The 170,789-nt window shown below is 43.1% G+C and carries 143 protein-coding genes, 3 tRNA genes and 2 pseudogenes (1 of these 148 cut by a window edge); 71 read left to right on the top strand and 77 right to left on the bottom strand.

Translation table 11 applies throughout. The features are described from left to right. Together hisB and HMPREF1536_RS19775 are read left to right on the top strand one after the other, a co-directional pair. Nucleotides 1–1,036: the 3' portion of a bifunctional histidinol-phosphatase/imidazoleglycerol-phosphate dehydratase HisB gene (hisB, locus tag HMPREF1536_RS19770; RefSeq protein ID WP_028729423.1), read on the top strand. 92 nt of this gene lie to the left of the window's left edge; the window shows 1,036 of its 1,128 coding nt (coding positions 93–1,128); the start codon falls outside the window, past its left edge; it ends in the stop codon at nt 1,034–1,036. An 11-nt stretch (nt 1,037–1,047) separates the two neighbouring features. Next, nucleotides 1,048–1,446: a lipocalin-like domain-containing protein gene (locus HMPREF1536_RS19775; RefSeq protein WP_028729422.1), complete on the top strand. Its 399-nt coding sequence runs from the start codon at nt 1,048–1,050 to the stop codon at nt 1,444–1,446. 94 nt (nt 1,447–1,540) lie between these two features. Here HMPREF1536_RS19775 and ybaK read toward each other — a convergent pair whose 3' ends face one another. Next, nucleotides 1,541–2,023, bottom strand: coding sequence for a Cys-tRNA(Pro) deacylase (gene ybaK / locus HMPREF1536_RS19780; RefSeq protein ID WP_028729421.1), 483 nt, complete (start codon nt 2,021–2,023; stop codon nt 1,541–1,543). 1 nt (nt 2,024) lies between these two features. Continuing rightward, nucleotides 2,025–4,151 carry a Tex family protein gene (locus HMPREF1536_RS19785; RefSeq protein WP_028729420.1) on the bottom strand — a complete coding sequence of 709 codons (2,127 nt, stop codon included), beginning with the start codon at nt 4,149–4,151 and terminating at the stop codon, nt 2,025–2,027. A gap of 148 nt (nt 4,152–4,299) precedes the next feature. On the opposite strand from HMPREF1536_RS19785, the gene HMPREF1536_RS19790 reads away from it, so the two are divergent. Beyond that, nucleotides 4,300–5,808 carry a PAS domain-containing sensor histidine kinase gene (locus tag HMPREF1536_RS19790; RefSeq protein ID WP_028729419.1) on the top strand — a complete coding sequence of 503 codons (1,509 nt, stop codon included), beginning with the start codon at nt 4,300–4,302 and terminating at the stop codon, nt 5,806–5,808. Here HMPREF1536_RS19790 and HMPREF1536_RS19795 read toward each other — a convergent pair. The 6 genes from HMPREF1536_RS19795 to HMPREF1536_RS19815 form a co-directional block, all read right to left on the bottom strand. Next, nucleotides 5,801–7,177: an ATP-binding cassette domain-containing protein gene (locus HMPREF1536_RS19795; protein WP_028729418.1), complete on the bottom strand. Its 1,377-nt coding sequence runs from the start codon at nt 7,175–7,177 to the stop codon at nt 5,801–5,803. The genes HMPREF1536_RS19790 and HMPREF1536_RS19795 overlap by 8 nt on opposite strands. Then, a complete protein-coding gene (locus HMPREF1536_RS19800; RefSeq protein ID WP_028729417.1) occupies nt 7,177–8,091 on the bottom strand; it encodes a substrate-binding domain-containing protein in 915 nt (304 codons plus the stop codon). The genes HMPREF1536_RS19795 and HMPREF1536_RS19800 overlap by 1 nt, the downstream gene beginning before the upstream one ends. A 248-nt stretch (nt 8,092–8,339) precedes the next feature. After that, a complete protein-coding gene (locus HMPREF1536_RS19805; RefSeq protein ID WP_028729416.1) occupies nt 8,340–9,899 on the bottom strand; it encodes a sodium:solute symporter family protein in 1,560 nt (519 codons plus the stop codon). Further along, nucleotides 9,896–10,036 carry a symporter small accessory protein gene (locus HMPREF1536_RS28455; RefSeq protein WP_347566545.1) on the bottom strand — a complete coding sequence of 47 codons (141 nt, stop codon included), beginning with the start codon at nt 10,034–10,036 and terminating at the stop codon, nt 9,896–9,898. The genes HMPREF1536_RS19805 and HMPREF1536_RS28455 overlap by 4 nt, the downstream gene beginning before the upstream one ends. 55 nt (nt 10,037–10,091) lie before the next feature. Then, nucleotides 10,092–10,517 (bottom strand): acetolactate synthase, encoded by a 426-nt coding sequence (locus HMPREF1536_RS19810; protein ID WP_028729415.1) that lies wholly within the window; start codon nt 10,515–10,517, stop codon nt 10,092–10,094. A gap of 31 nt (nt 10,518–10,548) precedes the next feature. After that, on the bottom strand, nt 10,549–11,850 hold the full coding sequence (locus HMPREF1536_RS19815) for a phenylacetate--CoA ligase family protein (RefSeq protein ID WP_028729414.1): 1,302 nt from the start codon (nt 11,848–11,850) through the stop codon (nt 10,549–10,551). A gap of 204 nt (nt 11,851–12,054) precedes the next feature. Here HMPREF1536_RS19815 and HMPREF1536_RS19820 point away from each other — a divergent pair, with 204 nt between their 5' ends. From HMPREF1536_RS19820 to guaD, 3 genes are all read left to right on the top strand, one after another. Beyond that, a complete protein-coding gene (locus HMPREF1536_RS19820; RefSeq protein WP_028729413.1) occupies nt 12,055–13,698 on the top strand; it encodes a PAS domain-containing hybrid sensor histidine kinase/response regulator in 1,644 nt (547 codons plus the stop codon). Nucleotides 13,699–13,705: 7 nt separating this feature from the next. Continuing rightward, complete coding sequence (locus tag HMPREF1536_RS19825; RefSeq protein ID WP_028729412.1) at nt 13,706–14,257, top strand: DJ-1 family glyoxalase III; 552 nt, start codon at nt 13,706–13,708, stop codon at nt 14,255–14,257. Nucleotides 14,258–14,419: 162 nt separating this feature from the next. Further along, nucleotides 14,420–15,760, top strand: a complete 1,341-nt coding sequence (gene guaD, locus HMPREF1536_RS19830; protein ID WP_028729411.1) for a guanine deaminase — start codon at nt 14,420–14,422, stop codon at nt 15,758–15,760. On the opposite strand, the gene HMPREF1536_RS19835 is transcribed toward guaD, so the two are convergent. After that, on the bottom strand, nt 15,725–16,699 hold the full coding sequence (locus HMPREF1536_RS19835; RefSeq protein WP_028729410.1) for a 4Fe-4S binding protein: 975 nt from the start codon (nt 16,697–16,699) through the stop codon (nt 15,725–15,727). The genes guaD and HMPREF1536_RS19835 overlap by 36 nt on opposite strands. A 24-nt stretch (nt 16,700–16,723) precedes the next feature. After that, nucleotides 16,724–16,948 carry a putative signal transducing protein gene (locus tag HMPREF1536_RS19840; protein ID WP_028729409.1) on the bottom strand — a complete coding sequence of 75 codons (225 nt, stop codon included), beginning with the start codon at nt 16,946–16,948 and terminating at the stop codon, nt 16,724–16,726. A 239-nt stretch (nt 16,949–17,187) separates the two neighbouring features. On the opposite strand from HMPREF1536_RS19840, the gene HMPREF1536_RS19845 reads away from it, so the two are divergent. After that, the gene (locus HMPREF1536_RS19845; protein ID WP_028729408.1) at nt 17,188–18,474 is read left to right on the top strand and encodes a hypothetical protein; all 1,287 of its coding nucleotides are present in this window, start codon (nt 17,188–17,190) and stop codon (nt 18,472–18,474) included. Between the two features lie 11 nt (nt 18,475–18,485). On the opposite strand, the gene HMPREF1536_RS19850 is transcribed toward HMPREF1536_RS19845, so the two are convergent. Both HMPREF1536_RS19850 and HMPREF1536_RS19855 read right to left on the bottom strand, forming a co-directional pair. After that, nucleotides 18,486–19,097 (bottom strand): HU family DNA-binding protein, encoded by a 612-nt coding sequence (locus tag HMPREF1536_RS19850; protein WP_028729407.1) that lies wholly within the window; start codon nt 19,095–19,097, stop codon nt 18,486–18,488. A gap of 428 nt (nt 19,098–19,525) precedes the next feature. Further along, a complete protein-coding gene (locus HMPREF1536_RS19855; RefSeq protein ID WP_028729406.1) occupies nt 19,526–20,794 on the bottom strand; it encodes a type IX secretion system plug protein in 1,269 nt (422 codons plus the stop codon). A gap of 132 nt (nt 20,795–20,926) precedes the next feature. Between HMPREF1536_RS19855 and HMPREF1536_RS19860 the strand changes: the two genes are divergently transcribed. The 6 genes from HMPREF1536_RS19860 to nqrF are packed head-to-tail and all read left to right on the top strand — an operon-like array spanning nt 20,927 to nt 26,783. After that, nucleotides 20,927–22,276, top strand: a complete 1,350-nt coding sequence (locus HMPREF1536_RS19860) for a Na(+)-translocating NADH-quinone reductase subunit A (protein WP_028729405.1) — start codon at nt 20,927–20,929, stop codon at nt 22,274–22,276. A gap of 22 nt (nt 22,277–22,298) precedes the next feature. Then, entirely contained in the window at nt 22,299–23,501 is a 1,203-nt protein-coding gene (locus tag HMPREF1536_RS19865) for an NADH:ubiquinone reductase (Na(+)-transporting) subunit B (protein WP_028729404.1), read from the top strand. 22 nt (nt 23,502–23,523) lie between these two features. After that, nucleotides 23,524–24,189 (top strand): NADH:ubiquinone reductase (Na(+)-transporting) subunit C, encoded by a 666-nt coding sequence (gene nqrC, locus HMPREF1536_RS19870; protein ID WP_028729403.1) that lies wholly within the window; start codon nt 23,524–23,526, stop codon nt 24,187–24,189. Between the two features lie 4 nt (nt 24,190–24,193). Next, complete coding sequence (locus tag HMPREF1536_RS19875) at nt 24,194–24,823, top strand: NADH:ubiquinone reductase (Na(+)-transporting) subunit D (RefSeq protein WP_028729402.1); 630 nt, start codon at nt 24,194–24,196, stop codon at nt 24,821–24,823. A 25-nt stretch (nt 24,824–24,848) separates the two neighbouring features. Next, nucleotides 24,849–25,466, top strand: a complete 618-nt coding sequence (nqrE, locus tag HMPREF1536_RS19880) for an NADH:ubiquinone reductase (Na(+)-transporting) subunit E (RefSeq protein WP_028729401.1) — start codon at nt 24,849–24,851, stop codon at nt 25,464–25,466. Nucleotides 25,467–25,493: 27 nt separating this feature from the next. Further along, nucleotides 25,494–26,783 (top strand): NADH:ubiquinone reductase (Na(+)-transporting) subunit F, encoded by a 1,290-nt coding sequence (nqrF, locus tag HMPREF1536_RS19885; protein WP_081693398.1) that lies wholly within the window; start codon nt 25,494–25,496, stop codon nt 26,781–26,783. Nucleotides 26,784–27,728: 945 nt separating this feature from the next. Here nqrF and HMPREF1536_RS19895 read toward each other — a convergent pair. Continuing rightward, nucleotides 27,729–28,184 (bottom strand): type I restriction enzyme HsdR N-terminal domain-containing protein, encoded by a 456-nt coding sequence (locus HMPREF1536_RS19895; RefSeq protein WP_028729398.1) that lies wholly within the window; start codon nt 28,182–28,184, stop codon nt 27,729–27,731. A gap of 57 nt (nt 28,185–28,241) precedes the next feature. On the opposite strand from HMPREF1536_RS19895, the gene HMPREF1536_RS19900 reads away from it, so the two are divergent. From HMPREF1536_RS19900 to HMPREF1536_RS19925, 6 genes are all read left to right on the top strand, one after another. Beyond that, complete coding sequence (locus HMPREF1536_RS19900; RefSeq protein ID WP_028729397.1) at nt 28,242–29,018, top strand: AMP nucleosidase; 777 nt, start codon at nt 28,242–28,244, stop codon at nt 29,016–29,018. A 16-nt stretch (nt 29,019–29,034) separates the two neighbouring features. After that, on the top strand, nt 29,035–30,057 hold the full coding sequence (gene holA / locus HMPREF1536_RS19905) for a DNA polymerase III subunit delta (protein ID WP_028729396.1): 1,023 nt from the start codon (nt 29,035–29,037) through the stop codon (nt 30,055–30,057). 936 nt (nt 30,058–30,993) lie between these two features. Next, complete coding sequence (locus HMPREF1536_RS19910) at nt 30,994–31,443, top strand: helix-turn-helix domain-containing protein (protein ID WP_028729395.1); 450 nt, start codon at nt 30,994–30,996, stop codon at nt 31,441–31,443. A 63-nt stretch (nt 31,444–31,506) separates the two neighbouring features. Continuing rightward, nucleotides 31,507–32,289: a dihydroorotate dehydrogenase electron transfer subunit gene (locus HMPREF1536_RS19915; protein WP_028729394.1), complete on the top strand. Its 783-nt coding sequence runs from the start codon at nt 31,507–31,509 to the stop codon at nt 32,287–32,289. Continuing rightward, nucleotides 32,277–33,188, top strand: coding sequence for a dihydroorotate dehydrogenase (locus HMPREF1536_RS19920; protein WP_028729393.1), 912 nt, complete (start codon nt 32,277–32,279; stop codon nt 33,186–33,188). Before HMPREF1536_RS19915 ends, HMPREF1536_RS19920 begins: the two co-directional genes overlap by 13 nt. A 96-nt stretch (nt 33,189–33,284) precedes the next feature. Continuing rightward, the gene (locus HMPREF1536_RS19925) at nt 33,285–35,444 is read left to right on the top strand and encodes an alpha-galactosidase (protein WP_028729392.1); all 2,160 of its coding nucleotides are present in this window, start codon (nt 33,285–33,287) and stop codon (nt 35,442–35,444) included. 87 nt (nt 35,445–35,531) lie between these two features. On the opposite strand, the gene HMPREF1536_RS19930 is transcribed toward HMPREF1536_RS19925, so the two are convergent. After that, nucleotides 35,532–36,713: an MFS transporter gene (locus HMPREF1536_RS19930; RefSeq protein ID WP_028729391.1), complete on the bottom strand. Its 1,182-nt coding sequence runs from the start codon at nt 36,711–36,713 to the stop codon at nt 35,532–35,534. Between the two features lie 139 nt (nt 36,714–36,852). On the opposite strand from HMPREF1536_RS19930, the gene HMPREF1536_RS19935 reads away from it, so the two are divergent. Then, nucleotides 36,853–37,557, top strand: a complete 705-nt coding sequence (locus HMPREF1536_RS19935) for an MgtC/SapB family protein (protein WP_028729390.1) — start codon at nt 36,853–36,855, stop codon at nt 37,555–37,557. Nucleotides 37,558–37,561: 4 nt separating this feature from the next. Here the strand turns inward: HMPREF1536_RS19935 and HMPREF1536_RS19940 are convergent, their stop codons facing one another. From HMPREF1536_RS19940 to serB, 3 genes are read right to left on the bottom strand one after another with little or no spacing between them, the layout of a single operon-like run. Further along, nucleotides 37,562–38,035 carry a C-GCAxxG-C-C family protein gene (locus HMPREF1536_RS19940; RefSeq protein ID WP_028729389.1) on the bottom strand — a complete coding sequence of 158 codons (474 nt, stop codon included), beginning with the start codon at nt 38,033–38,035 and terminating at the stop codon, nt 37,562–37,564. Between the two features lie 17 nt (nt 38,036–38,052). After that, complete coding sequence (locus HMPREF1536_RS19945) at nt 38,053–38,355, bottom strand: Dabb family protein (protein ID WP_028729388.1); 303 nt, start codon at nt 38,353–38,355, stop codon at nt 38,053–38,055. A gap of 16 nt (nt 38,356–38,371) precedes the next feature. Continuing rightward, nucleotides 38,372–39,598: a phosphoserine phosphatase SerB gene (serB, locus tag HMPREF1536_RS19950; protein ID WP_028729387.1), complete on the bottom strand. Its 1,227-nt coding sequence runs from the start codon at nt 39,596–39,598 to the stop codon at nt 38,372–38,374. A 156-nt stretch (nt 39,599–39,754) separates the two neighbouring features. Between serB and HMPREF1536_RS19955 the strand changes: the two genes are divergently transcribed. From HMPREF1536_RS19955 to HMPREF1536_RS19965, 3 genes are all read left to right on the top strand, one after another. Beyond that, on the top strand, nt 39,755–40,279 hold the full coding sequence (locus HMPREF1536_RS19955; protein ID WP_028729386.1) for a hypothetical protein: 525 nt from the start codon (nt 39,755–39,757) through the stop codon (nt 40,277–40,279). A gap of 455 nt (nt 40,280–40,734) precedes the next feature. Next, on the top strand, nt 40,735–41,235 hold the full coding sequence (locus HMPREF1536_RS19960) for a thioredoxin domain-containing protein (protein WP_028729385.1): 501 nt from the start codon (nt 40,735–40,737) through the stop codon (nt 41,233–41,235). 103 nt (nt 41,236–41,338) lie between these two features. Next, complete coding sequence (locus tag HMPREF1536_RS19965; protein ID WP_028729384.1) at nt 41,339–43,642, top strand: family 20 glycosylhydrolase; 2,304 nt, start codon at nt 41,339–41,341, stop codon at nt 43,640–43,642. A 464-nt stretch (nt 43,643–44,106) separates the two neighbouring features. Here the strand turns inward: HMPREF1536_RS19965 and HMPREF1536_RS19970 are convergent, their stop codons facing one another. Beyond that, the gene (locus HMPREF1536_RS19970) at nt 44,107–45,480 is read right to left on the bottom strand and encodes an aminopeptidase P family protein (RefSeq protein WP_028729383.1); all 1,374 of its coding nucleotides are present in this window, start codon (nt 45,478–45,480) and stop codon (nt 44,107–44,109) included. 194 nt (nt 45,481–45,674) lie between these two features. On the opposite strand from HMPREF1536_RS19970, the gene HMPREF1536_RS19975 reads away from it, so the two are divergent. The 6 genes from HMPREF1536_RS19975 to HMPREF1536_RS20000 are packed head-to-tail and all read left to right on the top strand — an operon-like array spanning nt 45,675 to nt 49,432. Then, a complete protein-coding gene (locus HMPREF1536_RS19975; protein ID WP_028729382.1) occupies nt 45,675–46,019 on the top strand; it encodes a hypothetical protein in 345 nt (114 codons plus the stop codon). 18 nt (nt 46,020–46,037) lie between these two features. Continuing rightward, on the top strand, nt 46,038–46,460 hold the full coding sequence (locus tag HMPREF1536_RS19980) for an ATP-binding protein (RefSeq protein ID WP_028729381.1): 423 nt from the start codon (nt 46,038–46,040) through the stop codon (nt 46,458–46,460). Between the two features lie 6 nt (nt 46,461–46,466). After that, nucleotides 46,467–47,846 carry a [Fe-Fe] hydrogenase large subunit C-terminal domain-containing protein gene (locus HMPREF1536_RS19985; RefSeq protein ID WP_028729380.1) on the top strand — a complete coding sequence of 460 codons (1,380 nt, stop codon included), beginning with the start codon at nt 46,467–46,469 and terminating at the stop codon, nt 47,844–47,846. Further along, nucleotides 47,833–48,171 (top strand): DRTGG domain-containing protein, encoded by a 339-nt coding sequence (locus HMPREF1536_RS19990; RefSeq protein ID WP_028729379.1) that lies wholly within the window; start codon nt 47,833–47,835, stop codon nt 48,169–48,171. The genes HMPREF1536_RS19985 and HMPREF1536_RS19990 overlap by 14 nt, the downstream gene beginning before the upstream one ends. Further along, nucleotides 48,168–48,911 carry a PHP domain-containing protein gene (locus HMPREF1536_RS19995; protein WP_028729378.1) on the top strand — a complete coding sequence of 248 codons (744 nt, stop codon included), beginning with the start codon at nt 48,168–48,170 and terminating at the stop codon, nt 48,909–48,911. Before HMPREF1536_RS19990 ends, HMPREF1536_RS19995 begins: the two co-directional genes overlap by 4 nt. Next, nucleotides 48,908–49,432 (top strand): ATP-binding protein, encoded by a 525-nt coding sequence (locus HMPREF1536_RS20000; protein WP_028729377.1) that lies wholly within the window; start codon nt 48,908–48,910, stop codon nt 49,430–49,432. Before HMPREF1536_RS19995 ends, HMPREF1536_RS20000 begins: the two co-directional genes overlap by 4 nt. Here the strand turns inward: HMPREF1536_RS20000 and HMPREF1536_RS20005 are convergent, their stop codons facing one another. Next, a complete protein-coding gene (locus HMPREF1536_RS20005; RefSeq protein WP_028729376.1) occupies nt 49,433–50,830 on the bottom strand; it encodes an MltF family protein in 1,398 nt (465 codons plus the stop codon). It abuts the gene before it with no gap. Between the two features lie 11 nt (nt 50,831–50,841). Beyond that, nucleotides 50,842–52,257, bottom strand: coding sequence for a 23S rRNA (uracil(1939)-C(5))-methyltransferase RlmD (rlmD, locus tag HMPREF1536_RS20010; protein ID WP_028729375.1), 1,416 nt, complete (start codon nt 52,255–52,257; stop codon nt 50,842–50,844). A gap of 192 nt (nt 52,258–52,449) precedes the next feature. On the opposite strand from rlmD, the gene ppdK reads away from it, so the two are divergent. From ppdK to HMPREF1536_RS20090, 16 genes are all read left to right on the top strand, one after another. Further along, nucleotides 52,450–55,170: a pyruvate, phosphate dikinase gene (gene ppdK / locus HMPREF1536_RS20015; protein WP_028729374.1), complete on the top strand. Its 2,721-nt coding sequence runs from the start codon at nt 52,450–52,452 to the stop codon at nt 55,168–55,170. Between the two features lie 177 nt (nt 55,171–55,347). Beyond that, a complete protein-coding gene (locus HMPREF1536_RS20020) occupies nt 55,348–55,566 on the top strand; it encodes a hypothetical protein (RefSeq protein WP_028729373.1) in 219 nt (72 codons plus the stop codon). A gap of 152 nt (nt 55,567–55,718) precedes the next feature. After that, a complete protein-coding gene (locus tag HMPREF1536_RS20025) occupies nt 55,719–56,675 on the top strand; it encodes a fimbrillin family protein (protein WP_044193159.1) in 957 nt (318 codons plus the stop codon). 213 nt (nt 56,676–56,888) lie between these two features. After that, nucleotides 56,889–57,287 carry a LytTR family DNA-binding domain-containing protein gene (locus HMPREF1536_RS20030; RefSeq protein ID WP_028729371.1) on the top strand — a complete coding sequence of 133 codons (399 nt, stop codon included), beginning with the start codon at nt 56,889–56,891 and terminating at the stop codon, nt 57,285–57,287. Beyond that, on the top strand, nt 57,277–57,930 hold the full coding sequence (locus HMPREF1536_RS20035) for an FHA domain-containing protein (protein ID WP_028729370.1): 654 nt from the start codon (nt 57,277–57,279) through the stop codon (nt 57,928–57,930). Before HMPREF1536_RS20030 ends, HMPREF1536_RS20035 begins: the two co-directional genes overlap by 11 nt. A 131-nt stretch (nt 57,931–58,061) precedes the next feature. Continuing rightward, nucleotides 58,062–58,304 (top strand): hypothetical protein, encoded by a 243-nt coding sequence (locus tag HMPREF1536_RS20040; RefSeq protein WP_028729369.1) that lies wholly within the window; start codon nt 58,062–58,064, stop codon nt 58,302–58,304. Beyond that, complete coding sequence (locus tag HMPREF1536_RS20045; RefSeq protein WP_028729368.1) at nt 58,301–58,816, top strand: FHA domain-containing protein; 516 nt, start codon at nt 58,301–58,303, stop codon at nt 58,814–58,816. Before HMPREF1536_RS20040 ends, HMPREF1536_RS20045 begins: the two co-directional genes overlap by 4 nt. A 14-nt stretch (nt 58,817–58,830) precedes the next feature. Continuing rightward, entirely contained in the window at nt 58,831–59,634 is an 804-nt protein-coding gene (locus tag HMPREF1536_RS20050; RefSeq protein ID WP_028729367.1) for a PP2C family protein-serine/threonine phosphatase, read from the top strand. Nucleotides 59,635–59,679: 45 nt separating this feature from the next. Next, entirely contained in the window at nt 59,680–61,539 is a 1,860-nt protein-coding gene (locus tag HMPREF1536_RS20055) for a serine/threonine protein kinase (protein WP_028729366.1), read from the top strand. Nucleotides 61,540–61,547: 8 nt separating this feature from the next. Then, nucleotides 61,548–62,489, top strand: a complete 942-nt coding sequence (locus HMPREF1536_RS20060) for a hypothetical protein (RefSeq protein WP_028729365.1) — start codon at nt 61,548–61,550, stop codon at nt 62,487–62,489. A gap of 11 nt (nt 62,490–62,500) precedes the next feature. Continuing rightward, complete coding sequence (locus HMPREF1536_RS20065) at nt 62,501–64,699, top strand: Kelch repeat-containing protein (RefSeq protein ID WP_028729364.1); 2,199 nt, start codon at nt 62,501–62,503, stop codon at nt 64,697–64,699. 1 nt (nt 64,700) lies between these two features. After that, nucleotides 64,701–65,588, top strand: a complete 888-nt coding sequence (locus HMPREF1536_RS20070; protein ID WP_028729363.1) for a serine O-acetyltransferase — start codon at nt 64,701–64,703, stop codon at nt 65,586–65,588. A gap of 102 nt (nt 65,589–65,690) precedes the next feature. Beyond that, complete coding sequence (locus HMPREF1536_RS20075; protein ID WP_028729362.1) at nt 65,691–66,089, top strand: (2Fe-2S) ferredoxin domain-containing protein; 399 nt, start codon at nt 65,691–65,693, stop codon at nt 66,087–66,089. A 24-nt stretch (nt 66,090–66,113) separates the two neighbouring features. Continuing rightward, nucleotides 66,114–67,907, top strand: a complete 1,794-nt coding sequence (locus tag HMPREF1536_RS20080) for an NADH-ubiquinone oxidoreductase-F iron-sulfur binding region domain-containing protein (protein WP_028729361.1) — start codon at nt 66,114–66,116, stop codon at nt 67,905–67,907. A 41-nt stretch (nt 67,908–67,948) separates the two neighbouring features. After that, complete coding sequence (locus HMPREF1536_RS20085) at nt 67,949–69,739, top strand: NADH-dependent [FeFe] hydrogenase, group A6 (protein WP_028729360.1); 1,791 nt, start codon at nt 67,949–67,951, stop codon at nt 69,737–69,739. Between the two features lie 2 nt (nt 69,740–69,741). After that, nucleotides 69,742–70,230, top strand: coding sequence for an NADH-quinone oxidoreductase subunit NuoE family protein (locus HMPREF1536_RS20090; RefSeq protein ID WP_028729359.1), 489 nt, complete (start codon nt 69,742–69,744; stop codon nt 70,228–70,230). Between the two features lie 511 nt (nt 70,231–70,741). On the opposite strand, the gene HMPREF1536_RS20095 is transcribed toward HMPREF1536_RS20090, so the two are convergent. Together HMPREF1536_RS20095 and HMPREF1536_RS20100 are read right to left on the bottom strand one after the other, a co-directional pair. Beyond that, nucleotides 70,742–71,731 carry a TPM domain-containing protein gene (locus HMPREF1536_RS20095; RefSeq protein ID WP_028729358.1) on the bottom strand — a complete coding sequence of 330 codons (990 nt, stop codon included), beginning with the start codon at nt 71,729–71,731 and terminating at the stop codon, nt 70,742–70,744. Nucleotides 71,732–71,752: 21 nt separating this feature from the next. After that, nucleotides 71,753–72,352: a LemA family protein gene (locus tag HMPREF1536_RS20100; protein WP_028729357.1), complete on the bottom strand. Its 600-nt coding sequence runs from the start codon at nt 72,350–72,352 to the stop codon at nt 71,753–71,755. 239 nt (nt 72,353–72,591) lie between these two features. Between HMPREF1536_RS20100 and HMPREF1536_RS20105 the strand changes: the two genes are divergently transcribed. The 10 genes from HMPREF1536_RS20105 (at nt 72,592) to HMPREF1536_RS20150 (ending at nt 84,537) form a co-directional block, all read left to right on the top strand. Next, complete coding sequence (locus HMPREF1536_RS20105; protein ID WP_028729356.1) at nt 72,592–73,965, top strand: cytochrome c peroxidase; 1,374 nt, start codon at nt 72,592–72,594, stop codon at nt 73,963–73,965. A 25-nt stretch (nt 73,966–73,990) separates the two neighbouring features. Beyond that, entirely contained in the window at nt 73,991–74,455 is a 465-nt protein-coding gene (locus HMPREF1536_RS20110; RefSeq protein WP_028729355.1) for a septal ring lytic transglycosylase RlpA family protein, read from the top strand. A gap of 104 nt (nt 74,456–74,559) precedes the next feature. Beyond that, nucleotides 74,560–75,828 carry a TolC family protein gene (locus tag HMPREF1536_RS20115; protein WP_028729354.1) on the top strand — a complete coding sequence of 423 codons (1,269 nt, stop codon included), beginning with the start codon at nt 74,560–74,562 and terminating at the stop codon, nt 75,826–75,828. Between the two features lie 19 nt (nt 75,829–75,847). Beyond that, nucleotides 75,848–76,936, top strand: a complete 1,089-nt coding sequence (locus tag HMPREF1536_RS20120) for an efflux RND transporter periplasmic adaptor subunit (RefSeq protein WP_028729353.1) — start codon at nt 75,848–75,850, stop codon at nt 76,934–76,936. Between the two features lie 7 nt (nt 76,937–76,943). Then, complete coding sequence (locus HMPREF1536_RS20125) at nt 76,944–80,069, top strand: efflux RND transporter permease subunit (protein ID WP_028729352.1); 3,126 nt, start codon at nt 76,944–76,946, stop codon at nt 80,067–80,069. A 59-nt stretch (nt 80,070–80,128) separates the two neighbouring features. Further along, complete coding sequence (locus tag HMPREF1536_RS20130; RefSeq protein WP_028729351.1) at nt 80,129–80,806, top strand: response regulator transcription factor; 678 nt, start codon at nt 80,129–80,131, stop codon at nt 80,804–80,806. Beyond that, a complete protein-coding gene (locus HMPREF1536_RS20135) occupies nt 80,803–81,981 on the top strand; it encodes a sensor histidine kinase (protein WP_028729350.1) in 1,179 nt (392 codons plus the stop codon). Before HMPREF1536_RS20130 ends, HMPREF1536_RS20135 begins: the two co-directional genes overlap by 4 nt. Before the next feature lie 80 nt (nt 81,982–82,061). Next, nucleotides 82,062–82,262, top strand: coding sequence for a DUF6722 family protein (locus HMPREF1536_RS20140; protein ID WP_028729349.1), 201 nt, complete (start codon nt 82,062–82,064; stop codon nt 82,260–82,262). A gap of 333 nt (nt 82,263–82,595) precedes the next feature. Further along, a complete protein-coding gene (locus HMPREF1536_RS20145; protein WP_028729348.1) occupies nt 82,596–83,594 on the top strand; it encodes a 2-hydroxyacid dehydrogenase in 999 nt (332 codons plus the stop codon). 88 nt (nt 83,595–83,682) lie between these two features. Further along, nucleotides 83,683–84,537 carry a patatin-like phospholipase family protein gene (locus HMPREF1536_RS20150; protein ID WP_028729347.1) on the top strand — a complete coding sequence of 285 codons (855 nt, stop codon included), beginning with the start codon at nt 83,683–83,685 and terminating at the stop codon, nt 84,535–84,537. 7 nt (nt 84,538–84,544) lie between these two features. Here HMPREF1536_RS20150 and thiC read toward each other — a convergent pair whose 3' ends face one another. The 4 genes from thiC to thiD are packed head-to-tail and all read right to left on the bottom strand — an operon-like array spanning nt 84,545 to nt 88,399. After that, a complete protein-coding gene (gene thiC / locus HMPREF1536_RS20155) occupies nt 84,545–86,251 on the bottom strand; it encodes a phosphomethylpyrimidine synthase ThiC (protein WP_028729346.1) in 1,707 nt (568 codons plus the stop codon). Between the two features lie 11 nt (nt 86,252–86,262). Then, nucleotides 86,263–86,967 (bottom strand): thiamine phosphate synthase, encoded by a 705-nt coding sequence (locus HMPREF1536_RS20160; RefSeq protein ID WP_044193155.1) that lies wholly within the window; start codon nt 86,965–86,967, stop codon nt 86,263–86,265. Next, nucleotides 86,958–87,554: a thiamine phosphate synthase gene (locus HMPREF1536_RS20165; RefSeq protein WP_028729344.1), complete on the bottom strand. Its 597-nt coding sequence runs from the start codon at nt 87,552–87,554 to the stop codon at nt 86,958–86,960. The genes HMPREF1536_RS20160 and HMPREF1536_RS20165 overlap by 10 nt, the downstream gene beginning before the upstream one ends. Further along, a complete protein-coding gene (gene thiD / locus HMPREF1536_RS20170; protein WP_028729343.1) occupies nt 87,554–88,399 on the bottom strand; it encodes a bifunctional hydroxymethylpyrimidine kinase/phosphomethylpyrimidine kinase in 846 nt (281 codons plus the stop codon). The genes HMPREF1536_RS20165 and thiD overlap by 1 nt, the downstream gene beginning before the upstream one ends. A gap of 291 nt (nt 88,400–88,690) precedes the next feature. Here thiD and HMPREF1536_RS20175 point away from each other — a divergent pair, with 291 nt between their 5' ends. Both HMPREF1536_RS20175 and HMPREF1536_RS20180 read left to right on the top strand, forming a co-directional pair. Then, nucleotides 88,691–89,239, top strand: a complete 549-nt coding sequence (locus HMPREF1536_RS20175) for an AAA family ATPase (RefSeq protein WP_028729342.1) — start codon at nt 88,691–88,693, stop codon at nt 89,237–89,239. Nucleotides 89,240–89,371: 132 nt separating this feature from the next. Continuing rightward, on the top strand, nt 89,372–91,924 hold the full coding sequence (locus HMPREF1536_RS20180) for a DUF5686 and carboxypeptidase-like regulatory domain-containing protein (protein ID WP_028729341.1): 2,553 nt from the start codon (nt 89,372–89,374) through the stop codon (nt 91,922–91,924). Nucleotides 91,925–92,171: 247 nt separating this feature from the next. Here HMPREF1536_RS20180 and HMPREF1536_RS20185 read toward each other — a convergent pair whose 3' ends face one another. Both HMPREF1536_RS20185 and HMPREF1536_RS20190 read right to left on the bottom strand, forming a co-directional pair. Further along, nucleotides 92,172–93,407 carry a BamA/TamA family outer membrane protein gene (locus HMPREF1536_RS20185; RefSeq protein WP_028729340.1) on the bottom strand — a complete coding sequence of 412 codons (1,236 nt, stop codon included), beginning with the start codon at nt 93,405–93,407 and terminating at the stop codon, nt 92,172–92,174. A gap of 82 nt (nt 93,408–93,489) precedes the next feature. After that, nucleotides 93,490–94,977, bottom strand: a complete 1,488-nt coding sequence (locus HMPREF1536_RS20190) for a PAS domain-containing sensor histidine kinase (RefSeq protein WP_225608024.1) — start codon at nt 94,975–94,977, stop codon at nt 93,490–93,492. A gap of 353 nt (nt 94,978–95,330) precedes the next feature. Here HMPREF1536_RS20190 and HMPREF1536_RS20195 point away from each other — a divergent pair, with 353 nt between their 5' ends. The 4 genes from HMPREF1536_RS20195 to HMPREF1536_RS20210 all read left to right on the top strand — a co-directional run bounded on the left by HMPREF1536_RS20195 (nt 95,331) and on the right by HMPREF1536_RS20210 (nt 98,014). Continuing rightward, nucleotides 95,331–97,643, top strand: a complete 2,313-nt coding sequence (locus tag HMPREF1536_RS20195) for a patatin-like phospholipase family protein (protein ID WP_028729338.1) — start codon at nt 95,331–95,333, stop codon at nt 97,641–97,643. Between the two features lie 76 nt (nt 97,644–97,719). After that, nucleotides 97,720–97,796: transfer RNA gene (locus tag HMPREF1536_RS20200), tRNA-Arg, on the top strand. 33 nt (nt 97,797–97,829) lie between these two features. Next, nucleotides 97,830–97,906 (top strand) — tRNA-Arg (locus tag HMPREF1536_RS20205). Nucleotides 97,907–97,940: 34 nt separating this feature from the next. Further along, nucleotides 97,941–98,014 (top strand) — tRNA-Arg (locus HMPREF1536_RS20210). A gap of 76 nt (nt 98,015–98,090) precedes the next feature. Here the strand turns inward: HMPREF1536_RS20210 and HMPREF1536_RS20215 are convergent. The 24 genes from HMPREF1536_RS20215 to HMPREF1536_RS20330 form a co-directional block, all read right to left on the bottom strand. Then, nucleotides 98,091–99,380 carry an ATP-binding protein gene (locus HMPREF1536_RS20215; protein ID WP_028729337.1) on the bottom strand — a complete coding sequence of 430 codons (1,290 nt, stop codon included), beginning with the start codon at nt 99,378–99,380 and terminating at the stop codon, nt 98,091–98,093. A gap of 12 nt (nt 99,381–99,392) precedes the next feature. Beyond that, complete coding sequence (locus tag HMPREF1536_RS20220) at nt 99,393–99,914, bottom strand: eCIS core domain-containing protein (RefSeq protein WP_028729336.1); 522 nt, start codon at nt 99,912–99,914, stop codon at nt 99,393–99,395. Between the two features lie 34 nt (nt 99,915–99,948). Continuing rightward, on the bottom strand, nt 99,949–102,765 hold the full coding sequence (locus HMPREF1536_RS20225; RefSeq protein ID WP_028729335.1) for a contractile injection system tape measure protein: 2,817 nt from the start codon (nt 102,763–102,765) through the stop codon (nt 99,949–99,951). Further along, on the bottom strand, nt 102,752–105,001 hold the full coding sequence (locus tag HMPREF1536_RS20230; protein ID WP_028729334.1) for a hypothetical protein: 2,250 nt from the start codon (nt 104,999–105,001) through the stop codon (nt 102,752–102,754). The genes HMPREF1536_RS20225 and HMPREF1536_RS20230 overlap by 14 nt, the downstream gene beginning before the upstream one ends. Before the next feature lie 29 nt (nt 105,002–105,030). Further along, nucleotides 105,031–105,768: a hypothetical protein gene (locus HMPREF1536_RS20235; RefSeq protein ID WP_028729333.1), complete on the bottom strand. Its 738-nt coding sequence runs from the start codon at nt 105,766–105,768 to the stop codon at nt 105,031–105,033. A gap of 3 nt (nt 105,769–105,771) precedes the next feature. Continuing rightward, complete coding sequence (locus HMPREF1536_RS20240) at nt 105,772–108,960, bottom strand: hypothetical protein (protein WP_028729332.1); 3,189 nt, start codon at nt 108,958–108,960, stop codon at nt 105,772–105,774. A 32-nt stretch (nt 108,961–108,992) separates the two neighbouring features. After that, nucleotides 108,993–109,784 (bottom strand): DUF6261 family protein, encoded by a 792-nt coding sequence (locus tag HMPREF1536_RS20245; protein ID WP_028729331.1) that lies wholly within the window; start codon nt 109,782–109,784, stop codon nt 108,993–108,995. A 229-nt stretch (nt 109,785–110,013) separates the two neighbouring features. After that, nucleotides 110,014–110,502, bottom strand: a complete 489-nt coding sequence (locus HMPREF1536_RS20250) for a hypothetical protein (protein WP_028729330.1) — start codon at nt 110,500–110,502, stop codon at nt 110,014–110,016. A gap of 24 nt (nt 110,503–110,526) precedes the next feature. Then, a complete protein-coding gene (locus HMPREF1536_RS20255; RefSeq protein ID WP_028729329.1) occupies nt 110,527–110,952 on the bottom strand; it encodes a GPW/gp25 family protein in 426 nt (141 codons plus the stop codon). Between the two features lie 29 nt (nt 110,953–110,981). Further along, nucleotides 110,982–111,284 (bottom strand): PAAR domain-containing protein, encoded by a 303-nt coding sequence (locus tag HMPREF1536_RS20260; RefSeq protein WP_028729328.1) that lies wholly within the window; start codon nt 111,282–111,284, stop codon nt 110,982–110,984. Between the two features lie 18 nt (nt 111,285–111,302). Further along, a complete protein-coding gene (vgrG, locus tag HMPREF1536_RS20265) occupies nt 111,303–113,078 on the bottom strand; it encodes a type VI secretion system tip protein VgrG (RefSeq protein WP_028729327.1) in 1,776 nt (591 codons plus the stop codon). Nucleotides 113,079–113,084: 6 nt separating this feature from the next. Continuing rightward, entirely contained in the window at nt 113,085–113,747 is a 663-nt protein-coding gene (locus HMPREF1536_RS20270; protein ID WP_028729326.1) for a CIS tube protein, read from the bottom strand. Between the two features lie 15 nt (nt 113,748–113,762). Beyond that, a complete protein-coding gene (locus HMPREF1536_RS20275; protein WP_028729325.1) occupies nt 113,763–113,948 on the bottom strand; it encodes a hypothetical protein in 186 nt (61 codons plus the stop codon). Between the two features lie 15 nt (nt 113,949–113,963). Further along, nucleotides 113,964–114,446 carry a phage tail protein gene (locus tag HMPREF1536_RS20280; RefSeq protein WP_028729324.1) on the bottom strand — a complete coding sequence of 161 codons (483 nt, stop codon included), beginning with the start codon at nt 114,444–114,446 and terminating at the stop codon, nt 113,964–113,966. Between the two features lie 13 nt (nt 114,447–114,459). After that, entirely contained in the window at nt 114,460–114,927 is a 468-nt protein-coding gene (locus HMPREF1536_RS20285; protein WP_028729323.1) for a phage tail protein, read from the bottom strand. Nucleotides 114,928–114,970: 43 nt separating this feature from the next. After that, on the bottom strand, nt 114,971–116,494 hold the full coding sequence (locus tag HMPREF1536_RS20290; RefSeq protein ID WP_028729322.1) for a phage tail sheath family protein: 1,524 nt from the start codon (nt 116,492–116,494) through the stop codon (nt 114,971–114,973). Nucleotides 116,495–116,527: 33 nt separating this feature from the next. After that, on the bottom strand, nt 116,528–118,297 hold the full coding sequence (locus HMPREF1536_RS20295) for a phage tail sheath family protein (RefSeq protein ID WP_028729321.1): 1,770 nt from the start codon (nt 118,295–118,297) through the stop codon (nt 116,528–116,530). A gap of 33 nt (nt 118,298–118,330) precedes the next feature. Continuing rightward, on the bottom strand, nt 118,331–119,134 hold the full coding sequence (locus tag HMPREF1536_RS20300) for a hypothetical protein (RefSeq protein WP_150115637.1): 804 nt from the start codon (nt 119,132–119,134) through the stop codon (nt 118,331–118,333). A gap of 120 nt (nt 119,135–119,254) precedes the next feature. Further along, nucleotides 119,255–119,791 (bottom strand): Pvc16 family protein, encoded by a 537-nt coding sequence (locus tag HMPREF1536_RS20305; RefSeq protein ID WP_028729319.1) that lies wholly within the window; start codon nt 119,789–119,791, stop codon nt 119,255–119,257. Nucleotides 119,792–119,960: 169 nt separating this feature from the next. Further along, nucleotides 119,961–121,844 (bottom strand): helix-turn-helix domain-containing protein, encoded by a 1,884-nt coding sequence (locus tag HMPREF1536_RS20310; RefSeq protein WP_225608026.1) that lies wholly within the window; start codon nt 121,842–121,844, stop codon nt 119,961–119,963. Nucleotides 121,845–121,852: 8 nt separating this feature from the next. Next, nucleotides 121,853–122,083, bottom strand: coding sequence for a 4Fe-4S dicluster domain-containing protein (locus HMPREF1536_RS20315; protein ID WP_028729317.1), 231 nt, complete (start codon nt 122,081–122,083; stop codon nt 121,853–121,855). Between the two features lie 45 nt (nt 122,084–122,128). Further along, a complete protein-coding gene (locus HMPREF1536_RS20320) occupies nt 122,129–123,670 on the bottom strand; it encodes a DUF6850 family outer membrane beta-barrel protein (protein WP_028729316.1) in 1,542 nt (513 codons plus the stop codon). 5 nt (nt 123,671–123,675) lie between these two features. Further along, nucleotides 123,676–124,842, bottom strand: a complete 1,167-nt coding sequence (locus HMPREF1536_RS20325; protein WP_028729315.1) for a DUF4876 domain-containing protein — start codon at nt 124,840–124,842, stop codon at nt 123,676–123,678. Between the two features lie 28 nt (nt 124,843–124,870). Next, the gene (locus tag HMPREF1536_RS20330; RefSeq protein ID WP_028729314.1) at nt 124,871–127,495 is read right to left on the bottom strand and encodes a TonB-dependent receptor plug domain-containing protein; all 2,625 of its coding nucleotides are present in this window, start codon (nt 127,493–127,495) and stop codon (nt 124,871–124,873) included. A gap of 151 nt (nt 127,496–127,646) precedes the next feature. On the opposite strand from HMPREF1536_RS20330, the gene HMPREF1536_RS20335 reads away from it, so the two are divergent. The 3 genes from HMPREF1536_RS20335 (at nt 127,647) to HMPREF1536_RS20345 (ending at nt 129,984) form a co-directional block, all read left to right on the top strand. Next, a complete protein-coding gene (locus HMPREF1536_RS20335) occupies nt 127,647–128,768 on the top strand; it encodes a helix-turn-helix transcriptional regulator (protein ID WP_028729313.1) in 1,122 nt (373 codons plus the stop codon). 196 nt (nt 128,769–128,964) lie between these two features. Further along, nucleotides 128,965–129,366 carry a LytR/AlgR family response regulator transcription factor gene (locus HMPREF1536_RS20340; RefSeq protein WP_028729312.1) on the top strand — a complete coding sequence of 134 codons (402 nt, stop codon included), beginning with the start codon at nt 128,965–128,967 and terminating at the stop codon, nt 129,364–129,366. 183 nt (nt 129,367–129,549) lie between these two features. Then, nucleotides 129,550–129,984 (top strand): helix-turn-helix domain-containing protein, encoded by a 435-nt coding sequence (locus HMPREF1536_RS20345; RefSeq protein WP_157316999.1) that lies wholly within the window; start codon nt 129,550–129,552, stop codon nt 129,982–129,984. Between the two features lie 106 nt (nt 129,985–130,090). Here the strand turns inward: HMPREF1536_RS20345 and HMPREF1536_RS20350 are convergent, their stop codons facing one another. Next, nucleotides 130,091–130,831 carry a NigD1/NigD2 family lipoprotein gene (locus HMPREF1536_RS20350; protein WP_028729311.1) on the bottom strand — a complete coding sequence of 247 codons (741 nt, stop codon included), beginning with the start codon at nt 130,829–130,831 and terminating at the stop codon, nt 130,091–130,093. 133 nt (nt 130,832–130,964) lie between these two features. Here HMPREF1536_RS20350 and HMPREF1536_RS28255 point away from each other — a divergent pair, with 133 nt between their 5' ends. After that, nucleotides 130,965–131,066 carry an HU family DNA-binding protein gene (locus HMPREF1536_RS28255; protein WP_225608027.1) on the top strand — a complete coding sequence of 34 codons (102 nt, stop codon included), beginning with the start codon at nt 130,965–130,967 and terminating at the stop codon, nt 131,064–131,066. A gap of 103 nt (nt 131,067–131,169) precedes the next feature. Here HMPREF1536_RS28255 and HMPREF1536_RS20360 read toward each other — a convergent pair. Continuing rightward, a pseudogene (locus HMPREF1536_RS20360) lies at nt 131,170–132,153 on the bottom strand (glycoside hydrolase family 43 protein); the annotation flags it as partial. Nucleotides 132,154–132,248: 95 nt separating this feature from the next. After that, on the bottom strand, nt 132,249–132,848 hold the full coding sequence (locus HMPREF1536_RS20365; protein WP_028729309.1) for a MarC family protein: 600 nt from the start codon (nt 132,846–132,848) through the stop codon (nt 132,249–132,251). 128 nt (nt 132,849–132,976) lie between these two features. Between HMPREF1536_RS20365 and coaW the strand changes: the two genes are divergently transcribed. Beyond that, a complete protein-coding gene (gene coaW, locus HMPREF1536_RS20370; protein ID WP_028729308.1) occupies nt 132,977–133,819 on the top strand; it encodes a type II pantothenate kinase in 843 nt (280 codons plus the stop codon). Between the two features lie 42 nt (nt 133,820–133,861). Here the strand turns inward: coaW and HMPREF1536_RS20375 are convergent, their stop codons facing one another. Continuing rightward, nucleotides 133,862–134,086 carry a winged helix-turn-helix domain-containing protein gene (locus HMPREF1536_RS20375; RefSeq protein WP_028729307.1) on the bottom strand — a complete coding sequence of 75 codons (225 nt, stop codon included), beginning with the start codon at nt 134,084–134,086 and terminating at the stop codon, nt 133,862–133,864. A 217-nt stretch (nt 134,087–134,303) separates the two neighbouring features. Here HMPREF1536_RS20375 and HMPREF1536_RS20380 point away from each other — a divergent pair, with 217 nt between their 5' ends. Next, on the top strand, nt 134,304–135,149 hold the full coding sequence (locus tag HMPREF1536_RS20380) for a helix-turn-helix domain-containing protein (protein WP_028729306.1): 846 nt from the start codon (nt 134,304–134,306) through the stop codon (nt 135,147–135,149). A 19-nt stretch (nt 135,150–135,168) separates the two neighbouring features. Here the strand turns inward: HMPREF1536_RS20380 and HMPREF1536_RS20385 are convergent, their stop codons facing one another. The 3 genes from HMPREF1536_RS20385 to HMPREF1536_RS20395 all read right to left on the bottom strand — a co-directional run bounded on the left by HMPREF1536_RS20385 (nt 135,169) and on the right by HMPREF1536_RS20395 (nt 141,781). Then, a complete protein-coding gene (locus tag HMPREF1536_RS20385) occupies nt 135,169–135,927 on the bottom strand; it encodes a LytR/AlgR family response regulator transcription factor (RefSeq protein ID WP_028729305.1) in 759 nt (252 codons plus the stop codon). A gap of 133 nt (nt 135,928–136,060) precedes the next feature. Next, nucleotides 136,061–139,981 carry a TIM-barrel domain-containing protein gene (locus HMPREF1536_RS20390; protein ID WP_028729304.1) on the bottom strand — a complete coding sequence of 1,307 codons (3,921 nt, stop codon included), beginning with the start codon at nt 139,979–139,981 and terminating at the stop codon, nt 136,061–136,063. 108 nt (nt 139,982–140,089) lie between these two features. Next, nucleotides 140,090–141,781, bottom strand: a complete 1,692-nt coding sequence (locus HMPREF1536_RS20395; protein WP_028729303.1) for a histidine kinase — start codon at nt 141,779–141,781, stop codon at nt 140,090–140,092. Nucleotides 141,782–141,932: 151 nt separating this feature from the next. Here HMPREF1536_RS20395 and HMPREF1536_RS20400 point away from each other — a divergent pair, with 151 nt between their 5' ends. After that, nucleotides 141,933–143,114, top strand: a complete 1,182-nt coding sequence (locus HMPREF1536_RS20400) for a VWA domain-containing protein (protein ID WP_028729302.1) — start codon at nt 141,933–141,935, stop codon at nt 143,112–143,114. 591 nt (nt 143,115–143,705) lie between these two features. Here HMPREF1536_RS20400 and htpG read toward each other — a convergent pair. Beyond that, nucleotides 143,706–145,757: a molecular chaperone HtpG gene (gene htpG, locus HMPREF1536_RS20405; RefSeq protein WP_028729301.1), complete on the bottom strand. Its 2,052-nt coding sequence runs from the start codon at nt 145,755–145,757 to the stop codon at nt 143,706–143,708. A gap of 113 nt (nt 145,758–145,870) precedes the next feature. Continuing rightward, a complete protein-coding gene (locus HMPREF1536_RS20410; RefSeq protein WP_028729300.1) occupies nt 145,871–148,438 on the bottom strand; it encodes an ATP-dependent Clp protease ATP-binding subunit in 2,568 nt (855 codons plus the stop codon). A gap of 221 nt (nt 148,439–148,659) precedes the next feature. Between HMPREF1536_RS20410 and gyrA the strand changes: the two genes are divergently transcribed. Both gyrA and HMPREF1536_RS20420 read left to right on the top strand, forming a co-directional pair. Beyond that, nucleotides 148,660–151,236: a DNA gyrase subunit A gene (gene gyrA / locus HMPREF1536_RS20415; protein WP_028729299.1), complete on the top strand. Its 2,577-nt coding sequence runs from the start codon at nt 148,660–148,662 to the stop codon at nt 151,234–151,236. 40 nt (nt 151,237–151,276) lie between these two features. After that, nucleotides 151,277–152,497, top strand: coding sequence for a tetratricopeptide repeat protein (locus HMPREF1536_RS20420; RefSeq protein WP_028729298.1), 1,221 nt, complete (start codon nt 151,277–151,279; stop codon nt 152,495–152,497). 76 nt (nt 152,498–152,573) lie between these two features. Here the strand turns inward: HMPREF1536_RS20420 and HMPREF1536_RS20425 are convergent, their stop codons facing one another. From HMPREF1536_RS20425 to HMPREF1536_RS27960, 3 genes are all read right to left on the bottom strand, one after another. Next, nucleotides 152,574–153,788 carry a sodium ion-translocating decarboxylase subunit beta gene (locus tag HMPREF1536_RS20425; protein ID WP_028729297.1) on the bottom strand — a complete coding sequence of 405 codons (1,215 nt, stop codon included), beginning with the start codon at nt 153,786–153,788 and terminating at the stop codon, nt 152,574–152,576. 9 nt (nt 153,789–153,797) lie between these two features. After that, the gene (locus HMPREF1536_RS20430) at nt 153,798–154,232 is read right to left on the bottom strand and encodes a hypothetical protein (protein WP_028729296.1); all 435 of its coding nucleotides are present in this window, start codon (nt 154,230–154,232) and stop codon (nt 153,798–153,800) included. Nucleotides 154,233–155,293: 1,061 nt separating this feature from the next. Continuing rightward, entirely contained in the window at nt 155,294–155,452 is a 159-nt protein-coding gene (locus tag HMPREF1536_RS27960) for a hypothetical protein (protein WP_167331518.1), read from the bottom strand. 188 nt (nt 155,453–155,640) lie between these two features. Here HMPREF1536_RS27960 and HMPREF1536_RS20440 point away from each other — a divergent pair, with 188 nt between their 5' ends. Further along, entirely contained in the window at nt 155,641–156,762 is a 1,122-nt protein-coding gene (locus HMPREF1536_RS20440; RefSeq protein ID WP_225608028.1) for a tyrosine-type recombinase/integrase, read from the top strand. A gap of 94 nt (nt 156,763–156,856) precedes the next feature. Here HMPREF1536_RS20440 and HMPREF1536_RS20445 read toward each other — a convergent pair whose 3' ends face one another. From HMPREF1536_RS20445 to HMPREF1536_RS20505, 13 genes and pseudogenes are all read right to left on the bottom strand, one after another. Beyond that, the gene (locus HMPREF1536_RS20445; RefSeq protein WP_028729293.1) at nt 156,857–157,786 is read right to left on the bottom strand and encodes a DUF4906 domain-containing protein; all 930 of its coding nucleotides are present in this window, start codon (nt 157,784–157,786) and stop codon (nt 156,857–156,859) included. 10 nt (nt 157,787–157,796) lie between these two features. After that, on the bottom strand, nt 157,797–158,807 hold the full coding sequence (locus tag HMPREF1536_RS20450; protein WP_044193145.1) for a fimbrillin family protein: 1,011 nt from the start codon (nt 158,805–158,807) through the stop codon (nt 157,797–157,799). 20 nt (nt 158,808–158,827) lie between these two features. Then, on the bottom strand, nt 158,828–159,793 hold the full coding sequence (locus tag HMPREF1536_RS20455) for a fimbrillin family protein (RefSeq protein ID WP_028729291.1): 966 nt from the start codon (nt 159,791–159,793) through the stop codon (nt 158,828–158,830). Nucleotides 159,794–159,812: 19 nt separating this feature from the next. Further along, nucleotides 159,813–160,694, bottom strand: coding sequence for a fimbrillin family protein (locus tag HMPREF1536_RS20460; protein WP_028729290.1), 882 nt, complete (start codon nt 160,692–160,694; stop codon nt 159,813–159,815). A gap of 7 nt (nt 160,695–160,701) precedes the next feature. Then, complete coding sequence (locus HMPREF1536_RS20465) at nt 160,702–161,559, bottom strand: fimbrillin family protein (RefSeq protein ID WP_028729289.1); 858 nt, start codon at nt 161,557–161,559, stop codon at nt 160,702–160,704. Nucleotides 161,560–161,572: 13 nt separating this feature from the next. Continuing rightward, nucleotides 161,573–162,631 carry a fimbrillin family protein gene (locus HMPREF1536_RS20470; RefSeq protein WP_028729288.1) on the bottom strand — a complete coding sequence of 353 codons (1,059 nt, stop codon included), beginning with the start codon at nt 162,629–162,631 and terminating at the stop codon, nt 161,573–161,575. A gap of 23 nt (nt 162,632–162,654) precedes the next feature. Beyond that, nucleotides 162,655–163,740 carry a fimbrillin family protein gene (locus tag HMPREF1536_RS20475; RefSeq protein ID WP_028729287.1) on the bottom strand — a complete coding sequence of 362 codons (1,086 nt, stop codon included), beginning with the start codon at nt 163,738–163,740 and terminating at the stop codon, nt 162,655–162,657. Nucleotides 163,741–163,834: 94 nt separating this feature from the next. After that, nucleotides 163,835–164,899, bottom strand: coding sequence for a fimbrillin family protein (locus HMPREF1536_RS20480; RefSeq protein WP_028729286.1), 1,065 nt, complete (start codon nt 164,897–164,899; stop codon nt 163,835–163,837). A 47-nt stretch (nt 164,900–164,946) separates the two neighbouring features. Further along, the gene (locus HMPREF1536_RS20485) at nt 164,947–165,915 is read right to left on the bottom strand and encodes a fimbrillin family protein (protein WP_028729285.1); all 969 of its coding nucleotides are present in this window, start codon (nt 165,913–165,915) and stop codon (nt 164,947–164,949) included. A 20-nt stretch (nt 165,916–165,935) separates the two neighbouring features. After that, the gene (locus tag HMPREF1536_RS20490) at nt 165,936–166,952 is read right to left on the bottom strand and encodes a fimbrillin family protein (RefSeq protein ID WP_225608029.1); all 1,017 of its coding nucleotides are present in this window, start codon (nt 166,950–166,952) and stop codon (nt 165,936–165,938) included. Between the two features lie 79 nt (nt 166,953–167,031). Further along, the gene (locus HMPREF1536_RS20495; RefSeq protein WP_028729283.1) at nt 167,032–168,792 is read right to left on the bottom strand and encodes a fimbrillin family protein; all 1,761 of its coding nucleotides are present in this window, start codon (nt 168,790–168,792) and stop codon (nt 167,032–167,034) included. A gap of 175 nt (nt 168,793–168,967) precedes the next feature. Further along, nucleotides 168,968–169,744, bottom strand: coding sequence for a DUF4469 domain-containing protein (locus HMPREF1536_RS20500; RefSeq protein ID WP_028729282.1), 777 nt, complete (start codon nt 169,742–169,744; stop codon nt 168,968–168,970). A 64-nt stretch (nt 169,745–169,808) separates the two neighbouring features. Beyond that, nucleotides 169,809–170,789: pseudogene (locus tag HMPREF1536_RS20505) on the bottom strand (DUF4906 domain-containing protein); the annotation flags it as partial.

A 170,789-nucleotide genomic window follows, 5' to 3' on the forward strand; every position in this document is an offset into this window, starting at 1 on the left:
CTATCCCAAAGTATTCCGTAACTTATATTTCATACGTAAACAGTTGGATTTTGAGTTTGTCATGGTGACGAACCAGGATGGACTGGGTACGGCTTCTTTTCTGGAAGATACTTTCTGGCCGGCTCATAACAAGATGTTGAAGGCCTTGGGAGGAGAGGGGATTGTCTTTGATGATATCCTGATTGACCGTTCCTTCCCTGAAGATAATTCTCCTAATCGTAAGCCGCGTACCGGTATGATGGGTAAGTATCTGAGCGGCGAATACGATCTGGCAAACAGTTATGTGATCGGTGATCGCCTGACGGATATAGAGCTGGCAGTCAACCTCGGAGCTAAAGGGATCTGGTTGCATCCTTCAGATGAAGAAGCAGAAAAATTGCTGGCAAAGAATCCTTCTATTTCTCCTGTTTTAATCACGGAGGATTGGGATAAAGTGACAGAATATCTTTTTGCCGGTGAACGCCGTGCTGTTGTGCAGCGTACAACAAAGGAAACAGATATATATGTTGAGATCAATCTGGACGGAACCGGAAAAACTGAAATCTCAACCGGATTAGGCTTTTTTGACCATATGCTGGATCAGATAGGAAAACATTCCGGTGTCGATTTGGTTATACGTGTAAAAGGTGACCTGAACGTAGACGAACATCATACAATCGAAGATACGGCTATTGCCCTTGGGGAGGCTTTATTAAAAGCCCTTGGCGATAAACGAGGTATTGAGCGATACGGTTATTCTCTGCCGATGGATGATTGCCTTTGCAGCGTAGCTCTCGATTTCGGAGGACGTCCCTGGCTGGTTTGGGATGCTGAATTCAATCGTGAAATGGTAGGTGATATGCCTACTGAAATGTTTCTCCACTTCTTTAAAAGTCTGAGTGATGCGGCACGTATGAATCTGAACATCAAAGCAGAGGGAGCCAATGAGCATCACAAGATAGAAGGAATCTTCAAGGCATTGGCGCGGTCTGTGAAAATGGCCATTCGCCGTGATATTTATAAATATGAATTGCCTAGTACAAAAGGCGTCTTATAAAAAAAGAGTATATGAAATACTGGTTAATAGCCGCTGTCGCAATCATACTGGCAGCATGTAATGATGATATTGAACATAAGCTGGAAGGCAAATGGCAGTTGCAGCAGGTGGAAGTAGATGGGGAAGTGATACTGGCTGATACGGTGTTTTATAACTTTCAAAACGTTTTGTTTATGTATCAGGTGTATATTCCTGATTCTAGTAAATATCTATCGCAGTATGGTTTCAATACTTTGGGAGAAGATAATCAGCTGATGCTCGAATTTGCTCACGATCCTCGCCCGGCAGATCGATTCCTGCCTTTTACTGATTGGAAGTCATATAAGCGAACATTCACTATCGAAGAATCCAATAGAAAACATTTAATTCTAAATAGCGAAGGGAAGAGATATACTTTCAGAAAGTTCTGATAATACTTTTGACGCGAATGACGCGAATAGCGCGGATAAGAAATACACATTATGTATATTAATCCGCGCTATTCGCGTTAATATAATGTCTTTGTTAGTCTCCGCTAACCAGATCGGCAAAAGAAGCATTCGTTTCACGAACGAGATCGGCCGGGGCCAGTAAAACCTGCAAGCCACGTTGTCCGGCGCTGATATAGATATTATCGAATTGTTCGGCACTGAAATGGATATAAGTAGGGAAATGTTTCTTCATCCCGATAGGGGAGCAACCTCCCCGTATATAACCTGTAAGAGGCAGTAATTCTTTCACCGGGATCATTTCACATTTTTTATTTCCGGAAACTTTAGCCGCCTTTTTCAAATCCACTTCGTCTGCTCCGGGGATTACACAGACGAAATAGCCACTTTTATCTCCATGAAGGATCAGTGTTTTGAATACTTGTTCTACGTTTTCACCCAATTGTTCTGCAACATGGATGGCACTCAAATCGTTTTCATCCACTTCGTATGAAACCAATTGATAAGGCACTTTCGCTTTATCTAAAAGTCTGGCCACATTTGTTTTATTGATCTTCATCTTATAACCCTTTCATCGATAGTTGAACCCGTTTACGAACCAGATCCACACTCATTACTTTTACTTTCACATGCTGATGGATAGACACGACCTGCGTCGGATCACTGACAAAACGATCGGCCAGTTCTGAAATATGAACCAATCCGTTTTCTTTGATACCAACATCCACAAAGCAGCCGAAATTGGTAATATTGGTTACAATACCCGGCAATATCATTCCTTCTTTCAAATCATCGATTGTCTTTACGGTAGGATCGAAAGAGAATACCTGTATCGTTTCACGCGGGTCTCTTCCCGGTTTATCCAGTTCTTCCATTATATCCAGCAAGGTCGGCATACCGACTTTCTCCGTGATATATTTCTTGAGATCCAGTTTCTTCTTCAGTTCTTTATTGGTAATCAGTTCCTCCACGGTGCACTTCAAATCTTTAGCCATCTGTTCGACGATCGGATAGCTTTCCGGGTGAACGGCAGAATTATCCAAAGGTGTTTTCCCATTCTGTATGCGTAGGAATCCGGCACTTTGTTCAAAGGCCTTTTCTCCCATGCGCGGCACTTTCATTAGTTCGCGTCTCGACTGGAAAGGACCGTGCTCTGCCCGATAATCCACTATATTTTGCGCCAGAGTAGGGCCTAACCCGGATATATAAGTAAGCAGATGCTTGCTCGCCGTATTCACATTCACACCCACCATATTTACGCAACTTTCAACGGTTTGATCCAGGCTTTTCTTTAAAGCTCCTTGTTCAACATCATGTTGATATTGCCCGACACCGATACTTTTCGGATCGATCTTTACCAGTTCGGCCAGCGGATCCATCAACCGGCGTCCGATGCTGACAGCCCCGCGCACAGTTACATCGTATTCAGGGAATTCCTCTCTCGCTATTTTGGATGCAGAATAAATGGAAGCCCCGTTTTCGCTGACTACAAATACCTGCACTTTCCTGTCATAACGGATATTGGTAATGAATTGTTCCGTTTCGCGACTGGCTGTACCGTTACCGATGGCAATCGCATCGATGGCATAGGTGGCAACCAATTGAGATACCTTTGCGGCAGCTTTGCTTTTCTCATTCTGTGGTGGATGGGGATAGATAGCCTCATTATGAAGCAGATTACCCTGTGCATCCAGACAAACAAGCTTACATCCGGTTCGATACCCCGGATCTACTCCCAGTACACGTTTTTGTCCCAATGGCGGAGCCAGTAGAAGCTGTCGCAGGTTCTCTGCAAAGACGCGGATCGCTTCTTCATCCGCTTTGGCTTTACTGAGGTTGGCATACTCTGTTTCGATAGAAGGCTTGAGTAACCGCTTAAAAGAATCGTCTACCGCGTCGGCAACCTGATCGGAAACTTCGCTTCGGCCTTTTACGAAACGTCTTTTCAGTCGATCGAGGGTGGTGTCCGTATCAGGAGAAATGCTGACCCTTAGAATTCCTTCCGCTTCTCCACGACGAAGAGCCAGCAAACGGTGGGAACTGCATCGACTCAACGGTTCACTGAAATCAAAATAATCGCGGTATTTAGCCCCTTCTTCCTCTTTCCCTTTTATCACTTTAGCGGAGATAACGCCTGTATGAGCAAAAGAATTACGTACGGCATTGCGAGCCCCTTCGTTTTCATTTACCCATTCGGCAATGATGTCACGTGCTCCCTGTAACGCTTCAGCAGCATTTTTTACTTCACCTTTGATAAAGCTCTTCACCCGGCCTAACAGATCATGTTCGTTTTGTATCATGATGATCTTTGCAAGTGGTTCCAGCCCTTTTTTTCGGGCTATTTCAGCTTTTGTCACCCGCTTTGGCTTATATGGAAGATAGATGTCTTCTATTTCTGTACTATCCCACGACTCTTCGATACGTTTCTTTAATTCGGGAGTCAGTTTCCCTTGTTCTTCGATAGAGGATAAAATACTTTCTTTTCTCTTTTTCAGCTCGGTTAATTTATCCAGCAAGTCTTTGATATTACCTATCTGAACTTCATCCAGTCCTCCGGTCACTTCTTTTCGGTAACGGCTGATAAAAGGAATTGTAGCCCCTTCTCCCAGCAATCCGATCGTCCGTTCCACTTGTCCGGCCGGAATATTTAAAGAATGGGAGATGATTGTATGAAATGATGTTGTCATATTTATATTCTCTCTGTTTAATGCCTACAAAGATAATCTTTTGCCGATTATTTTACTTTCCTCTTTGAATTCTTTCTTTTATTATTTGCTACTCTCGTTTATTTTCAAGACTTTTGTGAACTCATAAATATTAAGTCCCTAAAGCTGTATGATACCAGTAGATTCAGATGCTGATGCATTGGAGCAAAAATATAAAGATCTATCCGGATTGTTGTCGAATATAGTAAATTCGGTACCAATGTATTTTTTTGTAAAGGATACGGGAGATGATTTCCGTTATGTGTACTCAAGTCCGATGATGAACCAGATTTACGGTCGTTTTCATAATGATGTTGTAGGAAGAACGGACTTCGATTTGTTTATTGATCCGGTGGTTGCACAGCGTTTTCGGGATATGGATGAGATAGTGCTTCGTTCCGGTAAAATGCAACGTTATGTTGAACAGATGCTTGACCCCAGGGGAGAACTTCGTTCGATGGATACGATGAAACTGCTTGTCCCGCGGGAAGGAAAATCTCCTTATCTATTGGGTATGTCATGGGATATAACCAAGCAACGTAAAATAGAAGATGAATTACACGAAAACAATAAGAGACTGGCTCTTTCCTGTATGGCCGGACGCATATACCCGTGGATATGGGATGTGGTGAATGAAACGGCTGAATTATCCCTGGTAAAAGACGGAGAGATGGTTCATTCCTATATTTCCCACGAAAGTTTTACGGAAAAGATACATCCAGCCGATCAACAGATGTATCGGGATGTGGTCAATGCTTTTGCCCGCGGGGAGATAGATTCCCTGAAACTGAGTTTTCGTTGTAAATACTTTTCAGATGAATATGTCTGGCTTGAAAAGATAGGGGAAGTATATGAAGCAGGAGAAGACGGCAAACCGCTTAAAGCAATCGGTATTTTAAGAGATATAACAGTCGATAAACGGCATGAAGCAGATGTACAGGCCAAACGGCTGGCGGAAGAAAGCGATCGTATGAAATCGGCTTTTATTGCCAATATGAGCCATGAGATCCGTACACCGTTAAATGCCATTGTCGGTTTTTCTACATTAATGGCTCAGGTCGAGACTCAGGAGGAAAAACAAGAATACCTGAAGATCATTGAATCAAGTAATGATTTCCTGTTACAGCTTATCAATGACATTCTCGACATATCTAAAATAGAATCCGGTAAACTGGAATTTATATATACGAAATTTAGCCTGAACGATATCTTCAAGCCCCAGGAACATGCCTTTACATTGAGGGCTGATCCCGGAGTAAAAGTTATTTTTGAAAATGATGGTAGTAACTATAGCATTATTTCCGAGAAAACAAGGCTAACTCAGGTATTGACTAACTTTCTATCCAATGCCATAAAGTTTACTTCATCCGGCTCTATCCGGTTTGGCTATAAACTCTCGAAGAATGGTATCCATGCCTATGTCACCGATACGGGAACAGGAATCAGGAAAGATGCTCAGGCAACAATTTTCGACCGGTTTGTCAAGCTCGATAAATTTAAACAAGGTACGGGACTTGGCCTGTCGATCTGTAAGACAATTATAACCATGCTGAATGGGGAGATCGGAGTGGAGTCTGAAGAAGGTTCCGGATCTACATTCTGGTTTACAATCCCCTGTAATCCGATTAAGGTTAATTAATCGCAGGTAACTGGATTGTTATTGAGGCAAGGCGCTTTAGTTCCTCTTGATCATGAGATGTGAAAATAATGGTTTGTCCGTTTGTTGTTTGTCGCATAAGCATCCGGTCTATAATATGAAGGGTTAATGCTTTATCCAGGCCTTTAAAAGGTTCGTCCAACAACATTATTGCCGAAGGGAAAGCCAGAGCACGGGCTAAAGCGACACGTTGTTGTTGGCCGTAACTAAGTTCTTCCGGATATCGCTTTGCTAACGTTTCCATTTCTACTAATTTCAGTGCCTCTATTGCTTTTGTCTCAGAATGGAGTTTATCGTAAACAGAAGCCAACGGAAGGCATATATTTTGTAATATGGTTAAATGGGATAATAACTCCGGCTCCTGAAATACGTTTGACAGATTCTGCTCTTTTTCGATATCTATTATGCCGTCGGCAGGTTTAAGTGAACCGTTAATTAAGTTCAGCAATGTTGTTTTTCCTGTACCGGACGGTGCTTTTATACCATAAATAGTACCAGGCTCAAAAGTATAGGAAAAATGAGATAAAACATCTGCTTTGCCATATTGAAAAGTGATGTCTGTTATTTTTATGGGAGAAGAGGTTTTCGTATTTGTAGTGAAATTTGTTTTACTAAACAGTATTTTCCAATCTACAGATGCTAGTTTACTAATCCCTTTATCAAACAAAAAACTAATCAGAACAGCAACAATTGTCCATGCTACCAGTTCCGGAACGGCAATAAAATTCTGTGCCCGTTTCATTTCACCTCCAATTCCGAAGGTACATTGGGAAAGAACTTCCCCCATAATGATCGCCCGCCAACCGAAACCGACCGCAGATGCCAGTCCACTGAATAAAAAAGGCTTTAACTGCGGATAAATAACTTGCATCAATTTATTTCTTCTGTTTATTTTAAACTGATCAGCCATAAGGGACAGTCCGGGACGAAGGTTTATTATACCTTTTGTCAGATTCTCCGTCAAGAGGGGAAACATAGTCAGGAAAGCGATCATCAACGGGATGCTTTCAGGGTTCAGGAAGATCAAGGCCAGCAGGATGAAAGAGATCACCGGAACCGATCTCATAACCGTTAACAGCGGTCTGAAAAGCTCGTAAAGCAACGCGTAACGTGCAAATAAAAAGGCAGAGAGCAAGGCGATTACTAAAGATACCAGTATACCTGATATCCCACGGAGAATTGTTGCAAATATATTCTGATAGAATGATTCGGTTCCGAATAACCGGATCAGCGTCTTTAAAAGATCTGGAACAGAGGGTATCAATTCCGGCTGATCCATATAAGAAGCAATCAGTTGCCAGAGAAGCAACAGAAGACATACTGATATAAATGAAATCAATCCTTTTTTCATTATTTACCTGATATAAAAGTATTATCCGGAATTTTACCTCCTATGGCTTTCGGTTCGTATTGTTCTATCAGGCGTAAGAAGTCCAGAATACTTTCTTTCGTTTCTTCGGCTGGTAAATATTTAATACGGCATCTTTCAATACTTTCCGGAGTCAGTGAGCCCGGAGTAAATATTTTCCGGCTTTCAAGAATATGTATCGTTTGCTCCGGATGGTGCAAAGCGAACTGACAGGATTCATTTAGCAGGCTGTCCAGTAGCATTCTTTTATTGTTCAGCGAAGGTGTACAGACGATTGCTGTCTGGGCAAATCCGGGAGAAGTACTGTCGGGGTTATTCAGATTTGACTCAATGTGTATCGTACTGTCTTTCTTTAGGGCAACGCTGAGAAATGGTTCAGCCAGTACAGCCCTGTGAACCTGGCCGCTAAGCAATCCCTGTGTTATTTCGAGAGGCGTAGCAAAGGAATAATTCAGGGAATAAGATATCCCTTTCTGCTGTAAATAATAACGGGTCAGGATATCGGGAGTTGTTCCCGCACCGAAAATATGTAAAGAATTTGTTTCCGGTAATTGGTTATTATTTCCTTTCTTGCTGACAATATAAAGGTTTCCCCAGACAGGACATCCTAATAAAGAGTATTTCAAGCCTTTGTTATATAAATTCGCAGCATTGATCATAGGAAGGGCTGCCAATTCGGTTTCCCCTTTTATCAGCAACGCCTGCATTTGTTCCGGAGAGTCTACAATATTAATAGATAACCGTTTTCCTTCTATTTCCGGAGAATCCTCGATCATTTTAGCAAATGCAATAACAGACGGCCCGCGGAGAACAGATACATGAATGACATCATTATCCTTTTTACTATTATTACAACTGCATAAAACCAAAAGAAGTAAACAAAAATATCTGATCATCTTTTTTCTTGCAAAGGTAGGAATTTAGGATCAATAGTAATAGAAAAATGATTAACTATCGGGATAGGGAAGGGCTATAAACAATTAAAGCCTGTCTCACGACAAGCCCTAATCAACTTTGTTAACCTTAAATCTAATACTATTATGAAAAAACCACGATGCAAATATCGTGGTTTTTCTATGAATAGCAATAGTTAAAATGCTAATTTATGTTTTCTAGCATATAAGAAAAACTAACGTAGTTCAAATTATATGTTATCAGATTTCTTTTGTGTCATCAAGCTAACTACAACGATGGCGATGATAGACAGTGGAAGTGCAAATAATATCGGGTCTATGGCAAACCAGGGATATACATCGATCAGTACGTCTTTTCCTGTCAAAGCTTTGCATAAACCGACAGCCCCCGCTTCTGCTTTATGGAAAAACAACATGGCAATCAAACTGGCTAACGCTCCTGTCCATAGACTGGCCAATGCACCTTCCTTTGTTGCCTTTTTCCAATATAAAGAGCAGAAATAGGTCGGCAGGAATGTTGCTGCGCATATTCCCATAAACAAGGCTGTACCACGCGCAATAATGCCGGCACTCAATGTGTAACAAATAATGTAACTGACCAGGATGGAGCATAAAACACCGATACGGACACCCATTGTCGAGTTTGTATTCTTGCTACGGCCTAAATGGGGAAAAGCATCTGCACCAAATGCCGCACCCATTGTGTGGAATTGTGCACTTAACGTAGACATACTGGCCGATAAGATACATAACATAAAGACGGCTCCAAACCATTCCGGCATCGCACGATCGATAAATAACGGAATGATCTTGTCCATATCTTTTATGGCTTCCGATGCTACAACCCCTTCTGTCTTAAGGAAAAATAGATTGGATAAAGCTCCTACATGATAAATGGCTCCTACCGTAACGATCAGGAAAACGCAGCCGATCAATACACCGCGATTCAACTGTTTGGTACTTTCCACCATCATAAACCGTACCACCAACTGGGGCTGAGCCAGACATCCTATACCGACTCCTAAAATAAGTGAAGAAACCAACGTATACCATTGTGGAGAACCTGTTACCGGCATGGAAGTCCATCCCTGATGTCCCAGTTCCTTAAACCGGTCGGGAACAAGCGGCGATATTTCCGTCAGCTTCTGATTAGCCTCTATGAATCCCATATCCATCACATGATAGAACCAGAACAGTAGGAATAACATACATACAAACATGATAACTGCTTGTAAAGCATCTGTATATAAGACTCCTTTAATACCTCCGGTGATCACATAAGCAGCCACGATCAAAGTAAAAATCAGTAAAGCCAAATGCAGGTCTATATGAAACATCTGTTCGATAAAGACGGCTCCACCTTTCATCACAACGGCTGCATATAAAGGCATGCCGATAAATATAATTGTAGCTATAAATATTTGTATACTGCGGGAATTATAATGTAGCCCTAGTAGCTGGGGAAAGGTTCGGGCATTATGTTCTTCTCCTAGTTTGCGGGTTCTTCTTCCGAAAAAGATAAAGGCGACAACGACTCCCATAAACATATTCAGTAAGCATAGCCATTGAATACCCATACCGAATGTGGCCGCAACCCCGCCAAAGCCCACAATAGCTGAAGCAGAAATGAATGTTGCCCCATAAGAGAGAGCCATAATAATTGGGTTCACCTTTCGTCCCCCCAGTAGGTAATCACTCGCGTTTTTTGTCTGTTTGTAGCCGATATAGCCTAACCAGGCAATAACGAACATGTAAACTATGACAACAATTCCAAGGGTAAGAGTACTCATTTATCAGACTGTTTAGGGTTATCACTCTCTTTATCTCCTTTATTCCAATTGGTAATTCCGAACCATAAAGAAAAAATTAAACACGCGAAGGCTAACAGGTAGGCTAACCAGATACCAGGGTCATCAATTCCGAACATTTGTTATTTGTTTTAGGGTGGAGAGGCATGATTTACCTCTCCACGATAAATAATATTATAATTTCATTAAGTCGCTTTCGCAAATATATTCCAAACTCTGACGGCGGATCACTTCGCGGGCGGCTTCCCGGTTGTTTGTACGAAGGATCAGGATCGATTTGTCATTCAATGAGAAACAATACATATATTCTATGCTTAAGCCTGCTTTGGTAAAATGAGTCAGTGCTTTGGCAAAACTTCCGGCACAGGCATCGGTGACAATAGCCAGTACATCGGTGAGATTGGCACTGACGTTGTTGCTTTTCAATATCTTATATGCCTTTTGAGGATCACTTACGATGATACGCAAAATACCATATTCAGAAGTATCTGCAATGGTCGCTGCAATGATCCGTATATTTTCTTCAGCAAGCAGAGCCAGGATTTCACTAAGCTTCCCATACTTATTCTCCAGGAAAATAGAAATTTGATTTACTGTCATAGCTGTATATTTTTATTTATTGAATAATTATTTAAGAGAATCTACGCAAGTCTTTTACTCTTACTGCTTTACCTTCCTGCACAGGCAGTGAGCCTTTTGCTACCAGCTTTAAGCGGGGAGTAAGCAATAATTCGTCTTTCAGTTGTCTTGTGATATCTTTTGCCAGACGTTGCAGAACACTATAATCGTCTGTGAACAGGTCGCTTAATTCTACTTCGATCAGCATTTCGTCACTATTGTTCACTGTTTCAAGAGTGATCAGGTAATTGCTGCCTAATTCCTTGAACTGCATCAATATCGTTTCGATCTGGATAGGGAAGAGGTTCACTCCCTTCAGGATGATCATATCGTCGCTACGGCCTTTGAAACGGGCAAGACGTTTATGCGTTCTTCCACAAGGACATTCGCCGGGGATAATACAAGTAAGGTCGCGGGTACGGTAGCGCAGAAGCGGCATCGCTTCACGGTTTATAGTTGTCAGTACCAACTCGCCGACTTCACCGTCCGGTACAGGCTGCAAAGTTTGTGGATCGACTATTTCCACAATGGTATAGTCTTCCCAGATATGCAAACCGTTTTGTTCTGTACATTCGAATGCCACGCCGGGGCCATTCATTTCAGACATACCGAAACAGTTGTAGGCTTTTACTCCCAGTAGCTGTTCGATGCGTTTGCGCTGTTCTTCGGAATGAGGTTCAGCCCCGATACAAACCGTATGTAATTTCGTGTCTTTCCGCGGATCTAATCCCATTTCATACATTACTTCAGCCAGGCGGGTAGCATAACTCGGTATGATATGCAGGCAGGTAGTTCCGAAGTCGGTGATGAACTTGATCTGACGTTTGGTATTACCCGCAGCTGCCGGAACTGTCAATGCTCCAAGCTTTTCAGCTCCGTATTGGAAGCCTAAACCACCGGTAAACATACCGTAACCCGAAGTGTTCTGGAAAACGTCGGTATCACGTAAACCAACCATATACATGCAACGAGCTACCTGATTGGCCCATTGTTCCAGGTCTTTAGCAGAATGTAATACAACGGTCGGATTACCGGTTGTACCACTGGACGAGTGAATTCGCACACAGTCCTTAATAGGAATGGATGCCATACCGAACGGATAATTGCTACGTAAATCATCTTTAGTAGTAAACGGGATTTTCTGCAAATCATCCAACGATTGTATACTGTCGGCTGTTATACCGCTATCTTTGAGTACTTTGCTGTAGAATGGGGAGTGTCCGGCTAATTCTATTGTCTTCTTTAATCGTTCCAACTGGAATTTATTCAGTTCTTCACGACTCATAGTCTCAATATCTTTCTGCCAATACATCATAGCTTTTTCGTATTATATTGTGTTTAATTCATGAAATTAGACTGCAAATGTATCTTTTATTTTGGATTATAGCTGCATTTTATGTCAAAATTATGGGGGCAGATTATTTAAATGCTTATTTATCAAGGTTCATTAAAAATAATAATTATATTTGTCATCAAAATACACACTAGTTTAGATCATGTATAAACCTTGAATTATATTATGAATACATACGAAAACCTTTCCAGGGAAGAGTTAATCCAGCGAATAAAAGTGTTGGAAACAGATATCGCTCAATATGCCATGAAAGATGCTGAGATAGAGAAAATGAATGAAAACCTTCTAAATCAGCGAAAAATAAACTTTCTGAACATATTAATGAATACTATTCTTTCAAATATATTTGTTGCAATCTCTGTAAAAGATGTATTTGATAGTTTCAAATATATTTACTTCAATCAGGCTGCGGAAGATTTTATGGGAGTAAATGCTTCTGAAGTAATTGGTAAGACAGACTTCGATATCTTTTCCGATCCAAGAAGGGCGCATGAAATCCGGACGGAAGACTATTCCACAATAAATAATGGACGCACTTATAAGTCAATGGTTGAATATGAAAAACCAAATGGTGAGTTCCGTGTCGTAAATATCATCCGTCTGTTGATTACGAATCCGGATCCCGGAGCGTCTCCTTTAATATTAGCGATGCTTTGGGATATTACCGAACAACGCCAGAATGAATTGGACTTGATCAAAGCACAAGAGGCAGACAAAATGAAAAATGCCTTTATTGCGAATATGAGTCATGAAATACGTACTCCATTGAATGCCATTGTCGGTTTCTCCAGGTTGATCACGGAAACAGAAAATGCCAGTGAACAACAGGAGTTTCTTACCATAATTAATAATAATAGTGATTTGTTGCTTCAACTGATTAATGATATTCTGGATTTTGCTAAAATAGAGTCGGGAACATTAAATTATAACATTTCCAATGTAGACCTGAAAGACATCTGTCATGAGGTATACGTTTCTCAATCTTTGAAAATGACTTCGGATGTGGCATTGCTATTTCATGGAGAGTTACTGCCTTCCGTTAGGTTACAGACAGATACACAGCGTATTGAGCAGGTTTTATTGAATCTTCTCTCCAATGCGATAAAATGTACGAACCAGGGATTTGTCTCTTTGTCGTATGAGGTTGAAGGAGATTTTGTTCGTGTTTCAGTTACCGATACAGGTATTGGGATCGCTAAAGACAAACAGGATGCAGTCTTTGACCGGTTTGTAAAGCTGGATGATTTCAGACAAGGAACTGGCTTAGGACTATCCATCTGCAGAATGATCGTAGAGAAGCTGGGTGGGGAGATCGGGCTCAGATCGGAGTTAGGCAAAGGTTCTACTTTCTGGTTCACCCTTCCATTGGCTAATTCTGCAACACCTGCAGCGAAAGAACAAGATAATGGAGTGCCGATGGAAGTGGTACCGGATGCTTTACCCGGACAATATACAATTCTTGTTGCTGAAGACGTGTTGGAAAACTATCTTTTGTTGCAGGCTGTCCTGAAGCAACAGTATCGTTTGATCTATGCCGAAAACGGAGAAGTGGCCGTACAACTGTTTAAGACTTATAAACCGGATTTAATCCTGATGGATATAAAAATGCCCGTTATGGATGGATTTGAAGCGACTTGTGAAATACGGAAACTTTCACCGGATATTCCTGTCCTGGCACTTACCGCATTCGCATTCGATAAGGAAAAAGAGAAGGCCAAGGATTGCCAGTTCAATGATTATCTGGTTAAGCCGGTTGATATACCTTTGTTGAAGTATAAGATAAAGTATTACCTTAATAAAAATAAATAGAGAAGATATGAAACAAGCATTTGTATTCCTGGCAACGGGATTTGAAGAAATTGAAGCACTGGGTACCGTTGATATATTGAGACGGGGCGGCATCAGAGTTACGACTGTTTCCATTATGGGAGAACCCAAGGTGATGGGTGCGCATAATATTCCGGTGATAGCGGATTTTGTTTTTGAAGAAGCTGACTTCAGTGCAGCAGATGCTTTAATCCTTCCGGGAGGCATACCAGGAAGTAATCATCTGAATACTTGTACCCGCTTGAAGGAACTTATTATGGAAAAGTATAAGGAAGACATATTGCTGGGTGCTATTTGTGCAGGCCCTATGGTGCTGGGCGGCTTGGGGTTATTGAAAGGACGTAAGGCCACTTGCTTCCCTAATTTTGAACCGACTATGATAGGGGCTATACCTACTTATACCGGAGTCGAACAGGATGGTAATATCATTACCTGTAAAGGCCCCGGGTTTGTTTTTGAGTTTGGTGTAGCGATTCTGAAAGCGTTGAGAGACGAAGAAATAGCGTATGAAGTTGCTGCTGCTTTGCAGTATGATTTATAAACTGAATAATGCGGGAGTTTTGTTTAACGGCAAAACTCCCTTGCATGATATTTCCCCGGATCTTTCATTCGCTTTTAGAAGATTGCAGGTATTTTCTTACCTTTGATGTGTTATATATTGCCTTCAGTTGCTTTATATGTTGAACTTCTAAAAATGTTGAGAATGAATGATCCGATACAAATATTCAGAGGAGAAGTATTTTATTTCAAAGCCTCTCCTTTAGAAAGAGAAGATTCTTATTGCTACTATCCGGATGGAGCTCTGGTTATATCAGAAGGAAAAATAATAGAAACGGCTCCATACCATTCCATAAAAGAAAAATATAGGGATGCACATCTTACAGACTATTCCGGAAAACTATTAATGCCGGGATTGATCGACTCGCATATCCATTACCCTCAGTCGGAAATGATCGGTATGTACGGAAAGCAACTGCTGGACTGGTTGAATGAATATACTTATCCTACGGAAGAAGCTTTCGCCTCGGAAGAATATGCGGAAAGAGTTGCCCGATTCTTTGTGAATGAACTGTTCAGGAACGGAACAACTACCTGCATGGCCTATGCCACTGTCCATAAAGCCTCGGTCGATGCACTTTTTACTGTCGCTTCAGAATATAATATGAGGATGCTTACCGGAAAAGTCATGATGAATAGAAATGCTCCCCAGGCATTGATGGACACGGAAGAGACAGGCTATGCAGACAGTCGCAAACTTATTGAAACCTGGCATAAAAAAGGACGTAACCTTTACGTGGTCACTCCCCGGTTCTCGATAACATCTACACATGGACAACTAATTACTGCTGCCCGTTTGCATGAAGAATTTCCGGATACCTATATTCAGACGCATCTTTCTGAAAATAAGGGTGAAATAGATTCGACCCTTTCTCTGTCTCCTGAATGTCAGGATTATCTTGAAGTGTATGAACGTGCCGGGTTGGTAACGGATCGTTCGGTATTCGGTCATTGCATTCATCTTTCAGACTCCGAATGCCGCCGGATGGCTGAAGCAGGGGCTGTGATAGCCCATTGTCCGACATCCAATCTGTTCCTAGGAAGTGGTTTATTCGATATGCAGCAGGCAAACCGTATTCCAATACAAACAACACTTGCTACGGATGTGGGAGGGGGAACTTCCTTCTCTTTATGGAAAACAATGGCTGAATCTTATAAAGTGCAGCAGTTGAACGGTTATTCGATGTCTGTATTTGAATCTTTATACAAATGTACCCGCGGTGCGGCTGAAGCGTTGAAGCTGGGTGATAGGATCGGTAGCTTTGAGCCCGGTCGTGAAGCTGATTTTATTGTAGTCGATTGTACGGCAACATCTTCCCAGCAAATGAGGAAAGAATATCTTCAACGTAATGGGAAGTGGGATATTGAAAATAAACTGTTCGGAATTCAAACACTGGGCGACGATCGTAATATCACGGCAACTTACTTGATGGGGCGTCCGGTATACCAGTCAGATACGGGCAATCATCAGGAAGCAGGTGTGTAAAACAACTGTAATGATGATCCAAAGGCGTTCGGCGGTTGCCGGACGCAATTTCATAAAACGGTATTCAAGTCCCCCATGTTTGCAGGCGGACAGGCAGTCTCCGCAATAAGTACAGGTATATCCGATTTGCCCTTTTTCTATATTGTCCTTATGCAAAGCATCGTATTTGCAGGCTTTTAAGCAGGCCATACAATGCGTGCAATCCTTATTTAGCTTTACCCGGAAAGGCGAGAGGTATTTCATAAAAGAGACTAAAGTGCCGATGGGACAATAACTGCTGCAATGGATCATTTTATTATTTCGGCGTGATAATAACAACATTATCCCCAGCCCAATTAATCCTACGGCAACACCGGTAAGCGTTGCAATCCAGCCATCAGCCCCGGCTAATCTCAATACTATGGCTCCGGCAATCACCAGAAACAAGACGCTATAACGTAACGGGCGATGATAACGAAAAGCTGTTTTATTTGTTTTCCCTTTCGCGCTCCAAGCATCAAACGCCCCGAAATAACAAAGCTGGCTACACCAGGCAGGCCCCGAAAGTAATAAAGTACTCAGGAAAAGTATAGGCATGAATAATCCTTCCAACCGATATAATGGCCCTGCAAGAATAATAGCCGGAACAGGTAAATGCAACTTTCCGGTCATCAGGAATACGGGGTTAACCAATATACCTAACAACAACTGTCCGAAAAAGACTATCGAGAAAAGCAACCAAGCTCTTGTTCTCCATTTCGGACGTTCTTTTCGATCCTGCATTTTATAACACAGCAATGCCCCATAAATAACAGCAATAACGACCTGTATCCAACCGCCTGCCGGTATCAATCGTTCCATCAAAAGCAAAGGTGTAGACGGTACGACCTGGACAATAATCAATAAGGCGGCAATCAGTGATGCCGTTATAGCCGAGGTGTATAAGTATTGTTTGTTCATCAGGACTGCAAAAGACGCTCAAATTTATTCTCCAACCAATTCGGGTAATGCTTCTTTTAAAATCTCCTGAGCTCTCTCGTAATCTTTCTCAAAGACATATATTTCCAGTTGAAACCCCGGAATATTACCTAGTACAGTAGACATATTCTCATTCTTGAAAAAAGACTCTATACCTTCGTTCATTAATAGATCCTTCAGGAGCCCTGCCTGAAAGCTATTATCTAATGTGGATAAAAAAACTGTCTTCATACGATTAATGTTTTATATGTTCCTACCTTTACAAAGATACTTTTTTTACCCCAATAAACATAATTATTCAGGGAATAAAGAAAGGGGGTACTCCAAATAAAATAAATCATAATAATAAAGGCCTGCAAGGGTATCAATTTGATAATATTTCTTACTTTTGAACCAACAAGGATAAGTTGAACCGGATAGCTCTACCGGATTGTACAGCAGTGTGATAGAGTTGAATAACAGTTATTGACATGAAAGATACTATTTTATTGATATGTGTAATCTTTTTTTCTTTTCGGACTTATGCCCAAAATGATCTTTCGGATATATATCACGGCTATTTTAAAGCCGTAGAACAAATATGTAAAAAGGATAACGGTAAATTATGGGGCATAAATCTCTATTCTCCGATCCTTTGCATAGATTCATTACGGAATGTATGGAGCAATGAACCGGATAATGAGAATAAATTTGTCAAACAAGAAAATATCTATCGTGGCAAATATCCGATTGATAAAAGTGTAGCTAACTCGATCACCGAGGTATATGGGAAAAAATGGGTGATGGTAATGGTTCCTTTACCAGAGGACGAACTTGAGAGGAATATTTTATTTACTCATGAAATATTTCATTATTGGCAGGATTTATTGAAACTGATCTCCTTTAACTATAATAATGCACATCTTGAACAAAAGGATGCCCGCATCTGGCTTAAAATGGAATGGTTGGCATTAAGCAAAGCTTTGTCGACCGAGGGAGAAGAAAGAAGGATGTGTATAGAAGATGCCTTGTGTTTCCGTGCTTATCGCCGTTCTCTTTATCCAGATTATGTGACAGCTGAAAATGCATTTGAGATACACGAAGGTATTCCTCAATATACAGGAATGAAACTCTGTATAGACTCTGACTCTCTTTATCGAGCCAAGTTGGATGAAAGCCTTGAAAAGTATCTGGCTGCAGAAAATTTAGTCCGTTCGTATGCTTATCATTCCGGTTCTGTTTATGGCTATTTATTGGATCAGTCGAGGCATGACTGGCGTAAACAATTGAATGCTACATCTGATTTAGGTTCTATAGTTCAGAAAATGTACGAAACGTTTTTGCCGGTCGACATACAAAATCAATGTGAGATAAGAAAAAACAAGTATTCGTATACCCGGATAGAAAAAGAAGAACAGGCAAGGGATAAGAGGAAACAATATGAACTGGCACAGATAAAGACTGTTTTTCAGACAAACTGCATCACTTTGCCTTTACGAAAAATGAATATAAGTTTTAATCCGAACCGTATCACGGCACTGGAAGGATTGGGCACATTCTATAAGGAAGCCCGTATTGTTGATGAATGGGGTATTTTGAATGTATTTAATATAGGTTGCCTTATCAACGATGCCTGGAACAGTGTGACTATTCCGCTCTCCGATTATAAGCTTGGCAATGATACTAAACATATCATCACCAACGATTGGCAATTGGATTTGAATGAAGGTTTTATACTGGAAAAAGATTCTCTAAAACAAGAATTCACAGCAAGATAAAGACAGCCGGGTTACTCATCCCGGCCATCTTTTGCCAACATATAAACGACTACTTTTCGGTAGCCTTCCTTAACTATTTTCTTTTCTGCGATCAGTTCCTTCAAATCTTTCAGTGCCAGATAACGGGTACATTCGTTGATCCCCATGCATTCGGAACTCATGACCGTTTCGTGTTTTCCAAGGTATTTCAAGATCTTTTCCTTTCGTTCCTCTACCGTATATTTGACTGGCTTTGATGATCCGGGCTTTCTTTCAACTTTCATGCTTCGAAGCCGCTCCGTTATCTCTTTCGAACAACGGAAGTTTACCGATTTGAAGTTGATGTCTTCGGCACGTACTTGTCTGGGGGTTGTGATCTTCGGACATTTCAATGAAACGGAGAAATGCCCCAGGCCTTCCAGTTCAACTTCATCACCGTCTTCCAGATACGAAACGAGCACGTCAGCAAAAGCCTGCAATAATCCTTTCACATCTCCCGGGCTAAAGGAAGTGCATTCGGATATTTCCCGTGTAACCCGGTCGATCCGTATGGTTCTTCCCGGTATGATGCGGGCATGAAGAATATTGCTTTCTTTTTCTCCTTTATGCGGAGGATTCCTGAAAAGTCCGTACTGTGCAGTCATAATACTAGGTGTTTTTAATTATAAGGTTATTACTTTCAAATACAAATGTCCCTATCTTCTGTATTTTTGACCTAGGTGCTAAACATTTTCGACCTAGGTAATAAACGTTTTTGACCTTGGTGCAAAACCTTTTCTACCTAGGTCAAAAATATAAAAGGTAGGGAACAAATATATTGAAAGAAAGGAGGAAAAGCAAAGAAATAGCGGAGAAATATATCAGAACATAGATAATATAGGCATAAACTTTGCGTAAATAAAATTATTGTCTATATGTTATATGCTGAGTCCATACATCAGGGAAGTTGGTCGCATGGAACATCCCCGTTGGACTTTCAGGATGTAGTGATTATAAAGAAGAAATAATACGACATAAAATATCCCGATATTTCTCTATTGATAGAATACCGGGATATTTTTATTTAGTAACTTTAAAATACCTGCATAGCATTCTTGACCGTTGTAACACCAATCAAACGATCGTATTGTGTGCCCATAGGACGGTAATAAACATAGATGCTATATTCGTTTTCTGTCTGGTAATAATTACCTTCTATAGGGCCGGTTTCGCCGACAGTGCTGCCATTCGGTACGTAAAGGTACTGATAATTGTAGCTTCCCTGTTTAAGTAAGACGGCTTTCTCGTATTGATGAGTCTCAAAATTATATCCCATTTTGCTCTTTTCATCCAAAACGTTATGGAATAGTTCGCCATCCAGGTAAACGCTTCCGTCAAGGAAAGGATCGCAGGCCAACGCAAAATGCACGATGCAATAATCAGCTTCGGTATTTGGATCGTCGCAGCTGCTACAGCGGATAAAGAAACGGCCGTCCTGATCCTGATCGTATTGATAAGTCTGGTTATTGCGTTTATGGTCGGTCATCAACTCCACATTGTAATAAGGATTATGATAGGAGATACTTTCAATATGCATTCCGTTATACTTCGTACTCAGAAACTCCATACGGCGATATTCATTCCCGGCAGAGAAGATCAGGTTGCGATTGTAAGTATAGGATATCTGGTTATCCTGAATCGACATCGGTTGCAAGCCGGATGCTGCATTGTCACGCCGGTTATCCTGATATACATATATCTTTAAGTCTGTCTGGGGGTATGGGATCGGGAAGTTAGGATTGTTAATGGTGAAGCTCACCTGCTGATGCGTTTGGTTGGTATCGATATCCGTGTTCCCGCTGACGGATGCAGAAATATTGACCATCGGTTCCGCAACTGAGAAACAAGCGGTGAGAACAATCTGATCAGGAATATCCTCGTTATAGATCTGTACGGCATAGTTTCCCGAAACCTTAAACTGAACATCGTCATTCGGCAACAGCAAATCATAGTTCGTGTACTGCGTCGTCGTGTTAATGGAATTGGCGAAGTCATCTATTGTTAGTCCTTGAAAACCACTCATATACTGAATGGGAGAGAGGATGGACTTTTGCCAGTTCGCATCACAGTGAATGATGGAATAGGAATAGCGTACGCCACCCTGTTCCAAAGCATCGAAGTTGATCTCGATCTGCTGATCGCTGTTCAACTCGATATAAGGCTCGGAAATAAACTCTCCGGCCACCTTCACCTGAAGGGTTTTTATCAGCTTGCTGTTAACGTCGGTAAAGTACGTTTGCTGAGCATTGGCCTGCATTACAGCGGCACAAAACAACAAAAATAGTAAACAATGTACTCTCATTTTCATGTATGTTTCTTTGACGGTGCAAAATTATGGAATTATTTCTTTAATTATTTCTTTATTCCTGCTTTAAAGCATAAAAATTTATGTACTTTTGCGGGAAAATTACATATAAACAATTTTAGTTGTATCATGGCAAATGTGATTAAGATTAAAAAGGGTTTAGACATTAATCTGAAGGGTAAAGCTTCGGATGTACTGCTAAACGGTCGGAAAAGTGATAGCTATGCTATCGTTCCCGATTATTATAACGGTATTATCCCCAAAGTTGTTGCCAAAGTAGGAGAAAAAGTCAAAGCCGGTTCTGTATTGATGATCGATAAGAACCGCCCGGAAATCAAGTTTGTTTCACCCGTAAGTGGTGAAGTAACTGCCGTAAACCGAGGAGAGAAGCGTAAAGTCCTTAGCATTGTTGTTAAGCCGGACACGCAGATCGAGTATGAAGATTTCGGCAAGAAAAATGTGTCTTCACTGAAGGGTGAAGAGGTAAAAGAAGCCCTGCTCAATAGCGGTATGTGGCCTTTTATCAAACAGCGTCCGTACGATATCGTAGCAACGCCGACAGATCAGCCACGCGATATTTTCGTGTCGGCCTTCTATTCTGCTCCGCTGGCTCCCGATTTCGACTTCATCCTGAAGGGACAGGAAGCTGATTTCCAGACTGGGCTGGATGCGTTGGCAAAACTTACCAGTGGTAAAGTTTATGTAGGCATCCGTAAAGGTTCTTCCGTGAATGTGAAGAGTGTTGAAACAGTAGAAGTTGAAGGACCGCATCCTGCAGGAAATGTAGGGGTGCAGATCAATCACATTAAGCCTGTTAATAAAGGCGAAGTGGTTTGGGTGGTTAATCCTGCCGACGTGATCGTTATCGGTCGCCTGTTTAACAAGGGTGTTGCTGATTTTAGCCGGATGGTTGCCATCACTGGTTCTGAAACAACAGAAAGAGGATACATCAAAACTATTTCCGGTTGTACGATCGACAGCCTGGTGGCTGGAAAGATCCTGGAAGGTAAAGAAGACCTGCGTATTATCAGCGGAAACGTGCTGACCGGTACAAAAGTTCGTAAAGACGACTATCTGGGAGCTTACGACAACCAGATCACAGTGATCCCTGAAGGAGACAAAACTTATGATTTCTTCGGTTGGGCAACTCTTGGATTCGGTAAGTACAGCGTTAGCCATTCTTATTTCACCTGGTTGGCTCCGAAAAGCAAAGAATATGTGATCGATGCCCGCATCAAGGGAGGTAAACGTGCGATGATCATGTCTAACGAATACGATAAAGTATTCCCGATGGACATTATCCCCGAATACCTGCTGAAAGCTATCATCGCTTTCGATATCGATAAAATGGAAAATCTGGGTATCTATGAAGTAGCTCCCGAAGATTTTGCACTTTGTGAATTTGTTGACACTTCCAAGATCGAACTGCAGAAGATCGTTCGTCAGGGTCTGGATCTGTTATACAAGGAAATGAATTAATAACATAAAAAATTAGAATACATTGAAAGCGTTAAGGAATTACCTCGACAAGATTAAGCCTAACTTTGAGGAAGGCGGAAAGCTGGCGATGTTCGGTTCTGTATTCGAAGGTATCGAAACATTTTTATTTGTTCCGAGCACTACCTCGAAATCAGGCGTGCATATTCACGACTCTATCGATTCAAAGCGTACCATGACTGTGGTTATCATCGCTTTGTTGCCTGCTTTGCTTTTTGGTATGTACAACGTCGGTTACCAACACAATCTGGCTGTTGGTGCTGATCCGGGATTTTTGATGACCTTCATCTTCGGTTTCCTGGCCGTACTGCCTAAAATTATTGTTTCGTATGTAGTAGGTCTGGGTATCGAGTTTGCTGTTGCCCAGGTGAAGAAAGAAGAAATTCAGGAAGGTTTCCTGGTTTCCGGTATATTAATCCCGATGATTGTTCCTATCGATACTCCACTGTGGATGATCGCTGTGGCTACTGCTTTTGCAGTTGTTTTTGCCAAGGAAGTATTTGGTGGTACAGGCTACAACGTATTTAACGTTGCATTGGTAACACGTGCATTCTTGTTCTTCGCATATCCGGCTGCCATGTCCGGCGACCAGGTATTCGTTCGCACAGCCGATACATTCGGACTGGGTGCCGGTACTGTAGTAGATGGTTTCTCAGGAGCAACTCCTCTGGGACAGGTTTCTATTGCCGGTAAAGACATGATCGGTTCATTCCAGACAGTAGACGTATTGGGTAACCCGTTGTCTACATGGGATATGTTCCTGGGATTGATTCCGGGTTCAATCGGTGAAACATCCGTATTAGCTATCCTGATCGGTGCCGTGATTTTGCTGTATACTCAGATCGCAAGCTGGAAAACAATGCTGTCTGTATTTGTAGGTGGTGCTTTAATGGCTGCTATCTTCAATATGATAGGAACTACCGTTGCTATGTGTGTATCTCCAGTCGATCACTTGTTCCTGGGTGGTTTTGCTTTTGGTGCCGTATTTATGGCTACCGACCCTGTAACATCTGCACGTACTGAAACTGGTAAATATATTTATGGATTCTTAGTGGGAGCTATGGCTATCATTATCCGTGCGCTGAACCCGGGTTATCCCGAAGGTATGATGCTCGCTATCCTGTTGATGAATGTATTTGCTCCGCTGATTGACTACTATGTGGTAGAAAGCAACATCACACGTCGTTTAAAGAGAGCAGTGAAGTAACATTATAATAAGAAGTAGAATTATGAATAGAGATAGTAATGTATATACCGTAGTATATGCTTCTGTAATGGTTCTTCTGGTTGCTGTTGTGTTAGCTTTCACTTCGCAGTCGTTGAGAAGTTTCCAGAAAAAGAATGAAGATAACGATAAAAGACAACAGATCCTGCGTTCAATCAACGTATCGGTTCCGGCTAATGAAGCTGAAGCTAAATACAATGAATTGATCAAGGAGTCTTTCCTTGTTAATGAAAATGGAGAAAAAGTAGAAGGTGACGCATTTAGTGCAACACCCGAACAACATCCTGTATTCGTAGCCAGTGTAGATGGTAAGACCAAATATATCATGGCTCTTTCAGGTGCTGGTTTGTGGGGACCTCTGTGGGGCTACCTTTCTGTTGATGACAATAGAAATACAATTTATGGTACTGACTTCAGCCACCAGGGAGAAACTCCGGGATTGGGTGCTGAAATAGCGAAACCTCAGTTCAGTAATGAATTTAAAGGAAAGAAACTGTTTGTCAACGGTGAATTTAAATCTGTGGCTATCGTAAAACCGGGTAAGAGTGTTGCCGGTCAGGATTATGTGGACGGTATTTCCGGTGGTACGATCACAAGTCAGGGTGTCGATCACATGTTGTTCAATAGCCTGAGTGGTTATGTTAAGTTTTTAACCTCACAAAATCAGTAAGAAGATGGGATTATTATCAAGTAAGAATAAAGAAGTATTGTTAGGCCCGTTGAGCACTAACAACCCTGTGATCGTACAGATGCTGGGTATCTGCTCTGCGCTGGCTGTAACATCGAAGCTTGAGCCGTCTATAGTTATGGGACTTTCCGTGACGGCTGTTGTGGCTTTTGCCAACGTGATTATTTCGTTGCTGCGTAATACAATTCCTAACCGTATCCGTATTATCGTACAGTTGGTGGTTGTTGCTGCGCTGGTAACTATCGTAAGTGAAGTATTGAAAGCTTTTGCCTATGACGTAAATAAGCAGCTTTCCGTGTTCGTTGGTCTGATCATTACCAACTGTATCCTGATGGGACGTCTGGAAGCATTCGCCCTGGGTAACGGCCCGTGGGAGTCTTTCCTGGACGGTATCGGTAATGGTCTGGGATATGGTTTGATTCTGGTGATCGTAGGTTTCTTCCGCGAATTGCTGGGTTCAGGTACGTTACTTGGATTCCAGGTGATTCCGCAGGCATTCTACGACTTCGGCTATGTAAACAACGGTTTGATGATCCTGCCTCCGATGGCTTTGATCGTAATTGCCGTGATTATATGGGTTCACCGTTCTAAGAACAAAGAACTTCAAGAAAATTAATGCAAACTATTAAACGAATAATAGAATGGAAGAATATTTAAGCACGTTTGTCCGCTCGATCTTCGTAGACAACATGATTTTCGCATACTATCTGGGTATGTGTTCTTTCCTGGCTGTTTCCAAGAACGTAAAGACTGCTTTAGGATTGGGTATGGCTGTAACGTTCATCCTGGTATGTACGTTGCCGATCAACTATATGCTCGAAAATTATATTTTGAAAGAAGGCGCCATGAGCTGGTTGGGCGCTGAATATGCAGGTGTGAACCTGAGTTTCCTTTCACTGATCATCTTCATCGCCATCATTGCTTCATTTACGCAATTGGTTGAAATGGTCGTAGAAAAGTTCGCTCCGGCCCTGTATGCTTCTCTGGGTATCTTTTTGCCGCTTATCGCTGTAAACTGTGCTATCCTGGGTGGATCTCTGTTTATGCAGCAGAAAGCATTCTCTAATGTAGGGGTTGCTACTGTATACGGTTTGGGTTCTGGTATCGGTTGGATGCTGGCTATCGTTGGTATGGCTGCTATCCGCGAAAAATTAGCTTATTCGGATATTCCAAAACCTTTGAAAGGTCTGGGTATCACCTTTATCATTACCGGTCTGATGGGTATGGCATTTATGTGCTTCTCCGGACTTAAGATCTAAGTATTAACGCATTAAACAAAAATAAAGATGATTATATTAATGTCGGGCGGACTTACCATTGCGGTGGGAGCAGTTGTATTCCTGGTGATTACACTGATCCTTGTAGGTGCGCTTTTATTTGCGAAAGCAAAATTAATACCATCGGGCAATGTGAGGATGGTTGTTAACGGAGAGAAGGAATACGATGTTCCCATCGGTGGAACCGTATTGAATACACTTCAGAGCGAAGGTATTTTCCTTTCATCTGCTTGTGGTGGTAGCGGTAGCTGTGGTCAGTGCCGTTGTCAGGTGCCTGAAGGTGGTGGAAATATTCTTCCTACGGAAGTTGGTTTCTTTTCTCGTAAACAGATCAAGGATCATTGGAGACTGGGATGTCAGACTAAGATAAAAGAAGATATCAAGATCAAAGTTCCTGATGAAGTATTCGGTGTAAAAGAATGGGAATGCGAAGTGATCAGCAACAAGAACGTGGCAACTTTCATCAAAGAGTTTATCGTGGCATTGCCTAAGGGTGAACACATGGACTTCGTCCCGGGTTCTTATGCACAAATCAAGATCCCTGCATATTCGATGGATTATGATAAAGATATTGATAAAGATCTGATCGGTGACGGCTATCTTCCTGCATGGAAGAACTTCGGTTTGTTCGGTTTGAAATGTCAGAACACAGAACCGACTATCCGTGCTTACTCTATGGCTAACTATCCTGCAGAAGGCGACCGTATCATGTTGACTGTACGTATCGCAACTCCTCCTTTCAAACCGAAAGATCAGGGTCCTGGCTTCCAGGATATCATGCCGGGTATCGCTTCTTCTTATATTTTTACCCTAAAACCGGGTGATAAGGTAATTATGAGTGGCCCTTACGGTGATTTCCATCCGATCTTCGACTCTAAGAGAGAAATGATGTGGGTCGGCGGTGGTGCCGGTATGGCTCCGTTGCGTGCTCAGATCATGCACATGACTAAGACATTGAAGACTACAGATCGCAAGATGACTTATTTCTATGGTGCACGTGCATTGAATGAAGTATTCTATCTGGAAGACTTCCTGGCAATTGAAAAAGAATTCCCGAACTTCGAGTTCCGTCTGGCACTTGACCGTCCTGATCCTGCAGCTGATGCAGCAGGTGTGAAGTACACTGCAGGATTCGTTCATCAGGTAATTTATGATACTTATCTGAAAGATCATGAAGCTCCTGAAGATATCGAATACTACATGTGTGGTCCTGGCCCGATGTCGAAAGCTGTAGAAAATATGCTTGACAATCTGGGTGTGCCTCGCGAAATGTTACATTTCGATGACTTCGGTGCATAAATAGAGGTTATTCACAAGCCTTAATAGATAAAAAGGGAAGAAATTATTTATTTCTTCCCTTTTTTTGTTTTTAGTGTTTCCTTCATTGAAAATTAATATAAAATTCATTGGTACAAATCTTTACGCTTTTTCAAAAGATGAAAATCAACTCCTTTTCTAAAGAAAAAATAGAGAAAATATACTTTTTCATGTAATATCGTGCAGCATTTCCCGTTGTTATTACATCTTAGCTAATATAGACATAAAAATTGAGCAAGATTATGAAGTCGTTGATTCTATCTTTTTTCGCAGTAATATTAGGTTATTCTCTTCTTTTTAACGAGAAAGAGGAGATTCAGCAGCCCATCCACGGTGTTGACAATTCTGTGTATATTCAAAAAACTGATACGCAGAGAATTGATTCTATCGAAATATATCGCGACAGAACTGCGTACGCGTTATAATATTTGTTTAAGAAAACTACTCTTAATAGCAATATTTATTCGATAAAAGTTTGTTTATTAAATAAATATTGCTATGTTTGTTCCGTATAATTGTTAACATACGGAAATGCTGCATTCATTTATCACTATATATACTTCTGGTCTTTGGATAACCATGCTCTTTGGAGTGTTGGTTTTTCTGTGTTTGCCTGTATTCTCAGGTGAACTAAATAAATTACCTCAAATTAATAATGTGATCCATATTACTCCGGTTGCATCTGATACTGTTTTTGCGGGGAGACAGGACGGACTGACGGCGTATAAGGGAATCATTATTCCTCATACAACACGTTACAGATACTTGATAAGAAATTCCAGGTATCGATTGGGCTGATGAACCCTTATCCGGCAGAAACACGCTGAAGGATAAGGGGAGAGGCTTTGTGGAAAAACTTAAGTGCTTATTGTCTGTTCTATATTTCAGGCAAATAAGAATAATGTTATTGCCTTTTCCTTTCAATTTTTATCCCTCCAGAATACCATATTCGGGAATTCCCTCCAGAAAAGAATAAGTTAGATTTTCGTAATCGATCTTGCAACAGAAATGACTGATGCCGTTGCTGACTGTCAGGTAACGTACGTGCAAGACCATGTTATAACGCACTATCTGGTCGAATACGGCGCTCGTTATCTCTATGGTAGGGGCTTTATACTCCACGATCATTAAAGGGGCTAAAAAGCGGTTGTATGCAACCGTGTCACAGCGCTTGGCTGTTCCGTTCAGTTTCACAGGAACTTCATTGGCCAGGAGCTCTTTTGGATATCCTTTGTCCGTCACCAGATAATTCACAAAATGTTGACGTACCCATTCCTCGGGAGTCAAGGCTACATATTTGCGGCGTACCGGATCGAATATGACGGGCTTCCCGTCTTTTTCCTTTACTTTCGCGGCGAATGATGGCAGGTTTAATGATAGCATTTACTATATTTGTCGTTTATATATGCACTATAATTCTACCCTCAAAGGTAATGATTTATGAAAACAAAACAAGAAATCGTTGAAAATTGGTTACCCCGTTATACGGAGCGTAAACTGGAAGATTTTGATAAGTATATCTTACTCACTAACTTTACCAAATATGTCGAGCTGTTTGCCGAACATTTTGATGTTCCTATCCTGGGATTGAAAAGCTCGATGCCTAACGCATCGGCCAAAGGGATTACGATCATTAACTTCGGTATGGGAAGTGCGAATGCAGCGACTGTTATGGATCTGTTGTCGGCAGTCAGCCCGACAGCCGTCCTGTTCCTTGGAAAATGCGGTGGCTTGAAAGCGGCCAATAATCTGGGAGATTATGTTTTGCCGATCGCTGCCATTCGGGGAGAAGGAACTTCCAACGAATATTTGCCACCCGAAGTCCCGTCTCTTCCTGCTTTTTCAATGTTGCGTGCTATATCTTCTGCGGTTCGCGATAAGGGTAAAGATTACTGGACTGGAACGATCTATACAACCAATCGTCGTGTCTGGGAATATGATACAGCGTTTAAAGATTACCTGAAACGTACGCATGCTACCGGAATCGATATGGAGACGGCCACTTTGCTAACTGCCGGATTCGCCAATAAGATTCCTACCGGAGCCTTATTGATGATTTCTGATAAACCGATGGAAGAAGATGGGGTGAAGACTGAAGCCAGCGACCGGATAGTTACCCAGAACTTTGCTCCTGAACATGTAAAACTTGGAATAGAGGCTCTCCGTCAGATCATCGATGATAAGAAAACGGTTCGTCATATTCGCTTCAGTTGGTAATATTAAAGTTCTATTTATGGCAAAAAAAGAAAATACGTTTGAAGAAATATGCCGGGATATAGTAGCTAAGAAGTTTCAACCTGTCTATATCCTAATGGGTGAAGAACCTTTTTTCATGGATCGGATAACAGATTTGCTCCTGGAGAATGTGTTGTCTGAATCCGAGAAAGATTTTAACCAGATGATCATGTATGGTGCAGACACAGATGCAGCCATGATCATAAATGCCGCCCGCCGATTCCCGATGATGTCGGAATATCAGTTGGTGGTTGTTCGCGAAGCTCAGTTGGTTCGTGATATAGAGTTGCTGACCAATTACGTAAAAAGTCCGCTTAAATCGACAGTTCTGGTTATTAATTACAAATACAAAACTTTGGACAGGCGGAAAACATTGGCTTCAGCTACAGACAAGACAGGCATTTTGTTTGAATCGAAAAAGATTCCGGATTATAAAATGCCGGCGTTTATCGTCTCGTTTATGCAACAGCGTTCTATTGGGATCGATCCCAAGGCCGCTCAGATGCTCTCAGACTTCCTTGGAAACGATTTAAGCCGTCTCAATAAGGAATTGGACAAGCTGGCGCTGATCTTGCCGGAAAAGGCCGCAAAACGCATCACTCCGGAGTTGATAGAACAGAATATCGGAATAAGCAAAGAATACAATAACTTCGAGTTGATAAAAGCACTTGCAGTGAAAGATGTACTAAAAGCAAACCGGATAGCTCAATACTTCGAGAAAAATCCTAAAAGCAATCCGATACAGATGACCCTTCCTGTAATTTTTAACTATTTCTCAAACCTGCTGATTTGCTACTACACCAAAGACAGATCGGAGACAGGTATAATGACAGCACTAGGTTTACGGGGTACTTTTCAGGTGAAAGATTATATGACCGGACTTAGAAATTATCCGGCAATGAAAGTTTTTAATCTGATCAGTGATATCCGGACAACTGATGCCAGATCGAAAGGAGTAGAAAACACTTCTGTCTCTGATGCGGATCTTCTAAAAGAATTACTTTACAAAATTCTTCATTAATACAAATTCACGAATACGATAAAATTGCCTGCGTACTAAATTCTGATTATGTGCGCAGGCAATTTTCGTTATATGTGCATCTGATTTTAAGAACCTGCCCAAGTATTGCTATTCTGTGACTTTTTCAAGGCTATTTTTCTGGAACGAACCAAAACCTGAACAAGGAAAACTACCTTCTGCTTTTTGTTTTTCAATTATTGAGTATGTAAATTACCCCTCTGAGAATTTAATATTTCTTTCTTTCTGTACAGATGTATACAAATATCATCTAAAAATCAAGTTTTAGGGGATATGATACAAAAGTATATGCTTTTGAATAAAAGAATGAGAATGGAATAGGACATTTTGACAGAAGTGATTTAGATGAACTAGATGCGTGATCACAATTATAACAAAATAATAGGTGGTTACAAATGTATTAAGATACATTTGTGTAACAATACAGGGGTAGAGTGGTTACTTATGTTTCGTATACTTGGTTTATACATTTGTATCAAGTTACATTACTAATATAAATCAATAAAAATAGGTTTAAATACTGTTATAGTCAATATATATGATAAAAGGTCAAAAGCCAGGCTTTTATAACGAAATACCGATTGTTTACATTAATTTATTCTAATATAATCGCATATTAATGTGAATTTTCGTGTAAATTCAGATAAAAATAAATCCATAATGCATTATATTACAGTGTTTTATTTGTTTAAATCATAAGTTTAAGTTTAGCTCTATTTTACTGCAGTTAAATAGGTTTACAGAAGTGGTTGTTAGATGTGTAACAGTGTGATTACATATGTATTGGTTTATTGTTATAATTATAAATTGCGCAATTGAAAATAATGATTTATATTTGTATCGGTATATAATTCTATATTATACTAGTGTAAACAGACATATTGGCAGTAATTTTCGATAAAAAATCGTTTTTTAGTCATGAAAGATCGCATTCTAACAGTAATGGAACATGAAGGATTGACTCCTTCTAAATTTGCTGAAGCAATCGGCATCCAACGTTCAGCTATGTCACATATTATATCTGGAAGAAATAATCCGAGTCTGGATGTGCTGGTTAAGATACTGGAACGGTTTACTTATGTAGATTCCGACTGGCTTCTATTCGGTAAAGGTAATATGATACGTCAACATGTGTTAACTGAGCCTGATTTGTTTACAAATACGGCGATAAATCTGTCCGATGGGCAGGAAACTCCCGAATATCGCAAGGAAATCAGGGTTGAGACACCTGTAAACACCCCCAAACCTCCTGTAATTGAACAGATTGTATATCCTGAAAAGACATCCAGAAATGTAAGCAAGATAATGATATTTTATTCGGATAATACATTTGAGACTTTTACTCCCGAAAAAAACAAGAAAGACTAAGCGAACATTGGGGATTACGTCTTATTCATGTATCTTTGTATAGAAATTGAGTAATCATATTATATGAAGAAGTACATGTTAGATATGAAGGTTACTGAAAACAACCGCCTTCATAAAAATTATTGCCTGCTAAAGTTGACCTGTAACGACACTTTGCCGGAAATGCTTCCCGGTCAGTTCGTTCAGGTTCTTGTGGATAACTCTCCTACAACATTTCTTCGCCGACCTATTTCAATTAATTTTGTAGATAAAACAACCAATGAATTATGGTTGCTTATCCAGTTGGTTGGTGATGGAACTCGTCGTATGGCAGAATACCGCCCCGGAGATATTGTAAATATTATGTTGCCACTAGGTAACAGCTTTACAATACCGGCAAAAGAAGATAAAAACCAAAAGCTTCTGTTAATTGGTGGTGGTGTGGGCACGGCTCCTATGTTATGCCTGGGAGCTACATTGAAGAATGCCGGTTTTGAGCCGGTTTTCCTATTGGGAGCGCGTTCGAAAGACGATGTGTTACAACTGGATGAGTTTAATAAAATAGGAACTGTTCACATAACTACCGAAGATGGCTCTTTGGGTGAAAAAGGTTATGTAACAAACCATTCCATATTGAAAAACGTTCATTTTGACAGAATTTACACCTGTGGACCTAAACCGATGATGGTTGCTGTAGCCAAATATGCTGCTGCGGAAACGATCACATGCGAAGTCTCTTTAGAAAACACAATGGCTTGTGGTATAGGTGCTTGCCTATGTTGTGTAGAAAAGACTCAGAAAGGTCATGTATGTGTTTGTACTGAAGGTCCCGTATTTAATATAGAAAAATTGACATGGCTGAGTTAAATGTAAACATAGGAGAATTGCAGTTAAAAAACCCGGTGATGACTGCTTCCGGAACTTTTGGATACGGAGTTGAATATTCTGACTTTATGGATATCTCCAGACTGGGTGGTATTTTTGTAAAAGGTACGACTATCCAACCACGTGAAGGAAACTTGTATCCGCGTATGGCGGAAACCCCTTCCGGAATGTTGAATGCCGTAGGTTTACAGAACAAAGGGGCACAATATTTTGTAGATAATATCTATCCGGAAATCAAGGATATCGACACCCACATGATCGTAAATGTGAGTGGATCGTCTGTGGAAACCTACGTGGAATGTGCAGAAAAGATAGCCGAACTGGATAAAATACCAGCTATCGAACTTAACATTTCATGCCCGAATGTGAAGCAAGGCGGTATGGCTTTTGGCGTAACAACCTGCGGTGCGGCTGAAGTTGTGAAGGCTGTCCGCAAGGTTTATCCGAAGACCCTTATTGTAAAACTTTCTCCTAATGTGACTGACATTACAGAGATAGCCAAAGCGGTCGAAGGCGAAGGAGCCGACTCTGTTTCACTGATCAATACTATGCTTGGAATGGCTATCGATGCAGAGAAACGTAAACCTATATTATCTACAATAACAGGTGGTCTTTCCGGGCCCTGTGTAAAGCCGGTTGCCCTGCGTATGGTGTGGCAAACATATAAAGCAGTAAAAATACCAATCATTGGTTTAGGCGGTATTTCAAACTGGAAAGATGCCGTCGAATTTATGTTGGCGGGAGCTACGGCAATACAGATAGGTACATACAATTTTGTCGATCCGACCGTATCCGTGAAAGTGATCGATGGCATGAATGAATATCTCGACAGACACGGATTTAAGTCTGCAAAAGAACTTATCGGAGCTTTAAAAGCATGATATTTCAATAGAAAAAGTGTCTGTTCAAACCAAAACAGGCACTTTTCTTCGTTTTATATTTAGTATATATAGACCACAATCAAGTAAAAAAGGAACATGAAAAACAGACTATTCTCTTTGATATGCCTATTGGTCATATCTATATCGCTGAAAGCCAGTGATAAAATTGTAATTCCAATCTCGACCGAGAATATCAGCCTTATATATAAGGTTGGCGATAATGGACGTTTGTACCAATCGTATCTAGGTCAGAAACTTCGGTTCAGTAGTGATATCGATCAGCTTCCCCTGGGTGGTGAAGCCTATATTACACACGGTATGGAAGATTATTTCGAACCGGCTATCCGTGTTTTGCATAATGACGGCAACCCTTCATTACTTCTTAAATATGTCTCTTATGAGACTAAACAACTTCAGCCGGATGTAACAGAAACAGTTATTAAATTGAAGGATGATATTTATCCTGTAACAGTCGATCTTCATTTTGTCTCTTATGCAAAAGAGAACATAATCAAGTCTTTTACGGAGATCTCACATCAGGAGAAGAAGCCGGTTACGCTTTATAACTATGCTTCTTCGCTACTTCATTTAAACAGTGAAAAGTATTTTTTGACTGAATTTGCCGGAGATTGGGCACACGAAGTAAATATGACGGAACAGCAGCTTTCATTTGGTAAAAAAGTATTGGATACAAAGTTGGGAAGCCGCGCAAATATGTTCAATTCCCCCTTCTTTTTGCTGTCCCTGAATGAAAATTCCAGAGAAAATGAAGGGGAAGTTCTTTTCGGAACCATCGGTTGGACGGGAAATTTCCGTTTCACATTTGAGGTGGATAACGAAAATAAATTACGTATCCTTTCTGGTATAAACAACTATGCTTCAGAATATTCACTAAAGCCTAAGGAACTGTTCCGCACTCCGGAGTTTATATTTACCTTCAGTGCCGAAGGAAAAGGTAAAGCCAGTCGTGATTTTCATAGATGGGCACGTAAATATCAGGTAAAAGACGGCGAAAAATCACGTCTGACCTTGCTGAATAACTGGGAAGCTACCTATTTCGATTTCAACGAGGATAAACTGGTCGACATTATGGATGAAGCTAAAACACTGGGAGTCGATATGTTCCTGTTGGACGATGGTTGGTTCGCCAATAAATATCCCCGTAGCAGTGACCACCAGGGATTAGGAGACTGGGATGAAACCGTTGAAAAACTGCCGAACGGTATCGGTAAACTGGTAAAGGAAGCTACTGATAAAGGGATTAAATTCGGTCTATGGATTGAACCGGAGATGGTAAATCCAAAGAGCGAATTGTATGAAAAGCATAAGGATTGGGTCATTCATCTGCCAAACAGGGATGAGTATTATTTCAGACATCAGCTGGTATTGGATCTTAGCAACCCCGAAGTGCAGGATTATGTATTTGGTATTGTAGACAACCTGATGACCAAATATCCGGGTATCGCTTATTTTAAATGGGATTGCAACAGCCCGATCACCAATATTTATTCTCCGTACCTGAAAGACAAGCAGTCTCATCTTTATATCGATCATGTAAGAGGATTATATAATGTACTTGAACGTGTTAAAGCAAAATATCCCAACCTGCCGATGATGCTTTGTTCCGGTGGTGGCGGACGTACTGATTATGAAGCTTTGAAATACTTTACAGAGTTCTGGCCGAGCGATAATACCGATCCGATCGAACGTATCTTTATCCAGTGGGGCTACTCTCACTTCTTCCCTTCAAAGACAATGGCTGCACATGTTACAAGCTGGAATAAGAATGCCGGCATTAAGTTCCGTACAGATGTTGCTATGATGGGTAAGTTGGGATTTGATATCCGTACACATGAAATGACTCCGGCAGAACAGGAATATTGCAAAGGAGCTGTACAGAATTTCAACCGCTTAAGTGGTGCGATCCTGGATGGAGACCTGTATCGTCTGGTTTCTCCTTATGAAGGAAATCACTCGGCGGTTATGTATGTCAATGAAACGACAGATAAAGCCGTTCTCTTTGCATTCGATATCCATCCTCGTTATGGTGAAATGTTGCAACCTGTTCGTTTACAGGGATTAAATCCGGATGCTCAATATGAAATAAAGGAGATCAATCTTGTTCCGGGCACGAAGTCAATACTGAAATGTGACGGAAAAACGTTCTCCGGCGAATTGTTGATGAAGGTCGGTATACCGGTATTCTCCGGCAGACAACTGGCAAGCCGGGTTATTGAAATCTCGAAAGTGAAGTAATTCAGCATACTATCTAAATGAAAACGGAGAGGCTTATCAGATTAAGCCTCTCCGTTTTTGTTTTATCACTTATGAAAATCCGGATCGTTATCCCTTTTCCTTCGACAGTAAAGTTACGCATAAAGAGGCACAACAAAGAAGTACTCCGACGCAGGCTGTTCCCGCCCAACCGAATAGTTGCCAGGCTGTTCCGGAAAGGAAAGTACCCAGCGAGCCACCGACAAAATAAGTAGTCATAAAGATCGTATTGACACGGTTGGAAGCAGCCGGACATAATTCAAAAATACTCGACTGGTTACTTAACTGGATACATTGCATACCTATATCGATAATGACAATACCGGCAACAATAGAGATATAATAGTTTCCTCCAGCATAAAGCAATAACCAGGCAAGCAATATCAATCCGCATCCCCAGAAGTTGAAACGTCTGACTCCCACCTTCTTAACGTATTTCCCGACAAGAGATGCCGATAATGCCCCGGCCATACCACAAAGTCCCAGCATCCCGACAACATCGCTACCGGCAAAAAAAGGAGCCTGTCCCATCTTGAATGCCAGACACGACCACATAGCCAGAAAAGATCCGAAGGCTAATCCGGAGCGGATTGCGTAAACCCTCAGTGCAGGAAATTCTTTCAGCAATGACAACAAGGATTTCATCAACTCCGAGTACTTGCCTTTAAAAGTTGGCTGTATATCCGGTAATACCGTTATCACAACAATGCCGCATACGACCATTAATCCGGCAGCGATATAATACATTTCCCGCCAACCGAACAAATCACCGATCAGTCCGCTTATTACGCGTGATACCAATATTCCGGAAAGTAACCCCGACACGACCAGTCCTACATTTCGCCCCTTATTCTCCGGTTTCGAGTATATGGCAGCTATAGGTATAAATATCTGCGGTATCATGGAGCAGATCCCGGTAAACAAAGAAGCAATAAGAATAACATGAATATTGGGTGCCAGGGCAATACTTAGCAATGATATGGTCAAAATGGAGAAATTCGTAATGATAATCTTCTTACGTTTATACATATCAGCCAATGGCACAACGAATAATAATCCCAATGCATAACCAATCTGCGTAACCATAGCGATCAGGTTGGTTGTAAATTCAGATACGTCGAGCTCCTGACGTATCATATTGAGAAGTGGCTGATTATAGTAAAGATTGGCTACCGATATACCGGCTACAATAGATAATGTCCATAGGATTAAAGGAGGAAGGCCTCCGTTTTCTTTTAAAACTTGTTTCATACATTACTTTTTAGTCCGGCAAATTTACCCCAAAAATTTGAATAACCGAAGCCTTTTCAATGCATGATATAGCTTCGGCAAGTATATGGAGATATTCAAATAATTAGTTATATTTGCCAATAACTAAAACAGAAAATATATGTTGGATCACATTAACGAGATACTTCAAAATACAACCATTACGCCGACTACTGCGGCTGTAAAACTCTTTGTCAGTTTCCTGTTAGGCGCTATTATCGGTATAGAGCGCCAGTTCCGCCGTCGTGAAGCCGGAATGCGTACGTTTACCCTGATCTGTATGGGGTCGGCGGCAGCGATGCTTATTTCTATCTGGATACCGCAATGCTATCCGAATTTTCTGAATGGAGACCCGGGGCGTATTGCTGCCCAGGTACTTACCGGAATAGGTTTTCTGGGAGCAGGAGCGATCATGCAAAGTCACGGCAGTATTCATGGATTGACTACGGCTGCTTGTATCTGGGTCGTTGCCGTTATCGGGTTAGCCGTAGGAGCGGGGATGTATGTTCCGGCCTTGATCGGTACGGGTCTTACATTAGTGATACTGGTCAGTCTTGAAAAACTGGAGAAAAGAATGTTCCTGAATGGAGTAAATAAGATACTGACTATTACTTGTACTACTGCAACCCCGGATCTGAAGGCTGTCCGTAAAATATTGGAAGAGAAGAATATTTATATTGTAAGTGTTTCGTTCGAGTCTCTGTTTGAGCTGAATAAGGCAGTCATTACTTATAAAGTGAATGTTAAGGCACAATCCTCCTACATGAATTTGTTCAGTGAAATAAGAACGCTGGGATATGTTTCTCAAATAAGATTGATGGCCTGAGCCATCAATCCAATTCGTTTTTCAGCATCCGGCCTGCTATGCGGGCAGCTTCTTCCACATATTTGCTGCAAGGACGTTTTGCATAATATTCCGATGTTCTTTCGGAAGGAGCGGGAGCTGTCTGGCTGGCTTCAGCAGCAGGTAAAAGACTGCGGCAAATGATCGTACCGTGCTTTTCCTTGAACATCTCAGACATTTTCTGCACCATCGCATAATTCTTTGTCCGCGCTTCCTGATCATTCTGATCCAATACAGGATATTTGAATCCGGCTAGCATAGCCATAGCACTTACTGTACCACATATTTCCCGCATACGGCCAACACCACCACCGAAAGAGACAGACATCTGTTTTGCCATATTCAGATCCAGTTCGAATACATCCGAATAAGCAAGGAATACAGACTGTGCACAGTTGTACCCCGACTCGAAATTCTGAACAGCGGCTTGTACCCGCTGTTCAATATCAAACTCCTTCATAAAGGAATAATCTTTAATTAATATTCGTAATCCACGCAAGCTCTGTCAGCTTTTACCGGGCCGATAATGCCTTTCGAGATGGCCACATGTTCGGGGTGAGTGGCATATGTCTTCACATCTTCCAGTGAGTCGAGTTCCGTTGTAAGAATAACGTCCCAGGCTTCTTCCGGATTTACGTTAAAGTCGACACGGATCATACGCAATACGTCGATCTTGTCGATCAAAGCTTCCAAACCTGTTTTTATTTCCTGCATTTTAGCCTGTTTGTCGGCCGGAGTTGCAAACTCAGTCAGTTTAAACATTACAATGTGTCTTATCATAAACGCTTTTATTTAATTACATTTGTTCTTCCAAATATGAATCTTTGTATCCCAGAAAATATAATATTCCGTCCAGGCCAATCGTCGAAATCGACTGTTTGGCGGTTGCTTTCACCTTGGGCTTGGCATGGAAAGCAATTCCCAAGCCCGCTATACTGATCATAGGCAAGTCGTTAGCTCCGTCGCCAACGGCCACAGTCTGACGGATATCCACGTTCTCGACCTGGGCGATCAGGCGAAGCAATTCTGCTTTTCGCTTGCCGTCGACGATATCTCCGATATGGCGTCCGGTTAACTTGCCGTCTACCACTTCCAGCTCATTGGCATATACATAATCTATATTGTATTTCTGCTTCAGGTAGTTGCCGAAGTAGGTAAATCCTCCGGAAAGGATCGCAATCTTGAATCCCACCTTTTTAAGGATGCGCATCAAACGGTCTACACCCTCCGTGATCGGTAAATTCTCTGCAATATCCTGCATGACAGATACATCCAAACCTTTTAACAGGGCACAACGCTGGCGGAAACTTTCGCTGAAATCAATCTCTCCGCGCATGGCCGATTCGGTAATCGCTTTTACCTGGTCGCCAACACCGGCACGGATGGCCAGTTCGTCGATCACTTCCGTTTCAATCAGGGTCGAATCCATATCGAAACAGATGAGACGGCGCATACGGCGATACATACTTTCTTCCTGAAACGAAATATCCATCACCTGTTCGGACGAGAGTTTCATAAATTCGGCCTTCATCAGCTCCTTATCACGCGGTGTACCACGAACCGAAAATTCCACACTAGCCTTCGGCGTACGTGAGTTTTCATCCAGCGGGATACGTCCTGTCAGACGTTTGATGTCGTCTATGTTCATCCCCTGGTCGGCAACGATACGGGTTACGCCTGCTATTTGCTTTGCCGTCAGCATGCGTCCCAGGATAGTGATAATATACCGGTTCTTTCCCTGCATATTCACCCATTTGGTATATTCTTCCTCTGTGATAGGATTAAAACGGATATTTACATCCAATTCATAGCTTTTGAAGAGTAACTCTTTCAAAATATCACCCGAATTTCCTCCGCAACTCTGGAAAAGAATACCCAACGACAGGTTATTATGGATATCGGCCTGACCGATATCGAGGATAACAGCATTATTCTTTGCCAGGATTTCGGTTAGGGCGGCGGTGACCCCAGGGCGGTCGGCTCCGTTTATATTTATCAGTATAATTTCGTCTTTTAGTCCCATGTTTTTTGTTTTATAAGGCAAAGGTAAACAAGTTATGTGCAAATTTCTACATTTGGATAAACAAAAATTCAAATGGAATTGTTATTTTTATAGACGCGTTATATTTAATTTAGAACCTGGCAACCTTAATAAGTCCTGACTGGCAGGCAAATCGAGATGAAAATTCAGTTTGAAATTAAGGAAAAGCTGCCTGAGATTATTGCCGAAATACGGCATTCAGACAAATGGCAAACAAAAGTAGTAGAAAAGACACCTGCTTTAGAGAGAGTTACGATTAAAGATCCTAACTATGATTCTGAAGCATGTGTTGAGATTTGGGAACACGAGATTCATATCCGCACCGCATGGTCAAATTACACATATCGTGTTTTTGAACAAGGCAATACCAATTGGTGTGAGTATATCGGTGCCTACCGTGGATTGTTGGAGCAGACATTACTTCCTACACTGACGCCGAAGATGAATATTCTTGACTCGGTAGTTGTTGAAAGTTCCCTGACCGGGAATAAAAAGGAAACTTTACGTACTTATAGCACGGAAAACCTGAAGCTGAAGAACTTCCGTCGTGGCAACTTCAAAGCAGAATACAACGTCACTTCTCCCCAGGATCACCCGACTGTCGTATATGATGAATATATCAAAGAAGGGGTGCCGATGCCTTCTCCTTATGATAAACTGTAATAATAGAAAAGATAAAGTCCGGTGAATAATCGGACTTTATTTGTTGAAAATATATGATCTTGAACCACTATCAAATAACTCGTTTTACCCGGAAATCACTTTTCCCTCCCTTCTTCATGTTAAAATAGCACCTGTTTTCCCCCTGGCTAAACTGCAAATAATCGTTAACGATATGCTATAAAACACCTATTTTGCAGGAATTCCGTGCAATAAAACATATAAAAAACCTTGTATTTCACTCGAATTATGTTATTGCGTTTGGAAGGAAAGACTCTTTACCCGTATCTTTGCCAACGTTAAAAACAAGAAAGTGGCTCCTTAGCGAAGGAAAAGCGCTTGTTTACTTCCTGAAAATCAGGAGTCGGACATAAAGGATGACAGAGAAGAGCCGCCGCAGACCGGTAATTATCCGTAGGAGGTTATGTTCCGATTAAGTTTAACGTAAAAATTACATTATGAAGGTAAGAGCTTATGTTCTCATTGTAACGGTTGCATTGGCAACAATGTCATCCGCAACAAAAGAAGCAAGACCTACCGTGGGTACTAATCCTGGTGATCTGGCTCCGAGAATAGAGTCTTTAGGAAATGAAAGTAATATTAATTTCCAAAATCATTCCGGACGTTACACGTTGCTGAATTTCTGGGCAGCTTACGATGCTGAATCGCGGGCCCGTAACGTTCAATTATGGAATGAAGTTAATAAACTAAGTTCGGATAAAATTGCGATGTATTCTGTTTCTCTCGACGAGAAAGAATCAATCTTTACCGAGACGGTAAAGGCAGACAAGCTTAGCGGCACCAAGCAATTTCGTGAAGAACTGGGAAAAAAGTCAGAGTTGTATGGAAAGTTTAACCTGCAAAAAGGTTTGAAGAACTTTCTGATTGACGACAAAGGAGTGATCATCGCCGCAAATGTGACTCCGGATCAATTGACTGAAGTTATGAATAAGATTTAATCAGTAGATTATTATTTAAAAAGAGCTGTTCTACCCAACAAGAACAGCTCTTTTTTTGTATTTTTGCTTCTAATTTATTACCAAACAAATAAACACAATTAAAATGTACAGACAACTTATTGCGGCTTGTTCCCTGACCGGAGCATTATTGCTGAGTGCATGCTCGCCCACGACGCCTGTGGCACATGATGTATCCATTATTCCCATTCCCAAAGAGATTAAGAATGCCAACGGCGAGTTTACCTTGAAAGACGGTATGACCATTGGCGTGGCCGACAAACAATTATTACCGGCAGCCAACTATCTTTCCGGCCTGCTTTCCCGTTCAACCGGCTATATATATAATGTACGCGAAGGAGATGGTGACATATCCCTGGCGGTAAGTGATATCGCAGGACAAAATGAAGGGGCTTATACGTTGGATGTTTCTTCCGGCAAAGTACAGATCAAAGGAAATACGTATGGGGGAGTTATTTCCGGTATCGAGTCGCTTCGCCAGCTTCTTCCGGCAGAGATCGAGTCACCGGAAGTGGTAAGCGATATTACCTGGAGTGTTCCGGCCGTTCAGATCACCGATGCTCCGCGTTTCGGGTGGAGAGGATTGATGCTGGATGTTTCCCGTCATTTCTATACCAAAGAAGAAGTGAAGGAGTTGCTCGATATGATGGCACTCTATAAGTTGAACAAGTTCCACTGGCACCTGACGGATGATCAGGGTTGGCGTGTCGAGATAAAGAAATATCCATTGCTGACCGAAAAAGGAGCCTGGCGTACCTTCAACAATCATGACCGCGAGTGCATGAGATTGGCAAAAGTACAGGATAATCCTGACTATGAAATACCGGCAGAGAAACTGCGCATTACACAAGGCGATACTTTGTACGGAGGTTTCTATACGCAGAACGATATTAAGGAAATTGTAGAATATGCCGGTGTACGCGGTATAGATGTCATCCCGGAAATAGATATGCCGGGTCACATGCTGGCTGCGGTAAGCAACTATGCCGGTGTTTCCTGTTTTAATCAGACAGGCTGGGGAACGACGTTCTCTTCTCCCGTTTGTCCGGGTAAGGATTCTGCACTGGAGTTCTGTAAAAACGTTTACAGTGAAATAATCCCTCTTTTCCCTTATAAGTATATCCATCTGGGTGCTGATGAAGTGGAAAAGACAAACTGGAAGAAATGCCCTGACTGTCAGAAACGAATGAAAGACAATGGCTTGAAGACCGAAGAGGAGTTGCAGGCCTGGTTCGTTCACGACATGGAGAAATTCTTTAACGAGAACGGAAAAGAGATGATCGGCTGGGATGAGATCCTGGAAGGCGGATTATCTCCGACGGCTACAATCATGTGGTGGCGCAGCTGGCATCCGCAATCGGTTCCGGATGCAACGGCACAAGGCAACCATGCGATTATGAGTCCGAATACCAATTTCTATTTTGATTATCAGCAGGATAAAAACTCCCTGCCGGGCGTATATAACTTCAATCCGATGCTTGAATCGCTGAATGATGCACAGAAAGCATTGATCCTGGGTATACAGGCAAATCTCTGGTGCGAGTATATCCCTTCTTTCGAGCGTGCACAGTATATGATCATGCCCCGTATGATGGCCCTGTCTGAACAGGCTTGGAGCGATCCTTCGGTTAAGAGTTGGGATGGTTTCACAGAAAGGTTGGTTAAGCAATTCCCCCGCCTGAACATTATGGGTGTGAATTACCGTATGCCGGATCTGGAAGGTTTCAATAATACAAATGCGTTTATCGGTGAAGGCAACGTAACGATAACATGCCTTGATCCGAGTGTGGAAATTCATTATACGACAGACGGCAGCATCCCGACACTGGAGTCTCCCCGCTATACGGAGCCGATCAAGGTGACGGAAACAACCGACTTCACTTTCCGTACTTTCCGTCCGAACGGTAAGAAAGGCGACATTGTAAAGACCCGTTATATCAAAAGCGAATATGCTCCGGCAGCCGAAGCAACTCCTTCAAAGAAAGGTTTGCAGGCTGTATGGCATGAGTTCAAAGGCAATAAATGCGCAGATATAGAGAAAGCTCCGGTTAACGGCACGTACGAAATATCTGAAGTAACGATCCCGGCTGAAGCAAAAGGTAATATCGGCCTGGTAATATCCGGCTATTTCAATGCGCCGGAAGATGCTATTTACACCTTCAACCTGATCTCTGACGACGGTAGCACGCTGACTATCGACGGCGAGCAGGTGGTCGATAACGACGGCCCTCACTCGGTACGTGAAGTGACAGGGCAGAAGGCTTTGGCGAAAGGTTTGCATCCGATCCAGGTGAAATACTTCGATAATAACGGCGGTATGCTTCAGTTGAAGGTAATGACTGCCGATGGCAAAGAGATACCTGTTAATACGAATATGTTCGCTTACTAACAGACAGTTAATCCCCAAAAAGATCCCCGTAAAGAGAAGTAACAAGCTCTTTACGGGGATTTTTCATTTATATAGACTACGTATTACCTTACTACTCATTACCGTCAAACCTATTATAAACTATGCCTTAAGTAATGACTTATAATCTTAATTACCTTCGTCGTTAAGCTTTGCGACAGACGTCGTTAAGCTTAATGATGATGCTCGATAAGCTTAACGACCTTAGTCGTTAAGTGAATTAAACGTAATGTTTGACTTAGTAGGCTTATACCTTTCATCTAGTGTCCAGGTATGTAAGTGCTAGTAGTAAGTAATCTGAAACGATAAAAGGTGAAGGGTTCAAACCAACCCTTCACCTTTTTAAGCAACCCTTCACCTGTGTGAATGGTGCTTTATGTGTTGTTTTATAATGCATTAACCTTCATGAGGTGAATGGTGAAGGGTTTAATGCTTATTTTGCTATGTTATCTTAATGCTTCCACTTCATCCGTATGCAAAGGAATCTTCTTACCCAGCAGACGTGCGCCGTCTTCTGTGATCAGGTAATCTTCTTCGTTACGGATACCGCTGAAGTCTTTGTAAGTAACCAGTTTTTCGTAATTGATAAACTCGGTGAACTTGTTCTGGCTTCTCCACAGATCCATCAGTTCAGGAATAAAGTAAACGCCCGGCTCGATAGTGAGAACGAAGCCCGGTTCCAGTTTGCGTCCCAGGCGGAGAGACTTACGGCCGAACTCTGTGCTTTTCGGCTGTCCGTCGTAACCGACATATACTTCACCCAGGTTTTCCATATCATGCACGTCGAGTCCCATCATATGTCCTAATCCGCAAGGCATGAACATGGCATGAGCACCGGCCTTTACAGCTTCCATCGGATCGCCTTTTACAAATCCAAGGTCTTTCAATCCTTCCATAATTACCTTACAAGACAGCTCGTAAACGTCGACGAAAGGAATGCCCGGACGAAGGGCGGCAACAGCAGCTTCGTGGGCAGCTACCTGAATATCATAAATATCTTTTTGGCGGGTTGTGAATCTGGCGTCGGCAGGAATGGTAGACGACATATCGCCCGCATAACCCATTTCCGTTTCTGCACCGGCATCCAGCAGTAACATATCGCCGCTCTTGATCATATTGCTATGATCGTGGTTGTGCAACGTTTGTCCGTTGATTGTCGCAATAATAGGGAAGGAGAGCTGGTAGTTGTTAGCGTAAGCTACTTCGGCGACAGCTGCAGCCACTTCGCTTTCACGGATTCCCGGACGGACAGTACGCATGGCGGTCAGGTGCATATCGGCAGTAACCGTACAAGCCTTTTCGATCTCTGCAATTTCTTCCGCACTCTTATAATTACGTTGGTTCACAACACCCAGAATGAAAGGAACCGAAGGTTGTTCCGTACCCGGCACGACACCCAGCCACTGGAATAACTTGATCTGATGTTCGGCACGGTAAGTCGGCAGGTAATGAACACGTTGGCTCTTCTGCTGCGCCGCTTTCAGATACGTTTCGATTTCTTTGAACGGACGAACTTCCGTGATACCGGCTGCTTCGCTTTTCTCTTTCAGCGTAGGCTGGGTTCCCATCCATACGATTGCATCGATGGTCAGTTCGTCACCGAAGATGATTTCTTTGTTGTTGTCAATATCGATGATAGCAGACAGCCCGGCATAGGGAAGTCCGAAGAAATACAAGAAAGTGGAATCCTGGCGGAAGTGGTATGTGTTATCTGCATAGTTCATACCTGACTCATCATTTCCGAGGAAAAGTAACAAACCTGAACCGATAGTCTGTTTCAGTTTAGCCCTGCGGGCCATATACGTTTCTTTACTAAACATAACTTTTGGATTTTATTTATTGCTATCAAAGATAATGCAAGCCGAGAGCAGAATAAAATGAACGAGTTCATTTTTTATGCCGAGGCGCAGCTTATCTTCGTTTTGAAACAAAGATAGTAATTAATATAAACTAACGGGTATCTATTAAAAAATATTTCTTACATTGGCCTCACAAATTAAACCTTGCATACATTATGAAGATTCAGCAGATACAAGAACTTACCGAAGCAACCGTAGCATGTGGAAGCGATAAGCTAGACCATGAAGTGCAATGTGCTTTTGCCAGCGACCTGATGAGCGATGTATTGACAGTGGATTGTAATGAAGTGATCCTGATCACCGGACTCTGCAACCTGCAAACGATCCGTACGGCCGAAATGGCCGATGTGTCCTGTATCCTTTTCGTCAGGGGCAAACGGGTGACGGATGAGATGTTGGCGGTAGCCTCGGAAAACAATATGATCCTGCTTGAAACGGAACATTCCATGTACCATACGGTGGGCGAGTTATATTGTAGCGGCCTTTTACCTATTTTTTAAGGAAAGGAGGAAATTAGCATGCAATATAGTTTTGAACTGGAAGGAGGAAACTTTTCGAAAGCCGGATATGCATCCAGCCAGATAAAGAAGGTGTTGAAGCAATTGTCTATCGATTCCCGTATTATCAAGAGGATCGTCGTTGCTTTGTACGAAGCCGAGGTAAATATCGTAGCCCATGCGTGGCGCGGAAAAGTATCTGCCACGCTGGATGCCGAAAAGATCACCTTGCTACTGAAAGACGAAGGCCCCGGCATTCCGGATATTCAGCAAGCCATGCAGGAAGGCTATTCGACCGCTTCGCCTGCTGTGCGGGAAATGGGATTCGGTGCGGGAATGGGACTTCCCAATATGAAGAAGAATGTAGACGAACTAACAATAGAGAGCGAGGTAGGCGTGGGGACGACCGTACGCATGGTTACCTGGTTCGCGACAAAGGAATAAAGCGTTATGGAGAAGACCAAGTTTTATCATGCCCTGAGGATCGATAAGGATCGTTGTATCGGTTGTACCCATTGTATGACGAAGTGTCCTACACGGGCAGTCCGTATCCGCGATGGGAAAGCCGTGATCCGTAAAGACTGGTGTGTCGATTGCGGTGAATGCCTGAAAGCCTGTCCGACAGAAGCGATCTCTGTTGAGCAGGACGACTTCCAGAAGATATTTGGTTATGAATGCCGCGTGGCATTGGTTCCGACTGTTTTTATCGGGCAGTTCTCCAAATACACTACGGAGGAAGAGATATTCAGCGCCCTGTATGAATTAGGGTTTACCCATGTTTACCAAGTGGAGTTTACGGCCGATATGATCCATCGCGAAATGCTCCGCCAGATGGAGCTGGCCGAGGAGAAGCCGGTTATCAGTTCTTTCTGTCCCGCTATCGTACGGTTGATACAGATCCGTTTCCCGGCACTGGTCGATAATATCCTGCTGGTAAAGAGTCCGGTCAATGCTACGGCCACTTATTATCATCAGGTGTTGACGGAAGAAGGGTATAAGCCGGAGCAGATCGGTCTTTTTTATGTCACGCCTTGTGCCGCCAAGATTGCGGCATTGAAAGGAGAGGACGGCTATTCTTCTACGATAAACGGAGTGATCAATATGGATACATTATATAATAAGGTATACCATATCCTGCAAAACCGTCCGAAAGGCTATAAGCCGGAATGTGTTCTTCCGCCGGCACTTACCAAGAAAGAGATGCGATGGAGCCAGACCGGAGGTGAAGCGAAACACTTCTCCGGCCGTTGCCTTGCCATCGATGAAATACACAACGTGATCGATTTTCTGGAACGGATGGAAACGACTAATGAAGTGCGCAACGTCGATTTCCTCGAACTCCGTGCCTGCGATCGTAGCTGTGCCGGAGGGGTGCTTGCCGTGGCCAACCGTTTCCTGACTTCCGAACGGATCATGAAGCGTTCGATGAAACGTGATAAGGCACCGCTTATTTATGCTTCCGAGCGTTTCGGCGCTTTGGCTTATCTGAAGCAACACATTACCATCCGTCCGCTTCATCCGAATCCGAAACTGCTTTTCGACGGCAATATCGAAGAAGTCCTGAAGAAGATGGAGCAGGTGCGCCGCCTGATGTGTTACCTGCCGGGTATCGACTGCGGAGCTTGCGGAAACCCTAATTGCCAGAGCCTGGCAGAAGATATCGTCCGCCATGAAGCCCAGTTCAGCGACTGTGTTTTCATGCAGCGCAATATGGAGAAGCATGGCAAACTGGATCAGGAACATGCCTTCCGTCTGATAGAAAAGACTTGGGGGAAAGATCGTTTAAACAAAGACTGTTATAAGAAAGGAGCAAAATATGAAGGTCAGTGATCTGATAAAAGAACTGGAACTCACCGTCTTCTGTGGCGAAGAGAGTCTGGATACAGAGATAAAAGGCGGTTACACCAGTGACCTGCTGAGTGATGTAATGGGGCATATGGAAGAAGGGATGCTGTGGGTGACCATGCAGACTCATCAGAATATAGTCGCTGTTGCCACATTGAAAGATGCTGCCGCCGTATTGGTGGTCAATGGAGCTTCGCCGGATGAAGAGACGTTGCAGAAAGGCAGGGAAGAAGGTATTCCCTTGCTCGGGACGCCGCTTTCCGCTTTCGTTATCTCCGGTAAGATTTATCAACTCCTGCAAAACGCATGAATCTTTACCGGGCTGATCTGCATATTCATACCTGCCTTTCACCCTGTGGAAGCCTGGATATGAGCCCTACGGTCATTGTCGAAACAGCTCTTGCCCGTGGCTTGGATATCATTGCCGTTACGGATCACAACAGCACGTTGCAATGTCCGGAAATTCAGGCGTTGGGAGCAGAGGCCGGATTAACGGTTATTGCCGGAGCTGAAGTTTGTACCCGTGAAGAAGCGCATTGCCTGGCCTTATTCGGAACTGCAGAAGCCCGTGTTGCTTTTCAGCAATACCTCGACCGGCATCTTCCTTCCGTCCCTAATGATCCCGAACGTTTCGGCGATCAGGTCTGGGTGAACCGGAACGATGAAATAATGGGAGAAGCTCCTTACTTGCTGATCTCCGCACTCGACCGGAATGTCAATCAAGTAGCTGCTGTAGTCAAGGAATTGGGCGGGCTTTTCGTTGCGGCACATGTGGAACGGCCTTCTTTCAGCCTGATCAGCCAGCTGGGGTTTATCGATCCGTCCTTGCCTTTGGATGCGATCGAGTATACGGATGCTTCCCGTTTTGCCCGGATTTTGTCGGAACAGAAGTATCTGTCAAAGTATATTTGTTATCAGGCTTCCGACGCTCATTATCCCGAACAGATTGGAAGTAAACCTTGCCTGATACGGGCTTCGGCTCCTTTATTCGATAATATCAGGATGGCTTATTCGGGTAGTCAGGATCATTTAATACTTTCGTCAGGATGAACACACTAACATTTCATATTACAGATATTGCTTCGAACAGTGTCCGTGCGGGAGCGACCCGTATTATGCTGGATGTCGTTATCGAAGGGGATAATGCGCGTATCCGTATTGCCGATAACGGTTGTGGGATGGATGCCGAAACCGTTTCGCGCGTTTCCAATCCGTTTTATACCACCCGTACCACCCGCAGGATAGGGCTGGGAATACCTTTCCTTATACAAAATGCGGAGCAGACAGGCGGGTCTGTAAAGATAATATCCCAACCGGGGGAAGGCACGGAAGTTACAGCCAGCTTTCATACGTCTCATATAGATTGTCCGCCGTGGGGAGACCTGGCGGGAACGGTCGCAATGCTGATAAGCGGTAATCCGGCTATCAACGTCTGTTTTACATATAGGAAAGGGGAACATACCTTTGAATTGAGCACAAAAGAACTTCAAAGTATTTTTGAGGATATACCGCTAAACCATCCGAAAGTGATACTCGTGATCAAAGAAATGCTGGCTGAAAATCTGAAATGATCAGTGGTGCCCGGTCTTTGATTTGTAGTAGTCAAACCGTTCCAACACTTCGCGCACATAATTGAATGTTTCCGAACCACGCAGGTAACCGTGTTTGCAGACCGGGTCGTTATAGTATTCCGGATCGCTTTTCAGGCGGACATATTCGGCTACATTGTTGTCCCAGACTTTCGGGTCTTTGCCGTACTTCTCGGCCAGACGCTGTGCGTCATAGATATGTCCGATACCTGCATTATAAGACGCTAATGTAAACTTTACCTTCTCCTGCGGATCGGTTATTTCGGAAAAGCCCTGACGGAACTTGCGCAGACAGTCCACCCCGGTGCGGATGCCGACATCAGGATCTTTCAGTTCGTGGGGAGTGACACCGAGTGCCCGGGCTGTATTCGGCATAATGCCCATCAGACCTTCGGCTCCGGCCCATGAAACGACCGACGGGTTGAAATGTGATTCCTGATAAGAGATGGAAGCGAGCAACTGCCAATCCCATCCGATATTCTTGGAGTGCTTCTTAAACAGATCGTCGTAAGGGGAGATATGCCCGTTTTTGACAGGGGGCAAGTCTACGGTAAGCGGTTGTTTACCTAATTCAAAGTACCGCTTCATCGCAGCCTTGTAGACATGGGTTCCGGATTTGTCCGACGCCCAGGCGTTGATTGCTTCTGCCAGTTTCGGACTGGTTTTACGTACTAGCCACGAAGAGCGCTGCATAAAGCTGACCTTCAACGAGACGTTGATATTCCAGAAATAGGTCTTGTTCAGGCGGGCCATGTTATCATCACTGATCGTATAGGGTATCTCTCCCTGCGAAACCATCGAGATCAGGTCTTCGGTTGTGATCGTATCTTTTTCTATATCTTTTATGTGGATGCCACCGCCCAGTTCTTCATTGAGATTCTTCAGACGTTGGTAGTACTTCGTTGCGGGCTTTACGTAAACGTCTTTACCGATCAGTTGTGTTACGTCTTTGAGGATCGTGTCTCCTTTGTTGGCACGCTGAACGAGCACCTGGCTGGTCTGCGATTCACGTCCGCAATAGAGATAATCTTCCTTCAGCTTATTGTTTACCAGGATAGGGTAGGCTACGACATCGGCTTCGCCGGCTTCAAGCATTTCGATCAGGCGGGTGGCGTTTTCAGCTACTTTGATATTCAGCTTCAGTCCTTCAGAACGGGCAAAGTCTTTGATCAGGTCGTACTCGTATCCCATCGGTTCCATCTTATATTGGAAATAGGACGTGGAACTGTAGAGCGTAACGGCGGTGATCTCACCTGCCGCCTTCAACTGGGGAAGGTCTGTAAAGACAGAATCGTCTTCCTTTTGCTCTTGTTGCTTAGTGCCGGAACAGCTATTCAAAAGCAAAGTGATACACAAAAGGGAGACGATTTTCCTATACATTATTATATATGTTACTTTTTCTTTTCCAGTAAAACGACATTCTCCACATGATGTGTATGTGGAAACATATCTACCGGCTGTACCTTCTTCACGGCATATTTCACGTCGAGCAGACTCAGGTCGCGTGCCTGTGTGGCCGGGTTACAGCTGACATAGACGATACGCTCCGGTTCGGCAAGAAGGATGGTGTTGATTACATCGTCATGCATACCGGCACGTGGCGGATCAGTAATAATAACATCCGGACGACCGTGTTGGTTTATGAAATCGGTAGTAAGAATATCTTTCATATCGCCTGCGTAGAATAAGGTATTTTCAATCTTGTTCAGGGCGGAATTGACTTTTGCATCTTCAATAGCTTCCGGAACGTATTCTATTCCGATTACTTTCTTTGCCTGCCGTGATACGAAGTTGGCAATCGTACCGGTTCCTGTGTAAAGGTCGTAAACCATTTCGTTTCCGGTCAGTCCGGCAAATTCGCGGGCTATCTTATATAAGTTGTAAGCCTGTTCGCTGTTCGTCTGGTAGAATGATTTAGCGCCGACTTTAAACTGAAGACCCTCCATCTCTTCGATCATATGATCTTTTCCACGGAATACCAAGATTTCCTGGTCGGTAATCGTGTCGTTGCACTTCTCGTTGATTACATATAATAAGGAAGTGATTTCCGGAAATTGTTCTGCTACGTGCGACAACAACGCTTCGCGACGTTCTACGTCTTCGTGATAGAAAACAACGACAACCATCAGCTCACCGGTTGAAGCCGTACGGATCATCAATGTACGCAGAAAACCTTCCTGATTTCTCAGGTCGTAGAAAGGATACCCTTCGTGTGTCAGGCAATAGTCTTTGATACAAAGGCGGATGCGGTTTGAAATATCATCCTGCAACCAGCATTTATTGATGTCGAGCACCTTGTCGAACATTCCGGGAATATGGAAACCGACACCATTCATACAATCGAACGTAGCTCCAGACTTTACTTCTTCTTCCGTCAGCCACTTCTTGTTAGAGAAAGTATATTCAAGCTTGTTCCGGTAGAAAGTGGTACGTTCAGATCCCAGAATAGGGAAAATCTCTTCCATTTCGATCTTTCCGATACGGGTAAGATTGTCGATAACCTGCTTGTGTTTATACTTTAACTGTTCCTTGTAGGGGAGATGTTGCCATTTGCAACCGCCGCAAACACCGAAATGTTCGCAAAAAGGAGTGGCACGTTCCGCTGAGTACTCGTGGAACCGTACAGCCCGACCTTCTGCAAAACTACTTTTTTTACGGGTAATCTGGATATCAACAATGTCGCCGGGAGCAACAAAAGGGACAAATATTACTTTGTCATTCACTCGTGCAATCGCTTTACCTTCAGCGGCTACGTCTGTAATTGTTACCTTTTCCAACAAGGGTAACTGCTTCTTATTTCTTGCCAATTTTATCTGTGTTTAAAATTTTCGCCACGCAAATGTACATATTTAGCTGATACGAATGGTATGGAATGGTTATAAAACATATAAAATTATTTAACTTACCGTATCCTGCATACCCCTAAATAGCATATATTTGCACCATTGCAATGTAGAGATAGCAAAACTGAAATCTAATAAATAAAAACTGTCTGACACATGGAAAAGAAAAGAGTCTACACATTCGGAAATGGAAAAGCCGAAGGTAAAGCGGATATGAGAAATCTGCTGGGTGGTAAAGGTGCAAACCTTGCCGAAATGAATTTAATTGGTGTTCCGGTTCCTCCGGGATTCACAATCACTACAGATGTCTGCTCGGAATATTACGAACTGGGCCAGGAGAAAGTAGTAGAGTTACTGAAGTCGGACGTTGAAAAGGCTATCGCTAATGTAGAAACGTTGATGAACTCCAAGTTCGGAGACATAGAAAACCCATTGTTGGTTTCTGTCCGTTCCGGAGCACGCGCTTCTATGCCGGGTATGATGGATACGATCCTTAACCTGGGTTTGAACGACGAAGTAGTAGAAGGGTTAACACGCAAAACCGGTAATGCTCGTTTTGCCTGGGACTCTTATCGCCGTTTTGTACAGATGTACGGTGATGTTGTTTTGGGTATGAAACCGACCAGCAAGGAAGATATCGACCCGTTTGAAGCCATCATCGAAGAAGTAAAAGAGGCCAAAGGCGTAAAGCTGGATAACGAGTTGACCGTAGATGACCTGAAGACATTGGTTACAAAATTTAAGGCTGCTGTTAAAAAACAAACCGGAAGCGACTTCCCAACTTGTGCTTATGAGCAATTGTGGGGTGCTGTTTGCGCCGTATTCAATTCATGGATGAACGAACGTGCTATCCTGTATCGTCAGATGGAAGGTATTCCGGCTGAATGGGGTACAGCTGTAACGGTTCAGGCTATGGTGTTTGGTAATATGGGAGAAACGTCAGCAACGGGTGTATGTTTCTCTCGTGATGCTGGTAACGGTGAAGACCTGTTCAATGGTGAATACCTGATCAACGCACAGGGTGAAGACGTTGTAGCCGGTATCCGTACTCCGCAACAGATCACAAAGATCGGTTCACAGCGTTGGGCTGAACGTGCCGGTATCCCTGAAGAAGAAAGAGCTGCCAAGTATCCTTCTATGGAAGAAGCAATGCCGGAAATTTATAAAGAACTGGATGCATTGCAGACTAAACTGGAAAATCACTACCGTGATATGCAGGATATGGAATTTACTGTACAGGAAGGTAAACTGTGGTTCCTTCAGACCCGTAACGGTAAACGTACTGGTTCTGCTATGGTAAAGATCGCTATGGATCTGCTTCACCAGGGAATGATTGACGAAAAAACAGCATTAGCACGTATCGAACCGAACAAACTGGATGAATTGCTTCACCCGGTATTCAATAAGGCTGCGTTGAAGAAAGCAAAAGTATTGGTAAAAGGTCTGCCTGCATCTCCGGGTGCAGCTACCGGTCAGATCGTATTCTTTGCTGATGATGCCGCTGAATGGCATGCTGCCGGAAAACGAGTAGTTCTGGTTCGTATTGAAACATCTCCTGAAGACTTGGCAGGTATGGCTGTTGCCGAAGGTATTTTGACTGCCCGAGGCGGTATGACTTCACATGCTGCTGTTGTTGCCCGTGGTATGGGTAAATGCTGCGTATCGGGAGCCGGTGGTTTGAATATCGATTACAAAAAGAAAACGATCGAAGTTGGCGGTGTTACGCTGAAAGAAGGTGACTTCCTGTCTATTAATGGCTCTACCGGGGAAATCTTTGAAGGACAAATCGAAACACAGGCCGCTGAGTTGTCTGATGATTTCGCAGAATTAATGAAGTTGGCCGACAAATATACCAGACTGCAGGTTCGTACCAATGCGGATACTCCTCATGATGCGGAAATTGCCCGTGCATTCGGTGCAAGCGGTATCGGTTTGTGCCGTACGGAACATATGTTCTTTGAAGGCGAAAAGATCAAAGCTATGCGTGAAATGATCCTGGCAGAAGATGCGGAAGGACGTAAGAATGCATTGAAAAAGATTTTGCCTTATCAGCAGGCTGACTTTAAGGGTATCTTCAAGGCTATGCATGATCTGCCTGTTACTGTTCGTCTGCTCGATCCTCCTTTGCACGAGTTCGTTCCTCACGATCTGAAAGGACAGGAAGAAATGGCTGCTGCTATGGGGGTTTCTGTAAAGACTATCCAGCAGCGTGTGGAATCGCTTTGCGAACATAACCCGATGTTGGGTCACCGTGGTTGCCGTTTAGGTAATACATATCCTGAAATCACAGAAATGCAGACACGTGCCATTTTAGGTGCGGCATTGGAATTGAAAAAGGAAGGTATTGTTGCCAAACCGGAAATTATGGTTCCGCTGACAGGTATCTTATATGAATTTAAAGAACAGGAAAAAGTAATCCGTGATGCTGCAGAAAAGTTATTTGCAGAAGTGGGAGACCGTATCGACTTTAAAGTGGGTACCATGATCGAAATACCACGTGCCGCTTTAACAGCCGACCGTATCGCTTCTTCTGCCGAATTCTTCTCGTTCGGAACAAACGACTTGACTCAGATGACATTCGGTTATTCACGCGACGATATCGCTTCTTTCTTGCCTATCTATCTGGAAAAGAAGATCCTGAAAGTAGATCCGTTCCAGGTATTAGACCAGAATGGCGTAGGTCAGTTAGTAAGAATGGCAACAGAAAAGGGACGTGCTATCCGTCCGGATCTGAAATGTGGTATTTGCGGCGAACATGGCGGTGAGCCTTCTTCTGTTAAATTCTGCCATAGAGTTGGTTTGAATTATGTTTCCTGCTCACCTTTCCGCGTGCCTATTGCACGTATCGCAGCGGCGCAGGCAGCAATAGAAGATTAAGTATTACACGAATAAAAAAGTACTAATTCTATACATTAAGAAGGGTATTCTATTTGAATATCCTTCTTAATTCGTTTTAAAATATATAGTATTATTGGATATTTATTTCGTTATCTTCAAATTATAATTACTTTTGTATTAAACATTTTATATTTATTTATTAATATAGTAAAGTTTATGGCACGTAAAGTAAATTATTCAAAGAAGATCGAGAAAATTAAGGCTCAGTTGGATGAGCTGTCTGCTGAAATTGAGAATGGCTCTAAGAAGGAAGAAGAAGTGGTAGAACAGAAAGTAAAAATATCTGATATCGACTTCGAAGGTGAAGAGTTAGCTTCACTAATGAAAATTCAGTCTCGCTTAACACGCGCAATTAAAGCAAAAATAAACGGATAAACAAAACCTGGGTTTTTATATTATCGGGAAGGGTATTCTATTTCAGAATATCCTTCTTTTTTTGTATTAATTAGTTTTATATCCAATACCGGCTTGAACCAAAACAGCTTTAAAAATGTATTATGTAGACAAATAATTAAAAATGGTTGGTTATGGAAACTAAATTACTCAAAACAACGCAAGTGGTAGCATTCATCTGCACAATTATTCTCTTTTCAGGGTGTACGAAAAATATAATAACACTTGATATCGGAGACGAAAACAAACCCACGGGAGATAATAATCCGGATGGCACGAGCCTGATCACCTTTAACGCTTCTGTCGAAGATCGTAATTTACTTACACGGGCTATGTCTCCAATGAATCAGGGAATAAAAAGTACGTTATATGCTTTTGATCCTTCTACTCTAAATGGCATTAAATCCACACCTTCAGCGCAAGGATTGTACATAACATCTTCTCCCGGCGTATTAACCGGTGTGAATGGATATAAAATGTATTTGGAAAATGGTATTTTTGATTTCTATGCAGTATCCGATAATTTCTCAACTATTCCTCCTAAATTCTCTGCGGGAAAATCCGAACCATTATTTAATGGAATAGATTATTTATGGTGGCATAGCCCTAACCTGGACGTGGCAAGTTCACAGGTCAATATTCCGGTCGTTTATCTGCATGCGGCAACCCAGGTTGTCATTGAAATAACGGAAGGAGACAGTATACGATTGAATAAACTGGTTTCAGCCATGATCACTCCCCCTGAATCAGGAGCCAGCATGGAGCTGGCAACCGGAGTTATACCTCCGGCTACGAAATTAGATACTCCCGATAAAATGGGGATAAATGGTACTCTCGCCCAATACATTATGCTTCCACTGAAAATATCTACTCCGATGTCTTTAACACTTGAAGTGATGGTCAACGGAGAAAATACTTCACGAACTTATACTGTCGACGTGCCTGTTCCGGATGGGGAACTAAAGGCTGGCAATTCTTATTTATTTAATGCTATAATAGACGGTAATGCAGTTACGTTTTCAAGCGTAAATGTGAAAAACTGGACGGAAGTGGATGAAACAGGAAATCCTCTTTACCCGACTTTGAAGTAATTATGTGCCCTAAATTATTCCTGTTTGATAGAGCTATTGAATTTTAACCGATGGTCAATTTTTATCAAACAGCTTAAAAATCAGGTATAAAAGAGGAATGTTCACAGAGAATCTTCCTCTTTTCATTTATATTTCTTTATAAATTGTTGCCGGATTAAAGATAAAATACCGTATATTTGTTACTTGATGAAATAAAAAAAATAATATCAACGTATGGAGCGGTATTTAATAATTAAGACGAGGGATGAGTTGTTACGAATAAAGATAGGGCAGATACTCTACTTTGAAGCTGACAGAAATTATACTAAATTACTATTATCCAACGGGATCCAGTTTACGTTTGCGATAAATATCGGTAAAATAGAAGAGATACTTGAAAAGCAAGTAGCCGGTTGTAATAAGATATTAATGCGAGTTGGAAAAAGTCATATCATCAATAAGAATCATATTTTGCAGATCAATTTACCCAAGCAAAAACTGTTATTGTTGACAGAAGAGGGTAAACCCCGTGAACTTATAATATCCAAAGATCCTTTAAAAGTGCTAAAAGAATCACTGGAAAAGGAAATGGGAAAACCGGAAGAACCAAAAGAAATTAATGATGAAAATTAAAATTGGTAAAGCTGAAGATAATGATTTTATAGTTAATGATCCTCATGTAAGCAGACATCATGCTTGTCTGATTCGTGAGGATCACGGCTGTTGGCTATTGGAAGATCTCGGCTCTACTAACGGTACTTTCGTTAATGATTCACAGATCGTCAAGAAGCGTGTGACACCAACAGATAAGATTGTACTTGGAACCGGGTATGTATTGAATCTATCGGAAGTCTCCAAATACAATAATGATTACAGTGAAGAGTTTGCAGCCTTGAAGGATATATATAACAATTATGTTCAAGCAAAGGTTAAGATACAATCTGCTAATCAATTCAAAACAAGGCTGTTCCAGTCATTGCCTTTTGCTTTGCCTGGTATAATAGGCGTCGTGATCGGTTTCTTAGGCAAAGGAAGTCCGGAGCTATTCGGATTAAGCTTATTCATAACTATTTGTGCTCCAACAGTCGGTATTTTTCTGGGAGCAAAGCAGGCATCCAAAACTCCCCAGCAGTTGCAAGATATTGCAAATCAGTTCAAAATAGATTATGTGTGTCCCAAATGCGGTACTTTTCTGGGTGAAATACCCTGGGAATCGCTTAGAAACAGAAAGCAATGTCCCGTTTCTTCCTGTAAAGCCAAGTGGGTGAACGAATAAGTTTCGTATCTCAAAAGCACTTGGTTTGTACAGAAAACCCAACCATTTGATTATAAGAGAGAATTAACCATTTATTAATCCATTACTTTTCCTACTTTTGTTTCCAGAAAGATTATTTAAATCAAACCAGTATGCAAGAGGAGGAATACACATTCGTTACACTAGACGGTGACGACTCCGTATTTAGTGATGCGGTAGTTGTAGATGTGGATGGGGAAAATGATTTATCTGATGTCGTGGTTATCGACAATGATAGTATGGATGTTTCAGATTTTATTACATTATCTGATGATACTATAATGTTGTCTGACGCAGATATGCAAGACACTTTCTCTACTGATATCGACGAAGCTGATTTATCATTTATGCTATGATCTCAATCAGATGTCCACATTGTCACGTAGGATTAAAGGTAGACGAGGGGAAATTACCCCTCGATCTTACCTCCTTCAAATGTCCGAAGTGTAAGCAACCGATTCCTGTCTCTTTGCTTCAACTGGGAAACAACGGGTTGGATTCCGATCAGGATACCATTCTGGTCAATCCGGTATTGAACAGTACCGGACAGCTTACAGTTGTCAGTGATTCAGCCACTCCCGAACAGATTTTCCCCCTTTATGAAGGTATTGCAGTCATTGGCCGTAAATCGAATGCTTCGAGTGCAACAATAGGAATTGTAACGGCCGACAAATCAATGAGCCGGGAACATATACGAATAGAAGTTAAAAAAGATCCGAAAGGAGGCTATAAACATTATCTTTCTGACAATAATAGTAAAAACCATACGTTATATAATAGCAATTACCTGGAGAATGGAGAAGTAGTAGTGCTAAAAAACAATGACGAGATCATTATCGGCCATACTGTTCTTCGCTTTAATGAATAAAATCTGTTCGTGCTATGAATATAACGATTGGTAAGCCTTGGGCCGTCTGTGAAAAAGGCGGCAGACAAAACAACGAGGATTCTATCTATCCGTTACCAGAAATGGTAAATTCCAATCAAAAACTATTTCTGGTCTGCGATGGTGTAGGCGGATCGGAAAAAGGAGAGATTGCCAGCTCTTTAGCTTGCGAATCTTTTCAAAGTTTTTTCTCTACTTTTCTGGAGGAAGAACCTTCCGGAGAGTTTATTAATAAAGCTGTAAGGTACACGGAAGCACGTTTTGACGATTATGTAAATTCACATCCGGAAGCCAAAGGAATGGCAACTACACTGACAATGGTTTCTGTCGGAGTTTCAGGGATAACACTTGCCCATATAGGAGATAGCCGGATCTATCAGTTCCGCCGCGGAGAGATCATCTACCAGACCGAAGACCATTCATTAGTGAACTCACTTGTCAAGTTAGGAAAAATTAGCAAAGAAGAAGCCCTTACTCATCCACAGAGAAATGTTATTATTCGCGCCATACAAGGCACGGAACATCCTACGGAAGCTGATGTCACTTTGCTAAATGATATACAAGCAGGCGATTTCTTCTTTATGTGCACCGACGGTGTATTGGAACGGCTTAAGAATGAGGATCTAGCACATATCTTTTCTTCTCATAGCAATCCGGAAGACATTAAAGATACTATCATGGCATCTTGTTGTGGAAAGACCAGAGACAACTTCTCTTTTTATATTTTGCCGGTTCAAAATGTTGGTGAATCTATCGGAATAAAACAAAATATTCTCTCTTTCCTTTATTCTTTTATATAAATAACGTAATTTTGGCAGATTAAAAAGAGAATTGCACGCGAAGTTATGAATTTGCCAAACGGACATCTTCTTCAAAATGGAAAATATCGACTTACCCATATAGTTGGTCAGGGCGGCTTTGGTATAACTTACAAAGGTGTTTGGTTTACCGAGGTTAAAGGGCCGTTGGGAACTATCAAAACTGAGGTTCCTATATGCGTAAAAGAATATTTTTTTAAAGATTACTGTTACAGAGATCCTGAGTCTTATGCTGTCAGGGTTCATTCTGAAACGGGGAGGGTTCTTTTTGACAAGTTTAAAGAAAAGCTGATCAAAGAGGCCAAAATATTATCGGAAGTTCATCATCCCCATATTGTCAATGTATTGGAAGTATTCGAGGAAAACGATACTGCCTATATTGCGATGGAGTACATTTCGGGAAACAGTCTTAAATATATGATGGATAAGGAAGGAGTTTTGCCTGAAGCGAAAGTCCTGAGATATGTTCATCAGATAGGAGAGGCACTCCAGTTTGTTCACGAGAAGAATATTCTTCACCTGGATATCAAGCCCAGTAATATATTGATCGATCAGAATGGGAAAGCACGACTGATCGATTTCGGTGTGAGCAAGCGGTATGATATCGAACAGCAGGAAACCAGTACCACGATGCTGACCTTATCGAAAGGTTTTGCTTCCATCGAACAATACGATAATGAAGGTACCCAAAGTTTCTCACCCTGTCCGGATGTTTATTCGTTGGGGGCAACTATGTATAATCTGCTGACCGGGAAGATACCTACAGAATCTATTCTGCGGGCAACGCGTCCGTTGCCATCCCCCCGGGAACTGAATCCGGCTATTTCTGCAAAAACAGAGGCCGCGATTATCAAAGCAATGCAGATTATTCCGGCAGATCGTTTTCAGTCGGTATCGGAAATGCTTGCTGAATTGGATTTTCCGCAGGTCGAAGAAGAGGTGGTAAAAAATAATATATCGTCTCCCGAATATTTCGAAGAAGATGAAACAACAATCTTGTTTACTACTCGCCTGCCTCAGTCGAAGGGAACTGAAGATGATGAAACAGTATTAAACAACGTTGATTTACCTTCGGTACCTAAAAAGAAAAAAAGAAAAGTAACGTTAATATCTTTACTTATTATTATATTTGCAAGTATCGGTTCGGCTGTGGCACTTTTGGTTCAGCGATATAAAACGGCTCCTCCGGTAGCAGAAGTAATAAATACAGCTTCGGGAGGAAATACAGAGCCTGTACAGGATCCGGTTATGCATGATATTATTGAAGAAAGTGATACACCGGAAGTGGTAGAAGAAAAAACAAAAACGGAGAATGAAAATGAAGGTAAAACAAATAAAGACCAACAGGATACATCAACTAAACCGGTGGATAAACCAGAAACTGTTCAGCAACAGCCTGCATCAGTAAAGCCGGAAGTTAAACCTGTAGTAAAAGATGTGGAACAACCGGTAACGGTAAGACCGGAGCGCTCAAAGGAAGAAATTAATGCAGAATATTTATCGTTGATCAATTCTGGGAAAGATAAAATGGCTGCGGCTGATTTTTCCGGTGCAAAGGCTGATTTTACCAAAGCTTCAGAGATTAAAATGACAAAAGAGTTATTTGATCTTATTGGAGATTGTAAGCTCAAAGAAAACGAAAATGATCTGGCAGAACGGAAAGCCCAATATGAAGAAAAGATGTCTTTCGGTAAATATATTATTGTACGAAAGAAATCGAACGGAAATTACGGGGCTGTTGATGCAGATGCCATTGAACAGATTCCTTGTAAATACAAGAATGTGGGAAAAGCGGATAATGGACGTGCATTTGAACGTGCTGACGGGTTGTTTGACATATATAATACAGAAGGAGTGTTGATTAATCAAGGTGTACCGTATTATTAAATGTGTTTATGAAAAGACTTTGGATACTTATCTTAATAGTTATTGTGCTTCCAGGATGTTTGTTGGCACAACAACGTACTGAATACAACAGAAAAGGCGATGAAGCAATGAAACGCCAGGATTATAGTGATGCGAGGATGTGGTACGAAGAAGGGGTCAGCCTTTGCGACTCATACAGTATCGATCAGTTGACAGCTATATGGAAAGCGAATAAAAAAATGCGTGGCTCTATGCGCAGTTTAATGACTAAGTGCTTGAATTGTCTGACTGTTAAAGCTACAGATAACGACTCGACGGCTGTTGCTCAATTAATCATCTACTATAATGAGGGCATAGGGACTCCGATCAGCGAGGAGTTAGCGACTTACTGGCAAGATCGTTTGGAAGAACTTCGTAAACCGGTAGAACCGATAACCTACGTACCCATACAAGAAAGAAAACCGAGAGAACCCATGAAGTTCTTTGTAGGGTATGCTTTCTCTATTGAAGCTCCTTATGGTCTGACGGTAGGAGGTGTAGGCGAACGGTTTGGATGGTATGCCCGCTTCAGGACAAATCTGTCTTTTGATAATTATACGAGTGAGTGTCGGGGAGATCATGAATTGCTTCCTTTACCGGAGAATGCCTCATATAGTTTTACCAATAAAAAGAAGTCTAATAACATTGCCGCTTCAGCTGGGTTAGTTATTAAATGTACTCCTTGGTTATACACTTCTGTAGGACTAGGATATGGAAAAAGGGAACTTTTATATGAGTATACGACTACCGATTATTCCGATTCCAGAAATACAAGTGTTCTTTGGGCTAAGAATACCGATAACTCTTATGAAGGAGTTGTTGCCGATCTGGATTTTATGGTAAAGTTCGGGCCTGTATTTATTAGTGCAGGTTGTAATACTCTGAATTTTAAATATATTGATCTTAATGCCGGTCTTGGTGTATTCTTTTAATTGATAATCATATGAAACAACTATACTTACTATTATTCACATTGTTTGCAGCCTGTTTATTCGGATGTCTGGAAGAGCCGGATATGGATCCGAGTCTTCAAAATGCTTTTGCTCCGGAATTAGAGAAATTTACAAGAGCTAACGTTGATATCACTGCTACGACGATTGTTGCAAGAGCTACGGTAAAAAAAGAAAATGGCGATCCGGTAACAGAACGTGGTTTCATCTATTGGCTGAAAAATACGACTAAAGTAGAGACTGTAAATGAGACTAATTTAGAAAATGGGAAAGGTGAATTTAGTAAAAAAATAGAAAAGTTGCAGAACGATACTATTTATTACATCAGTCCGTATGCAAGGAATAAGAAAGGCATAACTTATGGAGATACCTTAGATATTAATACGAAGCCAGGTATTGGTAGTGTCGTTACCTCAGAAGTCACAGAAGTCACAGCTACTACTGCTGTAGTGGGAGGATTAATTAAGGATAAAGGAGAAGGTGAAATCAAAATGATTGGTTTCAATTTATATAAGAACTCCGAATTGGATTCAATTATCAAGATTGATATGGATGAAATGCCTACAGATTCTACATTTATCCATACATTGACAGAATTGGAATCCGAAACCGATTATGTTATTGAAGCGATTGTAGAAAATAGTTTTGGACAATTCAATACAGATAAACAAAGCTTTAGAACACCGGACGGACACCCGGAACTTGGTTTCCTGTCAGTAATAGAAGCAGATTATTCGCAGGTAACGGTTAGAGCTAAATTAGTGAAAAAAGGGGATGGAGAATTGGATTCTATCGGTTTTTGCTGGAGTGATGTTAAAGCTGTGGGAAGACCTAATATTAAAGAAGATTCAACCATAAAATGTACTGTAGACAAAGATGGATTCTTTGTTGGTGTAATACCTAATCTGAAAGCACAGACACGATATTATGTACATAGTTATGCTGTAAATGCCTTTGGTACTGTTTATACTCCAGATAGCATGGAAATTTCTGCAAAAAGTGATGCACCTACTATTTTTATGGATGAAGCATCAAACTATGTAATGAAAGATGGGAGTGTTACAGTGAGTGCTGTTTTGAAGGATGATGGTAGAGGTAGTGTTTCAGAAATTGTTATCTGTTACTCATTATCTGCAACTCCAAATCCTGATAAGGATGAAAAAATAACCTTAAGCAGAGAAGAATTAGAATTAGATGCAGATAATAGATTTAAAGTATCATTACCTAAACTATTAAAAGGAAATCAGAAGTATTATGTAATTGCTTATGCTAAAAATAAATTTGGTACGGGATCAAGTAGTGTAGTTTCATTTACTACACCACCTATTTTTTCAACTACAGATATAAAATCATTCCCTGTTGATTGGGGACTTCGTAAAGAATTTGCGGCATTTTCGCTTGGTAATGATGCTTTTATTTTGGGTGGAGATTTTGGTTCTACACGTACAAAAGAATTGATTGGATACAATGCTGATAATAATGTTTGGATGCAGTATCGCTCTTATGATAAAGAAGCGACTAATATATCTGTATGTACAAATGAAAATACAGTTTATGCACTTGGTGGCAGACAATCAGGCTTTGGACAAAATGGTATCTTAAGGACTTGTTATTCATATTCATATAGTGATAACACATGGAATGAGATCGATGGTGGAGAGTTAGTAGGCGAAAATATCCGATATGATGCTGTTAGTTTTGTTTCAAATGATAAAATTTATCTTATCGGGGGAGTTAATCTAAATTCAGCACTTACTGATACGATTTTCTATTATGATATGAATGCCAAAACGTGGAGTGGATCAAGTAGATTCGACGTTGCATTCAGTGGAGGTATTGCATTAATGAAGGATGGAAACGCTTATGTTGGTTTAGGTAATAAGCCTTCAGAATGTGGATTCTTTACTTCTTCTGGTGACTTCAAAGATTGGACTTCCTTGGAAACACCTCCTGGACTAATGAATAAAGTATCAACTGGAGTTGTTTATTATGATAATATTTATGTTATTGATGATAGTGGTATAATCTGGCAGTATAATTTGACTGAAGACAAATGGTATCAGCGTTCTACCTGTCTTCCAGAAAAGATTAAAAACTTTAAAATATATGTATTGAATGACATGATTTATATTTTAGGTATGGATTATTTCAATACAACATTAATGACCTACGACCCTTCATGGGATAATTAATATGAACAGAACTGACATCCTAAACCAGATACAAAAAAACGTAGAACGTTTGTCGGCTTCCTGTTTGCCGGAGTATAAATATATACCGTTGCATCAGAAGCCGTCACCTTCCGTTCATTCGCTTCGGGAGATCATGCGACTGTTGCGGAAAGTGATCTTTCCGGGATTCTTCGGTTCTGAGCAGGAGGCACAGGTCGATTCCATACAATATTATACAGGAGTATATCTGGAGCAGATATATGACCTGTTGCAGGAACAGATATACAACGGATTATGCTTTGAAGTAGACCGCTGCTGTGACTCTAAAGACCGTGCTTCAGAAATAGCGATCAGCTTTATCAATCAGATACCTCACATTAAATATCTGCTTTCAACGGACGTTAAAGCAATCCTGGACGGTGACCCTGCCGCTAAAAGCGTCAGTGAAATAATATTTTCTTATCCGGCCGTACGTGCAATCCTGTATCAGCGGGTAGCTCACGAATTATTGAAACTCGGAGTACCCGTGCTGCCACGCATCATTACAGAAATGGCACATTCGGATACGGGGATCGATATTCATCCGGGGGCACAGATCGGCGAGTACTTCAGTATAGACCACGGCACCGGTATCGTGGTCGGCCAGACAGCTATCATTGGAAATCATGTACGTTTATATCAGGGAGTTACCTTGGGAGCCAAGAACTTCACCCTCGATGAAGAAGGACTGCCTATGGATATACCCCGGCATCCGATCCTCGAAGATTACGTTACCGTCTATTCCAATGCATCGATACTCGGACGGATCACAATCGGAGAAGGTTCAGTGATAGGCGGTAACATCTGGTTAACCCATAGCGTACCGCCCAACTCCAAAGTACTTCAGTCGCGAGCCGTTGAAGACAAATAAATCTTTTTCATTTTTTAGCCCGAAACACTACTGTAAATTAAAGAGAAATACGTATGTTTGCGTTACACCCTGACAGGGTCTAATACCTTAAATGCATACGTGATGAGCAAAGTAAAAACGTTAGATGACCTTCGGAAGATGCGCGAATCCTTACGCACCTCCCTCGATTTGCGCGAGAAAAGTAATAACCCCGAACAAATGGTTCAGATCAAGGTCGCAATGGCCACCTGTGGTATAGCGGCAGGGGCTAAAGAAGTGATGAGCTACTTTATCGAAGCTCTCGACCGTGAACGTGTGGATGCACTGGTTACCCAAACCGGCTGCATGGGATATTGCTATGCGGAGCCCACTGTCGAGATTACCGTTCCCGGAAAAGAACCGATCGTATTCGGTAGCGTCAATAAACCGAAAGTGGATGAGATCATTTCCTGTTATATCAAACAAGGTATTTTGGTGGACGGTATCATCCCCGTCAATTATAACTCGGTCGGCCCCGAATAACAAACCAATCCAAATTCTTACATAATGGCACAATTTAGCAACTATATTCTGGTGTGCGGCGGGACAGGCTGTCGTGCATCACAAAGCGAACTTATACTGGAAAACTTAAAGGAAGCGGTCAAACAAAACGGGTTACAGGAGAGCGTACAAGTGATCCGAACCGGTTGTTTCGGCTTCTGCGAGAAAGGCCCTGTAGTAAAGCTGATCCCGGATAATACATTTTATGTAGAAGTAAAACCGGAAGATGCGGACGATATAGTAAACGAGCATCTGGTAAAAGGACGCAAAGTAGAACGTTTACTCTATGTAAATCCGGAAACGAACGAGCAGATACTCGACTCCAAGCATATCAACTTCTATAAGAAACAGTTACGCATAGCCTTACGCAACTGCGGTTTCATCAATCCGGAAAACATCGACGAATACATCGCCCGTGACGGTTATATCGCCTTGGGGAAAGCCCTTACGGAAATGACTCCTGATGAAGTGATCAAAGAAATCATGGATAGCGGCCTTCGGGGCAGAGGGGGCGGCGGTTTCCCGACCGGACTCAAATGGCAGATTACCCGCAAGGTGCAGGCTCCGCAGAAATATGTAGTCTGTAATGCCGATGAAGGCGACCCCGGTGCATTCATGGATCGTTCTATCCTGGAAGGTGATCCGCATTCTATTGTTGAAGCGATGGCTATCAACGGATACTGCACCGGAGCAAGCAAAGGGCTTGTCTATATCCGTGCCGAATATCCGCTTGCCGTAGAACGATTGAAGATAGCCATCCAGCAGGCCAAGGAATACGGACTTCTGGGTGAAAATATCTTCGGCACGGACTTTTCTTTTGATATTCAGATACGTTACGGAGCCGGAGCTTTCGTCTGCGGTGAAGAAACAGCCCTGATACACAGTATGGAAGGACTTCGCGGAGAAGCAACCGTCAAGCCGCCGTTCCCCAGTGAATGCGGATATAAAGGTTGTCCGACTAACGTGAATAATGTGGAGACCTATGCCAATATCCCCGTTATCCTGTTGAAAGGAGCCAAATGGTTCAGCAGTATAGGTACGGAAAAAAGCAAAGGGACGAAAGTATTTGCCTTGGCCGGAAAGGTCAACAATGTCGGCCTGATAGAAGTTCCGATGGGAACAACCCTTCGTGAAGTTATATTCGGCATCGGCGGAGGTATAAAAGACGGGAAGAAATTCAAAGCCGTACAGACCGGAGGGCCTTCGGGCGGCTGTCTAACGGAGAAACACCTCGACCTGCCTATCGACTATGATAACCTGATAGCAGCCGGTTCGATGATGGGATCGGGGGGTATGATCGTTATGGACGAAGACGACTGTATGGTCGCTATGGCCAAGTTCTATCTCGATTTCACGGTAGAAGAGTCATGCGGCAAATGTGCTCCGTGCCGTATCGGAAACAAGCGTCTGCACGAAATGCTTCAAAAGATAACTACCGGAAGAGCCAATGTAGACGATCTCGACAAACTGCGTAACCTGGCAATGGTAATCAAAGACACCGCTCTCTGCGGGCTGGGGCAGACCTCGCCTAATCCCGTTCTTTCCACGCTGGATAACTTCTATGAGGAATACCTGGCTCATGTCGACGAACAACGTTGCCCGTCGCACCAGTGCCGCGAACTTACCCAATACTTCATCAATCCGGAGAAATGTAAAGGATGCACCATGTGCGCCCGTATCTGTCCGGTTCATGCCATCACCGGTAGCCGGAAAGTACCTCACACGATCGATTCGGAAGTATGTATCCGTTGCGGGTCATGTATAGAGAAATGTAAGTTCGATGCTATTTACGTACATTAAATAAGTTGATAGTCGATAATGGACAGTTGACAGATAATCATATGGAAAATATAAAGCTAACAATAGATAACAGGGAAGTGGAAGTACCAAAAGGTATGACCGTTCTCGACGCAGCAAGGAGCATGGGTATTCGTATACCGACTCTTTGCCACATGAAACTCGAAGATCTGCATTATGAAAACAATCCCGGTGCCTGCCGTATCTGCGTGGTTGAAATAGAAGGCCGCCGCAACCTGGCTCCGTCCTGCAAGACGGAATGTACCGAAGGAATGGTCGTTAGAACCCACACGCCGCGGGTGATGAATGCCCGTAAGACCGTGATGGAACTGATTTTGTCGAACCATCCGGCCGGTTGCCTTACCTGTAGCAGCAACGGTTACTGTGAACTTCAGACAATCGCCCACGACCTGGGCATACGGGAAATAAGATACCAGGGCGAACAGTCTACCTTTGAGATAGACCGTTCGCCGTCCATCGTACGCAACATGAATAAATGTATCATGTGCCGCCGGTGCGAAACCATGTGCAACAGTATACAGACCGTCGGTGCACTGACCGCCGTCAACCGTGGCTTCAATGCTGCCGTTTCAACCGCTTTCGAGCGTGATATTGCGGGTAGTACCTGTTCTTATTGCGGACAATGCGTTTCGGTTTGTCCGGTAAATGCTTTGAGCGGACGCAATACCCAACAACCCGTACTGGATGCATTGGCCGACCCGACCAAGATCGTGATCGCCCAAACCGCCCCGGCAGTCCGTACGGCTCTCGGACGCGATTTCGGTTGCGAACCGGGAACACTGGTTACCGGAAAGATGGTATCTGCCCTTCGCCAGTTAGGTTTCGATTATGTGTTCGATACGGACTTTGCCGCCGACCTGACTATAATGGAAGAGGGTACGGAGCTGTTGCAACGACTCAGTAAATACCTGTCGGGCGACGAGGAAGTGAAAATACCGATGATGACGAGCTGTTGCCCCGGTTGGGTCAGTTTCGTCGAGCAGCATTTCCCGGAATTGCGGGATAACCTTTCAACGGCCAAGAGCCCGCAACAAATGTTCGGTGCCATTGCCAAAAGCTACTTTGCGGAGAAGCTGGGCGTCGATCGTAAGGATATTATCGTAGTATCCATCATGCCTTGTCTGGCTAAGAAGTATGAAGCCTGTCGTCCGGAGTTTGCCGAGGATGGTAATCCGGATGTAGACATTTCCATTTATACACGCGAACTGGCTCGCCTGATCCGTTACGCAAATATCAACTTCAACGAACTTCCCGATAGCGACTTCGACCATCCGCTCGGTGAGTCGACCGGTGCCGGGGTGATCTTCGGAACAACGGGTGGGGTGATCGAAGCAGCCTGCCGTACGGCTTACGAACTATATACGAAGAAGCCGCTCGAAAAGATCGAGTTCAAGGAGTTGCGCGGCCTGGAAGGTATTCGTAGCGGAACGATCAACTTTGACGGCGTTCCGGTGAAGATCGGTATCGCTCACGGCCTGGGTAATGCCCGTAAACTGGTAGAGGAGGTGAAAAGTGGAAAATCACCTTACCATGTCATCGAGGTGATGGCTTGTCCGGGTGGCTGTATCGGCGGTGGAGGGCAGCCCTTCCATCAGGGCCGTATAGAGGTCTTACGTAAACGTGCTGCAGCCCTTTACAGCGAAGACGAGAGCAAGCCCCTTCGTAAGAGCCATGAAAACCCGTATATCCAGCAGTTATATAAAGAATATCTGGGTGAACCTTGCGGGCCGAAAGCACATAAGTTACTGCATACCCATTACTTCGACCGTAAAGAAGTGATCAATATGTTTCTGGAAACCGATAAAGACAAATAAGCATGGAAAAGATACATTTGCCCCAACCTAAAGTAAAGGAACTTCATGCCGTATGCAAAGAGCATGACAATGATCCCGGCGAACTGATCAATATCCTGCACGCCGCACAGGAAATATTCGGTTATCTTCCCCGCGAAGTGCAGGAAATGGTAGCGGCCGAACTGCATATTCCCGTGTCGCGGGTGTATGGTGTCGTTACCTTTTATTCCTTCTTTACCATGACTCCGAAAGGAAAATATCCTATTTCCGTCTGCCTGGGAACGGCCTGCTATGTGCGGGGAGCTGAAAAAGTATTGGATGAATTCCAACGCCAGCTGGAAATAAAAATAGGGGAGACAACCCCCGACGGATTATTCTCCCTCGACTGTCTGCGTTGTGTGGGTGCCTGTGGACTGGCGCCCGTTGTAACGATCGGAGGAAAGGTGTACGGAAGAATTACCCCCGAAAAGGTGCGGGATATCTTGTCGGAATATTATATCCGGGAAGAATAAAAGTTTTTTGCAAAAGTGCCTTCATGGGTTCATATGAGCTTCTTGGGTTTTGAATATTATGGCATAACGATATGAAGGCACTTCTTTCGGCGGGTTCATTTCCGCCTTCATGCTGTGGCAGATGACAGATTGCGTTGCAGATAAAAGTAAGTATCTGCAATACCTTAATTCGTTTATTATCTGTTATATACGGCTAAAGGTGGCAGATGGCAGATAACTTTGAAAAACATTTGTGTAGAGAAGAATATAAGCTCATATTATAGTAAAGGGAAGCAAGCCGTTAACAACTAGCTTGTTTCCCTTTACTTTTTATCTCAAAGATGTATAGAAACTAATTTAAAAGTAGTAACAAAGAAAAGCCAGCCTGTACACCGTAATTCAACAAGGTGTACAGGCTGGCTTAGTATGGTGTACACTCTAATCGATTATCCTGTACACCCTGGCAATAATGAGTCCTATCCTTTGAATTAGTTAGTCCAGACTTGCCTGTTAGTTATTAGTGACCAACCGGTTAAAAGCGGCTGATGGAACCGCCACCACCTGAGCGGCCTCCTCCCCAGGAACCTCCGCCACCACCAAAGCCTCCCCCGAAGCCACCGAAACCGCCACCTCGTCCGCCGCCGCCAATAATGACAGGGCCGGTACTGCGTCTCAGTCGACTGATATTACGGCTCTTCTTTTCGGTATAACCACAATTCTTGCATCTGTAAGTGTCTTCAGCCAGCCCTTCCGAATTGTAGGTAGCACACTGTATGACTTGCTGGCCTACATATACCAACGTTTTCTGTCCGCAACGGGGACAAATACGAGGGCGGTATTTCAGGAAAGAGACCAGGATAAAGATTCCGGCAGGAAATACCACGATCATTATCAGGAATAACCACAGAAACATATCGTCACCTTCTGCCTGCCGGTTGCTCTGGCCTGTCATGGCGGCACGCTCATAGTCGCTGGCCATCAGGTATTCCTTTACGGCGGCAACGCCTTTCAGCATACCGGTACTATAATCGCCGGCTTTCAGGTCGGGGATCATGTATTTCTGTTGCAGGCGGTAGGTGATGGCATCCGGAAGTACACCTTCCAAGCCGTAACCTGTCTCGAAAACGACGGAGCGTTGGGTAGGTTCGGTGACAAGCTGTATCAACAGGCCGTTATCTTTCCCTTTCTTTCCCAGTCCCCAGTGTTGGAACAGGTCGGTGGCAAACATGCGGGCGTCGTTATCACCGATACTTTCCACAGCGACAACGGCTACTTCTATTCCCAAGCTGTCTTCCACAATCTGCAAAAGGCGGTTGATACGGTCTACATCCTGCGGCTGGATGATCCCGTCCGGATTGCTCACATGATTATACCGGTCGGAGAGGCGTACGTTGGGTATTGTCTCGACCGTATAATCCGTTGCAGCAGAAAGATGTAACGGGAAAAGAGACACCAGCAACAAGCCCGTAAGCAGGAGAGCCAACATATGCCGTCCTACCGGTATTTTATTCAGATTTTTCATTTGTTATCTGAACTTATCGGATTAAAATTCAACCTTTGGAGCTTTCTCCGCACCGCTTTCCGCACTGAAATAGGCTTTAGGCTGGAAACCGAACATTCCGGCCAATACGTTGGTCGGGAAGCTACGGATATATGTATTATAGGATTGTGCTGTTTCGTTGAAACGTTTACGTTCTACGGAGATACGGTTTTCGGTACCTTCCAACTGCGCCTGCAATTCGGAGAAGTTCTGGTTGGCCTTCAAGTCCGGATAACGTTCAATTACGAGCATCAGGCGGGAGAGGGCACTGCTCAGTTCGCCCTGTGCGGCCTGGAACTTCTTCATCGATTCTTCATTCAGGTTGGAAGGATCGATTGTCGTCTTGGTCGCTTCAGCGCGGGCACTCACTACCCCTTCCAGTGTTTCTTTTTCGTGTGTAGCGTATCCTTTTACTGTATTTACCAGGTTTGGTATCAAATCCATACGGCGCTGGTACTGGTTCTCCACCTGACTCCAGGCAGTTTTTACTCCTTCATCCTGCGTAACCATTGTGTTGTATGTGCCTTTCACCCAGGAGTAACCGCCAAATAGAAGTACCACGACAATGGCAAGTGTAATCCACAAAGCTTTGTTCTTAAACATTTTCTTTTTGCTTTAATTGTTATACATAGTTCTGCAAAGCTATATAAAAAACAGGATAGTATAAAGTTTGGTTTTATAGAATTGAGGATTAGTTCGAATCTTTCATATCTAAACCTATTTGTGCTTACCTTTATAGACTCTGCCTATCTCCCGATAAATAAAACTTATCGCTTTCGTAAACATATCTTAATAAAATATATCTACATTTGTGCTAATTATAACTTAATCAACCAATAATTATGCGCAACACTAGTCTTACGAAGATGGCAGTATTTCCTGTCGGGCTACTTACGTTAGCTTTAACATTGCCTTCTTGCTCGTCTAACGACTACAAGAAACATGAAGGTGATAAGGCAAAACAGGTAGCATCTATCATTCGCAACAACGGATGTCTGGAATGTCACTCAGCCACCGCAAACATTCCTTTTTACGGTAAACTTCCGATCATCGGCCCGGTTGTACAGGCGGATATGAAAGAAGGTACGCATTATCTGGATCTTACCGCTATGATGACTGCCCTCGACAACGGACAGCCTGTTACCGAAGTGGATCTGGCTAAAGTGGAGAACACGGCACTCAGCGGCTCAATGCCTCCTGCCAAGTATTACACCATGCATTGGGGTACAAACCTGAATGACGATGAAAAAGCGGTTATTATCTCCTGGGCTAAAGAAGCCCGTAAAAACAAGTATGTATCGCCTACTGTAGCTGAAGAGTTTGCCAACGAACCGGTTCAACCGCTGATGGCTTCCATCCCGACCGACCCGGCTAAGGTGGCTTTAGGATTCGACTTGTATCACGATACCCGTTTATCGGGCGATAACACAATCTCTTGTGCTACTTGTCACGGTCTGAATACTGGCGGAGTAGACCGCAAACAATATTCAGAAGGTATCGACGGACAATTCGGTGGAGTAAATGCACCGACTGTCTACAATGCCGCACTTAACTTCGTGCAGTTCTGGGACGGACGTGCTGCCGACCTGAAAGAACAGGCAGCCGGCCCTCCATTGAATCCGGTTGAAATGGGTAGCCATTCATTCGATGAGATCTGTACCAAGTTGGCTGACGATAAGGAACTGAGCAAACGTTTCCTTGAAGTATTCCCGGAAGGTTTCACAGAATCGACTGTTACCGAAGCAATCGCTGAATTTGAAAAGACATTGCTTACTCCGAGCCGTTTCGATAACTACCTGAGAGGTGACAAGAACGCTCTTACAGCTGAAGAACTGGAAGGTTACCAATTGTTTAAAGACAACAAATGTGCCACTTGCCACGTAGGTATGAATCTCGGCGGACAGTCGTACGAATATATGGGTATCAAGGATAATTACTTTGATTATCGCGGTACCGGCCTGACGGATGGTGATAACGGACGTTGGTCTGTAACGAAGAACGAGTCTGACCGTCATAAGTTCAAAACACCGACTTTGCGTAACGTCATGCTGACACCTCCGTACATGCACGACGGTTCGATCACTACGATTGAAGATGCTATCCAGGTAATGCATGAATTCCAGATCGGAAAACATATTTCGGATGCTGAAACAGCTAAGATCGTTGCCTTCCTGAATACGCTGACCGGCGAATATGACGGGAAGTTGCTTCAATAATACAAATTAGTTATTATATTTGCACATGCCCTTTCGTCTGATCCATATCGCTCTCCTGTTTATTGCTTTGCAAAGCATAGGGGGAGCGTGGGGGCAGGAGGAAGGGCTTGCCTCTTATTACCATGAGCGTTTCCACGGCCGAAAATCATCCAGTGGACGCATTCATGACAAAAACGAACTGGTTGCCGCCCATCGTACGTATCCTTTCGGTACTTTCCTGCGTATCACCAATCTGGATAATATGAAGTCTGTGATCGTTTGTGTCACCGATCGCGGCCCGCACCGTAAAGGAAGGATTATCGATGTATCTTCCAGTGCTGCTAAATTACTGGGATTTAAGAAGAAAGGAATAGCCCGTGTCCGTCTGGAAGAGGTGCCTTGTGCAATCGATCTTCGTTACCTGGATCTGATCTATCCTAAATGTCCGGCTTACCTCGATACCGACCATTTGCAGCCTACGCCACCTTACCGCATGAAAATAAGACGCTAAAGGGCTTCTAATCAAAATCTAATTTCATTTAAGAGTATTCTAATCGATTACATAAGGCCAAAACACGGCCTGCTTATACCTTTGCTTCCAAAAAACAGAAGCAAATGGACAAACGAGTCATTCTCTTATCACTTCTTTTACAGGTATTTGTCTTTACCTCCGGTGCTGAAAACCAACTAGTAAAACTTAATTTACAGGAAGCCGGACAGCGTTTTTCTACCTGCAACCTGGAACTGATTGCCGAACGTTATAACATCGACATGGCCGAAGCCGAAGTTATCCAGGCACGCCTCTTCGAGAACCCTGTTATCTTACTTGAACAGAATGTCTACAACCGTCTGAACGGAAAATATTTCGATATGGGACGCGAGGGGGAAGCCGTTGTCGAGGTCGAACAGCTTATCTATATTGCCGGACAGCGCAATAAACGTGTCCGTGTAGAAAAGCTGAATAAGGAAATGGCTGTCTATCAGTTTGAAGAAGTGCTTCGAACCCTACGAAGCGAACTTAACACCAAGTTCATCGAACTCTACTACACAGAGAAGTCTCTTTCCGTATACGATAAAGAGATCGACTACCTGCAACGGCTGCTCGAAGTAATGAAAGAGCAGAATGAGAAAGGAAATATATCATTGTTGGAGAAGTCGAGAATACAGGCGCTTCTTTTATCGCTGCAACAGGAGAGGAACGAGACTTCCAACCGGGTCATTTCCCTGCAGGGCGATATGAAGTTATTATTGGGACTGAATGCAACCGAAGTGTTCGAGCCTGTTTTCGACGAAGCGGTATTGAAGCAGGTGGATATTGCCTCTATTCCTTTTATCGAACTGAACAACCGTCTGGCCGAACGTCCTGATATAAAGATGGCACGCACCAATATACAGGTTTCCCGTGCCAATGTAAGTTTGCAAAAGTCGCTTGCCTTTCCTGAAGTCAGCCTGAAAGGAGCTTACGACCGGGCTGGTAATTTCTGCGACAACTACTTCGCTATCGGTTTGAGTGTCTCTGTCCCGATATTCAACCGTAACCAGGGAAATATCAAATCTGCCCGCCTTTCCGTCCTGCAAAACACGAACAGGGAAGAGTTGGCGCGTAAGCAGGCGGAGAACGAACTTTTCACCAGCTATGCACGTCTGGAGAAGGCCGTCAAGCTCTATAATACATCCAACTACGAACTGGAACGTGATTTTGAAAAGATCATCGACGGAGTGAACAGCAATTACAGTAAACGTAATATCAGCCTGCTCGAATTCATCGATTATTATCAGGCTTATAAAGAAACCTGCCTGCAACTCTATCAGACACAGAAGGATGTATTCCTCGCAATGGAAGATATCAACACTGTAACAGGTAGCGATGTATTCAACTATTAACGGATAACAAGATATAAATATGAAGAATAAGAATTGTATAGCATTAGCACTTTTACTACCCCTTCTTGTTGCCTGTGGCAGTAAGACTACCGGGGAAGAAGCCGGCACGGCCCCCCTTATGTTGACCGACAGCCTACAGAAAGTCGTATCTGTCGAAACCGTGCATGAGATCCCTCTCAACAACGAACTGATCCTGAACGGCCGTGTCAGCTTCAACCCCGAACAAGTGGCAAATGTGTATCCTATCTTCGGTGGAAATGTATCTGCTGTGAATGTGGAAGTAGGCGACTATGTGAAGAAGGGCGATATACTCGCCGTGATCCGCAGCAGCGAGGTGGCCGATTACGAAAAGCAACGCAAAGAGGCTGAACAGCAATCGATCCTGGCAAACCGTAATCTGGAAGCCGTAAAGGATATGTTCCGTAGCGGCATGTCGTCCGAGCGTGATGTGCTTCAGGCGGAACAGGAAGTGAGCAATGCGCGTGCCGAGCAAAAACGGATCGAAGAGGTTTATTCCATCTATCATATCTCTGGCAATTCAGTGTATGAGATAAAAGCGCCTGTATCCGGTTTTGTGATAGAGAAGAATGTAAGCCGTAACATGCAGATACGTTCTGACCAAACGGAGGAGTTGTTCACGATCTCCGGTCTGGATAACGTGTGGGTGATGGCCGATGTGTACGAAAGCGATATCAGCAAGGTACGCGAAGGAGCTCCGGTACGTATCACCACGCTGGCATACAGGGACAAGGAGTTTACCGGAACGATAGACAAAGTATATAACATCCTGAACGACGAAAGTAAGACCATGAGCGTACGTGTCAAACTGAAGAACGACGACTATATGCTTAAACCTGCTATGTTTACTAATGTCTATGTACAAAACAACCAGGAAGGGGAGGTGATGCCCTGCGTAAATTCCCGCGCCGTCATCTTCGAGAACGGCCGCCATTATGTCGTATGTATCGACGCAAATAATGAACTGCATGCCTGCGAAGTGACCGTGTTCAAGCAGACAGAGAAGAACTGCTACCTGCAATCCGGGCTGAAAGAGGGCGACCGTATCATCGACAAGAACGCACTTCTGGTTTATAACGCTTTAAAGTAACCGAACCATGCACAAATTCATAGATAACATAATAGCCTTCTCGCTGAAGAATAAATTCTTTATCTTCTTCTGCACCGTCATTGCCATTATCGCCGGTGCCGTCAGCTTTATCCATACCCCTGTCGACGCTTTTCCCGACGTGACCAATACGAAGGTTACGATCATAACCCAATGGCCGGGACGCAGTGCGGAAGAGATAGAGAAGTTTATTACCATCCCCATCGAGATAGCCATGAACCCGGTACAGAAAAAGACGGATATCCGTAGTACCACGTTGTTCGGGCTCTCGGTGATCAATGTGATGTTTGATGATGATGCCGACGATTTCTACGCCCGCCAACAAGTATATAACCTGTTGAATGACGCCGACTTACCGGAAGGTGTTACACCGGAAGTTCAACCTCAGTACGGCCCTACGGGTGAGATATTCCGTTATACCTTGCGAAGCGATAAGCGTTCCGTCCGTGAGTTGAAGACATTCCAGGATTGGGTGATCGAAAGGAAGCTGCGTGCCGTTCCCGGAGTGGCGGATATCGTGAGCTTTGGCGGTGAAGTAAAGACCTTTGAAGTGAGTGTCAATCCGAACCAACTGATTAATTATAACGTAACAACACTGGAGCTTTACGACGCTATTGCCAAGAGTAATATTAATGTAGGGGGCGACGTGATCACCAAGAGTTCGCAGGCCTACGTTGTTCGTGGTATCGGCCTGATCAACGATACGAAAGAGATCGAGAACATTGTCGTGAAGAACATTAACGGTACGCCTATCCTGGTGAAACATCTGGCAAGCGTACACGAGTCGAGTCTGCCGCGTCTGGGTCAGGTAGGCCGGATGGATGAAGACGATGTTGTGCAGGGAATCGTAGTCATGCGGAAAGGGGAGAACCCCGGCGAGGTGATCGCGGCATTAAAAGATAAGATAGCCGATATACAGGAAAACGCCCTGCCGGAAGACGTGAAGATCGTCGCTTTCTATGACCGTGAAGACCTGGTAGATCTTGCCGTACGTACCGTAACGCATAACCTTATCGAAGGTATTTTACTTGTGACTTTCATTGTGTTGATTTTTATGGCAGACTGGCGTACAACGGTGATCGTATCCATTATCATCCCGTTGGCGCTGCTCTTTGCCTTTATCTGCCTGCGGGCCATGGGCATGAGTGCCAACCTGCTTTCGATGGGGGCGATCGACTTCGGTATTATTATCGACGGGGCGGTCGTAATGGTGGAAGGTCTCTTTGTGGCACTCGACAAAAAAGCGCGCGAGGTCGGTATGCCGGCATTCAACGTGATGAGCAAAATGGGATTGATCCGCCATACGGCAAAAGACCGGGCAAAAGCGGTATTCTTCTCCAAACTGATTATTATTACGGCTTTAGTTCCCATCTTCGCTTTCCAAAAAGTAGAAGGGAAGATGTTCAGTCCGCTGGCTTATACGTTGGGATTTGCCTTGCTGGGGGCTTTGATATTTACGTTGACGCTGGTGCCTGTGCTCTCGTCGATGCTGTTGAAAAAGAATGTGCGTGAAAAGCATAACCCGTTCCTGTCGTGGGTAAACCGGGTATCCGTTTCTATATTTGACCGTTGCCATGCCCACAAGAAAGCGACGATCGGCATTGCTTCCCTGGTGGCTGCCGTCGGCTTGTGGAGCTTTACGCTGTTGGGTACAGAGTTTCTTCCCCAACTGAACGAAGGTTCGATCTATATCCGTGCCACCTTGCCGCAAAGTATCTCGCTCGATGAGTCCGTCAAACTGGCCAACCAGATGCGTCGTGAACTGGCTTCTTATCCGGAAGTGCGCCAGGTTCTTTCGCAAACGGGACGCCCTAACGACGGTACGGATGCTACCGGCTTCTACAACATCGAATTTCATGTAGACATCTATCCCGAAAAGAAATGGGAAAGTAAACTCACCAAAGCCCAATTAATAGAGAAGATGGAAGACAACCTGGCAATCTATCCGGGCGTCGACTTCAACTTCTCCCAACCTATTACCGATAATGTGGAGGAAGCGGCCAGCGGCGTAAAGGGTTCTATTGCCGTGAAGGTATTCGGTAAAGACCTGTATGAATCGGAGAAGAAAGCGGTGGAAGTCTACAAAGTCCTGCAAACTGTTGAAGGCATCGAAGACCTCGGGGTGATCCGTAATATCGGACAACCGGAGTTGCGTATCGAACTCGATGAGTCGCGCCTGGCCCGTTACGGTGTGGCCAAGGAAGATGTGCAGTCGATTATCGAGATGGCGATAGGCGGTAAGAGTGCTTCCCTGCTTTATGAAGATGAACGGAAGTTCAATATCATGGTTCGCTATGAATCCTCTTTCCGTCGGAGCGAGAACGAGATCGGAAAGATACTTGTCCCTGCCCGCGACGGCACAATGGTTCCCATCAAGGAACTGGCTGATATCCATACAATCACCGGCCCGCTGATCATCTACCGTGACAATCATGCCCGTTTCTGTGCCGTGAAGTTCTCTGTCCGTGGACGCGATATGGGAACGGCGGTAGCCGAAGCCCAGCAGAAAGTGAACAAACAGGTAAAACTCCCCGACGGCTATACGTTGAAATGGACGGGAGACTTCGAGAACCAACAACGTGCCACCAAACGGCTGGCACAGGTCGTTCCCGTCAGTATCGCCATTATTTTCGTGATCCTGTTCGTGCTGTTCGGCAATGCCCGCGATGCAGGGCTGGTGTTATTGAATGTGCCTTATGCAGCGGTAGGAGGGATCATCGCCCTTTTAATTACCCGCTTCAACTTCTCTATTTCGGCCGGAATCGGTTTCATCGCCCTGTTCGGTATCTGTATCCAGAACGGGGTTATCATGATCTCCGACATCAAAGGGAACCTGAAGGCACGGACGCCTTTGCCGGATGCCGTCAAACTAAGTGTGAAAGACCGGGTGCGTTCCGTATTGATGACGGCTTCAATGGCAGCAATCGGCCTGATGCCGGCAGCGCTCAGTCACGGTATAGGCTCCGAAAGTCAGCGTCCGCTTGCCATTGTAATCATTGGAGGACTGATAGGGGCTACTTTCTTTACCCTCTTCGTCTTTCCGCTGATGGTAGAAGCTTTTTACAGCCGGATGCTGTATGATAAAGACGGAAAGTTATTACAACGTAGATTGTAAATAGTATATTTGTAGTCGGAAGGGACTTTTGAAATAGGATATAGTTAATAAAAGATCAGATGGCTAAGATATTATTGGTAGAAGATGAAGTGAATATCGCCTCATTCATAGAGCGGGGCTTACAGGAGTTCGGGCATGAGGTCAGCGTTGCCTACGATGGCATGGCGGCCTGGGAGTTACTACGGAATGAGAATTTCCAATTCCTGATCTTGGATATAATCATGCCCAAGATGAACGGCTTGCAGCTGTGCCGCCAGTATCGTCAATTGTATGGCTATCAGTCGCCGGTCATCATGCTAACGGCTCTGGGGACGACCGACGATATCGTTAACGGCCTGGATGCCGGAGCCGACGATTATCTGGTCAAGCCCTTCAGTTTCCAGGAACTGGAAGCCCGCATAAAAGCTCTTTTACGCCGGTCGGGAACGGATGCAGGTACAAGTACCCTGCAATGCGGCGATCTGAGTCTCGATCCGAACGGACACCGGGCAATACGTGGAAATACGGCGATCGACCTGACCGTAAAAGAATATCGCCTGCTGGAATACTTCATCCTGAACCAGGGAACTGCCTTGAATCGTCTGACCTTGTTGAAGCATGTCTGGGATAAGGACTTCGATACGAATACGAATGTCGTGGATGTCTACGTAAATTATCTCCGAAGTAAAATAGACAAGGATTTCGACCATAAACTGATCCGTACCGTTGTCGGTGTCGGCTATATGATGGAAGCATGAAGACAGGAAACAAGATCGCATTCTTTTATACGGCAATAACGGTCGGTGTCATTGCCATCGTCACGGTTGCTTTCTATTTCATCGCCACCAATTATATCAGCCGCCTGTATTACTCTTATCTGACGGAAAAGGCTTATGCCACCGCAGAGAAGCATTGGGAAAAGGATGAAGTAGACGAGGAAAGTTATGCCCGCATACAAAAACGGTATGAAGATACGTTGCCGGTAGCGACCGAGATACTGCTGAATGCCGATAGTATTGCCGAAACGCGCACTACATTATCGATCTATATGACGGAGAAAGAGATTGCCCGCCTTTATTCCGGCGAAGTGATCACTTTCCACGAAAAGGAGAAGATGGGGGCTGCCCTTTACTATCCGGATAATGAAGGTAACTTTATCGTCCTGGTGATATCCAATAACCAGTATGGCGGTGATATCCAGCAGCGTATCGGCTGGCTATTACTGGCTTTGATCGTTATAAGTGCCGTCCTGATCTATTTTGTCGGCAAGCTATATGCCACCCGCATGGTAGACCGTATCGATGCTGCCTACCAGAGTGAAAAGGCTTTTATCAGCAACGCTTCGCATGAGTTGAACAATCCGCTTACGGCCATACAGGGAGAATGTGAGATCAGCCTGCTGAAGGAGCGTACACCTGCCGAATACCAGGCTGCATTAAAACGTATCGCATCCGAAACCAGACGCATCATCCAGCTGATGAAGCATCTTCTTTTCCTGTCCCACGGCGATAAGGAGATACTAAAGAATGCGACTGAAACGATCATGTTGGCCGACTTCCTGATGCAATTTGTCGGTAACCGCATCCGGTTTACTACCGATACTTTCGCTTTTTGCCTGAATGCAAACCCGCATCTGTTGAAGATGGCAATAGGAAATATCCTGAATAATGCCTGCAAATACTCTGGAGAAGAACCGGTTGAAATGCGTCTGCGTGGTTCCGTCCTCGAAATCAAAGATACGGGAATAGGTATTCCACCGGAGGAACTGAAGCGTGTTTACCAGCCTTTCTACCGTGCCACCAACACCCGCGAGTTTGCCGGACATGGGATAGGACTGAGTTTATCCCTGCGCATTCTATCTACATATGGTGCTAAAGTAGACATCGATTCCGAGGTAAATAAAGGTACAAAAGTAACTATAGACTTTGGATAATAATAGATACCTTATTTTTTGTTTGTTGGGAAATAATCTTTATCTTTGACGCAGTATTTAACAACTAAAACCCGGTTACTATGAGTGTAAAAGAAAAAGCAGGAGAGTTTTTCCTTGATATTGCTAAATTGGTATTTGGAGGAATTATTCTCAGTGGTATTGTAAATGAACCTATTAATAAATGGGTTATCTATAGTTTAGGAGTATTCTTCTCATTTTTATTAATAATGATTGGATTTGTTTTGATTGATAGTTCTAAAAAGAAGGAGGTAAAGTCATGAATATCTATGTATATATGATCCTTTCGGTTATAATTGTAACCGTGTTATCTTTTGTCAAGTGGGTAGATATAAGGGATCGCAAACTGGAAGAAAAGAAACGGGAAAAAGAGAAACAAAATTCTAACGAATAATTTCATCGGGCCCTGCTAAATAATACTTAGCGGGGCCTGTTATTTTCAGATCTTCGGGACGTACTCCTTCCGCTTCTTCGGTAATCATCGATCTGCAATTTACCTATGATTACATTGTAGAAAAGTAGTGCTTTTATTTATAATTGTGACTGTCTTTTCAACATTCGGTACATTTAATCTGTTTTAATAAAAAACAAATAATATGTCATATAAGATCGCATTTTTTGGAGCTAAACCGTACGATATAGCTTCTTTCGATAAAGTAAACGAAAAGTATAATTATGATATCCGGTATTACAAAGGGCATCTTAATCCCAACAATGTCGTTCTGACTCAGGATGCCGATGCAGTTTGTATCTTCGTCAATGATACAGCCGATGCAACGGTTATAAACGCATTGGTCGAGAACGATGTCAAGCTTCTGGCATTGCGATGCGCCGGTTTTAATAATGTAGACCTGGCAGCAGCAAAAGATAAGCTTCCGGTTGTACGTGTCCCGGCTTATTCGCCCTATGCAGTGGCCGAGTACTCACTGGCATTAATGCTTTCGTTAAATCGCAAGATACATCGGGCCTACTGGCGTACCCGCGACGGGAACTTCTCATTAAACGGCCTGATGGGGTTCGATATGCACGGTAAGACGATTGGTATAATCGGAACAGGAAAGATCGCAAAGATATTGATCAAAATACTGAAAGGTTTTGGTATGCGCATCCTGGCTTATGACGTCTTCCCGGATCATAAATTTGCCGAAGAAGAAGGAATCACCTATACGACACTCGACGAATTGTACCGTGAATCGGATATTATTTCGCTGCATTGCCCGCTGACGGAAGAAACCCGTTATCTCATCAACGACAGCTCGATCGATAAAATGAAAGACGGTGTGATGATCATTAACACCGGCCGTGGACAACTGATCCATACCAATGCACTGATAGAAGGACTGAAAGAAAAGAAGATTTCGGCAGCCGGACTGGATGTGTACGAAGAGGAAGGTGATTACTTCTACGAAGATAAATCCGACAAAATTATTGACGATGACGTACTGGCACGCCTGCTGTCATTCAATAATGTGATCGTCACTTCGCATCAGGCCTTCTTTACCAAAGAAGCCATGCAAAATATTGCAGAAACGACCTTACAGAATATCGAAGACTTCCGTCTGAATCGTCCGTTAGTGAACGAAGTTATTCTATAAACAGACTATTTTTTTATCGCTGATTTATTATATTTTTGTGGCCATTGTCCGGTGTGAACCGAGCAATGGCTTTTTAAATGAATGAATTATGGTAGTAGATAATCAGACAGGACTTGTATTGGAAGGCGGGGGGATGCGTGCCATCTTCACGGTCGGTGTATTGGACTATTTTATGGATCATGATATCTGGTTTCCCTATACGATCGGTGTATCGGCAGGAGCCAGTAATGGCATTTCGTACGCTTCCCGGCAGCGGGGACGTTCGCGTTACAGCAATATAGATCTGTTGAAGAAGTACAATTATATCGGCTTGCGTCATTTCCTGAGTGGCCGAGGGTATATCGATATGAAATATCTGTTCTATACCTATCCGGAACAGGATTATCCGCTCGACTTCGATACCTATTTCAAGTCGAAAGATCGTTTTGTGATGGTCACCAGTAACTGTCTGACCGGGAAAGCGGAATATTTTGAAGAAAAGAAAGATAAAAATCGCCTGGTAGATATCTGTTGCGCTTCCTGTTCGTTGCCTGTATTATGCCCGGTGGCGTATGTGGACGGTATTCCGATGGTGGACGGCGGTGTTTGTGATGCCATACCTATCCAGCGTGCCATTGATGATGGTTTCCATAAAAACGTCGTTATCTTGACCCGTAATAAAGGATACCGCAAAAAAGATAAAGACTTTTATCTTCCCGGCTTTATCTATAAACAATATCCGGCTATACGTGAACAGCTTAAAGTAAGATACAAGCGATATAATGAAGTACTCGATTACATCGATCAGCTGGAAGCGGAAGGGAAAGTATTCGTGATCCGTCCGGAAAATAAGATAGAGGTAGGACGCACGGAAAGTAATACGGAGAAACTGGAAGCCCTGTATGAGGAAGGATATGCGCTGGCAGAGCGTTTAGTAGGGGCAGCCATTACGGCCGCCCGCTAATATATCATTATTCCTTACATTCTTTGTGTAAGTCTTTGCTTAAACGCATAGCACAGAAGTTTGGGCCACACATCGTACAGTATTCACCGTCAGTAACAGCACTTTCTTTATAGTACTGCAAAGCACGTTCCGGGTCGAGCGACAGGTTGAACTGGTCTTTCCAACGGAAGTCGAAACGCGCCTTACTCAAGGCATTATCACGAACCTGGGCTCCGGGATGTCCTTTAGCCAGGTCGGCTGCATGAGCAGCAATCTTATAGGCGACAACTCCGTTACGCACGTCTTCTTTGTTAGGCAGTCCCAAATGTTCTTTCGGGGTGACATAACAGATCATGGCCGTTCCATGCCAGGCAATCTGTGCCGCACCGATTGCAGAGGTAATATGGTCGTAGCCGGGAGCGATATCCGTAGTGAGCGGGCCTAATGTGTAGAAAGGTGCTCCGTGGCAGGCATATTGCTGTTCTTTCATATTCTCATGGATCTTATTCATGGGAACATGGCCGGGGCCTTCTATAATAACCTGAACGAATTTCTCCCAGGCAATCTTTGTCAAGTCTCCCATTGCATGCAATTCGGCAAATTGTGCCGCATCGTTTGCATCATAGATAGAACCGGGACGAAGACCGTCGCCGATAGATACTGCCACGTCATAACGGCTCAAGATATCACATATCTCGGCAAAGTGGGTATACAGGAAGTTTTCCTGGTCATGTATCTGCATCCATTTGGCCATAATCGAACCTCCGCGTGAAACGATACCGGATAAACGGGTAGCAGTCAGCTCGATATGTTTTTTCAATAATCCTGCATGGATCGTAAAATAGTCGACTCCCTGTTCGGCTTGTTCGATCAGTGTATCGCGATAGACTTCCCAGTTAAGCGCTTCTACATCCCCATTTACTTTTTCTAAAGCCTGGTAAATAGGAACAGTACCCATTGGAACCGGACAGTTACGGATGATCCACTCACGGGTTTCATGGATGTTATCGCCGGTAGAAAGATCCATCAAAGTATCACCCCCCCATTTGCAACTCCAAACCGCTTTTTCTATCTCTTCACTGATACCTGACGACAAAGCGGAGTTACCGATATTGGTATTGATCTTTACCAGAAACTTTTTCCCGATAATCATCGGTTCGGCTTCCGGATGATTAACGTTAGCCGGAATAATAGCACGGCCGGCTGCAATTTCCTTGCGGACAAAGTCGGGAGTGATATATGATTTCAATCCCAATGCTTCGATCTGCTGGTTCTCACGAATAGCTACATATTCCATTTCCGGGGTGATGATACGGCGTTTGGCATAGTACATCTGGGTGATATTTTTGCCTTCTTTTGCCCGGTAAGGCAGATAATGTTTCGGGAAACGTATTTTATCCAGACTCTTGTCTTCCAAACGGCTACGGCCATATTCCGACGACAACTGGCTTAACTGTTCGATATCCTTGCGTTTGCTGCACCATTCTTCGCGGATACGTGGAATACCGGCTGTTATGTCGATATTTATCTTCGGATCGGAAAAAGGGCCACTCGTATCGTAAACAATCACCGGATTGTTTTTCTTAAAGGTCTTTTCACCGTTCTCTTCAACAGTAACCGTATCCAGCAATTTGATCTTGCGCATTCCCACCTTGATCTTATTGATCTCTCCCGGTACATATATTTTCTCCGATGACGGATAGGTTATACGCATCGTGTTCTTCTTGTTTGCCATTGATGTATATTTTAATATTTATTTATTTCGTTAATAAAGCGGCGTGTCTCTTCCACAGGATCATCCGCATTGATAATTGCTCCGAAGACAGCGATACCTGTTATACCGGTTTGCATCAGCGCTCCGACATCTTCCAGGCAAATACCTCCGATTGCAAATATCGGTATATTATAGCCGGCATCCTTACATTGTTGTATTATTTTTTGATATCCTTCCAATCCGAGGACAGGACTTAGTTTCTTTTTTGTCTCCGTGTGGCGGAACGGGCCCAATCCGATATAGGAAGCTCCTTGTTTGATAGCCCGGCTAATGTCTTCAAACGTGTTGGCCGTAGCTCCGATATAAAAGTTCTCGTCCGGGTAAAGCAATTCGTCTGCTTTCTTCCAGGCTTCGGCTACCGTAATATCTTCTTTTCCCAGATGAACAGCAGTTGCACCGCATCGCAATGCAATTTGTATATTATCGTTGATGCAATAAGTACATTTCGTTTCATGGGCACAGATTAATTGTGATATCTCCCGGGCAGTGAAGATATTCATATTATCTTTCATACGAAGCTGAACCCACGAACACCCTCCGTCTAAAACCATTTTCACTTCCTCATACTCTGTATATTTGGACGTACGGTGAGTAATGAACATCAGGCGTTCACCTTTTTCGCGGGGGATAAAACATCCTTTCTTATCCTGTTCATGTAATTTGAAATCTATCGCCATATATTTAATTGTTTGTATCGTTCAATAATAGAGCCTGTTTCTTTTTCTGAAGGATTATCACCCCATAAGGCTCCGAGTACTGCAACACCTCCGAAGTTGAGTGGTTCTATCAAGGGTATAGTTGTATTGTCCATACCACCAAGAGCTATCACTTTTTGATTGATAATACCATCAGAAGACGCTTTATGTAAAACCTCTATCGGAAAGCCGCAACCATAACCTTCTTTTGATATACTCTGAAAGAGAGGGCTAAGGAAAACATAATCCAGTTCACTATTTTCCTGTACTTCTTCTAAAGAATGACAAGAGCGACTGATGCTTCCTTTAAATCCTTCCGGTCTCGTATGATTCCTGCTGTTCAGATGGATACCGGCCAGTTGGTATTCTATGGCCAGTTCGAAATGATCGTGCAGGACGATACGGGAATGGTATTCTGACGGTATTGCATCCAATAGCATACGCAATTCATCCATATTGCTTTGTGGCTTGCGTAGATGCAATCTCTCCATTCCTTCCCGGAAGAGCCGGGATATTATCCGGCTTTCGCCTTCAAAGAAATAAGGGGTGGTTATAACGATCAGTTTCATTACTCCTTCATTTCTAATTTAATCAAAGGCACCGGGGAGAAGAAATGGTTCAAGGGCCCGTGTCCATGACCGGTTCTCACATCCTTTCCGGCAAGAATAGCTTTTGTAATATAGTCCTTAGCTGATTTTACAGCCTGTGGCAAGTTGTTTCCCAGTGCCAGGTAAGCCGCGATAGCAGAAGATAATGTACAACCGGTTCCATGACCGTTCGCTGTTTCAATCGTTTCTGCCGAAAGTCGGAGAGGGGGCCTATCTTCCGTGTATAAAATATCGGTCATTTTATCTCCCTTCAGATGACCGCCTTTCATCAGGACGGCACGACATCCCATTGCCAGTAATTTATCGGCAGCCTGTCCCATCTCTTTTTCTGAAGTGATCTTCATCTCTGAAAGGAATTCCGCTTCATCTATATTGGGCGTTACCAACGTAGTACGTTTGAAGAGTTCGCGTACAATAATGTCTATGGCATCATCCTGCAACAGCTTATTGCCGCTGGTCGAGATCATGACCGGATCTAATACTATATAGGAAGGGGAATAGGTATCTATCGTGTTTACTACAATCTCTGCTGCTGTCTTATTATGTAACATGCCGATCTTTACGGCATCGATCGTTATATCTTCAAAGACAGCATCCAGTTGTCCTTTCAGTATCTCCGGAGAAATGGCCTGAATACCTCTGACTCCCTGTGTGTTCTGGGCAGTAACCGATGTTATGACGGAAGCGCCATAAACCCCTAATGCAGAAAATGTTTTAATATCTGCTTGTATACCGGCTCCACCGCCACTGTCTGAACCGGCAATTGTAAGTGCTACCGGATAGCGATACATTGTATCTGTTTTCATTATTACACGCAAAAGGAGGGAAAAGCCTTTATCTGTCTTTCCTACGGCGGCATTATCCGCATCAGGTTCACAGGGTATAATCTCAGCCCGTTTACAGTATGGCACCCCCTTTTCAGTGGACAAAGGTAACAAGATTGGTAGGAGAAAACAAAAGTGAATTGTTAAATTTAAGAGAGATTTTATAGCCATAACGAAATAAACCCTTATATTTGTCCATGCAATCCGGGTTTAATATTGCTTTTCTTCCGGGTTGCAGTTTCCAATTTGCCATAATAATTAAATAGACAAATCATGCTGAAACAAACAGGTTTGTATGTTATTACGGGTGGACCAGGCACAGGTAAAACATCACTAATTGAAGAACTCGAAAGGTCGGGATTTAAAGCGGTAGAAGAGGTTGCACGCGAAATCATAAAAGAGCAGATGCAACAAGGCGGAGAAGCCCTTCCGTGGAAAGATACGGTATTGTATACTGAATTGATGCTGGAACGTTCCATTGACTCGTATCTGGCTAATGCCGGAAATGATGGTATATTATTCTTCGACAGAGGAATCCCCGATACGTTGGCCTATGCTGCGCTGATCGGGTTGCCGGACAAGGAGAATATAGAACAAGCAGTAGCTAAATACAGATATAGCAAACAAGTATTTATACTGCCCCCCTGGGAAGATATATATTGTACGGATAAAGAACGAAAACAATTGTTTAATGAAGCGATAGATACTTATTATGTAATGAAAGAGGTTTACGAAAAAGCAGGTTATACATTAATAGAAATACCTAAAATACCGGTAACGGAAAGAAGAGATTTTGTTATTGATAGTATAAGATTGTTTTAATTATTCTATACAGAAAGTCTTTTTAATGAGATTTGTTGTCAATTGGAATATATTCGGTGCAATTTGGAACATTAAGAAAGAATAATCTGTTATAATTTTGCGGAGTCTTAACGAGAGAGTTAATAAAAAGTGATGGGGAAAAAGATTGTTTTTATTCTGACATTTGTAATAATAGCTTTTGCTTCAAAAGGTCAGAACACTATAATAAATGGAGTTGTAACGGACTCAATTACAGGAGAATCGTTACCGTATGTTTCGGTTATACTTAAAGGTACAACGATAGGGGCAACAACTGATGATGATGGTAAATTCACATTGACTACATCTTCTAATGCCCGTACCTTATCCGTATCCTACCTCGGATACGAAGAAAAAGAGTTTAAAGTAGCCGTCGGGAAGAAGAACTATTTCAAAGTGGCTCTGGCTCCTTCCAGTATACTTCTTAATGAAGTATTCATCAGGCCTACAAAAGAGAAATACAGCAAGAAAGATAATCCGGCTGTTACTTTCGTAAAGAATATGATCGATAAACGCGAAAGTAATGATCCGCGCAATCATGATTACTTCAGCTACAGCCAGTATGAAAAGATGGTATTTGCCATGAACGATTATCACCCGAAACCTAAAAAGGAGAACGGCAAAGGAGGTAAGTTCGACTTCCTTATCGATTATATCGATACGCTGGATGTCGGTAAGACAATCCTTCCGGTATCTGAGAAGGAAAAGGTAGAAGGTGTATTTTACCGTAAAGACCCGAAAGTGGAGAAAAGAGTCGTGCTGGGAGCAAAGGCTGCCGGTGTGGATGAGATCTTTTCACGCGATGGCATGCAACAGTTCCTGGGAGAAGTTTTCCGGGAAGTAGATATCTTCAAGAACGATATACCTCTCTTCCTGCAACGTTTTGTAAGTCCGCTCTCTACGATGGGGCCAAACTTCTACAAATATTATCTGCTCGATACTGTCCAGGTAAACGGGCAGCAATGTGTCGACCTGGGATTTGTTCCGTTCGTCTCCGAAGGCTTCGGCTTTACCGGACACCTGTTCGTTACACTCGACTCCACTTTCTTTGTGCAGAAAGCTATTTTGAATGTTCCGAAGAACATCAACCTGAACTTTGTCAGCGGAATGACCATCGAACAGACATTCAAGAGAACGGAAGACGGTACACGTATTATCACCAAAGACGATATAAATGTAGACTTCAAACTAACGGAGAAGTCGAAGGGTATGTATGCCCGAAGGTTGAATATTTATAGCGACCATTCGTTTCTTCCACCTGAAAAAGATGATATATTCAAAGAAAGCGCTCCGGTGATTACTTTGCAGAATGCTTATAAGCAACCGGATGATTTCTGGGATCTCAACCGTCCGGAAGAGGCCGGCACACGAAAACAGAACACAGTCGAGAAGCTGATGGCTAAACTGCGTGCCGTCCCTGTCTTTTATGTGACAGAGAAAGTTATCACTATCCTTACTTCAGGCTATGTCGGTACGAGTACCGATCCGGTAAAGAATAAGTTTGAGTTTGGGCCGGCCAATACTTTTATCAGTGGTAATGCTATTGAAGGTGCCCGTTTCCGTGTGGGTGGAACTACTACTACGGCATTCAGCAAGCGTCTTTTCCTTGAAGGATATGCTGCATACGGAACGACTGACAGAAAACTGAAGTATGATGCATTAGTGGAGTATTCCTTTAATGATAAAAAGGAATATCGGAAGGAGTTTCCGGTTAATTCTCTCCGGTTACAATATACTTACGATATCAATCAGTTGGGACAGCAGTACATGTACACCAACAAGGATAACATCTTCCTTGCCTGGAAACGTCAGAGAGACACCCGTGCCACTTATCTGAGAAATGCAGAGCTGGCATATTACCGGGAACATTATAACGGGATCGCTTATGGCGTGACTCTCCGTAATAAAAAAGAATACTCGACTGATTATGCCGTGTTCGACAGAATAGAGGAAGACGGTCGTATCACACCGATCAAATCGTATTCGATGACAGAGATGGAATTCAAGTTCCGCTTTGCTCCGAATGAGAAATTTTATCAGACCCGTAACTATCGGTATCCGATCACTTTCGATGCTCCGGTAATTACATTGAGCCATATCACTGCAAGAAAAGGGGTACTGGGGGCTGATTATACTTATAACCGTACGGATATCGGTATTCAGAAACGTTTCTGGTTCTCTGCTTTCGGATATCTTGATATTATTGGTAAAGCGGGTAAAGTGTGGGACAAGGTGCCTTATCCGTTGCTGATCCTGCCGAATGCAAACTTATCCTATACGATCCAGCCCGAGTCATATACCAATATGAATGCGATGGAGTTTATCAGTGATGAATATGCATCATGGGATGTGACATACTTTATGAACGGTCTTATTCTGAACCGTCTTCCTTTGGTAAAGAAACTGAAATGGAGAGAAGTATTGTCATTCCGCGGAATGTGGGGAAATCTGACTGATAAGAACAATCCGTATTATGGGGGTAAAGATCTGTATCTGTTCCCGGAAGGTTCATATACGTTAGGTAATACTCCTTATATGGAAGCCGGAGTCGGTATAGAGAATATCTTTAAGTTCCTTCGCCTCGATTATGTCTGGCGTCTGACTTACCGTGATAACCCGAATATACAACGTAAAGGCATACGCTTCTCGATGAAGCTATCGTTCTAAATAAAGACAAATAAAAAAAGATCCGTTGTCAATACTTCCAAGTTAATGACAACGGATCTTTTTTATGTAATGATTGCTTCTAGGATATTTTGAGTGCTTATCCTGAAAAAGTTTCACCTAGAAGAAACAAGTGTTTCACTATGATGGAACAACTGTTTCTTCTAGGTGAAACACTTGTTTCAAGCATACGAAATAGGTGAAACTCTTAAGAGATCGATGAAGGCAAACGCTAAAGCAAAAAAGTTAATTAGAATGCTTCCGTCATATTCATATAAACCTGTACTCCGTCGAGTCCCGGCTCTTTTCCTATATCCAACCTGAAGTTTTTACCCGGTTGCATTTGTACACGTAATCCTGCGCCGAAGTTTAGCTTCCATTTATTCCAATCGAATGGTGTATTTCCGATCGTTCCGGTTCCCAGCCAGGCAACAAAACCACATTTAGCCCAAAAGTTTCCGCTTCTGTATTTTGCCGGGGAACCGAACATATGACGGTATTCAAGGATGCCATAGGCCATCGATTTATCCCTGTATTTGCCCCAATAATATCCGCGCAGGTCGAAAGGGGAGCCGAATGAAGGCAATTCGGAATAAGGAACATCCCCCATACCGATCTGGCTTTTTGCTATCCAAGCCAGCGTACTTCGCGGGCGAAAGACATTTGCAAAGTGGCGGTATTCTAGTTCCAGTATTTCGTAATTGTATGCTCCTCCGAAATATTTTCCGAAAGCTTTGAAGTTTCCGCTTAACAATACCCCTTTTGTCGGAGTTGCCACATCGTCTCTCGTGTCGTACTGTATCAAACCTCCGAGGCCTACATTCAGATATTTTAGTTTGAATTCATTGAAATAAGGATCTTTATCCATCACCGGGTTAATATCCGAAGCTTTGGTGTAGTTGATATCGAATAGTCCTCCTAAATAGAAGTGAGGACGAATTTCCCAGACAAAACGAGGATACAACTGGAAGTAACTTCGGTGATAACGGGTCGTGGAGTCGCTTCTGTCGACATGCTCGATCGTTTCATACCCTTTACCGTAATAATGGGCAGGTTCGTTCCTGTATCCGTAACTGGTATAAATGCGGAATTTGTTCTGGTTGAAGAAGAAAGTACCGGCACCCGCCACGACGATTGTCCCGTTCAATGAAAGATTTATACCTGCCGGCAGAAAGGAGCGTTGCGAGATGGTATCATTCTTATTCAGTCTGAAACTGGCCAGCACTGCACCACCAACGCCCAGAGATGCTTCTGGCGTATAAGAAGGCCCTCCCAGGACAGACCACCATATCTTCTTTTGTGCACGGATAGAATCTTTGCGTAACTGTTTATGATAACGCTTCAACTGTTTCTCATTCAACTGCTGTCCATCAATAATAACAACCTCTTTAGGGACAGTATCGGACGGCACTGTATTCTGTGCCTTCCCGGGCAAAGCAGAAACAAGCAGGATAACTCCTGCGAAAACTATTACATGTTTAAACATCGACTGTTTTGTGTTTTAGGTTGCAAAAGTATGAAAAAGAAAACACATAAACAGCCTTTTGGGTTTGCAGCCTTTGGAATTCTTAAGGTTTCTGCACAGGAATTTTCAACCAGAACAGGGAACCTTCTCCTACACAGGACTCTACGCCGATACTACCTCCGAATTTTTCTGCGATCATTGCACAGATAGGAAGGCCCAGGCCTGTACCTTGTGCGAAAGTGTTTAACTTTACAAAGCGATCGAAGATTTGTTTTTGTTTATCCTCAGGTATGCCTATTCCGGTGTCTTTTACATAGAAACGGATTTCTCCGGCAAGTTCATCCAAAGTATAACCGAATGAAATAGAACCTTTCTCTGTAAACTTTAACGCATTGGTAAAGAAGTTGGTTATTACCTGCATTAAACGGTACGGATCTGTTTCGATCACGCAATGGGGGAGTTTCTGATCGAAAGAAATGCTGATTGCATCCGATTTGTTTTTAAGTTTCATCTGACTGCAAATATCTTCCATCAGTTCATTGACATCAGTTTGGGTGTATAGGAAGTCCAGCGAGCCGGACTCGATCTTTGCCATATCGATAATATCATTGATCAACTGAAGCAAAAGCTCGTTATTAGCTGATATAATATGAATAAACTCCTGTTTCTCTGCCGGATCTTCTGTCTCTATCAGTAAATTGGAGAAACCGACGATTGCATTTAAAGGAGTACGGATCTCATGGCTCATATTAGCCAGGAACGCAGACTTCAGGCGATTGGCTTCATCCGCCTTTTTGACTTCATACATCAGATGCTCGATCCTTTTCTTGTCGGAGATATCTTCTATCTTCATTAATCCGCCCAGGATATTGGTTTCGGTATCGTCAAAAATAGGAATGGCACTGATTTCAACGGTTGTATCTTCTTCTGTAAATTCATGACGGACAGCTTCTTTTTTAGTTATAGCCTCGCTTAAAGCACAGCGCGGGCAAGGCTCCTTACGTCCAAAAACAGTTTCATAACAGATTTTCCCGGGAGTATATTGCCGCCCTTTGGCGATCCCTTTCAGATTGGCTGTTGATTCCCATTGTACCTTATAATTTTTATCCGTATAGATCAATCCGAAGTTTATGCTGCTGAGTACCATGTTCTGGGTTTTGGCTGCTTCTTCCAATTCCTCTTTAGCCTGGAGAAGTTTCTTCTCATATTCCTTCATTTGTGTAATATCCCAGCGGACAACCAGGAGCCAACGATTTCCTCCATGGGAGACGATCGATTTACTTACTATGGTATTATGTGATACTCCGTCGGGAGTTGTATATTCTTCTTCTGCCCTGTAATTCTCTCCTTTACTGATTAGTTCTTCATCTATTTTGCGATATTTCATGCCCCGTTCGGCACCGTAGAGTTCGATATCGGAAATTCCAAGAACCTCTTCGCGCCTGGTACCGGATTGTATCTCTGCTTCTTTATTCCAATAGGTATATTTATAATTATCATCTATATTCTTTACAAAAACGGGAAAAGGAAGATTATCCAGGATATCCAGGCTGAAAGGATGTTCCTTGCCGGTTTCCTGTTCTTCCGACAATCGGACTTTATACGCTTTGTTCTCACGAGTAAGCCTGCGATTTGTAGATAGTAGTAAGATTATTATAATGAATAAGACTAGAAGGACCGAAATATAAACGCTTATTTCCGGAGCAAACATCAAGAGAAAAAGATCTGTCACAATGAGTATTCCCATAACGATTTTATTATTCTACCCTTTATAATTTCATTGGCAAATGTATCATTTATATTTCAAATATTTCTTGATTATTATTGAATTTCATAATAATTCGCTATCGAAACACTATTTCTTAACACAATAAGCGACCGACTCTCCTTGTAATATGAGAAAATAACTTTACTTTTGAAGATGTAAACAGAGAAGAAGTAAGTATGAAGAAAGTAGCTGTTCTGGTAACCTTTTTGTTGATATTCTTACAACTGGTCAACGCACAAAAAGTAGGATTGGTTTTAAGTGGTGGAGGAGCAAAAGGTGCTGCACATATAGGAGTCATAAAAGCCCTCGAAGAAAATGGCATACCTATCGATTATATAGCCGGTACATCCATTGGCTCCATTATTGGCAGTTTATATGCTATGGGGTATTCTCCTGAAGAGATGCTGGAGTTGATGTTGTCTGAAGAATTCGGCTACTGGCAGACCGGGACAGTGGAGAATGAATATAAATACTATTTTAAAAGACCTGATCCGACTCCCGAATTCGGCCATTTCTCTATCGACATGACTGATTCGTTACAGATAAAAGCAAACTTCCTGCCGCAGAGCCTTATCAATCCGATCCAGATGAATCAGGCATTCATGGCACTTTTCTCTCAGGCGACAGCGAAAGCCGGATGGAATTTCGACAATCTGTTTATCCCGTTCCGTTGTGTAGCTTCCGATATTTATAGTAAGAAAGCGATCATATTCAAGAACGGTGATCTGGGTGATGCGGTGCGTGCTTCAATGACCTTTCCATTCTTTTTCCAGCCTATCTGGAAAGATAGTATTCCTCTGTTTGATGGCGGTATTTACGACAACTTCCCGGTAGGCCCGATGAAAGAAGCTTTCCATCCGGATTTTATCTTCGGATCGACTGTTGCCGGTGGGAATAATAAGCCGTCAAACAATGCATACAACCAGCTGGAAACGATGATCATGCAAAAGACGGATTACGATGTACCCGAGGAAGATGGCATGATGGTAAAATTCAGTTTCCCGACAGTTTCATTGCTCGACTTCCAAAAGGCCAAAGAGTTGATGGATATAGGTTATAAACGTACTATGGGGATGATAGACTCTATCAAACAAAGGGTTCCCCGCAGAGTTCCGCTTGCAGAAGTCAATATGCGAAGGGCGGCTTATAAGGAAAGTTTGCCTCCGTTGATCTTTCAGAATATATATGTAACAGGCGTTTCTGAATCGCAACGAAAATATATCGAAGCACAGCTGCATCGTGATATGAACCATGAATTCTCGATGGAAGAGTTCAAACGGGCTTATTTTAAAATGCTTACTTCTTCAAAGATCAGGGAGATTATGCCGCATGCGGTTTACAATCGCAGGGAAAAGAAGTTTGATCTTTATCTGGACGTTAAAATGAAAGAAGAGATCACTGTCGGTTTTGGGGGAAATATATCCTCGCATCAGGCAAACCAACTGTTCCTGGGATTGGGTTATCAATATCTGGGACGTTATGCAGCCGACGTAAACGCTAATTTCCAAGTTGGAAACTCTTTCAGCGGGATTATGCTGAGCGGACGAATTTATCTGCAAACCAAGATCCCGACTTACCTGAACTGGCAAGGAGTCTATTCCGATAAGAGATATCAGGAAAGCCAATCGCTGTTTTATGAAGATGTGTTGCCTGCCTTCATCAAGCAAAAAGAATTGTATACGAAAATTAAGTTAGGATTCCCGTTCCTGAACCGGGCTAAGTCTGAAATCGGATTTGCATACGGACAGTTAAATGATTACTATTTTCAGAGTAATAACATGTTGTTCCCTAATTCTAAATTTGACCACAGTTGGTATAACCTGTTCAGCGGTTCGCTTAGTATAGAGCGAAATTCATTGGATGCCAAACAGTATCCGATATCCGGGCGGAAGCAGTTCCTGATAGCCCAGTATGTTACAGGGACAGAAAATTATGATCCTTCCCCTACATCGCAGAGCCAGTCGATCAGGAAAAAAGTACATAGCTGGTTACAATTGAAAGGGGAGTGGCAGCACTATGAAACATTAAGTAATCGTTTTAACCTGGGATTTCAGGGTGAATTGGTTATCTCCAGCAAAAACCTGATGAACAACTATACGGCATCGGTATTGCAGGCCCCGGCATTCACGCCTACACCGCATAGCCAGATTGTTTTTAATGAGGCTTTCCGGGCTAATCAATATTTTGCAGCAGGTGTTTCACCGATCTATAAGTTTAGCAAATTACTGCATTTCCGTCTGGACTTGTATGGTTTTGCCCCTTTGTATGAAATAAAGAAAGAAATCAATGAGGAAAACCCTTATATAGCGGTTCCTTATTATGGAAAATTTCTTCATTCATTTAAGTACATGGGAGAGGCTGCTCTGGTTCTTCAATTACCTTTTGCCTCTATCAGTCTGTATGCCAATGGGTATAGTTATCCGGCAAAGAATTTCAACTTCGGGCTGAACATCGGTTACCTGATCTTCAATCCAAAAATGTTAGATTAAATTGAAAAAAAGATGTACTAAAGTCTTGCAGGTTTAAAAGAAAACACTACCTTTGCACTCGCAATCACGAAACAATGGCCGCGTAGCTCAACTGAATAGAGTAGCTGACTACGGATCAGCCGGTTACAGGTTTGAATCCTGTCGCGGTCACCATTCGAGATTACAGTTTAAACAGAAATAAAGATTGGCCGCGTAGCTCAACTGAATAGAGTAGCTGACTACGGATCAGCCGGTTACAGGTTTGAATCCTGTCGCGGTCACCATCCGAATTAAAGTTTAAACAGAAATATAAAGATTGGCCGCGTAGCTCAACTGAATAGAGTAGCTGACTACGGATCAGCCGGTTACAGGTTTGAATCCTGTCGCGGTCACGGAATAATAAAGAAAGCGTTGAAGTAGTAATATTTCAACGCTTTTTATTTGTTAGGGTTTATGTTTGTTACTGGCCTATAATTTCAGCTTTTCTTTCTGTAGCGCATTGTTCAATATAGATTTATTGAGAGACTTATCCTTCTGATTTACCAGCGACAACGCACATCGCCTGATTACGTTGGTAATAGCACCTCCTGAGAGTTCTGTTCCGGCTGCCATGATTATTAGTTCTTCATCTACACCACCCGGCCAGTTTTTCAACATCTTCCGCCATATTTCCGCACGCAGTTCTTCCGTTGGCATCGGGAAATAGATCACTGACTGGAAACGACGGGAGAATGCTTCGTCGATATTTGAACGCAGGTTTGTTGCCAGAATGATCATGCTGGGGAAATCTTCTATCCGTTGTAAAAGATAAGCGACTTCCTGATTGGCATGCCGGTCGTTGGAAGTGTTGGTAGAGGTACGTTTACCGAACAGGGCGTCCGCTTCATCAAAGAAAAGGATCCAGTTCCTGTTTTCGGCAAGATCGAATACTCTGGCGAGGTTCTTTTCTGTTTCCCCGATATATTTGGATACGATCATGGAAAGGTCTATCCGGTAAACATCCATATTATTTTTTTGACCGAGCAGGGTTGCTGCCAATGTCTTTCCCGTGCCCGGCGGCCCATAAAACAATGAACGGTATCCGGCTTTCAGGATACGGGACAATCCCCAGTCTTCCATGATGGTCTTGCCGGAAGAGATCCAGGTATTGATCTCTTCCAGCTCGGTTGCCACCTGGTAATCCAGTACCATATCGTCCCAGTTCAGTTCCGTAGTAATGCGTTTGGCGGGAAAACCGATATTATAGTCCGGTTTATATTCTTTATCCAGTAAGACACGGCTCAGAAACTCTTCCGATATCCGCAATTGTCCGCTCAGGAACGGTTCCCCTTCACCGGCACCTTCCAGACGGAGAATGTTTTTCGTATAGAACCAGTGATCCTTCTGAAAATATTCGATGACAGCCTTCCGCCTGTCCGTATTTTCCCCTGCAATAACGAATACAGCCGTTTCTCCGGTAGGAAGAAAGCCACCATGCGACAAGCCTTTCCAACCGCCAAACTCTGTGTATTGACGGTCGAAGTTCTTGTTCTGCACAAAAAAGATATCCAGTATCTGCGGACAGATGTGTGGCATCAATGCCAGCATCACGACAATCCGCTCCTGAAAGGTAATCTTTTGTACATCTGCCACTTTTTCCATCCAACCGTTGGAGGGTAGGCGAATCTGTTCCAGCGAAGTGTATTCACACTCCTGCTGGAAATAGTGCTGTATGGCAACCGTCAATACCTGATTGAACCAAACAATATATTCGTTCATCCTTTCCTTATCTTACAAGCTGTTAGCCTTTGAACCCATTACATCCGCTTCATGTTCCAGGCCAGCATTGTCGTTGACGGGCATTCCTCCGACTTCCGTTGTTGGTTCTACACGCCCCGCCATTTGTTGGGCTACATGCCAGGCCTCATGGGGCAAATGCTGTTCCTGCCCCGGAGCCACGTGGATATCCGTTCCTTGCGTATAGGCAAGGGCCTGTACTGTAGCCGGCTGGGATGAATTATAATGTACTTTTACATCATCCAGGGAATAGCCTGAAAGGTTTTCCACACCGGCTTTCAGGTTATCGGGCAGTCCGGTATTGTTCGGTTTCATTTGCAAGGATTCGTCCTCGTCCTCCTCTAGTTGGATCGCTTTGTCGAATTTGCCTTGAAGTGTGTCGTCCTCGTCTTCGCCAATCCGCTGCAATGGTAGATTCATTGAGCGGTTGTCGACAAATTGCAAAGATCCGCTACCATCCAGTTTTTGCTGGATGGTGCGGGCTGTCTTTTCCTGATATGCTTTTTCTGTTTTCATACCTGATGTTGTTTATTGTTGTACAAAATCTGTTTTAAAACGTTTGCTTATCGTGCCAGATAATTTGTATATAATTTTCCAACCAGGGATAACGGATCTGTTTGAATGACCATGGAACAGATTCCAGCAAGATATCATATCCCCGCTCTTCTATGGTCAGTAACCATTTTTCTTTCTGCTGTTCCAACCGCCCGTTGCGGTGAATAAAGGTTTCCTGAAAACCCCTCATAGAAGTACCGTCCATTTTCCTCCAGTTTGCTTTTACTGCCTTGATCAAACTTTCGGCCGTATCCTTTTCTTCTTGGGTCAATTCTAACTGTTTCGGTAGTGGGATGTGCATCGGCAGGTTGACAAGCAGGCGGTTAAACACCAGTTCCATTTCCTGATATGTCTTTTCTTCCAGACAGGTCAGGTATTGCAGCAGGAATACAGCACGGATTTGCGATGCCGTGTCCTTAAATGCTTTCTTATCTTTGTCCAAATAATCAAGCATAACAAATAAACGTGGAAACCACGGGTTAAACAGACAAAGCCCTGCGTTAGTGATAAAGAAGTTATTGGGAACTTCTCTCTGTTCTTCTTCATTAAAATAAGATCTTTCTTCCATAACATTTAATATTTGTTTAACAATATGTGTTGTTTCTTTTCTTTCAACTTCAGTTTTCTCTTGCTGGGTAGGAAGCGGTTGTGCGAACGAGCGCATTCCTTCCGTCATATTCGATGTTTCAGTAAGCTGTGTTATCGGTGTTCTATTCGATTTTCCTGTATAAACAAGATACAAATACGACAGAAATTTGTGTTCTGTTTCTTCCTTTGTAAAACTTCTTTTACCTAATGTGTCTGTGTCTTGCATATAGAGTAGAAGGGCTTGCGAAAAAGCTGTTGAAAGAACCATACTTCCTCTGGTCAGGAAAGGGTAATCGTCTATTTTGTCCTGTATCCATTGCATTGTCTGTAACAATACCGATGCCTGATAAAAATTCACCCGCGTAATGCTTTGCAAGAGTTGAGATACAGAGATATCGGCAGAAAGGAGAGGAATCATTTTGCTCTCTTTGGGTTGTTTTCGGAGCAAATGAATCCAGTCCAGAGGCTTTTCTACAGCCATCTTTTGCAACAACTCCCGTTTGCTGTCCTGAGAAACTGTTGTATCTTCCAGCCAATTGATAAACCCCTTATCAGTATTCCAACAACTTTCCAGCAATGTTTGAAGGATATTAAAATCGCTTTCGCGGTGTTCCTTGTCTTTACAACTTTTCTCCGCCAGATATAGTTCTGTCGTTACTAATTCGATGGCATCTTCATTGTCGGTATCTGTAATAATCCGATAGATCCATCGTAACAGTTGCCTGATATTATCCGCTTCGGTTTTGCCTTGACATCCGTTGCCTATCCAGAGAAGCACAGCTTTTCGAATGGTAAAATCCAATTGAACACTGGTAACCACATTCAGCCAGTCGATCTTCGGTGCATGGCTTTGTAGATAACTTCTCATTTGCTCCACCATTGCCATTGCAGTGAATGAAATGGAAACAAGCAGTTGGTTTATGATAGCCATACTGGTTATCTCTGTCAATGTAGAAATTAATGCATCCTCTTTGACTGCTACTGTTTGTAGCCAATGTGTCAGTTTCTCCGGATTCTTTTTTGCATACAGAGTAATCAATATCCGCTTGTCTGTATCGCTTCGCTGTGTATCTTTCAGGAAAGCAGCCAGGGTGGAGATATCTGCCGGATAGCGGTTTTCCTCCTTTTCTGATGACGGTATTTCTTTTCCTTCCTTTGCAAGCGGTAACCGAAGGAGCGACAGGTTCAGAAATATCCGGTACAGTTCCCGGTTGAAATAGCTGTCATGCATGGGCGAGCCATCGGGATTATGCGGCTGTTGGTCGTAGATTGCATTTAATACTTCTATATAATCGGTAGAACTGAATACTTCCAGCAGGAAACCGACAGTCAATTCCGCTTTGGAGAAGTAGAACGAATAGGTTTGCTTGTGGATAAACGTGAGCAACCGATGATGTAAGTGGCGGATAAAATCGCTCTTGTCGCCGAAGATAACGAGACCATTGAACGGATAATACCGGATAAGCCACTCGTACAGGTAATGCCAGTAGGGCGGAAGATCGACTTCGGCGTGTTCTCCGGCTTCAACCTCCATGATCCGTTGGACGGATATGGTATCGAGTAGTTCTGCCATACTTAGTAGTGCGGTATCATTTTCCGCTTCGTGGATGAAACGTATGGGAATATCTGGCTTTGCCACCAAAAGCCTTACCAGGAAACGGCGTTTCTCATGTAGGGTGGCTGCGGGTTCGGAAAGTGCAGCGACATAAAGCCGGAGAAATACCTCTTCGTTATCCGCCTGCCAGAACAGACGCTGCAGAGCATTCTCTTTATTCAGACACAACTTCGATATCTTATTGATGCAGGTTGATGATTGTGTCGCTATCCATTCCAGTTCTTCTGCCAGGTTGAAACTTTCGTCCGACCATTCCGCTTTCGGATAGCCGTACTCCAGATAGAAAAGCAGGTTTTGCAACCGGGAAATACCGGTACTTTCTTCCCGGTTTCCGGCAGATATATTCAACAAAGGCAAGGCTCTCTGTAATTTATCCCGGAGCCTACGCGGAAACTCCTGGTAGAAATCCTCTTCCAGGATATCGCCCAGATCGAGATCGAGTAGTTCTATCTCATGTAGTACCTTTTCCTTATCATAAACGGACAGGCATTCTTCAACCACTTTTTCCACACAGGCATGGCAAAAGTTGTCCCAGTTGGCATACAATCCGTATGTAAACTGTTCATCTACTGCAGTGAACCCAAACGATATGTTGTCAATACGTATCATCCAGTGTATTCTTATCTTTATCCTTTACCTTTTTTAATATTCCGTTCATCGTATCCTGCAGCATCTCTACGTCATCCATATATTGTTTAGCCAGCGCCTGTCGCCACAGTCTGTAACAGTCTTCGAACTCCTGCATGAAGGCAATATTCAACCAGTAAATCGTACCACTCAGATGGGCGGGTAATATGGAACGCAACAAATCACGGCAGACTTCGCGGAAACGAGGTGACCAGAAGCGAGCCGTCCACGAGGGCAATACGAGCGACAGTGTGAACGGATGGGATTTGGAAAGCACCGGTTCGACGATGTAGAGCGTTTCACATGCATGGTTGAGTTCCTGCAGGTAATAGCGCAGGATGTTGGCAAGCGAATTCAGTTCAACCTTTTTATTGGTTCGCCCGAGGTTCATCCAGATATTTTCCTCCCGGTTGCGGAATACCAGCATATACTCATTCTCATCGGCTAGCACGAGCCGGTAATTATCCAGGAAAATGCCTCCCCGGAACAGGCCGCTACTGATAAAGTTCTGGTTGAATACAGGCAGTTCCGTGCGTAACCTGCTGTATTGTTCGAATTTTTCATTCTCGTCTTCCGGCTGCTTTTCATGAACAATAGGTTCCATATGGCAGTTTTCGAGTATTCGTTCATCGATCAGCCTGGCGTTTATGAAGTTTCGTGGAATTTTTCCTTTTCCGTTTGTTTTCATCAACATAAGATTATGGCTGGCCAGAACGTTTCCTACCGAACGGTTCTCGTTCCAACTGATGCCAAGCAGACGGCAGAACCATTCTTTCGCCACTGCTACATTTTCTTTTCCATCCGAATCGGTAATATTCCTTGCCTGGGCGCGATTCTTTATCAGATAAGCGATATACCGGAGGAAACCTGCACGGCGACGCAGTATTTCTTCTTTTGTTTCACCATAGTTATCAAATTCCTCCATCCATGCCGGTTGGCTTTCCACACAGTACAACTGGTCGAGGAAATCCATATAGCGGCTTTTTAGTGCATATATATTATGGGAGACCGGGTAATCTATATCTTTTGCCTCAATGGAGAGTAGACGATCCAACTTTTTTACTTCAGACAATCCCTGCTCGATTGTCTGATCGTACAGTTTAAGATAGGCCTCGAAGGAAGTAAGAGGCTTCCGATCCGGGGAGAGGTTGTAGCATGCCGGGAAATCCCGGGCGATGGGGTAGTGAGTGAATATGTCGTGGTTAGTGCCTTTCAAGCCTGCCCATTGATAGTTCCGTTTTTCCTCCGGGATATATACCTTAGTATTATAAAGTTCACTTAATTGTTTTGTGAACTTCTCCATATCAACCTGTACCTGAGAACATCCGCAATAAATATCTACCTTCAAATCGTCTTTCTTGCGGGGTATTTTAAGACTATATCCTCCGGAGAAATTGGTCAGTGGCTCGTTGTTCTTCATCAGATAGCAGACGCTGAACGATTTGATGCCCTTCACCTGCCAGAGTTTATTATACAGTTCATATTCGGTATTCTGCTGCCGGGGGATTACAACACGTACGGTATCGTCTGAACCCTCCAGCCATTCTTCGAGCGGCATGCCGGAGATTTCCTGTTCTTCCGGGGTGGAGATACTCACTGCACCGGATAAATAACGCAGGATGATCTGATAGATTTCTACCAGCATGAGGGTGGCATCCTGTCCCGGCTCGATTTCGAATCTCGCATGAAACTCCAGTTCTTCGGGTTTCACGACAATGACCTGGTTAAGATATTCGCACAGGTTACGGTGTTCGTTGTAGACCATCTGAACCCTCTCCACCAAGGCCTCACTTTTTACTTCTTTATTAAAAGGAGGAAGAACGATCTTGACGGTGTAACCACCGGTAGCCGGGTCACACTCTACCCATACATTCTCCAGTTCGGGGATATGGGAGAAGAACAACCTGCGGTAATCTTCTGTCGTGACGGGAGCCGTGGTATAGACTTCGCCGGGAGGGAAGAGGCCGAAACGCTTCGGGTTGAAGTTTTCACCTTCCCCTGTCAGGTAGTCTGCCAAATCGAAGCCCAGCTTGTAGCTTGTTTCCGTCAATGCATAGTTGGCTATGTCTGCCAACGTCACACCGGGATCATGGACGTTGAAGTCCGTCCATACTTTTCCCGACAGGCGCTGCACTTCTTCCAACGTCTTTTTTTGCAGGCGTGAGTACAGGTTCTCACCTTCTTCCTGTTGTCTGATATATGGTTCTTTGCCATCCATCTTCGTATCTTCTCGTTAGTTACAACGTATTATCCTTTGTACATTTCTACAATCCGGCAATGAACTTCTCCGGAGGGCAACCGTTTCTTGCTGCGCATTTGCAGGCAGGGTTTGCCGTTGCGTTCCTGCCAACGAAAACGGATGCTGCCCGACCAGCCCCACCAGTGCTTTTCCGGTGACTCTATCCGCTGCTCCATGAAGTTCAGCCAAATGGCGGTGACACGTGTCAACCGGCAAAGCTCCGTGCCCGGTTCGCGGAAAGAAGCGTAGATGCGGTAGACACGGCAGCCGAAGCCTTCGCGGGAAACGTCGAGCGGCAGGTCGTGCCACTTTTTGTCGGCAGGGACGGTCAGGTAATCCTCACCGGGGGGTACTCCACCTCCGCCTTTCGTTTTGTAAGCCGATGCGGTGACGGTCTCTTCCACCATCAAGTTGCCATGCAGGAGAAACGATTTATCCTGTGCTGCTTCCATCACCACTTCGGTTTGTCCATTCTTTATGACCAGTTTCTTCTCGGGTGTGACGGAGAGTGACCATACAGGCAGTTTCGTTCCGGTAGCGGACTTTTCCGTATAAAAGCCGATATCCAGGTTACCGTCCTGTTTCGGATAGAATGCCCAGCCTGTATCGGTTCTTATCACTTGCTCGTCTTCCACCAGATTCAGTGTGGAGTCGATCAGTTCGGCGAACTGTTCCTCGGTAGGGATATCGCCTTTTTTGAAGTATCCCTTCAAGGTGTTCCTGTTTTTACGGTTGTTCGGGTTCATAAGCTATCTTATTATGAAGTTACCCCCAATTTCGGCATTTTCGATGCCGCCGTAGGGAGATAGTAATTCTATTGTTATTTTCGGATGTAGCACGCTCCACGGGTGTTCGCCTTTGAAGGCCGGATGCTTTTCGTCGATGATTACAAACGGCGTGCGCTCCAATTTGACGTTAAGTGCAATCAGTCTCATCAAATCTTCGTGGTTTGCCATGCGGGCATGCAGTTCATTGTAGGAAAAATGTTGCCGGAGAGCCGGTATTTCTCCTTTCCGATACCACGGTGCGAGGTAATTCTGCGCCAGCACCACCAATTGGCGGATGGTTTTGCCTTCATCCTGCACTTTGTCCCATAAAATAGCTTTGCAGTGAACCTTCACCTGTTCATAAACAGGGTTGATAACGCGCAGGGAAACAAACGAAGGCGTATATTGACGGATCACCCGCCGTATCTCCGCCAACTTCCAGGCCGGAGAAAGAAAATAACGGTTGTCTTCCGTACGGCTGAAAACGACGAGGTCGATTTCCGATATCTTTTTCTTCCTCGGTATGGAAAGGCATTGTACCTTGTCCACTTCGGGGAAGTTTTCCAGAACAAGACGTTCGTAATCTTTTATCGTGATAGCCCGATGACGGTTACTGATGCGTGAACTCTGGTGTATGGCTACATCGTTATTCGTTTCGGCAGGCCTGCCGCCGAAGCCGGGTAGGGGTTGTGCGATGCTTTCTATCCGTTCGTCAGGGGCGATTGTGCCTTGTATTGTTTCTGCAGGTAGTGGAGAACCGTCTCCGTTCTGCGCTGTAAGCCGGATATAGTTCGTCCGGATATGGCGTATGGCAAGGCTGGACGACAAGTCACCTGTTACGGTGGCGCGAAGCCATGCACGACCTTGCTTATCTGTATGACTGTCTTTTATCTTTTCCGGCAGCCTGATTTCTATGAAACCGCTTTGTGTCAGCCCCAGGGTTTCTTCGACACGGATAGCGTCGGTGGCGATGGGAGACCATACGTTCCCGTTCCAGAATTCCCAGGTTAGTTTGGTGGCTTTGCCCGGCTGCGGACTGTTGAACGATTTGTTTTCTTTTGGCAAGACCATGTCGAGGTACATCCGCACGGTTTGTTCTCCTTTTGCACGGAGGAAGGCGAAGTACAGTTGGTTGTCTGCTGCAAATGCCGGCAGGAAGGGTTGTTCTTTTACGTCGTTTACGGGGAAAACCTCTTGTTCAGACAATGCCGTGATGCGGCTCAACCGGATGGATGAATTCGCCATACCAGCCAGTGTCGTTTCTTCCGAAGCGATGTACGAAAGTTCCACATCTGCCAACTGGGGGACAACGGGTTCGGGAGGTAATTCCTTAAGATCCTTCTTTTTGCATCGGCTGTTATGGATCATCGTTTCGGTAAAGAGGGTGCGGTAGGCATCTGTACCGAAGCCGATAGAGGGAGCCTGCAGGGTGGCACGGAAGAAGCCGTCACGGTCGCGGCGGTATTCGTAAGGGACAGATTCACTACGTGTCAGTAGCTTCTTCTCTGTTAAATCAAAGATTACCAGGGCATCATTGAACGAACGGTCTGCTTTTTCCCCGGATGTATCGATGGAATCGGGGGTGAACAAATGTTGCCTGATACCCTGGCAGGATTTCCATTTTCCGCCTTGTTGCCATTCGGTGGAGATGGTGAATGAGTTTATGTCGATTACTTGTCCGGCGGCAGCGGTATAACTTTTGTATAGTTTGTTGAACTCTGCTTCTGTTTCGGGCAGTTTCTTCCACTTGCCTTTCAAGCGGACTTCCTTCAACGGTTTGAGCCCCATTTCTTCGTTGCCGAAAAGGAACCAGGCTCCTTTTTCCGATTGCAGGCCGAAAGGCTGGAAGGGTTGCGAGGTGTCAACTTGCCCCAGCTCGTTGTAGAAGGTGAAGTTATGGATGGCAGATACGTTCGTCTCTATCTTTACGGCATCGAATTTTAGCTTGGTTGCCCAATCGTAAGGGCACGGGGTTTTGCTTGCCAGTATCCGAAGGGAGGGATGTTCGGTTGTCATGCCGTGCGTATCTTCAGTGCAGGGAGCGGGGAGGATACCATCACCTGGAATTGTGATTTCGAAACATAACCAGTGATGGTTGTCTTCCATTTTGATCTTACAGGTGCACGGTTGTTCCGTCCAGCCTTCTGCATTGCTGAATTGCAGGGTGAAACTTTTATCCGGTATACTGGGGAGCAGATCGGAAACTGTATCGGTAGTAATCCGGAAGTTGACGTTGACTTTCCTTTCGCCTTCGCCTAGGACGAGCATAGAAGATTCTACTATCCAGCCCAGAGATAATATTTTACTACATTTATCGGAGAAGAGTGCTTGTGCTGTCGATATGTCCGGGTTATAGATTGTTTGTTTGCGGATGGAGATGTCTTTTCCGTCTCCCCGTTCGATAAAGATGGCGTTCGCTTCGGCGCATTGCATAGGGGTGATGTATTCGTTGCGCACGGTTTGATAAAGCAGGTCCTCACCGGCGGCATTCTGTCCGGCCGGGAATGCCTGTTGGGCGGGTAGCGTGAAGCCGGCTGTGTTTTCTGCCGGGTTGACGATGATATAGGCGTTGTCCTGCACTGTTCCTAGCGGGATAGCGTGCAGGATGTCGCGGAGGTAGAGTTCCGGCAATGTGGCGAAGCGGCGGTTGAATGTCTGAGTGATATCACCATAGTTGCGCAGGTAAGTGAGCAGGAGGGACAGTGCACCGTCCATATTGCCGTCGTTTTCGATCTGTGCCAGGTAGTAATCAAAATGTTCCTGTATGGAGCGGATGGTGTGAAGCGTCCGGGACTTCTCCAAGAGGTCTTTCAGTTGCCGGGCGACCTGGATAGAGGAAGAAGCATTGTTAATGGTTTTCCAATTTCTGTCGATATAGCGGTTAAGTCGGGCTATCCATTTCTTAACCTCGTCTAGCAGGCTTTGGGTATCGGTCGATGGTTGTTGTCGGGCAATGTCCACCAATACGGTCAACACATGGTCGGCCCACAGGCTAATGAGCGTACCCTCCTTGCCGTCGTCGTTACGATAACGAATGCTGTTGCTTGCTTCTGCCAATCGGGGAAGCAGTTCGCGCCAGTCGCTCTCCAATGCCGGGAAGTTGTCGAGGCGGGGAGAGGAGGTTTCGTAGGTGGGACGGAGGAGGCCGCTTAGCCTGTAGGGTGTTGCCATGTTCTGATCTGTTTTCAGGTTCTATTCAATTCTTATTCTATAACGGGACGATCATCTTCGCCACCGCCACCGGGAATGACAGGTTTGTCGTCACCGCCCGAAGCTGTGCCGCCACTGTTACTGCTGCCTGCAATTCGTGAATAAGTGCCTACAAGGCCATTAATGTTGGTGATGAAGGTTGTTATCGCATCCGAAGGTTGCACAATGGCATAGGCATTTACCGTCTGGATAATTTCACTGTAAAGAGTATTGGCTGCCGCTACAGTATCGGCTGATTTGACATCACTTTGCATCATGCGCCCCCCCATTTCCGTTGTTTTACTCAGGAATGCTTCTTCGAAAGCGACATTTGCCGTACGAAGGGCTTCCACTTCAGCAGTCAACCCCAAAGCTGCAATAGCTGCTTTGTTCTCTGGCAGATCCAACAGGGCAAGCATTCCCTTCACTTCGGCAGTCTGCTTGGTATACTCATGATTACGAATCCCTTTATAGGGTGAGAGTTGTGGAGAAAGCAGACGTGCCGCCTTGCTGGTTGCTTCTACAGTAGAGGTGAGATAAGCGTTTGTAACATTGCTGATCACTCCTGATGCATTATCGCGTGTTTTATCCGTATCCTTCAGGTCGATAGTAGCAACGAAGGCACGTTGACGATTAACGATGGAGGCAAGTGTTTCTACTGCTGTGGTGTAATCCGGCACTTTGTTTTCTATGTGCAGGGCGGCATCAGTAGCAGCAGTGATAAACCCGAGAACTTTACTGTGGAAGTCGCTGCATGAGCCGATAGTCATCTGACTCATGCCGAAAGATCTGATCTGTGAAGTCATAATAATCTTTTTTTAATGTTAATACGTAGTTTTTACCCGCAACGATCGTTTTCAGACCGCCCGAGCTCTACGAAGGTATGAAAATAATCGTTGGCACGACTCCCAAGGGATAGAAAATGCTGCCAACGATCGTTTTGGGTACTTCCAATGGGTTAGGAGTTGTGCCAACGATCATTTTTGCCATTTCCAAGGCCTCGGACGTGTTGCCAACGCACATTGGCATTATTTTTCAACTAATGACAGTTAGTCGACTCTTCTTGAGTTGCCCAAAATAAATCCAGACTTTATCATCACCATAACCATCGATATAATCATTTGCAAGTCTTATTTTATTAGTAAGAATATCAGTTGTATCTATTTCTAAAAGTACACTTGCAGTTCCAGAAACAGCAGAACCTTTTGTAGATGAGAGCCAAAGTTTTCTGTTGGCAAAGCCCAAGCCACTTTGTTGGATTAATGCCCAATTTTCCGGAGTTGTAACATGATAAAGTTTTGCCGGAATTTCCCTCCCATCAATGTTTTTTACGAACTGACAAATAGAATGATTACTTATTTCTGACTTTTTTTTCATTCTCTCGATATTTTTCTTCTGAGTGATATGTGACGCTCGATTATCCATTACTGAAAGAATTTCAGATGCTGATTTCCTTTGAAGTTTATTATTACTACAAATAGTATGCTGTTTTCTATTTCTACTTTTTTCAGATAGTATTTTCATGATACTGCTGTTAGTTAGATAATGTTACATATTCAAATTCGTTCCTTCATTCAGATAAAACGGATACACCATATTGTTGCGGCTATTCGTACGGATGATGGTGTAAGTGATCAGGATCAGCAACAATCCTTTATCCGAACGCTCTTCGAACGACACCTCTTCCAACGTGATACGTGGTTCGAAGAGGGTGATAGCCCGGGCGATATCTGCCCGCATCCGCACCAGGGTTTGCGTATAGATCGGCTCGAAGGTGTAGCGGCGCAGCGGGCAGCCATAATCGTATCGGTTTACGCGCTCACCGGGCGAGGTGCTGAACAATACACGCAGGCTCTGTTCGATATCCTCTTCGTAAGCTACCATCTTTACCCCGTTTTCCGTCAACTGAGGAGGAAAATTCCAACCTCGCCCCAGAAAGACATCGGCATCCAACAGGTTCTTCAGTTCATCCATCTTCTTTTAGTTTTTCAGTTTCCGGAGACTTATCCTCCAATGATTACCGTGGGACATCCGACGACAATCGTTCCGCCATGTGCGGTGCTGTCACCCATCCGGGCTGCCGGTCTTCCGCCTATCATGACGGTAGACGAGCCTTTCACGATCGTGTCCGGCGGTCCTACGCAGACACACATGTCGCCCACGACGGCTGCCGGTATTTTCCCTATCAGTACATTCGGCACACACGGACCTGTAATCGGGCCGCCCACATGTGGTATCGGCGAGGGAAACGCCGGGGTTTGCATCGGGCAGGTGTGCATATCAGTTATTCTTGCTGCCGGTGGCATATTGTTCTCCTTTCTTTATTAGTTTATCATTACCATAGCACCCTTAACGGTGGTCTGCCCACTAGCGGAGAGCTCTGCCGTGGCATTACCTTTCACCGAGGCACCTACCTTAGCCTGTACTTTCACATTCAGTCCTTCCAGCGTGACATCCTGCTTGGCATTGCCGCTGAGTTTCATCGTGGCATCCAGCGTGATGTTGCCTTTCGCTTTCAGCTTGATGTCTTTGGATGACGAGAGGGAGATACCGTCGCTGTCCATCACGATCTCGTTCTTGTGTTGATCGGTCAGTTTGATGGACTTCTTATCATCATTGATTTCTATACTGTTTTTACCGGGGGTGGAAACAGTTATGATTTTCTTCTCCTCGTTAAACTCTATCCGCATGTTCTCACGGGTGACGATGGCTTTCGTATTGTTTTTGGCCTCATATTCGTAAGGAGGTCTATGCTTGGCACCATACAGGCTTCCCAGTATCACGGGATGGCCGGGGTCTTCGTTCATGAAACCTATCACCACCTCGTCTTCCGGTTCGGGCAGGAAGAAACTGGCTGAATTATTGGTGGCATACAGGGTCGACAGCCTTGCCCAGAGCAAGCGGTTCTTACCTTCCAGCCACGGTAATTCTACCTGTATACGGCATTCTTTCAACGGATCGCCGTCCAGCTTCTTTACCACCGCTGCATGAATACCTTGCAGACCGGGCAGGAAGCCGGAAGCGGAGGGAGAAACCACATCTGCTTCATCAGTGATATTTACGGGCGAAATACCTGCACCTGCTTTGGTGATCCATTCATTGTCCTCGATAGCATGCGTTACTGATCCGACAAACATATTGCCGTTGAAGCGTTTACCCAGGCCTTTCAATTCGATCAGGCAACCCGGCACTACTTTGGCGGAACCGTAGAAACTGCATGAACCCTGGTAGCGTGCCAGTCCGGCTTTCAACGCCATGCCGTCCGCCCATTGCTTCAAAGCATTTTCTTTGGTTGGTGCATCGGTTTGCAACAGTAGATTGTCGCCCGTAGCGATATTCTTCGGTTGCAAATCGCCCTGCCGGTTGAGTAAAGGGAGGGAAGCGGTTGTTTTCACCGTCTTTTGTGTATTGGGATCCCATGATACGGCTTCATATTGCGTGAACTGGTCGGCGGCGGACAGTTCGAGGTCGAATGCAGTCAGGTCGTTGCCATAGGTTACGGTCAGTACAGGCGATGCACTGACGTTAGGCTTCTTCACCTGTATCTTTTTCCCAGTGGTGTAGACGAACAGGCCGTTGGCATCGGCACGGGAGAGAGCGAAGTCCCAGTCCGAGCAATAATACTGCACAAGGGTAGGATGCGTGTAAGGTGTGGCATCTATTTCGACACTGCCGTAATTAGCCAGTACATCCTTGATTATTTCACTGTCTTTCTTTTTCTCGAAGACGCGGTTTTTGCGTCCCTGTGTAGCGGAGTAGGCATTGTCGCGGCATTCCACCAGCATGTAGGAGTGTGAGTCCTTGCCTGTGACAATACGCAGCCCGATGATTACTCCATCGAACAAAATTTCTTCTTTATCTACGTTGCCTGCGTCCAGCCGGATGGTATTTCCCGGTCTGAAAAGGTCGGCATCACTCTCGTTGAAAGTTTGTTTGTCCATGCTCCCTGCGTTGAACTTCAGCGTAGCTTTGCCGATGTGGTTCAACTTCAGCCGCACGGTAGCGGACACTAGTGTATAACTGTCATTCAGTTTGCTGCCACCGCAATAAACGGAGCAGGACAACACACGGTCTTTATTTACAGAAGGTGATTCTGCCATTATTTCCTATCCTTTCTTTAACATCGGCATCAGGAGTTGCGTACCTGCAGGTACATTCCTGTAACCGTTCAAATTATTAAACCTTGCGACTTGCCCAACAAAGAGCGGATCGCCATATATTTCATAACAAAGTGCGGCAAGTGTCTGCCCCTCTTTTAGTGTAACTAGCCGCGACACATCGGGAGAGCGTTTGGAGAAGCGTTTCTTCTCTTCCTTCTGGCTGCAATAGCCCGTCAGCGTCACTTTCAGTTCGGCGCGGACAGGTATTCCATTCGGATTGAACATGGTATATTCTGTGTCAAGCGTCTTGAGTTGACCAAAGAAAAGGATGTCACCAAACTGCACCTTGACAAATGAGGGGCGGTGCCCTTCGGGGTTGTAGTAATACAGCCGTTCTTCAATGTCTTTCACTACATCATGGACAGGCTTCTTCTCGTCGTCCTCCTCCATGGCGTTGGTCTGGTCCAGCAGGCAGTCGAAACTGAAAGATTCCGGACGGTAACGCACAAAGACATTGGAGCCGTTGAGGCTTCCCAACTGTTTGTCTTCTGCATAAGATATTCCCTTATTCAGTTTCACCTTTTCAGGATTGATGGGCAACTCCAATGCAGACTTGTATTCGCTGCTGAAGTTGTCATCCGTATAGGCTGTGAGAATCATTTTTTCCATATCTTCGTTTTTTTCCTAGCGTTCTCTCTTTTTCCGCCAATGCCGCAGTTCGTAAGATTCACTTCTTATGCTTTCTACAGACAACTTGTCAAGTACACGATTTTCTATCTTTCGGACTATTTCATCCGAGACTTCCGTTTCCGTAATGATTCGTTTCTCTACCACGGTGCGGACATGGATTTCCTTGATGATGACCGGCATAGTTTTATTTACTTGTTATACGACACGTTCCAATCGATTGTATGTTATCTCCAAAGTTTCCATAACTAACCCACTGTTAGCAGCGTTCAATCCTCCTATGCTGTATTTCACCGGATAAGAGTGATAGCATGCCCACGCAGCCAATGGCTTACCCGAATTGTCCAGCAGTTTGATAATGACATCACAGGATTTTTTCTTTATCCAATTGTCGTTGCTTCCTGATAAAATCATAAGCGAAAGACAACTGTTCACCCATTTGGCAAAATCCTCACTCAACGGAGCTACTGGCCGCTTCAAGGTTATATTGCTATAATTCAGACCTTGAGGCAGCTGTATCTTCTCGTTTTCTGCAGTTTTCTGTGGAGTGGTGGAGAAACTCCAGCCAATACCACTTACCTCACCGAAAGATGCCTGGAACTTTTGGCCATTTTGATTTTGGAAATCCACCCGGAAGTAAAACTCCACAGGTGGTGTCCAATCTGATGCAACGTCATTCATATTCTACCGCTTATTAACTACCAGCAATAGTTATTCCTTCATGTGCTAATATCAGAGTCTCCATAGATGCCGTGTTCCCATCAGCTTTGAATCCTTCTACCGTTATTTTCTTAGGCCAAGCGTTTGTCAATGTCCACGTCTGGGCAGGACTTCCTTCTTGATCCAACAAGCTGATCGTAACAGTCTGTCGCTTAACTGTATTCATTTTCACACTATTTATCCAATTCCACATAGCCTGATCGCCACTAAAGATGCCCTTCTTCAAAGTGATATCACCCGATTTTCTCAACCCCGGCATTTTCAGTTTTGTGAAGATAGGGCTATCACCGGCACGATACGTTATCTCTTCATACTCTGTTTCCAATCCGGAAACCTCACTAAAGGAGACTACTTTTTCATCACCTAAGTTCACTTGAAAATAAAAACTGGGCAACGGCCATGCTTTCTGGTCCTGGCTCTGTGCTGATCCATCTTCTGCCATAATATTCTAAATTTAAATTGTTAATTATTTATTATTACCTTACTTAACTTTTCTGCATTTGCTGTTGGAAAGTAATTTCGATAAACTCTGCCGGATGCGAAATAGCTACCAGCACGGTGATACGCATGATGCCTTCCAGTATGTCATCCGCTATCATGGTATCGCCCAGCCCTACATGCACCTCGAAGGCTTCTTCGGGAGTTGTACCTGCCAGCCCACCGCGTTTCCAGACGCTACGTAAGAAGTTCTCTATCATACATTTCATGTTAATCCATGTGTTGGCATCATTCGGTTCAAACACATAGGCGCGGGCGGCATTTTTCACCGACTGCTCAAGGAAGATCATCGTACGGCGTACGTTGATGTAACGCCAGTCCTGTGAATTGCCGTCCAGCGTGCGTGCGCCCCATACTTTGATACCTTCGCCGGGGAAGGTGCGGATGGCGTTAATTGCTTTTCCACTCATCGGCATGTTCAGGTCTTCCTGGTCTGCATTCGTGATAGGGATTGCAGGTTTATTCACGTAATTGATGGATACGTTTGCCGGAGCTTTCCATACACCGCGCGTATTGTCTACCATTGTATAGATACCGGCCATCGCTGCTGAAGGAGGAAGGAGGTTTAGGAAGTCTTTTACTTTCTTTGCTATCAGCTTATATTGCGGCCAGTTTTGAAATAGGGTATTATGAAGGTCGTTCTTAACTTGTTTAACATCGCTGTCGGTTAATAGTTTAGCATCTGCTTTTTCACTTTCTTTCTTGTTTTGTATTTTGTAAAAACAATCTTTAATGTATTTATCCAACTGTGGATTTACAGAAGATATGCTTTTATCATAATCCCAAACCAATATTTCTCCATTGATATCAGTGTCTAATAACACAGAGGTTTCCAGCCACGGGTAATAGGCTGCCGAAAATTGCAGATTGGTCGTACCGATGGCGTTACGGAAAAAATCTACCGGATCCGGTGTTTCATTACTACCTTTTTTAGGGATATCCAGAATAGCAAAGTATTTCTTGCTATCGCATAATCCTAACAGATTGGTATAAATATTTATTTGATTATCTGCATTTACAGCTTCCGGAACGACCAACATCGTTATATCCTGCTCTTTTTTGATATTGGAAAATACAGTCGCTTTGTTTCCCTCATAAATGTCGGATATCTTTTGGCTGTAATTTCCTATTGAAACGATATAACAGGTTCCTCCTCCGTTGGCAAAGAACAATATCATATGATAGTAAAGCGTACAAAGATTGTTTTCCAAACTGGCTTTCAGTCCTGTTCCGGCTTTTTCATCATACACACAAAGACATTTGTCTGTGTCGCCACTTTTTGCATTGACAGTTTCAATCTTGAACTTAGGTGTAGGTGCACCACCGAAATAGTTGTTATACTCCGTCATCGATGAAATTCGCATCGGCTTGTTTAGCAGAGACGTTGTGCCGTTCAGTGCTTTCTCGGTAAGGCCGATAAAGACCGGAATAGCTGTTTCGACTTCCACGATGGAATTGCCGAAGGCGTTCTTTTCTTTGATGTAAACGCCGGGGGTCTTGTATTCTCCCATGATTATTATTGTATTAAGTTTAACAATGGGTTATTAACTCTTTTGCATCTGTTGCTGAAAGGTAATCTCGATAAATTCGGCCGGATGCGTGACAGCTACCAATACCGTAATGCGCATAATGCCTTCCAAAATATCTTCGCCTGTCATTGTATCGCCTAAACCAACATGTACTTCAAAAGCATCTTCCGGTGTAGCTCCGGCCAGTCCGCCACGTTTCCAAACACTGCGCAGAAAGTTTTCTATCATGCATTTCATGTTGATCCACGTACCTGCATCATTCGGTTCAAACACATAGGCACGGGCGGCATTTTTCACCGATTCTTCAAGGAAAAGCAGCGTGCGACGAACATTAATATATCGCCAGTCCAGCGAATTGCCGTCCAATGTGCGTGCTCCCCAAACCTTTATTCCTTCGCCACGGAAAGTACGGATTACGTTGATCGCTTTTCCATTCATCGGTGCATTCAATTTCTCCTGTTGTTCGTTGTCGATGTCTTCAGCCGGACTATCCACGTAGTTCAACGTTACATTGGCCGGGGCTTTCCATACGCCACGACTGTTGTCTACCATCGTGTAGATACCAGCCATCGCAGCGGAAGGGGGAAGGAGGTTCAGACTTTTCTTTACTGCTTTCATAGCCTGTTGGTAGAGGTATGACGCATTGTTTAATGCCAAATGAAACCCTGTTTTATCAACGACATAAGGAGGCGAGAACGTTATGGTTTTCTTATTGGGGGTTGATTTTTCATCTTTATCGACTGTTACCGGTACATCATTACCTAATTTTTCATGCAGTACATCTGTTGTTATATCTGCATATTTATATTCTATTCCTCCGATTGTTATCGTCTTTTCTTCTTCAACTACTAGAGTTGTGTTCATAAAGGATTCTGCAATTCTCTGCAATTTATCATCTACTTGTGCGAATTTACCCAGATTATCATACGCAGTCTTGGTCCATGTAAACATACTACCATCCAAATCCCGATCGCCCAATACGGAAGTATTCAACCAAGGAAAATAGGCCGCGCCATAAGACAGGAAACTTGAGCCGACGTTTTCCTGGAAAACGTTCACCTGGTCGTCAATGCGCATATCCTCTTTATCTTTGGGATATATGTCGAGTAGAGCGAAACGGTTCTTCATTTCATTTCCGCAATGAGAAAGCACTCTCTGCTGCACGTCTTTGAATTCAGTTTTATCCGACAGATTTACAGCTTCTGGAATTACTACCATCGTAATTTCCTGTTCTAGATTTAGCGTACTTAAAGCTTTTGTTATGACATCTTTGCTCAGTTCATCTTTGTAGCCACCCACTGAAACAATATAGCAGGTCCCTCCGCCATTAGCGAAAAACAGTAGCATATTATAATATAATGTATAATCGTTTTTTCCGTTAACGTAGAAGGCATAGCTGACTTTATATGCTTTTTTTTCTTTAATTTCAAACACTTCCTTTTCATCTGTATTTACATCTATCTGAAATATTGAAGTATTCGGTTTTTCTATTGGTTTGTCTGGTTGTACAATTCTTTTTTTATCCTCTTCCGTCATTTCAACTTCTTCCGGATGATACTTTACAATATCCACCGTGAAATTGAGCTCCGGTGCCCCACCAAAATATTGTATAAATTCCGTCATCGACGAAATTTTCCAGGGAACATTTTTCAGGTCGTCATTGCCGTTTCGGGCCTTTTCGGTATAACCAATGAAAGCCGGAATAGCAGTTTCGGCTTCCACAACCGAGTTGCCAAAGGCGTTTTTCTCTTTGATATAAACGCCAGGTGTTTTGTATTCGCCCATAAATTAGAATTTTAAGATTAGTAATTATCGTTTTTATAAATAACAAACTTCCCTAATGATATCCGGACGGCTGGCAATATACTTACCTAGTTGCGGAACAGGAATAAACTTACTTATAACTATTCTTTTGTCATCGGATAAACGTTCATAAAGAGTAAGTGTAAAATCATAACATTTTTTTGTCTCTATTTTCACTTCAGAAATAACTCGGTATACATTATTACCAAGCATACTATTTTCATATTTCTCAGAAGTATCGAAAATAATTTTATTCTTATGTGCATTAGATTCAAGTACCAAAGACCTTATTGGGGTGTCCTTCTCGGTTTTATCCTTAAAAACAAATAGGAACTCCCAATAATAAGAACTAGAGCAAAACTTAATGGTGTATCTTTGATCTGGTTTTGTTGGTAACCATTCTATTTCTTCCCACATTTGCCCTAATAGTTTTATCGTTTCTAGCTGACTGGTATCATTTTCCGATTCATCTAACATAGTTTGCAACGTTTGTATTGTTTGTTGCAAAGAGAATAATTTAGTGATTGTAGCTTGGATAGGCTTCAATACAACCCGACAAAACTCACCCTGATGTTTTGTTTTATCTGGAACCGGAAGCGGATTGAATTCTATAGTACTCTCTTTTCCAAGGCGGATTTGATAAAGTTGTAGCAGATTGTAATCCTCTTTTAGTGAAATCTTTCTTATAAATTCCGGATCATCCACTGTTATAGAAACTTCCAGTATATCGTTTTCCATAAATCCAGCATTATTATCTTCTACAAACCATTGCCATTCATAGGGAGCAGTTTGCCTGAAAGACACGCCACGCCGCTTCATCAGCTCATCGGTTTGGGATGTAGGCTTCAGACTTAGATGACTGTTTATGGGTGGAGTATAATAGTCGTGTTCCAGTCGTATACCAGCTATTGCTATGAATCGGCTCATATTAGTTCTTTGTTATTTTGTTAAATGTATATTCTGCTCACCTGCAATACCGGTACTTCCACTGGTTTCTTTGGCATCTATTGTCAGTTTGCGCAGCTTACACATTACTGATGGATAATATTGTCCACCTAATGTTGTCCAGATATTGTTGATATCTTGTGTAGACAGCGTTACAATTTCTGTTGTATACGTCTGTCCATTCAAATCAAAATAGGGATGGGACTGCATGAATGTTAGTGCTTCAGACAAGACAGACAATGACTCTGCATAACGTTTTTCACCGTATACTGCGGCTAGCATCAGATCCAGATTCAACAGTAGTGGCGGATAACTTCTTTCATACTCCGAACCGTTCCGACGGATACTTCCCGAGATACCTCCAGCTGTTTCCCGTTCAATATTAACTAACGAGATAATCAATTTACAAGGCCGCTCTTCCGAGCCGTTACCTATAAATCCTACCTCTGCTACTCCTTCAGGCTGGGGGAACTTTCTCCGCAGATATTCATCCAAACGGGCTGAGAAATGTGTTAAAGCCATTCTTATCATATTGTCTCATTGAGTTTATTAGCGGAAAGATATCAAAGAAATTGAAAACAATGAAATTAAATTTGCAGACGACCTGAAATAGGATTTGAAATGCTGATTTAGGGCTGTGAGCGTAAATTGAACTACTTAAGAGAATTGGATATGGAGAAAGCCGAGAGGAGACAGAATGTCATGATTCTTTAGTAAGAGGATACTGCTTTAGATATTCGCTAGGGGTAAGATTTGTCTTTCGTTTAAAGTTACGATAAAAGGCATCGGTGGAAGAAAAACCTGCTTCATTAGCCAAGTCGGATAATTTCTTTCCTGAATGAATTTGTTCCAATAAATAATCAACACGAAAATCGTTGATCCATTGATTGTAGTTTTTGTTAGAACAGGTATTAATGCATGATGACAGATAGGAGTGGTTAGTGCCCAATATTTTTGCCAATGATTTAAGCTTCAGATTTTTATTAAGATATAACTTTTCAGAACTTACTTTCTTTTGGGCTGCACGGAAAAGTTTTTCTTCAGAGCTAAGTGGCATCTTATTCTCTGGTGTAGCCAATGGTTCGGGTTGTTCCGCTTCTTTATCCTGATTTAGTATAACCGATAACCGCTTCTTCCGTTGCTGATAAATGTAGCCTATAGCGCATATAAAAAAGAGGAATAAGACTGCACAAGCGGATGAGACAGCAATTATGCGGTGTGAATTAATCAATAAAGCTTCCTGCATTTCGAGTTTGTGCATTAAATCTTTAATCTGCAAACGATCCATAAGATTTTTACTTTCACGTTCTTTATTGACCTTGTTAATGATTTGCTGGATGGAGTCTCGACGTACTAATAAATCTACGGCTTTTTCATATTGCTTGGTAGCCCGACAAAAAGAGCTATAGCGGGTAAGGGCATCGACTTGGATCTCCAAGTGAATTGGATTTTTAATATCTTTCTTCATTAAAGGTTCTACAGCTGTAAAAAACTGACCTGCTTGTCGGTAGTTACTACTTTGTTGATATAAAGTTGCTAAAGAACAGTAGGTCGTTAAAAAATTAAAGGGAAGTGATGTTTCTATCCTTTTTTTTCGAAAAAGTTCTACCTGGTTTTGAAATTGCATATTGGCTTTTTCCAAATAAACACAAGCTGAATCTATTTTATTTTCTGCAATATAGGTCTCTGCAATAGAACAATAAAAACTCATCCCATTTCCCATTTTCAACTTGTCATTCATTTTAGTTAAACAGAAACGGGCACTATCTGGCTTTTGTAGTTCTAAATAACATGTAGATAATATGGAATAAACTGAAGGTATAAATGATGTTATAGTATCTGTTACCATCATTTTATTAGTATACTTCACTACTTCCTCATATTGTTTTGAGTCATATAAAAGATAAACTAATCGAATTAGGCATTCTTTACTCAAATTTGGGAAATGATTCTCTATTGTCAGTTGATAAGCTTCTTTATACAAGGATATACTTTTTTCTTGATCACCCAATATTGCAAATTGATTTGCTATTGCGGAAAGATCCTCTATTACAAGTTCTGTTCTTTCTGCTGCACGATGTTCTTTCAAAAGTTCAAACCAAATTGGTAAATACTGCTCATGCAATCCTCTTCTACTCAATAATATTGCTTTTATTTTTCTAATGCCCCATTTTTCTTCTTGTGAAAGTGAGTAATTCACCTCGAGTTTATCAATTAGTTGAATACCTTTTATGTCTATATTAGGAATTCTCTGTTCATTCAATTTCGCGTAAAGGCTAAGTAATTGTAACAATATTTTCTTTCTCTCCTTCTTTGATGTAATGGAAAGACTTTCTAGTAAAATATTTTCTTGTTTTTGCATTCCATCTATATCTTTTTCATTCCGACAGGAGATTTGAAATAATATTTTGGCCTGCTGTTGAGATGGTAATTTTTGTACATTTTGCCATAAAGAATCGAAAGATAAAGATAGAATAGGTGTTGTTGCTAATTCTTTATTTAACAAATTAATATTCTCTTGCCCCTGATTTATACAACCAATGCATATGAAAAATATAAGAAGAAATAGATGGAATGCTTTCATTTTTTCAATTAAGTCAATACTATAGCATCTGATGCACAAGCTCCAGCGCAATCACCACACCAGTTACAATCAATCTGGCTAGTTATTATTATTCTTTTATCTTTAACTTTAAGTAGTCCACGTTTACAAGCAACCACACATTCTCCACAAACCGTACATTTTGAATAGTCAATAGTCCATAATGTTTTAGGTATATCCTGTTCTGTTTGTTCTAAAATTTTCCCTTCATTGTTTTCCATAATACTGTTGTTTTTTTAATTATTTATCAAAACTACATATTCTATTTAAAATAGCAATCCGATTTGTGCCGTTATTTTTCGTGAATCAGTATAAATTACATCTCGAGGTGTCTTTTCAAAATCAAACGTCAGCTGAATAAACCAGCGAAAAAGAGTTGATCTGGTATAAGTTACAGAAGAATGTAACCCCCAACGCGACATCGTTTCATAATCGAACACTTGTTGTAATCTGCTGTGATTCTGCCATAAGGTGATTTCCGGAGCATTTTCTTCAGGTGACAGCTGCTTTTCTTCCATAATCGATCCACCACCTTTCCCATATTGAGTTCCCAAAGATAAGTCGAGTGAGGCATTTGGTAATAAAAAATTTTGAACAAATGTAGTATGGATTGTAAACCGGTGAATCGGCTGTGTATACTCCGCCGGATAGAATAATAAAGCTGTTTTCGCCTGACGATAACTAATACCTGAAAGGATATAAAAATAGGAATGCCAGGCATCACGTAACCGATAATATCCATAATTCAAAGCATATCGGCTTGTACGCCGAGTAGAGCGAAGTAATCTTCCATCCGATTGCCAGGTATCCGATTCCACTTGATGCTGCAATGGATCAAAGTTATCAGCATGACTAAATGTAGCCAGCCATTCCCATTCATGCCTGCAACCGGGGAACACCTGCTGTAACTTACCTTTATACTCCACCTGCCAGCTATCCGTTTCGCCTTCTTTCTTATTTTTTATACGGTCACTCTCTACTGTCTGTCCGGCGAAACTCCCACAGATCTCCTGGTATAATTGGAAAGAACCACGATTCAAGTCAAACTGTAAAGCACCACCAACCTCTTGTCCGGTATAATACCAATTCACATTTTCGCCCCATGATAAGGTTTTAAAGAATCCCAACGGATAAGCTACCAGGACGGGATAAGTTGTATGACTACCCATATTTTGATAATCTACGGTCTCTTTTCGACGGACATAAAGCAGTGACGCGCCCCAATATAAATTCCCGCACAGATATCCCACACCCGGTGTAAGGCGCCACTCCATCCACTGATTTTTATTTCGTGGATCAATATCTTTGGCAGTCAGTTGTACTTTATAATCCGCTTTTACACCCAGTAACCATTGCCGATGGATCGGCAGAGAAAAACCTCCCGACAATTGATATTGCTCCGAACGTTGCTTTCCACTTATGGAGTCACACAAGTTTATAGCCTGCCAATAGTCACCTGTCATTCCATTCCAGTTCTGTTGTCGATTCTGAAACTGGGTGTAACCGATCTTACCATAAAGCGACACTTTATTTACAGTCTGAAATGATTCGCTATATACAGAGTACACATCCGCAGAAGCCGGAAGACTGACGTTCCCAAAATTTCCTTTGTGATGGCCATAACTTGCTTCCGCCACAGAGAAAGAACGGAAACGATTAAACGACAATCCCACAGGGTTAGCGCCGCCCAACCAGCTATTGTGTCTATACACTTCTTTTATCGAAGGTATATACAACGTATCCGTTTGAGCAGAAACCGTCGTGGATAACGAAAATAATAGTCCGAACAATATTTCCCGGCTTCTCATGGCCATTATTTTGTTTTTAGGGTAGCAAATGTAACTTCCATATCTTCGGCGGAATTATTTGTATCTTGATAAATAACATGTCCGTCTGCCATTCCTGTTTTCTTTCTGATAATCGACCGGCCTGAATACCTGTCTCCCGGAATATAACATTTCCCGTTATCAAGTTCATTAGGCACTCGCTTAGGTGAATTGATATCTTTCACACACTCTATACAGTCTATTACCCATTCCTGAGGAACCATCAGATAACGCTTGTCTTGATTAGCCGCCTGGGGACGCGGTTCGCGATTATCCGGATCTTGTACATATTCTTCCGGTGAATCCTGCAAGCTGAATACCATAAATGTAGGGCCAAAAACCGGGAGAGAGTACATTACTAATAAAGGATTCAGATTTGCGAGCAACGTCATGGGTTTAACACCGGTAGTAATATTTTGCCGTTCAAGACTCACATCCCAAAATCCCCAATCGACCCCGGACAGATCGACAGAGTTAGCGTGTTGAAACTCTCCGCCCGTATGATCCACGGCATTCGTGGCAATGGTTGTTTCTTCTCCCGGTGCCAAAGGATATTCTTTCCCTTTTCCGGGAAACTGCCAGGTCAGATCATTTACCGGAATCCGTTTCATATCCGTATAATTCATCCAGGGAGATTCCAGATTGTTACCCGGATCCACAATTCCGACACACAAACCATCCAGATAAATTGTCTGATCTGAATTGTTATATAAGGTCACATACTGATCTGCCTGATATTCTTTATCATTCAATCCCTTGCAACCACCAAAGTAAATCTCTTTAATGACAAGAGCATTTATTTTAGCCTGTGATAACGGTAGCTCTATCATACCTTGTTCCTGGTCTGAAAGCAACGATAAAGATTCTATTCTTCCGCTAAAAATCAGTCCGGAAGCGGCTTGATAATGTACCGAAGCAGCATAGTAACCCGGTTCAACGTTGAATGAAGCCTTTCCTGTAGATGAACAATGCACAGAATACACAGTTCCCTGATCTTTATTCGTCAGTGCAACTTCCATTTCTTCATAAGGCAACGTTGAATAACCTTCGGGAGCAACTAGCTGGATATAAATACTGGAAGATTGTTTCTCATCTTCCGAACAGGAAGCAAAGAATAAAACTAAAGCAAGTAATAAGTAAAAACCTTTTTTCATTTGATGTTTTTTTATATTAAAAACTCTTTTAAAACCGGATCGTCATCTCGGCTCCATAATATAAACCAGGATTTTGAATCGTATATTGTTGTGTGCTACTGGTGTATTTCTTTGGATTCGATTGCGTAAAATTATTGGCACAAAAAGCAACTGATACATAGCGCCCTATCTCTTTCGTTACCCGAAGATTCAACAGGAAATAGGGGCCGAACGAATCTTCCTGATACCGGGTCAGTGTGCCAGCATCCAGCACCAGATCAGCGAAACGTTTATCGTTCGCCATTTCCGGAGTGAAGGGATGTCGTACTCCATCACTATCCATATAATATACTGGATTGAGACGTTTACGATGTTCTATATCGGTCATCGGATCTCCATCGAGCCGGTTCCCATTATCGTCGATCAGGTAAACGGGATTATTGTAACTGCTTTCCATGCCACGGCGTTGTTTATCCATCCATACGGCCTGTAAAGTTAAAGTAGTGATCAAACCGATGCGGGGTAACTGGGTGATGAACTGGAAACGGGTATTGAATTGTTGCCAAACCCGCAAATTGGCGGCCAGGTGATCTGCTTCATAAATACCGACATACGGATATGGCTTGCCATTCAGCTCAACCTGGGGATACACTGCTGACAATGCCGTGTTTTTTTCATGTAACTTTAAATAACTGCCACTGATAAACAGTGAAGTATGCAAAGTATTCCAGTGCCCCATATCGAATGTATATTCAATGCCTTGTTTCAATTGCTCAATACCATTTTCCGGGGAAGTGAAAGTGGCGAACGTTGCAAGGGTAGTGTAGGAGAGAGGCTTCCCGTTGTTCACTACCCCATCGGGAGTCAGTTCGGGATATTCCCCTTTACCGGTTAACGGATCGTAACGTCGGTATGTAAAAGGTTCAGCTTGTTCCGTTGTGCTGAATCCATTCTGAAGATGCTCTCTGAACCATACAATATCGGCAGTCATTTGTCCTAGCCGCAGGTTAAGTCCCAACTCCAATTTTCGGTTTACCGGTAAGCGCAAATTTGGATTAAAAGTATGATCGGTCACAAAAGTATGCATCACAGTCAGTCGCTCGTTATTCTCCATATCATTATAAGTAAAGCTATTTTTATCGGTATAGGATTTATCCGGATACAAATAGGCTAAGACCGGCATCTTACGCATCAGTCCCCAACCTGCGCGTATACTAAGGTGTTTCAGTAGTGGATTTTCATTTTGTTCCAACAGAATCTGTCTGACGTTGATACGCGGATCTGCTGTCGGGGCATAACGCAATGCCTCTGTTTGCAGTTTGGTGAAACGTACACCAGCTTGTATTTCAGTTCTCATCTTTCCTGTATGGAAAGTGACCTTATCTTCTGCGAAAGCTGTATATTGATGTACAAAGGGAATACTCCGAAAAGAACGGGTACGCATTCGGATCATTTCCAACGACGGGCGGAGAGGGTCGAACTGAATACCTTCTCCACGGTTACCCTCTGTCCCCATTTCCAGACCAAGCATAAAATGATTATATACATTATTCGATAGTGTACTTCTGAGATTGGCCGTAAGTGACGCATCTGCGGATAACGGTTTCCCTTCCACCGAAAGATCGCTGAAGTAGTTGGGAGCTAAAAATATACCGGCCTGCTCACCCGGCTGACGGGTATAAGTTGTTACCTGCTGCGTGCTTGAGTAATATATACTCGATTCATTCTTCTGGTAACTATAGGTCAATCCGGCATGATATTCCAAGTTTGAAATCCAGGATTTATTTAAATCCCAGCGTCCGTTTGCCGAGAATGAAAAGCCCCGGTTAAAGGCTTTCTGATATTCACCGTCAATAGTGTTGCGACCTCCGCCTCCTTTATCCAGTGTCCAATATCCCCGCAAATTAAAACGAAGTGATGCCGTAGCAAAGTCTTTCGCATGAGCTATTTGAATACCTATCCGTTGAAATGTTTGTTCCGGCAGTCGGGGATCTTGCGATGAAAGTGCATAATCTGCTCCCAGGTAGAGAATACCTCCATTCGCTCCCATAGCCATACCTTTACCTATAGAAGCAAGTTTCTCAGTTGCCGTAAAACGCAATCCCACCGTATAAGGTTGCAATCCGGCTTTCGAGTTTACCAATACAACGCCGCTGGTAGCATCCCCATAGCGGGCCGAAGGCACTCCGCGTATCACCTCTACAGATTCTATGGAAGCAGGTGAAATCGAACGGACATCAAATCCTGAAAGAGCAGAACTGTTAAACAGGCTACCTTGACCTTCAAGTCCCAGTTGCTGCATATTCATATTATTGTTCATTCGCACTCCATCTACCAGTATAGCGGTTCCCAATGCATTTGTCGCATTCTCGTATGTAGCACTACGGACTGTGAAGACAGCAGGAGAATTCAAATCAGGATTACGGGTAAGTACGCCAGGTAATAATTGGGACAAGTCTGATAAATCAGTCGCTTGTATATGCCGGATGGCATCGTGCCCAATCAAGGAACTGGTACCCGGTGCATCTGATGGAGTAGCCGTGACTACCACCTCCCGGAGCCGGATATTACGCAGGGTATCAGGTACTGTTATTTTCTCTTGCCCGTTAATTATTAACGAACAAAAGACAAAGAAAATTACCTCAAAAGCTTTCCTGCAGCTATGCTTATTCATCTTCTCTTTTGTAGATTACCTACTGTTAAAAGCCTTATGGCAGTACAAAATAAGCTATTTTATTTTGTTCACTTATCGTCTGAAAATAAAAAAACAAAGAAACCTGCATTTATAAACTTTAGTAAGTACATTTGCATTCAGAAATGTTTTTATGTTATCATTATTATTTCAGATTTTAGTTATTTGTACTTCCTTATTAGCCTGGGGTGTTTTAAGCATCGCCGGGATTTCTTTGTTACAATATGGCAGATATAACAAAAAGACCATACTTACAACTTTCATCACGCTGGTACTCTGTGTTGTATCCTTTTACAACAGTTGGTATGAAGGACTCTTCCTTTTCAGAAAGATTGCCCTTATTTCCAGTTTGAACAGCTGGGCTTTCACATTGCTCACTCCCTTGTTTTATTTGTATTTCCGTTTTCGGATAACTAATCGTTTACCGGATGCCCGGCAATGGAGACGACACTTACTTCCTCCGGGAGTATTAACTGTTATTTATGTAGCGATGACATTATTCAATCCGGTACCTGATAAATTGATCTATAGCTGGCATGAATTCGGACTTGATCGCTCTGCCTGGTGGGTCTCTTTCCGTATCAGTTGTTATTTGCTTCTGGCGGTACAATTGTTTGTTTATCTGCCTCGTCTTTTAAGCAGAATAAACGATAATACACCGCAAATACAAATTATTAAAAGAGAGTTATTATGCGTTTTATGTTTCATATTCATTTCTGTAATGAGTATGCTTACTCCGAGTTATATATGCAATATTCTGTATAATCTGTCACTTATTCTTATTGGTGTATATTTATTGAAACGGTCCGTATTTTACCGGACTGTAAAGCGTAAAATAGGCTTTTACCTATTACCTTATTTTTTCATCAGAACTGAAGCTAATCCAAAAGATAAAATAGAAGTATCTACTCAATTCAACCAGGAAGAGGGAGAGCGGATAATCAGTCTATTAAAATCACCGGATATCCTGCACAATCCAGATCTGACCCTAAAAATACTTGCCAGTGAACTTGGCACGAATGCCACTTCATTAAGTCATTACTTTAATCAGCAATTAGGAGTTCGCTTTTCTGATTATCTGACGGCTCTTCGTCTGGATGAAGCAGAATCATGGTTAAAGGATACCAATATAAAGGTAATAGAAATTTCCGAGTTGGTGGGCTTTCAAACTTCATCTACGTTCTATCAGGCTTTTAATGCGCGACATCATATGCCACCTTCCCAATGGAGAAAGAAAATGAAGCTTAATTCCTAATGAAGATATTCCGATATTATATATTTTATTCTTAAATCATAAATAAAAAAGCACTTAGCTCAACGTTTAATAATCTGATAATAAGAATAATATAAAAATAATTGAATAAGAAACATTCTGGAATTACAAAACCTGGCTTCCTACTTATTTTTGTTGACATAACCAAGGCTCATTAAGCCTATAAACATGAAACAAAATGAACACACTCAATTTTAAGGAACAAACACAGGTAGAAACGGCAGCTAATGCATCAAGTTGCACAGATAAAAACACATTAGATAATATCTTTATCAAAATTCAGGATCACTTCCGTAAAATATCATTTAGTGATATTCTTTATATTGAAGCATCGGGAAGCTACTGTAATTTCTATTTACAGACAGGTAAAATAACAGTATCATACACACTGGCTGAAACGATGCAACATCTATCGGAACTTTTATTCCTCCGGGTACATCGTTCTTTTATTATTAACAAGAATCATGTCACCAGTTATATAGGTAATACATTTTATATCGGCGAACATATGATCCCTATCGGCAGGCAATATAAAAAAGAAATATTATCCCATTTCAACATATTGGGAACAATCGGTTGAATTGTTGGTATTATCTCATTGCACTAATTAATGATATTATAAATGGAATCTTTAATAATAGTCTTCCTGATTCTCTTGTTGAATACTGAGCTAGAACATAAAATTGCAGAACAACAAAAGATAATTGAATATTATCAGTTATATAGTTTTATTTCACTGGTTATTTTCATATTGTTAGGCTATATGATCTATTATTATCGTCGTCAGAAAAAGAATGAATTGGTGGCTGTTAAAGGAGAAAACTCTCTTTCGGTTATTGAAGAATGCAAAGAAGAGTTTGAATCAATTTATGCTTCGATTATCCGGTTTATCGTTATCGAAAAGCATTATCTGGATAAAGGTATTGATATAGCAAAAGTAGGAAAATGTTGTCATATCAATAAAGAGCTTGTCAATAAGGCTCTGAATGCAAAAGCCAATATGACACTCCTGGAACTGGTGAATAATCATCGTCTGGAATATGCCTGCACATTATTATTGGACGATAGCAATAAAACCGTAGATGCAGTAGCTGACGAATCGGGATTTAAGACGACCCGTACGTTTTTACGTCAGTTCAAGTCCAAATACAAAATGTTACCAAGTGAGTACCGTCATATTGAAAATTCTTCCGACTGATAATTTCTGAGGGGATATAAGCAAAAAAGCTACATCAATAATTTTGATGTAGCTTTTTTGTTCCGGTATATTTTATTTACCACTCTTAAATTGATATACCCTGTATTTATTTCAGATTCAACACACTTCTTTCGTCACCAATTGAAGATTTTCCAGGAGTAGCCTTACGCGTACAATAATCAAACTCTACCGATTTATCTCCGACGGGCGATTTCCACTTCAATTTCAGTTTAACCGTTTTACCTTCTGTATCAGGCAGACTACCCAGGTTGAATGCAACCAATCCATCCCCTTCGACTCCATAAACATCTCCATAAGCATTGTGGCGGAATTCCACTTCATAAGGATTAGCCGGATCCTGGCTTGCCAGCAAGTTTACAAAATGAGCTTTGTTACGATCTCCCCAGTTTGTTCTGAAACGGAGTGTCAGATAACCATCTTCTGCAATAGTAACCCAATCTCTAATCATATCTACGGGATCGGTACCATATACAGAATCATTTTCTACTCCCAGATCCGGTGCTATTTGTTTTGTCAGGATACTGTCTATCCAATTTACATAGACAGCTTTACTATAGCCTTCAGCGGGCTCATTCACTTCCCTGCAATTAACCAAAGCTCTTACTTCTTTGTTTCCGTAAGGAGAAGAAGCAATGTTTACAGGTAATAAGGTTGTAGTGTCATCCAGTTGCAGGAAGAACGAATTGTCGCTAACCGGCTTTACTGTTACAAGGGCGTTTGGCGTTAGATACCCATAATTATAGTCATCATCATCCAAACAAGATTGAAAGGTTAAAGAAGTAAATAATACTCCCGTGGCCATTAAAAGTAATTTCAACGTCTTCATAGCTTAATATCACTAAATTATTAAATGTTTATATCAGTGAAGATGGATAAGAGTTTGAAAATGCTGCAAAGAAGGTTGATAAAATATATTAATAAACTTCTTGTGATCTTTAAATAATCGATTATTCCTGCTCATGGAAGAAGGAGCAATAACCAGTCAGGGATTCGGTACGTTTACACTATGGCCGCAGAGTGAACGTACCGGACGTAATCCACAAACAGGCTCTCCTCACTAATCCCGGCTCGCAACAGCATAAAATTCAAACTGGGAAAAGACCTGCTTAAGTTCCTGAATAAGGGGGAATAATGCGTCAATATGCCAATGTGCCATTATCACATTGGCATATTATTTTTAAGCCGCTTCAGCTCTTCACGGGTAATCGGTATGACCGAGCCATGACGGGGATGGAAATCCATTGAGATAGTGTGGTCTATCACTTTGAAATTCTTTAGATCCTTACTTTCCGTAAACTGATACTTGCCTTTCATATAGACATCATACATTAAAATGTAAGTGTCGGAACCGATCAGTTTGAAAACGCTCGATCCTTCCACGGCATCCGTTGTCTGTTGCTTGTATCCGTCGTATTCAGTCCATTGGCCGGAAGTAAGAGAAGAAGTTGTTGCCAGTTTGATACCATTCCCATGTCCTTCGGTCTTATAAAACATGTAGAAAGTGCCGTCTTTATAGATTATGTCGCCGTCGATGCAGGATTTACCGTTTTCGGGGAAGAATAACTGTTTCGGTTCTCCTTCAATGTCGGTAAAATCTTTGTTAGCATATGCATAATAGATAATATCCGCACCGTCACCATGCAGCATAGACCAATAAACCATATACTTTCCTGCTTGCGGATCATAGATCGTTTGCGGAGCCCATACACGTTTCAGGTCTTCCTGTCCTGCATACTTTTCCTGTATATTGATTACGCTTGACGACCAGTTCACCAGGTCGGTGGATTTCAATAAAACCATCGCACGGTTGGAGTCCCATCCCTTAGAGGAAGTCATGTCGGTAACTACCATATAGAACGTTTTCCCATCCTCGCAACGCAGGATATGAGGATCGCGTACACCGCCGGTCGAACTAATCTTTTTCGAGTCGATAACAGGCTGATTGTTGTTCAGCGCCTTGTAATTATAACCGTCTTCGCTCACTGCGAAATGTATGGCTTCCTGCTCTACATTGTTTCCGGTGAAGTAGGCAAAGAGATAAGCTACATAATCTTTCTCCTGTTGGTTTTCAGCCTGCACATAACTGCAAATATGCAAGGACAAACATAGGAATGTTGCCCATAATACATTGAATCCGTTCTTTTTCATGATAATAAATTATAATATGTACGTGTCTTTCAATTGCACAAAGATAGGAGAATTTTCTTTTAATGCAAATTGTACACTTATTCCATATTATACATTTATTGATTATGCAGGGCGTCCAGCAGGAGGGTAATGTTTACCGTAAACAACCTGACGGAGATAGCCAGCAAAATGATCCCGAAGAATTTGCGTATGATATAGATCCCGCCTTTTCCCAGTAAACGCTCTACTTGTTTCGTCATACGAACCACAAAATAAACCCACAGCATATTCAGGATCAATGCCACGACTATATTTACACTGGCATATTCCGCCCTTAACGATAATAAAGTGGTAAACGAGCCGGCACCCGCCAGCAGGGGAAAGACTAGAGGGACAAGCGTCGCTTCCTTGATCGGTCCCGTATTTTTAAAGATTTCGATATCAAGTATCATTTCCAGAGATAATAAGAAGATAACGAACGCTCCGGCTACGGCAAACGACTCAATATCCACGTGGAAGAGTTTCAGCAGGAAGTCACCGGCATAGAAAAAACCGATCATCAACAGAAAAGAGATAACCGTCGCTTTCAGTGCGTTCACCTCTTTTCCCTTGTCTTTCAGGTTAATAATAATAGGAATAGACCCGATAATATCAATTACGGCAAACAGTACGATAAAGGCACTGATCATTTGTTGGAAATTAAATTCTTCAAACATAACTAACCTTTCCTTTGAATATTAAACTTACTCCGTGAAGATAGTAATTTTCTGCTATATAGTAATTCTATTGCCGTAAAGAATGCACAATAATTGTAGTATCTTTGCGCAAACAGAACTTAAAAGTCATGGGAATAGTAATCGGTATAGATGTAGGAGGAAGTACCACCAAAATTGTAGGCATCGACGGGCAGGAAATAAAGAGTCCGATGTTTGTTCGGGCAACCGACCCGGTAACTTCATTATTCGGGGCATTCGGCAAATATTTATATGATAATGACATTCCTTTATCAGCAGTTGAAAAAGTAATGCTGACAGGTGTTGGCAGTGCTTATATAAACCAACCGTTATATGGTTTGCCAACAGCCAAGACCGATGAATTCCTGGCCAATGGGCTCGGAGCGCAGTATCTGACCCGGATAGAGAAACTGATCGTTGTCAGTATGGGGACGGGAACTTCTTTCGTCAAGGTGGAAGGGGAGAAGATAGAACATATCGGCGGCATAGGTATCGGGGGAGGAACAGTGCTTGGCTTATCCAAATTACTTCTTAAAACACAGGATATACGGCAGGTTGTCCAGTTGGCCTTAAAAGGAGACATAACCAATATCAACCTGCAAATACAGGATATATGTAATATACCGCTACCCGGACTACCTTTAGACGCGACAGCATCTACATTCGGTAAAGCCGATGCCAACTCTTCACAGGAAGATGTTGCGCTGGGTATTATTTATATGGTACTCCAATGCATCGGTCAGTCTGTCATATTAGCTGCATTGAACAGCGATATACGTGATTTCATACTGATCGGTAACCTGACGAAACTTCCTCAATGCAAAGACATATTCCCCAAACTGGAAGCGATGTACAATACCCGTTTCCACATTCCTGAATATGCAGAGTACCGTACAGCCATAGGAGCGGCACTTACCTATATCAATAAGAGAGAATACATGAAGGTTATTTAATAAAAAAGCGTCAGAAAAGCTTTTTTCTGACGCTATATATGATCAACCAAAATATAGTCCTTGTATCATGCCGTTGCTTACAAATACCTGACCGTTCTTTCGTTGTATATACACTTTGTTTTCACGTGCCAGCCATCCAATTGCTAAGGTGGTATCTTCATGACTCAGATCAATCAACCTGCTTAGTTCCGGTATCGACAACTCTTTTCCCTTATTCAACTCATGCCAGACCTTACCGGCATTTTCTCCGATCTTTTCTATTTCCATAATTGTAATTTTTTAGAAAAATATATCTACTCAGTGAATATAAAACAAAAGAAAACGTATTCTGTTCATTTTCCCTATCGTTTAAAACGAATGCAAAGTACACGGTTTTTGAGGGAACCATCAATTCCTATTATTGGGTTTCTATGTCCTGTTTTTGCGATTGTTCATCGTATCAACATCAAATATACTATCTTTGAAAACTAGAAATCTGAACAATATGGAGGAAAACATACCTATATTCGATATCCCTATGGATTTTATTGCCGGCGACAATATTACCGGGGATATTTTAAAACGCTATATCAACTACTCATGCAAAATGAAAGCCGTGCTCTTCGCTTTATGTGTAAAAGGCAATGTGCACGTCACACTCAATCTATCCGGACATACGATCAAACAGTATGACTTCTTGACACTGACTCCAGATTGTTTTATACAGATCAATGAAGTTTCACCGGATGCCCATTTCTATTATGCCTGCTTCTCACAGGAGTTTATGGAAAACAATAACCTGATATTAACTACGATCAAATTGCTTCCCATGTTGACGGAAGATCCCATCATACATCTGTCCGAGGACCTTACGCAACTCTACCTGGATGTTTTTAAACCGCTTTTGCATGCCTATTCGCTACCCTGTACTTTAGGGAATAAAGATATTATCAAGTCCATATTCACGATCTTCATGCAAGGGACGGCCGAGTTATATAAGAATCATGGGAAATGGAAAAATCCGTTATATACGCGCAGCAAGGAAATGTGCCGGGAGTTCATAAAACTTGTCATGTATCATTACACGACCCAACGCAATGTCGCTTTTTATGCAGAACACCTGGGAGTTACCGTTTCACATTTCTGTTCGACCATCAAAAAGGAGACGGGTAAGACGGCTTTGGAAATTATCACGGCCATTGTCCTGATGGATATTAAGGCACAGTTAAAATCAACCGATCTGCCCATAAAAGAAATAGCATTTTCATTAGGCTTCAATAATATGTCTTTCTTCAACCGGTATTTCAAAAGGCATACGGGAATGACACCGCAGGAGTTCCGTAATAGTTAACACCGGCCAGAGGGGATCGCTAGGATTTAAGCAGCCGGAGAAAATCATCCTTATAACTGGGAGAGATTTCTATTTCCGTATTATCTTCCAATACGATATATCCGCCCGAACCTTTATGGTACGACTTGACACAGTGAAAATTAATGATATGCGATTTATGCACCCGAACAAAGGGAAAGGGAAGTATCTCGCTGAAATATTTCAGGAAGCGACATACCATTTTCTTTGTTTTATCCTTCAGATAAATGTCCGTAAAATTACCGTTCCCCTGTAGACGGATAATATCTTCCATGCGGATCACTTCAAAACCTTCCAACGTGGGGAGGATCACCTGCCGCTTTTCGGGTTTAGGTTCGCGAAGGTTTTCTACCAGTATTTTATTCCGGTTGAATATTTCACGGTTTATAATATGCTGTTGTACCTTGTTTACGGCCAATATCAGTTCTTCGATACTCACAGGCTTCAGGAGATAATAAGCGGCGCTCTGGTTTAATGCCCGAAGCGAATATTCGGAGAATGCGGTCACAAAGATAGTTTCAAAGTACAGGTCTTTACATCCTTCCAATACATCGAAGGCATTCCCGTAAGGCATTTCCACATCGAGAAAGACCAACTGCGGCTCCAGTTCGTGCAATAGGGGAATAGCTGATTTACAATCGTGCGCCTCCCCGATAATTTCGACGGCAGGACAATATTTAGCCAGGTAATTCTTAAGTGCTTCGCGGGCAGCCGATTCATCTTCAACAATTACACTTCTTATTTTTTGCAGCATTTCCATATAAGCGTTCTATTATAATTCAGACATTAACAGATTTCATTTTGTCAAAGATAATAATAATACCCATAAAAAATCCCTTGCTTCAGACAATTACTGAAACAAGGGATTCTTGTATATTAACTATGGATAGTTCTTAGAACTTGCACATATTCAAATCCTTATCGATCAATAAACCATCGATTGCCTTTAAGCTGAATTTCACTTTGCGTTTAGCTTTCAGCTTCAGGACAAACAGGTCGGTAGTTCCTTCCAGTGTTTCCTTGTCGCCGAGATTAACGAAAGTAGGATACAGCGCTTTCTGGCCGTTTGTATGCAAACGGTCGTAAGTCAGGTTCTCCATTGCTTTCAGGTTCAACGGTTCCACGCCCACAAAATCATAATCCTGCTGATCGTAAGGCAAAGCAAAGCTCAGGGCATTAACTGCTTTGAGATCTTTTCCCGTTACCTTGACTTCCACGATCTCATCCTTGTTGTATGTCTGTTTCGGAGTGCTGATCTCGATCGTACCGGCCGCTTTTTCAGTACCCTGTTCTTCGATACCGCCATCCAGCTGAGTGGCAACGACCGAAATATCATAGGCATCGATCAGATTGTTCTGATTGATGTCACCTGCACTTACATAATCGAAATCGCTGTCGCCTTTACGCAGACCCGTGTAATTCATATATGAAGTAAGGTCGTTGCTATCGATCTTCTTATCGTTATTGATATCACCCGGCAGGTAACTTTCTGTTCCGGGAACTTTGAATACATACAATTCGCGGCCTGAACCGTAATTGCCTACACCTTCGGTCACATTCAGTTTGATGTAACGTGCTTTCGGTTTGTCCTTGAATTCGAACACCTTCACATCACCGTTACGTTCAAACCGGAAGGAGTCGACCGGAGTCCAGTTTTCTTTATCCATACTATAAGAAACGAAACCTCTCAACATCGTACCGTTACCACCATCCTGACGAGACAGGTAATGGAATTTATCCAGCTGATTCACTGTACGCAGGTCGATGATCATATCGAACGGTATGGCATTCTTGCGGTACTTCGTATGGAACATATCGCCCAGCTCGGCAAAGTCGAACAAACGGAAGACCTCGAAGCCTTCCTGTACTTCGGCCGTCACTTCGCCACGAATTCCCTGGATAGCAAATTCCAGCGGGTTAGACTTCGTTTTCGTACTGAATGTATTCCAGTCGGAATGACCGTCTTTATTGACTGCACGAAGTTTGAATGTGTAGTCTGTTTCAGCTTCCAACCCATCGAACAGCAATTCTGTATTTTTGATAGTAGTGTACAGCATGTTGTTGAATTCGATTTCATAGTAGTCGGCATTGCTTACCTTGTTCCAGGTTGGTTTCAGGGTATAAGCTTCTACGTTTTCGGCGGTAACCTGTCCGTTGGGAGCTGTTAATGTTCCGGTTGCTACCTTGTGTGTGTTAGCGGTGTTGAAGTTATAACCTTCAATATTCAGCGTAATTTCATCGGCAGTAATGTCGGTAGAAGCCAACTTAACCAATAATTGCGGATTCTTGGTAATCGTTACCTTTTCAAATTCGCTTCCCGGGGTTGCAAACTTGTTCAGGTTAGGGGCCGCATCGTAGAAGTAAACATTTTCACCTTTAGAGAATTCAGCCATTGAATGGACTTCGGCCAGTTTTACTTTGTTTTTACCGACTTTAGCTGCTACCTTTTTAGGCATTTCAGTAACATTGATACGCAACTCCGTTGCTTTCTCTTTCACAAAACCTTTAAAATTACCTTCTGTCGGATGAATTGTGATCGTTACATTATTTTTACCTTCTTTCTTGCCTACCGGAATTGTCTTATTTCCAAATACCAGGGTCAGGGTAGGATCATAACCGTCAACTTCCGATTCGATCAGTGTTGTAGTACCTTCGCCTAGTTTATAGGCTTCCGTCAGGCCATCATCATCGTATTCTGTGAACGAACTGTAACCTGCAGGGTAAAATTCATAGATACGCAGTCCCTTGTTGATTTCAGATACATTATTATTAGGATTCGTCATCGGAATAATTGCACCACTCTTCACGAATACAGGAAGTTTCCAAAGTGGAGAAGCGAAATTATTGATAACGCAGTTTCCTTCATATCTTTCTCCGGTGAAGTAATCCACCCAAACACCTTCCGGCAGATAAATACCATCACGGATATCGTTTCCTTTTTCATCCGCCTGTGTTTCCTGATAGATAGGAGCAACCAGGAAATAGGGGCCATACATAAACTGATATTCCGTAGCCTTGCCGTACGTGTACGGATTCGGGTATTCCAGGAACATGGCACGGATCATCGGTTTGCCGTCTACAGCTTCCTTCGCAATACTATACGCATAAGGCATCAACTCCGATTTAAGTTTCAGATACCAGCGGTTTATCGATGTAGCAGGTTCTCCAAGGGCATGAGGATATTTTTCGTTTGAGCCCCAGCCATCCATGTTCAATTCCATCGGCGTCCATGTTTTCCACTGAAAATCACGTGTATTCATGGCCAGGTTCTTTCCACCGAAGATACCGTCCATATCGGAAGTGATATTCGGTTGACCCGACAATCCCGAACCAATATAAGTCGGAATATGGAACCGGATATATTCCCATTGTCCGCCTGTCTGGTCGCCCGACCAGATACCGGCATAACGTTGTGTTCCTGCCCAACCATCGAGAGAGATAATGAACGGACGGGCATTGTTTCCATAATAAGGCATGATATGACCTACATCGGCTACACCATTCAGACCGAACGAATAACCGGCACCGACCCATGCCACATCTGTTTTCAATACACGCACACCAGCGTCACGTACCTCTTTCACTATATCGCGCTGCAATAGGGCACTGACTTCAGGTTTCGGGTGCAGATCCGATTGTGTCCAGAGTCCGATCTCCACGCCATTCTGATGAGCATAATCCGCCAGATTTTTCAGGTTTTGAATATTGCCATCCAACGTTTCGGTCTGTCCGTATCCGGCACCGTACCCATCGTTAGGCAACAACCAACCGAACGGCATATCATGGCTTTTATAACGGTCGATCACGGCACGGGCAGAGAACTGGTAATTGTTCTTTTCCCCGTTCAGCGATTCCTTAACACCACCGTTGTCTTTCTGGCTCTCTTTATAACGTTTGCCGTCTTCAAAGAGGATGCCTTTTTCGTCTTCCACCCAATAGTCGCGGTTGTAAGCGTTCAGATGTCCTTGGTAGAAACCGAACTTCGGCAATAATACCGGGTTACCGGTCAGCTGGTAGAAATCGTTCAACAGAGGTACGGCACCCTCATTGACCATATAGAAAGCATCCAGATAGTCGGTATCATGCGATAACTTCACAGTGCCTTTTTCAGCTGCTCCGAAATCATATTTACCCGGACTGAAGGTGTACCACATAAAGCCGTAACCGTTCGTCGACCAGTAATAAGGGTTAGGGGATGCTACACCACCGTCCGTCCAGCTATTCTGGTTTTCGATGGCGATCGCTTTCCCTTTGTGTGAGAAACGTCCGTTCTGCACACCGCCACCATAGAAATATTCATCCGGATTTTCTTTCAGTGTGAGGATTGTTTTACCTTTTTCAAACACTACCGGCTTCACTTCTTCCAGTGCGACCGTATTCGTTTTCAGATTGGTCACTTTCAGTAAGGATGTGTTCTTGTCCAACTCCAACTTTATATCTTTTGTACTGATAGATATAATGTTTCCGTCTTCTTTCACTGTGAGGGGAGCTATCGGTTTCCTGGGATTATCGACCAGGATCTGTGCTTCCGGCTTCGCTTCCGGGTCGCGGATAATGCCCCCATTGTTATCCTGGAAGATCCGGAAGATGTTTTCTCCATAAAAATCAAATGTCATTCTTTGATTATCGGAAAACAAAAGTTCAACCGTCGTGGGATTAATCTGTTTCGCCTGGACAATCTTCTTATCCTGCTGTATTTCCAGACATACATCGGTTTTCTGTATGCCTTGCATGGTTAACGGCGAAAGCAGCGGAAGGGTCAGTGCCAGGAGAAGCACCCTCTTCTGCTTTAGTTTTTTGATAGAGTCATTCATGTTATCAATGTTGTTTTAACGTATGAGATATATTAAACAGCAAACTTACGGGATATAATTATCATACGCAAGAAAATACAATTATATCCTGTCAGAAAACAGTAGCTATCAGGCATTGAAAGGGAATCTGATCCGCACGACAACGCCTGTATCTTCGCCTTCCTTTTCGGTTATTTCCATCGTTATGCAGGTGTTGTATAAACTATTCAGCAGGTTGATCCGTTCGTGGGTGTTTGTGAGGCCACGCGAGCGGTGTTCTTTCTGGTGACGGGTTTTCAATTCGTTGCTTTTTTTCAGGCCGATGCCATTGTCTTCGATCGTAACAGACAGATAGTTGCCATCTGCCTTAACCGACAGTTTCAGTAAGCCGCCCGACTCTTTATATCGCAGGCCGTGCCAGATCGCATTTTCCAAATGAGGTTGGATCAGCATATTAGGCACTAATACCCGGTCGGTATCGAGCGACTCGTCCACTTCTATCTCATAAACGAACTTATCATTGAAACGCATATGTTCCAGATCCAGATATTCTTTCAGTTGCTCCAGCTCGGTTGAAAGAGGTGTAAAATCCTTATTCGAATTCTCCAGGATATTCCGCATCAGGCGTGAATAGGAAGAGAGGTATTTATTGGCTTCCAACTCATTGTTCTGGGCGATAAACTGGTTGACGCTATTCAGGCTGTTAAAGATGAAATGCGGGTTCATCTCGCGCCGTAGCGACTGAAGGGCAATCTTCTTATTCTTCTTTTTGATCGAATACCAGGCTTTTACTATAAAAAGAAGGAACACGAGAACCAGTACAATCGATCCCTGCAATACATAGTTAAAGGTGTTCTTTTTCCTGATCAGTTCATCTTTCAAGGCACGTTCCTTTTCCAGTTGGGCGATCCGTGCTTCATGCGCCTGGAAGAATTTCTGATCTATCAGCGTGCTGTCAGCCTTGACCAGAGGTTCCAGCCTACCCATGAAGTCCGCATACAGGTCGAGTGCTTTACGCGGCTGATTTTCTTTCCGGTATTGTGCCACCAACTGTTCCAGACTTTTCTTTGCTTCCATCGTATGACCCTCTTTCAGTGCCAAGTCGTAAGACTCCTGCAAAGAAGCCAATGCTTTTACCTGCTGGCTGTCGGCTACATATACCTTTGCAATCTCCCTTTGTACCTTGATGACTTCCATCGGTTGATCTTTTACTTCTTCCAACGCACTGTTCAGGTTACTGAGGGCTGCCTGCTTATCATCCATTTTCATATTGACATAGGCCATCTGTTGAAAGGCCGCAACCCGGTCTTCCCGTTGTTCCGGCTTCTGAGAGGTATTCAGTATTTCTATATTTCTTTGAATATAAGGAGATTGACCGACCGGATTAGAGATATTCTTTAAGCGGTTGACATCATTCATATTCAATGCCTTAAAAGTTGTATCCTGCGATAAACGCCAGGCATTGTTATAACTGAGAATCGCTTCCTGTATCTTTCCCTGTGCTTCCTGCATCCGTCCGATCTCCCGGTCGATCTGGGCGGTCTTTTCCTGGTTACGGAGTTGATGGAATAAAGAACGGGCTTGGCTCAGATAGCTTTCGGCTTTCTTGAACTCACCCTGAAGGGCAAGCGTCTTGGCCAATGCTTCGTAATCGAGTGCTACCGACTCGTCCGACTTCCCACTTTCGAGCGATTTGGACAGATTCATTAATGCCTTTTTGGCACTGCTTTTCCGTTCAGTACGAACCGAGTCCTGTGCCCCGGCAGTCACAGAAAGACAGCTTAGCAGTAATATTGTCAGGTATGCAGCCAATTTATCCATATAGTTTCTATTGAGATTGTAAAGTAAACATATTTAAAACATTTATATCCTATATTTCACCAACTCAGAAGCCCGGTTCACCCATTCTGTCCGGAATCCTAACTTTTAACATCCTATTTTTGAACCATAAACCTATTAAAAATTTCTGAATATGAAAAGAATTATTCTACTATGCTTCTTATTTACAGCATTAACAACCGCAGTCGGCTGCGTACTGGAAGCCAGAAACGCAACCCCGAAAGCAGATCCGGCCATCGTTCAGGTAGCAAACACACCGGCCGCCAATAAGACAAAAATACAGGTCGCTATCCTTCTGGACACTTCCGGCAGTATGCAGGGACTGATTGAACAGGCCAAGTCACGCTTATGGAATATCGTCAATACATTGACCACCCTGAAGTTTAAAGGCGAAACACCGGAGATAGAGATCTCCCTCTACGAATACGGCAGCTATAAATTATACGGTGGAGACTATATCCGGCAAATCACTCCGCTGACCGTCGATCTCGACCTGATCTCCCAAGAGTTATTCGCCCTTACGACAAGCGGAAGCGAAGAATACTGCGGTACCGTCATCCGCAAGGCTGTAAAGGAACTGGAATGGGGACGCAACGAAAGTGATATGAAGTTGATCTATATTGCCGGAAATGAAATCTTCACGCAAGGTTCTGTCCCTTACAAAACAGCCATCGCCGAAGCGGTAAATGGTAATATCTTCGTCAATACGATCCATTGCGGCAATGAAGAAATGGGTATCCGCGACTTCTGGCAGGATGCCGCGATTCATGGAAAAGGTAAATTCTTCAATATAGATGCCAATGCCGTCACCCGCCAGATCAAAACACCTTTTGATCCACAAATCATTCTTTGTAACGAGAAACTGAACGATACATATATCAGTTACGGTAGCATTGGAAAGGAACGTAAAATAAACCAGGTCGTGCAAGACCAAAACGCCAATGCCATTTCATCCGCCAACTATACCGAGCGTGCCGTAAGCAAATCGAAAGCCGTTTATAAAAATACCTCTTGGGATCTGGTCGACAAGATGAAAGAAGATAAGAACATCTTGTCAAGCATCCGAAAGGAGGAACTACCCGAAGAGTTGAAAGGCAAATCGAACGAAGAAATAAAAAAGATCATCACCCAAAAAGAAGGGGAGAGAACCGCCCTGCAAAAGGAGATAGCCGAACTGGCAATCAAACGGCAGGCCTATATCGAAGAAGAACTTAAAAAGGAGGGAAGCGACAGCGGAGACGATCTAGGAAATGCTATCACCAGCTCGATCCTGACATTCGCCAACCTGAAAGGGTATACGGTAGAAACAAAGTGAATACAGACATTCAGGTAAGAGACAACCCTTCTCGGTTTTTACATAGTAATTTTACATAAAAACCATTCACCCTTCACTTTCATTACAGTAACAATCTATCGTATAGGTTATTACGATGAAAAATAGAAGGTGAATGGTTGGATAAAAGGGTGAAAGGTTTAAAGTAACCTTTCACCCTTCGAAGTATAAAGGAATACATATAAGGAAAGTAAGTTCAAAGCTATTGAAAGCTAAGACGAAGGAAGGTACTTGTTTACTTGCTGACGTAGGTCGTTAAGCTTACTGATGTACGTAGCAAAGCTTAACGACCTATGTCGGCAAGCTTAACGATCCATATTGAAAAGCGAAGAGGTTATAGTGTTTGAGATAAAAGTAAAAGACTTTAGAGTTACTAGATAATAGCCAGGCTTCTACTGTACGATAATATAAAAAAATAAGGTGAAGGGTTTAAAGAATCCCTTCACCTTATCATCCAACCATTCACCCGTTATTTTCGCTATAACACCTTGTATGACAAGGTGCTAACCTTATTCAGGTGAAGGGTGAATGGTTTATATAACATTTTTATATACAGTAAGCTGTTTTACTCTGTTAACCGATCATCTGAACACTGCGTTTGATGAACTGGCTCAATGCTTCGCCTTTCAGCATACCGTTGGCCAGTAATGCCAGGTCGATCAATTGGCTGACCAGCTTGTTGTTGCCGGCATATTCTGCCAGGATAGCGTTGCGTTGTGCTGTCAATTCGTCGATCTTATGGTTCGTGTTCGTCATATCTTCTTTTTCAGCAGAAGTAATTTCTTCTTCTTTCTTGCTGTTCTGAGCTTCGCGCAAATCACTCTGACGGGCTTTCCAGCCTTTCAGGTCAGCCAGGATCGGTTTCAGCTTTTCTTCGCAGTTCTGTTCTTCTTCGGAAAGAACTTTTTTAACCAATTCGTGATCTGTGTTCAATACCAGGTTGTAGTTGTCGGGCATTTCACCGTAGAAGGACATACCCGGCTGCATGGCCGACATTTCACGCATACGACGCATATATTCGCTCTGAGTCAGCATCACAGGGTTTGAATTTTCACCCAATGCTTCGAAAGTAACGATAAAGTCGGTCTTTTCGATCTTCGGCAGCTGGCTCCTGAACATTTCCTGCAAAGCGTTCTTCTGATCTTCATCCAGCGTTACTTGGTTGTTTGTGTCTTTACGGATCAGGTTGTCGATTGTATCGCTGTCAACACGCACGAAACGAGTCTTGTCGAACTTCTGTTCCATCTGGCTGATGGCATGTACATCCAACTGGCCGTCCATGATCAATACACTGTATGCTTTGTCTTTAGCAGCCTGGATATAGCTGTACTGGTCGTTTGCGTTTGTTGTGTACAGATAGATCAGGTTGCCTTCCTTATCTGTCTGGTTGGCTTCAACCAACGCTTTATATTCTTCGAATGTATAGTATTTACCGTCTACATCTTTCAAAAGAGCGAACTTGGCAGCACGGTCGTAGAACTTTTCGTCGCTCAGCATACCATACTGGATGAATAGTTTCAGGCTGTCCCATTTTTCTTCAAACTGGGGACGGTCGTTCTTGAACATTTCTTCCAGACGGTCAGCCACTTTCTTTGTGATGTGGTTGGAGATCTTCTTCACGTTCTGATCGCTCTGCAAGTAAGAACGGGATACGTTCAGAGGAATATCCGGAGAGTCGAGTACACCGTGCAACAATGTCAGGAATTCGGGAACGATACCTTCTACAGAGTCGGTAACGAATACCTGGTTGCTGTATAACTGGATCTTATTACGATGCAGGTCGAGATTGCTCTTGATACGCGGGAAATACAAGATACCGGTCAGGTTGAATGGATAATCCACATTCAGGTGAATCCAGAACAACGGTTCTTCCGACATCGGATACAGATCCTGATAGAACTTCTTATAATCTTCATCCGTCATGTCGGTCGGTTTACGAACCCATGCCGGAGTAATGTCGTTAACGATATTGTCTTGGTCGGTATCGACATATTTACCGTCTTTCCATTCCTGCTTCTTACCGAATGCGATGGGGACGGGGAGGAAGCGACAATATTTAGTCAGCAGGCCGCTAATCTTTTCCTTATTAAGGAAGTCTTGATTTTCGTCGTCGATATACAGGATAATATCGGTACCACGATCTTCTTTCTGCGTTTCTTCCAATGTATATTCGGGAGTTCCGTCGCAGCTCCATTTCATAGGAACGGCACCTTCCTTGTATGATTTGGTTACGATCTCCACCTTCTTTGATACCATGAAAGAGGAGTAGAAGCCAAGACCGAAGTGTCCGATGATGGCTGCTGCATCATTCTTATATTTTTCTACGAATTCTTCTGCACCGGAGAAAGCGATCTGGTTGATGTATTTGTCGATTTCTTCGGCTGTCATACCGATACCACGGTCAGAGATCTTGATGGTCTTGTCGTCAAAACTGACATGAACGGTCAGGTCGCCCAGTTCGCCTTTGAATTCACCGACGGATGAAAGGGTCTTTAATTTCTGTGTAGCATCTACAGCATTCGATACTAATTCACGAAGAAAGATTTCGTGATCACTGTACAAAAACTTCTTAATGATCGGGAAGATGTTCTCGCTTGTAACACCAATGTTTCCTTGTTTAGCCATATCGTTTATATTTTTATTATGTATTAATAATTCGTTTGACGATACGGTATAAACAAAAAAAATGCCAGATAGGTTCTATCTGACATTTTGACTTTATTACCGACAGAAACGGCTTATGCCTGTTCTTTCTTCTGTACGGATGTTACTATTTTCTGTTCATCCTTATTGAAGTCGACAACGATCTTATCGCCTTCGCCAACGGATGCACGGATAATCAATTCGGCCATTTCATCTTCCAGGTATTTCTGGATGGCACGCTTCAGCGGACGGGCACCGAACTGTACGTCGTAGCCCTTCGTTGCGATGAAGTCTTTTGCCTCGTCGGTAAGAACCAACTCGTAGCCCAGACCACAAACACGTTTGTAAAGTCCCTGTAACTCAATATCGATGATCTTATGGATTGCATCTTTATCAAGCTGGTCGAACATGATAATGTCGTCCACACGGTTCAGGAATTCCGGAGCAAACGCCTTGTTCAACGCTTTCTGAATCACACTGCGTGAGAAGTCCTTATCCATTTCACCGGCTGCCTGCGAGCTGAAACCGACACCGCGGCCGAAATCTTTCAACTGGCGTGTACCGATATTGGAAGTCATGATCAGGATCGTATTTTTAAAGTCGATCCGTCTGCCAAGACTGTCAGTCAGGCGGCCTTCATCCAATACCTGCAACAACAGGTTGAATACATCGGGGTGCGCTTTTTCAATCTCGTCGAGCAATACGACAGAGTAGGGTTTACGGCGAACCTTTTCAGTCAACTGACCACCTTCTTCATATCCTACATATCCCGGAGGTGCCCCGATCAGACGGGATACCGCAAACTTTTCCAGGTATTCGCTCATGTCGATACGTACCAAGGCGTCTGCCGAGTCGAACAGGTATTCTGCCAACTTCTTTGCCAGGTGAGTCTTACCGACACCTGTCGGACCGAGGAACATGAATGTTCCGATCGGTTTGTTCGGATCTTTCAACCCTACACGATTACGCTGGATAGCTTTTACAATCTTCTGCACGGCATCGTCCTGACCTACGACCTGCTTTTTTAGATTCTCTGCCATTTCCAGCAGTCTCAGGTTTTCGGCCTTTGCAATTCGCTGAACCGGCACACCTGACATCATAGCTACCACTTCGGCCACTTTCTCCTCGTCTACCGTTTCACGGTGTTCCTGCAATTCCTGTTCCCACTTGGCTTTAGCCGCTTCCAGTTGCAACAGGTACTGGCGTTCTTTATCGCGGAAACTTGCTGCCAGTTCGAAGTTCTGCGACTTGACGGCTGCCAGTTTTTCGGTCTTTGTATCTTCAATCTTTGCTTCCAGTTCTTCGATACTCTTCGGAACTGTGATATTAGATATATGTACGCGAGAACCGGCTTCGTCGAGTGCATCGATTGCCTTATCCGGGAAGTTACGGTCGCTGATATATCGTTCTGTCAGTTTCACACATGCATCCAGCGCCTCGTCGGTATAGATCACATTATGGTGTTCTTCGTAACGGGGCTTGATATTTTTCAGGATCTGCAATGTTTCTTCCGCAGTTGTCGGATCGACGATCACTTTCTGGAAACGACGTTCCAGTGCACCGTCTTTCTCGATATTCTTACGATACTCGTCAAGTGTCGTCGCACCGATACATTGTATTTCACCACGCGCCAAGGCCGGTTTCAGCATATTGGCGGCATCCATCGAGCCGGAGGCCGAACCTGCACCTACAATGGTATGTATTTCATCGATGAACAAGATGATATTCGGGTTCTTGGAAAGTTCGTTCAGAATCGCTTTGATACGTTCTTCAAACTGTCCGCGATACTTGGTACCTGCCACGATCGATGCCATATCCAGACTGATCACACGCTTGTCGAACAATACGCGTGACACTTTACGCTGGATGATACGCAGGGCCAATCCTTCCACGATAGCGGATTTACCGACACCCGGCTCACCGATCAGCACCGGATTATTCTTTTTACGGCGGCTCAGGATCTGTGCCAGACGCTCGATCTCCTTTTCACGGCCTACGATCGGATCCAGGCGGTTTTCCGAAGCAGCGCGTGTCATGTCCGTACCGAAGTTATCCAATACCGGAGTATCGTTCGGCGATTTCGGCTGGGCAGCACCTGCTCCCGCACCGGAAGAGGAGCGGGGGGATTCCTTGCGGGAAGAGAAGTCTTCTTCATCGTCGTCTTCGTCGTCGGTGTAACCATCGCTGATCTCATCGACTTCTTCCAGTTCTTCCATCCGGTTCATATCCGTACCGTTTATAAGATTATTGTATACATTGCGATAGTTTATACCGGCTTCGCTCAATGCCTTTGCTGCCACGTTGAATTCTTCCTTCAAAATAGCCAAAAGCAGATGTTCCGTGCCTGTCTCGTCTGTTTTGAACAAACGTGACTCCAGCATACTCATACGTAGTACGCGTTCTGTAGTTTTGCTGATGGCGATATCGTGTAGCTCGGACTCTTCCGTATCAAATGTATTTTTGATCTCTTGTTCGATTCTCTTCTTTATATCGTGTACGTCGGCGTGTAAATCATGTAATAACCGCATGGCTTTACCTTCACCGTCGCGTATGATACCAAGCATCAAATGTTCCGGCCCGATATAACTGTTCTGAAGCCTTGCAGCTTCTTCACGGCTATATTCAATAACGTCCATCAACCTTTTTGAATAATTATTTTTCATACCTATATGAATCCTATCTATTATAATAATGTACTGTGAATGCAAAATTAATAAACTCTCTCTATATAACTAACAAAATCCGTGCCATTATTCCTTAAGAAAACCCCAATATTTCTGAATAATAAAATTTCAGGGTAAAAACTTTCGTGATAAAGGGAAAAGCGTTACCTTAGTGCACTTTTTGAAAGGTGAGATATTGAGTGTAATTAATATAAAACTAAATGGTTGATCAAGACAGAATTATTAAGATTAACATCGAGGAGGAAATGAAATCTGCATACATTGACTATTCAATGTCTGTAATTGTTTCGCGCGCCCTTCCGGATGTTAGGGATGGTTTTAAACCGGTTCACCGTCGTGTGTTGTTCGGGATGAATGAATTAGGTAATACATCCGATAAACCTTATAAGAAATCTGCGAGAATTGTTGGAGAAGTTTTAGGTAAGTACCATCCGCACGGAGACTCTTCCGTATATTTTGCGATGGTTCGTATGGCACAAACATGGTCCTTACGTTATCCGTTGGTAGACGGACAAGGTAACTTTGGTTCGGTCGACGGCGATAGTCCGGCGGCAATGCGTTACACCGAAGCACGTTTGAGCAAGCTTGCCGAAGAAATGCTTCGTGATATTGACAAAGACACAGTAGACTTCCAGCTGAACTTCGATGACACGCTGAAAGAACCGACAGTACTTCCGACTCGTATCCCGAACTTGTTGGTGAATGGTGCTTCCGGTATCGCAGTAGGTATGGCAACGAACATGCCGCCTCATAACATGAGTGAAGTGCTGGATGCTTCTATGGCCTATATAGATGCCCGTGGAGACATCGACGTGGAAGGCTTGATGGAATATGTAAAAGCTCCCGACTTCCCGACTGGTGCAACGATCTATGGTTATGCAGGTGTAAAGGATGCTTTCGAAACCGGTAGGGGACGCATCATTCTTCGCGGTAAAGCTGAGATCGAAGTAGAAAACAATCACGAAAAGATCATTATTTCAGAAATTCCTTACCTTGTTAATAAGGCAGAACTGATCAAGTATATCGCCGACCTGGTTAACGATAAACGTATCGAAGGTATTTCTAACGTAAACGACGAGTCAGACCGTAACGGTATGCGTATCGTTGTCGATGTAAAACGTGATGCAAACTCCAGCGTTGTTCTGAACAAATTGTATAAGCTGACCGCTTTGCAATCTTCTTTCAGTGTAAATAATATCGCCCTGGTCAACGGCCGCCCGCGCCAGTTGAACCTGAAAGACATGATCAAGGCTTTCGTCGATCATCGTCATGAAGTGGTGATCCGCCGTACAAGATTCGAACTGAAGAAAGCGGAAGAAAGAGCTCATATCCTGGAAGGTCTGATCATTGCATCCGACAATATCGATGAAGTAATCGCTATCATCAAATCATCCAAGAGCCCGAACGAAGCGATCGAGCGTTTGATGGAACGTTTCTCTTTATCAGATGTACAGGCTCGTGCTATCGTAGAAATGAGACTGCGCCAGTTGACCGGACTGGAACAGGATAAGCTGCGCGCTGAATACGAAGAGATCGAGAAATTGATTGCCCGCTTAAAAGAAATCCTTGAAAACGAGGATACCCGTATGGAAGTGATCAAAGATGAATTGCAGGAAGTAAAAGATAAATACGGTGACGAACGTAAAACGGATATCGTATATGCTTCTGAAGAACTGAATCCTGAAGACTTCTATGCTGACGATGAAATGATCATCACGATCTCACACATGGGTTACATCAAACGTACGCCGTTGAGTGAATTCCGTGCACAGGGACGTGGCGGAGTAGGAGCCAAGGGTTCTGAAACACGTGATGCAGACTTCGTTGAGTATATTTACCCGGCTTCCATGCATGCCACCCTGCTGATCTTTACGGCAAAAGGTAAATGCTATTGGCTGAAGGTATTCGAAATCCCCGAAGGAGCGAAGAATGCAAAGGGTAGAGCTATCCAGAACTTATTGAATATTGAACCGGATGATAAAGTAAATGCTTTCATCCGCGTTAAAAAACTGACAACTGACACTGAATTTATCAACTCACATTACCTGTTGTTCTGTACAAAGAAAGGTGTTATCAAGAAAACATTGCTTGAAGCATACTCACGTCCGCGTCAGAATGGTGTGAACGCTATCACACTACGTGAAGACGACGGCCTGATCGAAGTATGTATGACTAACGGCAACAATGAAGTCTTGATCGCAAACCGCAACGGACGGGCTATTCGTTTCCACGAAAGTGCGGTGCGCGTCATGGGACGTACAGCATCCGGAGTAAGAGGTATGACATTGGACGAAGATCCTTCCGATGAAGTAGTAGGAATGGTATGTATCAAGGATAAAGAAACCGATACAGTATTGGTTGTTTCTGAACAGGGTTACGGAAAACGTTCGATCGTAGAAGATTACCGTATGACCAACCGTGGTGGTAAGGGTGTAAAAACACTTAACATTACAGAAAAGACCGGTAAACTTGTTGCCATCAAAAATGTTACAGAAGAAAATGATATCATGATCATTAATAAATCAGGTATCACTATTCGTATGAAGGTAACCGACTTGAATGTAATCGGCCGCGCCACACAAGGTGTCCGACTGATCAACTTAGGTAAACGTAACGATGAAATAGCCTCTGTATGTAAGGTTTTATCCGAATCGGAAGAGCAGGTGAACGAAGAAAATGCTGAACAGGACGCTCAGAATGAAAACAAAGGAGAAATAACCGATTTTGGAGGATCTGAAGATATCGCTAACGATACTGAGGAGACAACAAATGAATAATTTAAACAAATAGAAATATTAATCTCAAATTACTATCACAATGAAACGATTATTATTAACAGTTGCATTATGCGTTGCAGCATCATCTGCCTCTTTCGCTCAAAAGAAAGCCGTTAAGGAGGCACAAGGAATAGCAAAAGGAGACAAGGCTGATTTCACTGAAGCCAGAGCATTAATCAAGGGCGCATTGGAAAATCCTGAAACAAAGGATGACGCTCAGACTTGGTATGTTGCCGGTTTTATCGAAGATCAGCAGTTCAGTGCAGAAAGAACAAAACAAATTCTGGGACAGCAACCGAACGAACCGGTTATGTACGATGCATTGATCGCTATCCTTCCTTATTTCAAGAAAGCTTACGAACTGGATCAGCTTCCGAATGAAAAAGGTAAAATCAAACCTAAATATTCTAAAGATATCAAGAGTATCTTAAGTGCTGACCACGTATATTATTTCAACGGTGGTGCTTATTATTTCGATCAGAAAGATTATAAGAAAGCATACGATTTCTTCAACCAATATCTGGAAATCTCTGAATTACCGATGTTCGAAGGCACTCAGACTGCAGAAAAAGACTCTACATTCATGACTGTTCAGTTCTATGCTGCTGTTGCTGCTACTCAGCTGGGAGATTCTCCTACGGCTATCAAGGCATTGAGCCGTGCTAAAGACACAGATTTCAGACAGAATGATATTTATCAGTATCTGGCTTACGAATATCAGCAGGCTAAAGACACTGTAAACTTTGAAAAGGTACTGGAAGAAGGTATGGCTAAGTTCCCGAACGAAGAATATTACCTGATGAACCTGATCAACAACTACATCTATTCAGGCAGAAACGAAAAAGCTATCGAATATTTGAATACAGCTATCGCTAAAGATCCTAACAATTCACAGCTATATCACGTAATGGGTATGGTTTATGAAACAGGTTTGAAGGATTATGCTAACGCTGAAAAGTACTTCTCAAAAGCATTGGAACTGAATCCTGAAGCAGTTGAATCTCTGTCAAGTCTTGGCCGTGTATATTACAACCAAGGTGTAAACAAACAGGGTGAAGCTAACATGATCAACGACAGCAAGAAATATCAGGAAGAACTGACAGTAGCTAAGGATCTTTTCAAGAAAGCTCTTCCTTATTTCGAAAAAGCTCACCAGCTGAAACCGGATGAATCAGAATATAAGATTGCCTTAAGAGGTATCTATTACAACCTGAATATGGGCCCGGAACTGGAAGCTATCGAAGCTGAAATGAACAAATAATAATCATTTCTATTGAATACAAAAATAGCCGTCCCAATCGGGGCGGCTATTTTTTTGTCTTAGAAGATCCCTGTCTTTACAGATAAGGGATAATCGTTATGTAAATACCGGTGATAATAGCCGATGTAATGACACCCGAGATATTGGCGCCTAATGCATCCCCTAAAATGAAAGAGTCCGGATTCTCCTTGCTAACCAGCTTCTGGGCAACCTTTGCAGTTGTAGGTACACAGCTCACAGCTGCGATACCGATTACCGGGTTATAGTTGCCGCGTTTAATGAAATACATAATATAACCGCCCATAATACCTCCGATACCGGAAAGAAGCAATGCTGTAACACCCAACACCAGCAATTTCAGAATCTTAGGATCGAGAAGCAATTTGGCGTCACACAATACACCGAGCAGTAACCCTAACATGAAAGTTGAACCATACAATAACGGCCCGCTCACAAAATCATAAATATGTTTCATGCCTGATTCACGAACGGCAACTCCCAGGAACAATGAAAAGAAAAGGGGAGAGGCTACAGGGAATAAGAAGCTCAAAACTGCACACAAAATAACGGCAAATGCAAGTTTAACCTTTGCATCATAATTCTTAGGCGGCTTGGTAGTCGTCATCTTTATAGCACGCAACCGTTGCGGGATCAGGAGTTTTACCAGGTAAGGATATCCTCCGTAAGTCAGTCCCAGATACAAGTAAGCAACTACCGTAATAGGAACAAACAAATGTTTTGCCAAAATCAATGACGTAAACAGAACCATCGGGCCGTCAGCACCGCCAACCATAGCAACAGAAGCACTTTCCTTTAAAGACAAACCGAATGCACTGGCAATAGGAACTGTCAGGAAGGTTCCCAGTTCGGCACAAAGAGCCAGAAAAAGACTGGCAAATGGTTTCTGAAGCAAAAAGCCGACATCCAGCAAAGTCCCGATTCCCATAAACACAAAACAGGCTATCAAGCCATTACTAAAGGTAAGCGTATATACAGGTTGGAGAAAATCAATCTGCATCGTATTCATTAATTCGTCCGTATTAGAAAGCATCGGATCCAGAAACAGGTTTCCCAGGCCACCTTCAGGCATCATCAGCGTACCACAATTGATCGCAACCATACCTAATCCCATAGGGATCATTACCATAGGTTCCAAAACTCCTTTCCAGCCTAAATACACGAGTAGGCCGCCAAGAGTAATCAAAAAAACACGAGCTACTGCCAGTACCCATCCACCGGCAACCATTGTTCCAAATCCCTGGAACAAACTTAAAAAATCAACGTTTTCCATATCTGTCTTTTATTTATCGGTAGAAGGATTTTCTTCTTTGTTTGTATTGCTTTTTCTTATCATCTGTTCTTTTTTCTTCAGATACATAATACGAGTATCCTGTGGATAATAATAATCCATCAGATCCAAATGAGAAGCACCGTGGCTTACACCATGATAATATCCGGAAGGTTTTATATGAAGAAGGTCGCTGTTTACACCTTGACGGAATTCTTCGCGTTCATCATCCGTTTGTTCTTCTTCGTTAACGGAATCCAACCCGAGTATTTCACCAATCTTGGCACGCAACTTATTGAGTTTGCTAAATTGTGAAAGTTCTTCACTATGATGAAACTCCAGAGAATCGGCCCAAACTGAAATAAGTTTGATCACACCGGCCACTATAAACCCAATAATGAAGGTCAGAGCCATCATTTCCAGGGTAGAAAGTAATAGACTTAACATAATTATTTAATTTAATATCTGATATAATATGCCATATAGGCACACGATTAGTCACTGTCTGCAATCGCACGCAGACAATAAATAGAAATAATCAAAAGAGATAAGCTAAATAATTATTTTTCGCAACACGTAGACCCAATGGCCTGATCGCATACGAAGAGTGGAGAATTTTATAGATTGTGTTATTAAAAAGGTTTCAGAGACTTTATTCAGTATCTTTTGTTCCTTTTGCAGAAATAGTTCGAGAAGTCGGGTTGTTACTTTAAACGGACGCTCACATCTTGTGGAGATAACTAACGTACGGGTAGTAAGACAATAGGTTGTATTATGTCCCTGGTTTAAGTCGTAATTTTTTAATTCGTCCTGTAATGGGTGTTTTACGTTATTGCAGATGAAAGTCATTTCCTGTGGAGATAAAATATCTTTATCTTCAAGCTTTACCTGCATATTTAGCAATAGCAGAAACAGAAATGATAATATCAGCAATACTTTTTTCATCGCGCCGCGAAGATAGAACAGTTATTTAACATACAACACTCTTTAGATAATAAATGTTGAAAAAATTTGTGTTGATCGGGGATCTCAAGGGGAAATAAACGATAGATAGAGAGTTTACAAATATCTATTAAACATAATGAGAATTATAAATAATACTAGAATAAAGATATCCGGAGCCACATATCGGTAATAAAAGCATACAGGCAATAAAAAATCCGTATATAACTTCACAGTTACATACGGACCAAACAAATAACAAACTCTACTTATATGAAAAAACAAATACTACTAACATAATTATTACAGAATCTTGTAAGTCCTGTTTATCATTATAACAATGATAAGGTTTATTTAGTTCTGAATACAGAATAAATTTCTGTTATTTCTAGCATGTATAAGATCCAGAAATATTATTCTCGCATGAGAACTATATTTTATTCGATATTATAACAAAGCGCTTATTATTTATGTTTCAGGATCATATGCTAATAAATGTTAAAAAGACATGTATGTATCTCGGTTGATACTCTACATGCCTTTTTGTCCTGATGTATATATAGCCTCTATACAAACGCGATATACATATCCATGTATTTGTTATTCTGTCGATTAGTTCGGTTTTCCTTTGCTATTTTTTCGCAATCTTCCATATCCATTCCATTCTCAGGAATACTCCAGTACCACAACATGGGTGCTTGATTTTCTCTTTCTGTTGTTTCCATTTTTTTCCATTTTTAGTTCAACTTTATATATGAGACAGAGAAAATGAAAATACCCCTATCAGCTTACCGGATTATTTGAAAAAAAGTTTTTTTGCTCCTTTTTCAACCTACAGAAGCTGTTTTTGTTATGTTATATCCTAGACATCCTACGAATTACATGCATTTTTGTCAGACTAAAAATTACGATTATGATAAATTATGAGACAAATGAGAGTTATCCACTCTTACGTGATTGCTTCGAAAAGTTGATTCGTATCAAAGCTGAAGCAGGTAAAGAAAGAACAGCTGCAAATTATCAGAGTTCCTGGAACAAATTATCGGCCTTTCTTGGCCGCAAAGTAAACCAGGTCACAATAGCTGATTTTACCCCTAGTATGATACAACAGTATCTACTATGGCTCATGCAAAATGAACGTTCCAAAAACACTACCCTTACCCCGGGCAGTCAGGACTTTTATCTGCGCAATTTGAGAGCCATGTATAACAAGGTTGTAAAAGAATTACGATTTATGCCGCCAGCCGGCAATCCTTTTACGACTTTGCATATAAAAGTACCCTCTACCCGCAAAAGAGCACTTCCCAAGGAAGAGATTAAGAGACTGTCTGAACTTGACCTCTCTGCAACCCCTCACCTGGCTTCTGCTTTACATCTGGCGCTATTCTTGTTTTATGCCCGGGGAATGTGTTTTATCGATGCGTTCAATATGCGGCAGGAGAACATTAAAGATGATTATTTACATTACAGGCGTAGTAAAACCGGAGCTTCCCTGCAAGTAAAGATCACTCCGGAAATGGTCAGGATCATACGTATGTACAGGCAGAAATATAATCCCTGGTTGTTTCCGTTCCTACATGAGAAAATGCAAGGCGTTGGCTACGTTAGTGCTCAGTCGGCTCTGCATCGTACCAACCGTTATTTGAACGAGATCGGAGAAGCACGGGGATATCTCCATCCGCTTACTACTTATGTGATGCGTCACAGTTGGGCGTCAATGATGCTGGAAGCGGGTACCGAGATTGGCGTTATCAGCCAGTCGCTGGGACACATGTCGTTGCAGACAACAGAAATTTACCTCGGGAAGTTATCTGTTTCCAAGATAGACAGGGCTGCCGATAACATGCTTAACAACCTGATACGCAATTCTGAAATCAAACCGGAAAAGGTAGAGACAAAGCGTAGAAATCAGGTTGTGAAAAAGAAAATTTCGAAAGCTATAATTCCGATGACCTCGAATAAAATGTCAATCGCCAGGAAATGCAAAAATATTCTGGCATTGATAGCGGTTAAAATATTCCAGACAACCTGGTAAATATATTTCTTTATCAGATGGGAAAAAACAGGGGACGTATTCTAACGTCCCCTACTCTATTATACTTTTTGAAAACTCTGATTTATTCATGATACTAAAAATCTACTTTATTTTCTATTGTTTCTACTTCGTCGAATACGGCGACATTGCCGTTGGTGATGGTGACACGCAGGTCGGCGCTATTGGCACCTGTTATATTAACCGTCAGTTTGTAATGATGATCCCGGCGAATATTATAGTCGTTAGTCAGGTTAGAACCTAGATAGAAACGATATTCTACATCGATCGGATCTTGGACATAATTTCCACCCGACTGAGTTTTATTATAATAATATTTGCCTTTTAGCGTCAGATAAGTACAGCCGTTCAGATTACCACCGGGGCCATTGCTCACGATATTCTTTCCCTGGAATGTAAGTGAACTTCCTGTTCCCCGGATATTTTCAGGCATGTAGAAACTTACTGGTCCTCCATTTGTACTAACACTGGATAATATTATCGGATCTGTTTCTATATCATTGATATCCGGATAATTAGCATTACCTCCTCCTCCGGCATATAAAGCCATATTTTTAGGAATATTAGTTATTGTGGCTTCACTCACTTCAAAGAAATCATTTGAATTTGTTGGAAACTTTACATTCAATGTTAACTTGGCATAAGCTCTGTAGATTAGTATAATATAAAAATCACTTGCAATTTTAGAAAAGGCATCATCTGCTGTTTTTATCTCTAACAAATATCCATTTTCTTTACCTGTAAATCCATCTGTTATATATCGACAATTAAGAATATTATCACTTCCCGAATTATATTGGACAATCCATGCATTTGAAATCTCTGTTGATTCACTAGCATCTCCTAAAACAGCTTTCGTTTCTACATCTATAGATTGAGGCTGCTGTACACAAAACCGAAAACCATCATTAGATGTATCTTCTTCTGAAGAACTACAACCGGTGGTAAAAAGACATGAAATGAATGTCAGTAATACCGGTACATATACTATTATTTTATTTTTCATAAGCTCTTTTTTATTCACCTACTTGATCTGTAGACAGATCTTCTTCAGTATAGTCCAACAAAGAAACCGTCATATCTCCAGGTTTAAGGATTCCGAAGAATGTCAGCGTAAAATCAAATTTATATCTCATCCCTGTTATTAATGCTTTGGAAACAGAAGCCTTATAAGTAAAGTTATCAGAAAGAATGATAACCTGACCGTTATTGTCTTTTCCTGTATAGGTAACATTCAGAACCAGTTCAAATAATAAATCGGTTAAACCATCCACAGGTAATAAAACTACAGGATTAAGATTATCATGTGGTTGTGTAGCAAACTCGGGCATACTGAATCCAGTTACCATATGCTCGTTAGTCTCTGTATATGAAGGATTATTATCCGTACTCCAATCTTTTTCTCCTAATTTGTAACATAACGGTGAAGACAAATTCTTAATTGTTATACTCTGGACCTTTAAATCCGAAACCGGTACGGGTGAATTAGATTTTGCTTTCACCGATAGATCGATTTTTGCCCCTAAGCGACTAAACGGAGCTCGCAGCGATACTGTCATCTTATTCTCACCGGGCTTTTCGGGCTGTATAACCTCATTGGTGATGATATTATACATAAAGTCGTTTCCATTATCAACTGTTATGGAATTAGTACCTTCAGGCAGTTTCGGAGCAGTATTTGTATTGTTGGAAATCATGTAGAAGTCGTAACTTCCACGATAAAGCGATAAATTACCTTCCGATTTACCATTCTCATCCTTAACGGTGTATACTGCCGATGCTATAGGCTTCGTAAGATCTGTTTCACCGGCTTTGAAAGCATAAATCCGGAAGGCTGTTCCTACAGCCATCTTTACCGTGGGCTTTGTTTTCTCGTCCGCCTTGGATACTACTGCATTATATAAGTTGAAAGAAAGGTCTATCGGCTCCCCTTCTCCCTGTTGCTCACCGGAGTCCGGCAAACTGCCGTTGCATCCGGCCAGCAAAATGCAGCTAATCGAGATTATCAGTTTATTCATCATTTTCATATCATTCTGTTTTTTAGTTATCAGATACCTACACTTGTATTTTGGCTGGCATCGTTCTGCCAGTCTTCAATCAGCACACCATCCACATCACCACTCATTTTGTTGACAGTGATCCGGTAAGTATAATGAAAACCGGCCTCCCATTTTACGGCAGGAGAAATGGAAGAAGTGGTGAACGTACGCTCCAAAGTATCCCCCTCTTTAGCCACAGTAATACTGAACGAGAGAACAGATTCGGACGTACTCATCGGAGCAACCAGACAGGTCACATTGGGTGACGGTTGCGCAGTCTTCAACTCGGTTCCAGCACTATTGTCCATTGTTATCTGGGAAGTTGACGCAAGACCGTTCAGGGTTGCGGCACCAGTAGCAACGTTCAGCAACATATATCCCGAACCAGCTTGCAATAAGTTGGTGTTACTTAAAATTTTCACCTGCTTTAACAGCAAGGTCTCGGTAACGTCAGCCCCTTTTACTATCCGGAAACTTACTTTCGCCATAGCATGTTTCATGGTTAGTGAAATCGTTCTGACACTATAAGAAGCAGAAACTCCTGCCGAATATAAGTAATCAGATTGTTGGCTCCCCAGAAAATCCAATGTATTATCGCCTCCTTTCAGGACTTCTACGTTGACTTTCAAGTTGCCGTTATCATTTGTTATCCCTGCATCAGCCGGAAATACACCGTAGACCTTTGCATTTACACCATCCTGCATTATAACCGCTTTATCGGAAGTCCAGTTACCTGACTCATTCGTAAAAACCAATGAAGGTATGGTCGCATCATACGGCTGATAATCTTCTGTGGCGACATACACACAAACCTTATCGATGGAAGTTACCGTTCCTGTTCCTTTCGATATACCCCCTTCGTCTACCGAGACAGAACTCAGTTGGAGTGCATTATCGTCATTCTCCGGCAGATTACCGGTGCACCCCATACAGGCTACCAGTAGAAATATTTTAAATAATATCGTTCTATTCATAATTTATGTTGTTTTAATATCAAGATGCTCCCCAGTTATCTCCTGTACCATTTCCTGTTCCCGTTTTAAAGTCTTCCACACTTACGCTGTTCAGAATCAACCCGAAGGTAGAGGTGAAGTTATAGGTGTAATTACATCCGGCTTTAAGCGTACGGGTTTCCTCTCCACTACTCGGATATGTTTTTAAATCCAGTGATGAACTTGTTGACGTTGCTTTGCTAGTGACTTGTATTTTATATTTTTTATTAACTTCTGGATAGACAATAGCAACATACAGATGCTTTTTACCAGTAGAAGTCACAGAATATAAAGTCACGGCATCGGATGTAGATGTTCCGCACAAATTATTCCCTATTAACTGAACTTTTACACCTACATGAAGAGCATCCTGATATTCGACAGTAACCGTAATCTTTGAAGCTGCCGGATAAAAAGAAAAATTCACCTTATTCCCGGAGACACTGGTTGCATCAGTGATCAGTCGGTTGCTTTTCTGATAAGCATCCACTGTACTCTGATTGGCAAGAATTTTGGAAAAGCCTACAGGATCGTAAGAGGCATAATAACTTCCCGTGCCGTTTGTTGTTATGCCATCTCCGCCTTCTGTCGGGAGCCATCGCAGTGTACCGGATTTATTTTTATATGTATAGGAAATTCCGTTTGTGCTAAGATTATTTGCCGATGTACCAATCTTAATTATATCATTTCCAACAAACGAAGATTTCTCATAACTGACTGCACCTAGTGCACGACTTGTAACCGGTTCGGAAATAGACGCTCCGATTTCAAGAAGATGTCCCTCTCCTTCTCCGGTATTCAGCCGTTCTTCACTACTACAGGCAGTCAGCGACAACAGCAGGTAACCTGCCAGATAAACTGTTTTTATATTCAATTCACTCATAGCTGTTTTAATCTATAGGTCCTGTATAATTAAAATCATCTGTCCACCCGAGTATTCCATTCGCTTCCGGGACAAGAATATCATCACGAAGACTCAGGGTGTATTGGTAATGCGTCTTGGCTGCCAAAGCACAATTAATGGTCGAACTATAATTCACCCCATTATAAGTCAATGTGATGGTAATAGCCGTAGTTCCACTCTCTTTGGGATGAACGATTCCGCACCAGGTCTTATCGCCCGGATGATACAGCTTTATAAATTCGGAAGTCGTTCCGCCTGTCTGAAGACCGGCACCGCTCACTTGAAAACTAAAGTCAGCCGGTAGACTACTTGCCACCTTTGGAGCAAACACGAGTGTTAACTTTGTGTTTTGATGCTCGAAAGTAAATCCCAGTTTTTCTGTTTGAGGAGCCTTTATAATAGCAGAGACAAGCCGGTTACTTTTTATGTAATTATCGACCGACGACTGGTCGTATATAATTACGGCATCATTACCTGCCGGGTAAACGGCCTGATAAGAAGCTCCGGCCAGTAAAGTGAGCGGTGTACTGGTTGATGTCCACTGACCGTCTTCGTCCAGCTGATAATCTGCCGCCTCACTTCTATTTGCCAGAGTTGTTCTTGTAATACGTATTTTGTCGCTAGCAATAAATGTCGATCTGTCATACGTATTTTCTTCAATCTGCGCGCGGGTTATCTCCGTAACCGGTTGGTCGCTGTTTATTTCGGCATTCACAATGACAGGCTTTCCCTCTCCGGATGGAGACAGCATAGTCTCACCAGTGCAGGCGACCAGACCTGTCAGCAAGGAAATTCCTACCAGCAGAGATAGCCATTGTTTGTTTTTTTCTTTTATCATATTCATTGTATATTATCTTTTAGAAGCCATCCGGGCGAAGATCACCAGTTCCGTTTTCATCTGTCCAGGGAGTAATCTTGATCTCGTTCACCACAATCTCACGGTTAGTCAGGGTTAGATTATAAACATATCGTTTCCCTTTTAACCATTGTACATTAAACCCTGCGTTTTTTACGCTCAATATTCGTTTATTCGTATCGGAGCTTTTATCTCCCAGATCAATCGTTAAAGTAACGTTTGATAATGCGGAAGACAAAGGAGCTACTAATCCGTAGGCAACTACTTTAGACTGGCTGTTCGCACCACATTGAACAGGATTGGCCGACGGTGTAAAAGTTAATTCCTTAATATCTCCACCGTTGAGTGACATCACCCCATCTTTGAGTTGCATCGTTCCCGAACCGGTCAGGAAAGAAGGGCTACCGGTTGTCTTCATCGTGATCTTTTTGATGTAATCGTATGCATCTACCGGACGTCCGGAAGCACTTTGCATCTTAAACACGACCTGTGCCAACGCATGACGCAACCAGATGGCAGGTTCAAACGATTGGTTGCTGGCGATAATCTGCTCGTCGGCATCTTGTTTGGTTGAGCCATATAAATAATCCGTCACATTACACACCCAAGTGTTTGCTCCGTTAAAGGTCTGGGTAGCGGTTATACCTGTTACCGGAATGGTATGTGTATCAGCACCGGCAACATGCGTAGGATTTACATTTACCGGATAATAAGCATAAATACGAGCTTCCTCGTTATGAAGATTAACCGTAGGATTGCCCGTCCACGCTGTACCGTCATAGGTAAATTGCGAAAGGCCGTTTACCGTGCCATTGGTGATACCCGGATAGATTGCATTATCCGCTTTTTTAGTAACATACAGGTTTACCTGATGGATATTACCGTTGCCGGTTGCAGAGGCGGTACCGTTTACCAGGGAACGAGTGTCAGTCGTGCCGGTCAGGAAGTGCGGTTGCAGGGAGACTACTCCCCGACCGTCATCCGGCAACTCCTGTCCGGTACAGCCGACTAACAGGAGTCCGAGTCCTGCTGTCGTGATTTTGTTTGCGATGTGTTTCATATTCTTATTCTTTATTTTTTTCGTTAGACATTGACGTCCGGTAGCGATTCATCGTCCCAGCCCGTTATATTAAACCCATCCAGGGTAAGGCCTGTCGGGTTGATTATGATTGTATAGGTATAGATATTGCCGGCTTCCCACGCAGGGTCGGTATAGGGCAATAGTGTCATATCTTTGCCGTCAACTGTTACTACGAGCTTGGATTGATCGGAAGTAGTGCTGTACGGTATTACATAGTTGGTAAGGGTTATACCTCCGGAGATGGAGGAAAGTGTCGGAGCTACGCCATCATTAAACGTATATAAATATGTTTTTTCCGTTACGCCTGCCAGATTGTTCAGTGCTCCGTCAGTCAGGTTCATGGTTGTGGTGTTGTCGGCTTTTAATGTTGGCATGTTGCGGGTATGGGTTACTTTGGTGACCTTAGCCGCACCTTTATAGGCATCGCCCCGTTTGACTATAAAAGAAACCTGGGCAAAGGCATGTTTAAGGCCGATGGCGACTTCACGACCTTTGGGAATTACATCGCCCAACTGGTGGCCGTTGTCGGCTATGGGTTGGGTTGAAAGGTATTTATTGGCTTCGGATGATTGGTTGTTATCGTATTCTACACCATACATATAGTCATTAACAGGGAGAGCGAAATCATAGATGTTATTACTTTCTGTCTTCGTAATGGTTTGTTCTGGTTTAATGGCTGATGCCTGGATTGTAATGGTTGGGACGGGAGTTGTGCCCTCTCCCCCAGCGGTTACAGCAACATCTGATACGATCGGGTGATATGAGAAGATGATAGCTTGCTCTTGATTCAACCATAACGTTTCTGTGTCTCCAGCAGGGCTGGCATTACCACCTTCTAGGTTGTATTTGCGATAAGTACCTGTGGGGGAAACTCCGTAAGTGGTTTCGCCATCCTTTTTGTTGACGGCATAAATCCCTAGAGTCTTGATAGCACTGGCATCACTGGCTCCTCCACGGGTTATGAGGGAAACTCCGGCAATACGGGGTTCCAGTCCGACAGGGGCTTTCGGGTCTTCTCCAATCTCCTTTGAGCAGGATTGGATGGCTAACAAAGGGGTTATTAATAGCAGGTACTTATATAGTTTCATGTTGTTATCTATTGTTTAAATCGTTTGTAATGTAACTTTTCCCCTTTTGCGAGGGGAAAAGCTTACTTTCATTGCTGAATAATGTTAGTTGATGTTACTTAACACCTAGTTCTCCTCCTGTTTTATCAGTCCATCCTGCTATTGATACACTGGTAATGGATAATTCTTTACCACTTAACTTAGCAGTGTAGAGATAATTATTACCTGCTAACCATTTACCACTATCGCTACTAGGAGCTGTTAATGCTACCGGATAATCAGCACCATCAATAGTAAAGACTACCTGTACTTTTGTTTTATCAAATGCTGCTGCGGATGAATTATCTGGAAAAACAAGGAAGCTGAATTTTAGTGCTGTGCTTTTGTCATTAGATATTGCATAACCTTCAGCATCTTTAAAACCACGTGTATAAGTAGCAGCTGCTGGACTATTTACAGCAATAGTACCGTTTTTTAAAGCCATTGTAGAGGAACCTTTACTTAATCCATTGTCTGAACCATTTTTTAGAACTATTTTTGTCAGCTTACCGGCTCCCTTATAAGTGTTGTCATTGTAAATATTGAAAGATACCATAGCTAGGCCATGTTTCATGTTCAGTTTAACGGCGTCATCCACACTTGTCTTTTTACCGTTACTGGCTTGTGCTTGATTTCCGACATTATCAGCATCCTCCGCCCACATATAATCTACTTCACCTGGGGCTGTTATAAGTGTTGATGCATCCAGACTTGCTAAAGTCGGATATTTACTATCATCAGAAGTGTCATCACCTTCAAAAACACTAATAGCAACAACAGGATTGTCAGTATTAGTTGGTTTTGTTAAAGTTGATGGATAATAGGCATATATTGTAGCGACTTCGTGAGTTAGGTAAATTTTATCAGTTGCACCATTTGCCCAACTTGAATTATAGGTATAGATAGCATGATCATTATTCTTTGCTGCTGTATAATCTGTACCTGTTGCGAATACGGCTATTTTATCATCATTTGTCCAAGCCGTGACAGCACTCTTCGTTAGCGACACCCCGGCGGTGATGCCGAGTTCGATGGCGTCGGTTTTGTCGATGGGGGTTATGGGGTCGTTTTCGTTGCTACAGCTTGTGCCGAGAAGGGCGGCAAGGAGTAGATAGGATATTTGTAATTTCTGTTGTTTCATTTCGTTTCCTTTTTGAATGTTGTTTACTAATAAATTGCGTTTATCGGTTATTTCACCAGTTCCAGATCACCATCCTGCTTAACGGTAGTCCATTGGGCTACGGTGATGGAAAGGATCTCTAACTCGCGGTCGCCGATATTGAGGGTGATTTCGTAAGAATGACCTGAGGCAAAATGATTGCTGCCGGAAGGATCTTCCCCAACTGACTCGAAAGTGATGGCGAGGTCTTCAAATGTGCCGATAGAGGTTTCGACGGTCAATTTATAAGCTCCGGAAGTTAACGGGGGCAATAAAAGACAACCATCCAGTTCGGTAGCTGTTGTTTCTGTGATCTCTGTTCCTCCATCCTTTAATTCCAGCGTTAAATCGGCATCATCACCACTGAAAGTTGTTTTACCGGAAGCCAGGTCGACACTCACGTCTTTCTTTCCTTTTACGGTAATCTTCTTCACTTTTACAGGCAATCCGTCCGCAGTAATCTTCTGTGCCTTAAACTTCAGTTGGGTAAGCAGGTGGGCGTATTCAAGCGGGATGTCTTTTGTGTTATCCGTATTGCTGAAACGGCTTCCATCCCATCGGTTACCCTGGATTTGCGCGGCATACATCAGATCGGTTTGGCCTGTAAGCTTATAAGATACAGAACCGTTGGAACTGTTGTATGCAGATGGTTTCGGGGCAACGGCTACCAGATAGATCCAGTCACCGTTTTCTGGATAAGAAGGATTATCCGGCAATGAAACTGAACCGCCTATATTGACAGTTGCGTTTTTCTGCCATTCGTTGGGGTCAGCGTTGGACGGTATGCCGGTATAGATACCATCGCGTTTGGATGCAAAGATGGTTGTTTCGAAAGATTCAGTTATTTCCTGATAATCTGCTTTCGTGTCTACCTCTCCGTTTCCTGATGCACGCAATTCGATCGGCACTTGCTCAAACCCGGAATGCTCCGGGTCTGAACAACTTGATACCGACAGCAAAGCCGGAACTAACAGCAGGTATATGCTTTGTAGTTTCATTTGCTATTGGGTTAATTGGATTATTTAATTGTGACGTTACCTGCTTCGCCGACTGTCCAGTCTACAATCTTAGCAGTAGGAGCAATTGCTACAGCATCATCGGCTGTTTTCGGCGGAGTAATGGTGAAAGTGATCTCATGAGATTCAGCTTCTTTAGTAGTCAAATCACCATTATTTGCACTATTTTTAATTGTCAGATTATTGTACCACTTGATAACACCATTTACTGATAATTCCAGATTAACCTTTATTCCAGAAGTTGGTTGAACCATTACAGGAACGCTAGGGCTACAAATAGATGTTGTAAGTTCTGTATTACAGCCGGCAACAGAAAGATTAGCTCCGGCTGTCCAGGTTACCGTTCCATCACTAAAATTCAAAGACGACGGAACTTTTGCACTCTGGATAACTATACTTTTTACAACCACTTTTTGTCCATTCCAATCGCTACCAGTCAATTCACCGGAAAGCTTTGCTACAAAAGTAAGCTGAGTTGTCTTGTGTTTAAATTCAAGTGGGCTCACAGAGTTATGAGTAGTATTAGTACCTGCATCCACCTTGGCTGCATACATCACATCCTGCAAACCGTCTTTTTCATTAAATGTAACACTAGTTCCAGCTACAGCCCCCGATGGAGAAACACCGAATAAGTAGCTATTCTTGTCTGTATTATCTCCCGTTATCGGATAATACAATTTAGGAGTCAAAGTAATAGCCTCTGCCGATGTTTTTGCTTCAAACTGGGTGGTGGCTACGGTGGCACGGTTGCCATCGTTTTCTAATTTAGTGCCCTTCAACGTATTCTCTGTTTTTGGAGTGAATGCATCAAAGTCCGGGTTACCAGTGTCTTCTTTTTCATCCACCATCACAATAACCGCTTGCATCGTACTTCCCGGTGTTATCGCCGCTTTCGACTCTACCCCTGCTACCTTTTGGCTGATCTGGATAGCGACGGCATTTGATGCCTCGCCATTGTCGATCTTTACATTTTCGTCGTCATTCGAACAGCCTGCCATCACTAAGGCTAATGCTGCCATACTTAAAATCTTTTTCATGTTTTACTTGTATAAGTTATTAATAATAAATGATATATATATTCTTATCTGATTGATAGCTTTAAACGCCCACGTTACCGCTGTCCCCCTTGCTCCAGTCGATCACTTTGGCTTTGACCGTCACCTTTACGCCATTTTCTGCATCCGGTTCCGGAGGTGTCGGGGGCGTTGGGGGATCAGGGTCGGGAATGTCCGGTGTTACCGGGTCATCGGGATCGTCGGGGTCAGGTGCCGGATCAGGATCGGGGGTGGGGGCGGGATCGGGCGTGTCGGGTATTTCGAGAGAGATCTCCACCTCATAGGCGCTACCGCCTTCCGTTCCTCCCTCACCGAACTGCACGGGGAGATCTTTGAATGACAAGTCGTTTGCCGGATTACCGTCGATGTTGAGTACCAGGTCGAGCGACAGGCTGGCTTCGGGCTGCACCAGTACATAGCCGGGCAACGTAACCACGCCGTCCACTATCGGGAAACCGCCTGTCCCCGGATCGGAATACACTACCACAGGGCCAGCCGTCCCGATGGGTTCGACCTTACCCGAAAAGAGGTTGACGACGGCTGATGCTGCCATCCCGTTCAGATGTACCGAACGGACGCGGTAGTTTTTGGGGGCTCCTTTCAGACGCAGCGTGAAATTGAGTTGCGAGAGCAGGTGGCTGTACGTGAGCGGTGTCTTGGCGGCACTGAAACGGTCGGTCAGCGAACCGTTTTGTTCAACCGAGAGCATCAGGTCTTCCTGTCCGGTCAGGGTATATTTTACTTCACCGTTGGTCAGCGGGGCAACCGGATGATAGCCGCGCAGGAAAAGCGGTGAGCCATCGGCCGGGTAATATCGTTCGGGGGTCAGCAGGATTTCGCCGTCGGTTGCCGTTCCGTCCCAACTTTCGGTATATTGTCCGGCGGTGGTTCCGGCAGCGATGCAGACAGGCGTTTGTTTGAACTCGTCTATCATTGCGCGGGTCTTGATTCCGGTATATAAATGGATGGGGACGTTGGCAGCTTCTTCACGGATCGTGACGGCGAGGTCGAGCGTGTCGGCTCCGGATTGGCTGGGGCGGAAAAGTTGTTCGGAGACGTCCTCACTATAGGTTTGCTTCTTTCCGTCGGCCGTCTGCCAGGTGAGCGTCAACAGATGGCCGTTGTCGGTAGTTGCCGATTCGTTTTCGCGCGGCCAGACGATACCGAGTATTCCGGCCAGGGCACGGCTGGTTTGTTCCGCTCCGGGAGCCGGAAGGGACAGGCCGAGGGTGGCAGATGAAACGGGGTCGCTTGTAACAAGGCTTACTTCCCGTGCGACACTGCCCAGGGTGGCCTCGATGGGGCTGGTGATGCGTCCGTCGGAGACTGTCACGGTCAGGCGCAGGATTTGACGGATATCTTCCGGGACGAGGGAGAGTTCCTGTTTTTCTCCTTCGGTAACGGTGATATCGGAATGGGCGGCTACATAGACGGGGCTATCGAGCGCAGGCATCGTCGAAGAGCCTTCGGGAATATTTACGATAGCGGTAGCCGCATTGAAACTGCCGGTAGCGTCGAGTGTGATTTCTTCCGAACTGCCTGTGAGCAGTGCGTCGTACGCTCCTACCGGCAGCCATGCTTCGAGCACGTCGGCAGCATTTCCGGCTTCGAAACGGTTTTCAAGCGGTTCTTCCAGTCCTTTGCCAAAGACACGGAGCGTCAACGCCTGGTTGCCCGGATTGTCGACTGTGACCATCAGCTGCCCCTCTCCTTCATGTTGTGGCTTGTCGTCATCGTGACAGGCTGCCAACAAAAGAAGGGTGGCCAGCAGGAACGGTTTAGCAACTAAGTAATCTAGTCTCATATTGTTTTGTTTATAAATTATTCAAGATGCACAAAAGGGTGCACAATATCGGGCGGATGCTACCGGTGACCCCATGTCACCCGGTAAGGTGAGGGTGTGTCACTAACGTTGGTGACACTGTGTCACTCGCCCTGGTGACACCCCCTCACTCGGGCGGGTGACAGCCCCTCACCGATTACTCGATTACGGGACGATCATCTTCTCCGCCTCCGCCGCTGTTGCCAACGATCAGTTTGTCCTTGTATTCCAACGTACGAGGGTTTTTCAGTTCTGTGTTGGTGCTGAACTGTGTAACGATACGCAGTGTATAGCTTCCGTCGGCCAACGCCGGAACACGGGCAAGCACCTTGCTGGGGTCGTTCTGGGTGAAACGGCGGGTTACTTTCGTCGTTGTGCCGTCTTCGGCTACGAAGAAGACACCTACCACAGCGTCGTCGCCTGTTATTTTAATGTTATTTCCTGTAATCTCAATATCGTCGTTTATCGTGATCGATCCGTCGAACAGGCCGGTTGCCGTATCCGTGACAAGACCGATATGAGCCACGCTGGCTTTTGCTCCAAGGTTGACCACCTTCACGTGTTTCAACGCTTCGCGTAGCTTCTTGGTCGGGATAATGTCGAATGTCAGCTTGTGGATAGCCGGGTCGAACAAGGCTTCCGAGCTCGCGAAATTACCCAGGACACGCGGGCTGAACTGGCAGAGGTCGGTCTGCACGCTATCTCCATTCAACAAGGCTTCGAGAATGATATCACTGTTTTGAGAGGTTACCGAAATAATAGTCGGCAATTTCAGTTCCGATCCGGTACGTTTGATTTCCTTGGCTACGCTTTCCTTATCGAGGGTCTTCGGGCCGGTTTTCACTTCGGCAACACAGTCTTTCGTGTTGTCTTTCGTCAGGGGGTTATCACGCAGGTAAATCTCCCAGTAATAGTCTTTGTTGTAATCTTCCATGATGTTGAAAATTTAATGTTAATACTAATGTTATTTAGTCCGGCACAAGGCCGGGTGTTATTTGCTATTCTCGCTCCTGAATGCAACGGACAGGCATAGCTTCTTTTACAAACTCAGAACCTATTAAACTTGTCGTTTCATTTACTACTAATCGAAGCATACTTCCTTTTTCTCTTGGCCAGTAATAGGCTAAAGTCCCTATACGGGTAAATTGATTTTCTCCAATCCAATATCCTGGAAGACGCAGGTAAGTTGTCTTGTTTGTACTGCGTTCATAAACAATTAAATATCCTCCGTCATTTATCGGATCATTTATAGCAGATAAGTTCAATCTATTATAATCTGTATTTGTAAAAAAAGGCTTATAATTCTCGATGCTACAAATACACCAACCAACCGGACATGGATCGTGTAAGCCTTTATTATCGTTAGTACCCCAAGCAAGAGCATGACCGGGATCTCCCGAATTCCATTGTGTTTCATTCCCCTTCATCTTATAAAGAATATCAGGGTTTTCATACGCTGTCCGATAGGATACTTTTTGGGCTTTAATTTTTACCGGATAATAACTGATTCCATCAGGTTGGTAAAGGCTCAACAGATTCTTTACCGGTGCTGTATTAGGTGCAGGAACAGTAATGTTGCTTACATTTTTTTCTGCTGTATAGCTACTTCTGAATGGATCTTTTCGTCCCCATTGATAATGGTAACCATTTGTTTTTGATATTTCTAATGGATTGGGCGGAACTGTTGTATATCCGGCCATCGCCCCCAAGTTGCGATCCATCATAGGCAACTGGTCTGGTAAATCACTTCTACTGAATTTTAGTTTTCGTTTACTTTCAGGTAACTGTACATCTTTGTTTCCTGTTGCATCAGGACTATAGTCCGTTACCCAGATATGCCAGCTCCAAAGAATATTGTTGTCTTTATCGTAAGCGGCAATTATCCCACTACCTCCTGTTGTATTCGGGGCTACGCGGCAGTAAATACGAGCTTTATCAAAGTCGTCACCATTTATCAGATCGACTATGTTTTTATGATC

Source organism: Parabacteroides gordonii MS-1 = DSM 23371 (genome assembly GCF_000969825.1).
GTDB lineage: Bacteria > Bacteroidota > Bacteroidia > Bacteroidales > Tannerellaceae > Parabacteroides > Parabacteroides gordonii.

Bases quoted from the DNA above. Each gene is read 5' to 3' on its own strand.
- HMPREF1536_RS20140 (WP_028729349.1), top strand. From the start codon at position 82,062: ATGAGTGTAAAAGAAAAAGCAGGAGAGTTTTTCCTTGATATTGCTAAA.
- HMPREF1536_RS20320 (WP_028729316.1), bottom strand. From the start codon at position 123,670: ATGAGAAGCCGGGAAATATTGTTCGGACTATTATTTTCGTTATCCACG.
- HMPREF1536_RS20480 (WP_028729286.1), bottom strand. From the start codon at position 164,899: ATGAAACAACAGAAATTACAAATATCCTATCTACTCCTTGCCGCCCTT.
- HMPREF1536_RS20105 (WP_028729356.1), top strand. From the start codon at position 72,592: ATGCGCAACACTAGTCTTACGAAGATGGCAGTATTTCCTGTCGGGCTA.
- HMPREF1536_RS20095 (WP_028729358.1), bottom strand. From the start codon at position 71,731: ATGAAAAATCTGAATAAAATACCGGTAGGACGGCATATGTTGGCTCTC.
- HMPREF1536_RS19805 (WP_028729416.1), bottom strand. From the start codon at position 9,899: ATGAGTACTCTTACCCTTGGAATTGTTGTCATAGTTTACATGTTCGTT.
- HMPREF1536_RS20135 (WP_028729350.1), top strand. From the start codon at position 80,803: ATGAAGACAGGAAACAAGATCGCATTCTTTTATACGGCAATAACGGTC.
- HMPREF1536_RS20310 (WP_225608026.1), bottom strand. From the start codon at position 121,844: ATGAAAGCATTCCATCTATTTCTTCTTATATTTTTCATATGCATTGGT.
- HMPREF1536_RS20050 (WP_028729367.1), top strand. From the start codon at position 58,831: ATGAATATAACGATTGGTAAGCCTTGGGCCGTCTGTGAAAAAGGCGGC.
- HMPREF1536_RS20290 (WP_028729322.1), bottom strand. From the start codon at position 116,494: ATGGGAGAATACAAGACCCCCGGCGTTTACATCAAAGAAAAGAACGCC.
- HMPREF1536_RS20030 (WP_028729371.1), top strand. From the start codon at position 56,889: ATGGAGCGGTATTTAATAATTAAGACGAGGGATGAGTTGTTACGAATA.
- coaW (WP_028729308.1), top strand. From the start codon at position 132,977: ATGGGAATAGTAATCGGTATAGATGTAGGAGGAAGTACCACCAAAATT.
- HMPREF1536_RS20005 (WP_028729376.1), bottom strand. From the start codon at position 50,830: ATGTATAGGAAAATCGTCTCCCTTTTGTGTATCACTTTGCTTTTGAAT.
- HMPREF1536_RS20430 (WP_028729296.1), bottom strand. From the start codon at position 154,232: ATGTTAAGTCTATTACTTTCTACCCTGGAAATGATGGCTCTGACCTTC.
- HMPREF1536_RS20035 (WP_028729370.1), top strand. From the start codon at position 57,277: ATGAAAATTAAAATTGGTAAAGCTGAAGATAATGATTTTATAGTTAAT.
- HMPREF1536_RS19920 (WP_028729393.1), top strand. From the start codon at position 32,277: ATGGCTGAGTTAAATGTAAACATAGGAGAATTGCAGTTAAAAAACCCG.
- HMPREF1536_RS20215 (WP_028729337.1), bottom strand. From the start codon at position 99,380: ATGAACGAATATATTGTTTGGTTCAATCAGGTATTGACGGTTGCCATA.
- HMPREF1536_RS20185 (WP_028729340.1), bottom strand. From the start codon at position 93,407: ATGTTTAAACATGTAATAGTTTTCGCAGGAGTTATCCTGCTTGTTTCT.
- HMPREF1536_RS20340 (WP_028729312.1), top strand. From the start codon at position 128,965: ATGAACACACTCAATTTTAAGGAACAAACACAGGTAGAAACGGCAGCT.
- HMPREF1536_RS20225 (WP_028729335.1), bottom strand. From the start codon at position 102,765: ATGATACGTATTGACAACATATCGTTTGGGTTCACTGCAGTAGATGAA.
- HMPREF1536_RS19990 (WP_028729379.1), top strand. From the start codon at position 47,833: ATGAAGGTCAGTGATCTGATAAAAGAACTGGAACTCACCGTCTTCTGT.
- HMPREF1536_RS20285 (WP_028729323.1), bottom strand. From the start codon at position 114,927: ATGGCAGAAGATGGATCAGCACAGAGCCAGGACCAGAAAGCATGGCCG.
- HMPREF1536_RS20150 (WP_028729347.1), top strand. From the start codon at position 83,683: ATGGTAGTAGATAATCAGACAGGACTTGTATTGGAAGGCGGGGGGATG.
- HMPREF1536_RS20055 (WP_028729366.1), top strand. From the start codon at position 59,680: ATGAATTTGCCAAACGGACATCTTCTTCAAAATGGAAAATATCGACTT.
- HMPREF1536_RS20180 (WP_028729341.1), top strand. From the start codon at position 89,372: ATGGGGAAAAAGATTGTTTTTATTCTGACATTTGTAATAATAGCTTTT.
- HMPREF1536_RS20455 (WP_028729291.1), bottom strand. From the start codon at position 159,793: ATGAATAGAACGATATTATTTAAAATATTTCTACTGGTAGCCTGTATG.
- HMPREF1536_RS28455 (WP_347566545.1), bottom strand. From the start codon at position 10,036: ATGTTCGGAATTGATGACCCTGGTATCTGGTTAGCCTACCTGTTAGCC.
- HMPREF1536_RS19945 (WP_028729388.1), bottom strand. From the start codon at position 38,355: ATGATAAGACACATTGTAATGTTTAAACTGACTGAGTTTGCAACTCCG.
- HMPREF1536_RS20325 (WP_028729315.1), bottom strand. From the start codon at position 124,842: ATGAAAAAAGGTTTTTACTTATTACTTGCTTTAGTTTTATTCTTTGCT.
- HMPREF1536_RS20125 (WP_028729352.1), top strand. From the start codon at position 76,944: ATGCACAAATTCATAGATAACATAATAGCCTTCTCGCTGAAGAATAAA.
- HMPREF1536_RS19790 (WP_028729419.1), top strand. From the start codon at position 4,300: ATGATACCAGTAGATTCAGATGCTGATGCATTGGAGCAAAAATATAAA.
- HMPREF1536_RS20120 (WP_028729353.1), top strand. From the start codon at position 75,848: ATGAAGAATAAGAATTGTATAGCATTAGCACTTTTACTACCCCTTCTT.
- HMPREF1536_RS19910 (WP_028729395.1), top strand. From the start codon at position 30,994: ATGAAAGATCGCATTCTAACAGTAATGGAACATGAAGGATTGACTCCT.
- HMPREF1536_RS20490 (WP_225608029.1), bottom strand. From the start codon at position 166,952: ATGGCAGCATTAGCCTTAGTGATGGCAGGCTGTTCGAATGACGACGAA.
- HMPREF1536_RS20070 (WP_028729363.1), top strand. From the start codon at position 64,701: ATGAACAGAACTGACATCCTAAACCAGATACAAAAAAACGTAGAACGT.
- HMPREF1536_RS20195 (WP_028729338.1), top strand. From the start codon at position 95,331: ATGAAGAAAGTAGCTGTTCTGGTAACCTTTTTGTTGATATTCTTACAA.
- HMPREF1536_RS20260 (WP_028729328.1), bottom strand. From the start codon at position 111,284: ATGCCACCGGCAGCAAGAATAACTGATATGCACACCTGCCCGATGCAA.
- HMPREF1536_RS20250 (WP_028729330.1), bottom strand. From the start codon at position 110,502: ATGAAAATACTATCTGAAAAAAGTAGAAATAGAAAACAGCATACTATT.
- HMPREF1536_RS19985 (WP_028729380.1), top strand. From the start codon at position 46,467: ATGGAGAAGACCAAGTTTTATCATGCCCTGAGGATCGATAAGGATCGT.
- HMPREF1536_RS19855 (WP_028729406.1), bottom strand. From the start codon at position 20,794: ATGAGAGTACATTGTTTACTATTTTTGTTGTTTTGTGCCGCTGTAATG.
- HMPREF1536_RS19940 (WP_028729389.1), bottom strand. From the start codon at position 38,035: ATGAAGGAGTTTGATATTGAACAGCGGGTACAAGCCGCTGTTCAGAAT.
- vgrG (WP_028729327.1), bottom strand. From the start codon at position 113,078: ATGGCAGAATCACCTTCTGTAAATAAAGACCGTGTGTTGTCCTGCTCC.
- HMPREF1536_RS19815 (WP_028729414.1), bottom strand. From the start codon at position 11,850: ATGATGTATTGGCAGAAAGATATTGAGACTATGAGTCGTGAAGAACTG.
- HMPREF1536_RS20305 (WP_028729319.1), bottom strand. From the start codon at position 119,791: ATGATAAGAATGGCTTTAACACATTTCTCAGCCCGTTTGGATGAATAT.
- HMPREF1536_RS20175 (WP_028729342.1), top strand. From the start codon at position 88,691: ATGCTGAAACAAACAGGTTTGTATGTTATTACGGGTGGACCAGGCACA.
- HMPREF1536_RS20060 (WP_028729365.1), top strand. From the start codon at position 61,548: ATGAAAAGACTTTGGATACTTATCTTAATAGTTATTGTGCTTCCAGGA.
- HMPREF1536_RS20420 (WP_028729298.1), top strand. From the start codon at position 151,277: ATGAAACGATTATTATTAACAGTTGCATTATGCGTTGCAGCATCATCT.
- HMPREF1536_RS19900 (WP_028729397.1), top strand. From the start codon at position 28,242: ATGAAAACAAAACAAGAAATCGTTGAAAATTGGTTACCCCGTTATACG.
- HMPREF1536_RS19820 (WP_028729413.1), top strand. From the start codon at position 12,055: ATGAATACATACGAAAACCTTTCCAGGGAAGAGTTAATCCAGCGAATA.
- HMPREF1536_RS19995 (WP_028729378.1), top strand. From the start codon at position 48,168: ATGAATCTTTACCGGGCTGATCTGCATATTCATACCTGCCTTTCACCC.
- HMPREF1536_RS19785 (WP_028729420.1), bottom strand. From the start codon at position 4,151: ATGACAACATCATTTCATACAATCATCTCCCATTCTTTAAATATTCCG.
- HMPREF1536_RS20390 (WP_028729304.1), bottom strand. From the start codon at position 139,981: ATGAATGACTCTATCAAAAAACTAAAGCAGAAGAGGGTGCTTCTCCTG.
- serB (WP_028729387.1), bottom strand. From the start codon at position 39,598: ATGGGACTAAAAGACGAAATTATACTGATAAATATAAACGGAGCCGAC.
- HMPREF1536_RS20230 (WP_028729334.1), bottom strand. From the start codon at position 105,001: ATGGATGGCAAAGAACCATATATCAGACAACAGGAAGAAGGTGAGAAC.
- HMPREF1536_RS20040 (WP_028729369.1), top strand. From the start codon at position 58,062: ATGCAAGAGGAGGAATACACATTCGTTACACTAGACGGTGACGACTCC.
- HMPREF1536_RS19930 (WP_028729391.1), bottom strand. From the start codon at position 36,713: ATGAAACAAGTTTTAAAAGAAAACGGAGGCCTTCCTCCTTTAATCCTA.
- HMPREF1536_RS20485 (WP_028729285.1), bottom strand. From the start codon at position 165,915: ATGAAACTACAAAGCATATACCTGCTGTTAGTTCCGGCTTTGCTGTCG.
- thiC (WP_028729346.1), bottom strand. From the start codon at position 86,251: ATGGCAAACAAGAAGAACACGATGCGTATAACCTATCCGTCATCGGAG.
- HMPREF1536_RS20145 (WP_028729348.1), top strand. From the start codon at position 82,596: ATGTCATATAAGATCGCATTTTTTGGAGCTAAACCGTACGATATAGCT.
- HMPREF1536_RS20400 (WP_028729302.1), top strand. From the start codon at position 141,933: ATGAAAAGAATTATTCTACTATGCTTCTTATTTACAGCATTAACAACC.
- HMPREF1536_RS19850 (WP_028729407.1), bottom strand. From the start codon at position 19,097: ATGACTGCACAGTACGGACTTTTCAGGAATCCTCCGCATAAAGGAGAA.
- HMPREF1536_RS19935 (WP_028729390.1), top strand. From the start codon at position 36,853: ATGTTGGATCACATTAACGAGATACTTCAAAATACAACCATTACGCCG.
- HMPREF1536_RS20115 (WP_028729354.1), top strand. From the start codon at position 74,560: ATGGACAAACGAGTCATTCTCTTATCACTTCTTTTACAGGTATTTGTC.
- HMPREF1536_RS20255 (WP_028729329.1), bottom strand. From the start codon at position 110,952: ATGGATGAACTGAAGAACCTGTTGGATGCCGATGTCTTTCTGGGGCGA.
- HMPREF1536_RS20045 (WP_028729368.1), top strand. From the start codon at position 58,301: ATGATCTCAATCAGATGTCCACATTGTCACGTAGGATTAAAGGTAGAC.
- HMPREF1536_RS19795 (WP_028729418.1), bottom strand. From the start codon at position 7,177: ATGAAAAAAGGATTGATTTCATTTATATCAGTATGTCTTCTGTTGCTT.
- HMPREF1536_RS19825 (WP_028729412.1), top strand. From the start codon at position 13,706: ATGAAACAAGCATTTGTATTCCTGGCAACGGGATTTGAAGAAATTGAA.
- HMPREF1536_RS20385 (WP_028729305.1), bottom strand. From the start codon at position 135,927: ATGGAAATGCTGCAAAAAATAAGAAGTGTAATTGTTGAAGATGAATCG.
- HMPREF1536_RS19800 (WP_028729417.1), bottom strand. From the start codon at position 8,091: ATGATCAGATATTTTTGTTTACTTCTTTTGGTTTTATGCAGTTGTAAT.
- HMPREF1536_RS20080 (WP_028729361.1), top strand. From the start codon at position 66,114: ATGGCACAATTTAGCAACTATATTCTGGTGTGCGGCGGGACAGGCTGT.
- HMPREF1536_RS20495 (WP_028729283.1), bottom strand. From the start codon at position 168,792: ATGAGACTAGATTACTTAGTTGCTAAACCGTTCCTGCTGGCCACCCTT.
- HMPREF1536_RS20380 (WP_028729306.1), top strand. From the start codon at position 134,304: ATGGAGGAAAACATACCTATATTCGATATCCCTATGGATTTTATTGCC.
- HMPREF1536_RS20090 (WP_028729359.1), top strand. From the start codon at position 69,742: ATGGAAAAGATACATTTGCCCCAACCTAAAGTAAAGGAACTTCATGCC.
- HMPREF1536_RS20075 (WP_028729362.1), top strand. From the start codon at position 65,691: ATGAGCAAAGTAAAAACGTTAGATGACCTTCGGAAGATGCGCGAATCC.
- HMPREF1536_RS28255 (WP_225608027.1), top strand. From the start codon at position 130,965: ATGGAAGAAGGAGCAATAACCAGTCAGGGATTCGGTACGTTTACACTA.
- HMPREF1536_RS20245 (WP_028729331.1), bottom strand. From the start codon at position 109,784: ATGACTTCACAGATCAGATCTTTCGGCATGAGTCAGATGACTATCGGC.
- guaD (WP_028729411.1), top strand. From the start codon at position 14,420: ATGAATGATCCGATACAAATATTCAGAGGAGAAGTATTTTATTTCAAA.
- HMPREF1536_RS20450 (WP_044193145.1), bottom strand. From the start codon at position 158,807: ATGAAAATGATGAATAAACTGATAATCTCGATTAGCTGCATTTTGCTG.
- HMPREF1536_RS20220 (WP_028729336.1), bottom strand. From the start codon at position 99,914: ATGAAAACAGAAAAAGCATATCAGGAAAAGACAGCCCGCACCATCCAG.
- HMPREF1536_RS19840 (WP_028729409.1), bottom strand. From the start codon at position 16,948: ATGAAGACAGTTTTTTTATCCACATTAGATAATAGCTTTCAGGCAGGG.
- HMPREF1536_RS19810 (WP_028729415.1), bottom strand. From the start codon at position 10,517: ATGACAGTAAATCAAATTTCTATTTTCCTGGAGAATAAGTATGGGAAG.
- HMPREF1536_RS19975 (WP_028729382.1), top strand. From the start codon at position 45,675: ATGAAGATTCAGCAGATACAAGAACTTACCGAAGCAACCGTAGCATGT.
- HMPREF1536_RS20025 (WP_044193159.1), top strand. From the start codon at position 55,719: ATGGAAACTAAATTACTCAAAACAACGCAAGTGGTAGCATTCATCTGC.
- HMPREF1536_RS20345 (WP_157316999.1), top strand. From the start codon at position 129,550: ATGATCTATTATTATCGTCGTCAGAAAAAGAATGAATTGGTGGCTGTT.
- HMPREF1536_RS20110 (WP_028729355.1), top strand. From the start codon at position 73,991: ATGCCCTTTCGTCTGATCCATATCGCTCTCCTGTTTATTGCTTTGCAA.
- gyrA (WP_028729299.1), top strand. From the start codon at position 148,660: ATGGTTGATCAAGACAGAATTATTAAGATTAACATCGAGGAGGAAATG.
- HMPREF1536_RS20395 (WP_028729303.1), bottom strand. From the start codon at position 141,781: ATGGATAAATTGGCTGCATACCTGACAATATTACTGCTAAGCTGTCTT.
- HMPREF1536_RS20100 (WP_028729357.1), bottom strand. From the start codon at position 72,352: ATGTTTAAGAACAAAGCTTTGTGGATTACACTTGCCATTGTCGTGGTA.
- ppdK (WP_028729374.1), top strand. From the start codon at position 52,450: ATGGAAAAGAAAAGAGTCTACACATTCGGAAATGGAAAAGCCGAAGGT.
- HMPREF1536_RS20425 (WP_028729297.1), bottom strand. From the start codon at position 153,788: ATGGAAAACGTTGATTTTTTAAGTTTGTTCCAGGGATTTGGAACAATG.
- htpG (WP_028729301.1), bottom strand. From the start codon at position 145,757: ATGGCTAAACAAGGAAACATTGGTGTTACAAGCGAGAACATCTTCCCG.
- HMPREF1536_RS20130 (WP_028729351.1), top strand. From the start codon at position 80,129: ATGGCTAAGATATTATTGGTAGAAGATGAAGTGAATATCGCCTCATTC.
- HMPREF1536_RS20365 (WP_028729309.1), bottom strand. From the start codon at position 132,848: ATGTTTGAAGAATTTAATTTCCAACAAATGATCAGTGCCTTTATCGTA.
- HMPREF1536_RS19965 (WP_028729384.1), top strand. From the start codon at position 41,339: ATGTACAGACAACTTATTGCGGCTTGTTCCCTGACCGGAGCATTATTG.
- HMPREF1536_RS20500 (WP_028729282.1), bottom strand. From the start codon at position 169,744: ATGGAAGATTACAACAAAGACTATTACTGGGAGATTTACCTGCGTGAT.
- HMPREF1536_RS20475 (WP_028729287.1), bottom strand. From the start codon at position 163,740: ATGAAACTATATAAGTACCTGCTATTAATAACCCCTTTGTTAGCCATC.
- HMPREF1536_RS20330 (WP_028729314.1), bottom strand. From the start codon at position 127,495: ATGAATAAGCATAGCTGCAGGAAAGCTTTTGAGGTAATTTTCTTTGTC.
- HMPREF1536_RS20470 (WP_028729288.1), bottom strand. From the start codon at position 162,631: ATGAAACACATCGCAAACAAAATCACGACAGCAGGACTCGGACTCCTG.
- ybaK (WP_028729421.1), bottom strand. From the start codon at position 2,023: ATGAAGATCAATAAAACAAATGTGGCCAGACTTTTAGATAAAGCGAAA.
- HMPREF1536_RS20315 (WP_028729317.1), bottom strand. From the start codon at position 122,083: ATGGAAAACAATGAAGGGAAAATTTTAGAACAAACAGAACAGGATATA.
- nqrF (WP_081693398.1), top strand. From the start codon at position 25,494: ATGATTATATTAATGTCGGGCGGACTTACCATTGCGGTGGGAGCAGTT.
- HMPREF1536_RS20295 (WP_028729321.1), bottom strand. From the start codon at position 118,297: ATGGGCGAATACAAAACACCTGGCGTTTATATCAAAGAGAAAAACGCC.
- HMPREF1536_RS19915 (WP_028729394.1), top strand. From the start codon at position 31,507: ATGAAGAAGTACATGTTAGATATGAAGGTTACTGAAAACAACCGCCTT.
- HMPREF1536_RS19970 (WP_028729383.1), bottom strand. From the start codon at position 45,480: ATGTTTAGTAAAGAAACGTATATGGCCCGCAGGGCTAAACTGAAACAG.
- HMPREF1536_RS20000 (WP_028729377.1), top strand. From the start codon at position 48,908: ATGAACACACTAACATTTCATATTACAGATATTGCTTCGAACAGTGTC.
- HMPREF1536_RS27960 (WP_167331518.1), bottom strand. From the start codon at position 155,452: ATGGAAACAACAGAAAGAGAAAATCAAGCACCCATGTTGTGGTACTGG.
- HMPREF1536_RS20275 (WP_028729325.1), bottom strand. From the start codon at position 113,948: ATGCCGGTCATCATCAAGGAAATCCATGTCCGCACCGTGGTAGAGAAA.
- HMPREF1536_RS20240 (WP_028729332.1), bottom strand. From the start codon at position 108,960: ATGGCAACACCCTACAGGCTAAGCGGCCTCCTCCGTCCCACCTACGAA.
- HMPREF1536_RS20350 (WP_028729311.1), bottom strand. From the start codon at position 130,831: ATGAAGACGTTGAAATTACTTTTAATGGCCACGGGAGTATTATTTACT.
- thiD (WP_028729343.1), bottom strand. From the start codon at position 88,399: ATGAAAACAGATACAATGTATCGCTATCCGGTAGCACTTACAATTGCC.
- HMPREF1536_RS19845 (WP_028729408.1), top strand. From the start codon at position 17,188: ATGAAAGATACTATTTTATTGATATGTGTAATCTTTTTTTCTTTTCGG.
- HMPREF1536_RS20085 (WP_028729360.1), top strand. From the start codon at position 67,949: ATGGAAAATATAAAGCTAACAATAGATAACAGGGAAGTGGAAGTACCA.
- HMPREF1536_RS20280 (WP_028729324.1), bottom strand. From the start codon at position 114,446: ATGAATGACGTTGCATCAGATTGGACACCACCTGTGGAGTTTTACTTC.
- HMPREF1536_RS19860 (WP_028729405.1), top strand. From the start codon at position 20,927: ATGGCAAATGTGATTAAGATTAAAAAGGGTTTAGACATTAATCTGAAG.
- HMPREF1536_RS20410 (WP_028729300.1), bottom strand. From the start codon at position 148,438: ATGAAAAATAATTATTCAAAAAGGTTGATGGACGTTATTGAATATAGC.
- HMPREF1536_RS19875 (WP_028729402.1), top strand. From the start codon at position 24,194: ATGGGATTATTATCAAGTAAGAATAAAGAAGTATTGTTAGGCCCGTTG.
- HMPREF1536_RS20375 (WP_028729307.1), bottom strand. From the start codon at position 134,086: ATGGAAATAGAAAAGATCGGAGAAAATGCCGGTAAGGTCTGGCATGAG.
- HMPREF1536_RS20335 (WP_028729313.1), top strand. From the start codon at position 127,647: ATGTTATCATTATTATTTCAGATTTTAGTTATTTGTACTTCCTTATTA.
- HMPREF1536_RS20165 (WP_028729344.1), bottom strand. From the start codon at position 87,554: ATGAAACTGATCGTTATAACCACCCCTTATTTCTTTGAAGGCGAAAGC.
- HMPREF1536_RS19925 (WP_028729392.1), top strand. From the start codon at position 33,285: ATGAAAAACAGACTATTCTCTTTGATATGCCTATTGGTCATATCTATA.
- HMPREF1536_RS20460 (WP_028729290.1), bottom strand. From the start codon at position 160,694: ATGAGTGAATTGAATATAAAAACAGTTTATCTGGCAGGTTACCTGCTG.
- HMPREF1536_RS19835 (WP_028729410.1), bottom strand. From the start codon at position 16,699: ATGAACAAACAATACTTATACACCTCGGCTATAACGGCATCACTGATT.
- HMPREF1536_RS20020 (WP_028729373.1), top strand. From the start codon at position 55,348: ATGGCACGTAAAGTAAATTATTCAAAGAAGATCGAGAAAATTAAGGCT.
- HMPREF1536_RS20465 (WP_028729289.1), bottom strand. From the start codon at position 161,559: ATGAATATGATAAAAGAAAAAAACAAACAATGGCTATCTCTGCTGGTA.
- HMPREF1536_RS20270 (WP_028729326.1), bottom strand. From the start codon at position 113,747: ATGGAAAAAATGATTCTCACAGCCTATACGGATGACAACTTCAGCAGC.
- HMPREF1536_RS20440 (WP_225608028.1), top strand. From the start codon at position 155,641: ATGATAAATTATGAGACAAATGAGAGTTATCCACTCTTACGTGATTGC.
- HMPREF1536_RS20235 (WP_028729333.1), bottom strand. From the start codon at position 105,768: ATGAACCCGAACAACCGTAAAAACAGGAACACCTTGAAGGGATACTTC.
- HMPREF1536_RS20445 (WP_028729293.1), bottom strand. From the start codon at position 157,786: ATGAAAAATAAAATAATAGTATATGTACCGGTATTACTGACATTCATT.
- HMPREF1536_RS20160 (WP_044193155.1), bottom strand. From the start codon at position 86,967: ATGGCGATAGATTTCAAATTACATGAACAGGATAAGAAAGGATGTTTT.
- HMPREF1536_RS20065 (WP_028729364.1), top strand. From the start codon at position 62,501: ATGAAACAACTATACTTACTATTATTCACATTGTTTGCAGCCTGTTTA.
- HMPREF1536_RS19955 (WP_028729386.1), top strand. From the start codon at position 39,755: ATGAAAATTCAGTTTGAAATTAAGGAAAAGCTGCCTGAGATTATTGCC.
- nqrC (WP_028729403.1), top strand. From the start codon at position 23,524: ATGAATAGAGATAGTAATGTATATACCGTAGTATATGCTTCTGTAATG.
- holA (WP_028729396.1), top strand. From the start codon at position 29,035: ATGGCAAAAAAAGAAAATACGTTTGAAGAAATATGCCGGGATATAGTA.
- HMPREF1536_RS19980 (WP_028729381.1), top strand. From the start codon at position 46,038: ATGCAATATAGTTTTGAACTGGAAGGAGGAAACTTTTCGAAAGCCGGA.
- HMPREF1536_RS20300 (WP_150115637.1), bottom strand. From the start codon at position 119,134: ATGAAGCGGCGTGGCGTGTCTTTCAGGCAAACTGCTCCCTATGAATGG.
- nqrE (WP_028729401.1), top strand. From the start codon at position 24,849: ATGGAAGAATATTTAAGCACGTTTGTCCGCTCGATCTTCGTAGACAAC.
- HMPREF1536_RS19775 (WP_028729422.1), top strand. From the start codon at position 1,048: ATGAAATACTGGTTAATAGCCGCTGTCGCAATCATACTGGCAGCATGT.
- HMPREF1536_RS19960 (WP_028729385.1), top strand. From the start codon at position 40,735: ATGAAGGTAAGAGCTTATGTTCTCATTGTAACGGTTGCATTGGCAACA.
- HMPREF1536_RS19895 (WP_028729398.1), bottom strand. From the start codon at position 28,184: ATGCTATCATTAAACCTGCCATCATTCGCCGCGAAAGTAAAGGAAAAA.